This window comes from Pseudomonas sp. TH49 (assembly GCF_016650625.1).
GTDB classification, from domain to species: Bacteria; Pseudomonadota; Gammaproteobacteria; order Pseudomonadales; family Pseudomonadaceae; genus Aquipseudomonas; species Aquipseudomonas fluorescens_H.
This window is the reverse complement of record NZ_JAEKFL010000002.1, coordinates 1,659,913-1,890,598: the sequence shown is the minus strand read 5'-3', so window position 1 is coordinate 1,890,598 and position 230,686 is coordinate 1,659,913. Positions and strand designations below refer to the sequence as shown.

The window sequence follows — 230,686 nt, the reverse complement described above, 5'->3', positions numbered from 1 at the left end:
CTTAGTCTGAAAAATGCCACGGCGTCCATAGACGCCGTGGCCTACATCCGGCCTACTTTTCAAACGTTATTTTTCGAGGGTTGCCGCTTGGTTACCACCTTGCTCGGCGATCTTCGTCAGCTTCTCGTCGGCGCCTTTCTCCTCGGCGAGGGTCGCTTGTAGCAATGCAGCGGCGTCGTCGAGTTTCAGGTGTTTGGCCATTGCGATCAGCGTGCCGTAACTGGCGATCTCGTAGTGCTCGACTTTCTGCGCAGCACCGATCAGTGCCGCATCCAGCACCGCGCCTTTGTCGATCTCATCCAGCAACTCTTTGGACTCCTCGATCAGACCCTCCATGGCTACGCACTTCATGCGTTTTAGCTTCAGGCCCGTTAGCTCGACCAGCTGATCAATGCGCTCGATCTGGCCCTGGGTTTCTTCAAGATGTGAGGTGAACGCGTCGGCTAGCAGGGAATTGGTCGCGGCCCGGGCCAAACGCGGCAACGCTTTGGTGATCTGCTTCTCAGCGCTGTAAACATCGGAGAGTTCATGGATGAACAAGTCTTCAACGGTCTTTCTGGCCATGTCTAAGTCCTTCTGGTCGTCTGGTCTTTGGATGTTTACATGAGGCGGGGCGAGAGAGTTTCCCGGCCGCCATCCTGGCGTTCATAAAAACTGACTCAGTCGTTTGCCTGAGCGTTCATAGTTTTTTTCCATCCACGGATGAAGGGCACTCAGCTAACCCAACGCCGTATCGAGAAACATCATCACGCCGAAGCCGAGCATCAAACCCAGGGTCGCAGGCGTTTCGTGGCCGTTGCGGTGCGTTTCAGGAATAACCTCGTGCGAGACCACGAAGATCATCGCGCCGGCCGCCAGGCCCAAGGCGACGGGATAATCCAAGGCGAAACCGCTCGATACGCCCAGACCCACAATTGCGCCCAAAGGCTCCATCAACCCGGAACCTACGGCGATCAGCGCCGCCCGCCACGCCGATATGCCGGTGACCCGCAAAGCCAGCGCCACGGCCAGACCTTCCGGGATGTCCTGGATGGCGATGGCGGTGGTCAACGGCAGGCCCACTTTCATGTCGCCATTGGCAAAGCTGACGCCGATCGCCATGCCCTCGGGGAGGTTGTGCAGGGTGATGGCCAGGACGAACAGCCACACGCGATTGATGCGGTGGGAGTCAGGCCCACGCCTGCCGCTTTCCTGGTGCTCGTGAGGTACGAACCGATCCAGCCCGATCATCAGCGCAACACCCAAAGCCAGACCGACCACGACAACACAGGCGGCCAGCAATTGGTTACCACACAGTGCCTGAGCGGCTTCGATGCCTGGAAAGATCAACGAGAACGAGCTGGCTGCCAGCATCATGCCGGCGGCAAACCCCAGCATGATGTCCTGGGTGCGTGAGGCGATATCACGCAGGATGATCGCCCCCACCGCGCCCAGAGCGGTCGCCGCAAACCCGGACAGGCCGCCCAGCGCCGTCAGGCGCAGGTTTTCCTTTTCCGCCCCGACCAGCGCAGAGTAACCGCTGATCAACAACAGGATCGTGACCGACAGGAGGGACGCCCAGAACAGCACTGCAGGCCAGCCGCCACTGGACGCCATCCCCCACCAGGCGCGTAGCGGGGTTCTTGCAGACGATGGGGAAAGTGACATGTCGCCTCCTATCGTCCCGCAGGTTTCCCATTTGAGCTCGCCATGGAGGGGCGTAATGTTCGGGCGATCCGCATAGCGGTCCGATCATAGGACGCAGCGGTTGCGTGGAATCGCTCAGACAGAGACCGCGCCAAACCATCGCTGAAAATGCCGGTGTTAGAATTCATGTCGTGTACCTCTGGGTGTCTGAAAAAAACCGCACGCCACTACGGCGTGCGGTGCTGGTCATCAAGCTTTCGGTTCCCCCTGAACACCCGCACCCAAATCGGCGCCGGTGATGGGTTTACTGTCCGGGTCGGACATGGTTCGAGCCTTCATATCCAGCAGCAGTGCATCTTCCTCAGCGCTGAGCTGAACACTGGCGGTACCGTCACCGCCGTCCACCGCGGGCATAGGGTTTTCCACGAACTCCCATTCATCTCCCTGATTCCACGGACCTCGGGTACTGCCTTCTCCTTGCGACATGTTGAAGTACACGTTGGTGAACTCTGGCATGCCGGGCAACTTGCCTTGCGGGAAGTTCGGCTGGATGGCGTGCAACGCTTTCTCGAAGGACAGCTGGTGGGCAATTTCTCGGGTCATGAGAAAGCCCAAGGCTTCTTTCACACCAGGATCGTCCGTCACGTTCATCAGCCGTTCATAGACGATTTTTGCACGGGCTTCGGCGGCAATGTTGGAGCGGAAGTCGGCCGTCGGCTCACCGATCGTATCGACATAGGCGGCTGACCATGGCACACCAGCGGAGTTGGTCAGCGGTGCGCCGGCGCCGTACAGCAGGCTGGTGATGTGTGAATCGTTGCCGGCACCGTTGATGGCGCGGTACAACTCACCTTCTTCCTCAACGCCTTCTGCCATTCGGCCTTTGGCGCCTTTGTTCAACATGACGATGATGGAGCCGACGATTTCGAGGTGGCTCAGCTCCTCAGTCGCAATGTCCATCAGCAGGTCTTTGCGACCTGGGTCATCCTCAGCCAACGCTTGGGTGAAGTACCGCGATGCCGCCGCGAGTTCTCCCTGGGCGCCGCCAAACTGCTCCAATAACAGATTGGCCAAGCCTGGATTGGGCTCAGCAACACGCACGGTGTATTGAAGTCGCTTGTTATGTAGAAACATGACAAATTTCCTCAGGTCAGGCCAGGCTCGATGCTCATTCAAGAAAGGTCGAATGCGAGCCCACAGACATCTGAAGCAAATACCAAGCGAGTAATTGCAATTTGTTTGCACTCACGGCGACCGACGGTTTTGTTGGAAGGAGGCAAAGTGCCTCCAAGCAGCGAGCACATCGCGAGGGGATAAAAAGCCAGATGTAACAAAGAATTTCAGAGCGCGGTTACGGTCGAAAAGTTACTTACCTCTAGGATTCACGGTCATGAAATTCGCGAAATTTTGCCAAGCGCTCTCGAACTGGTCAGGCAGCTCGAAAACCTTTTTGACGGCAATCCTACTGATTGTCGCTTGGGCCTTAACAGGGCCGTACTTCCATTACAACGACACTTGGCAACTGATCATCAACACGTCCACCACGATCATCACCTTCCTGATGGTATTCCTCATCCAGAACACACAGAATCGGGATAACGACATCTTGCACCTGAAGCTCGATGAACTGATCCGGGCCACGAAGGATGCGCAAAACGCCTTCCTGTCATTGGATCACCTGGATAGCAAGGAATTACGCGAGCTGCGCAAACGTTACTGCACAATGGGTGAAGAGGAGGAGGTGAGTGTTGACTGCACGCAAACTGCATCCGTACAAGCGGCGGACAATCAGAGGCCCGCCGCACTGCCTCCGGCTGAAACCCCTATGTCGTAGCAGACGCGACGAGGGCTTAGCATCGACTAAGCCCTCGGCACGTCTGGCCATCAGCGGAAGGCGGCGGTGCCGATCAGATTCTTCTGCTTGTTCATAGCCAGATCGTAGCGCAGTTCGGCAATCAACTCGGAGATTGCTCGTGGACTCACCAATGTGTTCGTGGAAATGCCGGTGACGAGCAAATTCACCCGGCCGGATTCAGGGTCCGTCACCCTGACTTGAAGCGAGTTTCCAGGCGCAAGGGTGCATTGGCATTCCAACGGTCGGAAGCTTTCTTCAATAATCCGGCGCAGCTCCAGGATTGAAATCATTTATTCCTCCAGTTTCGTGTTCCCGAAGCAAGGTATGTAAGTGTTGAGTGTCAGACACAGGCTCCAGGATCCCTTCGAGCCACTGCGGTCATGACGATACATTTCTGGCGACAAAAGTTTGGCTTTCAAGGCTCAAACAAATGACTGTTTCACATTTTCTCGGCATTTAACTGCGCAGCAGGTAGGGCGTGAGGTCGGGCAGCGTCTGATCGTTCGCGGCGTGCCAGCGTCCCATGGGTAAGTTAGGTCAGCCCGATGAAGGACGATTGAAGGCCGACGCAAGGGCATTGGCAAACCGGATTGGCCCAAATGCCTGTTCGGAGGGCGCCCCACATTGATGCGTGTACGCCAATTTCCTCCGTCGAGGCCCGGAATGTGGGCGGGCCGATCGCAGGTTTTTCTTCGCCGTGTGGTTGCTGAAGGAACTCGCGTATCGCATCGGCCGTCTGCGCCGCACGGGTCACCACGAAAAAATGACCTTCGCCTTGCAAAACATGCAGTTCAGCACCGCGAACGGCACGGCGCAAAATGTGCGCGTTATAAAGGCGCACCAATGGATCGCGATCGCCGGCGAGAATCAGCGTGCGCTGGCGAAGACGGTACAACCGAAGCAGACTGGTCCAGCCCACCAATGCGGCCAATCGCAGGTAATAGGCTCGCGGGTTAACGGAGAGCATACCGTTCGCGACCCCGAAGGACATCAGCGCCTTTGCTGAACGGCGCGGGCCCTTTGACTCAAGCGGTTTGTGGCCTTTGCGTATGTTCAAAAAGTCCAGAACGTCGGCGGGCTTCACCAGCATTGCCGGGCCGGCGGAGGTCGCTGCGAGTATGAGGCGACGCACCATGCCGGGATAACGCAGGGCGAATTCTTGTGCCAAAGCACCGCCCCAACTCACGCCGAATACGTCCACCTGGTCGAAACCCAATTGCGTGAGCATCTGCGCAATCGTGTCGGCATGGCGGGGTAAACGCATCGGCCAACGCGGCGCCTGGGATTTCCCGATGCCGGGCACGTCCAACGTGATGGTCGTGTAATCAGACAGTTCATTTCTCAGCGGGTCGAAGGCGCGGATCAAACCACCCAATCCATTGAGCAGGAGCAGCGGTGAACCGTCACCGCGAATGGAAACGTTCACCTGCAAATCGTAAATGGATAATTTCTGCGTTGGCATGACGTCTCCCTAGCCACTGATCCCTGCAGGCCACTGTACGCAGGTCGATTGTGAAAAAGGAAACCGTAATCCAACTAAATCCCCATGCAGCTATCAATGATCCACAGCTTTCTTTCGCCAGTTCAAACCTCGTATGATTCCGAGCGCGCTCCCCAACCACCGCTCTAGCACAAGGAGTTGTAGTGCTTTCCAGGATCAAGCGTGAAAAAGTCCTTGCGCCAAGTGCTCGGGTAAACCTGTACGAATATGACTCAAATCTGCCCATGGGAAGTTGGGTGGTGTGGTGGTATGGCAGGCTGATCAAAAACTTCGCGGACAACACCGTTCCCTTGGTGATAGTTACTCTGCAACGCGTGGACGGTGATTTACTCACTGAAGAATTCGAGACGTGCCAGATCGCAATCAGCCGTCTACGGTTCTATCCGCAGGGCTTGATTCTGGAAGATCGACTGCCGGTTGCCAGAATCGCTTTGGAAACGCTCTGGTTCAAGGTCGGTTTCGGCTACAAGGACTGGAATTTCCGCACCGCTAAAGAGCTCCACCGCCGTTCAAGCAAGCATGAGCTTTCACTGCCGGTTGAATGCGCCAATGACTGGTCCTTGGAGTTCAAGCAATCAGAGGGTGCGCTCATGCTGAACTGTGTGGATTATTTGGTTCGAGGCTACTCAATTCGCTCTGAGATCCCGCGAATCCTGACCACATATGGTTGGCACGAGGCAAAAAGCCGTCTACTGAAACACGACACCCCTTCAAGCGAAAAAAACCTGCCGGATAGTCTGGTTGTTTATCCGCACCCGGACATGGTCAAAGAGGATGAAGTGTTTTTGGCTCTCCTTGCCAATGACGATCGCCGGACGCGAAGAGCAGCAGAGAGTATCTTTTCGGAGATCGACACCCCAGCTTCAAAGCGGGCAATCCGCACACTCTCCAAGTGCTTCCATGGTTCGACGGACCAACTGAATTGGAGTGCCGCGGGCTCTGGATCAATGGCGGCAAGGATTTTGTTTGCATGGAGCTGCGCGGCTATATCGAACCCACCGGCAAAGGATCGACAACCGAGGCTATCGTCCAAGCAAAAAGGCCAAACACGTCGAAGACCGAAGGGGTGTTCCTCCGATTAAACGCTTCTTAACCGACGCTGATCTGGATATAGGGATGACCGACACGTACCAACCTCGCAGCCCTTACGGGTCTGGATCACGCCGGCAACGGGGTGCCGATCGTCAATATTGTCGCGCCCAATGCTAGCGGGCTCTCGCGCAACCAGTTTCGTGACTACAACGTCGGCAGCGAAGGGGTCATCCTCAACAACGTGACGGGCGGCACGCAGGCGCCCCAGTTGGGCGGGATCATTCTCGGTAACCCGAATCTTGGTGGCATAGCGGCCAGCACCATCCTCAATGAAGTCAAGGCGGCAACCCCAACCAGTTGCGTGGTTATACCGAAGTAGCCGGGCAATCGGCCCGGGTCATCGTTGCCAACCCGTATGGTATCAGCTGCAATGGCTGCGGCTTTATCAACACGCCGCGTGTAACCTTGGGCACTGGTAAACCAGTGCTGGACAACGGTCGCCTGGAGCGATTTCAGGTTGATGGCGGAGTGGGGTCATCGAGGGCGCCAGGCTCAATGCCAGCAACATTGGCCACTTCGAGATCATCACCCGCAGCGCCAAATCAACGCCGAGATTCAGGCCAATAACCTGACCATCGTCACCGGTCGCAACGACGTCGATGCTCAAAGCCTGAATGCTATCCCGCGCGCGGCTGGAGGTTGAGGTTGGCGCCACTGACCACGCGGCCGATTGTCCGCTCTAGACTGACTCCATTCCCACGACTCACCTGTAAAGGAATCCATTCTCGTGCGCGATTTCGACTGCCAACCCGTTTTTTGTGGAAGCACGCTGAGGCTCAGGCTTCTGACCAAAAGAGATGTTGAAGGTATCTATTTGGCGGCTAGTCCAGTGAGTGGGGCGGAATGAACTTTTCCGCTCACAAGAGAAACACCGCTCCATCACCGAGACTGCAGCGTGAGGGCGGCTGGTGGGGAAGGTGAGAATCCTACTCACTCATCCCCATGCTCCGCGTTCCGGCTCTGGAAAGGGACGCGGAGCGTCCCGGGCCGCATTCCCACGCGGAGCGTGGGAATGATCGGTTGCGTGGTCAAGACACCGGAAAAAGAATCACGAACGCCGCTCCGCCCATGGGTGAATTCCCAAGCGTCAGTTTCGCGCTGTAGCTCTCGATAATATCCTTGACCACCGCCAGCCCTATCCCTTGGCCCGGATGCTGACGATCCAGGCGTTCGCCCCTTTGCAGAATCCGCGCGCGCTGATCCGGCGGCACGCCTGGCCCGTTGTCTTCAACGCACAACTCAACACCGCTCAGGGTTTCGCGCATGCTGATGCGCACTTCGCTTAGGCACAGGCGGTAGGCATTTTCCAGCAGGTTGCCCATCATTTCCAGCAAGGCACCCTGCTCGATCGGTACGTAACACTGGTCCGGCAGATCGAAAGAGACGCGCACACGTTTGTCGCGGTAGACCTTGTCCAAGGTGTCGCACAGGCTTTGCAGCACCGGTTGCAGACGTACCTGATGGCGCACCAGACCACTTTTTCGCAAGCCGGCGCGTTGCAGTTGGTAGCCGATCTGCTGGCTCATGCGTTCGATCTGGGTTTGCAGCACCCTGGCCTGCTCGCGGTCTTCCGGACGTTGGGCCATGTCTTCGCTGACGCCTTGCAGCACGGTCAGAGGGGTTTTCAGGCTGTGGGCCAGGTCGTCGAGGGAATGGCGGTAGCGGCTGCGTTGCTCGCGTTCGCTGTGCAGCAAGCGGTTGAGGGAACCGGTCAGGCGCAGCAGTTCCCGTGGGTGTTGTTCGCTGAGGCTTTCTCGAGTCCCGCCTTCAATTTCGTCCAGCTCCTGGCTGAGCCGACGTAACGCCCTCAAACCCCAGGTCAGGCCGATCCACAGCAACGCCAGCAGCACCAGCAGCGCGGCACCTAAACCGAGGTAGAGGATGTCGCGCAGACCTTTGAGGGTGGCTTCGTATTCGCGCACCGGTTGCAGGGCGACGATGCTGAACGCCGCGCTTTTGCCGCCGAGCAGTTTGACTTCGACGTCATAGACGAAGAATTCCTGGCCGTTGGTTGCGCTGATCCTTGCGAACTCGTTACCGCGTCCATCGTAACGCGGCTTGTAGTTAATGTGCTCTTCCTGGGAGCCCATCGAACGCCAGACCAGATGCCCTTCGCGGTCATAGATATAGCCAAGCAAACGGCCGTCAGTCAGGTTGAAGCGCTCATCGGGCAACTGCGCCGGCATCTGCAAGCGGTTGTTCTCCACCCGGGCGGCGGAGATCAGCGTGGTGACGTCCGACGCCAGGCGTTGCTCGATGGAATCTTGCAACGCCAGGCTGAATGCGCCCTGCATCGCTGGCAGCAACGCCAGCATGAACAGCACCGCCAGGGTCGTGGCGGCGAGCATCAACCGGACACGAAGAGAACGAATCAAGTGCAGCGCTCATTGAACAGGTAGCCGAGTCGACGCACGGTGTCGATCGGTTTGAAACCGCCCGGGCCTTCGAGTTTTCGGCGTAGACGGCCGACCAGCACTTCGATGACGTTCGGATCGCGCTCGCCGTCGTCCGGGTAGAGCTGTTCCATCAAGCGGTCCTTGGCCACCACTTGCTGGTGATGGCGCATCAGGTACTCGAGGATCCGATACTCGTAAGCAGTCAATGCCAGCGGTTGCTCATCGAGGGACGCCTGTTTGCGATTGAGGTCTAGCAGCAGCGGCCCGGCGGCGATGGTCGACTGGGTGAATCCGCTGGAACGGCGCAGCAAGGCATTCAGGCGCGCGTCGAGTTCTTCGAACTGGAACGGCTTGACCATGAAATCGTCGCCGCCCGCGGCCAGGCCTTCGACCTTGTCCTGCCAGTTGCCGCGCGCGGTGAGGATCAGGATCGGAAAGGTCTTGCCGCGCCTGCGCAACTGACGGATCAGGTCGATCCCGCTCATGCCGGGCAGGCCAAGGTCGATCACTGCCAGGTCGTGGTTGAACTGCTCGATCTGGTACAGCGCTTCTTCAGCGTTGGCCACGGATTCGACCACGTGGCCGCTATCCGTAAGGCGCGTTTTTAGGTGATGGCGCAACAGCGCTTCATCTTCGACGACCAGCAGTTTCATAACATTCTCCTAGGCAAATCGTTCTCTCCAACAGCACAGTTTTCAGTCAGCTCGCGGAGCTTGTGGGATTGAGCCTGCTCGCAATAGCGGTGTGTCAGTCGACATCAAGTGGAATGTGTTGTCCGCATCGCAAGCCGGCTCACGCCTACAGGGATTGCGCTGATCTGACATACTTTACTTATCAGAAAGCGTAGTTCGCCGACAGGTACGTCTGGGCGCTGCTGGTCAGGTCCAGCGAACCCTGTTTGCTGCCACCGCGCTCGCTCATCTCTGTGCTGGCGTTGCCGCGCAGGTAACGGTAACCCATCTCGACCGAGGTGTTTTTCGACACTTGCTGCAACACGCCCATCTGGCCGCCAATGGCGTAGCCGGTGTCGCTGTCGCGGCTGAAACCTGGGGACTCCTGGGTCATTTTGGTCAAGCCGGCCGTGGCACCGCCGAACAATTTGGTGCTGCCGCCCACCGGGTAGAATACATCGTAGCTGCCCAGCAGGTTTTCCTGACGCAGTTTGATGCCACTGTGCGAGCCCGACACGTTGTCGTAAGTGGCGTAGTAGCGGCCCTGGCTGTTTTGCTGGCCCAAACGCACACCCCAGGTGGTGTCCTTGCCGATCACGCCGTCGGCGTTTGGGCTGTTGAGGTTGTCGTTCAACGCGTTGGACTTTTGAACCTTGTCGCTGGTCTGTCCAAGAGTAAGGCTGGCGAAATTGTCGTTGGAAGCAAAAGCCGTAGTGCTTGCGCCCAGGACGGTAAAAGCCATAAGCAGCTTTTTGAAATTAGTCATTGGGGAGTTTCCTCATGTGTTAGGTGTTTTTTGGTTACGGAGCAAGGTTACCCCCCTCGTACTGAATTCTCCCTGAACGCACTCTGAACCGGAACTGAACCAATTCCACCCAGCTGTTCTGATGATTTTTAAGCAAGAGATCCGATCATGTGCGTTCTCCTCGCCTCGCATTGCTGGCCTTGAGCGGGCTCAGCCAAGCAGCGATCAAGACTCAGGAAATGCCCTATCAAAGTGTCGACGGTACCAAGCCAATCTGTACCGGCAGGACGCTTACGCGCGGCGCGAGGTTTGTCTGGATCTGTTTGGCGTGACCTTGGGCCGCGACGAACCCTAATCATAGAAAGAAACCCCGACACACCTGTTGGAGCTTGATCAGTGATGGGGGCATCCAGGAAGACGTGTTCGCGCCCTGGTCAAGCAACATGCGGTGCGCGAATGCAATGTGGCCAAAGGCGGCTGGGGTAGCCTGAAGGCTGTATATCTGCCTACGCACTGACTGCCAGTCACACAAACAGGAGGTTTGCTCATGGACCTGGAACCCTTGGACCCTGACGCCCTGAGCTGGCGATTGCCAGCCAAGCCGGCATGCTGCTGCCGTGCCCGTTCTGCGGCCAGCCCCGCTGTACATTCGGCGGTCAATCAACTTAGCGCGACTGCCGACCCATTACGCTCGCCGCGTACCGACACCGGCCGCCCAGGCGTTGGCCGGAGCCAGCGCGATGCTGGGGGGGGGCTGGGCCTGGAAACCGTGCGCGTGCTCTGGTCGGCCAACATCAAGGCGCTTTTTATGGCCTTCGATGCGGCATCCCAGCAGTAACTTAAGTACAGCCTTTTCGAAACATTTTTTAAGAAACTATATTCGACATCTATAGTTCAATAACGAATATTAATAGCTTAGTTAACGCAGATGCGCAGAAAGAGGGGCATCATGCTATTTCGCTCTAGCACCAAATTCCAACATCTGGCCAGCGGTCGGGAAAGTGCCCATCACAGACCTCAAGGGCAGCGGATTGTTACCTGCGCCGGCAGGGTTCTGTCGCCTTGGTATGCCGTCGTCATTGCCTTATCCGTCGGCAGCGTACATTCCGCACATGGTGAGGATGGTTCCTTCAGCGTGGCGGAAGCGCATGTCCCGGTGGAACACCAAAATTGGGCATTGCAGGTTACACCCTATATTTGGGCGGCCGGCCTGGACGGGCATGTTTCGCCGTTCCAGCAAGGCCCGACAATCGGCGTCGAGAAGTCGTTCTCCGATGTCATGGATGACCTAAATTTTGGCGGTTTCATAAACATTTGGGCACGGTATGACCGCTTCGTCTTCTCGGGCGACATCATGTATGTCGATACGACAGATATCCATGTTATCGGCCCGTTACCGGCACTCTCGATTCCTGGCGTCGGCGTAATACCGCCGGGCGGCAACATCGATGCGAAGGTCGACACGAAACAATTCACCGCAACTTTCATGGGCGGCTACCGGGTCATCGATTCGCCTCAGTTCACCCTCGATGCCCTTGCCGGCGCGCGCTTATGGCACATCTCTAACAATGTAAAGCTTACCGGGAGCCTCGGCGGACTGAGCGAGTCTGCCAGTTACGACGAAAGCTTCGGTTGGGTCGATCCGCTGGTTGGCCTGCGCGCATTCCTTCCCCTGACGGAAAAGCTCTCCCTTCAGGGGCAGGCCGACATCGGTGGCTTTGGCGTAGGCTCTGACTTCACATGGTCTGCGCTGGTTACAGTTAATTACGTCTTCAGAGATAGCCTTTCCGCCTCGCTGGGCTACAAGGTCCTCGACGTAGACTACCATCATAACGGTCACGTCTACGACACACGCCTCAGCGGCCCGGCTCTTGGTGTGACCTATGGATTCTGATCGGTAAAGGTTTTGCACAGCCCTCATTAAGGATTGGTATTCACTATGTCTCGATTCACACTCATTCTCGCCACGTTGACTGCCGCCGCGGCGCTGCTGACCGTCGAGGCCCAGGCCTGTACAAGGGCTGTCTATCATGGTCCCGATGGGAGGAACATTACGGGCCGCAACATGGACTTCAAAGATCCCATGGTCAGCAACTTCTGGGTCTTTCCTCGTGGGATGAAGCGTAATGGCGCCTCCGGTCCGCGTTCGATTGAATGGACATCGAAGTTCGGCAGCCTAGCCGTTTCTGGCTATGACATTTCGACGGTCGACGGCATGAACGAGGCTGGCCTCAACGCCAGCTTACTATGGCTCAACGCCACAGAGTTTCCGGAGGACGACGGGAAGACGCCTCGCATGTCACTCTCGATCTGGGCACAGTTCTACCTCGATCAATTCGCGACGGTTTCGGAGGCGGTCGAATATGCGCGCACGCACCCAATGGAGGTGGTGAGCGGTGAGGTGCCCGGTCGTCCCGGCAGTCTCGCACCGCTGCATTTGACGCTTTCCGATGCCTCCGGCGACAGTGCTGTTCTCGAGTGGATCGGCGGAAAGCTGAGCATCTATCATGACCGCAAGTATCAGGTGGTGACGAACGACCCGCCCTATGGCAGCCAACTCGCCAACCAGAAATATTGGAACGCGGTCGACCCTCTCAAATTCCTTCCCGGTAGTGGCCGCTCCGAAGACCGTTTCGTACGCGCTGGCTTTTACATCAACGCAGTTACCCAAAGCGACGACCCCCGGATTTCCGTTGCCGCTGTTTTCAGTGTGATTCGCAATGCCTCGGTACCCTATGGCGTCAGCCTTCCTGATGCACCGAACCTTTCCACGACTCGTTGGCGTGTGGTGGCTGATCAGAAGAGCATGCTTTTCTATGGCGAATCGGCAATTTCGCCCAACGTTTTCTGGGTGGATTTGAAGAAGCTCGACTTCTCTGAAGGTGCGCATATCCGCAAACTGGATCTCGGTGTGGACATGGACCGTGTCCTTACCGGTGAGGCATCGGGCCAATTCGTTACTGCAAAACCGTTCGACTTCATGCCCGCCGAATGAAACGCACCAAAAATCGTAGCCTTTGCGAGAGTGGCTAACAGGGCTTGTCGCACTTTTCTGAATATTCCAGCTCGGCGATTACTTCAGAGAGCTTCCCTCTGGGATCGATGTGCAATGTTTTATAAACCGCTCCCCATTTAGTCAATTTAGCGGGGTTTTGGTGACCGGTTTTGTAGGGGCAAGTCCAAGTTGCTGGTCGGATGTGTAGACCCAGATTCGATCCAATTCGGGCACGTATCATCATGCGCCTCGCTGACGACTACTTCGGCGAGCTGCTGCATCTGTTGATCTATCCTTGCGGCCAGTTGGCGGAATTTGTTCATGCTCATCAGTCGCCGGCCTCTTTCTGGTGTCGGAACGCCAAGATATACACCGCATCAGCGGTTGGTTCGTGGCGGTATCGGCGCTGGTTATCGAGCCCTTAGCGCCGAGTACCCTGAGGACAGGGCGAGGTGCGCTAGAATGCCACACAAGATCAAGCTTAATTACCGCTGCAAGGCTAATCTTTACCAATAAAAGCGCAATGACGGACTACTGTAACACTGCCAATTTACGCTTTAACGCGACGGGGAAATTGCTTAAATCTTCGATGCTTATACCGCCTCTTTTGAGGTAAAAACCGGGGAATGTAACAATCCCCCGAAATACCACCGACCAACAGCAATTTGCCCCAAGGGCCCCCATGTCGGAGTGGCGCTCTAATCATGATGGCAGAGCAGTTTTTCAGGTGTGTCAACATCAGGTCCATTTTGGTATAGGCAATGTGCAGCGCGATCCCGATCCATACAAACATGCCGACGATCACCACGACGCACAGCCAACCGAGAGCGAACTCGGCGGTAGTCATTTAACAACCTCGTAAATAACTTCACCGCCTAGTTCACCGATTTACACCACCAAGAGCACCACCGGTAAAAGATCCCACTCTGACTGCCACGATCCCACGATCCCACGATCCCACGATGCCACAAGCTAACGTGGCCATACCGCCAGTCGGAACGCCCAAACCGATACAAAGAGCTCCAACGGTAGAACCTGTCAGAATGCACCGGTAGCAGCACCACCACCAACCCCCCGAAAAGCTGCCCGTCTCAGTAAATTTGACGCGCTCGCAAGCCTCGGTATTACGTGCCGTGCACACATCTTGAACTTTCATATAAGAGGCACCACCCCTAAGGGCCGTCACAATCCAACCAACATACTTAACGACTTAGCCAATCTTCAATGTGAGTGGCGTACACTGGAATCTAATCAGCCGCACCGGCCTTTCTCCAATGGTCAACCAATTTCTTGGCAGAAGGTCGCCTAAATTCCCCTGAGTTTTTTAACGAGCGCAAACGTTTGCTTTCCCGACTCGATATTCAGCTTACTTCGCTGATTTCTTCGCCATTACTAAGGCGGCTACCGACCAGAGCCTGGCTGCCCTCGGTTGCCGCTCGGTAAATAGCGATAGGGGGATGGGATTTAGTGTAAGCCTGCTGTTGATTGACAGTCGCCAAGGCTTGTTCGTTGGAGCCGGCAAGCTGCTGCTCTGTGAAGGGCGAGTTGTCGAGGAGGCGGAGAAATTCAGCGGACACTTCGTTGGTATACAGCGGGGGTGATGGTGCATTCATTTTTTATGATCCGGGTCCATGGATGGTTGGGGCTACTGTCCTCTGGTCGCCTCGGCGGGCCGTCGTGGCTGGTGCATCTCGGTCGGTGAAAGTGGAGAATGTAACTGACAGGCAGCACCCTGGAGCGGTGGTTATCGAAAGTAAATGGGACTTTTCCCAAAGTCACTCATGCCCAAAGAATTTTGTTAATCCGTCGGGCTTTATCAACACGCGATTGGTCGCAATCGCCGGAATAATCGCGTTGGTAGGGCTTAAGTGAACTTTCTGGTCCGTTGCTCCCCAAACCCCGAATACGTCTGTGTACTCGGTAGATCCGATTGCAACCGTTGACTGCACCGGTGCGAAGATTGCAGTGCAACGATATGACTGAGAGCTTTGTAACGACGGGTGCGAGTAACTACGTGGCGCTGGGCCAACCCCGATCGGGAGGCGGCGCTGCGTAAGCTGGCCAATGCCTTCGACCATTACAACGATCAGCATTCGCGTGGCGCTTTGAACTATTGCTCCGCGACGGAACTGAGGCGTTTGGCGGCATCAATTGATGGGGACGTTGGTGTCTGGCTTTGTAGGGGAAAGTCCATTATGTGAGGTGGTGTTCCATAAATTTTGAAAGGGGGCGTTTTGAGCATGCGTCAGTAAATTCCGGTGGCGCGCGGTAAATGCGTTATTTGTATTAAAGTATGTCAAGAAAGCCGTGCGACAGAGCTATTCGTTTCAGATGGCTCCCTGTCGAATACCTGAACATCATTCATGAAGTTGTTGTTGTTTTTCATCCGGTGTGAATAATACGGCGCAGCGCGATCTGTTGCGCAGTAAAAGTAAGATCGCTAATACATTTTCTAGCGCGATCATGGCCGTAAATGCATGCCGCTTTCCGGCTTTGATTGTCTGGATATGCATCCTGTGTTGGTGTGTATTGAAGAATTTTTCTTGTGTCATGATAAGGCTGGTTGCAGCGCAGTTTCATGCTGCGATTAGGCATTTTTCCTTTCTATTGCTAGTTAATGAAATACAGGAGCGTCAAAGATGAGCGAAGAACCTAGTTGTAATAGTCGAAGCGTGAGTGCTGTTCCGTTGTTTGGCGGAATAATATTGTCAGTTGCAAACCCAACCTTATGTTCGCCTGAGGAGTGTTTGCGTGAAAAAATATATAAGGTCGATTATGCTAAAACATACATACTGCCGAGCCTTGCAGGCTATTCGCGCTAAAATCACTGTTCACGCTAAAAATGAGTCCTCATCAGCGACCTTCTTGCATCAGATTTCTCCCCATAAAAGTGGGGGTGTGTACAAAACCATTCTGTTTGTCGGTATGACCGTTGGCATCTCTCTTCTATTGAGTTTTATCTCAATTGTCCATGCCGCCGGTGGACCTTATGTAGTCGATGATGGCGCAATCAACGCCCCCGGCGAATGCAATATCGACTTCGCCTACAAGAGCCAGCGACACCACCAGTCAACCTATCAAGCCGAGCTAGCTCAGGACTGCACATTCAAGGAACTACCCTCCTTGCAGTTTGGTGCAGCGGTGCTCCACAGTCATGATGAAGGTAAAAGGCTGGATATAGTCAATCCCAAAATCAAAGTGCAGGTGTTCAGCGTTAATGAACTGGAGGTCGCGGTTGTCGCGGGTGCAAGTTTTGCGCTTGATCGCGGACATTCATTTGATGCCGCTGAACTGGCATTGCCGATGACGTATCAGCCTTTCGAGACATTCCGCCTGAACCTTAGCTCCGGCTGGGCTCATGAATACAACGACGGCAAACAACGCCACAGTTGGAATTGGGGCACAGGTGTTGAATATGCACCGGTCGAATATCTCACGCTGATTGCTGAGCGCTTTGGCCAAGAGGGGGGGGATCATGGTTGGCAAGCCGGACCTCGTCTACATCTGGGCAAGCAAGTCGATATTGATCTGGTGGCGGGGCGCCACCTGAATAATGGCAGGGACCAGTGGCTTGCCAGCAGTATCACTTGGCGTTTTTGAGTATCGCCTGTTCGTTATTCCGCTGGCGTACCTCCTTTTATCATTCGGGTACTCGCTCATTCATTGTGACAGCTGATGGCGTGCCGAGACCACAGGTTAAGTCGACGTCTCGCTACTCGACGCTTGGTCGTTAATTTTCACGCTCACACTCAGGTGGGAGCCAGCAATACCCCAAAGGAAACATCATGAATCGAGAAGAGCTGTCCTTTTATGTGCGTAAGCTTGTCCGCCTCTGCGATGGACAAACATTTTCAAAACTTATCGCTAGTACGCCTTACATTGATGTGATTGATGCGTTAGAACATTGTAAGGTCATTGAAATAGTAGCATTGCTGATGAAGTTGACATCGTTTGAGCGTGCGGCGTTGTTCGCTTATTTCCCAGTACAGCGCCAGGATGTGCTATTACAGGAGATGTCGCGTAAGGAGGCGGTTGACCTCTTCGAACATTTACCCGCCGATGATCGTGCGGATGTATTCAATCGTCTGAGCGACGATATTTGCCAGAAATTACTGCCAGCCCTGGCAAAGTCCGAGCGCGATGACATCCTAGAGCTGGCGGCGTTTTCCGAGGGCACTGCAGGTTCGGTGACGACCTCTGATTACACCACGCTGAGCTCGATAATGAGCGTTAAGCAGGCATTCGTAGCACTACGATCTTGCGCGTCAAACCGAGAAAGCATCGATGTGATGTTCGTGCTGGACAGCGAGCGACGCTTGCTGGGTTCGGTGACCTTGCGCGACCTAGTGTTAGCCACGCCGGAAACTCTGATCGGCGACTTGATGACGCTTGATCCAGTGTTTGCTCGCGCCGACTCTTCGGGGGATTTGGCAGCAGAGTTGATTCGCCGCTATGACCTGCTAGCGCTACCGGTGCTGAGCGAAGATGACCGGATGGTCGGGATCATCACTGTCGACGACGCCATGGACGTGGAAAAACAGGTGGACGCTACTCAGTTGGCGCGCTTCGGCGGCACGCCGGCTCTGGGTGGCACAGATCTGGATGTTCTTACATCTCCGTTTCGGAAAATGTTCGGGGTTCGAGTGTTCTGGCTTGCGATCCTGACGTTTTTCGGGATTTTCATTAGTAATTTTATCTCTGCCCAAGAGGAGATGCTGTCTCAGATCATCATTCTGGCCGCCTTTATCGCGCCGATCATCGACATGGGCGGCAACACAGGCAGCCAATCGGCGGCGCTGGTGATACGTTCCATGGCTTTAGGCGATGTTAGGCTGAAGTGGCGCCATATTTGGCTAATTATTAAGCGTGAACTACCGGTCGCATTCGCGTTGGGTGTGGCGATCGCACTTCTTGAGGTCGTTCTAGCGTATTTCAGCAAAGGCATTGGCATGGAAATTATGCTGGTGGTGGGCTTGAGTACTATGGTGTGCACCGCGGCGGGAGGTATGATCGGCGCACTGTTGCCGTTTTTGGCTCGCCGAATAGGAACCGATCCGGCCACACTAAGTTCTCCGATGATCACCTCGATCATGGATATGGTGGGTGTGATGATCTACTTTGGTTTCGCCTACCTGTTTCTGGCAGATCAAATGGTCCAGACGGTGTGATTGTAATCAGTTGTGGGTAATCCACTCATGAATAAGTCACCGCCTAGGATCGATGCCGAGGTGTATTGGCTGCACTGGAAAAGTCCATCGATACGCTACGACAGTTGTTGCTCAGTTCGGTGCCGAAACGGCAGGTGTATTACGTTACGGCATTGGGATTGTTGTCGGTGATCCGGCGAGCTGAGCTGCTCTGATCAGCGAACCAGAGTTTGTACGGCGTAGTGATGTGCTAACCGACGAACTGGGCGAACAAGGGTAGTCGGCCGCGTTACGAGTAACGCTTGTTATGTCAAATAGGCCCCCCACTTGTTGAGAGTGCGGGGGCCTTTTTCTGTCGTGGTATTAACCGCACCCATAGACTGGATAACCCGACCCCCGCCGTCTGGTTTTACGCAGTGCCGGCCATTCACTCGAACAGGAACCACCGATATGCACGCCGATGACCATTATGAATTAAACTGACTGCTAGGAACGGCACCGGCCTCGGCCACAGCGGCGTCGGCGAATATATCTACAAGGGGCGCCAGGAACCGGAAGACATCGCCCGCGGGAGACGTTGGTGGGGAGAACAGATGACCAACAGCGCCGAAGGCAACTCGGTATCGGCCGAGCTAAACGGCACAATCGACCTGATGGTGTTGGAGACCTGCCCGCAGGCCCAGTACAACGGACTCACCCTGGAGTACGGCTCCCTGTCGGGTATACAAGTGCTCAATACGTTGCGCGCCGACCACTGGCTGTACTGCAACCCACAGTCACCGGACGCTCATAACCCAACGGATCAAAAGCCAACTGCGCGATGCGTTTTATGTGGATACCGATGCCTGGAAGCGTGCAGTACTACGACAAGGCCGCAAGGCGCTGGACCTGACTGTTTTCAACCTCACCAGGCCCTTGTTTTGAATCAAGAGCAATATCGTGAAAATGGTCGTTAATTGCGTTCTGAATCCGTCCACCTTGATGGTGTGGCACCGATGCTTACCGGCCATAGACCCAGCAATGACAAGGAGGAAAGCGGAGCATGGTATTAGGACTCTTCCTACATCTTGTGCTGATGCTTCCTGGTAGCGTCACTTTGCCCCAGCTACAAGCTGGAATTTCCCAAGGATGAAAAGGAAGCTCAACGTGAGCGGATATGTACCCAACCCACCGAAGGGCTACCGAAATAGCGGCATTGAGCCTGTTGATATTCACGCTCAGCGCTGGGCGGAATATAAAGACTTCCCACCCAAGTCAGACACCCCGGCAGAGACCATAGGGTGCGTGTTTGCCAAAAGCTGCGATCTGTCTGACGGCGTAATCGACCACAAAAAGCCGGCTGGGTTTATTCCAGTTGAGAAAATAGCTAACTACGGAAATTTCTCCCGGCTGGGTGGCCGTGAGACAGACGCAGCGGGAGACGTTCCTCTAAAGAAAATTAGTGGTAGCACTTTACCTGCTGCACTTGGAACATTTCTGTTAGGTGGTGTTGGTGCTGCTACTGCTGGCGTATCCTGTGGTGGCCTATGTACTGCTGTAGCCGCTGTTGCTGGTGCGGGAGTTGGCACAGGTGCTGCTGGTGGTGCCGGCGTGGTTACTGCCGGCGTGGCGGCTGGAGCCTTGGCGGGAGTAGTTGCGCTACTGTGGCCATCAAGCATGGGCGATAGCAGTTTATACGCGGAAGAGCAGCTCCAATTGCTTAAGCAAGCTCGTACACTTGTTCGTTTGCATGTAGAACAACAAGCCGATGGAACCTTGAAAGGGTATGGGTACAACACCCAGAAGCGCACTGATTGGGAAATGATTCCTGTAGTCCAGTTCGATGCAAAAGGCTCCCAGCAAGTGGCTGACTTCGGTGACGGCGTAACCCTCATATGGACACCTGCTGTTGACCCGTCCAGCACCTCAGAAATTCTACCGTTAGAGGGTGCTCCACATGCCCCCCAGATCTGGATTTATTCGCCTACCGAACAGGCAGATAACATTATGTTAGCCCGATTTATCCCGACAGATACAAAGACTTCATACTCGAGTTCTCCGCTGATCGCCCCGTGAAACCCAGTTGCAACCGGCGATTAACGTGAAGCGGTTTACCGTATCATGTGTGATTTCTGTTGCTGAGCGTCGACTCAAACAGCAAGGTATGAAGCGGTACGTAGGCCGAATTGCGGTTTAGAGCAGCTATACACGTTGGTGGTCGGACTGCTTTGAGTTCTGCTGCGAGGACGGAGCGAAACTGAAGCGCTGGCGGCGGCATCAATTTAACAGGAGTTGGTGTCAGGTTTTTTAGGGGCGAGTCCAAGCCTCATCAGGTGCATTCTAATTTTTACGTTTGGTGAGTTGAATATTATGGCCGTTGGAAGATTGATGGCGCCGCCAGGGGGGACAGAGAATTGATCACGATTGGCTAGGAAATATATACCGTCAAAAGAACTATATCAGAATCTACTATGATGAAACAGTGTGGTACGGTAGGAGCAGTGCCTGTTTCGCAGGTCCTGTAAATATTTTTATTATGTGAGTCTCATGTTTTTTTTAAGCCGATGTGTGTTGGGGGGGGGATGTGTTGCCTGTTAACAGGATTGCAAAAGCGAGGTGAGTAGGTGGAGAAGGTCAGTGGAGATCGATGTCAGATAGTAATTTTGTTAGATTTTATTAGTGCTATTTTTTCGCTGAGCTGCTCAGTCAGTAGTCTTTTTATTCGTTTGACGGTGACAATGTTTTCGCCGTTCATCTCACATTGGCACAAAAAAAAGAGGGCGCCTAATGGCACCCTTCGTAATTATGGTTGATATCAATCTTCAATAACTTCGCGTTCGTTAGCGGGTTGCGTTGGACGGTGATTTTCGGGGAACAGTTTCTGGAATTTTTTAATTTGAGATTTTGACAGCTCGATGGCTTGCTCGAATAGACCCCACTGAACACCTTCCGTGCAGGGCGGTGTGGTGAGTGAACCTTTATAGAATAGATGATGGCTAGTGGCTGGAATCAATGTGTTGAGATTCGGTGCGGTGTTTGCGTCTAAGTCCGCCTTTTTTCCTTCTGTGTTTGGAAGTTTTTCCCATAGTGCTGCCAGTTCTTTGTTACTTTGTCCTTCTTTGATCATAACTCCTAGGACCAGCAGCGGCCGTCCTTGTCTTGGTTTACCATATGCATCTCCATCGGGTAAGGGAGATGATTGATCAAGTGTTCACTAGGTGTATGGAAATGGAACTGCACCAGGCGGTACTCGCTATTTTTGAATATTACCTTTCCTCCCTCGGTGACGTTGGCTTGGATCGTGTGGCCATTGTTGTTAACCTGAATTGAAGTCGATTCGTAATTGATCTCCAGGTCCGCACTGTTACCCGTATGTGGTCGAACTTGTTTCATTTCGACATTGATCGGAGACTGAAAAGTGCCCGCCGCGCACAACCCGTTGGAAACTCGCCCCAGTAGTCGGGGCCATGGTTGCCTTGATAAGACCAATGCTTTTCTACAGCGTTTGCGCTGGCTAGAGAAAGGCATGACGTTGTTAGCAGAAAAAATAGCGGGTTAATGTTTTCATGGTGGGCTCAATAGGAAATGGATGGATATAGGAACTTCGTCAGCTTATAATCCACATCAAGTCGGCCTGGAAGATTTAGGAGGACCGTGTCTTGAGTGGCGAGCAATATTAAGTGGGGTGGCGGACTCTTAAAAATAGGACAAGTATTAAAAAATAGGTTGACTGGCTCAGTAGCTGGAAAAACTGACCAAATCGGCCGTTCCGAGCTTAAAGACGGAGAAAGAGCCCGGTCATCTCAATCTGGTTGAGGACGAGGGCTTTAATCGCGCTCATCATTGGATATCCCATTCATAAGGGGTCGCAAGCGGCACGATGGAGAGTATCAACGCTTTGGGTTTTGGTTGGGGTTCCATAATCATGATATTCACGAAGTGCTTGGCGTCGAGCAAAATCACTTCAAGTTTCATTGCTGGCACCTACCGGCGGATTTCGTCAACCAGTTTTGGACAAGTCCTAAAGATTTTGGCTGGGCGCTGAGATAGTGTTTGACCGTTCGCCTAGCCAGACTTTCATAGCAGCCTGACCGGGGGATTTGCTTCTGGCTTGGGCGAACTCCTATTTATGCACTTTATTGTTCGCTGCACTGTAGCGGTCTAATGAAACCGGACACCCATTTAGGCGAGAATGCTCGCCAGATCGAGGTGTCAGATGACCAAACAACGCCGCTCCTTTACTCCTGAATTCAAACGCGAGGCTGCCGACCTCGTGCTCAAGCAAAACTACAGCTACATCGAAGCCAGCCGTTCACTCGGCGTCGGCGAGTCGGCCCTGCGCCGTTGGGTTGACCCGGTTCAGAAGGAGCGCCAAGGCGTCACTCCGCAGAGCAAAGCGCTGACACCGGAGCAGCAGAAAATCCAGGAGCTGGAAGCCCGGATCGCCCGTCTTGAACGGGAAAAATCGATATTAAAAAAGGCTACCGCGCTCTTGATGTCGGAAGATCACGAGCGTACGCGCTGATCAATCAGCTGAGCGTCCACGAGCCGGTTGATTGGCTTTGCCAAGTGTTTGAAGTAAACCGCTCAAGTTACTACGCCCACCGCCTCAAGCGTCGAACGCCCGACGTTGAACGGCTTCGATTGCGTAGTCGCGTCAGTGAGCTGTTCTCGCAAAGTCGCAGCTCTGCGGGCAGTCGCAGCATTCTGTCGCTGATGCGTGAAGACGGTAAGCAACTCGGTCGATTCAAAGTGCGTAGCTTGATGCGCGAGCTTGATTTAGTCAGCAAACAACCCGGCTCCCATGCTTACAAACGAGCAACAGTAGAAAGACTCGATATCCCGAACACATTGAACCGCGAGTTCGATGTGCCAGCGCCCAATCAAGTCTGGTGCGGCGATATCACCTACATTTGGGCGCAAGGAAAGTGGCATTACCTGGCTGTCGTATTGGATCTTTGCACGCGTCGGATCGTGGGCTGGGCGCTGTCGGAAAAGCCAGATGCTGAGCTGGTAATCAAAGCGTTGGATATGGCCTACGAGCAGCGTGGCAGGCCTTCGGATTTGCTATTCCACTCGGACCAGGGATCGCAATATGCAAGCCGACTCTTTCGCCAGCGGTTGTGGCGATACCGCATGCGTCAGAGCATGAGTCGACGAGGAAACTGATGGGATAACGCACCGATGGAGCGCGTATTTCGCAGCTTGAAAACAGAATGGATACCGACCGTGGGCTATCGAACTGCGCAGGAAGCACAGCGCGATATCAGCCACTTTTTGATGCATCGCTACAACTGGATTCGGCCTCACCAATTCAACGAGAGGTTGGCACCAGCGCGGGCCGAGGAAAAACTTAACGTCGTGTCCGGGATTAGTTGACCACTACATACTGTCGGTCATGGCGTTTATGCCGCTTGGGTGTCTCGCTGTTCTCAGCTAACTCTCGCAGAAGGTAGTTTGGCAAACCTCCTGACAGACTTGGCATATTGTATTGATTGGCCCGTCCAGAGCAGGGGCGGTTACCAGATGCAGAGCTGCATCTAGTTATATACATTCTAGGTAATCAAGAAGTCGTCATCAAGTCATCAGCAATCAGTAAGCAAGCGAACAGAAAGCAATCAACCTCTGGTCTAGTGATCATGGCTTTCTAGGAATAGCTCACCGGTTAAAAAATGCATGGACGGTATCTGAAATGGGAACAACCACCAGGTACGCAATCATGACCAGCAGCAATTCCTACGCCCCTCTCTCGCAATCCGATTTCGCCATCCAGATTGAGCGACTCGTTAAGGCCATAGAACAACACAATATTCCAGCATTCCGATTCAAGGCTGCACGGTCAGGTCCCGAGCAGGCGACGCCGACTAGGCTTTCCCGGCATTTCGGTGGCATCCAGCAAATGATCGACCTGTTTGATGATCGCTGCGAATATCGTTTCAGCGAGCATCTGCAAGCGTTCTGGGAAGCCTGTCAGGATATCGGTCTGGAGCGCAGTCCTGCTGGCCCTGTCTGCCTGAATGAAGAGGGAACGACCTATCTAGACCATCACCGCAGCATGAATCTACTGGTGGTGAGGGTTCGTCAGTTGACTCGTGAGCAATGGTATCGCCGTAAAAAGGATGATTGTCGTTATCAGGCCAAGAAGCAGGAGGGCAGGGTCACTGATTACACGGATGCGGTGCTTGATCGTTATGCACGTACCATTGTGGTCAGGGGTAATCTGTATTACTACCAAACGTCTCAAGCCAAGCAGCGTGTTGAGCACGTCTTCAACGATCTGGACAGGCTAATCGCAGAGCATGAGCGCAACCCAATTTTTGATCATGAGACTGGCTATATCTGTAGCGTCGAGCAGGGGCAAGATCGGGGCTACCTCATCCACGCTGCTTTATTCTTCAACGGTGCTGAGGTGTGTCGGGATATCTTCAAGGCACGGCAGATTGGCGAGCTATGGGAACGTATTACGTTGGGAATGGCCTATTTCGACAGCTGCAACCAGGGCAAGACCAGGTACGGGGACAGGCTGGGAGTCGGCGTCATTCTTCGCAATGACCGGGAAATCCGTTCGCATGTTCACTATGCGATGCATTACTTGGTCAAGGATAATCAGCAATTGCGCCTGAGACCCCTGAGAGCTCGGTGCCTGCGCGTGGGTCAGCCGAGATGACTTCGTCGACGTTGATGAGTAGTGCGTTTGGCGGCGGAGGGAGAATTACACTGATTTATGGCGGCTGCTTGAAGGGGGGCTGCCGCACGCTATATATGCACAGGCAGAGTGTGTGCAGCAGGTTGGCTATAGGTGTTCACTCGACAATGCCATGCGTCGAAACGGAACCCAAGCACTTGCATTGCTAATATATGGCGGCCTAGTAGAAGTGGCATCTTGGATTGCGAATGCTAAGGATGTCAGTGCGCAGTTTTCGGAAGGTGTCATTGCACTTGACTTGCTGCTTTCTGGAATACAAGCCAAGCCGCCCGCGGAGCAGGCTGAGGGAAGGTGAGTGCGTCGTTTTTACACACTCCGGGGCGCTTGCGGACACCTCCGGGCTCGGCGCGCGCTTATGCAGAACAGTGTTTGGGATAAGTGATGATAAGAACGAGCTCTTTCAGCCTCTGCGGATTGCCTAATAGGAAGAATTTGGATTAACTGGTATGTACCAATTCGGTCGGTGTCACGTGCCGCCCCCCGTGTCAGTCATAGCGGAAGTCATACCTTGCCCCCCATGGACCCCACTCAGAGCAACAAAGCTGCAGTCCCTCTTTACAAACAGCTTGCCGATACCTTACGCCAGCAGATCGAGTCGGGGGAGCTGAGCGATCAGGAACCCCTGGCGCCGGAGCGTGAACTCGCTCTGCATCACAAGGTAAGCCGGGACACGGTGCGCAAGGCGATTCATTTGCTCGATGAAGAGGGAATGATCTACAGCGACCACGGGCGAGGGACATTCATTACCTCAGCCCCGTTGCGAGACATGGCCAAGGCCATTGGCAGCTTTACCCTCGACACCCTGAAGCGTGGCGGTGTGCCTGGACAGAAAGTGCTGGTGTTCGAGAAGGTGGCTGCGGGTATGGCGATTGCCAGTGTCCTCAGTATCAAGCCCGATACGGTCCTGCATCACGTCAAGCGTGTTCGTTTGATCGACGGTGAGCCCGTTGGTATTCAGGATTCCTGGCTGTGTTTGCCTAAGGGCCTGGGTTTCGGCCGTGAGCAGCTTGAGCGCAAAGGCTCGCTGTATCGCTTGTTGGTCGAGGACCTGCAGATACAGCCGAGTGTCGCGCTGGAAAGCATCGGTTCGATACTGGCCTCGGAGCAGGACATCGAATTGCTGAACCTCGATAAGGGCGCGCCGCTGCTGCTGTGTGAGCGCGTTACCATGTCTGAACGGCGTGTGCCCATTGAGTATTGCGAAATGCGCTACGGGCCGTCCTATCGCTATAAAAACAAGGTGACGCAGTGGGGCGGTAACTAAGTCGTCAGCGACTCTACCTTATCATCGAGCTCTCTCAAGGTACGAGCTAATGCGCCAGCCGCGCGCGCATTGCAAGGCAGATCTACCGCCTCTTCATTCCTCTGAAACTTCATAAACGCGAGCATTGCCTGGGCAAAAAAAACGCAAGGACTGCTCGCACTGCGCTGTACTGCCCTGTCTTTTTATTCTATTGGTACGTACCTTTTTAAAAAAAAATAAGCGTAAATCAGCTTTTGTAGTCGCAATGTCACATTAAATCGCCATATTCCGCATATTGGCTTTTTGTAGGTGAAGGTACGTACCACTAAGTATGGGTGTTGCTTTTACCTGAGAAGGTGCCCGGTGTTCTGTCCGTGTTTCGACGAGCATTCGGTCCGTTTGATGTGAACATGGAGACAGGCATTTGCCCATGGCCAACCACACTGCAAGCCTCGTCCTGGATGACGAGGATTTTCTTCCCGCGCATGGCAAGGAGGCTGCTGATTCGCCATTTCGCCTGGCCGCACTGGACGCCCAGGCAAGCGGGCTGCTGCCAAGAACGATCATATTGATAGCGCTGCTTTCAATTGTCGTTCATGGCGTGTTGCTTTGGTGGGGCTATCAGTCCGATGAGCCCATCACACCGGCACAACCGCAAGAGATGTCCATCGAATTTGCCGCTGAGGCTTGGCCAGCGCCTGCGCCGCCTCCCGAGCCTGCCCCTGAGCCAGAGCCTATAGAGCAACCAGTGCAGTCACCTGTTCGAGAGGACGCCGAGGCTGTGGCACCCCTTCCCAAGCCTGCGCCGGTGAAAGCAAAGCCAGCAAGGCCTAAACCCGTGCCAACCCAGAAGCGTGTCGAACCCACGCAGTCCTCAGCGCCTGCCGCAACTCCAAGCGCAGCGCCAGCTCCAAACCCGACGCACGAACCGGCATCTTTGAAGGAAACTGCCGCTGTCTCCGGCGTTGCAGGACTTGGCAACCCGGCACCGCCTTATCCGCAGATGGCCTTGCGCCGTTTATGGGAGGGCAGGGTGGAGTTGCGTATCAACGTCACTGCGCAAGGCCGCGCGGCTTCGGTGAGTGTTACTCGCTCCAGTGGCCATGAGTTGCTGGACGACGCGGCCGTCGAAACCGTGCGCACCTGGAAGTTTTTACCGGCAAAACATGGGGACACGCCAGTTTCCGGCACAGCGACCCAGGTCATCGACTTCAAGTTGCCCAAGTGATCCTGAATCATTCATTCCAGTGGCCATGAGTTGCTGGACGACGCGGCCGTCGAAACCGTGCGCACCTGGAAGTTTTTACCGGCAAAACATGGGGACACGCCAGTTTCCGGCACAGCGACCCAGGTCATCGACTTCAAGTTGCCCAAGTGATCCTGAATCATTCATTCAAGAGGAAACCTACATGCTCGACTCATTGACTCCGCTGATCGTCCCCGCTGTTCTGTGGGCTCTGATCGCATTTTCCGTTGTCACCTGGGCGCTGTTGATGATCAAGATGGTGCAGTTTGGCAGACAGAAAAGTGAAAACCGACGTTTTTTACACGCGTTCTGGACTTCGCCTGATCTATCTTCTGCGGTGAAGCATGCCGGCCAGTTGCCAGGCGGCCTGGCGCGCATCGCCGCCTCGGGTGTCGACGCCATGATCCTTGAAGAGAACTCGCGCAGCGCTCTGGCGCAGTCCATCGACCGTTCCGAACGTGTCGAAAGGCATCTGAGACAGCAGATCCAGAAAGAGCGTCGGCACCTTGAGGCCGGGCTTGCGGTGCTTGCCAGTATTGGCAGCACGTCGCCCTTCATTGGTCTATTCGGGACCGTGTGGGGAATCATGAATGCCTTGCAGGTCATCGGCCAGACCGGTTCCGCAAGTCTTGAGACAGTTGCCGGGCCCATCGGCCATGCTTTGCTAGCAACCGGGGTGGGCATCGCGGTCGCCGTGCCAGCAGTGCTTGTCTACAACTTTTTCCTGCGGCGGCTGAAGCTGTCCATCGCTTACATGGATGACTTTGCCCATGACTTTTACAGCCTGGCCCAACGCAGTGTGTTCACCATCAGCCAGCAGCCGATCGTGAAGAACACCAAAATCTTCAAGGAGGCGAGCTGAAATGGCCTTCTCGACTCAGGACAGTGACGAAGTACTCAGTGAGATGAATGTGACGCCCCTGGTGGACGTGATGCTGGTGCTGTTGGTGGTGTTCATGGTCACTGCGCCGCTGATGACCAATTCCATCAAGGTTTCGTTGCCCAAAACCGATGCTGTGTCTCCTTTGAAGCAAAAGGACCCGGTGACGGTGAGTGTCGACCACGACGGCAAGCTGTTTCTCGACAACGATGAGATCGAGCCCGGACTACTGGAAGCGCGGCTGGCAACGATCAAGTCTGCTGATAGCGAGACCCGGGTACGTTTGCAGGCCGATACTGCGGTGAATTACGGCGCAGTGGCCAAGGCCATGGCCTCTATCGAGCGCGCGGGTATCACCAGAGTTGCCATGGTGACAGCGCGATGAGCCGCGACATGATCAAGCCCGGCCCTTTGTTTGCCGAGCGCTCGGATCGGTCATCGGACCTTCTCACGCTGGGCGATCCCTGCGTCGATATCTACTTTGCGACCCATCAGGTTCCGGTTTCTGGTGAAAAGCGCCTGGGGCAAATGCTCGGCTGCTTTGCGGGCGGCACCGAGTCGAATATGGCCTGTGCGGCCAGTCGCCTCGGGCTGACGGTAAGCGTCTGCGGTCGGGTGGGGGACGATATTTACGCCGCCATGCTGCTGGCCGAGTTTTCCCGTTTTGGTGTGAGCACTGCCCATGTGACACGTACGCCTGGTGCGACCAGTGCTTCGGCGCTGATCATGGTGCCGCCTGACGGTGAGAAGGCCCTTGTCTACAGTGCCATGACCGCGCCGCTACCCCCGGCCGTTGACATGCTCGGGCTGCTTGAACAGAGCCGGGCTTTCTACAGTGCACCTTATGACCTTGCGCGCTTTTTGCTGCAGGCCGAAGCGGCCAAAGGTTTTGGCACCGATGTGATCATCGATATCGAAGCGGCGATGGCCCCGGACACCACGACTTTCCATACGCTGCTCGGCGGCGCGGACGTGGTGTTCATCAACAGCGACAGCTTCCGTGAGCTGACCGCGAAACCGCTTTCCATTGAGGTGTTGCACGGCTTACTCGACTGCGGACCACGCCTGCTGATTGTGACACTGGGTGTCGATGGCGCGGTGGCCGTTAGCCGTACTGAAAGTTGTTGGCACACGGGCTTCCCGGAAACAGCCGTGGACAGCACCGGTGCAGGCGACTGTTTTGCTGGGGCATTTCTTGCCTGTGCGATGCAGGGCGGCACGTTGGCCGAGTCCCTGAATTTTGCCTGTGCGGCGGCGTCTTTCGCCGTGCAGGACTTTGGCGCGCGCAGCGGCTATCCCCTGCGCGCCGACGTCGTGAGCCGATTACGTTCGGCCGACCTTCAACAATTTCCAACAAGCGAATGCTGAGCGATACGGACTATTTATGAGCAATCCTGAATTTCTGGCTCCGGCCTTCATCACATTCACCGGCGTTGACAGCGACGCGCTGATTCCCGGCATGCGTGCGCTTGCGGAGCAGTACCCGATCGAATGGGGAGTGCTGATCGACCCGGCGCAACTCGACAATGCGCTCTTTCCGGATGCCGAGACCGTTAATCGCATACGGTGCGGCGGTTTGCGATTGTCGGCTCACGTCTGTGGCGTGCCAGCGGCACTGATCGCCAATGGCGGCGAACCGGACCTGAGCCTGGATGGATTCTCCCGGCTACAGATTAATCATGGTTTCAGCGGCAGTAACGGCCAGCAGATCGAGCACTGTATGCGTTTCGCTTCCCGCCAAGGCATGCGGGCGGCCCTGCAATGTCAGGCTGCGTTCCCTGAGGAGCCCGGTGTTGACTGGCTTTACGATGTGTCATTCGGCACGGGCATGCAGCCGGGGCAGTGGATTTCGCTCAAGGGGGATATTCCGTTCTGTGGCTATTCCGGCGGCCTCAATCCGCAGAATGTGCGCAGTGTGCTGAAACAACTCGATCTGGGGTGCGGCAGTGCGTACTGGATCGATATGGAGTCGGGCGTGCGCACCAATGGCCGGTTCGACCTGGCCAAATGTGAAGCCGTGTGTCGCGCGGTATACGGGCCTCTAGCGGTTGAACTACCCAAGGTGGCGATGTGAATCGCGAGCCTGCCAGTGGCATGCCGTGTGCGCCTCGTATTACGGCGTGGCGCGGTTATTTTCGCCTGGCGGAGCAGGGCACCTCTGCGCGACGCGAACTTCTGGCAGGCCTGACCACCTTCGCCACAATGGCTTACATCGTTGTGCTCAACCCGGCCATTTTGGCGCCTACCGGTATTGCCCAGGCGGATCTGCTGTGGGCGACGGTGATCGCGACTGTGGTTGGCACGCTGCTCATGGGCCTATGGGCCAACCTGCCCATCGGTCTGGCGCCGGGAATGGGCAGCAACGTCGTATTCGCCCAGATACTGGTGAGCAAAATGGGCGTGTCCTGGCAGATTGGCCTGGCCATGGTGTTGTGCAATGGCCTGCTGTTTTTTCTGCTTTCGATGAGCCGCTGGCGCCAACGCATCATCGAGGGTTTTCCCGAGCCCATAAAACGGGGTATCGGCTTGTCCATCGGCGGTTTTATCGCCTGGCTTGGCTTGAGTAACTGTGGGCTCATCCACAGTCTGCAAGGCGGCGGGATAACCATCGTACCTTTCGGTCAGCCGGGGCAGCTACTGGCGTTGGCAGGGCTGCTGCTGGCGCCTCTGCTGATGGCCTTGCGCGTGCCCTGTGCCCTGCTGATGGCAATCGTCGCGGTCACTGTGGCTGGCCTGTTCGTGCCCGGTAGCGACGGCACGCCTTTGACCGCGACGCCACTAGCCTTGTTCGCGCTGCCGCCGTTCAACCCGCAGATGCTCTTTGCCTTCGACCTGAAAGGCTTCTTTGCTCACTTTTCGCTGTTACTGCCGGTGACTTTGTATTTCCTCATTTCCGAATTTTTTTCCGGTACCGCCACCTTATTCGCTGTCACCCGACGAGCTCATCTGCAAGCACCGGGGCAGGACATTCCCAATGCCCGCGCTGCGTTTTCCAGCGATGCGCTGAGCAGCATGATCGGTGCCGCGGTGGGAACGACGACAGTGACCGCCTACGTGGAGTCAATCGCAGGCGTGGAAGCCGGAGGCCGTACGGGGCTGACAGCGCTAGTGGTGGCGGGGCTGTTTGCCGTATCGATTCAATTCTGGCCACTGATCCATTGCGTCCCGGCACAGGCCAGTGCCGTCGCCTTGGTGATGGTGGGCTTTTTGATGCTCAAGTCCATTGGCGACCTGGATTTTACTCAGGCAGAAACGGCGATTCCGCCTTTGTTGATGTTGTTGGTAACCCTGGTCACCACAGACTTGATGGTGGGCATGGCCATGGGCTGTTTTATCTACACCTTGATCGTGCTCGCGCGGCGGCAGTGGGCGCGATTGACGGTGATTCTGATCGGGCTGGACGGGGTGTTCGCCTTTTATCTGTGGGTGAAGGACGCGCTCTGACGTGCAGTAACCGTTTTTTGTAATCGGCTTTATTCATGACAGCGGCACATCCCGACTTTGCTGTTACGGGTTTCTGCGCCTCGTGAAAAGCCATAACCACTCATTGTTCGACATTCGTTGGGAGACAGGACATGGCTTATCAGGCAGGTAAATCGAAGCAGACGTTGTGTTGGGCTGGCGCTCTGTGTGCGGGATTGAGCGGTTTCGCGCTCACACCTCTGGCCCAGGCAGCCAGTGAGAAGGCCAGTGGCGAGGCGGTGGTCCTGCCGGATATTCAGGTATCGGCATCCTCGTCGGCCAGTAACGATGCCCCGGTGAAGTCGCTACGGCGAGTGACCGCCAATGGCGCATTGGGCAGCACGGCAGAGATCGACACCCCGTTCTCGTTGAAAACAGTCGATGCTCAAGATATTCGCGAGCACCAGGCGTCGAGTATCGACGAAGCGCTGGCTGGGGACAGCTCGGTGCGCCAGACCGCTGGCGCCGTTGCCGGTGTCGTTTCCTATGTATCGGTGCGTGGTCTGCTGCTTGACCAGGTCAACGGCTATAAGGTCGACGGACTGAGCTACATCAATCGCGCGGAACTGCCGCTCGAGATGGTCGATCAGGTGCAGGTACTAAAGGGACTATCGGGCTTCATGTATGGCTTTGGTTCACCGGGCGGCGTGGTCAACTACCAACTCAAGCGGCCAACCGACACCCCTGTGCTCGACTTCGGCGCGCGCTACAAGTCCGACGGCGTGTTCTCGGAAAGCGTTGATAACGGCGGCCGCTTCGGCCCCGAGCAGCGTTTTGGCTACCGCATCAATGCCATACACGAGGGCGGTGACACTTATGTCGATGGAGGTCATGTGCGCCGCGATTCCGGCTCCCTGGCGCTGGATGCCCGTTTGACGGACAGCCTCACCTGGGACTTCGATGCACTGCAATCGACGCGCCTGGCCAAGGGCGTTTACTACGGGATTTTTCCGGGCGCCGGTGTAGACATCCCTCACACCATCTCCGGTGATAGCAAGCTCGCTGAAGACGGCTCGTATTTCCGTACGAGGACGTCCCTGGCCACAACCGGCTTCAAGTGGGAACTGTCGCCGGAATGGACGGCCAATTTACATTACCGCTATGGCGAGCAATACACCGGCTGGCGCGAAGGTAGCCTAAACCTGCTCAATAACAACGGCAGCTACCGGATTGCTCAGTCGGCGCAGCTGGAAACCTTTACCTCGGGCCAGTTGCAGGGCTCGCTGGAGGGCAGTTTCCAGACCGGGCCGTTCTATCACAAGCTTGTGGTTGGGGCATCGTCCCTGGATATCCTGCAGCGGCGCGATGCCAATGCGGCCAGTGCGACCATCAACGGTGGCAACCTCTACGACCCGGTGGATCTGTCGGGTTACTCCACCAGTACCGCAGGGCACAACCGTCATCGATTCCTCGATATCGATGAGGACGCCGCCTTTGTCGCTGACACCATCGACCTGACCGAGCAGTGGTCGGCCGTCGCAGGCTGGCGCTACACCGATTTCCAGCAGAAAAACTACGACCGCAACACCGGCATACAACTGACCGGTGCTGCGGGTGACTATCAGGAGAAAAAGATCACACCAACCTACGCCCTGATGTATCGCCCCTGGAAAGACACCACAATTTATACCAGCTACGTGGAGTCCCTGGAGAAGGGCGGCGTGGCCAGTATCAGCAACGCCAACTACGGGGAAGTGTTCGCGCCCATCGAAAGCAAACAGTACGAACTTGGGGTCAAGACTCAGGGCCAAGGTTGGAACACCACGGCGGCGCTGTTTCAAATCGACCGGGGAGCGCAGTACACCGACAGCAGCAACGTCTTCCGACAGCAAGGCAATGTTCGCTACAAGGGCGCCGAGCTGGGCGGCGAGGTCAGTCTGGCCAACGAATGGACGCTCTCGGCCAATGCTCTGTGGCTTGATTCGAAATACCACGGCGTGCCGGGCCTGGAAGGCAACAACGCGGCGGGAGTATCCGATTTCCAGGCTGCGAGCCGGATTCGCTATGCCCCCGGTGCTTTGCAGGGTTGGGCGTTCAACCTCGGCGCCAACTACTACTCGGACTACGACTTCAATGCCGCTAATACCCTCAAGGTCGATGGCTATACCCTGTTTGATGTCGGCGCCCAGTATCAGACCAAGCTGTTCGGAAAGAAAACGACCCTCAATGCCGTGGTCAATAACCTGACCGATGCGCATTACTGGGTGACCTACAGCTCATCCTCGCCGAGCCTGCTGCAGGGTGCGCCGCGCAACGTGGTGCTGAGCGTAAACCTGGAGACCTTCTGATGCGCGCCCGCGGTGTGTTTACAGCGCTATTGCTGGGGGGCGCGCAACTGCTCGCGTCCCCAGCGAGGGCGGCGTCAGGTCCGGAAATCATTGATCTGGTCGACGTGCCGGCAGGTTTGCGCGTAGGCGGTACGGCAGTGGGCGGCCTCTCTGGCCTGGACTATGACGCAGGCCCGGATCGCTGGTATTTCATCACCGACGAGCACTCCAAGGATGGCGCAGGTCGTCTCTACAGCGGGTCGCTGATAAACCACGGCAAGCGCTATGAGCTGAAGCTGAATGCATCCTGGCCGTTAAGCGACTGTAAAGGCCAGCGCTATGTACCGCTGAGCCAGGACGGCCCGGTTTCCGATGGTGAGGCCGTGCGCGTGGACCCGCAAGGCGGGCTGTTGTGGTCCTCGGAAGGCTATTACGCACGCGGCATTGGCCCATCGATCAGTTTTTCCGACATGCACGGCGGCTGCACGGCCGAACTGTCGTTGCCGACGTCATTGCAGCGCGATCCGGCAGACCGGAGCGGCCCGCGCAGCAACAAGTCGTTTGAAGGGCTGACCTTTGATCCGGGAGGCAGTTCGTTCTGGGTATCGGTAGAGGATGCACTGCTGCAGGATGGTCCGCTGTCCAGCCTGCAGCAAGGCGGCCTGACCCGCCTGTCACGGCTGGATCGACAGGGCAATCTGCTGCTGCAGTTCGCTTACCGTCTCGACCCGATCCAGGCGCCGGGCGTGGGCGGTATTGCTGACAACGGCATCAGCGAAATCCTTCTCGATGGTCCCAATGACATGCTGGTGCTGGAGCGATCTGGGGCGAAGAACAAGGTGGGCGCGTTCGATTTTCGCTGTCGGCTGTACCGGGTCTCCTTGAAGGGCGGTTCAGACACCTCTGGCATTAGCCGCCTGTCTGAGGCGCAGGTCAAGCCGTTGAGGAAGACATTAGTCTTCGACTTCGGTCGACAGCTGTCACTGCGGCCCTATAACTTCGAAGGCATGGCCTGGGGGCCGCGCTCGCCGGATGGGCGGCGATTGCTGGTAATGGTATCCGACAACGGTTTCGAGACGGTCAATACCAAGGTGCTGTTGTTGGCCGTGCCCTGAGCCGGCGAGACAGCCAGTGTCTAGGAGCGATTCATGATGATTCAACGCAACAAGCTGCGTGTATTTCACACTGTGGCGTTGTTAATGATGTTACTGCTCGGCAGCGCGATGGCAGATGCTGCGAGCGCGATGCGCAGGATCATCGTTGATCAGGATGCCTTGGGGCCCGCCGGTTCCAACATCAAATCCCTGCTGATGCTGCTTTACGCGCCGGACGTCGAAGTGCTGGGTTTTACCGTGTCTAGTGGCGATGGTTGGCGCGATGAGAATGTCGCCAGCCTGTTGCGTCTGCTGGAGGTGGTGGGGCGCACTGACGTGCCGGTGTATCCGGGGGCAGTGTTTCCATTAGTGAATAGCGAAGTACGCACCCGCCGTTGGGAAGCCCTTTATGGGCCGCTGGTCTACAAGGGAGCCTGGAGCACGGGCGTGGCAGGCAAACACCCACAGACCCCGTTCGAGATCCCGACCTTTGCCCAAGGATTGCCCCACGCCCGGCCAGCGGGCCAGAGCGCTGCCCAGTTCATGGTGGACATGGTGCGCAAATATCCCGGCGAAGTGACTATCTGGTCCGGTGGCCCCCTAACCAACGTTGCCCTGGCTGCGCGACTCGATCCGCAGTTCGCCACTCAGGCCAAGGAGTTGGTGTTCATGGGCGGCAGTTTTCTGCCCCAGTCTGCGAACAACGCCTTCGCCGACGAATACCGGCAGACACCCCGTCAGGAGTTCAATATGCGTTTTGATCCAGAGGCGGCATCCCTGGTCCTGCACGAACCCTGGCGGCGAATTACTCAGATCCCGGTGGACCCGTCCACACGCACCTTGTGGACCAAGGATGACGACGAAGATATTGCCCGTACCGGATCCGAACTTGGCCGATACCTGAAAAAGTACGACCAGTCGCTCCCCATGTGGGATGAAATTGCCGCAGGGGTTTGGTTGAACCCTTCATTGATCCGGCAGCGAATGACGGTACTGGTCGATATCGATACCAGTTTTACTGCCGGCTACGGCAACACGCTGTCCTGGCTGCAAGGCGAGGGGCCGGGGTTGGGCGAACATGCTGTAGAGGTGATCACTGACGTCGATGTGCCGAGCCTGATGGAGCAGGTGAAGATATTGTTGAAAGCCGCCCGTTGATCTGGGATGCAATCTGTTAGCTTGCCCTGACTGACTACGCCAAACCAGCGACATGCCGCAACGCTGAGTGCCGTTGCGATGAAAATCAACGCCAGCGGCAATGCTGCCCCGACCACGAAACTTGCGGCTTAGGCGAGGGCGGCCTGTAGCGGTTTGGCGGTGAGTACTTCGCTGATGCCCAGTTCGTTCCAGGTGTGAGAGTCTAGGGCGTCATGGGCAATCAATGGTCGGCCGCTTTATGCGCCAGTTCGTGCGATACGCCGCGAGCATGGCAGCGTTTGGCTCAGGCGGCGCAAGCGACTGGGCGAATAGGCTAAAGAATTACGCCGGCTGGAACCTGGGTGAGCGAAGGCTTGTGAAGCTTGAGAGTCCAGCCTTTGACCGATTGCTGCTTCTCGCGAAGGTCCTAAACCGACCCAGGCTGTGTGAAAACTCCCGCAATTGTCTAATCTTCTGATCGTCGAGATCGTAGCGGGGGCGATCATGAAGCGATTTATTGAAGGTGAGGTCCGGACGCAAGTAACTCTGCTGCCGGAGTGCCTGGACGATTACGTAACCGAAGAAAATCCAGTCCGAGTGGTCGACGTTTTCGTCGATGAACTCGACTTGGGGGCACTTGGATTTGAAGGTGTTGATCCTGCTGCAACGGGGCGTCCGGCCTACCATCCCGCGGTCTTGCTGAAGATCTATATCTAGGGCTATCCAATCGGATTCAGTCCAGCCGTCGACTAGAGCGTGAGGCCGAGCGCAACGTCGAGTTGATGTGGCTGACAGGGCGTTTGGCCCCGGACTTCAAAACCATTGCCGACTTTCGCAAGGACAACGGCAAAGCCATTCGCAGCGTCTGCCGGCAATTCGTAGTGCTTTGCCGCAACCTCAATCTCTTCTCCCAATCAATCATCGCCATCGACGGCAGCAAATTCAAAGCCGTGAACAACCGCGACCGTAATTTCACTCAGGGCAAAGTGAAGGCACGCATGCAGCAGATCGAGCAGAGCATCGATCGATATCTGGCGGCAATGGATTCGGCGGATCGGGCAACGCCCGAAGTAGCCGAAGCCAAGGCTGAGCGCCTGAAAGAGAAAATCGAAACACTGAAAAAGCAAATGCAGAAACTCAAGGACATCGAGGCACAGCTTCACGACAGTCCAGACCAACAAATCTCTCTTACCGATCCAGATGCACGCTCAATGGCCACGAGTGGCCGAGGCACCGGAACGGTTGGCTACAACGTCCAAACAGCGGTCGACGACAAATACCATCTGATCATCGCCCACGAGGTGACTAACGTAGGCAATGATCGTGGGCAGTTGAGCAATATGGCGAACCAGGCGTGTGAAGAAATCGAGGCTGAGTCGCTTACGGTGGTGGCCGACCAAGGTTATTACAAAGGTCTGGAAATCCTTGCATGCGAGCAGGCTGGCATCACCACCTTCGTACCGAAACCCCTGACATCGGGCAGCAAAGCGGAAGGCCGTTTTGATAAGCAGGACTTCATCTACGTTGCAGCATCGGACGCGTATCGATGCCCTGCGGGACAGTTGCTGACCCGACGGCACTCTTCAGTGGAAGACGGCATGTTATTGCATTGTTACTACTTCTCGGGGTGCCAATCCTGCTCAATGCAGAAGCAGTGTACGACCGGTAAGGAGCGCCGGGTAAAGCGCTGGGAGCATGAAGCCGTCGTCGATGCGATGCAGGCTCGGCTGGAACATGATCCAACGATGATGAGGCGTCGCCGACAGACCGTTGAACATCCTTTTGGAACGCTCAAATACTGGATGGGAAGCACCCACTTCCTGACCAAAACCCTGCCGAGGGTAAGCACAGAGATGAGCCTTCATGTGCTGGCCTACAACCTCAAACGAATGATGAGCATCTTCGGCATCACAGGGCTGCTGGAAGCAATCAAGGCGTGAATCCGGTCGCTTGATCGTCCGTGTACAACTGTTTGGGCCGCTGGCGCGGCCCAAACAGCATTTACGAACGCCTATGTAGCTGACTAGGGCAATTCGCGCTTCCATCTGCTGGTTTCGCAGGCAACGCCCGTAGCCCTCAGCTTTCGATGTATTTAGTGCGTTTTCACACAGCCTGGCCAAAAGCGGCTTCCGATCAACAATGGGATTGACGTCTGGCAATACTTACGCCGAAGTGTTGATGGTGGCGCAGAAGGGCGCCAATCTGATCTTGCGGGAAGCCTGAATGCATTAGATATTTATCAAAAAGTTTGGCTCTAATGCGGGAAAGAATTACCCGCTAATAGTCCATAGGAAGTGAGTTCCCCACCGACGCTTGTAAAATCAGGGTTTGACCCAATTCAATGTGGCACTCTGCTTCGCTGAGTCTGCGCTATCACGCGCTAGCGCCTAGTTCCACAGGGGCCAAAACGATGAACACGACGAATTGGTATTCTGGCTGATCTCCATAATTATTCACGGCGTAAAATGCATTGCAGAGGGCGCGCCCATAGCCGCTAGCTGATACAGAACCTGCTGATGCGCGAAGTGGACATTTTGCTGACCCGGCAATTGCCAGATCATCCGGGGCTGAAGGCATAGGCATTGGCATCGGGGGCGGTGCCACTGGCGCCGAAAGGTTATTGGCCGGAGGAAGACGTCGGACAGCCGTTGCCGCTGATGGCGTTGGCCGGTGCTCCGCTGATCGGGTTGTCCAGCGACGACCCGCTGGCCGCCCGCCTCGACAGCATCTGGAAGCCGTCGAGCCAACGCCACGGGTGCGGATCTCCGTGCAGACTTACTCACTGGCGCAGGCGATGGCGGAATCCGGTGCCGGTGTGGCGGTGATCGACCCGTGTACGGCACTCGGTGCTTCGCCCACCACCACCGTTATTCGCCCACTGGCGCCGCCATTGCCGATCACGTTGTACGCGGTAACCCGCGCCACTGAACCGCCACCCCACGCTTTGAGTGAAATGTTGCTTATATTTCGCCGTCGGGCTTATGAGCAACTCGATCGCCCAATCCTTGCGTTGTCGATGAGCAGCGTTACTTTGGGGAGTTAGGTAGATGCATGATGAGCGCCAAATTAAATAATTATCTAAGTCGTTTGCCGACCTGGCAGTGTTTTGGTATTTGATGGGCGGATAATGTTTTGTGGGCTGCTAATTTAACCAAAATGAAAGGGTATAGCTATCCGTGTGGTTGACGTTGTTGTGAAGCGCGCTAGTATTTTAAGCTATAAAAATAGCTCTGTTTTGTCGATTAAAAATTGTGTAAGGGAAGGGTTTTAGGTGATTTCACGCTGCCGAGGGCGTTTTTACTATGATGAATTTATATGGGTTGGTAATTTTTTATACGAGTGATCCTAGAAATTGCCAAATGCCTTAAATTTTTTTTTGATGTGCTTGGTCTGTTAGAAGCTTTTTGAGTTTTTGATGCTATGCGTGTCGAAGAGTGCCTGTGTTCCGATAATGGATTGCTGGCGCGTATTAATAATGGCGCGTGATGTGGTAAAAGTTGTTCGCCATTTTTCTAAACTATCCACTTAAGCCAAAAAAGGATGTTTAGAATGAATGCGTATTTAGTTGATGCATTAAGAGAAATCATGCAGGCGCTTCAAAAGCGTCTTGAGGTTCATGAAGGGGATGTCGTGGCTCTATTTCGACGTGTGGAGACCGGCGAGTTGAGGATGCCTGAAGTACTTAGCTTTCAGGAGATAGAATATGCTCTGGCGTTGTTTGGCTGGGTTGCAAGTGTCGGGCCTCGGAAGATTTTGGTAAATATTCAGCCTTTATTGCTCAAGCCGAAAACTTTAAATGGAGATATAGCGTTAGGTGTGTTTTTTAATGATCCAGCCTTTGCGGGAAGTCCTCCGATACCTTGTGATTGCATCGATAAGCGAACCTTGATCAGGTTGACGGTTTTAATTGTGAGCTACATTTTTTATGACGAATTTCATTACCCGCAGCCAGAGGCAGGTGTTTATGATATTGCGGTTAACCCATTTCAAAAGTTGAAATGGCTGTATCGGTATTGGTTCAATCAGCTTGAAGTCGCAGAGAAGTATTCAGGCTTGGAGGCCGTGTTCTCGGCCCAGAATCTTCATCATTTATCCATTAAAGTACCTGAAGTAACTGGTTTAGCTAGTCTCTCCATCTCATGCGCAGGAGATCTGCTAGCTGTCGATGCTTTGACGCCAGAAAATACATCGCATCTGTTCGATGATATTGTGGATTTCTACAGTACAACTGATATTGTTAGTGCAAATTTGGAATCAACTGTTGATGATAGCAAAGAGGTGGGGCGTACTCAGTCGTCAGGGCAACCTGCTCAAATGAATACATCCAAAAAAATGTTTAATAAGTTCATCGCTGAAGCTAAAATCAACTTCTTTAGCACTGCGACAAATCATTCGATGGATTGGGGTGATGATAGTGTTGTTGCTACTCTCGATGTTCTAAAGAAATCTAAAGCTCTCTACGCAGGTACAGCCGCGAGCAAGGCAGAGCAGGATGATATTGTTATTTATGAAAAAAATGGCATACGTGTTGCCCTATTGTCTTTCACGATGGATCTGAACGGTTACAAGACTCCGATCGACAAGTCTTACCTCGTCAATGAGGTTCGATTTAACGATGTAGATCCCGCTCCCGATTACTCGCTAATAAAACGACAGGTCAAAGAGGCTAAAGATAAAGGTGTAAATTGGATCATCGCCTACTGTCACTGGGGATGGGAGTTCGAGATGTACCCACATGTCAATGTACGGCAGGCGGCACATGACATTATTGAATGTGGAGTTGACACGATTCTCGGCAATCATGCACATGTCAGTCAGCCCTCTGAACTAATTTCTCGTGCAGATAAACAAGATGCGTTGGTCGTATACAGCTTCGGCGATTTCGTGAGTTACCATCCGGAAAGTCGAAATTCAAAAATCTCCTATATTATAAAGTTTGATATTGTGGAGGTGAAGCTCGCGCTTCCCGATGTGCATGACTCCGAGACGAAGGGTATCTGTCTTAATACTTATGAGCTGCTTGGGCTCGATGCGTTGCCAATCTATATTGTCAATGAAAAGCTGGCTGATGGTCGCTTTAACTGTCGAGTTGTTAAGTTCTACGATGTTTTAGAGAACCCGGATGGCTACGGTCTCACTGAAATGGAAAAAACTCAGCTGCCGCATCTGCGTGACAAAGTTTGGAAGGATATTTTGTCACCGCTATCAAGTATTTCTAGGCAGACCCGCTAATCGTCAGTGCAGCATGTCAAGGTGGTTATCTCCTCATGGAGTCATGAGAGTTTCCTAGAACATACTGTGAATCAGAATAGAAACTAAATGGATATCGTGGTCAGTAAATCTGGATGTCAATACCGTCCTCGGTCCCAAAGGTTAAGGTCGGCTACAAAAAGGGCACTCTGAAGTAGGCACGTATTTTCAGCGGACTTTAGCTGGCACCAATTATCGAGCCTGGGCTTAGCGCTATCAGTCTTGGACATGGCTTTGTAAGAGATCGTTGAAAGTCTGAAACATCGCTCGACTGTAGGATTGGAACTGCTCTGCGTGCAGTCCGGTGCAGCGGAGAATTTGACCGTGTGCCTGCTCCCTCGCGTTTTGCTATAGGTATCACTTTTTTTCAGAGGCCGACACTGAACTCGCTGCTTACCATGCAAGCGCCCCCTCAATGGGGGTATCGCTTTCCACGAACTGCAAGTTCAAGGCGCAGAACACTATGAAAAAAATAATAACCGGCGTCGCGAGCTTTGGGCTTCGCTCACTGCCGATGGCAATTAACCTAGCACTCCTCACGACTAGCGTTGAGGCAGCGACTTTCAGCATCGGTGAAATCGAGGGGCGTTTCGATTCCACTCTGTCGATAGGAGCGAGTTGGGCGATGGATAGCCCGGATCGTTCGCTCATCGGCACCCGCAACGGCGGCACTGCTTCCACCCAGACGTCCGATGACGGCCGCCTGAATTTCAAAAAAGGTGATACTTTCTCGAAGATCTTCAAAGGAGTGCACGATCTGGAACTCAAGTACGGCGATACCGGCGTTTTCGTGCGCGGTAAGTACTGGTACGACTTCGAGCTCAAGGACGAAAACCTTCCGCTTTACAGCATCGATGACAGCCACCGAGACAATGCGGCCAAGTCCTCGGGTGTGCAGCTCCTGGACGCTTTCGTATACCACAATTACAGCATCCGCGACCGGTGCGCGCCGGCCGACAAGTAGTCAGTTGGGGTGAAAGCACCTTTATCCAGAACGGTATCAACAGCATCAACCCGGTGGATGTATCCGCGCTGCGCCGCCCCGGATCAGAGGTCAAGGAAGCTCTAATACCGGTCAACATGCTCTATTTCAACCAAGGCGTGACAGACAATCTGTCGATCGAGACGTTTTACCAGTTGCAGTGGGAAAAGAGCGTTTCTGATAACTGTGGAACCTTCTTCAGCAGCGATGTTGTGGCCAAGGGGTGCGACATCAACATGGCAATCAACGGCAGCGACTTCGACCGCAATATCGACGGTACCGGTGTGCTTGGTGGCTATGGTTATGTACCTCGACTGTCGGAAAAGGACCCGCGCAACAGCGGCCAGTTCGGCGTGGCACTGCATTGGATCGCGTCCGATCTCAACGACACCGATTTCGGCTTCTACGCCATGAACTATCACAGTCGCACACCGACCAGCACTTGGGCGGTGGGGCGTGGTGCATTCGCCGACCCGGTCGGTGGACTAGCAGGGCGGGGTGGTGCCAGTACGGCACGCTACTACCTTGAGTATCCGGAAGATATCCGACTGTACGGTCTGAGTTTCAGCACAACTATCGGCGCCACCGCAGTGGCAGGCGAGATCAGCTACCGGCCGAATATGCCACTGTCGCTGAATGCCAGTGATGTATCAGCAGCTGCGACCTTGGGCGCGGCCGCCACCAACCCGCGTGTCAATGCCGGACTGCCAATCTTCCAGACTGGTTTCGCCAGTTCCGCGTACGGATCGTTAATCAACGGCTATGTGCGCAAGCCTTTTACTCAGGCTCAGGTCACGCTTACCCGGACCATTGATCAACTGACATTCATCGGTGCAGATCGACTGGCCCTGATAAGCGAGTTTGGTTACAGCCACATCTCAAACCTTGGATCCGCCGATGGGTCTGACCTGCGCTTCGGACGCAGCAGTATTTTCGGAAACGGTGAGCTGTCGCAGGCCGGTAGTGCGCCTTTGCTCGGAGGCATATCCGGCAACAATCTTTGCCGTCTAGTTGCCAATTCTGCCAATCCTGACCAATGCACAAGCAAAGGTTTTTACACCGCTGACTCCTGGGGTTACCGGTTGCGCGCCGGGTTGGAGTACAGCGACTTGATTGGCGGGGTAGTACTGCGTCCGAACCTGTCCTTTTCCCACGACGTGAAGGGCTTTGGTCCGACCTTCAACGAAGGCGACAAGTCAGTGAGCGTTGGCCTGGATGCCGAGTACATGAGTCGCTATACCTTGGCCATCAGTTACACCGATTTCTTCGGTGGTGACTTTAACACTAATACTGATCGCGACTTTCTCGCCGTCAGTATGGGCGCGAGCTTCTGACATCCCTTTAATTTTGGAGTTAGACCATGATTTGCAAATCGTTGATCCACATCAGCTGTCTGGCCCTGACTCTATTGGGGGGACAGTTGATGGCTGCAGTATCCGAACAGGAAGCTGCGCGGTTGGGGAATGATCTTACCCCCATCGGCGCCGAAAAAGCCGGTAACGCCGACAGCAGCATTCCCGCCTGGAACGGCGGCCTGGCGCCTAGCGCGGGCACGGTAGATGCCGGTGGATTCATTTCCGATCCTTATGTCGATGAAAAACCGCTGTTTGTTATCAGCGCGCAGAACGTCGAACAATACAAAGCGCGGCTGACACCTGGTCAGTTGGCTATGTTCAAAAGATTCCCGGAAACCTATCGCATCCCAGTGTACCCAACCCACCGCAGCGTCACTCTACCGCCGAAGGTGTTTGCCGCCGTGAAGGAAAATGCTACCCGGACTACTCTCGCCGAAGATGGCAATGGGCTCAAGGATTTCAAGATTTCGATTCCTTTCCCGATTCCAAAGACTGGTCTGGAAGTAATCTGGAACCATATCACTCGGTACCGGGGCGACACGATCCTGCGTAACACTGCGCAGATGAACCCTCAGGAAAACGGCGCTTACACCATCAGTATGATGAAGGAGCAGTTCGCGTTCCCGTTCGGATTAAAGGATTATGATCCGCAGAAAATGGCGAACATCCTGTTCTATTTCCGGCAGGAAATCCTTTCGCCACCGCGTCGGGCCGGCACGGTGATGTTGGTGCTTGAAACGCTTGACCAAGTTGCCGAACCGCGTATGGCCTGGATATACAACGCCGGCCAGCGTCGGGTACGTCGTGCACCACAGGTGGGTTACGACAGCCCCGGCGCTGAAGGTATGCGCACCTACGATGATTTCGATATGTTCAACGGTGCGCCGGATCGTTATGACTGGAAGTTGGAGGGTAAGAAAGAGATCTACATTCCTTACAACAGTTATGCGTTGGATTCGCCGAAGCTCAAGTACGACGACATCATTCGTCCGGGGCATCTGAATCCTGACCACACCCGTTACGAATTGCATCGTGTTTGGCATGTGGTGGCAACCCTCAAGCCAGGTCAGCGGCATATCTATAGCAAGCGTGATTTATACATTGACGAGGACAGTTGGCAGATTGCCGAGGCTGATGCATATGATGGGCGCGGTAACCTGTGGCGGGTTTCCGAGGGGTATGCTCGATTCTTCTACGATCAGCAGTTCCCTTGGTTGACAGCGGAGACACACTACGATGTGTTGAATGGTCGCTACACCGTTTCTGGCTTGCGTAACGAGGAGAAGAAGGGCAGCTACGATTTTTCGCTGAACGCGTCGAGCAACGACTTCACCCCAAACGCCTTGCGGGCTACCGGAATACGTTGATGGCCCAAATCCAAAAGGTATGAACTTTAGCGGGGCGCGATGAACCTGGCGCTCAACACCCAGCTAGCCTTCCAGCAAATACTATTAGGAAACCTGTTGATGCGGGCGCGATCTAGTCTCACGGTTCTTTTTATGCTCTAGTTCGCATCCCCACTTTCAGGTGTTTCTTTATGAAGTTGCATCAATTGCGAGCCATGGTCGCCATCTGCGAAAGTGGCAGCATTCAGGAGGCCTCGCGGCTGTTGCATATTTCCCAGCCTGCCCTGTCCAAAAGCATCAAGGAAGTGGGAACTAGGTGTGCCGCTGCTGCTGCGATCGAATCGCGGGATCACCGCGACGTCCTACGGTGAGCACCTGGTCCGCCGGGCTCGGCTGGTGGTGGAGGAGGTTCGACGGGCACGGGACGAAATCGAGACACTCAAGGGCACAATGGACGGTCGTGTGACAATCGGCGTTTCTCCCGTTACACCCAGTCAACAGTTTGCCAGTTGTATCCTCAGCTATCGGAATCGCTACCCGAAGGTACAACTACAGATTTACGAACTGCGTCCGGCCAAATTGCTGGAAGGCTTGCGTGAAGGTCTTTTGGATTTCGCCCTGACATCGCATCCACCAGTGCGCAGCGTTGAAGGTTTTCAGTGGCATGAGCTATACGTCCAGCCCTCTACCTTGGCTGTGCGTAAAGGTCACCCCCTGTCTAAGGCCCGCTCACTGAACGAGCTACTCGATCAAGAGTGGCTTCTTCCCGACGCGTTGGAAAGTTCGCTGGCTGGACGAATGTTTGCGGAATATGGCGTGATGCCGCCAGCACGCATCATGGTCTGCGCATCAGTCGTGTTCTACGCGGAACTGGCAGCCACGACGAACGTCGTAAGCTCTTGGTCCCGTCGAGTGTTTGACTTACCCGTCGTGTCCGGCAATTTGGACATGCTGTCGATCGCTGAGCGCGTACCTGGCACCGATATATCGCTGGTTTGTCGGCCTACGGAATTGATGACCCGGGAAACTCAGTTGCTCGTAAATGACATCATCTATGCATTCAAAAGCCCACAGCACTTGCGCTCGCCGCTTGATAACCAACTTGGATAAGCATTCCTATAGATCATTATCCGGCGCTTAGCGACTGCGGCATCCTGCATGCTTGGTTCATGGAGTAATCCTGTATGCCGTTCTCTCGACGTAACCTCGTGTTGGCATTGTTGATGGCAGTCATGATCATCAGCGTGCTGGATAAGAGCATCTTTGCCTTCGCCGGCGCCCAGATCATTGATGAACTGAAACTCACACCAACGGAGTTTGGCTTCATCGGCAGTGCTTTTTTTTTCCTTTATTCGGTCTCCGGTGTTGCCGTAGGCTTTCTCGCCAACCGCTTTCCCAGTCGCTGGATCTTGGTAGGCATGTCATTGGTCTGGATGCTCTCGCAGTTGCTGGTTAGCGTCAGCAGCGGCTTCGCTGCACTGGTGGTCAGCCGGCTATTGCTCGGCGCCGGTACCGGCCCCGGGACTGCCGTGACGCAGCATGCCTGCTTTAAATGGTTCGGCCCTACGGAGCGGGTGATGCCAGCTTCGCTGATTCAGGTGTCAATCATGCTTGGCGCGGTCCTAGGTGCGATCAGCCTACCTTTCATTATTGCTCAAGTCGGTTGGCGTATTGCCTACCTTGTGCTGGCGCTAGTCGGACTGCTGTGGATGCTTCTGTGGCTGGCATTTGGTCGTGAGGGCAGGCATGTTTCAGAGGTTGCAAGCAGCTGGGGGCAAGCATTACCTGGTTATCGCCGGTTGCTGCTAAACCGGACATTTCTCGGCATTACCTTGCTCGGGTTCATGGGTTTCTTGCCAAATGCGCTGGTCTACAGCTGGGTGCCGGTGTACCTGCAGAAGGGCCTAAGGATGACACCGATGCAATCAGGGTACGTCGTCATGGGCGTCACCTTTACTGTGATTCTGTGCAATCTTGGCGTCTCGGCACTCTCTCAGCGAGCTCTAAAACGTGGTGCTAGTGTACAACGGGCGATGGTGATATTGCCGCTGGCTTGCTGCCTGATCGCCGGCTTGGCATTTCTGCTAATCACCCAAGCTCACGGCCACGTAATAGTCGCTTTAGCGCTGTATGCGATCGGAGCGGTGTTGATCAATGTATTGCCTACTTTCGCTAATACAATTGTTGCTTTCATCGCGCCCAGCGTTCGAAGAGGGTCGATGCTGTCGATCCATATCGGCGGAGTTACCAGCGCCGGCATGCTGGCGCCGTGGTTGGTGGGGCAATTAGTGGCAATGCGCGGGGGGATATCGCATATGGCTTTGAGTCTGCATTGGCACTCATCGGCGTCGGCATCATCATTTTCACCCTGATCGCGTCCTTGCTCGTTCGGCCGCAGCTCACTTGCGAGCAATTCCAGGCCGACGAGTTGCGCCTGCAACCGACGTTGCAGACAACCTGAACTTCAGCCGCAATCCGCGGCTATTCCCTATTAAGTTTTTTCTGGCTTCGGACCGGCGGGAAAGCGGCTGCCCGCGGCTGGCTCGATCCATATAAAATTTCAGGAGTCGTAATGACCGCCGCCGACTGTTTTTCGCAGACTTACGCACAAGCGCGACAAAAATTCACGACAGCCTGCGCTGAGCTTGGTATATCCATCGAATCCCACCTGCATCCGTTACGTGGTGCTGAAGGCGAGGAGTTGGCCATTGATGTAGCTCGTTCTGGCCCGCTCGATGCCAAACAAACGTTACTAATCAGCAGTGGCTGTCATGGTGTTGAAGGTTTCTGCGGGTCAGCGGTGCAGATAGCACTGCTGAAGGATAAAGTCTTTCAGCGCGAGGCCAGAGAAAACAACTGTGCAGTTGTGTATCTGCACGCGGTCAACCCGTATGGTTTTTCTTGGTTGCGCCGTTGGACCCATGAAAATGTCGACTTGAATCGCAATTTTCGTGATTTTAACCAAGACCCCGAACAAAATTCAGAATACGCGGCGCTACACCCTGTGATGATCCCCGATTCTTGGCCTGCTACTTGGGTTAATCGCTTACATCTGTTTGTGTACCGGGTTATGTACGGGCGTAAGCGCTTACAAAAAGCTATTTCTGGCGGGCAGTACAGCCATCCCGATGGCCTGTTTTATTCTGGTGTGGCGCCTACATGGAGCAACCTCACGGTGCGTGAAGTCATACGCAAACACGCTGCTCAATGTGAACAGCTCGTCTGGATCGATATACATACCGGTTTAGGACCAAAAGGTCATGGTGAGCGCATCTATTCCGGCCCGGCTGATTCACCGATGTTGGGGCGGGCGAGAGGTTGGTGGGGGGAGGGCGTACGTTCCTCTCAAGAAGGTCAGTCCGTGTCAGTGCCGCTAAGCGGGCTGATGGTATACAGCGCTCTTGAGTGCTCTGCGGCGCAGCTTACCGCTTTGACCCTCGAATTTGGCACTTTACCGGAAACACAGGTGCTTGAGGCTTTACGGGCCGAGCAATGGGTTTACAACAATCCTGGCGCTGACGAACAGCAGCGTCAGCGCATCAAGCAGCAATTACGAGATGCGTTCTATGTCGACGATCCGCAGTGGAAGGATGATGTGTTACGCCAGGCCAGTGAAGTCGCCCGTCAGGCGATCTCAGGCTTGAGCCATAGGCTCACCAAACCTGCTATTGAAAATTAACTAAGCGGAGCTTGTAGGTTTTCAGGTCAAGTGTCAGAGGGTACTGTCGATTTGCAGCACCGGGGCGTGCTCAGCGATGGTGCTCTATAGCGTGCCGATGACCCTTGGCAATTTGCCTTTGGCGGAAGGGCTGGATCAGTCGTTATTGACCACTTGCAATGGTTGGGTTTCGGCTTGGCAACCCCTGCACGTTTGGTCGATCGTATTGCCTTGTCCCCTACATGGGCATCTGGATAAGGCGAAAATAACTAACCTAAGCTCAGGACGTCTATTGATATTTGTCTCGAACACCAGAAAACCATATCAGATGGATGATCATTGCGAAGATCATCCATTCAATTTCAGATTAGTCCTTCGCCTGCGTTGCGCTATCAGGCACCGGACTGTTACTCCGCTGTCGGCAATGTTCTTCGATACATAGCATGACGATTTGTTGCATCTCATCAACAGGGCGCCCGGATTATCGTTCAGGTGAAGGCGTCGATTGAGATAATAATGAGATCAAAATATGAATAAAAATCTCAGACAACTGTTTTGCAGCTGCGATAAAAGCGTTGTCTCGGCAGTGACATTTGGTCTATTTCTATCACTAGGGGCCGGTGTGATTTTCAAGCTCAATGAAGCTCAAGAAAAGGCGGTGCAAGCTCACGACGTACAGGTGGCCAACAGTTACGCTAATGCCTTGGAAAAAGTTGTCGAACACGCCCTGTCGTCCACCCATGCGCTGGCTGTACTGGTTCGCCAAGGTAACGGTCAGGTCAAAGACTTCAGTTCTCTGGCGGCATACATTCTGCCCATGTACAAGGGTGCGTTCGCACTATCGCTGGCGCCGCAAGGCGTGATCCGGCAGATCGAGCCTGCGGTCTCCAACACCCTTCTGAAAGATCACGACTTGTTTGAGGGGCAAGACCGGGAAGTAGCTCTGGAACGCCTACGTGAGGGAGACTTGCGGTTTGAAGGCCCGATTAAATTGATTCAAGGACCCCAAGGGGCCATCGGCTTGTTGCCGGTGTTTCTAGAAAACATTGACGGCAAGCGCTATTTCTGGGGTTGCACCGTGGTCACCTTGAAGTTTCCTGACGCGTTAAGCGATGCCAACCTTAGTTCGTTGGAAGGTCAAGGATACGCGTACAGACTGTCAGGGATGAACGTCGAAACCCATCAGGAGGAAGTTATCCAGTCCTCTGCGGCGCCGCTGGGTGCGGTCGTGCAGAATGTAAATGTTAGGATCAGCGGTGCGCTGTGGCAACTGAGTATTTCCAGAACTGCCCACTGGGTAAATAAAAGCAGTACGTTCTTTGAATTTTTCCTTGTGCTGTCCGGATCAGCCTTGATGGCCTGGCTAGCATTTTCAGTCTCGACCTTGGCCCAGCAGCGCAAACAGCTCCACGACATCGCTATGTATGATCCCTTAACTGAACTTCCCAACCGACGCTTACTGGACATAAGACTCACACAGGCCATCCACAATGCCCTCAACCATGATGAGAAAATTGCGGTGTGTTATTTGGATCTTGATGGGTTCAAGAGTGTCAACGATAGCCTAGGCCACGCGGCGGGGGATGTGCTGCTAAAAGAAGCTTCTACACGCTTGCAGTCTTGCTTACGTGCGGATGACATACTGGCCCGAATCGGAGGTGATGAATTTGTCGTTGTGCTGATCAATGTCAGGACGCTTCAGGAAGCCAGTACCGTTCTTGAAAGAATCATCAGCGCAATCGGTCAGCCCTTTTACCTTTTCGGCCAACAAAAAAGTATTTCTGCCAGTGTAGGCGTTGCGGTCTTGAATTCGGGAGTAGAAAGAGCGGAACAACTGCTAAGGGCGGCCGACCAAACCATGTACCTAGCAAAAAAAACAGGTAAAAACAAGTTTTTGTACGCCGAAGAATACACCGCCTGTTCGGCAGCCCCAATGCAAAAACCAGCGTAGGTGTCAGGAAATACCTTACGTGCCCAGACAAACGGCTGGATACAAAAAAGTACTTCAACAACATGTGCCTGGATGACTACTTCACTGCTCGATGAACCCAATTAAGGCATTGATATTAAAAGAATAAATTCCATGACCTCGACGTTGCCATTTCGATGAATAGCTCCGTGCTCACTAGCTCTGCAGGTGTTTCACAAATCGAAATGTACAATTTTTAAGCAATGGAAAGGTCAAGGTCGATATGATGTCCGAACTCAGCCCTATTAGCGTGTCCAAGAGCTAAGAGATTCAGGTTAAATCCAGCAGCGAGTTAAGACGCTCTGGAGCACTTCTCTTCAGTCCAAGTGCGGCCGTTATTCCAATAGCAAAAAATATTATCGGCAATACACATATTAATGGAACTACGCCAACTAACATCAGCAGATTAGAAAATGCATACCCTTATGCAGCCCGCCATGTTAATCAATCCAAGAAATTGAGCAATCAATGTATTCCACACCTGCTTATCAATGCTACTTCTCCTCAAAAACACTAAAATCGCAAAGCTTGCTAGCGCAACTGTGATCCTGTAGCCCATTGTTCCAAGTGTAGCCCCCACACATAAATTTTGGTGATTAGGTCAACGCCGGACGCTGCGAAAATAATGATGATAAGCGTCAACACCAGGCTCAATGCTAACGCAGAAAAATATGGCGATCCGTGGTATGTATGAACATCCGAAAAGCGAGGGGGAATTATTTTGTATTTTCCCAATGTATACATATATCGGACCACAATATTGTGTAGCGGAAGCATGCAGGCGAATATGCTGGTAATGACCAATCGAGATGTTGGCGCAACTGGAATGCCTGAACAATGGCAAAAGCGCGTCGGTCACTTAGGTGATGGACGTGAAGTTGTCCATCGACTTCCTGCTCTAAATGGTTGGTTGGGCGACTAAGATCGAAGGCTCCAGCGTTGAAGTGTCGTTGCCGCTGATGCCAACGATCAATTCCATAGTTTTATCCGGCGCGAAGCGGTCGGCGTGGTCGGCGCCATCGTTGCCTGGAACTTCCCGCTATTGCTGGCCTGCTGAAACTCGGTCCACCCCTAGCCACCGGCTGCAGCGTGGTTCTCAAACCCGCCGACGAAACCCCTTTAAGCGCTCTGAAACTCGCCGAACTGGTGCTGGAAGCCGGCTACCTGGAAGGCGTGTTCAACGTGGTCACCGGCGTTTGCAGAAGGGCTCCGAGTTCAGCGAAGCGATGACGATATCGCCACTTACCGCATCGATGCTTCGATCAACGACCACCAAATCTCCTGAATAGATACCTACGCCCTGCATGCTGTCCCCATCGATTCTCACCAGGTACACGTGCGGCGCGCGGATATCGAACAGCTCATCGTGGGAAATGTGTTTTTCGATGTGATCAGCCGCAGGAGAGGGGAAGACCGCCGGCACCCTGGATGAATAGAGGGGCAGCTTCCTACCGCCAGACGCAAGAGGGCCGAGGATGGTGACGCTCATGGTGCAAGCCTTTTGAGACTGACTGTGCATGCATACAGTTAAAGATTTGGTTCGCTTGCGGTCAATTTCATAGGTACGACAATTCGACTGGTGACACCATGTGCGGGACGCTACTCGATCTACCAATCAATGGATCACCACCTCAAGGAGCTTGCGCCAAGGCAGCTGGTGATCAATGGCTATGACCTCACGCGAAGCCGCAGCTCTCGTGCTCGATCAAGGCTATAGCCATATCGAGGCCTGCCGGTCACTCGGAATGGTCGAGTCTGCGTTGCGTCGCTGGGTGAACCAACTCCAGCAGGAGCGCAGCGGTGTTACTCCGCAGACAAAAGCGCTGACGCCCGAGCAACAGAAGATCTAGGAGTTGGAAGCGCGGATCGCTCGTCTTGAGCGGGAGAAGTCCATTTTAAAAAATCTATGGTCACCCCCCTTTTTGCAACGCTGATTAACGGGCGAAGTGGTTGGCTTGCTTAAATCTATCCGGCGTCTATTAGGTGAGTCACCTGCGCCATGATGAGAGTCGCGCCTGACGATCCTGAAAAGGCTAACGGCTTCTTGCAGAGCCGATTTTTGAAGCAGGTTCTTTGCCAGACCGGTGGGCCGTTCACGTCATCCATTGTTCAGCTATTGCAAAACCTGAAGGTGGTTTGTGGCACTAGAACAACAGCTGAGTCAGATAACCCCACGCAACCCACAATGCATTGCTGATAATAAAAAATATGAATTCCGCCATACTGCGCTTCGGCCGTTGTGAGCCAATCCACCAGGCAGCGAGTACAGTCACGACCATCGCCCACTGTACCCAGTCAAGATCGAGCTGGCTCGTGACAGATCACCAGAAAACTGTATTTCATATTTTTTCGGGCTTGCGTCATAGAACTCCTCCGTACCAGTCCGCTGATCTGACTTTGTGAAAGCATAGTGACCTCACGTGTGCCCAAATCCTTCCGTATGAAGACAAATGTCTTTCGCCCACAGTACAGGACATCACCATGCGAGCAATAACCTACCATGGCGCCCATGACTTCAGAGTCGAAAGCGTGCCGGATCCGATACTAGAAGCCCCGGACGACATTATTCTGCGCGTCACCGCCATGGCCATCGGCGGTTCGGATTTGCACCTGTACCGCGGTAAAATGCCCACCGTCGAAAATGGCGATATTCGGTCACGAGTTCATGGGCTTCGTCGAAGATTAATGGTTCCGCCGTCAGGGCGGTTCAGCGTGGTGATCGAGTCGTGATTCCCTTTGTCATCGCCTGTGGTGATTGTTTCTTCTGGCAGCAGTAGTTTTACGCCGCGTGCGAGACCACCAATGCCGGCCCGGGCGCCGCGATGAACAAGAAGCTGATCGCGGCTCCCCGGCGGCGCTGTTCGGTTATAGCTGAATGTATGGCGGTATTCCGGGCGGCCAGGCTGAACTGGTGATGGTACCGAAAGCTAACACCGGGCCATTCAAGGTGCCAGGGACGCTGGCGGACGAGAAGGTGCTGTTTCTCTCCGATATCCTGCCAACCGCCTGGCAAGCTGTTCTCAATGCCAATATCGGACAAGGTTCAAGCTTGGCCATCTACGGCGCTGGCCCTGTGGGTCTGCTGAGCGCCGCCTGCGCCCGCATGCTCGGTGCCGAGCGCATCTTTATGGTCGACCATCATGTCTATCACTTGGATTACGCGCAGCGTACGTACGGGGTGATACCGGTCAACTTCGATGACGACGATCCGGCCGACTCCATCATCCGGCAGACGCCGGATAGCAGGGGGGGTGGACGGAGTGATTGACGCGGTGGGATTTGGTAACGCTGATCAAACAACCGAAACTGACGTCAGTTCAAACAGAATGTCTGGGTGGTACAGCTGCTTCACCTCTATTAGTGTCGACGTCGGCTTGCCCCCGGCCTTTGCCATGCGAGTGGTAAGAATTTCCATGGCACCGAAGAACTGCTGAATGTCTACCGTGTAATAAGTGACACTCACCACGTTAGCCAGGGTAGCCCCGCCTTCCGCTAGAACTAGCTCCAGATTGTCTAATGTTTTTTCCAACTGAGAGCCCATATCCCCTTTGTGAAGGATATTGCCGTCAGCATCAACAGAACTCTGTCCAGATACGTAAATTGTTTGGGAGGACGAGTTCGCTACTCGACCCCATACAAAGCCATGGGGCTCATTCCAGGCCCAGCCTTTTGGCGTTAGTACGGACGGGGGCGTATTGGCAGTTTTGTGCGGCAAACGCTCTTGTGCCGCCAGCGTTTTTCTAGACATCATCACAACGACTGGTAGTGCGACGACTGCTATTAGTGCTTTGATTAAGCGCCTTCTTACGGTGATATTTGGCATTTCAATTTTTACCTTTCTTCGGGATGCAACAATCCGTCAACCCACTGCCAGATGCAGGGGCGTTAGGGGGGCTTGGGGAAGCTACAATCTTGGCAACGGTCTAGTGTGTGTCAGCACCGTTGAGTGGAATCGCTGGCGGTGTCAGCACGAAAATCGCCCGAAACGGGGCCTTTCCGCGGTTAATAAAACCGTGGGTTTCCGACGTGATGAAAGACAGGCTGTCGCCTTCCTTCAAGTCGAATAGATCTTGGTTGACTCGGACTGTGCCTTGGCCGGCCGTGACCACCAGCAGGATAGAAGTGTCACCGTAGGTTAGGTCGTCTATCTGGTCTCCCGGGGCCAGGTCCAGCTCGTAGGCTTCAACATGTTGAAATGGCCGAGGGGTGATCAAATATTTCTTCGACGCTTCTCCCCATTCGATGTAAGAGCGTTCCTCCTTGCGTACTACCCTTGAACGCGGAGCGGCCTCACCATCGCTGACCAGATCCCCTAAGGACAATCCAAGTGCCGTGGCAATACGCACCATCGTGGCAAAACCTGGAGCGGCTTTGCCGTTCTCGATCTGGCTGATCATGCTCGCGCTGATAGTTGACTCATCGGCCAAGCGGCGGACGGTCAATTTTCGCATTTTGCGGAATTGGCGGATTTTCAGGCCTAGGGTGATCATGTCTTCTTGGGGAGTCATTGCATGGCTCATTAATATCTGATTTAAATCTATTAAACATTTTGTTAAGTTGTCATGTCAAGCCCCCGCTCCTGGCCACACCAAGCCTTGCTCGCGCCAGATCATTAGCCTCGCTAATAGTGTGGCGAAGATTTGCAAATACTTTTATGTACCCCTGGACGCCGGCGAGAGACTCGAACCTCAATAATACGAAATCTTGAGGTGCATGATGTCTTCTGACAGCCGAGTCGAACGAGACAGCCTTGGCGAACTGACGCTGGCTCCCGGGGCGTTGTATGGCATTAATACATTGCGCGGAATCAGCAATTTCCCCATCTCCGGAAGAACGTTAGGAAGTAGTACTCCGCTGGTGCGCAGCCTGGCATTGGTGAAGCAAGCTGCGGCGATGGCAAACCTTGATGTAGGGGCTTTGGATGAAGCCACTGCGCAAGCGATAGCGACGGCCTGCACAAAAATGGCATCAGGCCATTTCAATGAGTACCTGCTCTGTGACCTTTTTGAGGGGAGCGGCGGCACCTCGATTAACATGAATGTCAACGAGGTCCTGGCTAACGCCGCTCTGCAATTATTAGGTTCGCCACTGGGTGATTACTCACGTGTACATCCCAATGATCACGTCAATCTCAGCCAGTCGACAAATGACGTGTTACCCACCGCTGTCAAGTTAGCTGCGTTCGAAGCGACTCAAGGATTGATCGATAGCCTAATTGCACTTGCCGATGCCATAGCACAGAAGGGCCAGGCATTCAGTTCGGTCCTTCGCCTGGGACGCACCTGCTTACAGGATGCTCAGCCGATGACGTTAGGTCAGGCATTCAGTGGTTATGAGTCAGTGCTGCGTCGCCATGTGGCGCAATTGCAGCAGCGACGGATCGAGTTACTGAAAGTGCCGCTGGGTGGTACTGCTATCGGGACGGGGTTTGGCGTGCGCCCAGGTTATCGAAAAGCTGTATTTGAGCACTTGGTTCAGTTGTCTGGTGAGCCCATTCAGCCCTCGCGCAACGCTTTCGACGGTATGCAGAATATGGACACCTGCGCGCGTTTATCTGCCGAAATCAGAGGCACTGCTAACTCATTATGGAAACTTGGCAATGATCTGATCATTCTTTCGTCCGGGCCCGCAGGTGGATTAGGCGAATTGAAGTTGCCCGCCGTACAGGCCGGTTCATCAATTATGCCGGGGAAAGTCAATCCGGTAATCCCAATGGCGATCTGTCAGGTCGCGCTCGCCGTGTTTGGCAATGATGCCGCCATTAGCCTTGGCGCTCAGCAAGGCCTTTTGGACCTGAACCATTACGAGATGGTGATCGTGGATCGATTACTCGACAGTGTCGAGATGCTGACTGGTGCAGTGGATACTCTGACTAATAATTGTATTGCCGGTCTTAAGGCCAATGTTGAGCGCTCATTGGATAATTTAATGAACTCCAGTGCGCTGGCGACTGCGTTAGTACCTGCGCTGGGGTACGCAAAAGTTTCAAAGTTAGTAAAGGATAGCGCCCAACAAGGCATAAGTTTCGTTGATCTCGCCGTTGCGCAAGGGCATCTAAACGAAGCTCAAGTACATATAGCGCTGAACCTTTCTGCTACCGATCCTGAAAGCCTGGCCACTCTCAAGGGTTAACGCCAGCCGACGACTTGATGAATATCAGCTCGAATTATTATTAAAATAAAAAATAGGTGGTTTGTCATGACCAGCATTGTTTCAGGTGCGCCCCAGAGTATCGCCTTCGAAGAGGCGCCATTAAGACCCTTTCATATCAGGACTGTTTTAAGTGGTACCGGCGGACAATTCAGTGATGGATACGTGCTCGGGATTATTGGTATTGCCATCAGCTTGGCAGCCGGCCCGCTGCAATTGACGACTCTTTGGTTAGGATTACTGGGCGCAGCTTCGTTGGCCGGCTTGTTCCTTGGTAGCCTGATTGCTGGCCCTATCGCCGATCGATTTGGACGGCGCCCAATCTTTGCCTTCGACATGCTGGTATTTACCGGGATTTCAGTGCTTCAGTTCTTCGTTGCCGAAGCCTGGCAACTATTGGTTCTGCGCATCCTGCTCGGAGTCACGCTGGGGGCCGATTATGTTGTGAGTAAATCACTGGTCACCGAGTTTGCGCCTCGACGGTTGCGAGGACGACTCCTGAGCATCCTTGCAGTGGCTTGGGCCGCCGGCTATGTCTGTGCTTACGGCGTCGGATACATGCTGCATGACCTTGATGCAGATGCATGGCGTTGGATTTTGTTTAGTAGTGCGGTGCCGTCAGTCCTTATTTTCTTCATGCGCATGGGCATTCCAGAGTCACCACTTTGGTTAGTTAATAATGGACGTCGTGTCGAAGCTCAGCAGATCATTGCTAAAAAACTGGGTTCGGACATCGCTGCACCTCAGTTTATCAAGGTAGAAAAGGGCAAAGGATCAACTTATCGCCAGCTGTTCTCTGGGCGGTGGCGCCGCCACACTATAGTAGGAGGGCTATTTTATACTTGTCAGGTCATTCCCTTCTTTGCCATGAGTACCTTCACGCCTCGAATTCTGGAAGCGCTGAATGTCAAAGGAAGTTATACAGCGGGCGCTATTTATAATTTGTTTCTGATGCTAGGTGCGCTGATGGGGCTGTTCATTATCGACAAAGTCAGCCGCCGCTCCTTTCTGATTGTCAGCTTTTATCTAATGGCGTGCACGTTAGGAGCATTGGCTCTATGGCGTGACATGCCCGTGACCATGGTTATTGTGATATTCGCCGCCTTTGCATTCATTCTGGCCGCAGCGGTTAATTTGGAGTTCGTGTATCCGCCGGAACTGTTCCCCACCGAGTTACGGGCATCGGGTGTGGGCCTAGCCGTTGCGGCCAGCCGCTTTGGATCGGCAGTGACAACATTTTTACTGCCTGTAATGGTGGAGCGTTTCGGGATACATATGGCGCTGGGCGCCTGTGTTTGCGTTACTCTGATTGGCGCATTTGTTTGCCAATGCTGGGCGCCGGAGACAAGCCATTTGAATCTATCGAGCGTTTCAAAATAACCTTGAGAAGAGATCTGTCTTTAGCCGTATAAAAGCATTAGCGTGCCCCAGATCCTATAATCCATCAGTCGAGCCGGCGCTGAACGAGATTTTTTGTGACCCATACCAAGCCTTTAGATATGCAGATGCTGCAAATTTTTGTAGTCACTGCCCAGGAACGCAATATGTCCAGCGCTGCGAAGCGCCTTGGACTAACGCAATCTGCAGTGTCGCAAAGCATTCGGCAGTTGGAGGATCAATTTGGTGTCATGTTATTTAATCGAGAGCACCGCCCCTTGGCTTTGACACCGGCCGGGTTGGCTTTACGCAACCGGGGATTGGTGCTACTTGAAGATATGAATCGTTTGAAGTCGACGGTAGTCGACGCTAGCCATGGCATTAAACCGGACGTACGGGTGGGGCTGGTCGATTCTTTCGCGGCCACGTGTGGTACGCAATTCATAAAGGCATTACTGGCGCGTTCAACCACTCTTTCGGTACGTACCGGTTTATCCCCTTTTCAGGGAGAGGCGCTGATCGCTAGAGATTTGGACATTGTAATTTCTAGCGATCCTCTGAGCGATGTTGATGGTATCGTAAGGCGCAGGCTGTTATTCGAACATTTTCTGATTATCACGCCTCAGAATTATCCTGGAGAGGTGCGCACGGCGAAGGATCTGCGCAACCTTTCAGAAGCGTTGCCGATCGTACGGTTTAATCGGCAATCCCACGTAGGAGGGCAGGCAGAACGGTTCCTTCGTCGAATGGATTTGCATATCCCGCACCGTTTGGAAGTGGATACGGCCGATACGTTGAGTGCCATGGTGGCAGGTGACATCGGTTGGGCGGTTACCACACCGATGTGTCTTCTCCAAGCCAGCGCCTACGCGCGTGAGGTCAAACTGCATTTCCTCACGTCTACACAAAGCGGAAGGTCGCTCTATCAACTCGCAAGGAAGGATGAATATGGTCAGCTCTTCGATGAGACTTACGCGATCGCTCACTCAATCATTTCTACCTCGATGGTTCAAAAGCTGAAAGCAATACATCCTGACTTACCCCACTGGGTCGACATTGAGGCTCCAAGTTCAGAAAAGTAGCGCCGATGCTGTTTGTCAGTCAGCAAGCCACACTTGAGCCTCGGAACGCATAGCCTGTTCAAGCTAACTGCCGCGGGTGGCGAATTCCCGATTGAGCGGAAAGCCGCTTTTTTCCAAGAGGTAGGCGAGCGGCGCGTATTCGCGCGGGTAGCGCGCCACGGCGTCTTGATCAATCTCAACCAAGCCTTGGGGGAAGGTGAATCCGCCCATGTCGTAGATGCTTTGACGCTTGACCAGCTTCCACAGGCCTTCGCGTATCTCTAAAAGGTCATAGGAACCGGTTGTGCACGCTGCAACCAATATTCAGTCAGATGTTTTCGCCAACAATCACCGCGTTGCTTTCTACGATAGCTTTGCTGCCGTTGATGGAAACAACCGGTGTGCCTATCAGGTGTTTGGTACGCAAGTCGGATTTGCACATGCGTTTTGAACCTTCGACAAACTCGGCAAACGGCCCTTCAAACCACGTGACTTCTATCGTCCCATCAGCATGGGCAAGGTTGACCAGTTGATCCCATTGGCCTAAATCACGATGGATCCAGCCAGTCATCAAGTCGGTAATTTGCAGACGATCTTCGAGGTAAGTATGCATGCTATGTCCTACCAGTGATTGGGGTGTAACGTCAGCATCTTCCCCTGGACAGACAACTTCAAATAGATTGATATGAACGATTGATCACTAATGCTGATGGTCTGCGACAATCATGGACTTACGTCATTTGCGTTATTTTCTCGCTGTCGCAGAGGAAGGGCATTTTGGCCGGGCAGCTCAACGGCTGCACATTGTTCAGTCCGCTCTCAGCATGCAGATTCGGTCTTTGGAGGAGGAACTCGGTGGTGCGCTGTTTTTGCGCACCAGTCGTCGCGTCGAACTCACTGAAACCGGCGCTTTGTTCCGTGCCGAGGCGCAACGCACCATCGACCAGGCCGCGCATGCCCAGCGCGTGGTTTAGCGTGCATTGCGTGGTGAGATGGGCAGCGTGCGAATCGGCTTCGCTGGCAACGCCGTGTTCAGTGGCCGGGTGATGGATGATATCGGCGCTTTTCGTGCTGCTTACCCAGAGGCTGAAGTCATCCTCCGCGAGCTTCCGCCGCAACAACAAGTCGAAGCTATTCAAAACGGACAGTTAGACTTGGCGTATGCGCCGAGTCACGGCAGCCAGCCCGTCGACAGTGGCTTGTTATTTGAGCGCATCGGAACTTGGCCCTTAGTGGCTGCACTGCCTGAAGATCACCCGTTGTCAAGCCAGCCAACGCTGCGAGCGTCCATGCTGGGCGCTGAGTCGTTGATTGTTTACGCCGCTAACGACGCGGATGAGTATGTTCTGGCCGAGCTGCGCAAGGCACTAGGGCGCGAGCCAAAGACTCAACGCACTACCAGCACATTAAGCGTATTAGCGCTGGTCGCCTCTGGAATGGGTGTTGCGATGGTTCCGGCGACAATGATGCAAGTGAGTATTCCGGAGCTGGCTTACCGAAAACTCGATGACGTTGAACTACAAACCGACTTGCTGCTCATCAGTCGTGTCAACGAAATCGGCGGTGCGGTTCGCGCATTTCTGAGGGTTGCACATCAAGCCTCATTGGCATCACTAACTTTGTGAGTTGCCTGGCTCTGAAGACGCCATCAAACGACCTAATAACAATACAAACTGTTGTTCTCGATGATTTCCGTGAGTACTAGCAGGACTGAAGGTCGACGGCGACAGCAGATGGATCGCGCCCATCTGCCGTCGAGTCAGGTCATTCCAAGTCGGGCTGACGAGTCGAGTGATTTAACGTCTAAAACATACTTGGCGTCATTGCGGCAGCAGTAACGCTGTGTAGCCGTCGATCCACTCGACCTCAAGCCGCGTTCAATTTGCCGTATTCGCCAGAGAAGAACAGTAGCGGTCGCGCCTGTTCTGCTTCGACAAGCTCGACTACCTCAGCGATATACAGTTTGTGGTCACCGGCTGCATGGATCTGGACTACCCGAGCAACAATGTGAGCAAGGCTGCCCTCGATGATTGGCACGCCCTGAACCGTGTTCATCGCCACATCCAATCCCTCCACGACACGTCCAGCGAAGTAGCCGCTAAGGTGCTCCTGTTGTTCGGTCAAAAAGTTCACGCCGTAACAGTCGCCTTGCTTGATGTGGTTGCAAAAGCGTGACTCGTTCTTGATCGACACCAGGATCAGTTGCGGCTCCAGCGACACCGACAGGAACGCATTGGCCGTCATACCCGCCGGTTGGTTTTCCCGTTCGTAGGTCACCACGGTTACACCCGTGGCAAAGCGGCCCATCACGCGGCGAAACTTGGCAGCGTCATTGTGTGCATTATTCATTGTCACTCTCCATTCATTTGCCGAGCGGCCAGTGCGGGTGGCCGCTGCCTGAATCGTGCATTTACACCAGAGGTGTATTGGCCTCTTTGCCACAGAGGATTCGCCCAAACAGTTCCAGGTTGGTGGAGGTGCACACCACACCGTGCAGATTGGCCACTCTGGCGTCACGCCACAGGCGGTTGAACGGGTTGGAAGTCCCCGCCAGCGAACCGCCGCTGGCGGTGGCCAGCAGGTCGACGCCTTCCCAGATCAACTGGCTAGCATAACCGGTGTCGCGGCGGATGCGCGCGCGGGTTTGTCGGTCCATCGCCGAGCCGCGAGCGGCACAGGTGTCGATTTCGTCCACGCAGCGCTCCACCACCAGCCGTGCAGCATCGAACTTGGCCGAGGCTTCACCGACCTGCAGGTGGGTCACTGCAGCTTCGTCCTGTTGGCTGTACCAGGTGTACTGAATGCCGCGGCCGGGTAGTTTGGCGAGAAAAGTTTCCAGTGCTGCCTTGGCGATGCCCAGGGCCGGAAACACCAGGATGATTGCCAGCAGCGGGATGAACGTACCACGATAAAGCGCTTCACCTTGCAGGTGTGAGGACGCGTAATCGCCAGCGATGGCTTTGGATACCGAAGCGATGCGCTCATCGGGTACAAACAGATTTTTTACCGACACCGATGTACTGCCGCTACCGCGCAGTGCCATGGTGTCCCAATCGTGCAACAGGGTGATGTCCTGGATCGGGATGAGCGCCAGCCCTTGATCCACGGTTTCACCCGCTTCGTTGACGATCGGAATCCCCAGCAGGTCCCACTGAGCGTGATACACGCCGCTGTTGAAACCCCACAGGCCTTCCTCGATGAGGATACCGCCGGCCACGCGCTTGACCTGGGCCTTGCGCGGCGACAGCACGCCACTGCTGCGCAACTTGCCGCCACTGGCGAAGATCGGGTCACTGACGGTTTTGGGATACAAGGTGGCGAGCATCCAGTTGCAGATATTAATCAGGGCGCAGGCCCAGCCCGCCGAACCATCGCCACGACCGATTTCGCTGACCACTTCCATGTAGGTTCTGATGCTGGTTTGCAGGCCGCCATGCTGGCGTGGAATCATCAGGTCGAAGGCGCCGATGGCGTCGAGGTCGGCCACAGTGATTTCGGGCAGACGGGCCAGTTCATCGACTTCACCGGTACGCGAGCGCAAGGTCTCGACCAAACCGCTGGCGCGGGCAATAAGATCGCTGCTATCGATGTGGGCGTCGACAACTGCATTGTGGAGGACGGAATTCATGGCTTTTCCTGTTATTGGGATTATTTGGATGAGCATGTGACACAATAGTATCGAATTCGTCACGGTGACGAATTCGATACTAATTAAAATATATTTTTATCGTCAAGATATATATTCATCTAGGCAAGTGGGCGATTTGATGCAAAAAGGCATAACGCAAATGGAAAATCCGGCCACCGTGAGAGAGGACATGGACGCACCGCAGGATCACCGAGCCGTGACCGCTCGGCGCAAACGTGACGCGATGCGTGCCCGAATACTCTCGGCGACCATGGACTTGCTGGGCGACCCTGCAAAGGTTTCGGTCAGCATCGAAGATGTTGCCCGGGTGGCGCAGATTTCCCGAGGAGCGTTCTACAAACACTTTGCTTCACTTGAGGAGGCATTGGCTGCCATAGGCCAGGAAGCCACCGACGGCATGACCCTGCACATCCTGCCCGTGTACGACGTGCTGACTCATCCGTTGGAGCGCATTAGCACGGCGATGCGGCTTTTTCTGCTTCGTGCGCATACCGACCGTCGCTGGGCGGCGTTTTTCCTGCGGGCCGAGTTAGTGCAGCATGAGTCGATCCTGCTGAAGTACGTATTCGCCGACCTGAAGGCGGGGAGAGTCGCGGGCTTGCTTGAACTGCCCTCGATGCAGGCAGGCGTCGATGCGCTGATCGGCGCGACGCTGGAAGGGGTTCGTAGCATGACCCAGCGCAAGGTGGACGACCCGGAGGTCTACATCGACGCGGTCATTTTGATGGTGCTGCGCGGTTTCGGTGTGGCGAACGCCCAGGCGCAGGAGGCCGTGGCGTTTTCCAAGGCCTACCTGCAGGCGGGAGTGGCATCGGCTGCGGGTGACCCGGCGAGCCTCCCCACTGATACGCCTTGATTTGAACGGCAACCTCAATCGTGCCAGCAGCGATACCAACCGTTGTTCTCGGTGATTTGTAGCCGGGTCTGATACAGCTCCGACAAGTTTTTACTCGTCAGAATGTCGGGTTTTGGGCCGTCAGCAATGATTTGTCCTCGGTTGATCAGCACCACGCGGTCAATCTCGGGGATGATCTCGTCAACGTGGTGAGTGGTGATGATCAATGACCGGTCCTCACCGCAAAAGCTGCGCAACAGCGTCAGCATGGCCAGGCTGGCGCCTATGTCCAGGCCATTGGCGGGCTCATCGAAAATCAACGCCTCTGGATGATGAACAAGTGCTCGGGCCAGCAGGAGACGCCGCTTCTGGCCGGTGGAAAGGCGCTGAAATATGCAGGCCTTATCCTGCGCAATTCCGAGTCTGGTCATCATTGCCCGCCTGGTCGACTTGGATATTCGTCGGTTTCAGGTGTTCATGACTGCCTATGGCACCGAAAAACCCGGAAACGACAACCTCTAATGCCGTGGTATAGGGTGTGTAGTTCTCTTGCAGGTCGTGCGAAACAAAACCGATCCTGTCCCGCAACTGCCAAAGATGAATCGTTTCGCTGTCAAAAAGCTTCAGGTAGCTGCCTTCCTGCGCAACGGGATACAGCTCCCGGTTTATCAGTTTAAGCAGGGTGCTTTTACCCGCGCCGTTGGGGCCCAGGATTGCCACGCGCTCGCGCGGCTCAATCTTCAACGACAACCGGTTGAGCACCCGTGTCTGTTGCTGGTACGCGGTGACTTGGTGGAATTCGATCATGTATAAAACCTCGCGCAAAGAATGCTGAACGCCCGAGCTAGAGGCGAAACCTGTTGATGTGTCCGCGCAGGCCCGTGGCCAGGAGCGACAGTTCTTCGCTGGTCGAATGAATCTGTACCGCGCCCGCCGAAGTTTGCGCCGACAGATCACGAATGCTGATCAAGCTCCGGTCAATTTCCCGAGAGACTTGGGCTTGCTGCTCGGACGCGGTGGCGATGACGATGTTCATTTGACTGATTGACTCGACTGCAATGGTTACCTGTTGCAACGCCGAATCCGCCTCTTGAGCAATGCCTAAGGTTGAGTGGACACGATCCGTGCTCAGTTGCATGGACGACAATGTGTGCGCCGCCACGCTGCTTAGCTCACTGACCATCTGTTCAATTTCACCCGTAGATTGTTGCGTGCGAAAAGCTAATGCCCGCACTTCCTCGGCGACGACGGCAAAACCACGACCGGCTTCGCCAGCCCGGGCGGCTTCAATCGCCGCGTTTAGCGCCAGAAGGTTGGTTTGCTCAGCGATCGACCGTATCACCTCTAGCACCCGGTTAATGCCGGACACGCTGCTTGCAAGTGCTTCTACGCGATATGCGGTGATGGTAATGTGCTCTGCTAATAGTGAGAGCGACTCAAGTGTTTCGACGGCTCGGGCTTTCCCGGTTTGTGCCGCCACATCCGTGGTTCGTGAAGCGTGTGCCGTTGCCGATGCATTTCTCGCGACTTCATCGACCGCAGCGGTCATTTCATTCACGGCCGTGGCGGCTTGCTCGATTTCCCTGTTCTGCTCCTGAAGCCCGCTCGTAGCGATCGCTATCACTGAATGAAACTGCTGCGAGGACGAAGCCAACAGGGAGGAGGAGTTCGTTATACGAAGAACGGTGTCGTGAAGATTGCCCTGCATGGCCCTCAATGCTCGAAGCAATAAGGCTGGCTCATCGTTCCCCGTATCGTCGATTGAAGAGGTCAAATCACCTTGCGCAATGTTCTCCGCTACCTTCAGAGCGTCGAGCAGAGGCTGGTTAATACTTCTGGTGTAAAACGTCGCCAACAGTACCGTCAGCAGGGCGGCCAGTGCCATTGCCGCAATGACCCCGGTCACGACTCGATCACCTGTCTGCTGTTCGTTTTCAGCGGCCTGGTGATAATGCTTCAGATAAAAATCCAGCAGTTGACCCGAGCTTGCACCCAGCTCCATGGCGAATTTATCGATAGGCCCGTTGAGTATTTCTGTCGCTGCCCGCTGTTGACCCGCTGCTGCCAGGCGGATCACTTCAAGCTGTTCATGCCGGAACGCTTTCGACGCGACCAAGTAGCGTTCGAAGATTTCCTGCTCCGACTTTTCGTGCAGGTGCGCGGCAAAATCGTCTTGCTGCTGTCGAACGCTTTCGAGTACTTGCTTCAACGCAGTCTGATTGGCGGCCAAGGCAACGGGATCCTGTAGAACAACCATCCTGAAGGTCATTATTCCGGCTCGATCCTCCGTTGTGTTCAACGCTGCAAGCCGGATGATTGCGGGGACCCAGACCTCTCTGATGGCTTCGGACTGCACGCTCATTTGCTTGACCATACTCAATGAGAACAGGCCAAGCAGCAGGACGACCAAGCCAATCAAGCCAAAGCCGAAAATTGAGCGCGGTGCCAATTTCATTTTTCTGAAAAACAACGGATTTGTCCTCAAAGAAGGGGATCGCAGCGTGCGCATTGATGGACGCTTTGTTTTTTGCCGCTGTCATAGCGAGCATCAGATGAAACGGCGCCGGCTTGTGGCGGGCGCCTTGCTTCGATGAAACGCTCAAGGGATAAATCAGCGCCGGGCGATCGTGGCGCCTGGCGCTGGCACGCTCATCGTGTGCGTGGCGCGGGAGAGCTGTTGTTGCGAACAAACAATCCCATTCCGACCTCCTGTCGCTCCCCGGGTGGAGAGTGAATTTTGTTAAACGCTGTCGATGCCTTCGACCCCAGGCTCGGCCACTCTGGCGGGTGCGGTTTCACGTAAACAGGTCGCGACCAGCAACCCGACCACCACCGCGCCGAGTGCCAGATACATCGTGTTTTCGATCCCGTGATTCTGTGCGATATAACCCGCGATTGCCGGCGCGACACCGCCGCCAAAAATCTCACCAATGCCCACCACCAACCCGGTAGCGGTAGACGTCAGCGCGGCCGGCACCGATTCACTGGTGAGTGGCCCGACCGTCATGCAGATCATGCTGAAGTTGAAGAAAATCGTCAGAAACAGTAGCGCGAACAACTTGACCGGCTCGGCACCAGTGCCCATCAGCAACCAAAGAAAGGCGCCGGTGGCGACGAACGAAATGAGCACCACCGGTTTACGGCCGATGCGGTCTGACACGGCAGGCATGATCAACTGCCCAAGAAAACCACCGAGGCCGATCGCCGACATCACGAAGCCCATCTGCTGCACTTGCAGGTGCAAGTAATCCATCAGGTAGTTGGGCATCATTACGCTGATGACGAACAGGCAAGTGAGCATGCAAAACATGCCGACGATGTTCAGCCACACATTGCGAAAGCGCAGGGCATCCAGCCAGCCCGGATGATCGGCGGCTGTGCGGCTTTCGACGGAGTGCGGCGTCACGGCGCGGGTTTCCCGCAGGTAGCGGTACATCGCCAGGGCCAGCAGGAAGCCGGGCAACGACACAATCAAAAACACCCAGCGCCAGGACGGCACTACCTGCAGTAACTGGGTGGCGAGAATTGGCGCGAGGCCCAGACCCAGGATCGGAAAAAACGCCTGCTGGATGCCGATGTTCATGCCGCGCCGGGCAGGGTGTGATGACTCTGCCGTGGCCGCCAGTGCCGTGGGCGTGAAGGCGCCTTCGGAGATGCCCATGATTGCGCGAATCAGCATCAGCCCGCCGATTCCGCTTGCCAGGCCGGAAAGCCCTGCGAGTAACGAGAACACCAGAACGGCCGGGATCAGGACTTTGCGCCGGCCGATTCGATCGGACAGCCGGCCCATGAAAATCGAGGAAAAGCCCCAGGCCAGCCCCAGGACCGCGGTCACATTGCCGAGGTCCTGATAATCCAGGCCGAGGTCTTTCATCATCACTGGGAACAGCGGGAGGATGATGAACCGATCCAGGCCCACCAGGCCGAAACCCAGTGCCAGCAAGGCCACCGCTTTAAACTCGTAGCGAACATCCCACGCATGCTTATTGTTGTTCATGGTTGTTACTCGGATGAAGTTAATGGAGGCAGCCGCATCAGCAACCCGGCTGCCAGAGGCTTAGAAATAAACCAATGCTTCAACCAGCCCGGTCAACTGCGTGCGGTCGCGACCGGCGCCAAACGGGTAATCGTCGGCATTGCCATCGAACACGTCGTAACGCACTTCAGGACGCAGCGAGATGTACTTGTTCAGGTCGTAACGCAAGCCGGCGGTGACGGCATTGAAGTTTCCGCGGGCTGTGGAGACGGGCAGCAGGATGAAACCGTCAGGGTCGGCAAAATGCTCGGCGCGTACGGAGTACGAAAGGTCAGGTCGTTGTTGGTAAGTGAGCACGGCGTTAGCGCCCCACCAATGAGCACCATCGAAACCGGGACCGTTGATGATGTCGATAGTGCTGGCTTTGCCGTCCCCTGCCTGATGGCCGTAGACCACTTCGGCACCCATCGACCAGTTCGAGTCGAAGCGGTGCCAGCCGTTGAGCGAATGCTGCTGTTTGAATTGACCGTCTGGCGAGACCAAACGCGACGTCGGCGCCTGCACATCGCTGAAACTGTCGTTCTGTTCATCACCGAGTATGAATTCGTAGTCGATCCATGTCTGCATATCGGCAGTGCGCCAACGCACGGCACCCACCAGCGACTTGCCGTCGTTGTTGTCGCGCAGGTTGTCCCAGCCCTGCACAACGCCCAGTTCCACACCGAGAATCCCTGCGTCGCCGTTGTACAGGCGCGTGCCGAGCTGGACGCCGCCGACCGTTCCCGGCTCGCTGACGAAGGCGTAGGTCTTGCTGGCAAACGGGTTGCGCGCGGCACGGATGTTCGGCGGGATTTCATAGCCGAGCGCCGGGCCGAAGACGCCGGCCATGGCCGTGATGCCGGGGCCGTAAGGCAAGTAAGCCGTCGCGGCGATATTGGGAACGGCGAGGAATTTCTGTTTGTCCCGCTTAGCCTTCGCGGGGTCGTCGTCGCCCGGCGAGTTGACATCCCAATGCATATCCCAACCGTAGGTACGGGCGAATTGCGCATTGCGGCCGTAGTTTATTTCGAAGGTGAAACCGAAGGACGCCTCGGTGGGTGTCGGGCCGGGCAGGGGGGTGATACGCGGGATCATGTCACCCTTGAGTGCCTTGTCGACGAACAGGTGCAGGCTGCCCCATTCCAGGCCTTCATCGGAGAACCCGACCAGCGGCAAATTGCTCAAGCCCTCCTGACGCTCTGCCTGGGTCGAGCGGTTGTTGCGCGTGTAGGCGACGTCAAACAGACCGGAAACTGTGATTCCATAGTCCTTTTCCAGCGTGTCACCGAACATGCTGCGAAACAGTGAGCCTTCGCCCGTTTCAGGGCTTTCGGCGGCGTGTGTGTTGAGCGTTGCGAAGGCGGCCAGAACCGCACCAAGCGTTTTCACCTTGATGTTGTGCATTGTCTGTCTCTTGTTTTTGTTGTCAGTGTTTTAAACGGGGGGGGGGGGCGTCCATGCCCCTGGGTGTTCGATGTCAGGCACGGCAGGCTTTTGCGTCATTGACGACGGGACTGGCACTGGCGTTCTGTTGCAACTGTTGGCGCAGGGAACTGAGCAATTTCGGCAGTGCCGACAGTTCTGCCACTCCGCCATAGCAGTAGTAGTCCGGGCGCACGACGAGTGCCTTGAGCCCGGCTTCAGCCATGAACCGCAAGTACTTGCCGGACACATCTCGGTAAATACCCTTGGCATTGTCGGCAAGGGCGGCCAGTCTCACGACCTTGAGCCCGTACTCGCTGATGAACGCCAGCAGTTGCGGATCGAGCTGGGCCAGAGGGTCTTCGTCGCCTCTGACAAGCAAGTGGAAACCGCGCTCGATGACATCGTCGTAGCGGCCGACCTGGCCACCGATTTCAATCGAACCGTGTACCCCGAGAATGCCGCGCAATTGGCCGTCCTCCTGCAATAGCCCATCGGTCAAACCCGGGAACGGAGGCAGCGGTGCAACGTTGCCGCTCAAATACGCCGCATCACGCTCGGCGGCTTTCACCGGGTCCGATACGCACACCACTTTGCCCATGGCCATCGAGGCTTCGATCACCGCGCGGATCTGCGGCTTGCGCTCCAGGGTGTAGCTGTCCAGCAGGGTGTTGTCGGCCAGGCCCCGCAGCAGCAGGTCCAGGCGCCAGGACAGATTCCATGCATCGCGAATGCCCGAGCACATGCCCTGGCCCATGAACGGCGGCATCACGTGGGCCGCGTCGCCGGCCAGCATCATCCGGCCGCTGTGCCAGTTCGAGGCAATGCGCGAACGGAACTGGTAGACCGCGTGGCGCACCAGATCGGCGGTGTCTGGCGTGACCCAGCGCGACAGCAGCGACCAGACCTTGTCGGTGTCTTGCAGGTCTTCGATGGTTTCGTGCGGTAGGCGCATGAATTCCCAGCGGCGGTACCCAGGGCCACCGGGCACCATGGTGGTTGGGCGCTCGGGGTTGCACCATTGGCCGATGTCCGGCACGTCCAGTTGCACGCCAGGTTTTGGCTGCAGGTCGACCACCAGCCAGTCTTCCTGGAAGCCCAAATCTTGCCATTCAATGCCTAGGGACTGGCGCACGAAGCTGTTGGCACCATCGGCACCGATCAGGTAGCGAGCGCGCACGCTTTGCTGTTCTTCGCAAAGGGAAAATTTGCTGTCCTCGCGAATCACCCGGTTGAGCACCATGTCGCAGCCGTTCGCGTCCTGCTTGAGCGCAGTGGCTTCCCATCCTTGATGAATCTGCACGTTGCCGATGCTCTTGGCCTTGCGGTCCAATGCGGCTTCCAGCGAGGGCTGGTTGAACAGGTAGCCGAACGGCCCGTCGCTGATGGATTCAGCCGACCAGTCGATCTCCACCAACACTTTCCAGTCGGCGTTGAACCACTGATAGCGCGCCGACGGCTGGGAGATTTTTGCCAACTCTTCGCCGAGCCCCATGGACAGGAAAATACGGCGGATTTCATGGTCGTAGAACACCGCGCGCGGCAGTGGATAAAGCGCCGGCCAGCGTTCGAATACGGCGACCGAATAACCCATCTGACCCAACAGAATGGCCAGGGTCTGGCCGACAGGACCGTAACCGGCGATGGCGACATCGACTGTGGTTTGCTGATTCATGACTGTGCCTCGTGTACTGCGCAATGATTTCCGGACATGGCCGGGCCCGTCGCGCGCGTCAGTGGACTCGCGCGATGCAGGAAGTCAGTTTGATAAGAGGGGAAGGGGCTCAGGACGGTGTCGGAGTGTCCGCTTCAGTATTGAAAATGAAGTTGTCCGGCACGTTCGGTCCCCATAGGTACAGGGAGTTTTCCGGTGGAAAATCGCCGGCGGGCCATTCGACGCCCGGGTCGATGTAGTCGATGTCGGCCGAGTATTCGCAGAACGAACCCCACGGATCCTGCACGTAATGGAAGTAGTTGGAACCCAGGCAATGCCGACCGGTGCCCCAGCCTTTTGTGTGCCCGGCAGCGGCCATCTGCGAAGCGCCCGCGCCGACTTCATTGATGTTATCGACTTCCCAGGCCGCGTGGTGCCAGCCTTTTGCGCTGCTCTTGGCGAAGGCCACCAGATGATGATCGCAGCCGTGCGGCGCGTGGCTGAAGGCGATGATGTCCAACGATTTGTCGGAAAGCTTCAGGCCCAGCGCTTGTTCGTAAAAGTGCAGGGCGCCAAGGACGTCCGGAGTGAACAGCAGGACATGGGACAGGCGACGCGGACGGACGAGGGCCTGTCCATCGCGCGTGGTTGCACCACGATTATTGGCCGGGGTGCTGCGGTTAAGGTGGGCAGTCTTCTGGTCGGGCATGGTTTTTTCACCAACCTTGACTTGCAACAGGTTGCCATCGGGGTCGCGGAACCAGATGCCGCCGCAAGGATGATCTTCAAAATGCCCGCCGGCGGTTTCGATCTGCTGGCGTAGCGCCGGGAAATCCTGCTCGTAGCAATTGAAGCTCAGGTAGGCCATGGATTTGGCGACGGCGGGCAGGATTTTCGCCCACACATGCCCATCTGCAGCCCGCAGCAAGAGCTGGTCCGGTTGACGTTCGACATCGAGACCGAAGCTTTCAAAGAATTGGTAGGCTTCGTCCAGCGATGGGACGTTCAGTGCGTAGTGATCGATTGAATGCACACCATGGGACGCGCTCATGATTGCCTCCATTTTCAATTATTGTAGTTATTGTACGCAGGGCTGTCGGGTGGCCCTGCGCAAGAGTTGAATCAGTGTAATCAGGCTTCGTCGACCACCGGGTTGACCAGCTTGCCGATACCCTCGATGGACACTTCCACCACGTCTCCGGCCTTCAGGTACACCTTCGGATTCATGCCGAAACCGACGCCAGCCGGGGTGCCGCTGACGATCACGTCGCCGGCTTCCAGGGTCACCGCTTCGCTCAGGGTAGAAATAATGGTGGCTACGTCGAACAGCATGTCGTCGGTGTTGGCCGATTGCACGACCTTGCCATTGACCCGGGTTTCCAGCAGCAAACCCTTGCCGCCTGCCGGCAGTTCATCGGCTGTCACCAGCACCGGACCGAATGCACCGGTGTCGTCGAAGTTCTTGCCGACGGTCCACTGTGGCGAAATGAACTGGTACTCGCGCACCGAGCCTTCGTTGAACAATGCGTAGCCCGCCACATGGCTCAGCGCATCTTCCTTGCTGATGTGCCGACCGCCGCTTTTCAACACCACGGCCATTTCACCCTCGTAGTCGAGGCTGTCGGATACCCGGGGACGAATCAGCGGTTGGTTGTGGGCGGTCAGGCTGGAGTTCCAGCGCGGAAACAGCGTTGGGTAATCAGGCTGGGCGTACGGCGATTCTTTGGTGTGGTCGGCGTAGTTCAGACCCACGCAAACGATCTTGGTCGGACGCGCCATCAACGGCAGGTAGGCGTCTTCGGCAATCTCGACCAGCGCACCGCTGGCTTCGGCGCCGAGGGTGGTCAGGTCCACGCCACGAGCCAACAGGGACTCAAGCGACTCGGTACCCAGAACGCGAACACCTTCGGCAGTAACGACACCCAGGACAGGTTGGCCTTGATTGAGGAAACGAACGTAGCGCATGACGGTTTCTCTTGTTGGAGTGGAAAGGGCCGGGGTGATGGGCAGCCGACCGCGTAGTCACTAAGCTAGAACCAATAAAATATATCGTCAACAAAAAATATATTTTTTTATGAATGTGAGAAATTTTTCTGACTGTGTATGATTCATCGGGACGAAAGGCGTAAAGGTGTCGACTTTGAATTCCCCACAGATCAGCTGGCAATCCGCAGACGTCGCGGAAAAACGCACCATGGCCTCGCAGCTTGAGGCCAGGATTCGCCAAGACATCATCAACGGGCAGCTGGCACCCGGCATGCGCTTACGGCTCAAGGAACTGGCCGATGCCTACGACGTCGGTGTCATTCCCCTGCGCGAAGCCTTGTCGCGACTTGCCAGCAGTGGATTCGTCTCGGCGGCGGACCAAAAGGGCTTTAGTGTCGGGCGAATTTCCGCAGCAGAAATCTCTGACATCACTGCTGCCCGCCTGCACATCGAATGCAAGGCCCTGGCCGATTCCATTCGTCTTGGGGACGTGGAGTGGGAGAGTCGGGTGCTGGCCGCGCATCACCGGCTTGATCGCCTCACCATCGTCGAAGGCCCGGAACGGGTGCTGAAGCCGGAATGGGAAAACGCCCACGAACTGTTCCATCAAGCGCTGATTTCAAGCTGCAACTCGCCAACACTTTTGCGCTTATGTGCGTCTTTGCGCGATCAGACGGCGCGCTACCGCTTCCTGTCGATGCATTACAAGGAGAGCAGTCAACGGGACGTTCCCCATGAACATCGACAACTGATGGATGCGGCACTGTCGAAGGATATCGACAAGGCGTGTGAGCTGTTGTCGAGTCATTATCAGACCACCACCGATTCGGTGCTCAAGCACGCGTTGCTGCTGTAGTGATCGGACTCAATGATTGATTGGGCTTTGTCCTAGCTCGTGAGTGCTTATTGATGCCGAGCATTATTGTTAAAGCCGTCTACTGGCCCTGATCAACTCGTAAGCCCTACGTACCAGTGGATTGATCGTGTTCGGGCGAATCCATAAGTTATAAGTTACGTCCGGCAATCGCGGTAATCCGTCGTTCTCGCCTAACACTCGCATGTCGGGTCCTAGCATTTCCATGCTCCGCGGCGTCACCCCCAGACCTGCGCGAGTGGCGGCCTTTATACCGATCAAATTCGACGCCAGATAGGCTTGGCGCCAGGGAATTTTTGCGCGCTCTAGGGCATCCAATGCATAGCGTCGATAGATACTCGGTTCATCCACGAGAATAAGCGGAAGTGGTTCACTGGGGGTATGTATGTACTGCGCCGAACAGATCCACCAAACCGGCGAAGTCCGCAGCGCAAAACCTTCAAGGCTTGAATCTTCACGCGTGGAAATCACCATGTCGACCTTACCCCGGTGCAGATCCTCCATAAGGAACGGGCTACGCCCAACATCAATTTCCAGACGCAAACGCGGCGCCGAACGGGCTATGTGACTGAGGATCGGCGGGAGAATGGTGTCCGCGATGTCATGGGGGGAGCCGATCCGCAACACTCCGCTCAGGCTGCTTTCTCGCAAGGAGCTGATTGCATCGTCGTTTAGCGAGAGCATTTGCCTGGCATGCCGTAGCAGTTGCAGGCCTGGTTCGGTCAGATGTTTTTGGCGACCTCGCTTCTCGAACAGACTCACGCCAACTTGTTGTTCCAGTCTTTGCATATGCTGAGTAACAGAAGCTTGCGTTCGCGAAAGCTGTGCGCCGGCTTCTGCAAAACTGTGGTGGTCGACCACGGCAATGAAGGTGCGAAGCAATTCAAGATCGAGGGTCGACATGGCCGATTCCGGAAAAGGATTTTCATATCAGCAGTGTAAACATAAATATAAAGTATCGTTATGTTTTTGCATTGCCCGATCTAGAATGCCCCAATAAACACGCGTTGATGTCTGAGTTAATGGAAAATCACAGCGTTAAAGTTATAACGATATTAGATCTTTGCATTTCCGTCGGACCAACCCTGCACCTAGGATACGCCCTCGTCAGATCGGAAGATCCGATCATTTAAGGGGGAAGTAAATGTCGCTCAAGCAGGTATCTGTCAAACGGGTATTGCCTTTAATGCTAGGCACTCTGATTGCCTTGGCCGGTGCTGGTGCTAAGGCTGACGCCACACTGGACAAGATTGAGCAAAGGCACCTGCTTGTGGTTGGGGTACTGCTGTCGGGAGGACCGTTTGGTGGAATTGATCCTTCCACTCAAAAGCCGTGGGGGCTGAACGTGGATCTGGCTGAGGAGCTGGGTCGGCAATTGGGGGCAGATGTGCAACTAGTCCCGGTGTTACCCGCAAACCGCGTGCAGTTTTTGCAGCAGGGCAAGGTCGATCTGCTCATTGCCAACATGGAGTGGACGGCTGAACGTGGCGAGATACTCGGATTTGTTCCAACGCCGTTTTATCGGGTCGGAGGTACCGCCGCAGTACTCAGGGACAGCAAGATCACCCGCTGGGAAGACCTGAAAGATCAACAAGTCTGCACTTCCCAAGGCAGCAGTTACGTGAAGCCGCTTACCGATCTAGGCGCCAAATTGAAGGCCTTCAAGAGTTCTTCCGAATCGTTGCTGGCGCTGCGCGGTAATAACTGTGTCGCAGCAGTGCATGACGCCACACTGGTCAATCCTCTGATCAATGATAGTGCCGAATGGAAGGACTACCGGACCATCACTCCGGAGCTTAACCCCGCGCCCTCGGTGATTTGGACCCGTCGCGGGGAAAGTGACACCCAGGCGAAGCTTGACCCGATCGTCAAGCAATTGCACCGCAGCGGCTGGCTGATTGAAGCCCAGACCCGCAACCACATCACTCCTGCGTCACCGGCACTTGTCGAGCTTCAGAAGCAATTTCAAGCCGATGGCGCTTGAGTTGATGAACTCTTACTGCAATAGAGCGTGCCATGCATTACTGGCTTGAGAGTTTTGTCCATTGGACCGCCGGGTTAGGCCTGAACTACAGCTTTTTGCTGGACGCCTATCAACTCGGCACCTTGGAACAGGGCGCGCTGACGACGGTATTGCTGTGCCTGTTCACCATCGTCGGCAGTTTGCTCGCCGGGGTCGGATTGGCGGCGATGCTGACGTCCGGCAAGCCATGGCTGGCGAAACTGGCGCGGGTCTTCGTTGAAGTCACCCGCAACACGCCGACGCTGGTGCAGCTTTATTGCGCGTTCCTCGTTCTCAACATGCTGCTGACGCAGGCCGTCGGCGCGGCGAACCCGCTGACGCCGTTTGCCTGGGTAGTGATCGTGATTTCGCTGCACAAAGGCGCGTTCCATGCCGAGGCCTTGCGCGCCGGCATCGAAGCCGTGCCGGCAGTGACGCTGGAGGCGGCCAGTTCGCTGGCGTTCAGCGCTCGTCAGTTGCTGTGGAATGTGCAACTGCCGTTGGCCCTGCGCTTCGCGCTGCCGTCGCTGATCAACAACCTGATTGACCTGGTGAAGATGACCGCCGTGGCCTCGGCGATTGCCGTCGGCGACATCACCTACGCGTCGATCATGATCTGGACCCAGAGCGATAACGTGCTGGAGCTGATGATCCTGATCCTGAGCTTTTTCGGTCTGCTGAGTTTTATCGTCAATTGTGTGGGGCGCTACCTCGAAGCGCGCCTGAGGATGCCCGGCTATGGCCATTGAATCGTCCGTGACTGCGCCGGTGGCCTGGCCGCGGCGGCATGTCGGCAAGCTGCTGTTGCTGCTCGGTGTCGGGTTCTGGCTGCTGTGGTTCGCCCCGCAAAGCCCGGTGCTGAAGGCGCTGCTGCAATGGTCGCCGGCCCTGGCGGTGGGCTTTGGCCAGAACATTCTGATCAGTCTGGTCGCCATCGCGCTGGGTTCGGTGCTGGGGTTGTTGGTGGGGGCGCTGGCGTTGTCGCCGCTGCGTCTGCTGCGCTTGCCGGCACGGATCTGGGTGCAGATTTTCCGTAACGCGCCGTGGCTGGTGCTGATTTATTTCACCACCTACGTGTTTCCGTTCGAGATCAAGATCGGCAGCGCCTTTATCTCGTTTCCGGACTGGGTCAAGGTGACGATCGGCCTGGCGTTGCCGGCGAGTGCCAACGTCGCGGAAATCTTCCGTGGCGCCATCGCTTCTATCCCGAGCACGCAGTGGGAAGCGGCGCGATCGCTGGCGTTCACCCGCGGGCAGATTTTCCGTTCGATCATCCTGCCACAGTGCTTAAAGCGCATGTTGCCGCCGTGGATGAACCTCTACGCGGTGATCACCATGGGCACGGCGCTGGCCTCTCTGGTAGGCGTGCATGACGTGATCGACACCGCGCAGATCGCCAGCAACACCGTGAACATGACCGGCTTCACCTTGGTGATTTACCTGAGCCTGCTGGTGCTGTTCTTCGCCTATTGCTACCCGATTTCCCGTCTCACCCAACGCCTGGAGCGACGTTATGCCTTCTACTGAAACCGTCGCCGAGCCTCTGGTCAGCCTGCGCGATCTGCACCTGTCGTTCGCCAGCAATCCGGTGCTCAAAGGCATCGACCTTGACGTGCATCGCGGCCAGGCGGTGTCGATCATCGGCCCGTCCGGTTCCGGCAAATCGACCATTTTGCGTTGCATCACCGGGCTGCTGCAGCCGCAGCGCGGAACCGTCCGCGTCGGCGCCACCGAGGTCCATAACCTCGCGCAGGAAGTCCAGCGCATCGAGTTGCGCAAGCGTGTGGGGTTTGTGTTCCAGCAGTACAACCTGTTCCCGCATTTGTCGGTGCTGGAGAACCTGGTGATTGCGCCGCGCAAGGTGTTGGGCCGCAGCCTCGCCGATGCCGAAAAAGACGCACGGGCCTTGCTGGCGAAAGTGCGTATGGAGCACAAGGCCGATGCCAATCCGGGACAGTTGTCCGGTGGTCAGCAACAGCGCGTGGCGATTGCCCGGGCGCTGGCGATGCGCCCGGAACTGATCCTGTTCGATGAAGTGACCTCGGCCCTTGACCCGGAAACCGTCGGCGAAGTGCTGACGGTGATTCGCGAGCTGACCGAGGAGGGCATGACCTGCGTGCTGGTCACCCACGAGATGCGCTTCGCCGAAGAAATCAGCGACATCGTCTACTTCACCGAAAACGGCGTGATCGTCGAACACGGCAGCGCCGAACAGATTTTTCAACGCCCGACCAGTGAGCGCACCCAGGAATTCCTGCGCCATGCCTTGGGTGATCCGGGGCGCCGTCCCGCCGTTGCCGACGACCCATATCTGCTGACCAACCTGGGGCGCTACAGCCTGTCCGTATAACACCGAGGAGCCTGTTCATGAGTACCGAAAACCGTGCCGCCGTCATCGAGGATTTCCTGAAGAAAATCCGCGTCATCAATCAACGCGGCGTCGACCGCGCCGCCCTGGCGGACATCGTTGCCTTGCTCGAAACCCTGGCCGAGCGCCGTGACCTGTTCAATTTCGACGCGTTCCCGGCACCGGTGCCGGGGCAGGGCAGCACCGCGTTTCGCTACCGTCTGAATGACGACGGTGACACGCCGACGCTGTACTTGAACTCGTTGCTGCCGGGCAAAAGCACGATCGCGCACAACCACGAAACCTGGGCGATCATCAGTGCCGTCGAAGGCCAGGAAATCAACTACGTGTATGGCCGAGACGACGAGGGTCGCGAGCCCGGTTTCACCACGTTGCATCTGCAAAAAGAAGTGATCGTGCAACCCGGCACCTCCATCTCGTTTCTCGGCGAAGACCTGCACGGCATTCGCGTCGAAGGCGAGCAGGCGACCCTGCATTTCCATCTCTACGGCCTGCCGCTGGAATCCCTCAACGGCCGTTACGGTGTTGAGGCCGATGGGCGCATTCTCAATTACAACGCCTCGCAAATGGCGCCGTCGATCAAGGCTTACGCATGATCGATCTTTACTACTGGCCGACCGGCAACGGCTTGAAGATCGGCATCTTGCTCGAAGAACTCGAGGTGGATTACCGGGTGGTGCCGATCAACATCCGCGAAGGCGAACAGACGCAGGCGACGTTCAAGCGGATCAGCGCCAATGGGCGGATCCCGGCGATTGTCGACCATACGCCTGAGGGGCTGAACGAACCGCTGAACCTGTTCGAGTCCGGGGCCATCCTCAACTATTTGGCCGATAAGGCCGGGCGTTTTCTGCCCCCGGCCGGCAGCGTCGAGCGGCAGAAAGTCCAGGAGTGGCTGTTCTGGCAAGTGGGGCATATCACGCCGTACCTGAGCCAGTTGCAGGTATTCAAGGAGAAGGCGCCGCAACCGATCCCGTTCGCCCTCGACCTGCTGAATGCCGAAGCGACGCGGTTGTATCGGGTGCTGGAAACGCGTCTGTCCGAGGTGCCATTCGTGGCGGGCGAGTACTCCATCGCCGACATGGCGATCTTCCCGTGGATTCAGCCGCTGCGTCAGGGCCAGGACCTGGCGGACTTCCCGCACATTCACGCCTGGCGCGAACGCCTCAAGGCGCGTCCGGCGATTCAGCGGGCCTATGCGAAGGGCCGCGAAGTGGCGGCCAATGAGCGATCTCTCGCGCTTCAATAATTTCTTTTTTGCAAACGGGACTTCCATGAGCCAGACCGTAACCCCAGGGCAATTGCAGCAGTGGCTGTTCGACGGACAGGAAATCGCCCTGTTTGATGTGCGCGAGCACGGCCAGTATGGCGAGGCCCATCTGTTTTTCGGGGTGAATTTGCCCTACAGCCGACTGGAACTGGAGGTGCGGCGTCTGGCGCCGAACCCTCAGGTGCGGCTGGTGATCTATGACCAGAATGGTGGCGATGTCGCTGCACGCTCCGCTCAGCGCCTTCAGGCGTTGGATTACGACCACGTGCACGTTCTCGAGGGCGGTGCCGAGGGCTGGCAGGCTGCCGGTTATCAGCTATTCGCCGGTGTGCATGTGCCGTCCAAGGCCTTTGGCGAGTTGGTGGAAGAGGCCAGTCACACGCCGCACGTCACTGCGCAGCAGCTGGCCGACTGGCAATCCCGTGGCGAGCCGCTGGTGGTGCTGGACGGTCGGCCGTTCGATGAGTATCGCAAGATGACCATTCCCGGTTCGGTGTGCTGCCCGAACGGGGAACTGGGTTATCGCATCCATGATCTGGTGCCGGACGAAAACACGCCGATCGTGGTCAATTGCGCCGGGCGAACCCGCAGCATCATCGGCGCGCAAACACTGATCAACCTGGGTTTGAAGAACCCGATCTACGCCTTGGAGAACGGCACTCAGGGCTGGTATCTCGAAGATTTTCAGCTGGAACATGGCAGCAGCCGGCGTTATGCCGATGCCGTGTCGGTCGAACCTTTGGCCGTACAGCGTGTGGCCGCTACCCGACTGGCAGAGCGCGCAGGGGTGAAAACCGTTGCGGCCGGGCAAGTCGCGCAATGGGCCGATGAGGCCGGGCGCAGTCTGTTTCTGTGTGACGTGCGCACCGCCGAGGAGTTTGCCGCCGGCAGTCTTTCCGGTGCACAACACACGCCGGGCGGGCAGTTGATTCAATCCACCGATCTGTACGTCGGTGTGCGTCGGGCGCGGTTGGTGTTGATCGACAGCGACGGCGTGCGCGCACCGATTGTCGCCAGTTGGCTGCGGCAGTTGGGGCATGACGCCTATGTACTTGAAGGTGGCGTGAACAGCGGTCTGGCGTTGCCCGCAATCGAGGTTGACGCTGAAGAGTCGTTGCCATTGATCTCGCCGTTGGCGCTGGCCGATGCGTTGAAGGATAACGCCGTCGCGTTAGTCGATCTGCGCCCGAGCATGACCTTCCGCAAGGGCCATATTGCCGGCTCACGTTGGTCGATCCGTTCGTTGCTGGCGACGCACGTCGCCGATGAGCGCCGCCCTTTGGTGTTGCTGGCCGATGATCCATTGCTGGCCGCATACGCTGCGCAGGAATTGCCCGAACCCCAGCGTGCACACCTGCGACTGTTGGACGGCGGACTCGCGGCCTGGCATGCGGCGGGTTATACCGTGGAGGAAAGCCCGGGCACACCTGCCAATGATCAATGCATCGATTTCCTGTTCTTCACCCATGATCGCCACGCCGGCAACAAGGATGCGGCGCGGCAGTACCTGGCGTGGGAAATCGGTTTGCTGGCGCAGATGAGCGACGATGAGATTGCCAGTCTGAAACCCCTGCAATCTCAGCCTTCTCAGGACCCGCGAGTGCGTACTCGTCTGGTCCATTCCGGCCGCACCGAGCCAGGCACTGGCAGTCGCTCGGTCAACGTGCCGGTCACGCGTTTAAGCACCGTGCTGTTCGACAACCTCGCACAAATGCGTGAGGCACGCGCTCGTCGTGATAGCGAACGAGTGTTGAACTATGGCGCCCGCGGCAACCCGACGGCCTTCGCCCTCGAAGACTTGGTCACCGAGCTGGAAGGGGGGTATCGCACGCGCTTGTTCGGCACGGGCCTGGCAGCAGTCGCGCAGACCTTTCTGGCGTACCTGCGCCCCGGCGATCATGTGCTGATCACCGACGCGGTGTACGCACCGGTTCGGCGTCTGGCCCGAGAGTTTCTCGAACCCTTCGGCATCCACGTCAGCTATTTCGCCCCGGACGGCAGCGACTTGGAGGCGAAACTGCAAGCCAACACCAAAATGGTCTACACCGAAGTGCCGGGCTCCTTGCTGTACGAACTCTGCGACTTGCCGGCCATTGCGGCGCTGTGCAAATCGCGTGGCATCCTGCTAGCTGTCGACAACACCTGGGGCTCGGGTTACCTGTTCCGACCGCTCACCCTGGGTGCGGACATCTCGATCATGGCGCTGACCAAGTACCTGTGCGGCCACAGCGATGTGGTCATGGGCAGCGTCTGCACCCGCGAAGAGATCTGGCAACCACTGGCCTCCATAAGCGACACCTTTGGCATCACCGTCAGCCCAGACGACGCCTATCTGGTACTGCGCGGCGCAAGAACGCTGGCGCCGAGACTGGAGGTGCATGAGCGCCAGGCGCTGGAGGTCGCTCATTGGCTGCAAACGCAACCGCAGGTGAAGCGGGTTTTCCATCCGGCCTTGCCCGCTCACCCTGGCCACGCTCTGTGGCAACGGGACTTCAACGGCAGCAATGGCTTGTTGTCCTTTGAACTGGACGAGGCGGACGACGCTTATGTCGAGCGCTTTATCGATGGGCTGCAGCTGTTCGGGTTGGGCGCCTCATGGGGCGGCTACGAAAGCCTGATCACCGTGGCAGACACCAGCGACCGCCACAGTGCGGCGGATCGCTCATTGAATTCGGTGCTGCGCTTACACATCGGGCTCGAGGATGTCGACGCATTGATCGAAGATTTGGAGCGGGGATTTGCAGCATCGTCTCCTTCAGCGTATTGCATCGAGAGATAAGGAGTATCGAGTTTTTGAGGTGGCGGCTATATTAGCAAATACCTGTCTCGAAATTATGGTCGCAATTTGCAAATGCCCCAAGCAGATGATGAGTGAAGCGACCAAATGGTATTAATAAGTCCGCTGCCTTAAGAATATTTCATTCAAGCACGCTACGATAGACAGATTAAAATATCTCAGTTGTCTGCCTGAATCGCCCAAAGTGGATTGTTAGCCATAAGTTCGGCTGCCCAGTCTGCAAAAATCCGCACTCTTGTCGAAAGGTGACGTGTATACGGGTATACTAAGCTAATCTGTAAGCTCTCCAATTGCCAATCTGGCAATATTTCTACAAGCTCTCCGGTTAACAGGTAAGACGCAGCTTCGGCGCGCGTAGCAAAGCTAATCCCGAGCCCGGCTAGGCTCGCTGCCAATAGTGCACTTCCGTTGTTCAAATAGATCCAGCCGGGTTTCTCAACCTTATGAACCTCTGTTCCTCTTCGAAGTGTCAAGATGTATTGCTTCCCTGAAGTGGGAAATTTAAAAGCCATATATCGATGGGAGTAAAGGTCCGTAGGTTGCACAATAGGTGGGGCGCTAGAAAGGTATTTGGGAGATGCAACGAGACAAAAACGCATATGGCCAATAGGGCGACAAATTAAATCTTGGTCTTGAATGTCTCCGCCTCGCAGTGCGCAGTCCACACCTTCTTGTACGAGATCAACCACTCTCTCAGTGCTGCCAATATCTAAATTTATATCAGGATAAAGTGTCGTGAAGGCCGGCAGCGCGGGGATGACCAACTGCGTGCAGACCGGTGATGGCATTTCTATTTTGACTCGTCCGCGAACGATATTACGACTCTGGATAAGAGAGGCTTCCAACTCATCCACGTCAGCGACAATCGCAAGCGCACGATCATAGTAAGCAGCTCCATCAGTTGTGGAAGAGACTTTTCTGGTCGTCCGGTGCAGAAGCTTTATACCAAGCTGCGCTTCCAAGCTCTGTACGTGCCCAGATACCGTAGTTTTAGGGATCCCTAGCGAATCCGCGGCAGCACTAAAGCTCCCCACCTCGACGATTCGGCAGAATGCGCGCATAGCTTGCAACCGATCAAATGCCATGATTATACCGATTACCGTATAGTTAAAACGAATTTTGCTACTTTATCCTAAAAAATTGATCAGTTAAAGTTGTTCCATTCCTGAGGCATCGATAAGCATTCGCATAATCGGGTGATCCGCAAAATGGCTGCGATACGAGATATTTGATGTTCTACACAGTGTTGTAGGTCAGGCAATGATAATGCTCGAGTATTTGGCATTGGCGTTAAAATATTAAATTGACCACTCTCGCCATTGGTTCGGCATGATTTATTCGTTTTTGCACCGAATTTTATAAAAATCAAAGATTAGTCTTGAACTGAATGCTATGGAGGCGCTGTAGATCTCAGCGTTTTCTTTAGCCTCTGCTTATCTGGATTATTTACTCACTACCTTAAGAGAAAATGAAAATGAAAAAGCTACTTGGATTGTTTTTGTTGGCGGTATCTGGTGTCACTCTTGCGTTGCCTGCTGCAGAGCAGCCAACGCCGCAGGCAAAGGCCAATGAAAGCTCATATAGTCAAAGCTTAGCCGCTGATGGTTCGGATCGCACACCGCAAGGGCGGATGGCTTAATTTTATAAATTTAACGCGGCTTTAGTAAAAAGAAATTTGCTAAAATTAATAAGAACAATGTATTGGTAAATTTTTTTGTAGTTGCAATGGTCGTTTTTTGTTTTTGGTTTTGCAGCGCGTCATTAGGTGGCTTCATTCGACTTGTTTCTCCTTATCTAATTCGATATCCGAGTGCGCGCTCTTCGTAATACAAAGGACAATGATTCAATGAGAGCGCCAACCCATACTCGGACGACGTTTCACGAATTAGCTATAGCCTTCCAGCCTTTACGTAATACTAGAAACACCTTCGGGGTTTTGTTGGTTGCTCTGGTTCTTTCGGGCTGTAACGAACATAAAGATTCTGCGGCAACTACTGCCGCAACCGAAGTGGATTTTGCCACTGTGACCCTGAGTCCTGTCCGGCAATGGGATGAGTTCAATGGAAGAATCAGCGCAGTCGACTCGGTGGAGGTGCGTCCGCGTGTGACAGGCTATGTCCAAAAAATAGTGTTCAAGGAAGGTGATGAGGTTCGTAAGGGCGATTCATTATTCCAAATTGATCCCCGCAAGTACCAAGCGGCACTGAGCAGTGCTCTTGCTCGACTGGAACGGGCAAAAGCGTCAGTTGTGATGAACGAGGCTCAAGATCAGCGGGCCAAAGTGCTGGTTCAAAACAATGCCATCTCGAAGGAAGAAGCCGATACCCGACGGGCTAACTTCAATCAGAGCCAAGCGGATGTTCAAGATGCCATCGCTGCTGTGGCTTTGGCCAAGCTGGATCTCGAGTTTACTGAGGTCAGATCCCCAATCAACGGTCGAGTCAGTCGTGCAGCGTTAACGCCGGGTAACCTGGCTGTTGCGGATCAGACACTGCTGACTTCGGTCGTATCGCAGAATCCGGTGTATGTGTATTTCGACCCGGATGAACACAGCTATTTGCGTTATGGCGAACAAGCACGCAGTGCAAAAGGTAACGCCGCTCAGCTTGGCGTGCGCGTTGGGCTGGCCAACGAACAGGGTTTTCCTCATACAGGCAACGTCGACTTTCAGGACAATCAGGTCGACCCGGCCACTGGCACCATTCGCCTGCGTGCGACCCTTTCCAATAAAAACCGGATGTTCACACCAGGTCTTTTTGCCCGCGTGCAACTGGCTAGTAGCGTCGAAACCTCGACGATATTAATCGATGACAAGGCAGTTCTGACCGACCAGGATCGCAAATATGTTTACGTCGTCGGAGCCGGCGACACGGCTGAGCGCAAAGACATTCAGTTGGGGCGTATGCACGATGGATTGCGCATCGTCGAATCAGGATTGTCACCTGGTGACAAAGTCGTAGTCGGCGGCATTCAGCGCATATTTTACCCAGGCATGGCTCTTAAGCCCTCTGAAGTCGCCATGACCACCACGCAGAATTAAGGGGCCGAGCATGGACTTTTCCAAGTTTTACATCGATCGGCCGATTTTTGCGATTGTACTGGCGATCATTACATTTGCCGTTGGCCTTATTGCCATTCCATTGATGCCCATCAGCGAATACCCAGAAGTCGTGCCGGCGAGTGTCGTGGTGAGAGCTACCTATCCCGGTGCCAATCCCAAGGAGATTGCCGAGTCCGTCGCAACGCCGCTTGAGGAAGCGATCAATGGCGTAGAAGGCATTATGTACTTGAAGTCGGTTGCCGGTTCAGACGGGAGCCTGCAAGTAGTGGTCACCTTCCTGCCCAATGTCGATCCTGACACTGCGGCCGTACGGGTTCAAAACCGCGTCAGCCAGGCGCTTTCGCGATTACCCGAGCAGGTACGTCAGTACGGCGTCACCACTCAGAAGCAATCGCCCACGCCACTGATGTATGTCAGCCTTTATTCGCCTACCAACACTTACGACTCGTTGTACTTGCGCAACTACATGACGCTGCATGTGAAGGACGAGTTATCCCGTATTCGCGGGATCGGGGACGTCGGTTTGTACGGTGCAGGCGACTATGCGATGCGCCTTTGGCTCGACCCCGACAAGCTGGCGTCGCGCAGCCTCACCGCCAGTGATGCGCTGAACGCCGTGCGTGAGCAGAACGTCCAGGTGTCGTCCGGCCAACTCGGCGCAGAACCTTCACCGGAAGCCAATGATTCGCTGATTTCGATCAACGTTCGCGGACGTTTGCGCAGTGAAAAAGAGTTTGCTGACATCGTGCTGAAAAAAGGCACAGACGGCCAACTCGTCCGATTGGGCGACGTCGCCCGCATTGAGCTTGGTGCTGGCGACTACACGATGCGTGCCTTGCAGGATCAACATAACGCGACGACTGCCGGTATCTTCCTGTCTCCAGGCGCTAACGCGTTGGGCGTGGCCGATCAGGTCTACAAGAAATTTGATCAGCTGGCGGCGGATTTTCCCAAAGATGTTGCCTACAAAGCGATATGGGACCCGACTGTATTCGTGCGTGAATCCATCAGTTCCGTGCAGCACACGCTCTTTGAAGCGGTGTTGCTGGTGGTGTTGGTGGTCATCCTGTTTTTGCAAAACTGGCGGGCTTCCATTATTCCGTTGATCGCGGTTCCAGTATCGGTGGTCGGCACTTTCGCCTTTCTCTATTTACTAGGTTACTCGATCAACACCTTGACGTTGTTTGGCCTGGTGCTGGCCATCGGCATCGTGGTCGACGATGCGATCGTGGTGGTGGAAAACGTCGAGCGCAACATCGAAGAAGGCTTGAATCCGCGAGACGCCGCGCACAAGGCGATGCGTGAAGTATCGGGGCCGATCATCGCCATCTCCCTGGTGCTGTGCGCGGTGTTCGTGCCAATGGCGTTTCTCAGCGGTGTCACGGGTGAGTTCTATAAACAGTTCGCCGTGACTATCGCTATTTCAACGGTGATTTCCGCGGTCAATTCGTTGACTTTATCGCCGGCCCTGGCCGCCAAATTGCTGCGTGGCCACGACGCACCCAAGGACGGTTTGTCGCGGCTGATTGACTCCGCACTGGGTTGGTTGTTCCGACCTTTCAACAGGTTTTTTCTGCGTAGCTCCGAGCGTTACACCGGCGCCGTCTCGCGGACGTTGGGACGGCGCGGCGCAGTATTTTTTGTCTACGCATTGCTGCTTGGCGGTACTGCGATGTTGTTCCAGCAGGTGCCGGGCGGCTTCATTCCTACTCAAGACAAACTCTACCTGTTCGGCGGCGCAAAATTGCCGGAAGGGGCTTCCCTATCTCGTACGGACGCCGTGACCCGGCAGATGATCGATATTGCCAAAGGGGTCGAAGGTGTTGATATGGTGCCCGCATATGCCGGATTGAATGCGCTGCAAAACGTCAACACTCCGAATCTCACGGCGTTGTACATCATCCTCAAACCGTTCGATGAGCGGACCCGCAGTGCTGCATCAATTAACGACGAACTCAACGCCAAGTTCGCGGCAATCAAGGATGGCGCGGCCTATGCACTGTTGCCGCCTCCGATCCAAGGGTTGGGCAACGGATCCGGGTATTCGCTGTACCTTAAAGATCGAGCCGGATTGGGGTATGGCGCGCTGCAAAATGCTCTGAACTCGTTCCTAGCGGAAGTCGCTCAGACCCCAGGCATGACTTACCCAGTCAGTTCCTATCAAGCAAACATTCCGCAATTGGAAGTCAATGTCGATCGTTCCAAGGCCAAGGGCCAAGGTGTATCGCTGACCGATCTTTTCGACACGCTGCAAACCTATTTGGGCTCCGTGTATGTCAATGATTTCAACCAATTCGGCCGCGTCTATCGTGTTATGGCCCAAGCGGATACTACGCATCGCCAGACTGCTGAAGATATAGGCAACCTGCGCACCCGTAATGACCGCGGCGAAATGGTGCCTATCGGTTCGATGGTGACCGTTGAGCCGACTTTTGGTCCGGATCCTGTGATTCGCTACAACGGGGTGGCAGCAGCGGACGTGATTGGGGATGCCGACCCTAAAGTTTTCTCATCGGCGCAGGTCATTACCAAGCTCACCGAGATTGCCGAGCGAGTGCTCCCGCGCGGTATCGAGTTGGAATGGACCGACTTGAGCTACCAGCAGGTAAGTCAAAGCAATGCGGCACTGATTGTGTTTCCATTGGCGGTGATGTTGGTCTTTCTGGTGCTGGCATCACTCTATGAAAGCTGGACACTACCGTTGGCAGTCATCCTGATCGTACCCGTGTGCATGTGCTCGGCATTGGTAGGCGTGTGGCTTACCGGCGGCGACAACAATGTATTCGTTCAGGTTGGACTAGTGGTACTGATGGGCCTGGCCTGCAAGAACGCCATCTTGATCGTGGAGTTTGCCCGAGAACTGGAAATGCAAGGCAGGACCATCGTCGAGGCAGCGCTGCAAGCCTGCCATTTGCGACTTCGCCCGATCATCATGACCTCCGTTGCATTCATTGCTGGTTCAGTACCTCTGTTGATAGGCCATGGTGCAGGCAGTGAAGTCCGCTTGGCCACCGGCGTTACTGTGTTTGCCGGCATGCTGGGCGTTACGTTGTTCGGTTTGTTCTTGACACCAGTGTTCTATGTGGCGCTGCGTAAATTGGCGACGCGGGATGAAGCACGGCAAGCGGTTACGGTCCTGAAAGCGGAGTCGCAACGATGAGCCTGAAAGAGTTCCTGCCTAGCTTGCTTTTGTTGGCGTTGAGCGCCTGTTCCGTCGGCCCGGACTATAAAACCCCTGCCACGGAGGCTGCCAACATCACGGCCGCCTCCGAAGGCGCCAGCGGTCAAACGAACTTCAACCGCTCGCGTTTCGAAGGCATCTGGTGGCAGCAGTTTGAAGACCCGACCCTTAACCAGTTGGTGATCCAATCTTTGGACGGCAACCGTGATTTGCGCGTCGCTTTCGCCCGCTGGAAAGCGGCCCGGGCGATCCGCGATGACGTCAGCAATGATGCCATGCCGACCATCACCGGCCGCGCCAGCAGTGACCTGGCCAAGGGTCAAATCCCCGGCCAGACCAGCAAGCGGGTCAATAGCGAACACTACGATCTGGGCCTGGACATGGCATGGGAGATCGACCTGTTCGGCCGCATCCAGCGCAACCTGGAATCGGCCAACGCCGAGCAGCAAGCGGCTGAAGCGGATCTGTACCAACTGCAAGTCACCATGATTGCCGAACTGGTGGACGCTTACGGTCAACTGCGCGGTGCACAACTGCGGGAAAAGATCGCCCTGGCCAACCTGAAGAATCAGCAGGAGTCGAGCAAGATCACCGTCAGCCTGCGTGATGCCGGCGTCGGCGATCATCTCGATGTGGTCCGCGCCGATGCTCGCCTGGCGTCTGTCGAAGCCAGTGTGCCGCAACTGCAAGCTGAACAGGTTCGGCAGAAAAACCGTATCGCCACCCTGCTGGGCGAACGTCCGGACAAACTGACCGTGGACCTGAGCCCTAAAGATTTGCCAGCCATCGCCAAGGCTTTGCCGATTGGTGATCCAGGTGAGCTGCTGCAACGTCGTCCGGACATCCTCAGCGCCGAACGCAAACTGGCGTCGGCCACCACCCGCATCGGCGTGGCCAAGGCTGATTTGTTCCCTCGCGTCAGCCTTAGCGGATTCCTCGGTTTTACCGCCGGACGTGGATCGCAGATCGGTTCCTCGGCAGCCAATGCCTGGGCGCTCGGCCCTAGCATCACCTGGGCAGCGTTTGACCTGGGCAGCGTTCGGGCCCGTTTGCGCGGTGCAGATGCCGATGCCGAAGGCGCCCTGGCGACCTACGAGCAACAGGTACTGCTGGCACTGGAAGAATCGGAAAACGCTTTCAGTGATTACAGCAAACGGCAGCGACGGTTGATATCGCTGATTCGTCAGAGTGAATCGAGCCGTGTCTCTGCCGATCTGGCAGAAATTCGCTATCGCGAAGGCACCGTAGATTTTCTCGTCCTGCTCGACGCCCAGCGCGAGCGGCTGGCAGCCGAAGATACCCAGGCTATGGCCGAGGTGGACCTGTATCGGGGCATCGTCGCGATCTACAAAGCCCTTGGCGGCGGCTGGGCGCCGGAGGCGTTGGCCAGCAAGTAATCCTTCAAGTCTCCTTTGGTTGGGTGTACCAACCTTTTTTGCCCCGTGTCTCATTCGGTCACGGGGTTTTTTTTGCCTATTATTTGCTGTTTGCTGTTCGTAGACCCATTCGAAAACTCAGGAGGTAGCTTGTGGAGGCGTACCCCCGGGACTGTACGAGTATTGGCGAGTTTTTCATGCGTAGAAACACTGTCATCGGAGCTGTCTGAAAAAACCCAAAGCGACCAATGAAGTGTTCGAGGGCGGCAGGTTCCATACTGACGATTTGGCTCTCCGTCACCCGAACGGCTATGTCGAAATCTAGGATCTTCTCCAGGAAATCATCATTTCTGGCGGCGAGAACATCTCAACTATCGAGGTCGAAAATGTTTTATACCGTCACTCAGTTGTACTGGAGGCCGCAGTAGTGGCACGCACGGATAAAAAGTTGAGCGAAACTCCCTGCACCTTCATCAGGTTCAAGAAAAATTTTTAGGGTACTGAAGAAGCCGACATTATTCCGTTCTGCCGTAAGCGTTTGGCGGGCTTCATAGCGCCAAAAACAGTGGCTTTCACCGAATTACCGAAAACCTCGACCGGCAAGATCCAAAAATATCTATCACGCGACTGGGCTTCGGATTTTTAAAAGCACGGTGACTTTCAAGTTCGTCAGAGCAGTGGGATATGGCTTGCCGAATCAGGGACAAGAGCGCTTGCACTGACCATTAGCGTCTCGCATTCCGTTCAACGAAACATTGGTGTCCTCGGTATGGGCACCGATGTTCCACGTCCTAATAGATAATCGAGATCGCCCCGACTCCGATCGCCGCGATTAGCATTGCCACCACAGTCCCCAGTGTCCATTTCAAGGAGACTCGTTGGTTATCGCCGTAGTCGATGCCCAGCAATCCACATAATAAATAGGTCGATGCGACCAGAGGGCTGAGCAAGTGAACGGGTTGGCCAATGAGCGATGCAATCGCCATTTCCTTCGGGCCTATGCCGTAGTGAGCTGCTGATTCCGCGAGGATGGGTAACACGCCAAAATAAAATGCATCGTTTGTCAGTACATACGTAAACGGCATGCTCAATAAGGCAGTAATCGACGACATGTAATGCCCGGCCTGTTGCGGCAGGATTACGATGAGGTTATCCGAGATCGCCTTGATCATCCCGGTGCCACTCATGATGCCGACGAAAATCCCGGCGGCAAAGATGAGCAGGGTAACGGCCATGACATTATCAGCATGCCGAGCGATGACTTCTTTCTGCTGTTTCAGGCTCGGGTAGTTGACCAAGCAAGCAAGCCCGAAAGCCAGCATGAACAGGATCGGCAAGGGCATCAGGCTGAGCATCATGCCGGTGATCAGCGTCAGCGTCAGTACAACGTTAAACAGAAAACGCGGATCTTTAAGGCGGATATGTGCGTATCCCTGGAGCACGGCGTCCTCACTGACTGTCACCACACCGAGCCGGCGATATTCCATGTGTCCCAACCACCAGGCGGCAAGCACCACCCATACGGCCCCGGCGACCATGATCGGCACCATCGCTATAAACAGTTCGGTGATGTCGACATGCATGGCACTCGCGGCCCGAGAAAACGGCCCCGCCCACGGCAGGATATTCATCACGCCAATGGCCATCAGTAGAACGGTCGCCATCACTTGCAGGCGAATGCCGGTCAGGCGGTAAAGTGGCAGGAAGGCCGCGGTGGCGATTATGTAAGTTGTTGCGCCGTCACCATCAAGTCCAATGCACAGCCCCAGAACGGCAGTGCCCACGACGATCTTGCGCGGGTCGCCCTTCACGAGACGCAGCAACACTTTAATCATTGGATTGAAGAGCCCCGCGTCAGTCATCAGGCAGAAATAGAGGATTGCGAATGTCAGCATGATGCCGGTGGGCGCAAGCATTTTCACGCCGTCGTACATCATCGTGCCGAGTTGGGTCGCAAATCCGCCCAAGCATCCGAATACAACAGGGACAAGCAGTAGAGCTACCAAGGGTGAAAGGCGCTTGCTCATGATCAGGTACATGAAGCAAACGATCATGGCGTAGCTTAAGAAGATCAACATGGGTATCCCTTTTATTAGTCTTGTAGGGCTGGCGCGGTGAAAACGCGCTTTTCTGCGGCCGAATTGATCCCGTGTACGCGGTACACAGGCTTCAGCGCTTGATGCGGTTAGCGGTGGGAAAACATCGGTAGCCCGGCGTGTTCGAGGTCGGCGACCAAGACCGTGTTGGTGGACGAGTCGGTGATGAACAGTTGCCTGTTGCCCTCACCACCGAACGCCAGGTTGGTAAGGGTGCGCCCATCGGTGCAAGACCGAATGCGGTAGAGCGGCACGGCGTGGGGATCAAATACCCAGACACAGGCATTTCCCGCATCACACACATACAGATTTCCGGCCCAGTCCAGTGCCATTCCATCGGCGCCACTGACGCCCCCAGCCATGGCGGTAAAGATACCTACTTTGCTGGTACCCCCGTCACGCTGGATCGGCAGACGCCAGATCGCATTACCGCGAGTCATTGCGACTAATAGCGCATTCTGCTGGAGATCCATGACCAGCCCGTTCGGGCTCGGTCCGTTGTCGATCAGTCGGGTCAGAATGTCTTTGTCCATATCGTAAGAAAACACCCGGCCGGTGGGATCCTGTTGGCCGGTCTGTCCTTGATCGGTGAAGTAGAGCTTGCCGCTCATGTCAAAAAACAGATCGTTGACGCCCTTGAATCCTTCGCTGCGGCTGTGCGTCAAAAACGGCGCGACTGAGCCGGTTTCGGGGTCGAGGACAAGAATTCCGTTTTTGTAGTCAGCGATGAAAACCCGGCCGTCGCGATGGATCTTCAAGCCGTTGGGCCAGCCGTCGTATTCGCTGACAAGCGTCCAGTTTCCCTGTGGGTCAATTCTGAAAATTCGGCCGTAAGGAATGTCGGTTACGTAAAGGTTTCCCTGCACGTCGAAGGACGGTCCCTCCAGAAAACTTTTGACCTTCTGCCCAGGTTTGTTAGCGCGAACCCAATCGGAATCGCCGTCTTTCCAAAAGGTTTGCGGCAATGTCGTAAACACTCGGGTCGGTAAGTCGCGTGGCGGGGCATACAGGCTCACAGGATCAACTCCTACGCAGGGCGGTGGAGAAAGCACTCACCGAATTGAGGTGCGCTTATCTTTTCGCAGCATTTTTGTTCTATTGGACAGAACATAATATCTTCTGACAGAACAAATGTCGTTGCTATTTCCTTTCTTGTCAACCCGTCATCCGCTGCAAGGATGTACCTAAGGCGGTCGTATGGCTTTTTTATCGTTTGAAAATTTCAGGGCTGCCAATACCGGATAGGTGGCGTTGGCGTTGACAGTAGGAAATGTTGCGCTCATGATTTATTTCAGAACGGTGTTCTGTTAAGCGGAACGATTAAGATCAATTCCGGAGATCCGGCGATGAACGATAAAAAAAACGTAGACATTCTGATCAGTGAGGTCGGCCCGCGTGATGGTTTGCAGAGCGTAGGCGCGACGATGTCGACGGAGCTGAAGCTAAAGTGGCTGACTGCTTTAGCAGATGCCGGACTCAGAGAAATCGAAGTCGGATCGTTTGTCTCACCAAAATTGCTGCCCCAAATGGCCGATGCAGCACAATTGGTTGCTCACTTGCGCAAAAGATCGGACGTATTTGTGACTGCCCTGGTCCCGAACCTCAAAGGTGCGGAGGCAGCGTTCAAAGCGGGCGTGCATAAAATCACGATGCCCATTTCGGTCAGCGAACCACATTCGTTGGCCAACATTCGCAAGACACATGAACAGGTTTACGAAGAAGTGCGTTCTATCGTGCGGCTTCGCAACGAACAATTTCCGCAGGTGGAAATCGAGTCCGGCTTGTCGACAGTATTTGGCTGCACTATTCAAGGCGAAGTCCCTGAAGATGATGTGATCCACATGGCTTTACGCATGGTCGAGTTGGGCGTTGACGAGGTCGGGCTAGCCGACACCGTGGGATACGCGAATCCTGCTCAGGTTCGCCGTCTATTTACCCGGTTGCGCGGCTCGATAGGTGGCAAGGCGGGCAGCGCTCATTTCCATAACACACGCGGTCAGGGGCTAGCCAATGTGGTTGCCGCGCTGGACGTTGGCGTCACGACGATCGACGCGTCCCAAGGTGGGCTCGGTGGCTGTCCTTACGCACCAGGCGCCTCGGGCAACATCGTGACTGAAGATTTGGTCTATCTGCTCGAATCCATGGGGCTGCATACCGGCGTCGACATCGACAAACTGGTCGCCGCCCGTGAGTGGCTCAAACAAGGGCTGCCTGGCGAACCGCTTTACGGATTCATCCCTGACGCTGGCGTGGGTAAAAACTTTCACTACGCCGGAGGCGCTCGATGAGCTTGCAAAATCAGAACATCCAGTCACTACCACTGGCTGGAATCCGGGTTGTTGAGTTCGTGCACATGGTGATGGGCCCGACCTGCGGTTTGGTGCTTGCCGACTTGGGCGCGGAAGTCATCAAAGTCGAGCCGACGCCCGAAGGCGATAACACGCGGCGCTTGACGGGTTCCGGCGCGGGTTACTGGGTAACGTACAACCGAAACAAGAAAAGCTTTGCTGTCGATATCAAAACGAAGGAAGGCATGGCCGCGGTTCGCAAGCTGATTGAAAGCGCGGATGTGGTCACCGAGAACTTTCGACCCGGCGCAATGGAAAAGCTTGGTCTGAGTTATGAAGACTTAAAAGCGATCAAGCCCGACATCATCTACAGCTCGATGAAGGGTTTTTTGCCTGGCCCCTACGAACACCGTACGGCATTGGATGAAGTTGTGCAGATGATGACCGGGCTCGCGTACATGACCGGGCCGGAGGGTCGCCCGCTGCGAGCCGGCGCATCGGTTAACGACGTGATGGGCGGCATGTTCAGTGCCATCTCGATCCTTGCAGCACTTTGGCAACGCAACGCGACCGGCGAAGGGCAGTTTGTCCAAACCGGCCTCTTTGAAAATTCGGCCTTCCTGGTCGGACAACACATGATGCAAATGGCGACCACGGGCAAGCCGGCAGCGCCGATGCCGAGCCGTCTTTCGGCGTGGGCAATCTACGATGTCTTCAGCACCCTTGATGATGAGCAGGTCTTCATGGGGGTGGTGAGCGACAGCCAATGGGTCAGCTTCTGTCACGCTTTCGGTTTTGAAGAGCTTGGGCGTGACCCTGATCTAGCCAGAAACACTCAGCGTGTTCAGGCTCGCGCGAAAATTTTGCCTCTGGTTAAAGAGCGACTTGCGAGTCTCGGCAAGCAGCAGGTCATGGACCTGTGTGAGCGCGCAGGGCTGCCGTTTTCTCCAATCCAGCGTCCGCAGGACCTATTTGAGGATGTGCACCTGAATGCATCCGGAGGTTTGGCCCACTTAGTCCTGGAAAGTGGAGAAGAAGTGAAGGTCCCAATGCTTCCATTCGAGATGAACGGACGGCGTCTGGACGCTCGCTTGAATGTGCCTCAGTTGGGCAGCCATTCCGAGGCATTGCTTGAAGAGATGGGCTACGCATCAGGCGACATAGAAGCCTTGCGTGGACGAGGGATAGTCCGCTAGCCGTTCTCAAGTTTGCCTTCAACACATCCGCTGGCGGTAATTCCCGCCGTCAGCCATATAAAAATAAAGTCGAGGACCCCGTCATGGCTATTGTCACGACATCTCCGCAGGCCCCTAAAAGCGCCACGGCACGCCCCCTTGATGCCGAACAGACTCGCGTGCTTCAAAAAGCAGCATGGCGTCTGATCCCATTGCTTGCGCTGGCTTATTTTTTCAACTATCTGGACCGCACTAGCGTCGGCTATGCGGCGCTGCAGATGACCGAAGAATTGGGGCTCACAGCCACCCAGTTTGGCCTCGGCGCCGGGATCATGTTTTTTGGATACTGCTTGTGCGAGGTGCCCAGCAACCTGGCTATGTTTCGATTTGGCGCTAGGTTATGGATGGCTAGGATCATGATCACTTGGGGTCTGGCGGCGGCTGCAACGGCTTTGGTCGTAGGGCCTTACAGCTTCTATATGGTGCGACTAATTCTGGGTATCGCTGAAGCAGGTTTTTTTCCAGGCGTTATATTTTTCCTGACCTTATGGTTTCCGGCGCAATACCGCACAAGGGTACTTGCATGGTTTACGGTGGCGACCCCTATTTCGTTTCTGGTAGGCGGGCCACTGTCCATTTGGCTTTTGCAGATGCATGGTTTTCTCGGTCTGGCGGGCTGGCAGTGGATGTTCATTATTGAAGGGATCCCTGCCTGTATTTTGGGATTGATCACATTAAAAGTGCTGACCAACCATCCAGCGCAAGCTAAATGGCTGTCACCCAGCGAGCGCGAATTGATTGTCGGTATGCTGGCTGAAGAGCAAAGCAAGAGCCAACACAGTCTTGGTTTCAAAGCCGCGCTCAAGGATCCACGGGTTCTTACGGCATCGGCATCTGGTTGCCACAGATGCTCAAGGCGCACGGTGTAGAAGTCAGCATGATTGGTTGGGTCGCGGCGATTCCCTACTTCTTTGCCACTGTCGGCCTGTTGATGTGGGCCAAACACGTTGACCGCACCGGCAAGGGCATTTTCAACCTGACGCTTGCGATGTTCCTTGCCGGAGTGGCGCTGCTGTTTGCCCTGCAGATCAATGCATTGGCGCCCGCACTGGCCGGTATCACCCTGGCGTTGGTCGGCACGATTGCCGGCAAGACCATTTTTTATACGCTGCCGGGCAAATTCCTGCGCGGCCAAGCCGCGGCGGGCGGGATAGCCTTGATTAACTCAATTGGCGCCTTTGGCGGTTTCGTGGGGCCTTATTTGATGGGGTTTCTCAAGGACTACACTGGCTCGTTCACTGCAGGTCTGATGGTAATGGGGTGCATCATGTTCGTGGCCGCCGGGATGGTGCTTTCCTTGCGGCTGTTTCTTCGCGAGGAGTGACACGCTGGCCCCAATGAGACTCAGAAGGTATCTTAGCCGCACTTATTATGTTCTGCGGACGATCTCGACGACCCTCGTGTCCTCGAGGATTTGCGGGGCTTATACCTGACGTTGAGTTGATATGAACACCGACACTGACGCAAACTTTTCTAATCAGTCCAACGGCGTGGAAGGGAGCGGTGTCGCCGCTGTCGATCGAGCTTTTTCGATTCTTGCCGCTTTCCAAGTCGAGCAGGAAAGCCTGACGCTGGCGGAACTCGCGAGGCGCACCGGCCTTTATAAAAGCACGATCCTGCGATTGATTGCTTCGTTGGAAAAGGCCGGATTTGTGCGGCGGCTCAGCGATGGCAGTTATTCGGTTGGGCCCGAACCTCTTCGTTTATCGCAGCTCTATCAAGCCTCTTTCCGTTTGCGTGATGTCATCCATCCGTTGCTGGAGTCCATTACTGAGGAGAGCGGTGAAACGTCCTCTTTCTACGTGCTCGAAAATGGCAGTCGCGTCGTATTGTTTCGGGTTGAACCCAAGCGGGCAGTGCGTGTATCCGTCCTTGAAGGTGCGCGTTTTCCTTTGCATGCCGGTGCGTCAGGGAAGGTTCTTCGGGCGTTTTCTCGACAGGGTGATCCCTTGTTAACCGAGGTTCGTGAGCGCTTTTGGGCTAGTTCTTTTGGTGAGAGGGACCCCGAAACGACTGCGGTATCGGTGCCGGTATTTGCAATGGGTTTTGAGTTGAAGGGCGCGCTCACTTTGTCAGGCCCGTCTGACCGCTTGTTACAGGAACATATCGCCAACGCTGCGTCGATCCTGTTACGTAACGCCGCCATTGCAACAAGCGCTCTGGGTGGAAGTAATTCAGAGTTGCTAGACGCGCTGAAAAAGCTGAACCCATAAATCAAAACCGCTGGGCTTCTACGGGGCAACGAGTGCCGATTCCCAATCTGGATTGCCCTGAAACCTTGCAGCTAGAAAATCCAACAGTGTCCTGAGGCTGGTCGGCATGTTTTTACGAGAGGCATAGACGGCATAAAGCCGTGCACTCGGGGCATGGTATTCGCTCAACACCTCCACCAGCTTTCCTGAGTGAAGCGCCGGCATGGCAAGGTAGCGCGGTAACATCGCTATACCGCCTCCAGCCAGCGTTGCTTGCATCAATGTCGAGGTTTCATTGCTTCGGATGTTGCCACTTACGGGCACCGACACGGCTACGCCTTGATGCTCAAGGTGCCAGATGTTTTTCCCGAAATAAAAATGACTCAAACAATTGTGCGTGCTTAGTTCGTTGAGACTTTGTGGCTTGCCGTGTGCTGCAAGATAGGCGGGCGCAGCACAAATTATCGATCTGCACCGCGCTAGCTCCCTGGCAATAAGGTGGGGATCGAGTTCATTGGATATGCGTAGGGCAAGGTCAATGCGCTCATCGATCAGGTTCACCGTGCGGTCTGCTGAAACAATATCGATTTCTACCTGCGGATAAAGTCGCAGGTATTCGACGATGGCGGGTGCCAGGTGCATTTGTCCAAACGATGTACTGACAGTCACACGTAGCAACCCTGACGGCGTAGCGGGGCGGTCTGCCAGCGATGATTGGATGTCGCTGGTCAACTCTAGGATCTGATGGCATCTTGGAAGCAGATCCATTCCCGCGGGTGTAACGCTGAGTTTGCGTGTTGTGCGATGCATTAGACGTGCACCAGCCCATGTTTCCAGCTCCGCCAGATAGCGCGATACCACTTGCCGCGAGAGGCCGAGTTTATCGGCGGCGGCTGACATGCTGCCACGCTCGACAACCGTCACGAAAACCTGCATAGCGCCAAGCTTATCCATTTATTCGACCGATATCAGTGACAAACTATCGTAAATTCTAGCATTTTTCGGACGGTAATCGGTCGTTACTATGGGATTCGCTGCATACAAGGTCGTCAAGAACGCAAATTTCTCCCGATAGATTCGAGTACTTATTTATGAGCAAAATCGCCATCATCGGTGCTAGCGGTAACGTGGGAACCCAACTTGTTGCTGAAGCACTGAGTAGAAATCATACGGTCACTGCAATTGCGCGCGACCCATCAAAGCTGGGCGTGCGCCCAGATCTAAACCTCAAGCCTGTTGACCTGAACGACTCAACTGCATTACTTAAAGCCATTGCCGGCCATGATGTGGTTATTAGCTCAGTGCGTTTTTCCGGGCTCGTACCTGGAACCCTCATCAACGTATTGAAGCAATCCGATGTTGATCGATTCATCGTCGTGGGAGGTGCGGCCAGTTTGAATTTGGCTGACGGTACTCGTTTGCTTGATTCCCCTCATTTCCCGGCGGAGTACAAACCGGAAGCCAGCGCGGCGGTTGAGTTTCTTGCCGCTCTGCGTCAGGAGCATGGGCTTGTCTGGACTTTTGTTTCTCCTTCAATGGAGTTTCTATCCGGTGAACGCACTGGCAAATTTCGTACAGGTCTCGACGACTTACTGACAGACGGCAAAGGCCGCAGCTGGATCAGCTACCAGGATTTTGCTGTTGCTCTGCTTGATGAGATCGAAAAGCCTGCTCATTTGAAGCAACGCTTTACTGTGGGCTACTGATCGAGGCGGCCGCTCAAAAATGGTCGAATTTATTTCCACGGCGCGCGGTATGTTGCCATATGTTTACCAATGCGCGTCGTGGCGATAAATACCTCGGAGATAGCGGCACTGATGACAGAAGTCTAGCCTCTCTTCGTACGAGGTTTTCGACCAGAATGTCTACATATCAGACATGCTGACCACCATTCACATGGATTTCAGCGCCGTTTACATAGGAAGCACCACTGGTGCAGAGAAAGTAGATCAGCGATGCTACTTCCTCCGGTTTTCCTAGACGGTTCATAGGCACCAATCGCTCCACAATATCTGCAGTGCCTGGCGACAGAATCGCTGTGTCAATTTCTCCTGGTGCAATGGCGTTTACTCGCACCCCATGCGGACCAAAATCGTACGCCATTTCCCGTGTCAAAGCGGAAAGTGCGGCCTTCGAGGTCGCGTAGGCTACGCCGGCGAAAGGATGGACTTTGGAGCCAGCTATAGAAGTGACGTTGATGATGCTTCCCCGGGCTGCTTTCAGCTCATCGAACAGCCCTTGTGCTAACAATGCGGTTGAAAACAGGTTGACATTGAAGACCTTCAACCATGTTGCATAGTCGGTCTCTAGTACCCCGAGTCGGCCGCCCTCCGGTCCTTTGGGGGATATGCCTGCGTTATCCACCAGTGCGTCCAGGCGACCGCCCAATTTTTCCTTGATTGTCGCAATGCTCGTGCTGACGCTGTTGATATCTTCAAGATCCAAGTGGATATGGTTGAGCAATCCTTCGGCCCAAGGGCATTCAGCCACCCAATTTTGTCGAGACGCGGTGAATACCTCCCAGCCTGCGGCATTGAAATGCTTGACCGTAGCATGGCCAATTCCGCGGCTGGCGCCGGTCAACAATAGCTTTCTTTTTTCGCTCATGAATTCACCTTTATAGAGAGTGCCTTATATAGATTCGAATGTTGCTTTTAGCGGTTGATGGAGTGGCGTACAAGCGTAAAGATGAAAAGGACTTCGACGCTCTCGACTGCGAAGATTAGTGAAGAAGTACTTCGGAGTAAGCCGCGAGCGGTGGCTTAGTCATTACGAGAAGGACAATCATCGTAGCAAAAAAGAGGCTAAGACTTGCACCAAACTGCACAAACTTTGGTAACGGTCGATAGTCGGCGCTAATTAGCCTTTGGAGCATTTCTGTCTGGATGCCTTGCAGTACAGAAAGTACAACAACGAATATTAGTTTCAAAATTAGCCAAGGCGCAGGGAGCCAGCCACCCATAGCGGCCATACCTATTCCCAGTAGCCACGTCAGTAACATGGCGGACGAAGTCACGCCATGGTTCCAGTGTTTGAGGGCGACCATGAAGCGGCGTTCGCGAGGCATATAGGGCGCAACAGAATTGCGAAGGCCAGCCAGCACGAGAGACAGCATCAACAATCCGCTCACCCAGGTGACTACCGCCATCACATGAACCGTTTTGAGCAGCAAATAAATCATTGAGTTAGCCCCAACTTCAGAGCTACCTGTTTTTTCTTGAATAGGCCGATGTTAAAAAATCCGCCGCCGGGAATGATTGCCGAAAAGAGCAGCCGCAGTATTTCGCCACGCGTAAAAATAGGGTTTGCAAATGACGTACTGAGTAGCCAGAGGTACGTAACCAACGTTATCCCATGTATCGGTCCTATCCACGACACAGCTGCTGGAAAGCCCGCTAGGTGTTTCAGCGGCACTGCGATAAATAACAATGAAGCTAATGTGCAGGTCTCTATAATTGACGCACACGACAAGCGGTGAAGGGCCTTATCAGTGGGGTCAGGCTCGACTGGGGTTGGTCTTGATGGATTCACTAGCACTCCAATAGTTTAAGGGCTGCACGCGGATCGGGCGGAAATTCTAGGATCAATGCCTGGAAGAGAACACTGGCTCGATTGACAATGTTCGAAGGAATTGAGCCATCCGCTTTCATGTCCCACCAAGAGAGGACAGAATCCAGTTCCTTGCGACGGAGTCAGTTTATGCATCGTATCGTTATCGTGGTTCAGCACGATGTGGTCTCATTTGACCTTTCCATTCCTTATGAGGTTTTCAGCCGGGTGACGTTGACGTCAGGTAAGCCCGCCTATCGAGTTCGTGTCTGTGCAGAACACTCAAAAATCGAGATGGCGGGTTTCGGGCTGACATTTAGGTGGGGGCTAGAGCAACTCGCAGAAGCTGACACGATTATTATTCCAGGGACGGAAGATCTCTCTGGATCGGTGTCTGATGCTTTGAGAACCGCTGTGCAACGGGCTGTGGCCAAAGGCACCAGAATCGCGTCAATTTGCAGTGGCAGCTTCACCTTGGCTGCTAGCGGAGTGCTCGACGGTTTACGCGCGACGACACACTGGCGGGCTGCCGCTGATATGGCCAGATTATTTCCGAAGGTGAAAGTTGATCCCAATGTTTTGTTCGTTGATAACGGTCAGATTTTGACGTCAGCCGGAGCCTCGGCGGGACTGGATCTTTGTCTGCATATGGTGCGCTGCGACTTTGGAGCTACCGTAGCCGCTGACGCGGCGCGGCTGGCGGTAATGTCGCTTGAGCGAGAGGGTGGCCAGGCGCAGTTCATCGTGCACTCTGCACCTGAATCTAATTCAGCGCTGGGGCCGTTGCTCATTTGGCTGGATGAAAACCTTGACCAACCTTTGTCGCTGAAAACCATTGCAGCTCACGCCGCGATTAGTAGCAGAACACTCAGTCGACGGTTCCTCGAGCAGATTGGGGCCACTCCACTGCAATGGCTGTCTCGAGCGAGAGTACGACGCGCGCAGCTGTTATTGGAAACCACTCGTTTTTCAGTCGAGCAAATTGCCGGTAGGGTAGGCTTCGGCTCTTCAACGACATTGCGCGAGCACTTTCAACAACAACTGGGCATTAGCCCGCAACGTTATCGCCGCGGGTTTAGCAGGTCGGACGACTGATTCAGGGTTCTAATGCCTAATGATTTGAATGAATGCCAAGGCGTTAGTGATCGTGAGGAGGTCGGTCCCTCCTACGTAATCTCCCGCCCCTACAGAGCTTTTTTGGGCCAGACTTGCACTTTCAGCTTCGTCCCGTTACTAAAAATTGGAGGGTAGAGTGTTGGCGCTGATTGAAAACTGACCCACCCTGCCGATTGCAAATTGACCCAAGGGGGGATTGCTGATTTTTATCCCAGCAATTGTGGATAAGCTTAGCAGTCGTGTTCCGTTTGAAGAGGCATCAGGCCCCACCGCATGTAGGCATGCGGCAGGGTGTTTACGATGCAGATCAAAACGGCTCATCGTCCTCGATACCATCTTCGTCCTTGCGCTTTCGTTCACGATTTGATCTTTGTCTGGGCGGCTAAGGTGCTGTGTTGCAGGTGGTAAGACTCTTTGCCCGTTGCGACGATATGGCAGTGGTGTGTCAGCCGATCCAGCAACGCTGTGGTCATCTTGGCGTCGCCAAACACGCTAGACCATTCCGAGAAGCTGAGGTTGGTGGTGATGACCACGCTGGTGTGCTCGTACAGTTTTGAAAGCAGGTGAAATAACAGCGCGCCACCACTCTGACTGAAGGGCAAATACCCAAGCTCATCAAGTATCACTAGGTCTGTACGAAGGAGTCCCTGGGCGATTCGGCCGGCCTTACCATCGTACTTTTCACGCTCCAGCAGGTTGACGAGATCGACCGTGGAGAAGAATCGTACTAGTTTGTTATGAGTGGTGATTCCGGATACGGCCAAGCCACTGGCCAGGTGTGTTTTTCCGGTTCCAGGCCCACCGATGAACACGACATTTTGCGCAGTCTCCGTAAACTCAAGGCTGGATAATTCCTTGACCAGACGGGCATCAGCGCTGGAGGCGCTGAAGTCGAAGCCGGCTAAATCACGGTGCATGGGGAGCTTTGCTATGTTCATCTGATGATTCACAGAGCGCACGGCGCGATCTGCCTGCTCCTGTTGGAGCAGATGCTCAAGCAGCCATTTCGAGGATGCCGTCGAAGCTTCTCCCTGGGCCGCCAGTTCTTCCCAAGCCTGCGCCATGCCATGCAGACGCAGTTCTTTAAATTCTGCCATCAAGTCACGCATTGCGGCTCTCCTCATCTGTTCTACGGAGTTGGTCATATCGGGCCGTGTTGGCAACGGGAGCCACCTTGAGTTGCAGGCTGGTTTCTACGGAAGGCAGTGGTGCAGTGGAGGTCAGTCGAGCTAGAACATTCAGGGTGTGATCGGCGCTCAAGCTTCCCGACTCAAGCACCAGTTCTACCGCTACCAGCACCGGGTCGAGACCGGCGATGGGCACGGCAGCCAGCACCTGCGTCATGATTCGATCACCGTTGCTGTGACGTCTCAGGCCCCGTTTGAGAAGCCGCAACGGATTGGGCAGATCGGCAAACGGTGCGCCATTGCGCAGTGCACCCGGCTTGCGCTCGATGAGTGGGATGTAATGCTGCCAGTCAAAACTGACCTGATCTCGATCAAACAGACGCTCGTGGCTGGCGATCATCATGTCATCGGCGATGACCACGATCCGGGATGGGTAAAGACGGCTACTGACCCACTGGCCGACTCGCTCACAAGGCTCCGAGTAGCGATTTCGTGCCGAGCTCATCAGGCAGGTGCTGGAGACCCTTACGGTGCGCTCAACGTAGCCATCAAAGGCGGTCGGCATCGGCATCATTTCGACCCGTTCCAGCTCCAAAACTTACGCCACCGTCAGCCCGTTGTACTACGGATGCAGCAGCTCGCTCCAGAGCGAACGACAGCGTTGGCCGCCAGGCATTCAGTTCCTCGAAGGTGTGGAACATGCAGTTTTGAGCGTCAAGGCAAATGCGCCGTCGACTGTCTTGAACGTTCTTCTCGACAATGCCCTTTTCCCAGCCAGAGGCTACGTTGCAGAAATCCGGATTGAACAGGTAGTGCGCACACATCACGGAGAACCGGGCATTGACCGTGCGGCCCTTGCCTTTATTGACCTTGTCGACAGCCGTTTTCATGTTGTCGTAGATGCCGCGACGCGGCACGCCACCTAACGCTGCGAACGAGCGTGTATGGGCATCGAAGAGCATCTCGTGGCCTTGGCTAGGGTACGCAACCAACCAGAATGTGCGATTTTCCAACTCCAGACTATGCGTTGTCAATTTTGACTGAAACGTCATTTAGGTTTAATTCAATAAATTCAATCAGTTGAAAGAAAGATTTGTGTTCAGCTGATATCGAGAAAGCTTGAAAGGTCTAAACACAAAAAGATTTATCCCGTTATGTACGGTTGTACGAGGCGATGGTTTCTGACTGGAAAATGCTACGTCGGCTAATAAATCCGCTGATAAATCGCCGCTAGAGATTGTTCTGTGAGTCATTCCCTCTATCAGGTTCTTGCACAATACGTCGCTGCGGACTATGCACTGTTGAGAGAAAACGTAGCATCGATTGCGGCTTGTCCTCGAACACGTTATGGAGCAGTGCCTAGCTTGCGTAGCGGCTTTGCCACTTGGATCATGCGCAATCAATGGAGTCCTCAAGCCTTGATTGAATATCTCGTCTAGCGTGATGTGGACAGCGCTCTACGTTATGTGGGCGTCGATGAGTCTTTGTTGCTTGGCGGTGCGACACAGCGACCAAGTCAAATGACAACGGAAGCGACGATTTCGTACCGGGATACAGGGAGGATCATTACACCTGTAAAGCGCCACCATTGATGGAACACGTCGACGAATCATCAGCTTTGTGAACTTGATTTCTCAAACGTCATAAGCTTTGGCCGGGGCGATGGGGACTCACGACGGTGGATGCGGAGGGCGCAGCATGACTTCCCCGGCTGAGCGGTACCGCCAGGCGGCACGCCGGGACAGCACACAGCGGCGTTATCGCCAAGCGCTGGAGCATTTCGCCGACAAATGGGGCGGTTTGTTGCCCGCGTCGAGCGAGAGTGTCGTGCGCTACCTGGCGGATCATGCCGAACGGTTGTCCAGCGCGACCCTGCGCACGCACCTCGCGGCGTTGGCGCAGTGGCACACACAACATGGGTTTGCGGACCCCACCAAACAACCGCAGGTGCGCGATGTGCTGCGCGGTATTCGCGCGGAACACCCAAGACCTATCAAACAAGCCGAAGTCCTGCCACTGCAGGCGCTCGAAGCTTCAATCGCTGGCCTTGAGACACAGGCGAACTCAAGCGACAGCGGTGAGCGTCTGCGGGCGTATCGCGAACAGGCGCTGATTCTCTTGGGGTTCTGGCACGCACTGCGCAGTGACGACCTGTACCGCTTGCGGATTGAGCACATTCAGTTGCGGCCAGGGCAAAGCCTGGAAGTGTTTCTGGCGAGTGGCAAGACTGACCATCACCACCAGGGCAAGACGGTCAGCGTGCCCGCCCTGAAGCGCTTGTGCCCCGTAGAGGCTTATGAGCGTTGGCTGGAGGCCAGTGGTTTGCAGCAAGGCCCGGTGTTCCGCGCGATCGATCGCTGGGGCCATATCGGGCCCAGCGGGCTTAATCCAAACAGCCTATCGCGCCTGTTGCGCTTGGCGTTTGTCCGCAACGGTTTGGTAGGCGAAGGGTACATTGGGCACTCCTTGCGCCGTGGCTTTGCGACGTGGGCCAGCAGTAACGCCTGGGGGACGAAAGCCTTGATGGAGTATGTGGGCTGGCGCGATGTACAGTCCGCGATGCGTTACATTGATGCGAGTGCTCCGTTTGGTGACTGGTTACGCTGATCCCGGGCGAATCATTCAGGTTTGCTTTGTTCTAGGCATATAAGCCCGTGGATCAACATGTAGCGCTTCTAGATGTTGATGGATTTTTTGAATGTTCCGGACGTTAGCGCCTTTGATCTCTTTTAGCTCATCTCGAAAGATCGGCACTGACACCGGCATGCTTTCGCTTGTACACATCCGAATGATGAGTGGGATGGCGCCTTCTTACTTCTCAGGTGAAGGTGGCACGTGAGGTTGAGAATCAGGGCATACGCTAGATTCTCTTCAATTTCCCCATCAATCCCCATGGTTGCGTTCAATCGATATCAATGCGCGGTATGCCGTCGGCTGTATCCAACCGCATATGAGCGAAGTGCGGGGCCAGGGTTGGTTGTCCTCATCCTCCTGCAGCTCCGGGAATTCGAAATCCGCTTCAAGCCACAGAGTACGTTCCTCAGGTATCAAATCCTCATCAACAGACATATGGAAGTCAGATCGCTGAATGCGATGGAGGCTTGGATCAAAGGCAAACAACCTGCAGAGCGCTTGCAGGACTGCTTTCTTTCCGGAGCCATTTGGGCCTATAAGGTGACATCCTCGAATGTGATTACCGTAGGCCCATTGCTGAAGGATTGAAAATTACATAACCGAATGCTCTGCAGCTTCATTGCTCACCGCCCATCGTTCAGGATGTGTACGTCCCTTGTCTGTTGACTCGGTTCGCGTTGTCGACAGCCGAACGGCTCGGATATCGGGGCTGTAGAATCGGCGGTTTGATATAGAGGACGGTAGTAGGCCAACATTGCATAACGAATATTTGAGGCAATCATTAATACACATGTTTCGGCTGGTTCAGGGATCAAAGCATCATGGAGTCAGCATGCCCAGTGTTGGTAGCTGGAGATCCACTGTGCGCGGGCGGGCTGTCGTGAACCGAACTCCCGTGTCCCGCCGTATTTCGGCCCTACAGGCGTCCATTGTTCATGTCTTCGGCTATGGCAGCCTGCGCGCTCCGCTTACGTCGGTTACAAAGCGCTTTCCGGTGTCCTGTAATTAAGCTGGAAGGGCGCTCTCTGATCCTCTGCTTACTCACTCTAGTAGAGGGGGCAGATAGGCGTTGGATATTGAGAGCGCTTCGCACCCACTGGTATCAAGTAATTATCTGATGTCACCGTGCCGTAATCATTGATCTTCCTCCGGACGTCCTCAACGTAGTGAGCATCACTCTCGCTGATCCTTTGAGCGTTGAGCTGGTGCAAGGCTCATAAAAATCTTCCATCGCTTGTCGCCTTGTACTCTCGTAGTAGGTGACCTCGCTCACCACTGTGGGATTCAGTTAATTCCTCAGGGCGTGCGTAAATATACCTATCAGTGTATGCATGTGTCTTTTTTGGTGTAATGTAACAGCATATCTAGAAGAGGTTTCCAATGTCTAAACTCGCAGAATTTCGTCAGCTCGAAAAACACTTGGCTGACCAACTCCAAGCTCTCGAAGCCTTAAAAGGTGATGCCGGGCTTAAGAAGGAAATTGAATTCGAAACGAAGCTACGCGATTTGCTCGCGAAGTATGGCTACAGCCTGAAAGATGTAATCAATCTGCTTGACCCTCAATCTAGCCGTCGTGCACTTGCGGTGGCGCCAAAATCCGGTACGCGCAAAGCTCGCCAGGTCAAGGTTTATAAGAACCCGCATACCGGTGAGATTATCGAAACGAAAGGAGGTAATCACAGAGGCTTGAAAGAGTGGAAAGCTGAGCACGGTTCAGACACCGTTGAGTCTTGGCTGAACAAGTGATCTGTGGTTTGAGTACAAAAAAGGCCTTTTTGAGGGCCTTTTTTGTGGTTATGATTTTACTCTGAGCGGGATGAAATCTGCTCACCGATCAGTCGAGCCAATAACCGCATTGGTTCTATGAATCGCCCCGGATTCTCTAGACACCTTGCAAGCTTATTGCGTAACGCTTATCAAACTCTATCGGTGACAGCTGATTGTTGAAACCATGGCGACGTTTTGCGTCGTAGAACATCTCGATGTAATGGAACACGTCACTACAAGCATCTTCCGCTTGATTCGTTCCCGTTTCAGAAGCTGGAAAAAGCTCTCGACCAAAGCGTTCAGCCTGTTCAAGCTTATCTCTGATCATGTCGCGCTGATCGGAGTGCATGGCGATGACTCCGATGATGGGCTCATGATCACCCTCCTGTGCATGAACCTGCTCTAAGAATTCAGTCGAGGTTAGCATTGCTCGAACCACTTCCACGATGACTAAGGCTCCCTGCTCTTTCTCAAGCGCACCTTCGTGAGGGCGAGTTGGACGGTGTAAGGCCTCGCGGCCCTGATCCTGGGTGTCAATACACACGACCTGAGAGGCAAGGAAGGAGGGTAGCTTCTCGTACTCAGTTCCAAGAGGCGCGCGTCCTACCTCAAATGCCTCTGCGTAGAAGCAGTGCGATACAAGTTGGGTGATGTGCTCCGCCATATGGTACTGGCGTAACGTTCCTCCCACCAATTGGCCGTAACTCGATGAAAATGCTCGCTAAAAATTGTTCATCCGTCGGAAAACCTTGCACGGCATTCCCAGTAGGGCTGACGCTTGATCTTCAACGACGGGGGGGTAAGACGGCGGCAGTTGTAGGTGATTGCCCACCAGTAGCACGCGCTTTCCAGCTTGCATCCCGACAACGAGCTCCATTGGCGACGCCCGCGCAGCCTCGTCTACAATAACCCATTCGTATGGACCCTCGGTGATGCCCAACGCCTGCTTGCCAACGCCCATGCAGGTGCCTGCCACAATACTGGAGCTGCGTGCTAGGAAAGCAGTGAAGTTGAAGCTTGGGTTTGCGTAGCACCTGGGAAAACTCCATCAATAGGCGAGCGATCTGCTCCAGACGAGCGCATTTAGCTGGGCTCGGCGAACCGGACTGATGAGCCAACGATTCGAGTTTTTGGCTCACTAAACCACGTAGGTTGCCTGCATCATTTCCTGTCGATGCATGGATGCCGAATTGGCGTTCGCGACATCGACGAACACCCGCTTGAGCCGCCCTGGATGCTCCTTAGCCGTGATGTCCTTATCATCGGACTCGTCTATCGTGCGTATGAGGCGGTCAATGCTTTGGCGCATAGGGTCCAATTTGATGTGAAGCTTCGTTGCGCTGTGCACGTAGCCCTTTGGGAAGCCCCATAGCTGCACCCGCCGCACGTACATGATCTAGAATTTCCGCATCAAAACTCTCGCGGTAGCGCCGACGTAGCGAATCCTCTTGGACGTTACGGAGTTGGACCGATACCATTGATTTAAGACCTACGCGCGCCATGGAAACATTCATGCTTGACGCACGCAGCGAACCAGCTACCTTGTCCATGGCGTTCGTTGCATCTTTTGTTCACCTGTTGCTGTCGCGAGGGTTGGCTCATAACATCTTGCTGGTCAGCCAATCATGAGGCCGTAATGTTGTCTTCCCTGTTCCCGGCAGCCCCTGCAGCAGCGAAAAACCGGTCCATAGAACAGAGCGGTCCGCATGGCCTCTTCTTGGGAGGCGTTCAGGTCATATTTGCTAAGATCGCCTACGTCAATCGCGGTGTGGCGCTTTGGCATTTGTTCGGTGTCCGGATCGAAGTAGTCAACAAACGAAGTTATGAGGCCTCCGCCCGCGAGCACCCGCTTCATCGCTGCGACTCGTCGTTCAGAAGCCACCTTTTCAAAGGTACCGCGGACATGCGGGACATCTCCCTTCTTTGGTGAGAAGCGCATGTTTCTAACATGCACGCGCATCACGCCGCGTCCGAGGTCGGACGAGACCCAGCCGACAGTAAACCATCGGTCGCTGCTGTCTATAGGAACCACGCCGCACTCCATCAGTTCGATGCCTTCGCCCTCCGAAAAATCGCGCCCGTCTCGCAGTCGAAGGGGATGACCCACTCCTCACTATCCGGCGAGAACTGCTTAGCCCCGTGCCGCACCGCAATCTTCGTGACATTCATCTCATCGGTGTCAGACAGCGCGGTCCAGAGCGCTGTTGCTGATATTCTTTGCGAGGACGCGCAGCCAGACGGTCGGGCGTAGGGGGCATTACCGAGCGCCATGACCGCTTCATTGCCTTCCAGATCATCCGCGACATTCGCGCGGTGAAGTTCGTACAGCAAACCGGCAAGCGCGTCGACGTCGGCTTCCTCCGCAAAGGTGATGTGAGTCTCTCCTTTCCGCGAGAAGACCTTGCTGCGGTTTGCGCTGACGGAGTCGATGTGATCGACATCTTTAACTGAGGACCCAAGCACGACATCCTCTTTCGGGATGTGCTTGACGTATCGCTCTAGGCGTACCCCGACGATGTTGAGTCGAACGTGACCAATGTGGGCATGCCGTGTCGCGCGCACCGAGTACTCGCCATTGTTAGAGACCAGGTCTAAAGACGAAGAACCACTACGATCCCGGCGCTTTAGGGTTGCTTTGGACGGCGAGATTGAAAGCTGTTTTGGGTAAAGCTCGGCCAGGAGGTCTAGCCGCGGTAGTATATCCACAAGCTTAATGGCCCGATTCACGTCGCTTCGCGTGCCCTCAAATTCCTCAGGCAACATTGTCAGTACAAGCGTGCACACTTCAAACGCGTCACGGTGAAGCGGGGATGCGCTCGCTAGAGCTGAAGGAATAGTACCAACTGTTACTCCTTCGTCTCCATCGGAGCTTAGATCTGGTGTGTCTACCAAGAAGTTAGTTCAAGGGCAGTCGACGTATCCAGCCTGCCCGTCAGACGCCACCGATCGTGAATTATCTCTATTATAGACCTTTCTATCTCATTCTCAGACTCGTCCTACATACGGGCTGCAGCTACCGGTTTATATATACACCCCTTGCCTGATCTGCCGTTTTTTTGTATGAGCTGAGTCGCAAGGCTGATCGAGGTCCTTTCTTATGTAATGAGTGAGTTTTTCTATGCGCGATTTTTTTGGAGTATTGATGGTCATCATCTGTTTGGTCGTCGTCGTCTGCTACCTTATTGAGGTTCGCAACAGTCGGTAGCCCAAAGATTTTTTTTGCCAAAATTCCATACATTATACGAAAAATACATAAATTGTCAGTAAGGATGGCAATCGTCACGTATCGAATCGAGAAGCCAGCATCGGCGTCGACATAGTCGATATTCCGACCATGTAATCAATATCTATTTCTGAATGCACGGGCTATATAGAGAGCTCGCAGTTTTGGGAGCGACCAACACGGCGTGTTGCGAATTGCACACGGTGAATAGTCAATCGCTACCACATCGGAGTAGGTTCAACCACAAATCAGCCATTGGTAATAATCGGTGTTGTGTTGTTCTCCCAGGCAGAGAGAGTAAAATAAACTTCGACAGGAAAAATCAGACAGGTACTGCATACTTTGTCTCGGGTTTATGGAGATAATTGCATAGACATAGATCAGTAAATAGAAGGGAATACCCATTGCTAGTCCTCACAAGAACACCCAACGAACACCTTTGTATCGGAGAAGAAATCAAAATCAAAGTGATCAAAGTTGAAGGCAGTACCGTGTCTTTGGGAGTCATGGCACCTAAAGAGATTTTTATCGTTCGTTCAGAGCAAGATGAGAGAGCCTTAAATAACACCTCTATAACTTTCAGGACGCCTTGAAATGATTCAGCCCTAGCAACAGTTCCTGCGCAGAGCAACAGTGTGGTGGGGCTTAGAACGAAAAGACCGCGCGGTGGCGTCCCTGAAATTAGCGTGAATGGTGAAGGATGCCGCCAGGCCGAGGCTCAGCACGGATAACTTCCTTGATCTGCTCGGAGAAACTGAAACCAAGCAGGTAAATCTGTTCTTTCAGGTTTTGGCCCAGCTTAGTCTCACCGCTCTTCTCTGCGATATCTCATAAGATGTCGAATGCATTGCGACCGTTGATGGTTAAGCGACCAGCCAACACAATGAACTGCGAGGGCAGCAGGCCCTGGTGGTCAAGTTCTGAGAGGGTCTCAACTGGACGTGCTGCTAAACAAAGACGCTCAGTTCGTCACAAAGGTGGTGTTGCTCTGCACGCCCTACATGTTGAAGAGCACGTGGCGCCTTACGTTGACCCGCGATGATCTGGACCCGAGCCCGGACCGGGAAGCAATCGACTGACGCTGCTCGCCCATCCGACGTCTGAGGTGCCACGTGCTGCCTCGAAATCCCGCAAGCGTGGTATCGCTCTGTAGCTGTTTACCGTTGCCATGATGATTGTTTTGTATGCGGTTTTTGGGAGTGGAGCCAAATGGCAGTACGGACAAACACCTGCTTAAAGTTATCCAGCAAGAGCAAGTGACGAAAGCCTGTCGCGATCCGATGCTGGGGGCAGCGAACTTAAGCCTGGCTCGGCCAAAGCGCTGGTCACGCTCTGCTCCACATCAAGGCTCAGCCGGGTTGGCTGAAGGTGATTGTCGGGCACTCCGACACCACGGGGATGTCGATCAATACCTGTAACTTTCCTATGAGCTAGCCTTAGCTGCGCGCAAGTGGATGCAGTGCGTGGGCGACATTCCTGACAACGGCTCTGTCGTCCAAGAACCTGCAGGCAGTCAGCCAATTGCTGACAATGACACCGTGTTTGGGAGACCGATCAATCGTCGAGTGGATATTTAGCAGGTGCCGGGTGAGGTGTTAGTAGATCGTTTGATGTAAGGGCGGGGGGATTCGATGAATGAGTAAAAATCAACCGCACTGTGGGTATAGGAATATTATTGATAACCTGAGAACCAGCCAACTACCCGCCTGTGGGCGATCCTAGGGAAGAACAGCAATGTGTGACAAAGGCTCTCGCTACAACTTAGAAGTCGAAGAGTATAAAGTTTGCCAAGAAGTAGATTGGCTGATAGGGGAATATACTCCTGAACAATCTTCTGCGTCGTATTCTGTGTCCGGGGGCGTAGTGGGTGAGAACGTCGCCGCGGCGGTAATGACGCACATCGTGAAAGGCAACAAAGAATTTAAAGATAAGCTCCCTCGAGTTTGCCAAAATAGAGAAAAATAAGTGCTAGGTAATCCCCGATAAGAGGGGAGATATAACAGCGGTAACGCATTATCGCTCCCGGTTTCATAGACACCTTCTTGCATTAAATTGAGCGCTATTAGGAGGTGCTATGAGCAACCCGCGTTATCCTGAAGAATTCAAAACCCAAGCGGTCAATCAAGTGACCGAAACAAGCTACCTGTAGCTGATGTGTAGCGCCGCGTCCAGCTACCTGATTTGTATAGATTCAGTTTCTCAGTAGGCTGAAAAGGTCTTTGAGGACCCTGAGGCTAGTGCCAATCAGTCCGGCGCATAATCCGTGCCCTAGAGTTAGGTCGGGTGGTTTGATGCTGGCGTGAGTCATGCCGCGATCTTGGTCGTTCCCTTCCCGAAAACAGCTTCGTAACCTGTAAAGGCTGCTACGGATCTCTATAGGTGATTTACTCATCATCACCTCAGGCCTTAATCGGTAAATAACAGATCATTGGAGGCAAATTAAAGCAGCTGCTGTTATCTCGGCGTAATCGCTAATATCTAATATACTCATGCTATCGCCCCCAAACTGCGCCGTTTTGTTAAAGGCGATATTCAGCGCGTCATCATTAGAAAAACCTCGTACCGTAAATCCGGTGACTACATCGCAGGAGTTAACTGAAGACGCAGTTACTAGGGAAATTTTACTGCCTGATTCGGTTAGCTGTGTAACGCAGCCCAATATCGAGGTGGCAGTGATGAGTAGTAAGGAGAGCGAATATAAATTGCGCATAACTAGAAGGGGCCTTTAGATGGAGTATTATTTTCCAACAAGCAATTAAGAGACGTCTATGAGCACTTTCTGAGTATTGGTCTGGCAGTCGTGTCGAAAGGTTGTTTGCGCTTGGCGTCTTAGTAGTCAAGCAAGGATAAAGTTGCGCTAGGATTTTGGTTGCGATGGTCGTATCCCCTCTCGGGGTTGCAACACATCAGATGAGTTACCTACCAAACATGTGTTTTGCGGTTATGCAGTTATGTATCGACTCTTGGGGGCGTCTTACAAATACGGAGAGCCTCTTTACAATGTAATGCAAGGGCGCCGTACCCCGAGACTATGTACGTGATTGTTTTGAGCGGGCCAAGTTTGATGAGATGTGAAACTCACCACTCTTGGGCCCCACCAGTTTCGCCCTGGACCCAACCCATCCATCGAAATGCGTGGATTGCGGCATGAAGAGCAGCATCTAATAGAGGCCCAAAAAATCAGTCCTCGTCCACCTCCCGCTCGTTAATAGGTTGCGCGGGACGATGGTTTTGCGAGAACAACTCGCGGAATTTTTTGATTTGAGATTTTGACATCTCGATGGGTTGCTCAAATAAAACCCATTGAACACCTTCCGTGCACGGCGGGGTTGTCAGGGAACCTTTGTAATATAGATGGTGGCTTTCCAAGGGAATGAGCTTATTAAGATCCGGCGCAGCCTCTGCGCTGAGTGTTATTTCTTCGCTATCCTTTCTCGGAAGGTTGCTCCACAGCGATGCGAGCTCTATATTTTTATTTCCTTCCTTGATCATGAGCCCTACTACCAGCAGTTGGCCGTTTTGATCTTGATGAACCAGATGCATTTCCATTGGAAAGGACAAATGATTGATCTGGTGTTCGCTTGGTGTATGAAAGTGGAATTGCATCAACTGGTATTCGGTTCCTTGAAAGTTTATTTTCTCACCTTCGCCAACGTTGGCCTGAATTGTATGACCATTGTTCTGTAACTTGAGTGCGGTCTTCCCATAATGGAGTGCAAGGTTTGAGCTGATAATTTTATGCAGCAGTACTTGATTTATCTCGATATTAATAGGCGACTGCTGGGTGCCACTAGCGCAAAGCGAGTTCCCGAGCGCCCCCCAGTGGTCGGGGCCATGCTCGCCGTTATACGTCCAGTGACCTTCGGAGGCATTAACGCTGAAAATAGGAATATACAACGACGATAACATCAATAAGCAGCGAGTAAAGGACTTCATGGGTACTCCAGATATCATAATAATCTTAGGCTATTGAGCGGGTTTACTTTGATTGGCTTGTTAAGCTCGCCTAATGTGGAAGGTGTATTATATTGGAGAGGGTCGTCGAAAAAAGCAGGACTCGTACTAAAAGCATAAGTTGTTATTCTGATAAGTACTAATCAGTAGAGGGATGAATGGCGTGGTATATTTAGAGCGTGAAATGAAAAGATTAGAAATTTTTTAAATCTCGGATGCCGATTCTTTTGCTTTTCGGTAGTGTTGTTGCCGCTAGCTCAATATCCTAGCATTGTACGAGAGAGTGTCGGAGGTTGTATGTTTAAGTAAGTTATTTCTAGTGGTCAGTATTGCGAATGAAAGGGATGAAGTGAGTGTATAAAAATAAAATAGTTTTGTTTTCGGTGTTTGATTAGTCTGAGGGGCACTAATATTTGATTTGATGAGCTTGAGAGATTGGAGGTTGGTGGTAGATGTTTTTAGTATAGAGATCGCTTGTTTCTTGTTTTTTTTGGAACAAGTACTATTTTTTTATTGTGTTTTTTTGCGTAATATGGGGAGTTTGATGGCTGTTTAGTTTGTGGGGTAGGGGTTATGCGTAGGTGTCAGGATTTAATTTTGATTATTTGTAGGCATCCTGGAAGTCTTATTGAATATTCTCGGATTTTTAATCAGATTGGTTGCTTTGGATTGATATTGTGTTCCAGTGAGGCTGAAGCGCTTTTGCGCGTTAGCTCCGGAGCGAAATTTTCTTATCTTGTGTATGATGATTTTTCTTTTGATGCGGACAGTTGCATAGCCCTTGAGGAGTTATGCAGGGCTGGCCGAAATATTATATTGCTATCAGAGGCTACAGAAAGTCAGCATTCGGCGATGCTTCATTGGGTGCGGGCTCGTCAGGTGGATATTCGCGTATTGCCGAGACCTATCTCTACCAATCACCTGAGAGTGATCTTTAACTCTTACGGCTGAGTGCGATGCTGCCTAGATGGGGAAGCAAAGCCTTAAATTATTTCTCGATAAGAACTCAAAAGGTTAGCACAATAATATGCTTTTGTTGTTGGGGGCGATTTTGCTGTGATGATTTGCATCATTAACTACGCTTCCTTTGGTTCTAACAATTTTGGTAATGAAATCCTTCATTTCAAGTGGTCGAGTTAAGCCGAAACCCTGGCCATATTTGCAACCCATATGTTGTAATAAACGAGACTGATCGTTGGTTTCTACACCTTCGGCCACTACTTTCAGCCCTAGCTTTCTACCTAGTTCTAATGAGGTGAGTACAATGGCGTGGGAGCTGGCACAGCTTAGCATTTGGGTTATAAACGTCTTATCGATTTTAAGTTCTGAGAATGGTAAAGATATAAGTCGCTCTAAAGTTGAGTGGCCTGTCCCAAAATCATCCATGCTAACGCAAAATCCGTCAGCTCGCAGTTGTGATAGGTTTTCAGTAAGTGCTTTAAGATTCGTGGTCGGTTTGTCTTCCGTAACTTCGACTTTGAGAAGATGAGCTGGTAGCTCGGCTTGTTTTAAAAAATTTTCTATGGTTTTTATTGTTTTGATGTCTGCCATTAGTGATGCTGAAGCGTTGATGGCGACAGGGCACTCAATGTTCAGCAGTCTTAATGTACATAGTAAATCCAGGACACATTTGAGGACGAATTCGAACAGTACCGATTCCAAGCCCATGCCATCTAGGTGTGGAAGGAACTCTGTCGGTGGTATGTTGCCTATTTGTGGATGTTGCCAGCGTATCAATGCCTCGGCAGCTAGGACGTTTCCTGTTCTCAGATCGTGCTGAGGTTGGATGACAACGCGTAAACCATCGCCAGAAGATAGGGTTGATGGGAGATTTTTTATTATGAGGTCTGATTTTATGTTTCTTCGATTGTTTTCAGATATTGAGGTCTTAAGTTCTGGGGTTCTCATGGTTGGTCTCGTTTGAAGTGGATTTCTGTGATGTGCACTCACATTCCCATCGCTCGACAAAAAGCTTGCGCCGTTTATGAGATGCAAGGAGAAACTCGTTCATGCAGGAGATAAACTTGTTTTGCTCTCGATCATTTAGCTTCGTGAAATTCAATAGAATTCCTGGTACGGATCGGTTATTAAATTTTTGCATGTTTTTTCTCGGTATATTTGGGCTTTTTTTGTTGGTTGGTCTAACCCTGGTGCGAGTTATTGTTCATGATTTACGGTGAGGAAGTATTGTGATTGATCAGTTTTTTATATTTCACCGTGGTCCGCATCCTATTCTCCATTGTTTCTTAAAGAAGATTTGATATCAGGATCATGCTGTTTGCCATGAAATGATTTGATCGGTTTCAAAAGCAAAGCGAAATAGGTCCGCGTCGCGGATAAGACCGAGCTTCCGCATAGCGCTGGCCTTCTGCGAGCTGACAGTTTGCTTGGTTCGCTTCAACTGCTTTGCAATATCATTTACTGAGAGTCCTGATACATAAAGGCGGATAACTTCGGTCTCTCGTCGTGTAAGAGTGGGGTTTGCCGATCGGGAACCATTGCTCCTATTCACTTCCTGGCTGGATGACCTAAATTGAGGTGATATGTAAGTTGCGCCCGCATAAACTGCATGTACTGCCGAAATCAGGTGCCCTATATCGTCTGCCTTGTTCAATACCGACCCGACGCCAAGTTTAATTATTTCTGTAACTATTGCTGTGTTGTCAATGCTGGTGAATACGATAATTTTAATGTCCGGGTAGCGCCGACGCAGAAAGGAAAGCATGGCCATACCATCGCCTGCGGTGCCTCCTGGCATGACATAGTCTGTGATCAAAATGTCGCAACTAAAATTCAATAATAGTTCAATAATTTCCGTTGAGTTTTTTGCTGTTCCAACAATATTTAACGTTCGAATAGTTGAAAGTTCATGGGCAACTCCGGTTATAAGTGCTGGGTGGTCGTCGGCAATAATAATGTCAATTTTCATAAAGTGCTCCGAATAATCATCAGCGAGTCGTTCGCAGCTATTTGAATGTAAGTATATTTCTACTCGCTGAAAAAATAATTAGTCTTTGTCAGTAATTGCTAGGCTCGAGGTGTTACTGGTACTAAAATTAGATTACCTCTCCCTCGAGTATTAGTGGTTTCTGATCATTTGACCGATATTTTGCCCTGCAGCCAGCTCGTCAGTTGGCCTGCGCTCCCGTAGGCTTCTAGTACTGATTTGTAGCTATCGAATCGGTTGGAGACTTCATTTACCCGATTGTTGTTGTGGTCGCTTTCGGCGATCAATACATCCAACAGCGTTCGCCGGCCGAGGTGATACCACTGCTCAAAAAAGGCTTTACGTACACTATCTGTTTCGCTGGTGAGGTCGCGATATAGGTCTGCCCTGGTCAATAAGGTTTTAGAGTCTTGTTCTGCAGCGCGTGTTGCGAATTCAAAATCCAATTCCTGTTGTGCTTTTTTCTCGCGACCAGCCTCTGCGCGCAAGGAGGCTGCTTCACGAGCCGCCCGGGCGGAACCGCCACGAAACAAAGGCCAATTAACCGTCATCATGGTTTGCCAACCCTGTTCGCGACCGAGCTCGTCTCGAGCAGTGGACTTGGAAACAACCCAGTTCACCTGCGGCTTTTCTCCCGCGCGAAGCGATTCGGCATGACGCTCGGAGGCATTTGCTTCGGCTTCAGCCTGGAGTAGAGCAGGGTGAGCGCGTGCAGCCGTAAGGAGCTTATCCAGATCTCCTCCCGAAAGTGCCCAATTGCTGTTCTGAGGCATTTTGACTGGCGTATCACCGATAAGCTTGCGCAGCTTGATTGCAATGTCTCGTTCCTTGGCTTGTGAAGCGTCCAGGCTTGCTTGCGCTTCCATCAGCCGAGCTTTGGCCTGAGTCAGCTCGCTAGCACGTCCACTATCTACTTGGACGATCTGCTGGAGCATCCCGACCAGAGTGCTCATGCGCTCCACATATTGCTGACTAATGGCGCTGATCCCACGCGCCTTTTCCTGCTCTACAACGCTGATCGACACGTCTTGTGCGAGGGTCTCGAGATTAGCGTAGTACTTCTGATCAGCTGCATTGCTCAGTTCCTTTCGACTATCGATTGTGTTACGTGTGCGTCCCCAATCAAATACGTTAGTTGTCATGTTCAAGTTGACCGACTGGGAGTTCACATTGTCGGAATTACCGCCTCCAAAAGAGGTAGGGCGATTGTTAGCACCCAAGTCGATTTGCGGCCAGCGCTCACCTTTGGCTTCGCGAACGTCAGCATTAGCTGCTGCTATTTCTGCCTGGGACTGGCGGAGCATAGGGCTACGGATAACTGCCTGTTGCAATGCGGTTGAGAGAATGTTGCGAATCTCACTCTCTGAGACCTGATCTTTGCTAGCTGTGCGGTTCCCCGCCGGGTTGTCCTTCATCCACTCGGAAAACTGTACGGAGTTGCGGCCTTGATCATGACTGTTGCCAGTGATCGTATTGCCTGCGAGCGTGTTGGCAATAGGATTAGTGGCGCGCGGCGAAGCCACGTCCGGGAGCCTTTGGGTACGTTCTACACTGCTTGCCGGCTGCGAAGTGGCAGTCTTAATCTGGTTGAATTGTGCGTATACAGTTTGCGGAAAAGCGCACAGAGCGCTGATAAGAGCCAAGACAATCAAGTGTGCAGACATTTTGCTGTACTTATTCGAGGCTCGTTGGTTTTTAATCGATTGCATGATTACTTATCTCTCGCGAAAGGCTTCTTTTGCCTTGAAAATTGGTTTCAGCAGGTAATCCAGAATGGTTTTTTCACCAGTGCGAATTTCCACGGTCGCGGTCATGCCTGGTATAATCGGCAACCGTTTTCCACCAGCTTCAAGCCAACTTGTATCTGTGAGTATTTGAACTCGGTAATAAATGGCATCTGGTCGTCCCGCTGCGAGCTTTTTTTCGTCCTGCAATGTGTCTGGGCTGATATGCACTACAGTGCCTTTGAGGCCACCGTAAATGCCGTAGTCATATGCGGAAATCTTCACGGTTGCGGGCAGACCGGGATGCAGAAAGGCAACGTCTTGAGGTTTAATTTGCCCCTCCACAATCAGTTGATCTTCTAGCGGCACGATCTCCATAATGTCTTCGCCTGGCTGGACTACACCGCCAATAGTGCTCATACGGACGTTCTTCACTGTGCCGTAAACCGGCGCATTAATAGTGGTGCGCTCCAATATATCTTTACGTCCAACGAGATTTTCTGCTACTTGAGCCACTTCTAGCTCTACCTTGATCAGTTCCGAGTTTGCTTCTCCTTGATAGCGATTACGACGTTCAACCATTTGTACTTTCAAGTCATTTGCTTGGCGTAGCATGCGCAGAATTTCTACTTCTGAAAGTAGCCCTCGCGCTGCCAGTGGTTGGGCCAGAGCGATTTCTTTCATGATCAACGTATGGCTGTTCTGTAACGCAGTCACGCTGTCCTCCAGCGCCTGTTTGCGAGCGCGATAGGCTTTAGTTTCCTGTGCGATCATTTGAGGCTCGCCTTGCACGTCTTCTGGAAACTCGAGTGGCATCTGGTACGCTTCGGCTCGTAAACGCACCATCGTTGCTTTCATACCCATGTATTTGGCATAAAGTTCTTGATAAGTGGATTGAGCGCGGGTCGGATTAATTTTGATCAAAGGTTGTCCCTTCTCAACGATGTCGCCTTCACGCACCAGCAACTTATCGATGATTCCGCCCTCCAAACTTTCAATAATCTGCTCGCGGCTTTTGGAAATAATCTTGCCTTCGCCTTGAGTAATCTCCTCAACGCGGGCGAAATGAGCCCAAGTGGCTCCCGCCAGCAGGATTGCGCCTATCACGTACATGACCAAGCGTGATCCTGGTGCGGATTGAGTCAGCAGCGATTCACGCAAATCACTCATGAATGCTTCGTCGCCTGCTTTTAGCGGCGTAGCTTGGGGCGCGCGCTGAAAGCGGCGCTTTAGTGCGTTAAACATTTCAGTTTCCTCAACAGGGCAGGCGCTTAGCCTGCTCTGCCTGGTTGGGTTTGGGATAAGGTCTCGGTAGTGCTGGTGTGTGGTGCTGGAGCTGATTTGCTCCTCGCTTCACGATCGCCTGATACCGATAGAGCTGCGATGATTTCGTTCTTTGGCCCGTCAGCTACAATGCGTCCCTCATCGACCACCAATATCCGGTCTACAAGGTTGAGTAGGGTCGTGCGATGAGTAACCAAAATAACGGTTTGCCCTTCTGTGGCGCGTGTCAGATGCGCCATAAAGACTGCTTCGGTCTGTGTGTCCATGGCGCTGGTGGGTTCGTCCAACAACAAAGTTTGTGGTCGGGCAATCAAGCTGCGAGCTAGAGAGACCAGTTGACGCTGACCTCCCGACAGACCCTCTCCCATTTCGCCGATTGGTAGGTTGATTCCCATTGGATGCTTCTGGGCAATACGATCCAGACCCGTTAATTGGAGGACTCGCAGCAACTCGTCTGCAGAGGCGTCGGGACGACCGATCATTACGTTTTCGCGCAAGGTGCCGTAAAACAGACGTGCTTCTTGGCCGACATAGCCCACTGCCTTACGCCAATCAGCAGGATCGATCTGCGCGACATCCAGACCTCCAATCAGTATCTGCCCACCCGTTGGCTGATAGAGACGAGCGATCAGACGAAGCAGCGTCGATTTACCACTGCCGATCTTGCCCAAGATTGCCACTCGCTCACCTGGCTGAATTGATACATTGATATTTTCCAGAGCTGGTGGGTTAGGCTTGTCTGGAGGTGACGGGTAGGCGAAATTGACACCCGTGAGTTCCAGCTTTCCATTCAGTGGTGGTTGCGGGAGGTAACTCTTATCGGATTCACGATCCACCGGCATGGCCATCAAACGGTTCAACCCGGCCAATGCGGCTTTGGCTTGTTGGTATCGCACTGCCAGCCCTGCTACCTGAGTCAATGGTGCGGTGGCTCGACCTGCGAGCATGACGGTGCCGATCAGGGCGCCCTGGGATAGATCACCTTGGCCGATTAAATAGACCCCGATAACTACGAGGATGACGGTCTGGATCTGTTGCAGAAAGGTCACAAGATTCAACGCCGAACTGCTGAGCTGACGCGACTTCATTGAGGTGCTAGCAGCTGCCGCGCTAAAGGCTTCCCAGCGACGCGTCATGTAACCCTCACCACCAACAGCCTTGAGCGTTTCCATGCCCTCCACCGACTCCAGCAGAACGCCTTGCTTCAGAGAGGATTCACGTAGGTTTTCGCGCATAGTTCGTGCCAGTGGCCATTGGATGGCGACGCTGATCAAAATGATGCACGGCACCATCAATAGCGACACCCAACCCAGTGGGCCGCCGATAAGAAAGATGACACCCACGAACAGCAGCACGAAAGGTAGATCAGACAACGCTGCAAGCGTCGCTGAAGTGAAAAAGTCGCGTACGGATTCGAATTCACGTACTTGGTTCGCGAAAGCGCCTGCGGAGGCAGGTTTGTGTTCCATGCGCACAGCCAGTGCTTGACGGAACAATTGAGAGCCAACTACTAGGTCGGCCTTCTTTGCCGCTACATCCAACAAGTGTGCTCTTAGGTAACGGGTCATGGCCTCGAAACCCATAGCGACGACCACGCCGATAGCCAGCGACCAAAGCGTCACATAGGCCTGATTGGGGACTACCCTGTCGTAGACGTTCATCGTGAAGAAGATGCTGGCTAAGGCCAAGAGGTTCACGATCACGGTCGCTAAAGCGGCGCTACGATAATAACGGCGATAGCGCCACAGTGTGCTGAATAGCCAGTGTCCGGCAGAGCGAGGAGTTTCGTCGCCTGCTCGAGTATCGATCCGCGCATGAGGCTTTACTAGGATTGCGTGTTCCGAGTACCAAGTTGATAGCTCCTGTTGGTCGATTTCCACGCGGGTGTCAGTACCCATCTCAGGCAGCATTACCTGAAAGAGAATTTTCCCTTTCTCGTCCCGACGTGAACCGAACAAGATCGCCGCACCCTGGTCTTTGCGTAGCAGAATGATTGGCATCAAGTGCGAAGAGAATTCGTGGGCGCGACGACGAACAATCCCGGCTGTGAGGCCAACATTACCCATTGCAGTCTGTGCCTGGGACGGCGTCAGCAATATTCCTTTAGGAAGGCCTGCGCACAAACTCTCAGCACTACGGGGCGCACCTTGACGTTCACACATCCACAGAGTGCATTCGAGCAGCGTGTCGATGACCCGATTGGATGGAGGAAGCGTCAAAAACGCTTCTTGTTGATTTTGTTGATGGTTTGCCGATGACATTACTGCGTTCCTCAGGAGTTTTGGTTGTGGCGGGCTCTTACCGTCGATAGAGATTTCGTTGTCCTGAAGAGAACCTTCAGGTCACGGTCTTTGTGGCGGCAGGTTTCAGAGAAAAGAGTGAGCGGTGCAGAACATCCCTTCATCCCTACCAACGGGGTAGAACTTTAATGTTCGGCTGCATCAGGCGTCTGTCAGGCCGGTTCGAATAAGGTCGGCAGCGATTAGGACGAGTACTAGAGTTTTGTTCTGACCGCGTTTGTATGGCCCGGGACGGGCTTGCGGGGAGATTGAGCAAAGCGGGAGTGACTCCATTCACTTCCCGGTTACGAGGGGTATGTCAACTTGATAAAAGTGTATCCAAATGGCCCTTGGTGTTTTTCGACAATGGAGACAGCTAGATCAAAGATCAGAGTTTTAGGTGCTCAGGGCACTTTGTTCGGTTGCTGAGTGGCACACGGCTGAATAGGGGCGCGCGAAACAAATCGCTTTTGCTCGTGAGCACTTTCTAAACTCAACTTTGCTTCGTCGGGGTCGACCTCAACCGGAATTCCGCTAGCGTCGTCGGGAACCTTCAAAAAGTAGGTTTTTCCGGCCTCAAGCCGCATGCGATGACTGTCCTCGGCTTTTCCACGATACAGCGGCGCGTCGTGTTGATAGGCACCAAGGAAATGTTCGCCCGGAGGTATACAGAACAAGGTATAGCTACCAGGCATAAGCGTAGTATGGAAGTGACCATCGACGTATACGTTCGTGGCCAACTCTTTTTTCATTTCGTTACCAGTACGGTAGTAGATGACTTTCGCCTGGATTGGTGCTGCCGCAGGAGTGGATTGATAGCGTTCGCCAGATACGTTTGGTGTGGTTTGCTGTTCCTCAATCTGCCCTAATGCACACGAAGTAAAAAAGATGGACAGGACAGCCGACCGAATGCCGGTACGTTTTATGAAGTTCATGGTTGAAAATCTCCTCAGGTAAATCCTGAAATTTGATATCGCCCCTGTCATTTGATGTCGGGGATGGTTGAAGTCATTCTGAAAGGGGCGTCCACAACGGACGCCCCTGCAGAGTTAAACGATTTGTACCGTAACGCCCTGTTGTACGAGGATTTCGGCTTCCAGGCCTGTGTGGTGGTAGACGTCGTAGGTGACACCTGCAGCGATCACCTCGCCGAGGTTTTCCCAGTCGCCGACGTCCATGCCGTTGGGCAACAGATCACTCAGTTGCACCACATCGCCGGCATTACCCTTGACCGCCAGTTGTACGCTGTCGTCGTTGATGAAGGCGCCGAGGTGGCCGATGTCCAGCACATCACCCAGAGAGACTTTCAGGGTGTTGTCACCAGAACCGGTGAGGTCGATGACTTCGACCGAGCTTAGACGACCCTGCCATGTCGACAGATCCAGCACTTGATTTGCGCCGACCAGTTTGAGGGTGTCTACCCCTGCGTTGCCTTCGATCACCTTGATCTGATCCAGCACGCTGACATCGTTGATCGTGAAGATATTGTCGCGGGCCTGTCCGTAGACTTCGGACACATCCCCGATCAATATCGAGTTCACGCCAGGCACGGTGTCGGTGTTAACGAAACCGGATAGGTTGCCGGCCTGATCCACCAGTGCCGCGCTGGCACTGCTGACCGAGCCCACATCCATGTTGACGAAGCCGGTGGCGATATCGTCCTGCGTCAGAGTGTGTTCGAAACGCTGCGCACCCCCGTCGGCAATGATCGCGATACGGTCGCCTGCGACCACGTCGGCCGGATTGAAGTCGACCTGCAGCTGGTTGCCGTTCAAGAGGATTGAGGACGGCGTGCGTGGCGCGATGGTGTCCAGGGTGACGTCTTGTGTCATGACGTAACCAGCGTTGCCGGCCTGATCCACGACACGGGTCTGGATACTCCAGTTTGCCGTATGTGCGTTCATGTCTTGAGCGGCCCAGTTGGTGCCGTCAACGAGTGCGTTGAACCAGCTTTGGCCGCCGTCGGTGGATATCTGTAAGCTCTGACCGGTCGACAACTTGGCACTCAACTCGCCCTGCATCAGTCGACCGAAACTACCGTTGTCGGTGATGTAGTCGTGAGCTTCTTGACCGGAGTCCTTGCCCATGTACGAGAGGCGAGCGATTTGGGTCGGGCCGTTGCCGGTGTAGACGATCAGGTCGAACGGCTCCGAAGTCGGGCTGCTGTTACCCGCAGCGTTGACCGCGATAGCGGTAAAGCTGTATTCGCCGTCAGCCAGCGCGGTGTCCGGAGTGAAAGTCCACTTGCCCTGATCATCGGCTTGAACACGACCGATCTCGACACCACGGTCGTAAATGACCACTGTGGCGCTCGACTCGCTGCTGCCCGAAATTTCTGGGCGTGTATCGTCGGTCACGTCGCCCGAACTCAGTGCGCCGGTCAGTTCACCGATGTCGTCGGTCACGACCTCAATGACTGGTTGTTCTGGCATTACTGTGGCAATGATGACTTGCCATGATTCAGCCTCTTTGGACGTATTCCCGGCCGTATCAGTAGCGCTCACGGTGAAACTGTGCTCGCCTTCGGCCAGCGGTGCCTCAGGGGTGAAGGACCAGTTGCCATTGGCATCGGCACGGGTTTCACCGAGCTTCTGACCATTGTCATAGATGACCACGGTCGAGCCAGCTTCGGCCTGCCCGGCGAGGGTCGGTTGTTGGTCGTCGGTGATATCACCCGGCTCCAGTTCACCTGTTTTTTCACCTACATCGTCGTAGACGCTGCTGATAGTCGGTGCGTCAGGCGCTTGGGTGTCAACGATCACTTCCCAGGTGTCGGAAGGCTCGGACTGGTTGCCGGCCGGATCCTGAATGATCACGCTGATTTCGTGCTCGCCATCGCCCAGTTCGGTCTCAGGAGTGAACGTCCAGTTGCCGTCGCCATCGACGACGGTTTCACCGATCTTCTCGCCCTTGTCGAGGATGATGATGGTGTCGCCGGGCTCACCGGTGCCATTGATGGTCGGGGTGGTGTCGTCGGTGACGCCGCCTTTCTCGATCGGGCCTTGGATAGCACCCTGGTCATCGATGATGTCGCTGATGCCTGGACCCTGGCCGTCAATACCTGGCTGTGCGGGAGCAGAGGTGTCGATCACGACATCCCAGGCCAGCGACAGGTCAGAAGTATTGCCTGCAGTGTCGATGGCGCTCACGGTGAAGCTGTGCTCGCCTTCGGCCAGCGGTGCTTCAGGGGTGAAGGACCAGTTGCCATTGGCATCGGCACGGGTTTCACCGAGCTTCTGACCATTGTCATAGATGACCACGGTCGAGCCAGCTTCGGCCTGGCCGTTGAGGGTTGGAGTGGTGTCGTCGGTGACGTCGCCGGAGACGAGTTCGCCGGTTTTGACGCCCGCGTCGTCGTAGACGCTGCCGATGGTCGGTGCGCCAGGTGCTTGGGTGTCAACGATCACTTCCCAGGTGTCGGAAGGCTCGGACTGGTTGCCGGCCGGATCCTGAATGATCACGCTGATTTCGTGCTCGCCATCGCCCAGTTCGGTCTCAGGAGTGAACGTCCAGTTGCCGTCGCCATCGACGACGGTTTCACCGATCTTCTCGCCCTTGTCGAGGATGATGATGGTGTCGCCGGGCTCACCGGTGCCATTGATGGTCGGGGTGGTGTCGTCGGTGACGCCGCCTTTCTCGATCGGGCCTTGGATAGCACCCTGGTCATCGATGATGTCGCTGATGCCTGGACCCTGGCCGTCAATACCTGGCTGTGCGGGAGCAGAGGTGTCGATCACGACATCCCAGGCCAGCGACAGGTCAGAAGTATTGCCTGCAGTGTCGATGGCGCTCACGGTGAAGCTGTGCTCGCCTTCGGCCAGCGGTGCTTCAGGGGTGAAGGACCAGTTGCCGTTGGCATCGGCACGGGTTTCACCGAGCTTCTGACCATTGTCATAGATGACCACGGTCGAGCCAGCTTCGGCTTGGCCGTTGAGGGTTGGAGTGGTGTCGTCGGTGACGTCGCCGGAGACGAGTTCGCCGGTTTTGACGCCCGCGTCGTCGTAGACGCTGCCGATGGTCGGTGCGCCAGGTGCTTGGGTGTCAACGATCACTTCCCAGGTGTCGGAAGGCTCGGACTGGTTGCCGGCCGGATCCTGAATGATCACGCTGATTTCGTGCTCGCCATCGCCCAGTTCGGTCTCAGGAGTGAACGTCCAGTTGCCGTCGCCATCGACGACGGTTTCACCGATCTTCTCGCCCTTGTCGAGGATGATGATGGTGTCGCCGGGCTCACCGGTGCCATTGATGGTCGGGGTGGTGTCGTCGGTGACGCCGCCTTTCTCGATCGGGCCTTGGATAGCACCCTGGTCATCGATGATGTCGCTGATGCCTGGACCCTGGCCGTCAATACCTGGCTGTGCGGGAGCAGAGGTGTCGATCACGACATCCCAGGCCAGCGACAGGTCAGAAGTATTGCCTGCAGTGTCGATGGCGCTCACGGTGAAGCTGTGCTCGCCTTCGGCCAGCGGTGCTTCAGGGGTGAAGGACCAGTTGCCGTTGGCATCGGCACGGGTTTCACCGAGCTTCTGACCATTGTCATAGATGACCACGGTCGAGCCAGCTTCGGCTTGGCCGTTGAGGGTTGGAGTGGTGTCGTCGGTGACGTCACCGGAGACGAGTTCGCCGGTTTTGACGCCCGCGTCGTCGTAGACGCTGCCGATGGTCGGTGCGCCAGGTGCTTGGGTGTCAACGATCACTTCCCAGGTGTCGGAAGGCTCGGACTGGTTGCCGGCCGGATCCTGAATGATCACGCTGATTTCGTGCTCGCCATCGCCCAGTTCGGTCTCAGGAGTGAACGTCCAGTTGCCGTCGCCATCGACGACGGTTTCACCGATCTTCTCGCCCTTGTCGAGGATGATGATGGTGTCGCCGGGCTCACCGGTGCCATTGATGGTCGGGGTGGTGTCGTCGGTGACGCCGCCTTTCTCGATCGGGCCTTGGATAGCACCCTGGTCATCGATGATGTCGCTGATGCCTGGACCCTGGCCGTCAATACCTGGCTGTGCGGGAGCAGAGGTGTCGATCACGACATCCCAGGCCAGCGACAGGTCAGAAGTATTGCCTGCAGTGTCGATGGCGCTCACGGTGAAGCTGTGCTCGCCTTCGGCCAGCGGTGCTTCAGGGGTGAAGGACCAGTTGCCATTGGCATCGGCACGGGTTTCACCGAGCTTCTGACCATTGTCATAGATGACCACGGTCGAGCCAGCTTCGGCTTGGCCGTTGAGGGTTGGAGTGGTGTCGTCGGTGACGTCGCCGGAGACGAGTTCGCCGGTTTTGACGCCCGCGTCGTCGTAGACGCTGCCGATGGTCGGTGCGTCAGGCGCTTGGGTGTCAACGATCACGATCCACGGAGCACTGACATCGCTACTGTTACCTGCAGCATTGATGGCAACAAAGGTCAGGTCGTGATCTCCATCATTCAATGGAATTGAAGGAGTGAAGCTCCAGTTGCCGCTCTCATCGGTCATTACTCGTCCGATCTCCTCACCATTGTCATAAATAACGACGGTGACGTTGGCTTCAGCATTACCCATAATGCTTGGGGTGGCATCGTCCGTGAGGTCTCCGGAGTTAAGCTCATGGACTAGTGAGCCATGGTCGTCGTATACAGACTCAACACTTGGCACCTCAGGTGTACCTAGCACGATATTCAGCTTCCAAGGCGCTGAATCTTGAGATTGATTCCCTGTCTGGTCAGTGGCAGTAACAGTGAAGATATGAGCACCTACCTCTACAGGCGAGTCAGGAGTAAAGGTCCAATTGCCGGAAGCATCGGCTTGGACGTCACCTATCTTTTGGCCGTTATCATAGATTGTTACCCGACTACCGGCCTCTGCATGCCCATTGAAAGTTGGAGTAGTGTCATCGGTTCCTCCACCATTTAGTAGAGGGCCAGTAATGGCGCCAAAATTGTCTAGAATTTCGGTAATTTCTGGCTGGTTTGGTGCCAATGTATCAATAGTGAAGTTGTATTTTGCCGAGGCAAGTCCGGTATTTCCGGAAAAGTCTATTGCTGCAGCATTAAAAGAATACTGGCCATCAGGAATTAAAAAGATTGGAGTAAAACTCCAATTGCCTAGCTGGTCGGCATAGGTTGTACCAATTAGAGTTTTTCCGTTATAGATGGCGACCATACAGTTTTCTTCGGCTTTACCCGAAAGCGTAGGAGTATTGTCATTGGTGTAGCCATTATTAGCGATGATCGTCGTAGCGGTGGAGTGGTCGTCAGTTGCATTGGTGATTACGGCACGTGCTGGGGCAACCGTATCGATAATCAAAACAACGTTACTGGAAGTTGCACCTGTCGATAGATCGCGGACGAAGAATAGCTGCCCGCCCTCATCAAAAGGAACATCAGGCTGGAAGGACCATTTCCCCTGCACGTCCACTTGGACCGATCCGATTTTTTCGCCGTTTTGCAGTATCTCAAGGGTCGAGCCTGGTTGACCAACACCCTCAAGCTTAGGCGACTTGTCGTCGGTAACACTACCGCTGATAATTGAGCCCTGCTTGCTACCGATTTGATCGTAGATTCCAGTAATTGCAGGCAGGATGTCGAAAGGAGTAGCGCTCGGTTCTGACGCTGCAATCAGTTGCGCAGGTTCAAATTGAGGTACGATACTTTCTTGTTCAAAACGGGAATCGCTAGTTGGATTTAGCGATTCGCCAAGTGTCTCCAAATTCTGAAAAGTTACGGCTTGTTGGATTACCTTTAGAACGTCGGCCTCGGTTTGATCTTGCTGCACTCCAAGTTTTACTGTGTCCAAAGATACAGCGCCTTGTGCAGAAGCGCTGTCAGACGAAAGATGTATTCGATATTCGCCGCTTTCAGTTAGGCTGTAGACGCCTGCTTTAAATTGGTAGAAATCTTTCACCATAATAGTTGAGGGTGTCTGTTCTGAGCTCAAGCGCAGATACAGATCATTGTCGACACGCTCAGCTGTGATGGACTCGGCAATATTAATGTCATCTTGCACGGTGAAGATGTAACGCGCACTTTCAATTGCTTGAATTGGCAGGTAGGCACTTACCTGTTCATTCAATGAGACAAAGTAAAGTGTATTTTGATCATCTAAATAAGAAAAATTCATCAGGGTATTTTCCATAGTTAAAAGTAGCAGGTACGTAAACCAGCTTTTTTTGCATCAGTCGCTCATACTTGGACGCGCTTGATTTGCCTAGATAAGGGCACCCGATGAGGGCGCCCTTAGTCAGAGTTAAATGATCTGCACCGTAACGCCCTGTTGTACGAGGATTTCGGCTTCCAGGCCTGTGTGGTGGTAGACGTCGTAGGTGACACCTGCAGCGATCACCTCGCCGAGGTTTTCCCAGTCGCCGACGTCCATGCCGTTGGGCAACAGATCACTCAGTTGCACCACATCGCCGGCATTACCCTTGACCGCCAGTTGTACGCTGTCGTCGTTGATGAAGGCGCCGAGGTGGCCGATGTCCAGCACATCACCCAGAGAGACTTTCAGGGTGTTGTCACCAGAACCGGTGAGGTCGATGACTTCGACCGAGCTTAGACGACCCTGCCATGTCGACAGATCCAGCACTTGATTTGCGCCGACCAGTTTGAGGGTGTCTACCCCTGCGTTGCCTTCGATCACCTTGATCTGATCCAGCACGCTGACATCGTTGATCGTGAAGATATTGTCGCGGGCCTGTCCGTAGACTTCGGACACATCCCCGATCAATATCGAGTTCACGCCAGGCACGGTGTCGGTGTTAACGAAACCGGATAGGTTGCCGGCCTGATCCACCAGTGCCGCGCTGGCGCTGCTGACCGAGCCCACATCCATGTTGACGAAGCCGGTGGCGATATCGTCCTGCGTCAGAGTGTGTTCGAAACGCTGCGCACCCCCGTCGGCAATGATCGCGATACGGTCGCCTGCGACCACGTCGGCCGGATTGAAGTCGACCTGTAGCTGGTTGCCGTTCAAGAGGATTGAGGACGGCGTGCGTGGCGCGATGGTGTCCAGGGTGACGTCTTGTGTCATGACGTAACCAGCGTTGCCGGCCTGATCCACGACACGGGTCTGGATACTCCAGTTTGCCGTATGTGCGTTCATGTCTTGAGCGGCCCAGTTGGTGCCGTCAACGAGTGCGTTGAACCAGCTTTGGCCGCCGTCGGTGGATATCTGTAAGCTCTGACCGGTCGACAACTTGGCACTCAACTCGCCCTGCATCAGTCGACCGAAACTACCGTTGTCGGTGATGTAGTCGTGAGCTTCTTGACCGGAGTCCTTGCCCATGTACGAGAGGCGAGCGATTTGGGTCGGGCCGTTGCCGGTGTAGACGATCAGGTCGAACGGCTCCGAAGTCGGGCTGCTGTTACCCGCAGCGTTGACCGCGATAGCGGTAAAGCTGTATTCGCCGTCAGCCAGCGCGGTGTCCGGAGTGAAAGTCCACTTGCCCTGATCATCGGCTTGAACACGACCGATCTCGACACCACGGTCGTAAATGACCACTGTGGCGCTCGACTCGCTGCTGCCCGAAATTTCTGGGCGTGTATCGTCGGTCACGTCGCCCGAACTCAGTGCGCCGGTCAGTTCACCAATGTCGTCGGTAATGGTTTCAATGATTGGCTGATGAATCCGACCGTCGTTGATCATCACTTCCCAAGGCTGGGATAGGCCAGAAGTATTGCCTGCAGTGTCGATGGCGCTCACGGTGAAGCTGTGCTCGCCTTCGGCCAGTGGTGCCTCAGGGGTGAAGGACCAGTTGCCAATGGCATCGGCACGGGTTTCACCGAGCTTCTGACCGTTGTCGTAGATGACCACGGTCGAGCCAGCTTCGGCCTGCCCGGCGAGGGTCGGTTGTTGGTCGTCGGTGATATCACCCGGCTCCAGTTCACCTGTTTTTTCACCTACATCGTCGTAGACGCTGCTGATAGTCGGTGCGTCAGGTGCTTGGGTGTCAACGATCACTTCCCAGGTGTCGGAAGGCTCGGACTGGTTGCCGGCCGGATCCTGAATGATCACGCTGATTTCGTGCTCGCCATCGCCCAGTTCGGTCTCAGGAGTGAACGTCCAGTTGCCGTCGCCATCGACGACGGTTTCACCGATCTTCTCGCCCTTGTCGAGGATGATGATGGTGTCGCCGGGCTCACCGGTGCCATTGATGGTCGGGGTGGTGTCGTCGGTGACGCCGCCTTTCTCGATCGGGCCTTGGATAGCACCCTGGTCATCGATGATGTCGCTGATGCCTGGACCCTGGCCGTCAATACCTGGCTGTGCGGGAGCAGAGGTGTCGATCACGACATCCCAGGCCAGCGACAGGTCAGAAGTATTGCCTGCAGTGTCGATGGCGCTCACGGTGAAGCTGTGCTCGCCTTCGGCCAGCGGTGCTTCAGGGGTGAAGGACCAGTTGCCGTTGGCATCGGCACGGGTTTCACCGAGCTTCTGACCATTGTCATAGATGACCACGGTCGAGCCAGCTTCGGCTTGGCCGTTGAGGGTTGGAGTGGTGTCGTCGGTGACGTCACCGGAGACGAGTTCGCCGGTTTTGACGCCCGCGTCGTCGTAGACGCTGCCGATGGTCGGTGCGCCAGGTGCTTGGGTGTCAACGATCACTTCCCAGGTGTCGGAAGGCTCGGACTGGTTGCCGGCCGGATCCTGAATGATCACGCTGATTTCGTGCTCGCCATCGCCCAGTTCGGTCTCAGGAGTGAACGTCCAGTTGCCGTCGCCATCGACGACGGTTTCACCGATCTTCTCGCCCTTGTCGAGGATGATGATGGTGTCGCCGGGCTCACCGGTGCCATTGATGGTCGGGGTGGTGTCGTCGGTGACGCCGCCTTTCTCGATCGGGCCTTGGATAGCACCCTGGTCATCGATGATGTCGCTGATGCCTGGACCCTGGCCGTCAATACCTGGCTGTGCGGGAGCAGAGGTGTCGATCACGACATCCCAGGCCAGCGACAGGTCAGAAGTATTGCCTGCAGTGTCGATGGCGCTCACGGTGAAGCTGTGCTCGCCTTCGGCCAGCGGTGCTTCAGGGGTGAAGGACCAGTTGCCATTGGCATCGGCACGGGTTTCACCGAGCTTCTGACCATTGTCATAGATGACCACGGTCGAGCCAGCTTCGGCTTGGCCGTTGAGGGTTGGAGTGGTGTCGTCGGTGACGTCACCGGAGACGAGTTCGCCGGTTTTGACACCCGCGTCGTCGTAGACGCTGCCGATGGTCGGTGCGCCAGGTGCTTGGGTGTCAACGATCACTTCCCAGGTGTCGGAAGGCTCGGACTGGTTGCCGGCCGGATCCTGAATGATCACGCTGATTTCGTGCTCGCCATCGCCCAGTTCGGTCTCAGGAGTGAACGTCCAGTTGCCGTCGCCATCGACGACGGTTTCACCGATCTTCTCGCCCTTGTCGAGGATGATGATGGTGTCGCCGGGCTCACCGGTGCCATTGATGGTCGGGGTGGTGTCGTCGGTGACGCCGCCTTTCTCGATCGGGCCTTGGATAGCACCCTGGTCATCGATGATGTCGCTGATGCCTGGACCCTGGCCGTCAATACCTGGCTGTGCGGGAGCAGAGGTGTCGATCACGACATCCCAGGCCAGCGACAGGTCAGAAGTATTGCCTGCAGTGTCGATGGCGCTCACGGTGAAGCTGTGCTCGCCTTCGGCCAGCGGTGCTTCAGGGGTGAAGGACCAGTTGCCGTTGGCATCGGCACGGGTTTCACCGAGCTTCTGACCATTGTCATAGATGACCACGGTCGAGCCAGCTTCGGCTTGGCCGTTGAGGGTTGGAGTGGTGTCGTCGGTGACGTCGCCGGAGACGAGTTCGCCGGTTTTGACGCCCGCGTCGTCGTAGACGCTGCCGATGGTCGGTGCGCCAGGTGCTTGGGTGTCAACGATCACTTCCCAGGTGTCGGAAGGCTCGGACTGGTTGCCGGCCGGATCCTGAATGATCACGCTGATTTCGTGCTCGCCATCGCCCAGTTCGGTCTCAGGAGTGAACGTCCAGTTGCCGTCGCCATCGACGACGGTTTCACCGATCTTCTCGCCCTTGTCGAGGATGATGATGGTGTCGCCGGGCTCACCGGTGCCATTGATGGTCGGGGTGGTGTCGTCGGTGACGCCGCCTTTCTCGATCGGGCCTTGGATAGCACCCTGGTCATCGATGATGTCGCTGATGCCTGGACCCTGGCCGTCAATACCTGGCTGTGCGGGAGCAGAGGTGTCGATCACGACATCCCAGGCCAGCGACAGGTCAGAAGTATTGCCTGCAGTGTCGATGGCGCTCACGGTGAAGCTGTGCTCGCCTTCGGCCAGCGGTGCTTCAGGGGTGAAGGACCAGTTGCCGTTGGCATCGGCACGGGTTTCACCGAGCTTCTGACCATTGTCATAGATGACCACGGTCGAGCCAGCTTCGGCTTGGCCGTTGAGGGTTGGAGTGGTGTCGTCGGTGACGTCACCGGAGACGAGTTCGCCGGTTTTGACGCCCGCGTCGTCGTAGACGCTGCCGATGGTCGGTGCGCCAGGTGCTTGGGTGTCAACGATCACTTCCCAGGTGTCGGAAGGCTCGGACTGGTTGCCGGCCGGATCCTGAATGATCACGCTGATTTCGTGCTCGCCATCGCCCAGTTCGGTCTCAGGAGTGAACGTCCAGTTGCCGTCGCCATCGACGACGGTTTCACCGATCTTCTCGCCCTTGTCGAGGATGATGATGGTGTCGCCGGGCTCACCGGTGCCATTGATGGTCGGGGTGGTGTCGTCGGTGACGCCGCCTTTCTCGATCGGGCCTTGGATAGCACCCTGGTCATCGATGATGTCGCTGATGGGGTTATTATTGTCTGGAGCGGCGGTGTTGATTACGACATCCCAGGCCTGCGACAGGTCAGAAGTATTGCCTGCAGTGTCGATGGCGCTCACGGTGAAGCTGTGCTCGCCTTCGGCCAGCGGTGCCTCAGGGGTGAAGGACCAGTTGCCGTTGGCATCGGCACGGGTTTCACCGAGCTTCTGACCATTGTCATAGATGACCACGGTCGAGCCAGCTTCGGCTTGGCCGTTGAGGGTTGGAGTGGTGTCGTCGGTGACGTCGCCGGAGACGAGTTCGCCGGTTTTGACGCCCGCGTCGTCGTAGACGCTGCCGATGGTCGGTGCGCCAGGTGCTTGGGTGTCAACGATCACTTCCCAGGTGTCGGAAGGCTCGGACTGGTTGCCGGCCGGATCCTGAATGATCACGCTGATTTCGTGCTCGCCATCGCCCAGTTCGGTCTCAGGAGTGAACGTCCAGTTGCCGTCGCCATCGACGACGGTTTCACCGATCTTCTCGCCCTTGTCGAGGATGATGATGGTGTCGCCGGGCTCACCGGTGCCATTGATGGTCGGGGTGGTGTCGTCGGTGACGCCGCCTTTCTCGATCGGGCCTTGGATAGCACCCTGGTCATCGATGATGTCGCTGATGCCTGGACCCTGGCCGTCAATACCTGGCTGTGCGGGAGCAGAGGTGTCGATCACGACATCCCAGGCCAGCGACAGGTCAGAAGTATTGCCTGCAGTGTCGATGGCGCTCACGGTGAAGCTGTGCTCGCCTTCGGCCAGCGGTGCTTCAGGGGTGAAGGACCAGTTGCCGTTGGCATCGGCACGGGTTTCACCGAGCTTCTGACCATTGTCATAGATGACCACGGTCGAGCCAGCTTCGGCTTGGCCGTTGAGGGTTGGAGTGGTGTCGTCGGTGACGTCACCGGAGACGAGTTCGCCGGTTTTGACGCCCGCGTCGTCGTAGACGCTGCCGATGGTCGGTGCGCCAGGTGCTTGGGTGTCAACGATCACTTCCCAGGTGTCGGAAGGCTCGGACTGGTTGCCGGCCGGATCCTGAATGATCACGCTGATTTCGTGCTCGCCATCGCCCAGTTCGGTCTCAGGAGTGAACGTCCAGTTGCCGTCGCCATCGACGACGGTTTCACCGATCTTCTCGCCCTTGTCGAGGATGATGATGGTGTCGCCGGGCTCACCGGTGCCATTGATGGTCGGGGTGGTGTCGTCGGTGACGCCGCCTTTCTCGATCGGGCCTTGGATAGCACCCTGGTCATCGATGATGTCGCTGATGCCTGGACCCTGGCCGTCAATACCTGGCTGTGCGGGAGCAGAGGTGTCGATCACGACATCCCAGGCCAGCGACAGGTCAGAAGTATTGCCTGCAGTGTCGATGGCGCTCACGGTGAAGCTGTGCTCGCCTTCGGCCAGCGGTGCTTCAGGGGTGAAGGACCAGTTGCCATTGGCATCGGCACGGGTTTCACCGAGCTTCTGACCATTGTCATAGATGACCACGGTCGAGCCAGCTTCGGCTTGGCCGTTGAGGGTTGGAGTGGTGTCGTCGGTGACGTCACCGGAGACGAGTTCGCCGGTTTTGACACCCGCGTCGTCGTAGACGCTGCCGATGGTCGGTGCGCCAGGTGCTTGGGTGTCAACGATCACTTCCCAGGTGTCGGAAGGCTCGGACTGGTTGCCGGCCGGATCCTGAATGATCACGCTGATTTCGTGCTCGCCATCGCCCAGTTCGGTCTCAGGAGTGAACGTCCAGTTGCCGTCGCCATCGACGACGGTTTCACCGATCTTCTCGCCCTTGTCGAGGATGATGATGGTGTCGCCGGGCTCACCGGTGCCATTGATGGTCGGGGTGGTGTCGTCGGTGACGCCGCCTTTCTCGATCGGGCCTTGGATAGCACCCTGGTCATCGATGATGTCGCTGATGCCTGGACCCTGGCCGTCAATACCTGGCTGTGCGGGAGCAGAGGTGTCGATCACGACATCCCAGGCCAGCGACAGGTCAGAAGTATTGCCTGCAGTGTCGATGGCGCTCACGGTGAAGCTGTGCTCGCCTTCGGCCAGCGGTGCTTCAGGGGTGAAGGACCAGTTGCCGTTGGCATCGGCACGGGTTTCACCGAGCTTCTGACCATTGTCATAGATGACCACGGTCGAGCCAGCTTCGGCTTGGCCGTTGAGGGTCGGAGTGGTGTCGTCGGTGACGTCGCCGGAGATGAGTTCGCCAGTTTTGACGCCCGCGTCGTCGTAGACGCTGCCGATGGTCGGTGCGCCAGGTGCTTGGGTGTCAACGGTCACTTCCCACGGATCAGAAGGTACGGACTCGTTACCGTCTTTATCTTTGATAATTACACTGATTTCATGATCGCCATCCCCCAACTCGGTCTCAGGGGTGAACGTCCAGTTGCCGTCGCCGTCGACGACGGTTTCACCGATCTTCTCGCCCTTGTCGAGGATGATGATGGTGTCGCCGGGCTCGCCGGTGCCATTGAGAGTCGGAGTTGTATCATCAGTGACTCCGCCCTTTTCAATCACGCCTTGGATTGGGCCCTGCGAATCAATCATACCGTCAATATGTGGAATCTGGCTGTTAACGCCTGGAGTCGGTGCTTCAACGGCAGGTGGGGCTTGTACAGCAGGTGTATCGGAATTTTTGCTACCGCCCCCCTGGCCGCCGACGGCGCCCGCACCCGCCCCCGCACCTAGGGCACCAGCAATCCATGGCAGAAGGCCAAACGCGGCAGCCTTTTCGACATTGACGACTTGTTCGCCGCCAAGAACCAGCGGTGAAGACTCTCCATCCTGTAAGAAAGCGATAGCCGCACGATCATCGTCAGCATCGGAGGACACGTAGAAGTAATAGGCACCGCTTTCGGCCATGCCCAAAAGCTCAGAGTTGTACTGAAAGAAATCTTCAATGATGACAGTAGGCGGGTCAAGCGGTTCGCCTTCTAGGCTGACATGCAAGTCTTTGCCTACTCGGCGGACGGTGATGTTCTCTGGCGCAAATCCAGTGACCTTATCCGCCAAGATGTATTTACCATCCGGGGTGGCCTTGATCTTCAGTTGTGAGTCCTTCGAACCTCGGCGCAGAGGGATTTCTTGTCGTAACTCCTTGCCTTCCATCTGCAAGATTTGAATTGACTGCGGTGCCATATGATTTCTTCCGAATTTACTCTGAGTTTCCAAGGCAAGCCGCATTTGTCGCCCAGCCTCTTTAACTCCATGAAGGATAGGCTGTGCTGCTGGCCGCTGGATGAGTTCAAAGTGTTAATGGTTGGTTTAATGATTTAGGAGGATGCGAGCATCAAGGTGTGGTCTGTTCTCTATGCTCAGCTACACCCTTTTCCTTGGCGACTATTAAACCGGGGAAGAAATGATGAATCTTTCTGACTGGGTATGAATTCTAGGTGAGGCGGGGGGTCGGGTACTAAAGCAGGGGGCGGGCAGGTGCCGCGCGGAAAATCCGCGGAAAACCGCGGAGCTCGACGGGAATAATCGGGGGTATGGAAGCGATTATAAAAGTAGAGGAGTGAGGTGTACTGAATTTACAGGGGCTTTGAGGTGTTCGATGGCTGAGGTGGCGACGGGCCGTCAGTCATGCTGGATTCAAAGGCGAAGCGAAAGAGATCTGCATCTCGGCTGATACCTAGCTTGCGCATAGCGCTTGCCTTTTGCGAACTGATGGTTTGTTTGCTCCGGTGCAGCTGCTCAGCAATTTCGTTTATAGAAAGACCCGAGACATAAAGGCGTACCACTTCGAACTCTCGCTTGGTCAATGAGTGGTTCGAAGCGGGGCTTTGGCTGATTCCGATTTTACCTGTATCGCGGTTTTCAGAGGGGAAATAGTTTGAGCCCGCATAGACCGCGTGGATGGCGGAGATGAGCTGGTTGGTGTGTTGGGTTTTAGCCAGCATTGAATTGACGCCAAGTTTGGCTAGCTCTTGGGTGAGAGCTTGATTTTCCATAGTACTGAATACAACAATTTTCAAATTTGGATATGCTCTTTTGATATAAGAGATCAGGCCAATGCCATCTCCATATTTGCCGCCCGGCATCACGTAATCGGTGACTAACACATCACATTCGTTAGCGTGCAATAGCTCTATCAGTGCGCCGGAATCCTGAGCTGCCCCAATAATATCTAGCGTCGGGATCGCCTTCAATTCATGTATCAGTCCTGAAAGCAGTGCGGGATGGTCATCCGCTAACAATATTCGAATTTTCATGGGGGTCGCACCTGTCCTTTTTTGATAGGTTTTGGATACCAATCTAACATCAAGCATGCAATTTGGAACGCGGTGATGAAAAAAGGTTTGTGAGCTCCATTTTGTTTCGTACTGGTACGCAATTGATGGTTTCGTCGCGGTGACTGGCCCTAAATTGGTGGCTGTTCAATTTAAATTTTGGGACGCGACCTCATAATCCTTTCCTTTTATGAGGTCGCGCCGTCTTTACGGCTCGTTCGCGCAGCTGTGTCAAATCTCCAACTTGAAGCACTTAATCGTTTTCGTCGCTACCAGCGCTTACTTGTTTTCGGAAGTGGCGCGCTGACGACCGCTATGATGCTGCTGACGTTTCTAATGGAAACGCGGGCAACAGCACTCAGGCATCTTGAGTCCTTGCGTCAAACTTTTATTGCCGAGCACGCAATGCAACTGAAGGAAATTGATGCCCGTGAGAATGCCTTTCGAATCGTTTTGGTCGGTGCCGAAATTATCTGGCGTGAAGGACTGCCTTTTGATCTCTCGAATGTACATGATTTTCGTCGGCAGGGCCGCCAGCTGTTGTTGGAGTCCTCCTCCGAGCTACGTCCACAATGGGTGTTCGGTTCTGGGCAACTTGAAGGCGATGAAGCATTAGGTCGTTTCTTCAGTTTGGCAAAACAGGTAGGTAGAGCTACTACAGTAGACAGGATGGTAAAAGGAGAGGTGCTCTCTAGTTACTTCTACAGCTTGCATCATAATATTGCGGGCATAATCCCTGCGCCGGGCCATGTCGAGCGCGAACGTATTGCAACTGACCGTGACCATTATTTACGTATGCTGACAAGTGATGTAGATCGGCGCATATTCTTGTCTTCCGAGCGCAAGTTGCTCGACAACAAGCAGCCTTTGTACTGGCTCCCTCCCTACACCAATCCTTATACAGGTCAGCGTGTATTGCGTATTGCCGGGCCTATGCTTGAACAGGGTATCCCCTTTGCAGCGCTAGTCATGGAATATGCTCCGCCCAGCTTGTCAGTAGCGTCGAGACCTGGGGGGGAGGTAGGAGGCATCTACTCGATCGTGTCTCATCAGGGACAGGTCATCAGTTCGTCGTCGCCGAGCCATAACTCCTATCTCGACATCGACGCGAGCGTGGAAAAACTTGCGCGTCAGGTCAACTTTCAGCGCGTGGAGATCATTCATCAAGGCATGCTGACTATGGTGGACACATTGGGTGATACGGGTTGGCTTCTAGTCTTTCGCTACACGTGGCGTGACTTGGCTTCTGTTATGGGGAGGCAGGTCGGGTTCGAGGCGCTGATGACGTTAGGGACGCTATGTCTAGTTTGGTTCTCGCTCATCTATTTCAAGTTGCATATCTTTCGCCCGTTGATCCGGCGCTCTGAGCGCGTTTTTGAGAGCGAACAACTCAGCCGTGCACTGATCGAGATGGCACCGGTCGGCTTAGGGTTATTGGTTGCTGACACGGGCGAACCATTGTTGCAAAGCCCTTCGATGATCCAGATGCAGGAACGGTTATGCGCAGGAGAGTATGGTCTACCGGCTGAACTGATCCGATGCTACCGCCATCGTCTGCAAATTAGAGCGCAGGGCAAACCGCAACCGGTATATGACGAGTTGACCTTTGAGACTGTCGGCGGCCTACCGGTGAGCCTGTCGATAAGCATGGTTCCTGCTCGCTATCGGGGGCGTGATGCGCTGATGGTGGCCTTTACTGATATTACCGACAAAAAACGTGTAGAGCAGCGCTTGCTGGAAGCCAAGGATGCTGCTGACGCTGCCAGCGCCGCAAAGTCTTCTTTTGTGGCAGCCATGAGTCACGAGATCCGTACCCCACTTAACGCCATCCTCGGTAATCTGGAGTTGCTTGCCCACTCGGCGCTGGAAGAGCAGCGCGATCGCTTGGACACGATCCGACGTTCTTCGGACAGCCTCTTGGCAATAGTCAGCGACGTGTTGGACTTTTCCAAAATTGAGGCCGGTGAGTTGCACCTAGAGCATATCGAGTTCGATGCACTGGAAGTCGCTTCGCGCACTCTGGCGATCTTCGCGCCAGTGGCCCGAAGCAAAGGGCTAGCCTTGGTTGGTGAGTTGGGACTGACGGCTACCCAGCCTTTGCTGGGGGATCCGACGCGTCTGGGGCAGATACTCAACAACCTGCTGTCCAATGCTCTCAAATTCACGGAGCAGGGGCAGGTGACGCTACGCATTGGCGTAGATGCTCTTCACTCCCAGCTCGGCATAGAGGTGGAAGACACCGGCATTGGCATGTCGCAAGCGCAGATGGAACAAGTCTTTCGCGCGTTCAGTCAGGCTGACGAGACGATCAACCGCCGTTACGGAGGGACCGGTCTGGGTCTGACGTTGTGTACGAGCCTGACCCAGGCCATGGGGGGGGATCTTTCAGTTCGCAGCGAGCCGGGGCAGGGCAGTGTGTTCCTGCTATCGTTACCATTGGCAAAAGATGTCAGCCCGCCAGATTGTCCGGCTTTCAGCGGTGAGCAGGTTCTGGTGCTGGCTCCAACGTCGCACTGGCAGGATTATCTGGAGCGAGTATTGCGAGGTTGGGGGGCGCGTGTTGACACTTACCAGCATCCCGCTCAATTGACCGAAGAGACCTTGGCTTCTGCCGATGCGCTGGTGGTATGGGGTGACCGAATGACCTGGCATGCGGACGATGAGTACCGTCTGGTGGAAGAGTCTTCCTGGGTGATCGACTGCCGACCGGAAGGGCCCAGCGAACCGGTTGCCAACGGGCATGTGGTGAGCGCTTCGGTGTATGGGCTGAAAGGGTTGGCATGTGCCTTGCGACATGCTTTACAAGGTCAACTACTGCCGGTGCGTGAGCATCAGCAATTGGCTTTGCCAGGCCGATTGCGAGTACTGGTGGCGGAAGACAATCCAGTGAACCGACGTCTGTTCGAAGAGCAACTGATGTTGCTCGGTTGCCAGGCGCGGGTGGTTGATGATGGAGAGCAGGCGCTGATCTCTCTGCAGAGTGAGACGTTTGATGTGCTGCTGACGGATTTGTCCATGCCTGGGTTGGACGGCTACGAACTGGCTCGTCAGGCGCGTGCTCATTGGCCACAGATGCCTATACTGGCAGCCACTGCCAACGTGACCGTGCAAGAACATGAAGCCTGCAAGGCTGTAGGCATGGCGGGCGTGTTGACCAAGCCCTTGTCGTTGTTTGCATTGGGGAGCGCGTTGCGTGAGGTATGTGGCTTGTCCGTAACAGACGTAGCCCCTCCAAGTCCATCGGATGGACCGGAGGAGGAAATGTTGGGCGCGCAACAGTTGCCGTCCGAAATGTGGCAGGTTTTCGAACGTTTCTGCGAGTCTTCAATGGATGCCATTCGCCAAGCTCTGAATGCAGGCGATAATCCAAAAATTTTGCATGAAATACACGCGCTGAAGGGCGCGTTGGGAGTGTACAGAGTTGTTGATGTGAGCCGGAGGCTTGCAAAAATTGAGGCAGATATCAAGGCTGGTAAATCCATCGGAATCCAGTTGCTTGATCCGATTTTGAAGGAGCTTGAGTGGCAGATATTGACTCGCAGACAAGTTTCAACGTTGATCAATGGAATACAAAAGCGTGAAATATGAATATTTTGCGTCACGTAGCAATTGGGCACTCTTGTTCCATCAAACTCATGAGAGTTAACGAATGATGGTTAGATCTGCTAAGGACGGAATATTGGTGCGACTGCGTCGCAATCAGTATGTGTTGGTTAATGGCGGTGGGCTGTTGATTACTGTGCTGGTGTTACTAGCATGTGTGTTTGAAATTTCAGCGAGCGTACGCGGATACCTGTCTCAGGTTCAGGATGAAGTTTCCATTGACGTACGTCGGTTAAGTGACGTGGGGGCACGTACAACTGCCACATTGCGCAACAATGTGCAGAATATTGAACTGACTTTGAAGGCTCGGGGTCCAGTTGACGATGTGTTGTTCGAGCGCTTCGAAACAGGCGGGGCAGCCTTGCAAGTCCAGCCCTCGCCGGAGGCCCAGCATGTGTTAGTGGTGAGCAACGACACATCCATTAACTCGAAGGAAATTGGGCCCTATCTCCATTTGGCAAAGTACATGTCACCTGCGGCTTCGGTAATCGCTGCGCGCAACGCTGGCGAGCTTAGCGTTTATCTTTTCAGCCCAGACAGACGTGTCATGCTCATGACAGTAGCGCCTTGGCCTGGAGATGCCTGGCAACAGCAGTTGACGCGAGAGCGAACTCTGCTGATGGCACGATTGACTACAGGTATGGACGATCTGCGATCTGCAACTGAGGGGGGCGGGCGGGCGGCGATCCCGGTGTTGCATTGGTTGCCACCTTATGAAAGTCCTTTGACGGGTAACTCTGCCTTCCGTATTGCTACGAAGGTGCAAGACTCTGATGGGAAAGAGTTTGGAACATTAGTCTTCGAACTTCCGATCAGGTTGCTGGCTGCTGAGGCTCCAAAATCCAGCTTTGCCGGTGACTGCATGATTTTGAACAGTCACGGGGGCATGATAATGCCCTGCCGTGATACTCCTTCTGAACGTTTGCTCAGTTTGACGGGGGCGATGGTCCAGGAGGGGCTCGGTCATCAATTTAGATCGGATTATCGAGATGGAAACATAGTCTATGGCTGGGCCCTGGGTCAGAGTGGTTGGGTGCTGGTCTATACTCAGTCTTGGCGCAACATTCTTACTGGGATCCAGCCCCAGTTAGTTACCTCCATCGTGTCGGGCTGCATCATTATCCTAATGACTTGGCTAATGTTGCTTATGGTCAAAAAGCGAGTTATCGCACCCGCCGTCGAACAGTCTCAATTGGTATTCGAGAGCGAGCAACTAAACCGTACACTGATCGAGACAGCACCGGTCGGCTTGGGGTTATTGGTTGCTGACACGGGTGAACCATTGTTGCAAAGCCCTTCGATGATCCAGATGCAGGAACGGTTATGCGCAGGAGAGTATGGTCTACCGGCTGAACTGATCCGATGCTACCGCCATCGTCTGCAAATTAGAGCGCAGGGCAAACCGCAACCGGTATATGACGAGTTGACCTTTGAGACTGTCGGCGGCCTACCGGTGAGCCTGTCGATAAGCATGGTTCCTGCTCGCTATCGGGGGCGTGATGCGCTGATGGTGGCCTTTACTGATATTACCGACAAAAAGAATTTGGAGCAGCGCCTGCTGGAAGCCAAGGATGCTGCTGACGCTGCCAGCGCCGCAAAGTCTTCTTTTGTGGCAGCCATGAGTCACGAGATCCGTACCCCACTTAACGCCATCCTCGGTAATCTGGAGTTGCTTGCCCACTCGGCGCTGGAAGAGCAGCGCGATCGCTTGGACACGATCCGACGTTCTTCGGACAGCCTCTTGGCAATAGTCAGCGACGTGTTGGACTTTTCCAAAATTGAGGCCGGTGAGTTGCACCTAGAGCATATCGAGTTCGATGCACTGGAAGTCGCTTCGCGCACTCTGGCGATCTTCGCGCCAGTGGCCCGAAGCAAAGGGCTAGCCTTGGTTGGTGAGTTGGGACTGACGGCTACCCAGCCTTTGCTGGGGGATCCGACGCGTCTGGGGCAGATACTCAACAACCTGCTGTCCAATGCTCTCAAATTCACGGAGCAGGGGCAGGTGACGCTACGCATTGGCGTAGATGCTCTTCACTCCCAGCTCGGCATAGAGGTGGAAGACACCGGCATTGGCATGTCGCAAGCGCAGATGGAACAAGTCTTTCGCGCGTTCAGTCAGGCTGACGAGACGATCAACCGCCGTTACGGAGGGACCGGTCTGGGTCTGACGTTGTGTACGAGCCTGACCCAGGCCATGGGGGGGGATCTTTCAGTTCGCAGCGAGCCGGGGCAGGGCAGTGTGTTCCTGCTATCGTTACCATTGGCAAAAGATGTCAGCCCGCCAGATTGTCCGGCTTTCAGCGGTGAGCAGGTTCTGGTGCTGGCTCCAACGTCGCACTGGCAGGATTATCTGGAGCGAGTATTGCGAGGTTGGGGGGCGCGTGCTGACACTTACCAGCATCCCGCTCAATTGACCGAAGAGACCTTGGCTTCTGCCGATGCGCTGGTGGTATGGGGTGACCGAATGACCTGGCATGCGGACGATGAGTACCGTCTGGTGGAAGAGTCTTCCTGGGTGATCGACTGCCGACCGGAAGGGCCCAGCGAACCGGTTGCCAACGGGCATGTGGTGAGCGCTTCGGTGTATGGGCTGAAAGGGTTGGCATGTGCCTTGCGACATGCTTTACAAGGTCAACTACTGCCGGTGCGTGAGCATCAGCAATTGGCTTTGCCAGGCCGATTGCGAGTACTGGTGGCGGAAGACAATCCAGTGAACCGACGTCTGTTCGAAGAGCAACTGATGTTGCTCGGTTGCCAGGCGCGGGTGGTTGATGATGGAGAGCAGGCGCTGATCTCTCTGCAGAGTGAGACGTTTGATGTGCTGCTGACGGATTTGTCCATGCCTGGGTTGGACGGCTACGAACTGGCTCGTCAGGCGCGTGCTCATTGGCCACAGATGCCTATACTGGCAGCCACTGCCAACGTGACCGTGCAAGAACATGAAGCCTGCAAGGCTGTAGGCATGGCGGGCGTGTTGACCAAGCCCTTGTCGTTGTTTGCATTGGGGCGCGCTTTGTTTGATGCATGCGGTCTGATGGACAGTGTTGATCAATCGCCACCGATATCTGCTCCGTCAAAGTCCGAAGTGCAGGAGGATTGGCTTGGAGGAAAGGTTCTACCGGCTGACGTGCAATCCATATTTGAGCAGGCTTGCTTCAACTCGTTAGCTGTCATATTACGGGCGCAGGATACAGATGATACGTCGCAAACTATGCTGGAGCTGCACTCGCTTAAAGGTGCGTTTGGCGTTTTTGGTATGCAGGTGCTTTCAGATCATGTAGGCCAAGTCGAAAAGATTGTTCAGTCAGTGGGAGTAAAGGAGGCTGCTGAATCAGTAACCCTATTTCGACAAGCCGTAGAAGCCACTGTCTTTAAGTCTTCGGGCGGCGCAGAAGCTCTTGTTGCACGGATAGTCAAGCTCGCCTCGTCTGGTTCTAATAGAGAAACTGAACAGGAGATTGAACTGTTGGGGAGGGAACTGTCTATCGTACTTTTCGAGTTGAGGGCTCGGTAGTAGAAAGAAGGCGGGTGGGGCCTCGACAGCTTCTATAGCTGGATAAGCGAATGCCACCGCACGCTTTCTGTGGAGTGACATTCACAGTGTTGACAGTTACAGCATAGTCACATGGATGCTTTCCTCAACCAGCAATTCGGTGGCGCCAGAGACGTACGCGTGATAAACCACGCCGTTGACTTCGGCCTGTCCGGCATCCATCCAGCTTTCAGACGCGACGTCCTTAAGCTGGATCGAATTTGAAGCGTCGCCGTTGATCACGAACTGATTCTTGCCATCGGCGAGCATTAGGTTCGTTTGTCCCAAGCCATCCAGCGCGTTCGCGCTAAGGCTAAGGCTGTTGGAGCCACCTTGGCCGAGGTCGATTTTTTCGATCCCGGTAATGCGGTCCACCAGTGTGTTGGGATCCAGTGTCATGTTCTTGCCATCAAGTAGCAGGGTGTCGATACCCTCGCCGCCGCTGATCAATGTGAACGAAGTGTCAGAGATGCCAACCACATCATTACCGCTACCACCATGAACCGACGATAGCGACTCGTCAGTAAGCAGCAAACCAGCTGTCGAATTATCATCGAACAACATCCACAAACTGCCAGTAGTTTCATGCTCGGCCGCGAGCATCAAGCCTTGATGAGAAACGCCCGCATCAACGGATACGCCTAGCCCCAAGGTGGTATCCAGATCAATAATACGACCCTTGATGGCGGAACCGCTGCCATCGCCCAATCCGGTATCAGTCCATGAAACAAACATCTTGCCATCTGCAAGGAATGACACATCGGGGGTAACTTGATCCCCCGACATCAACTGATGGATGCGCATTTCCTGGCCCACACGGTTGCCCGCGTCATCGAAAAATTGCGCATAAATACCAAAAGTATTTGTTCCCGGGGCTGTGTCTGCTTGCGAAGGGTAAACAACGACAAACCCGCCTCCAGGGCGACTGATTGCTACTGGGCGCTTTTGATCACCAGGCGTAAAAGTATTGATCAAGAACTCGTCAGTCAGCGCATTTCCGTTGGGAGAGAATATACGGCCCCAATTACCCTTGCCGGATTGGTCTGGACCATTTTTGTTGTCTGAGTCCCAAGTCACAATAAAGTTGCCATTGGATAACTCTGCAACGGTTGGTGATCCTTGGGCGCCACCTGTTGTTTGATTGGCTAGGAACTCGTCTCCCAATGATTGGTTTTTCGGGTCGAAGACCCGGAAATAGACGTCGTTGCTGGCAGAATCTTTTCCGTAGGTGATGACGACCTGGCCATTCTCAAGCGTTGTTACCACGGCTTTAGAGGGTGTATCAGTGTAGCTGGAGTAGCCCATTTTTCCGATGATGGTGTCGTTGCCGATGATATCTCCATTTGCGTCATATTGGCGTGCCATGACTTCCCAAGGTTGACCGTTCTTCAGTTGTGCTTGCCACACGATTAGGAAGCCACCGTCTTCAAGCGCAGTCATGGTTGCATTGTGACTGCGCAAATAACCTGACAAGTCAACAGTGGTGTCTGCACCGATTTTACTTGAGCCGCTTATTGAGCCGGTCTCGTCGTAGGTATAGCCAAAGTGCTGATAATGCACCACGTCGCGGCCATTTTCGTAATTATGCCATCCTATGATGAATGTGCCATCTGCAAGGGCAACAACACTCGGAATAACAGTTGAATTTGTGAGTTTCGAACTAACATGAAACTCGTCTCCGACAGGCATGCCGCTAGAGTCAAATAGTTGAGCCATGGGCTCGGTATTTGAGCCTTGCTTCGAAGCCCATACCACGATGAACCCACCGTCGGGTAATGCAGCAGTCACTGCTTCTTGCTGATTACCCGCTGTGGTGGTGTTGACGATGAACTCGGAGTAGAAGCCAGCATCGATATCGATCGTTAGGCCTTCAATGCCGAAACCCTTGCCATCGATATTATCGCTTTGCCAAGTAACAAAAATATTGCCGTTCTCCATCAGCACGGCGTCAAGTATGTGTGTTATATCGACGTTGTCCCCACCGGCCCCTTGGTTCCCCTGAGTAATCGAGTTAACCAAAAATTCGTGCCCGAGTTTTTGGCCACTGGCATCAAAGCGTTGAGCATAAACCGCCGAACCGCTGCCATCGCCGCCATCCGAACCCCAGAAAAGCATGTAGCCGCCGTCACCCAGCGCCACACCGACAGGCTTGTATTGCTTGCCAACCTGATATTCGTTGACGATGAAGTCACCGCCACTGATTAGTTCGGTTTTCCCCGATGAAGGATCAAAAGTGTAGTGGGCCGCACGAATGTCAGAGCCGACAGTCTTACTGTCGTTACTGTCCCAGAAAACTACGAAACTTCCATTCTTGAGTGTGATGACATGCGGATAGTTCTGGATAGAGTCCAAAGTGGTATTCAGGGTCAGAATCGGTCCTGCGGCAGATCCATCGGTCTTACGCAGTTGACCAAACACATCGTTATTGTTTCCAGCTCCGTTCCAGACGGTGATGTACCAGCCAGCATGAGTAGGGTCTTCAAATAGGGCCATTTCCGGTCCCCCTATACCCCTGATGGCACCACCGCTTTTGACAATGATCTCGCCGCTTACAGGCTGGTTGTTGGCACCGTAGGCGCGTTGCATGATCGACTGGCCGCCCTGGTCGCTGTACCAGGAAATGATGTATCCACCATCAGGCAGTCCCAGGGTACTCGCTGCACGCTGTCCGCCGACAATCGTCTGGTTGACCAGAAACTCATCGGTCTGGGCGCTGCCATCAGCGTTGTATTTACGGGCGAAAACGCCATCGCCATTATTGTCCAGAGCACTGGCCTGATAGGACTCCCAGACTACTAGATAACCCCCATCGGCCAGGGCCGTGACTTGTGGGCTGTCCTGGTTATTGAGGTTACGCTGGTTGACGAACTGCTCCTGGCCGATTTTTTGCGTGCCGGTCGGATCCATCAGTTGCATCATGACGTCATAGCCGCTGTCGGTATTCTGCTGCCAAACCACTACGAGTTTGCCATCGGTAAGTCTGGTTACCTGTGGATTGCTCTGTTCACCCTGTGTGGTAGTGTTGATCTGCGTTGAGCTATTGCCTAGGTTGAGATCAAAGCCGCCAACCGCATCGTTGCTGATGGTGACGGTATAGGCGGGACTTTGCGGGGTGGCGTTGCCGGCAGCATCAATTTCTACGGCCGTAAAGGTGTTCTGGCCAAAGCTCAGCGCTTCGTGCACGTTTACAGACCACTTGCCCTCGCTGTCTACCAACGAGCGGCCCACTTCGCGAGTGCCGTTGGCTGCAGTGACATAAAGAATGACGGTATCGCCGGCGGTACCAGTACCGTTGACGCTCGGGGTGTGATCATCAGTACGACCGCCGGAGAGTACATTGCCAGTAACACTGCCTTCGTCATCATAGACGCCGGTAATACGCAACTGAGAAGCGTCCGGCCCCGTGACGTCGACCACCAACTCAAAGGCTGGGGACAACTCACTCGGCGATTGAGTACCGCTGATGGCTTGTACAGTGATGGAGTGTGGACCTTCCGGTAATTCCTGTGTCGGCGTGAAGTTCCAGTCACCTTGGGCATCGGTGATAGTTTCCCCGATTAAAGTGCCGTTGTCGTAGATCCGGATCATATCACCGGGAGTTGCCTTGCCTTGCAGGGTCGGCAGGGTATCGTCGGTGTGACCGCCGCTGTTGAGTACACCGACAACGCTGCCTACATCGTCAATTACTGTGCCGATAGTCGGTGTCTGTGTACGATCGGCCCCTAAGAGCAGTTCGAAGGTGTCGCTTTGAGTGCTGAGGTTACCGGCCAGGTCACGGGCGACGGCAGTAAAGTCGTGCGTGCCGTCATTGAGGTCTGATGCGGGGGTGAGCGCCCAATCGCCGTTGGCGTCAGTGACACTGGTGCCGATCAGTTGACCGTTATCATAGATAAATACGGTCACGCCGGCCTCGGCCTTGCCGGACAGTGTAGGAGTACGGTCGTCAGTCAATGCGCCGGAGTTGAGGAGACCTTGCAGAGCACCGACATTGTCTTCGGCATGTAGGATGGTCGGTACGGCAGGAGGAATGGTGTCGACGGTGATCTTGTAAGCAGCCGACGCGAGGCCGGTGTTGCCAGAGAAGTCGATCGCCTTGGCCGAGATCGAATATTCGCCGTCGGGCATGATGAAGAAAGAGGAGAATTGCCAAGCACCCGAGGCATCGGCAAAGCTGGTGCCCAGTAGCGTTTTGCCAACGTAAATAGCGACCATGCTGAAGGCTTCGGCGTGGCCACTGATGACAGGAGTGTTATCTGCGGTGTAGCCATTTTTCGCAATGAGCATACCGCTATCACGGTCATCGACGATGCTGTCGATCACGACACGTGAGGGGGCGATGGAGTCGACAACCAATACAAAGGAGTTGGAAGAATCACCTCCGCCTTTCACGTGCGCGGACAATACGTGGCCACCTTCATCCAGCGATTGTTCTGGCATGAACGACCAATTTCCTTGGCTATCGACCTTAACTTCACCGATGACTTCGCTGCCGTCAAAGATTTCCAGAATGGCCCCTGCGGGGCCGGTACCCTGCAAGGTTGCAAACTTGTCATCAGTCACGCTGCCTGAGTTGAGTGAGCCTTGGCGGTCACCCAACTGGTCAAGCGCATTGGTGATCAGGGGCGGGTTTGCGAGCACAGGTGTGATTGACATCAACGAAAGCTCGGGAAGCTCTGCGGCCTGATGTACTTCCGGGCTTAGATCGGTGTTGATCACCTGAAGGCCCATAGCCTCTGCTTGGTTGGCCGAAGCGACTGCGGCGGGGAACATCAATCGATGAAGCAGTCCTAGGGCCGTACCTTCGGGCTGTTGCTCAGCAGTGGGCAAGGTCTGGGGAGTGAAGTTCAGTGGACCTTGCGGTGAGGCGTCTTGCGCCGATAGGTTGCGTACCAATTGACCGTCTTCGTGAAGGACGTGTACCTGACCGTTGTTAGAGAAAAAACGCTCTAGGGTGAGGGCTGGGTAGGATTGCTCCTGAGAGCGGAACGACAGCAGCAAGTCTTCTCCAGAGCGTTCGGCGACCAGTGCTTCTTCGACAGGCTCGTTCCCCAACTGTTGCAGCACGTACAGGTTGTTCGACGCGATCATGAGCGTTTGGCTCGCCATGTCCTGGGCTGAGCTCAGGGCGTAGGTTTGCATTAGAGAGTCCTCGGTAATAACCGAAAACTGAATGGAGCTATCAACGAGATTTTTCATGTGGAGTATAAAACGCCGTTAGTTATACAGCTAATGCTCTACTTGCTGCCAAGTAAAAGCGGAAATTTTAAAGGTGGTTTGAAGGTGGTTTACGTGCGGAATTAAAATGCAGGCCTCGAAAAAATTACGATTGGAAGCTTTTGACGAGACAGGTTTGTCCGCGCTAGGACTATATAGAGGGAGGGGGGGGGAATAAATCTGATTGGTTTTAAAAAAAGGTAATTTGGTGCGTATATGTCTGATTTTTTTGGAGGTGTGTGGAGCGCAGGGTGTAATGTGATGAGTGGTTTTTACAACTTAGAAGCATTTATAAGTTTTTGTGGCCAATCGATTGGCTAGTTTAAGCTGTGATTCAGAGGTTTAGTCTGTCCTCTTAGTATGGCCTTGTCGAAACATAAGTTTGCGCATCGCAGAGACAAATACAAAGCGGGGAGCCTCCAAGGCTCCCCGTTTTTGTTATGGCTATATCATTAGCGATGAAGTGAAATTCATTGCGTTTCCCTATGAAGTGATATTCAAGTTTTGATAGGTTACAGCATAGTCACATGGATGCTTTCCTCAACCAGCAATTCGGTGGCGCCAGAGACGTACGCGTGATAAACCACGCCGTTGACTTCGGCCTGTCCGGCATCCATCCAGCTTTCAGACGCGACGTCCTTAAGCTGGATCGAATTTGAAGCGTCGCCGTTGATCACGAACTGATTCTTGCCATCGACGAGCATTAGGTTCGTTTGTCCCAAGCCATCCAGCGCGTTCGCGCTAAGGCTAAGGCTGTTGGAGCCACCTTGGCCGAGGTCGATTTTTTCGATCCCGGTAATGCGGTCCACCAGTGTGTTGAGATCCAGTGTCATGTTCTTGCCATCAAGTAGCAGGGTGTCGATACCCTCGCCGCCGCTGATCAATGTGAACGAAGTGTCAGAGATGCCAACCACATCATTACCGCTACCACCATGAACCGACGATAGCGACTCGTCAGTAAGCAGCAAACCAGCTGTCGAATTATCATCGAACAACATCCACAAACTGCCAGTAGTTTCATGCTCGGCCGCGAGCATCAAGCCTTGATGAGAAACGCCCGCATCAACGGATACGCCTAGCCCCAAGGTGGTATCCAGATCAATAATACGACCCTTGATGGCGGAACCGCTGCCATCGCCCAATCCGGTATCAGTCCATGAAACAAACATCTTGCCATCTGCAAGGAATGACACATCGGGGGTAACTTGATCCCCCGACATCAACTGATGGATGCGCATTTCCTGGCCCACACGGTTGCCCGCGTCATCGAAAAATTGCGCATAAATACCAAAAGTATTTGTTCCCGGGGCTGTGTCTGCTTGCGAAGGGTAAACAACGACAAACCCGCCTCCAGGGCGACTGATTGCTACTGGGCGCTTTTGATCACCAGGCGTAAAAGTATTGATCAAGAACTCGTCAGTCAGCGCATTTCCGTTGGGAGAGAATATACGGCCCCAATTACCCTTGCCGGATTGGTCTGGACCATTTTTGTTGTCTGAGTCCCAAGTCACAATAAAGTTGCCATTGGATAACTCTGCAACGGTTGGTGATCCTTGGGCGCCACCTGTTGTTTGATTGGCTAGGAACTCGTCTCCCAATGATTGGTTTTTCGGGTCGAAGACCCGGAAATAGACGTCGTTGCTGGCAGAATCTTTTCCGTAGGTGATGACGACCTGGCCATTCTCAAGCGTTGTTACCACGGCTTTAGAGGGTGTATCAGTGTAGCTGGAGTAGCCCATTTTTCCGATGATGGTGTCGTTGCCGATGATATCTCCATTTGCGTCATATTGGCGTGCCATGACTTCCCAAGGTTGACCGTTCTTCAGTTGTGCTTGCCACACGATTAGGAAGCCACCGTCTTCAAGCGCAGTCATGGTTGCATTGCGACTGCGCAAATAACCTGACAAGTCAACAGTGGTGTCTGCACCGATTTTACTTGAGCCGCTTATTGAACCGGTCTCGTCGTAGGTATAGCCAAAGTGCTGATAATGCACCACGTCGCGGCCATTTTCGTAATTATGCCATCCTATGATGAATGTGCCATCTGCAAGGGCAACAACACTCGGAATAACAGTTGAATTTGTGAGTTTCGAACTAACATGAAACTCGTCTCCGACAGGCATGCCGCTAGAGTCAAATAGTTGAGCCATGGGCTCGGTATTTGAGCCTTGCTTCGAAGCCCATACCACGATGAACCCACCGTCGGGTAATGCGGCAGTCACCGCTTCTTGCTGATTACCCGCTGTGGTGGTGTTGACGATGAACTCGGAGTAGAAGCCAGCATCGATATCGATCGTTAGGCCTTCAATGCCGAAACCGTTGCCATCGATATTATCGCTTTGCCAAGTAACAAAAATATTGCCGTTCTCCATCAGCACGGCGTCAAGTATGTGTGTTATATCGACGTTGTCCCCACCGGCCCCTTGGTTCCCCTGAGTAATCGAGTTAACCAAAAATTCGTGTCCGAGTTTTTGGCCGCTGGCATCAAAGCGTTGAGCATAAACCGCCGAACCGCTGCCATCGCCGCCGTCCGAACCCCAGAAAAGCATGTAGCCGCCATCACCCAGCGCCACACCGACAGGCTTGTATTGCTTGCCAACCTGATATTCGTTGACGATGAAGTCACCGCCACTGATTAGTTCGGTTTTCCCCGATGAAGGATCAAAAGTGTAGTGGGCCGCACGAATGTCAGAGCCGACAGTCTTACTGTCGTTACTGTCCCAGAAAACTACGAAACTTCCATTCTTGAGTGTGATGACCTGCGGATAGTTCTGGATAGAGTCCAAAGTGGTATTCAGGGTCAGAATCGGTCCTGCGGCAGATCCATCGGTCTTACGCAGTTGACCAAACACATCGTTATTGTTTCCAGCTCCGTTCCAGACGGTGATGTACCAGCCAGCATGAGTAGGGTCTTCAAATAGGGCCATTTCCGGTCCCCCTATACCCCTGATGGCACCACCGCTTTTGACAATGATCTCGCCGCTTACAGGCTGGTTGTTGGCACCGTAGGCGCGTTGCATGATCGACTGGCCGCCCTGGTCGCTGTACCAGGAAATGATGTATCCACCATCAGGCAGTCCCAGGGTACTCGCTGCACGCTGTCCGCCGACAATCGTCTGGTTGACCAGAAACTCATCGGTCTGGGCGCTGCCATCAGCGTTGTATTTACGGGCGAAAACGCCATCGCCATTATTGTCCAGAGCACTGGCCTGATAGGACTCCCAGACTACTAGATAACCCCCATCGGCCAGGGCCGTGACTTGTGGGCTGTCCTGGTTATTGAGGTTACGCTGGTTGACGAACTGCTCCTGGCCGATTTTTTGCGTGCCGGTCGGATCCATCAGTTGCATCATGACGTCATAGCCGCTGTCGGTATTCTGCTGCCAAACCACTACGAGTTTGCCATCGGTAAGTCTGGTTACCTGTGGATTGCTCTGTTCACCCTGTGTGGTAGTGTTGATCTGCGTTGAGCTATTGCCTAGGTTGAGATCAAAGCCGCCAACCGCATCGTTGCTGATGGTGACGGTATAGGCGGGACTTTGCGGGGTGGCGTTGCCGGCAGCATCAATTTCTACGGCCGTAAAGGTGTTCTGGCCAAAGCTCAGCGCTTCGTGCACGTTTACAGACCACTTGCCCTCGCTGTCTACCAACGAGCGGCCCACTTCGCGAGTGCCGTTGGCTGCAGTGACATAAAGAATGACGGTATCGCCGGCGGTACCAGTACCGTTGACGCTCGGGGTGTGATCATCAGTACGACCGCCGGAGAGTACATTGCCAGTAACACTGCCTTCGTCATCATAGACGCCGGTAATACGCAACTGAGAAGCGTCCGGCCCCGTGACGTCGACCACCAACTCAAAGGCTGGGGACAACTCACTCGGCGATTGAGTACCGCTGATGGCTTGTACAGTGATGGAGTGTGGACCTTCCGGTAATTCCTGTGTCGGCGTGAAGTTCCAGTCACCTTGGGCATCGGTGATAGTTTCCCCGATTAAAGTGCCGTTGTCGTAGATCCGGATCATATCACCGGGAGTTGCCTTGCCTTGCAGGGTCGGCAGGGTATCGTCGGTGTGACCGCCGCTGTTGAGTACACCGACAACGCTGCCTACATCGTCAATTACTGTGCCGATAGTCGGTGTCTGTGTACGATCGGCCCCTAAGAGCAGTTCGAAGGTGTCGCTTTGAGTGCTGAGGTTACCGGCCAGGTCACGGGCGACGGCAGTAAAGTCGTGCGTGCCGTCATTGAGGTCTGATGCGGGGGTGAGCGCCCAATCGCCGTTGGCGTCAGTGACACTGGTGCCGATCAGTTGACCGTTATCATAGATAAATACGGTCACGCCGGCCTCGGCCTTGCCGGACAGTGTAGGAGTACGGTCGTCAGTCAATGCGCCGGAGTTGAGGAGACCTTGCAGAGCACCGACATTGTCTTCGGCATGTAGGATGGTCGGTACGGCAGGAGGAATGGTGTCGACGGTGATCTTGTAAGCAGCCGACGCGAGGCCGGTGTTGCCAGAGAAGTCGATCGCCTTGGCCGAGATCGAATATTCGCCGTCGGGCATGATGAAGAAAGAGGAGAATTGCCAAGCACCCGAGGCATCGGCAAAGCTGGTGCCCAGTAGCGTTTTGCCAACGTAAATAGCGACCATGCTGAAGGCTTCGGCGTGGCCACTGATGACAGGAGTGTTATCTGCGGTGTAGCCATTTTTCGCAATGAGCATACCGCTATCACGGTCATCGACGATGCTGTCGATCACGACACGTGAGGGGGCGATGGAGTCGACAACCAATACAAAGGAGTTGGAAGAATCACCTCCGCCTTTCACGTGCGCGGACAATACGTGGCCACCTTCATCCAGCGATTGTTCTGGCATGAACGACCAATTTCCTTGGCTATCGACCTTAACTTCACCGATGACTTCGCTGCCGTCAAAGATTTCCAGAATGGCCCCTGCGGGGCCGGTACCCTGCAAGGTTGCAAACTTGTCATCAGTCACGCTGCCTGAGTTGAGTGAGCCTTGGCGGTCACCCAACTGGTCAAGCGCATTGGTGATCAGGGGCGGGTTTGCGAGCACAGGTGTGATTGACATCAACGAAAGCTCGGGAAGCTCTGCGGCCTGATGTACTTCCGGGCTTAGATCGGTGTTGATCACCTGAAGGCCCATAGCCTCTGCTTGGTTGGCCGAAGCGACTGCGGCGGGGAACATCAATCGATGAAGCAGTCCTAGGGCCGTACCTTCGGGCTGTTGCTCAGCAGTGGGCAAGGTCTGGGGAGTGAAGTTCAGTGGACCTTGCGGTGAGGCGTCTTGCGCCGATAGGTTGCGTACCAATTGACCGTCTTCGTGAAGGACGTGTACCTGACCGTTGTTAGAGAAAAAACGCTCTAGGGTGAGGGCTGGGTAGGATTGCTCCTGAGAGCGGAACGACAGCAGCAAGTCTTCTCCAGAGCGTTCGGCGACCAGTGCTTCTTCGACAGGCTCGTTCCCCAACTGTTGCAGCACGTACAGGTTGTTCGACGCGATCATGAGCGTTTGGCTCGCCATGTCCTGGGCTGAGCTCAGGGCATAGGTTTGCATTAGAGAGTCCTCGGTAATGACCGAAAACTGAATGGAGCTATCAACGAGATTTTTCATGTGGAATATAGAACTTCATGTAATTACAGGGTTGATGCTTTTCCTGTTGCTAGGGAAAGCACAATTTTAAAGCTCCATAGAGTTGGTCGCGTGGCAAAAATAACGCGTATGGAAAATCCTTTAGTCCATCCCAGCCACACGATCACATGAGCTTCATCGGTTTGCTTCTGAAATGTAATTTTCAGATGTGGTGTTAAGGAAAGCTGCGATTCTGCGCGATGAGAAGGCTAAAGGGGGGGGCATAAACTGAGTATCTGACCAGTCCTAAAACGCGTGGTGAACATGGCTTACAACTGACTGATCAGTTCGTGCGTGCAAAAAATACTAGGGGATAGCTGTGAGTATAAATTTCTAATTCACCAAAGGATGGTGAGTTAAATCACAAAGCTAAGATTAGCTGAGAATTAGAGTGTGGAATGCTAGATGTGATAATTTTTAGCGTCATCAAAGTTCTCTGTGGAACTGATATTGAATACCCATTTGATCATCGTGCTCCGATGATTGCTGGTGAGCTGGTGTAATTAGGGCTTCTTTCGTTTGTTTGTAGTTGGTCGAGCTGTTTGGGTCTTAATTGTAGTGGTTTGGCCGATTTTTATGCCGTGGTTTATGTTTTTTTATGAGGGTATATGTTGTTGATTTTTAATGGGATTACCGTTTTTGCGTGTGGCAGGGTATTTTGTGGCGGGGGTAATAAAACTCCAGATTTATATGCGTCGCGGTTATTTTTTTGAAATTATCAGGTCGCTCATTAGGCAGCTTATCTTAAGCTGTTCTACGCTGTGAGGAAGCGGCATCAAGGTGGACGGAATTAGTGGTAGCGTCCAGGTAGTGCCAGTATTCCTGACGATCACGACGGGCTTTCCCCGTTTAGAGAGAGTAATAGCATGCGTAGCGTAATCGTCTATGCACTAAGTCTTCTGCTATCGGGCTGTAATGGCCTGCCGCATCCTCTGACCAATGCAGAGAACTACCGGGGATACTTCAACGTCCACTCGAGCTACCCGATGCCCTATCAGGCTCAGGGAAGTGCGGTGCAGTGGAATCAGGAGATAGCAGTGACCGTGGCCCATATTCCGTATATTGCTGATGTGGTGTACCGGTGTAGCACCGGCTGCGATTTGGTTTTTTTCAAGCACCCAGCAGTAGGGGCGTTACCTGCTTGGCGGAATGTAGCAGGGGGTGAGCCGGTGACGGCTGTGGGTTCTAGTCTGCTTTCGATTGATGTTGAGGGGGAGGGGGTCGCAAAAAACACTCGAGTACGACTTAGCGACGTTTCTGATCCTACGCCTTATGCGGTACAAGACGGGCCAGTAATTAAGGGGATGTCGGGCGGCCCGGTTTACGGCAACGACGGTGCGGTAGTCGGCATCACCGTCGGAATGTTGAGTGGTGATGTAGCTCGGGTTGGAGAGCTGAGCTCCAGCAAACGTCTCAGTATATTTCTACCTTATGACATAATTCATAAAGAATGGACCCTCTATAAGGCGCGCCAAAAGATGATGGAAGTTGGTGTGATCGGGAGAGGATACATTTTAATTAAAGATTTCTATCCCGGACGATCGGGCTCTCGAGGTAGGTAAACCATTTTCAAACGCAGAAAAATTTATCGCCACCACATAGCAATACTATCCGAAAGCCTATTGAGTGGGGTCGAGCAGTGCCTGTTCGGCTGAATCCCCCGAATTCTCTAGATACCTTGCAAGTTCATTGCGAAACGCTTTCAAACTCTACCGGTGACAGTTGATTATTGATACCATCCCGGCGTTGTACGTTGTAGAACACCTCGATGTAATCGAACACATCACTACGAGCATCTTCCCGCGTGGTGTAGATTTTCCGCTTGATTCGTTCTCGCTTTAGAAGCTGGAAAAAGCGCTCGGCCACGGCGTTTTCATGGCAGCTGCCTCGACGACTCATGCTGGTAACCAAATTGTTCGCCTTCAAAAAGTTGCGCCAATAGGAGCTCCTGTATCGGCTACCTTGGTCGGAGTGAACCATCACCTCTTGCTTTCGTTTTACGCCTCTAAACCGCCATCAATAATGCATCAATGGCCAAATCACTGGTCATTTGCGACTTCATTGACCAGCCAACAACCTGACGAAAAAAGATCTAGCATCACTGCCAAATACAACCGGCCTTCATACGTACGAATGTAGGTGTTTCGGTGACCCAGACCTTGTTGGGTTCCACGACATCGAACTGGCGCTTCAGCAAATTGGGTGAGGCGACCGCAGGCTTACCACCGTACTTTCCAGGGCGGCGTCGATACCCTGTCTGAGAGCGCAAACGGTTAAGACACATCAGCCTCTCCACGCGATGCCTATCACACTCCTCACCGACCTCGTGCAGATCGTCATGGATCTAGCGATATCCATAAACGCCGTCGCTCTCCAGCCATGAATGCTTGGTCAAATCCAGTAGTCGATGGTCGTCTCTGGCGCGTAGAGATGGCGGATCAGACAGCGGGGTGTAATAACCGCTGGGATGGACTTACAGCGTCAGGCAAAGTCGTCGAATCGAATAGTCGCCCGCGTGCTGCTTGATAAAGGCGTACTTCTGCCGCACTCCTTGGCAAAGTACACGGCGGCCTTTTTTTAGATGTCTCGCTTTTCAGTGACCCGCTTGAGTTCGGCTCGCAGACGATGCAGTTCAGCGGGCTGATCATCATCTTGCTGCCGTTCTTCTTGAGGTTTGCTCTAGCGCTTTATCCAGGCATAGAGGCTATGCCTGGACACGCCGAGACGTGCCGCTACATCAGCGACAGGCAGCTTCTTTTCGCAGTGCGACCTCAATCGGCGAGGGTGCGACGAGGGGATCGGTCGTGACCGGGAGGTTTGCATCAGATTTGCAGATTGGTACTAAATCCAAGCAACGGGATTTTCTCTAACTTACTACTAAATTCATTTCCCGAGTGGTAAGAAGGTGTATCTCTTAGTATTGGTATTATCCATTGTTGGACTGGGCTCAATGGCGCTTGATAGCCGAGCAGACGACTTAGCCTGGCTGTCGTTCATGACCGCGCTTTTAATAACGATGCGCTGTTTCATTCGGAGTCAGCTCGCGTCGAAGCTAAGCCCAGCCTGCAATACTTACCCTACAAAGACAAAACTGCGGTTGTCTCCGATGCGAAGGCAACTTACGCGCAAGCCAATAATATAGAAACCCGAAAGCGTATAATTCAACGTGCACACGAACTGATCGGTACGCCCTACAGCTGGGGTGGAACGTCCGGAACCAAAGGCTTTGATTGCAGCGGGTTGCTGGTTTATCTATTTCGCAGTGAGGGGGGAATGGAAATACCGCGTACTACGGTGTCAATGATTAATGAAGGCTACTTATCTGTTTCCCGGCGCTATCTGCAACCCGGAGACGTAGTGTTTTTTGATAACAAGGGTAGGGGGCAAGTAGATCATGTGGGTTTATATATAGGTGATAATCAATTTGTTCATGCTCCTCGTACAGGTACGTCAATTCGTATTGACTCGTTGGGAAATCAGTATTGGAGCCAACGCTACTTCGGGGGGGGCGTCGTTTTGATGAAAACTCATCTACATGAAGCGGATGATTGCTCGACGGAACACTGCCTTTTCTATGTATCTGTCTTCTGGGATAGGTTTCCATTGCTAGTTTGCCGAAGGCTTTAATATTTAGATTAGCATCGTTGCACCGCGCACATAGATGCGTGCGGGGGATTTGTCGGAAATTATATTTTCATTACTTATCGTGACACGGCCATTTGTAAGTGCATCTGCCCCGGCTTTGCTGTTCCGTTAACGCATCACGAGCAATTCGATAAAGCATCCAGTCATCGACATCTATAGTTGCGCTGTCTGCAATCAAAGTTTCCATAATATAAGATTTGAACAGGCCACGTTTCCATGGCCCAGAATATATAACCAAACCCAATATTTTTGAATTTTTAATTGCTTGGTTGTGTAAAAAAATATATATAGGTTGTAATAATACCAGGCAAGTTTACCAGCTACGTGCTATTAAGGTGATGCCGAAGGTTCATGAAATTCAAAAATAATTTTATTGTGATAGAGTCGTGAGTGTTCGATGGGTTTTGAGCGTCTCATTCAAAAATTCCAAGTTGACCGGTTTTACCCGAATAATGCCGCGACCTGGGGCGTCAATATCTCCGATCATCATGAAAGACATAGAAATCATTAGTGGCAATATTAGCAGGAGTGCAGCACTCCGGCGTACGCCGCGGGCGTTGTACCCGAGCATCACGTTGCAACATGCCGCCACAAGACTAAGTAGTAGCCAAGCAGCAAGCGGTATTTGATTGCGCCAATTGGCTTGGGTCTTTCTTTGTGTGCTCAGTACATCATTGATGCCGGTGACCGTCAGCGCAGTTATTGGTGTTTGTTTTGAGTTGGCTGCCAAACTAATAGAGGACCAAAGTTTATTTTGAATATCTATAGTTTCTAAGTGAATATTTTTCTGCTTTAGGGGGGCGTGGGTGCCATAAAATTGTAGGCGCTTATCTAGGTAGTCTATGAGCAATGACTGTATTTTAGGGCCGTCTTCTGCGGGTAACAGGTCCATGCGGATATAGGCAGCATTGATTGCTGCAGCCTCCATTTCCTCGCCTGCCTGACGGCTATTGAAACCGTTAATGGACATGGAAAGAGTGAAGCCAATAAGTAAGGCCAGAAGCGAAAGACTAGCTCCCAATATCATGCGAAAATCCTCAAGGCCTTCCGCTGGACTTTTCGTTCCCCGGTTCATCCATATTCCCAGTTGTGTCGCTAGCCATAGACAGGATAGAGATGCAAGAAATATTCCTATTGAATTTAATGTCATATAAGTTCTATGTTATGTAGGGTTTTCTATCCATGATGTAAACTCCGCCTACCTGACAAGGCAGCGTTCCAAATAATGGTTACGCTGGTTCTATTGCGGGTAGAGGATTCTATCCTTGAGTATAGAAAGAATATAATTTTCATACGGTTTGCGCTTCACAACATAATTTAGTGTTGCGGTTGGCAAGGTTTCTATACTTTCACGCCTAGATCTTATTTTACAGTTATCGGCATGGGTATCTGATTTGTTCTAAATTTATTCGTGCGATTTTGTTTTTAAGTCCTGAATCTTGTGCGGAAAAATTTAAGCTTATTGGTTTTTGCTAAATCCTGCTTGGCTATTTAAGCTTTTTTTGACTGGCAATTTGTGGTCGGGCTGATTCGGCGAGCAGCATCGGTGAGCTGCCTATATCTCATAAAACATAAAGCTGATTGGCAATCAATTGGAGTAATCGAAAGTGTCGTGTGCGGTGATGAGCGGTAGTAGCTAAAATCTGAGCAGCGTTTATTTGAGTTGGGTGGTACTTGGCTTGTTGTTAGTGAGTTTTAAAATTTGATGTTGTAATTTTAACGTGAGTGTTGAAATGGCTTTTCCGAGTTATCCGCTTTTAGAGTTCGTGCGTGGAGTTTGATGTTGTACGCTTTAGGATAATTGAGTGTCTAAAAAGGGCGATCGTCTAGTTTGCGATGATCCTAATTTTGGCGCCTGGGATTGGCGCTTGTGTTTGTCATCTAGGAGTTGGTGCTCCTGTTTCTATTCAACTGGATTCTATATTGCGTCTGAAAATTTTCCGTGTTTGTCATATTTAATTTTTAGGCAGTGAAACCGGCTTTCGTCTCACAGCATCAATTACTTTGCGCTCAACTCGCTTCAAAACTTTTCCATTAGCCTCAGTAGCTCAGCACTCACAGTGGATGACTGTTGAGTTGTTATTAGGTATTCTTGGGGGATTATTTCGTCATCGCCAAATTTACGGTACTTGTCAGGCTTAAAATTCATTTGAATTAATGCGCCTGGTCGTATAGTTGTGAAGATGACGAATGGTTTATTTTTTGTTTCTTTTGTGTGGCTCTTCAAACTGCTTGTAGGATTCTGTACGAACTATTGGTATTTGGCTTGGTGCGTTGATACATAAAGAGACCGATTGTTCATTGGCATTAACTTGCAGTATTCTGATTTGGATTTCGTCGCAGATGCGCTGGCGCTGGTCGGGCTTTCTTGTGAGAATTAACAAAGTATTCCTTCTTTTAGCTGATTATGATGTTCTGGTGATTTTTGAATAGATTTTGTGGGATGGATATAGGATAAGTATTAATCTTTCCGGGTGGTCGGGGTATTTGACAGAATCTCGAAGCGCCGAGATTTGCTTTTAGCCGCGCTATGGATAACAAGACTTACAGTGGTGTAGGGTGATCTGGATTTGTGCTGCTGCGCCGCTCCGATACTGGCACCACATGAACCAATGTAGTCCAGGTAGCGACGCGCATGTCTACAGGGCCGATGCCTAACTAAATTGAAAAAAATGTGGCTTCAAGCGGCGGCCTGGCGGAGGTGGGATGCCTTTGGGTTTGGTTGCGGGAGTCAGTGCATCGTGAGCTTGCCTTCCACTTCTGCATGTCCGCATGTGATTTCCGAGCCGCAACTGGTCTGGTAGGTTGTCCGATCAAATCCTGCACTTTTGGCTTTAGGTCGATCTGAAGTAAATTCTCTGGCTTATTCTTTCGACGCATAAAGTCGAGCGTCTAGACAAAACTCTGCAGGGTGGTCATATCGCGCTTTGGATATGAGAACAGACGTCGACTTCGGCGGTAAAGCGACAGTTCTCGCGAATGCTACGATCTGGTTTTTGTCGGTTCCGGTTGAGAGCAGTTCCTGCAACTGCCAGAAAGATCAAAAGGTAGGCTTGACCATGTACAGCGCGATTGCCGTAAGGAGAGGGGTGAGTTTCGTTGAATACATGGGATATCGTTGCTACGCTGGGAGGGCGACGGTAGATTAGAATTCGATGGATTACTAATTGTTTTGTTATGCGTTTTGGGACAAGTTCTAAAGATTTTGGCTGGGTGTTAAGATAGTATTTGATCGTTCGCCAAGCCAGATTTTCATAGCAGCCTTGACCGGGGGATTTGCTTCTGGCTTGGGCGAACTCCTTTTTACGCACTTCGTTGCCCGCTGTAGACTGGCAGGCATATAGGAGATTGACGTGCGAGATTCTTGAGATCTGAGAGGGATAAAAGAGAAGTCAAAGTTATGCCGCCTTTTGCCGGTAAAACGCACTCGCTCTACCGGAGTATTCCACGGAGCGCCAGCTTTCCTGCTCAGCTTCCTCTTCCTTGGTGATCGTGTGATTGATACGCCTTCCAGGCGAAAATCGCTGATCTTAGAGTTCTCCTAACTCGCTGGCCCTGGGCGACGACCCGTATTGTGCTGAGTGCTTCCTGAATCAATGTGTAAAAGTGATATTGAGCTTGGAAAAAAGTTTCGGTCCCCGACCTCGGGTTTGCAACTATGTGGGGTTTGGGATGAGTTGGTACAAACAGCCAAAACTAAAGTGGCGACAGTTATCTGGTAAGTGGGGGAAGTGATTAGGCGACGGGGCTGTGAATATGCGGTTGTCGTAAGAAAGTAGGGCATTTCTAAAATTTAATCCTTTTCAAAGAAAATAACCTAGCAATTTCTTTAAGGCACGTTTGCTTTTGGTCGCTCCGAGGAAATTCGTTGTCATTTGGTTTGATAACGTTCCCCGGAAAAACTCGACGAATTAGGGTTGCCGTGGTTGCCCCGAAAGACCTGAAAAATATTGACGAATATCTGATAAGTCCTATATCGAGAAAATGTACGACCTGATTAAAATATGGATTTAAAATAAGTAGGATATAATTTCGTGCATACTTTGCCTGTTTTGGTATCGTTATTTTTTTGCACGTGCTCACGTTTTCTGCTGCTGAGGCTAGTAATCAGTACTTTGATATCCCAGTTTGGCCAGGCGATGAAGAGTCATGTCCGACCCCAAGAAATATACGAAATAACGGAAACGTGTTTAGCGCTCCAGCTAAGTCGGAGAGTGTTGGTTGGATTGGCATGTTGCCGGGTGATGGGATCGAAAATGTTGTTTCTTTTGAAAAAGCGGTTTTTGTTTTGACTCAAGAATACTCTGACATCCGGGGACTTCTTAGTGCGTGTATTTACGCGATGTCTAAGGGGAGATATCTGAGAATGAGGCTGGGATCTGGAACTAAACATGAAGAGATTATGTGGATAGTTAGGTCCTATTTGTGGAGGAGATCGCAGGATTTTTCATATAAAATTATTTTGGAGTGCACGGAAAAGAATGAGCGTGCATGTGGTTTTTTCTTAAAGTGAAAAAATTTATATATAGAGTAAGGGTGTGTTCAATAGCAAATTAATGAATGGCTAACTATGTTGGTCTAAAGAGTTTATTTTTTATCTATGCGAATTTTTTGTTAACGTATCAAGGTGGGGCGCTCGAATCGTTGAACTCGGCTGTCACACTTTGTGGCTTTAACGTATTGCCGCAAAGCGTAAAATATTTGCACAATGAACTGTGGTGTTTGGCGAGGTTTTTGACAATTTAGTCGCTATCTTAAACGTTGATGCTATCGCAGTTACCCTTCAGTAAGTTACGTTTTTTACTGGTGTCGAATGCCGGCCAGCCTTCGTAGTGCCAAAATTAAGCTAACGAGAGAGTCAATTTTGGTGAGCCCTTTGAGCAGCATCAGCTGTCAAAATTTCTAATAGTATCTGCCCGCTGCCCTATTTCTCCTTAACCGGGTCCGATATTAGCCCACTGCGTAAATTTCTTACTCACATTGATCTCGAGATGCCGATCCTGACTAACCTGATAATCTCAACTTGAAAGACCTTGGACGGTTTTTTTTGCGAAAGATATCGACTTTGGAGAGATGGCTATTGTGGCACCGGGCTGGTTATATCGCGTTGGAAGACGTTTTTATATTGCATCGGTTAGAAGCACTCATTGGCAGGGCGCTGCAATCAACCAAAATCCGTCATTGTTTGTACTCTTTGTCGAATACGGTAGATGCTTAATTTGCGGAGAGTATGAGTCTCCTTCACCGCCAAATTTATACCTGAAGCGCTCGTTTAACAGGGCTTTGTTGTGCCTGGCTTTTTTTGTTCCCCCATTCGGATTTGGAAAGTAGGCCTCGCCGCCAGGTGACTCTCGATGGGGCGCTTTCTCGTATTAGCAATCAACGCTGGCGTCTGTGTGCAGCTCGTTGAGCTAATCTATAATGATTTCCGCCCAATGAGCATGCGGTAAGTATTCACTGTCGAGTGAATCTAGATGGCCTTGAGGTTCTTTCCGCGTACCTCTTGCCCGTCGAGTAGCATCGTCATAGGCCCACCAGTTCACGGACAAAGCTCAAGCCCTGCTCAGAGCCCACCAGCAGCGCGCCGGGACACAACACTCACTCATATTCGGGGGGCACCCGCCAGCAGCGCCTGGCGCAGCTCAGTAGCGTTGCTAGGACCAATCAACCGCGCACGCATGCTGCTGTCAGCATGGCGGCGGCCAGCAGGGCTTTCAGGTCGGCCAACTGCTGGTCACGGCCGCCTTGCTGCTGGGCAGGTCAGAGAGTGCCGCCATGGGGGAGCTGTCGGCGGCGTAGCTCTCCAGGACGGCAATCTGGCCGGCCATGGATTGATGGGCGGCTTTGACCATGGTGCAACGCTCCAGCGGTGGAGACTGCCAGCGCGGCAAGGTGCCTGCGGCGGGGATCTCCCACTTTTCCGTCTCCAGTTTCGACAGGTGCCGCGCTCGCCGCTCTGTTCGCACCAGGCCAGGCATCGGCAGCAAAGCGTTGAGGCGCGCCAGGCTGTCGGCCAACTGATCGAAACAGGTGGCCAGTAACAGCAGGCACAGCGCGTGCTAGGGGGGGCGTCGCGCCTGCCAATGTCGCTGACATCCACCAGCTTGTCGGCCAGGTGCTGAAAACAAGTTAGGTGCAGACAAAAAGCGCTGATAGCCGCGGCCCTGGCTAACCCCTCTTTGAAGCGGCGTCATCACCAGGCAGGCCGGGGCCTCGCCCATTTGATCGGCGAGCGCGGCACGCCCTGCAGCGATCGCACCCTGGGCCGCATCACCCACCGGCTCCGGGTTGATCGTCGTCTTGCCATTGAGATCGGCCAGGCGTTTGGCTGTGCTGGCCATCTCGCCGTCGGAGAAGGTCTGCGTATTTTCACTGCATCCCAGGTCATGCCGGCGGCGCCCATTTGATGGCCTTCATCACCTTGAGTTTTTTGTCCTTGAGAGCGGTGGCCAAGTCCTGCTTGAAGTTGTCGGCGTGCTGCAATGCTGCCTGCTTGAAGCGCACCGTCTTGGCCCACCAGGTGCAGTTGCGCTGCCGTATGCGGACGAAAGCCTTTCACCAGGTTGGCGCTGGCATCCAAACCGCTCAATACCATGCCTGTCAGGTTGATCTGATCGTCCATCCGAACGCGTGAGCGCTCGGGCAGACGACAACCTGCGAGGCTGGCTGATCCGCTGGGCACTTTCGACAGAGCGCTTTGGGGCGGCGGCAGTCCTCAGTGGACCGCTGTTTCAGCCAATGCGTCAATTCAAATATGTTTGCGAACCCGGGAGGTAATTCAATGAGCTTGATCATCTACCAACTTACTCTCAGGCCTAGGTTACCGCTAACGCCTTCCATCGTATTTGTATCGAGGTTGGTATTGTAGTCCGCGGCAAGGTACACGCTGACGGTGGACGACAACTTGGCGACAACGCCCACACCGAGGTCGGCAGTGGATGACTTGTGATCGGTTTTAATCCGGTCCACGTCGTCGTAGGTTACCGTGTCACTGCCACCGAAGGTGCGCCAGGCGTTGGCCCGCACATACGGTTCGATCGGGGTGTTCTGCACCAGGTAACGACCCTTCAGGCGTGCGCCGAGGCGGCCGGTCCAGTAGTCCTGGGAATCGAATGAAACCTTGGAAATGCCGTCGTTCTGGTGGTCTATGTCAATCTGCTGGTTGATCACCTGCACCTGGGGTTCCACCACCCAGTGTTCGGAGACGGTAATCGGGTAGCCAGCTTCTGCCGAGAGGGCCAGGGCGTGGCCCTTGTTGTCGATCTTCACATCACGGTCGGACTTGCTGTCACCGTCAAAGCGTGTGCCCATGGCCACCAGGTCCACGTACCAGCCTTTTGGATCGGTGAGGGTCCAGTAGGCGCCGAAGTTATCGCCGTCCAGCTTGACCCGCCCGGAGCGGTTGTCCTGGAAGCCCATTGAAAAGCCCTTGATATCACCTTGCAGGCGGCTTTGGCCGATGAATAGGCCCAAGCGCTGGATCTGCCCGCCGCTGGTCTCGGAGGCGTAGAGGTCGTGGCCGACCTGGTAGCCCTTGATGGAGCCGTCGAAACTCGGCGACACCGTGCCCGACCAGCTCTTGTTGAAGTCACTGCCATAGGCACGGCCCCAGCTCGCTGGAACCGGTCCGGTTTCGCTGAGCAGGCTTTGTTCGCCCTGGCGGTCATGGAAGGTGCCCAGGGCTTGCAGGGTCATCAACTGGGCGGCCGGGACGACCACCGAGTACACCGGCACCTCCAGGCGATACAACGGAATCGGCTCGGCCCCGGCGATGGCGGCAGGCAACACCGGATTGCTCGCTGCCGACTCCGGCGAGGTGGCAGCCGCCACCTGGCTGGGCGGTGGAGCAGGGGGCTCGACCGGCGCGACGGGTCGCGCGGTCGGTGGCTCCACGGGCGGTTCATCCGGCGCTACCACGGGCGGCACCGGCGGAATCGGCGGCACCGGCACTATAACCGGCGGCGTTGGTGGCGTTGGCGGCACCACCGGTGGCAGCACGGCGACCACCGACGAACGCAAGTACCAGTTATTTTCCGTGCCGGCGGTGACCCCTCCTTTGAACAGTAGATACTCATAAGCTCCGGCGGATACCGAGCCTTTCAGGGCAAACGCATCGTTGAAGCTCGTCGCACCGTTGAGGGCTTGCACCACTTCGATCCCGCTGTTTTGCGTGAGACCGCCCAGGCCGCCGAGATTGCTCACGGTCATTTGTGTATGCCCGCTGATGGCCCCGTCAGACACAACCAGTTTGTCGGTGGCCGAATTCTCGTCGCCCAGTACGGTTTGCAACCAAAGTTGCCCATTGTTGCCGACATAGTTGCCGTACACCGTCAACGTATCGGTGGCGCTGTTGCTGCGGCTGGTCATGTCAATGGTGCCGGCATTATTGAGGGTGGCCAGTGCGCCTGCGGTGTAGGGGCGGATGCTGCCTTGAGTCACGCCCAGGGTGCTGCTGCCGTCGATATTGAAGGTGCCGGTATTGCTGGCACTGTCGCCGAGGAAAAAATCGCCGGCCAGTCCGAAGCGCGAGTTGTTGTTGAGGTTGACCGTTTCCCACCCGATATAGCGCGCGGCGGTACTGGACGTGGTGTTGTCGAAGGTCAGTTGGTCGTTGCCCAGGCCGCCGTCAATCGAAGGCGTCGCGCTGAGCAGATTTTCGTTGAGGCCGCTGAGCAGCGCGGTGTCGTCGCCATCGCCCATCAGCACTGCGGACTTGATCTGGCCGCCATTGAGCCAGTTGAGTGTGTCATTGCCGACACTGGCGCGGATCTCGCCGTTGATGACGCCGCCACTGACGGTAATGCTGTCGTTGCCGCCGCTGGTGCTGATATTGCCGCCGATGCTGCCGCCGGAGACGATGATGGTATCTGTGCCGAAACCGGTCACCAGGTTGCCGATGATCGACCCGCCGGACATGTCATAGATGTTGTTGTCGAGCTTCATGTCGACCCGGCCGATGGTGCCGCCGGTCTGTTGCGCCACATCGCCGTCTTCAAACGCACCAACGATGGTGCCGCCGCTCATGAAGAAGGTGTCGCGGCCATCGCCCTGGGCCAGGGACTGGATCTGCCCGCCGCTCATCACGAAATCATCAATGCCGTTGCCTTGGGAAACCGCGCCGGTCACGGTGCCGGCGCTGATCTGGAAGCGATCGGCACCGTCGCCTTGGGTGATACTCCCGACAATGCGCCCGGAGTTCATGTCGACGAAGTCGGCGCCGGCGCCGAAGGTGATATTGCCGTTGATGGTGCCGGTGCCGCCCGCGGGCAGGGTCAGGGTGTTATTGCCCGTAAGGTCCGTGAGGCCAGTGGTGCTGGTGCCGCTGTCGCAAACGTAAGTGTCGACGCCGGGTCCTGGAGTGAGTACACAAGCCGCTTGGGCCTGTTGCAGGGCCAGACTCATCAGTGAAAGGGCGCACACGGTAAGCAGGCGAGGATTTGGAAGGAACTGTTCTGAGCGCATAAGGCTGTCCTGCTATTGTTTTAATAACTTCACTGGGTCTAGTTCAGAACTCTCCGGTTCGCAACTAACTAATTAGTGCCATTTTGGAGAGGGACTCTACCCGCTACGAGAAGATCTACTTAGTTATCATTACCAACCCAGCGTCTTAGAGTTGTCGATATTACTTGGCGATCCTAAAACCGCCACCGTGCTGCTGGAGCTGTTTACACACCACTCCGATTTCGTTGGAACGGGCAACGAGCTGTTTAGCATGGAGGCCTAATCTCAGACCAAAAATCACGTGAAGGAAAGTGAAAAGTCGGAGAAGCGGTGATGGACGGTGGACCATTTTGATTTGCCAGCGAAGTGCCCCAGCGCATGTTCGTGTGCATTGTTCTTAGTGCCTCTGATGGCGGAACACTGTTGCCGGCTTTATCTACAATTACTAATGCACAAATCAGCAAATCGCCTTGGATCAGTTTTCAATCAGCGCCAACACTTTCGCTCAAGTCAGCGACCGCCTGCCTGGCGACTTCTAGAGCCTGGCGTAACACATCATCCTTCCACTGTGGTTCGTCGACGTAGAACGCATCGCGTAATTGCTGTTTGATACGCTGACGTTGTTCTGCGCCGATACTTGGGTTGTTGTGTAGCCACTGTTCTGCCCGTAAAGCTTAAAGTACCTCCGTTCCGGGCAAGGTGCCGAACTCAAGAGTTAAAGCGGTGAGCTGGGTCGGAGAGGACTCGTCGAGCGCGCCATATACCATCAGCCCGCTCAGAGGCACTGACACGGATTGACCTTCCTGTGAGGAGCGCACGGTTTCACCCCACCAGCGTCGTGCACGTTTCAGCATCGGAGAATTTCCTGGTCCGGAGTAGATACGTTCACCATGCCCTTTTGGCCCCAGGCCCGTGTGGATATCTATCCAGGCAAGCTGTTCGCATTTTCCTACGTGCCTGCGCACTACTTTTCGCACCGTGCAGTTGCTCCAGGTTGGCGCTACGCCAGTGTAGAACAGGCCATCGGAATGTCCGTGCTGCCCGACGGAGATCGCCTTCTGCAATCGCTTGCGCCCATACCTCAACAGGTGTGAAAGCAAGTGCAGACGATTAGCCCAAGAGGCGGGCCAACATTTGGGGATCATCACCGCGTGCAGCGCCGCGTAGTCCAAATTGTGCACACGGGGCTGGCTGAAGTCCCGGAAGTTGCGATTCAGATCGACATTCTCCTGGGTCCAGCGGCGCAGCCAGGAAAGCCGTAAGGGTTAGCTGCATGTAAGTACACCACTGCACAGCAGGCTTCTCGGGCCTCACGTTGGAAGGAATCATCTTGCAGCAGCGCTATCTGCACCGCAGATCCACAGAAACCTTCAACGCCATGACAACCACTACTGAAAAGCAAAACATGTTTGGCGTTGAGCGGGCCACTACGAGCTTCAGAATGGATGACGTAAGCGTTAAATCATGCTTCGTTCGCCTCTCAACTCGTTGTTTTTGACAACGTAATGAGATTGGAAAACGCGCCCTGGCGCACAGCTTCATGTGGGAGACCTGGATGCGTCGAAACAGGCCTCCGATAAGCAGCCCTTCTCGCTCCAGTCAAATTGAAAAGCTTCATCGAGCGCAAACGTCAGCGGTACAAAAGCGCGTAAAGACTTGTCTTGCTCACCTCGCCACGAGCGTACAAACGCCGTGAGCTGGCTATAGCCGCCGTCATAACCCTCAGCCTTGATCTGCTCGAAAAGTGCTTTGGCGCTTCTGAGGTTGTGCTTTGCCCGAAACGAATCGGCTTTCAGCGCCTGTTCCAGCGTGTCGTGGAATGGGCTGAGTTTGTTGAAGGTCGCGCACAGCTGGTACGCCGGCTGAGTGGCTTCGGGCGCTCTGACCCATTTTCGGATGGTGTTTCTCGACAGCCCGGTACGCTTGGCTATTTGGTGCAGCGAGAGCTTGGCGCGGAAGTACATCCGCCGGATTTTTCCCAACATTTCCATGCTGATCACCCTGTGTTCTCCTGCTTGGAAGATGAGCAGAAGCAGTTGAACACCTGAGTCAGTTTTCAGTCGGCAGAACAGCCTTTACTGGGTCAGTTTTCGGTCAGCGGCAACACCTTGCGATTCTTGATGTGCTGTTCGGTCATTCCCACGGTCGTATGCCCAAGCTGATCCTTGGCTTGCAAGATATCAGCGCTCGACTATGCCTTGTCTGTACCTGCCTTGGCGCGCAAGTCGGTCGGAATGCTGACACGATACGTTCGCTCAACGCGTTATGGCGATTGTCTAAGCATTCACCAAGGAATCCTGATTCCGAATGTAAATTCTGGCCAGTAACGCTTGCTCATCCACTGCGTCAATTTGATCTATTGCCATAAAGCGAGTGCCATACTCCTTGTGAATGCCTGAGCGAATGAACAGGGCAAAAATGTCCGGATCGATATGCGATCTCGAGCACATGTTGACCATGATGTTGAGGGCCTCAGAAAGTGTCTTGCCTTTTTTGTAAGGGCGATCAACGGCTGTAAGCGCCTCAAAAATATCTGCGACAGCCATCTTGCGAGCCGGCAGGCTCATTTGTTCTCGAGTGAGACGTTTGGGGTAGCCGGTTCCGTCCATTTTTTCATGATGGCCTCCCGCATATTCGGCTACTGTCTGTAAGTGTTTGGGGAACGGCAGGCGGTTGAGCATCAGTACGGTCTGCACCATGTGATGGTTGATGATGTAGCGTTCCTCAGTCGTGAGCGTGCCGCTGGCTATACCAAGATTGTGCAGCTCACCACGGTTGAATTTGTACTGTGGAACATCGAGCTTGAATCCCCATGGGTTATCGTGAGCAATCAGCTCTTGCTCAGGGTGCTCAATAAGATGTTCTTGTCGATCAGCCAACAGTAGCTCCTCCACCGGCAGCGCCGAGGCAGGGCGTCGTTTCAGACGTTGCGCTTCTTCCCAGGAAACGCCGAGACGATCATCCAGCGTTCGTACCCAGCGACGACCTGCGATCTGCTCAAGACGTTCTATATCGGCTGCCCCCATAGCCTCATTGCCCAAATTGGTATTGGCAATAAAGGCAAACTCCTCATCAAGCAACGCCAGCTCTTTGTCACGTATTTCAGTGAGTTCAGATTCGTTCGAGCCTGTTGCCCGGTTTTGCCAGTACCTGATCCATACATCGCGTTTGATGACCTCAAATCGCATGCGTACTTCGTGGATGCGGTTGTACAACGTCTCTAGTTTGGTCGCCTTGTCGACCACATACTCCGGAGTCGTGATTTTTCCACAATCGTGTAGCCACGAGGCAATGTACAAGGCTTCCCAGTCATCATCATTTGGCTGGTAGTTGCAGAACTCAGGGGCGTCGCTTTGCGCTGCTGCACGTGCAAGCATCAGGGTGAGTTCCGGAACACGTTGGCAATGGCCTCCCGTGTAGGGGCTTTTTGCATCGATGGCGCCGGCGATCAGTTGAATGAATGCGTCCAGCAATTGCTTCTGTCTGGCCAGCAGACGCTGACTTTCGATGCATAAAGCTGCACTGCCAGAGATGGCATCGACAAAAGCAACTCTTTCTTCGCTGAGGATGCTTTCTCTATTGTTGTCAGTGTCGCGCTGGAACAAAACTAGAACGCCTACGGTTTCTCTTTGACGATTACGCAAGCCCGCAGCAATCACCTCTATGCGCGAACTGCCCATTGCGTCAAACACCCCATGAAAGCTTTGGGACTGTGCGTAATCGATGGTCTTTGCTGAACTTGCCCCTCCACAGGCTGGACTGCGCAGCCAATCAGGCAAGGTTTCGTCGTGCATGGCGAGCCCCTTTGAGATTCAACGCTTGCGATGCATGAATCTGCCCATCAAGCACCACCCCCTGAGGCTCCAGACAACCTGTGTCCACATCAACCAGATAGATAAGTCCACCCTGCGCATTACTGATCGAAACGGTGGCATCCATAACACGCTTGAGCAAAGCATCGAAGTTGGTTTCTGCCGAAAGGCTTGCCGCGATATCCAGAAAGCTGCCGAGGGCCTCTTTCATCTGGGTCATTGAGACTGCCAATTGATTTAATTCCAGAATATGAGAGCGACCACTGGACGGAAAATTGAAATCGAATCGACGGATCGCGTCAGCCTCGTTTACCAACTTCCTTAGGGACCTGGCGATATGACGCGACGCCAGCCAGGCTGCTGGCAGACATAGAAGTAGCGTAATCAGCGCGATTAGAGCGCCTTGCCGGCGAATGTAATAAGCATCAGCGAGCATCTCCTCCTCCGGGACGAGAAGTGCAAGGCGGAGGCCTTTTGCACCGCCAGCTGAGACATGGCGCTCAACCATTGCCCAGCGTTTATCCGCCAGTGTCACGATCCCATGGATTTTCTCGCCCAAATGACCATCCAGCAACTCGCCAAGCACCGGATTGATGTCGCTCGCCTTGAGCAACGCGCCGTTCTCGTTTCCACTAATCAACCGATTGGCATCAGGGTAAGCTACGGCGTTTCCTTCACTGTCCACCAGTATCAAGTCGCTTCCCGGGGTGATTCTGTGTTTCGCCAATGTGGATGAGAGGCTGGCCATAGTCAGATCGGCACCTAGGACCACACCTTCGCCAGTACGACGGGCCATCGTTGTGCCCACATCTCCCGTAGAAAAAAATACGTAAGGTGCTGTAGTAATCTGACCCCTGTTCGTGATGGCGCGTTTAAACCAGTCATGGACACGTGGATCGTAGTTCTCGTCAGCATGTTGCAGGCGACTAATTTCATTCAGTTGTTCGTCATAGAACAAATAATCTGTCCGGATATCCTGATTTGAATGCTGAATCGACCAGACTTGGTAGCTGGCGCTAGGTGGAGCAGACAGGCGTTGCCTCATCGCTTTGCTGACCAGCGGACGGACCATGAAGAAGTCCCCGTTGGCGTATCCCAAGTAAATCGAATTGAGTGCGGGATTGTCGTGCAGGGCCTGAACAAAAGTAGGGAGCAAGGTAAGGCGCGCCTTTAGATTCAGGCCTTGCGCAGCGGGGTTCAGGGCAAGCAGACTTAGCAGATGGCGAATGGGCTGATACGTTTCGCTGATATCCTGCTGAACATCTTGCTGAATACGATCGAATAGAGTCTCACTGGTGGCTGCGATCATTTTGCTTGTTTGTTGGTAATTGAGCAGCCCAAGGGCCGCGCAGACCAGCAGAAGAAAGCAAGTAAACAGAACGCTAATGTGAATGTGCAGTGGAAAGCAGCGAGTGCGTGAACCGATGGTAATGGACATCGTGGGCCGACTCCTAGAGAGGACTAAGGGAACATCCGGCGACACTGCTAATTTTGGAGGGCCCTCGATGAGACCGACCTCGTTACGTCATGGGCTTACTGGGAGCAGGGTAGAAGTCACAGCCGCTTGCTTCGTCCCAGCATTTCATAACGATCATTAGTAATATCTACTTTCGAATTCTTTAGTCAAATAAATATTTTTTTAGAGTAAAATATTTTTGCAAGACACGGAAGGAGTTTGCACTGGGGTGTTTCGTGTTGGGAAAGGGCGGATGCAAAGCCGCGGGGGCTCATTTCTGGATGGGCTGTGCGTTCTACCTGGTTATCTGATCGCTACAGGACTGTTGCGGCATCTTCTTGATGGCAAACCACGCAGTTTCGGCCATTGTTTTTCGCTGCATATAACGCGGTGTCACCTTGGCTGATCATGCGCTCGCACTCTTTCAAGGAGTGTTGATGGCCATCCGGCCGAGCACTGACGACCCCAATGCTGATCGTCCATTGCAACTTGGCGCCATCGACGCTGGTAATGTGATGTTGCTGTACTTCAGTGCGGATTCGTTCAGCCAGAAGAAAAGCTTGATCCAGGCTTGTTTCAGGCAAGAGTATTGCAAACTCCTCTCCACCCAATCGCGCGACCCAATCAGCATCGCGGGTGAGGGTTGTGCAGATTTCGGCAAGTGCGCAAATCACCCGATCACCTGTTGGATGACCGTAGGTGTCATTGATTTTCTTGAAGTGATCAATGTCCAGCATGAGCAATGCGCATTGATGGGTTAAGCGCTCACTCCGCGACAATTCACGTCGCATCACAACATTGAAGTGCCGGCGGTTTGCAACACCGGTTAATGCATCCGTATTTGAGGCTTCTTCCAGTGCGCGCTCCAGTATGAAGCGCTGATGATAGTTCCAGGCGAATGCGCAGGTCAGAATGGCCAGGCCCGCTACCTCTGGCCCAATCACGGCAGCGTAGAGCGCATAGGGCAGCTGAGGAACCCCATGAAACAATGCAGATATAGGCGGGATAGCCGCCATTAAAAGTGTACACGAGAGACTCAGTCTGACTGAGAGGCCGAGGCAGGCGAGGGTAGCTCCCATGGGAAAGTAAGCGAAAAGGGCAACGCCTCCAGGCAATTCTCCATTCAAACGCCGGATGATCAATAGATTCAGCATCAGATCGAGAAAAATGCAGCCGAAAACGATCAAGGATGCTTGCTTGTAGCTTCTGACTCGTCGGATTGCCATGGCTCCAGCGATGAAAACGAGGCTGGCAAATCGAAGTCCGAATGTTTTCTCGGCCAGCACCGGGTCACTGGCGTAATCCATCAGCCAGGCACAAATGCCAAACACGGAATACAAGAAGAGAATTGTCGCGGTATAGGACCGATGGTCCTCGAACTTCTTCTGCAGAAATACCGGTTCAGAAATAGAAAGAAATTTGCGTTTCTGTTGATGGGACTGAGACAAACCGGAGTGGTCGCTGGTGTTTTCATTTGAATGTCGAGGCATGAAATAGTCTCTGATTGCTATTCAAGCGTCGTCCCTGAGCGACTTCACCCATGAGGTTGCATGGGGAGCATTGTTTGTTCTGATCGATTGTATGACGAGCCCAAGCATAACCCAAGTATAGAGGGTTGTTCGATTCTGAATCCCTTTTCAAAACGCATCAAGGTGATGGCCGCGCTTCATGGATGCTCCGTTTTTCCACGGGGTCCGTATCTGTAGTACGGCGTGTCGAGAAATAATGCCTTACCAATCTAAAATGTTATATTGCGCAAAAATTTTATATTATTTATCGAATTCGTAAAAAATTGTTCGTTCAAAAGAAAGAGGATTTGCGATGAGCGGTCTCAGGGAAAGGCAAAAGGAGCAGCGCAAGGAAGCGATTCTGGTCTCCGCGATGAAATTGTTTGAGACAGGCGGATATGCCGCCACCACGGTCGAGCAAATTGCGTCTGATGCCGGGGTGTCTGCACCTACGGTGTTCAATTATTTCGGAAGCAAGCAAGAAATTCTTTTGTCTCTTGTGGAACGGGCAGAGCGCTCGGGGGCAAGCGAGGCGCTGTTCGATATTGAACAGTACGACAATGCCGTGGACGCGCTATGCGCTTTTCATTTGATCATGACCGAGCGTGAATTGCAGACGCTGCCAATTCCGATCTGGCGGGAATTGTTGAGCCAGAGCTTCGATGCTGCTGCGTCGAAGGAAATCATGGCGATAAATGGAGAGACGGCTAAGGAAATTGCAACGTTTCTCAGGCTGTTGCAGAGCCGCGGATTGATCAACAGCTCTGTAGATGTCGATTTCTTCGGCAGTTTCATGAGCGATTTCACAGCGATGATTTTTGCGCGATTGGTACAGACGGACTATCCGGATTATCAGGCGCTTGAGCTTTACTCGCGAAAAACGGTTGAAATGTTGTTCAACGGCCTACACCCCTAGTTCGCACTCCACATTCGAGTTTTGCGCTCGGATTTCTCTCTGGTACCAGTTCAAGTGCCCGTATCGCGTGGCCCGCTCGTACTGTCTTCCGAGATACTCGGGGGCCGTGGCCTGTGGGGCTGCGTCCGAAACACCCTTTTTCAATTGACTGATGGCGTGCGCGCTGAGATTTCCGGAGGGCGCGCAGTCCGGTTTCACATAATTTTCCAGGTATGCGTTCGAGTGATGCTCATCACAATAATTATATTTGACTATAAAATTATTGTGAGATAAAAATTGAGCAAGGACACCGTTTTCTCACAGGGGCGAGTTTGAGGCTCCTTGAGCCACGATTCGTACGGAAGGACAGGGTCTGCAGGAGCGTCCGTCTCTTGCCCTGTGCTCTGGGTCGGAGAGAGGGCGTTAGAGGGTCAAATATTGCTTGATGCTGATTAAGGCTGCAGGGTGTTGTCTACGCCCTTTGCTCTCAAATGAAGAATAACATTTCAATCTGCCTCGTTATCGCGGAATGGAACTTCACGGCTGCCAAAAATAATTAAAAAAGGTGTAGTTTATGAAGGGCGTAGTATGCGGTTTTACAGTTTTGTGCATGCTTTCACCTGCGTCATATGCAGTTGAACTCAATAAGGAGTTTGATTTGGATATGAAGTTCAGTTTGCTGAGCCAGTACAGGACTCGAGGGATATCTGAAAATCAGAATAATCCTGCGGTACAGTTTGACGGAATGCTTTCGAGCAAAAGTACCGGTTTGTATGTTGGTGTGTTCACGGCGAGTATTGATTATGGTCATGGTTCTCCTTCGCGTCAGGAGCTTGACTATTACGCTGGCTGGTCGATTCCGTTGGCAAAGAACGTAACGCTAGACCTAGGGCAGGTGCAATATACCTATGTCAAGGAAAGCAATAAGAATACCTCTGAAACATATGCCAGTCTGGCTGCGTATGGTTTTATTTTTACCGCTCAATATTCAGATGATTTTCCTGCACTGGGGAAAGAACAGAGCACGCTCTATACTTGGGCGAGTTATGAAACGGAGATCCCTTGCGGCTTCAAGTTGATGGGACGTTACGGAGTCATGGATTATAAGGATCCATTTTTTATCAGCACTGATGGATCGACTCGCGATGGTTATCATGAGTGGGAAGTCAAACTGTCCAGAAAATTTGTCGGGCTGGACTGGGCCGTCAGCTATGTCGATACAGATTTGTCCAAAAATGAATGCCTCTTCGCAGTGGGCTACAAGGATGTCTGTACTGCTGCAGCTGTTTTCAGTGTGAGCAAAAAAATCTAGTTGAATGAATGTGCTCAGTCTTTATTTAGGCTCCCGCAAACAAGGGCATTTTAAACTAGGAATTAACATGAATTCTAATGATGATGAACCCTCGAAACCTGATCCTCAGCGGCGCCTGATATTAAAGGCCATGGGAGGGGCGACGTTGCTCGCAGGACTTACGTTGAACGTAAGTAACGCTGCCGAGGCATCAAATACGAGCGATACTGGCATATTAGATGTTGTGATCATTGGTGCCGGGCTATCCGGTCTGACTTCTGCTCGTGATCTAAAAAACGCGGGGTGCGAATCATTTGTTGTGCTTGAGGCACGTGACCGAGTTGGCGGGCGTACTTACAATCATGACCTGGGCAATGGTCTAGTATCCGAAGCGGGCGGTCAATGGATCGGTCCGGGACAAACAGCGGTTTTTGATCTTGCTCGCGAACTGAATGTTGAAACGTTTCCGAGTTATTATGAAGGGAAGGCAGTTTTTTTTGCTGGAGATGCAAAAGTAGAGCAGGATACTAGCGACGGTCTCGGATTTGATCCTGAGTTGGTCAGAAAAATTAATGATTTGTCACGTACAGTCCCAAGTAAAGATCCATGGAATGCTAAGAACGCCGCTGAACTTGATAAACTTTCCGTCGGTGATTGGCTGTCGAAACAGAATGTTCGTCTTATTGATAAGGTTGGTTTCAATACGACAATGACTCTTTCATTTGGCGGACCTCCCGCGAGCGTAGGCCTTTTACAGTATCTTTCGGTTATCAATACTTCTGACTGCAGCCTTGAAAATTTGGAGGGAATGAAAGGTGGGGCGCAAGAAACACGTCTGGTTGGAGGCTCCCAGATTCTTAGCGTTCGGATGGCCGAAGCTCTTGGTAATAAAGTTCAATTATCGTGCCCAGTTCGCCGAATTGTCGGTTGGGATCGTGATGTTGTCGAAGTTCACACAGATCAAGCGGTGTTTCGCGCACGTAAAGTTGTAGCCGCATTGAGCCCAGCATTATGTAACCAGATAGCTTTCGATCCTCCGTTGCCCAGTGGCCGCGCGCAGTTGCAAAATCTTTGGCCTGCACATGGCCCGATGCGCAAGACAGCTCATGTTTATGAAAAGCCTTTCTGGAGAGCAAAGGGTTTGAACGGACAAATAGTTCAAACTGATGGTCCAGTCATTCTGGCCTATGACAACTCACCTCCTGATGGCAGTCTTGGCGTTATCAACGCGTTTGTCAGAACAGGGAACCTGTCATCCGAAGCAGTAACGGCGCAAAGCACCCTCTCTGCGATTTATGCCAAGGCGCTTGGAGAGCAAGCGCTGAATCCTATCCAGTTCCACGATCAGGATTGGGGCAAGATCGATCCCTGGACACTGACGTGCATGAATCCGATTCCACCTGGTTTCTGGACAAAATGGGGTGAGTTTTTGAAACCGGCAATCGGCAACTTGATCTGGTCGGGTTCGGAGAACGCGGATATTTGGGCCGGGGCAATGGATGGCGCTGTACGTTCGGGGCACCGGGCTGCCCTGGAAGTGCTGCAAGCACTTGTTCAGGTTCGGAGGACGGTGTGATGAGACGATCGATTCTTATCGCTACTTTCGTGATCACCATCGCCAGCACAATCCTTCTGGTTCACGGATGCACGTACGACGGGCCTCATCTGATTGCCGGTTATAACTTCATGAATAGCCTTTCTGACGCGGAAGTTGCCAATCAGGCCAATGGCGGCCCGTGGCCGCAAATTCACGACACCTGCACACTTTGTCATGGCTCAAAGGGACTATCCCTTAACACTCAATATCCACAACTGGCAGGCCAGTCGGCTTCTTACATTGAAGCGCAATTGCATGCCTTCGCCGAGGGTAAGCGTGAAAGTCCTCTGATGCATCCACTGGCCGCGATGCTCAGCGACGCTCAGATCACCTCGCTGGGTATCTATTTTTCTCGGCAGAGCCCAGGACTTACGGAGATGGAGGCAAACAAAGGCCACCTCGCTCAAAGTGGCCGTGACCTGGTGGCGGCGAAAGGTTGTTACGGCTGTCATGGTGCCCATTTGGAAGGAGGGCCGCTGGCCCCTCGCATCGGCGGCCTGGGTGATCGTTACCTGAATAATCAGATAACGGCATTCAAGCAAGGCCGGCGCATTGACCCAACCCATGCAATGAACTCCGTCGCCAGCGGATTGACGGATCAGGAAATAATCGCAGTGGTTTATTTCGTTGCATCGCAAAACCCCGTGATAGCTGACAGCCAAAGCAAGTGAAGCTGTTCGCTGCTACGCAATCCAGCACCTCTTTATCCGGGGAACGTGATAAAGAAAAGATAATCGCAACTCTCTCACTTGCATATTGAGTGGTTCCATTCAGCGCTAAAAATAGCGTGATCTATGGAGTTAGGGTTGAAAATGATTAATTTCAAAAAGCGTCTGAAAACTTTGAAGGAACGCCGCCAAGGTCCGCAGGAGAAGGCATATATTAAATTTGTGGAATCGTCTGGAGTTTGTGATGCCGAACAGGCTGGATTTGATGGCCGCATTCGAGAGGATTATGAGCTGTTAGGAGAACCCGCAGGGATAAAATATTTGCTCGGAGCAATGAAGCCGATAGATCCCGTGTACACCCAAAAATCAATTGAGCAGGGAGAATTTGTAGGAGGGATGATAGTTCAAACACTTGAAGAGCTGGGGCAGCGGGTGGGTTTTTTATTGCACGGGCCTTTGGCTTGCGATGTGCATATAAAAAAACTTGCCTGCTCTGATGTTGTTTTGATAGGCAAACTATCTTCGCAACAACAGCGTTATGAAAAAGAACCTTATGACCTCATGGCGTTCTCCACGGCTTTTCGTTTGATTCTGGAGAAGGTGCTGAGAGGAATGTTCTTTAGTCAATCTCTAACATTTAATGAGGAGGGTGGGGCTCATTTTAGAGATGGGAAGGCAGCAAGGAGCACATTGATTGTTCCCGCCGTTTGTTACGAGGAGTACTCCTACTCCAGTAAATTCGGAGCGTCCGTAAGTTTGTATGATAAAAACGTCAGTCATTTGGTTTTTTGCAATCCCCAAAAGCTCTTGAAGCTTATTGAGGCGCGAGATGCGCTGTACTTTGGAAATCTACGGCGAGTAATTCGCTTGCTTTTCAACGTTGTTGCGGATATGCCTATATATAAAAAAACTAGACTTGCTTGTTTGTTCCGGTGCGAGTTGATTTCAATTGCTTACAGTATGAGCGTCGAACTTGATACTTTTCCGGGGAATAGTCCAGGCTTGCTCGAAAGAGTTCGTGCGCATCTTCAGTTTATTTGTGATAGCGATAAATTTAGAGAAAGTGTCGTATGTCTCGATGGTGGAAGGAAAATATTCAGCGCTCATGAAAAAATCGTAGCGTTGGAAATGTTGAGGGCTGAATTCAGGGACTTGTCATCGGCAATCTATCAGGAGATTGCCCCTGGCTCAGTCTTGTATAAACCGGATGTAATGTTCAATACTTTCATTATGTGACACGTAATCGATTCGCTGATGCAAATGGCGATTGGTATTGACTGTAATAACAATATTCTCAAGTGACTTGGTGGAGCGGCTCTATGCGCAATATTTTTCATACGATACAAGGGCGAACTACTTGGCTGGCCGGTTTATGTTTGATAGGTGTTGCGTGCGGGCTAATTGCGCTTTCGTTGTACCAGGCGCGCCAAGATAGCCAGGTCGCCATGGACTATACCCTAAAATTATTTACCGCAACCGCTAAAGATAGTTTGCAGGCACAAGGCCGTTTGCAGGCCATGCACCTACAAAGTCAGTTGCAAGAAAAGAGACTTCTTGGTGAAGGTTTGTCTCGGTTTTTACTGGCATTACGCGACCAAAACCAAGTAGGCAACATAAACACCGAGGCAATGCGGCGGAAGATTGTCGAAGAGTTGGGAAATACGCTGTCTACGCATACGGACTTGCTTGGTGTCTTCGTCGTTTTTCAGAAAAATGATCTGGATGGAGCGGATGCGCATTTTAAAGATAATGTTGAGGCGGGTAGCAATGAAGAAGGCCGCTTTGCGCAATATCTTGTACGCAATAACGATGCGCAAAAACATGTGACGGTGACAGAGAAGATGATGACGGACCTGACCGCCGGTCCGAGCGGTCAGCCCTATAACGCATTCTTCACATGCTCGCAAAATAGCCAGAAACCTTGCATTCTTGAGCCCTATGTTGATGATGCCTCCGGTCAAAGCAGGCTAGTCACGAGCATTACTTATCCTTTGATGGAAAAGGGCAGGGTGATCGCCATCATAGGTTTTGACATCGACCTGGTTACATTGCAGCAAAGCAGCGTTGAGGGGAGCCGTCAGTTATTAGATGGCAAGGGACGCATTCGTTTTTTGAGTTCTACCGGGCTACTGACCGGCGACAGCAATGGCGCAACGGATCTCGGAACGCCATTTTCTGAAGCGGCGCTGCATCAGGTATTGGCAGATATGAAGAAAGGCCAATCCGGGATCTATGAAAGTGATGGTGACGTATACGCGTTAACAAGTCTTGCTCCATTTCCTGGCGCGCAGCCATGGGGTGTACTCCTTAACGTCTCCGGTGAAGACCTTCTGGCTCCCGCGCAGTCGTTGGAGCACACGATGAGCGAGCAACGCACTCACAGCGCGTGGCTGGAAATAGGTGTGGGCGGACTTATTTCATGTTTGGGCATGCTGGTTGTGTCAATGACTGCTCGCGGTATCAGTAAACCCATCAATAGCCTGGCCGCCATGCTGGAGGATATTGCCGACGGCGAGGGTGATCTGACTCGTCGGTTGAACCATCCGCGCAGTGATGAATTGGGGCGTCTTGCTCAAGCATTCAATCATTTTCTCGGCAAGTTGCAGCCCAGCATCGCGGAGGTACAAGCCACCAGTAACCAGGCACGCCTCAACGCCGACCAGTCAGCGGTTATTGCCCGACAAACCAGCGATCGTATTCAACAGCAGTTTCATGAAATCGATATGGTCGCAACCGCGATTCAGGAAATGTCGGCCACGGCTTACACTTCAGCTCAAAGTGCAGCGAGTGCCGCCGATGCAGCAGGTGATGCGGGACGCGCTAGCCACGACGGTTTCACCATTATCGAGGCTACCAGTACGGGCATCAACTCTCTGGCCCAGAACATGAATCACGCCATGGAGGAATTACAGCTTTTGGCTCGTAGCAATGAACAAATCGGCACCATCCTCGAGGTCATTCAAAGTATTGCCTCACAAACCAATCTACTAGCGCTCAACGCGGCTATTGAAGCCGCCCGTGCTGGCGAGTCTGGTCGGGGGTTTGCCGTAGTTGCTGATGAAGTTCGTGGTTTAGCGCAGCGCACACAGTCCTCGGTGGAAGAAATACGTGGCGTGATCGAAAGCTTGCAGGCGCGCAATCTGTCAGTGACTGATGCAATCAGTAAAAGTCACCATCAGGCACAGAACAGTGTGGAGCAGGCGCGACAGGCAATCAGCGCGTTGTCACGGATCACGGCAGCAGTGGACCAGATCAATGAGATGAACCTGCAGATCGCGAGCGCAGCAGAAGAGCAAAGTTCTGTTTCGGACGAAGTGGGTCGCAACATCAGCGCTATCCGTGATGTGACTCAGGCAGTTTCCGATCAGGCGGAAGAGACAGCACGCCTTAGCCAGCAGTTGAACAAGGGCGCTGAGCTACAACATAACTTGTTGAAAGGCTTCAAGGTCTAGGTTTGCGTTTCAAGTGCTGACGCATGGGTTAAGTCTTTATAAAAAACAAAATATGTTCGAGGGCGTGCAATGTTTTCAGAAGCGTTTGCAAAAGGATTTCGCTATGAACTGGCCAACCGTGAATTTGCATTGCGTGTTGTAACGCGTTTGGCAGATCGAGTAACCGGAGAGGAGGAACGGTCTTTTTGGAGTACTTACTCGGAGCTTGAGCGGTTCAATTCCATTCATTATCGAGCCGCCGCTCAGTTGTGGGGATTTGATATTCAGCCAGGATACCTGACCAAACTCAAGGCCTGGGTAGTTGGAACGCTATTGATTATATTGCAAGGACCGATGTTGAAACTTGTCTACGATGAGACAGTGAAGTATGTGGATTCCCTGAGAAATTTGCGAAGCATGGGGCCTCCCGATGCGTCACTTTTCTTGAATTACGTAGTGGAACAAGAGGAGCTGCAGGTCAGGATGATGCAGATGGCATTTACCGAACGGTTCTCAGAGGTGAGCGACATCGTTGATGCTTTTTTTCTCAAGTACAACGGCATGTTGCCGCGTATCAGCGGGCTTCAGGAATTTGAAATCTGAAGATTACGATGCAACGGTGGATATTCTGACCGGCAAAAAAACGGTATTCAGTTATCTGCTCAAGCCAATCCGGAGGGCGAAGGCGGAAGCATTGCGCGAACGTGGAATCCGTTCCAATCCAGGGACTGAGGCCCTACGTCTCACGATATTTTAAAGCCGGCTCGACGAGCCATCTAATCCAGTCGCAATGTATAGGCAATTTCCCGCAAGGATGCAGCAACCCAAGCCTGTCAAGGCAGATAGACGTGTCTACCCATACGGTATCTAACCGGTCGTACAAAAATTACAGAGGTCGACATGTTTTTTTCTCGTGCTAATCATGCTTTTTTGCAATGCCAAACGGAACTCAACGCGAGCCAAGCAACCATGGCGGCGTTCAGCCGATCCATGGCGATGATCGAGTTTGAACCAGACGGCACCATCCTCGCAGCTAACGCCAACTTCCTTGCAACCAGGGGTTATGAGGTGGATGAAATCCGTGGCAAACATCACCGAATCTTTTGCGAGCTGGGCTACGCAAAAAGTGCTCAATACGCCGACTTCTGGAATCGACTGGGACGCGGTGAATTCCTCCGAGACCGTTTTTTGCGTTTGAACAATCGTGGCGAGGAGATTTGGCTGGAGGCGAGCTATAACCCCGTACATGATGTGAACGGCAAGGTTTGCAAAGTCGTCAAAATCGCTACTGATGTCACCGCGCAAGTGAACCGTGAGCAGGACGCGGCAGGTCTGGTCGCCGCAATCAAACGTTCTATGGCAGAGATCGAGTTCAGCATGCAAGGTGAGGTGCTTTACGCCAACGACGCATTCAGCGCCGTCATGGGCTACCGGGTGGATGAAATCATCGGCAAACATCACCGATTGTTCTGTAACACCAAAGAAAGTGCCTCCACCGACTACTTCGAATTCTGGGCTCGTCTGAATCGCGGCGAATACATCTCCGGGCAATTCAAACGTATTAACAGGTTTGGCCAAGTGGTCTGGCTGGAGGCCAGCTACAACCCGATCTTCGATGCCAAGGGTAGGTTGTACAAAGTGGTCAAGTTTGCCACTGACATCACCGCACAGGTGCAGCGTCACGAAGCTGAGACAGAGACCGCCAAGCGTACTTATGAAACCTCTCGCCAGACCGATAGCAGCACTCAAAAAGGGACTGACGTTGTCCAGCAGACCGTTGAAGTGATGCACGCCATTGCGGGTGAACTGGCTGCTGCTGCGACGTCGATCAGCGCTGTAAGCGAGCAGTCGCAAAAGATCGGGGCCATCGTTCAGACCATTCGTGAAATTGCTGAGCAGACTAATCTTCTGGCGCTTAATGCAGCTATCAAGCGGCGCGGGCAGGAGACCAAGGGCGCGGTTTCGCAGTAGTGGCAGACGAGGTTCGCAATTTAGCCTTGCGTACAAGTCAGGCGACTTTGGAGATCAAGGATGTGGTACGACAAAACCAAGAGTTGACGCAAGGTGCGGTGGAAAGCATGTATGCAAGCCAACAACAGGTTGCGGCTGGCGTAACTCTGGTTGGCCAGGCCGGGACCGTTTTGCTGGAGATTCGAGAGGGCACTCGTCAAGTTGTGGAGATTATCAGCCAGTTCAGCGGAGTAGACCGATGAGCTAGTCACGATGGGAGTTTAGCGAGGCCAAGTCGACGACAGAAAGGATACGGAAATTAAAAAGGGCAGTCAAAATTGCGCGGATCTGAAACGGCAAAGCCCTAGGAGATCAGGGCTTTGTGATCCACAAGCTAAATACTTTCAATTGGCTACGATATTTAATTTCCGTTGTTGCGTAAGATTCAGCAGTTTTTCGAGTGGCAGCCACAGCCGATTCTTTTAAAAAAGTCGGATGTCAGATCGGAACTCAGGCAAGGCGTCGCTTAAATGCGGGGAGAGGGCGAGGCCGGTTTCGGTCAACGACAGGCCTTGAGGCGTGCGAATGAACAGGGCCACGCCGAGGTGGTCTTCGATCTGCTCGATCTGACGGCTGACCGCGCCTTGGGTGACGTTCAGACCCAGCGCCGCCTGGCTGAAACTGCGATGCCGGGCGACTTCTTCGAAGACTCGCAGCATTTTGAGCGAGGGTAGTTGACGCATGGAAGGGTGGCTCCATACCTGACGCCGATGTGGGGCAGGTTTATTGTTTTTCTTTGGGTGGTGGCTTATCTGACTATGTGTGGATGGACTGATGCAAGTGGTGTTTGGGCGATTTGCGAGCAAGCCGGCTCCCACAGGTCATGCGCTAAACCTGTGGGAGCGGGCTTGCTCGCGAAGGCGGCCTCAAGAACGCCAAAAATCCCGAATCAGAAGTAATACCCAATGTTCATATACAACTGATTCTCCCAATGATCAGTCCCGCCAGCCCCCAGACTCTGGGTGTAGCTGCTACCGCCGATATACGGATCATTCTTGCCATACAACCACTCGGTCGCGATCCATAGTTTGCTGAAGGAAAACGACGTACCGAGGATCATCCGCTGCGAGGTCTTGAACTCATCGGCGGATTTGTCGAGGGCGCTGTAGTTGGCGTACAGCTTCACACCGCTGACCAGGTCGAACAGGTATTTGCCGCTGACGTCGTAGCTCAGGTCCGCCACGTACAGATTGCCGCGACTGGCGACGTTGTAGGTGCCGTCGTAACCGCCCAAGGTCACCACTTCATCGGTACCTGCGTTGCGTGGCGACATCTGTTGCCGCGCCGCTTGCAACTGCACGCCCCACGGGCCGTTCTTGCCGAGGTAATGCACGGCCACGGCGTTGCGGCGGCCGTCGTTGTCGGTGTCCTTGTTCTCCAGGGTCGAGGTCAGGCCGGAGATCCCGACTTCGGATTTCCACAGCCCCAGATCCATGGCCTTGGCCACGCGCAGCACCAAGGTGTTGCGTTCCTGGTTGTCGCTGCCATCGCCCACGTAACTGTCGGCCCCCGACACCACGCTTGAGTAGGTCACGCCCTTGCTGGTGCCTTTGCCTTGCCACGCCGGGCGCAGGTAGTAGCCGGCCTGGACGTTCCAGTCGCCGCTTTGCTGGATGTACTTAGCGCCGACCTGTTGCACATCTTCCAGGCCGATGACGTTGCCCAGGGTTTCGTAGAAGGTGCTGCCGAAGTACGGCTGTAGACCGAATGGCACTGTGTTCAAGCCGACCTGCACCTGCTGATCGGGGTTGAACTTGTAGCCGGCCCACGCGTACTTGGCGAACTGGATGTCGCCATAGTTCTTGGTGTACTGGTAAGGGTACGACCGCCCATAAAATCGGTACTGAGCCTCACCAATCCAGGTCTCGGAGTTGTACTTGGCGCTGAGGAACACAGTGTCCAGGCCGAACTTCTGAATGTCGCGGTCAGGGTCATAATCCCAGCGTGCGCGAACGGCGCCGCCGAGGTCGAGGTTGTCGGTGACCTGTACCGCCATGGCCGGGGCCGCGAATGCGCCGAGCAGCGGAATCAGGGAGATGGAACGGATCGCAGGTGGGGTGGTTGTGCGCACAGTAATACTCCTGACTTTTAGTTATCGTTGGCAACAGCAACCCATGCCGCAGCGAACGCTGCGACCTGGGGAAAGGGTTGAAAGGGTTAGCTGGCTTGAGGTCGAATCAGCCTCAGCGTGGATTCGACGACAGGCACTGTCGGTATCGCTGAAGCGCCGGGTGCCGCCGCGAGCAAGGTCTGGGTGTAGGTGTTTTGCGGCCGCAACAGCACCTGTTCCGCCGTGCCGTATTCCACCACTTCGCCCTGGCGCATCACCGCGATGTAATCGCTGATCTGCGCCGCAACGCGCAGGTCATGGGTGATGAACAAAATGCTCAGGTTGAGACGCTGTTGCAGCTCGGCGAGCAGCTCCAGCACCTGTTTTTGCACCGAGACATCCAGCGCCGAGACGCTCTCATCGGCGATCAACACTTCCGGGCGCATCGCCAGGGCGCGGGCGATGCCGATGCGCTGGCGCTGGCCGCCGGAGAACTGCCGGGGCTTGCGCTTGAGGGCGTCACGCTTGAGCCCGACCTGTTCGAGCAAATCACCGGCCTCGGTCCACGCATCCTTGGCCGACAAACCCCGCAGTTGCGCAGCGCGAGCAATGATGTCGCCGACGCGATGGCGCGGATTAAGCGAGCCGTATGGGTCCTGGAAAATCATCTGGACCCGCCGCCGATTGGCCGCCAGAGCCGAACCGCGCAAGGCCAGGTAATCCGTATCACCGACCCATACGTGGCCGCTGTCGCTTTCCACCAGCCGGATGGCGGCCTTCACTAGCGTGCTTTTGCCGGAGCCGGACTCGCCAACGATCGCCAGTGTCTTGCCCCGTGGCAGTTGCAGCGAGACATCCTTGAGCGCCGGTACAAGGCGACCACCGACATTGTAGGTTTTGGTCAGGTGCTCGATGCGCAACGCCAATTCGCCGTCGGCGCAGGGTGTGTGCAGCTCGGGGTGCAGCGCCGGCACGGCGGCTATCAACTTGCGGGTGTACGGGTGGTTCGGCGCGTTGAGCACTTGATCCCGCTCACCGATTTCCACCAGCACACCACCCTCCATCACTGCGATGCGGTCGGCGATTTCCGCCACCACGCCGAAGTCGTGGGTGATGAACAAAATGCCGTGCTGACCACGACAGCGCAGGTCACGCACTAGTTTCAGCACCTGGGCTTGAGTGGTGACGTCCAGGGCAGTGGTCGGTTCGTCGGCAATCAGCAAATCCGGGTTCATCGCCAGCGCCATGGCAATCACCACCCGCTGGCATTGGCCGCCGGATAGTTGATGGGGAAAGCTGTTGGCGATTCGTGGCGGGTCGGGCAAATGAGTGGAGTCGAGCAGGGCGAGCATGCGCTCGCGACGCTCGGCGGCGGGCATCTGCGGCGCATGAATGTCGAAGATCTCTTCAACCTGCTGACCAATGCGAATCGCCGGGTTCAGCGCCGCCATCGGCTCCTGGAAAATCATCGCAATGCGGTTGCCGCGCAGCTGGCGAAGGGCGTTTTCCGGGAGGCGGCAAATGTCGTCGCCGAGAAAATCGATCACGCCTTCGCTGTGGCGCAGGCCTTTGGCGTAGTCGCCCATGATCGCTGCAGAGAGCACCGATTTGCCGGAGCCGGATTCGCCGATCACACAGAGAATTTCACCCTTATGCACGTCGAGGCTGATGCCCTTGACGGCGTGACTACGGTCCGCGCCGGCAGGCAGTTCGATGGAGAGGTTTTCCATCTTCAATACTTTTTGCTGACTCATGCTCAACTCCTTGCGCCTTTCTGGGCGTGTTCGTCCAGACCGTCCGCCAACAGGCTCAAGCCCAGCATCAGGGTGGAGATGGCAATGCACGGGAAGATCACCAAGTGCGGGAAGGCGATGGCCATGCTGCGGCCTTCGTTGATCATGCCTCCCCAGTCCGGGGTTGGCGGTGGCAAGCCGAGGCCGAGGAAAGCGAGGGCGCCGATCATGATTGCGGTGTAGCCGATGCGCAGGCAGAAATCGACGATCAACGGCCCGCCGCAGTTCGGCAGGATTTCCACCAGCATGATCCGCAGCGCGCCTTCGCCCTGGGTGATGGCGCTGAGCACATAATCCCGGGAGCGGATGTCGATGGTCAGCGCGCGCATGATCCGGAAGATCGCCGGTGCGCTGGTAAAGGTCACCGCAATCAGGATGTTCAGCGCGGAAGCGCCGAGGGCAATGATGATCACGATGTACAACACCAGCACCGGGAACGACAGCACGGTGTCGGCGACATAGGACAACAGTCCATCGACCCGACCATTGAAATAACCGGCGCACAGGCCCATGGCGATGCCTACAGCAAACGCGGTCAGCGTTGCCAGGACCGACCAGAACAACACTGTGCGCGTGCCCCAGATCAGCCGCGACAGAATGTCCCGGCCGATCATATCGGTGCCCAGCAAGAAGCTCATGCCATTGCCATCCTGGCTCATCGGCGTCAGCAGCGGCGCGAAGCTTTCCAGTGGATCGTGGGGCGCCAGCCACGGCGCGAACAGCGCCATCAGCACCCAACCGCCGACCAGCAGCAAGCCGAGCAACGCCAAGGGATGTTTGAACGAGTTGAGGAAGTTCATTGGCTGCCTCCGCCAAGACTGCGCAGGGTGATGCGCGGGTTGAGCCAGGTGTAGGCCAGGTCGGAAAAAATTTTGGTCGCGCCAACCACGATGCCGCTGATCATCGCGCAGGCTTCGATCAAGTAAACGTCATGGTTCAGCGACGCGGTGTAGAGCAGCGAACCGAAGCCTTTGTAGGCGAAGAACACCTCGACCACGATCACGTTCGATAGCAGCCACGGGATGTACAGCATGATCACGGTGATCGGCGCGATGAGTACGTTGCGCAGCGCGTGACGCAGCACGATCCGTGAGGTCGACGCGCCTTTGAGGCGCGCGGTGCGGATGTACGGCGCCTGCATTACTTCGACCATCGAGGCACGGGTGATCCGTGCCAGGTAACCGATGCCGAACAGGCACAGCACCATCAGCGGCAGGGCCAACTCGGCGGCGTTGAAACCGTCGCTCATGCTGCTTACGCCCGGCAGCCAGTTGAGCCAGAACACGAAGATCGCCGAGACGAACACGGCACTGGCGAAGTCCGGAATCGAGGTGGTGACGATCGACAGGAACGACACCAGGCGGTCGATCGCCGAACCCTGGCGAATGCCGGCCAGAATGCCCAGGGTCAGGGCCACCGGCACCATCACCAACAGGGCCAGCCCGGCAAGGATTAATGTTTGCCCGAGGTTGGGCAGCAGCAGGTCGATCACCGGTTCACGAAAGTGCACCGAGGTGCCCCAGTCGCCGCTGACGAAATCCTTCAGCCACACCAGGTAGCGCCACAGGAACGGCTGGTTGTATCCATGCTCCACCAGCCACGCGGCGCGCTGGTCGGCGGCGGAGTAGGGGCCGAGGACGTTGATGGCTACGTCCTCGATGTTCAGTTCAAGGGCGACAAATACGATCAGCGACACCGACAACAACGTCGCGGCCAGCGCCAGTAATTTGCGTAACAGAAACTCGGCCATGCTTGCAGGCTCCGGCTGATCAAGGGATGCCGGCCCGCCACACCGTTCAGTGGGCGGGCGCGTGAGGGGCTGAGCGTTAGACGCTCAGCCAGACCTCATCCATTGGGTAGAAGTGCGATGGGTGGACCTTGAAGCCCTGGACCTTTTTGCTGGTGGCGGTGAAGTTGTCACCCCAGAACGGCTGCAACATGACGCAGGCGTCTTGCAGGATTCGCTCGACTTCTTCCATGGCCACGGCCCGCTGTTTCGGGTCGACAATCGCCATGGCCTTGTCCAGCGCGGCGTCGAAGGCCGGGTCGCTGTAATGGCTTTCGTTCCACGCCGCACCGCTGCGATAGGCCAGCTCCAGGGACATCACGCCCAGCGGGCGGTGGGCCCAGTACGTCAGGCTGAACGCTGCCTTGTTCCAGATCGGCCAGTATTGGGTGGCTGGAATGACTTTCAGGTTGATGCGGATGCCGGCTTCCAGGCAGTTTTGTTGCAGGATCTGCGCGCAGTCCTGTTCGTAGCGGCCCTGGGTGTTACCGACGATCAGGTCGACGTCGATGCCGTTCGGAAAACCTGCCTCGGCGAGAAGCTTCTTCGCCGCCGCCACGTCCCGGGTCCGTTTGGGCAGTGCAAAGTATTCCGGGTGCGACGGTGCGACGTGGTGGTCTTCGCCGAGCGTGCCCATGCCGCGATAGGCGATTTTCAGCATCTGTGCGTTGTCGGCGCAGAGCACCACCGCTTTACGAATGCGCAAATCGTCGAACGGTTTCTTGTCGCAAGCCATGCGCATGACGATGGTCTGCGCCGATTTGCAGGTCAGCAATTGCGCGCCCGGCAGGCGTTTGGCCAGATCGAGTTCCGCCACTGTCACCCGGTACAACACGTCCACTTGCCCGGCTTGCAGGGCCGCCAGATGGGAGGAAATGTCGGTGCCCATATCGACGTAGCGCAACTCGTCGAGGTTGGCCGGTTTGCCCCAGTAATCGGCGCGCTTGGCAAAGGTCGCCTGCTTATTGACGGCAAACGACACGAGCTTGAACGGACCGGTGCAGATGGGGTTTTTCGCCCAGTCATCCCCGGCCTTGAAGTTGCGGTGGACGATGGCGCAGGTGAAGGCGTTGAGCATTTCCGGGATCGCCAGCATCGGCCGCTTTAGCACAAGGCGGAATTGGAAGTCGCTGACTTTTTCGAAGGCCGTGATGTCCTGGAACGCGGTGCGGTTGACCGACTTCGAATCGGCGGCAGTCCAGCGCTCGATGTTGTGCTGTACGTCCTCGACATTGAAGGTGTCGCCGTTGCTCCATTTCACGTCCTGGCGCAGGTTGAAGGTCCAGGTCTTGAGGTCGTCCGACGGGCTCCAGCTTTCGGCCAGGTACGGGTGAGTGATGTTGTCGGAGTCCACCCAGGTCAAAAACTCTAGGGAGTTGCGCAGCAGGTTCGAGGCTTCGATCCAGGTGATCAGCATCGGGTCCTGGATTTCCTGGATGGCGCAGGCAAAGCGCAATGTACCGCCCTGGCGCGGCGGGATGGCTTCGGCAGCGTGGGCGGAATTGCCCAGCAGGGCGGAACCGAGGAAAGTGCTGGCGCTGGCGACAGTGATACCGAGGAGGGCAGCGGTACGCAAAAATTGTCGGCGGTTGATTTCGCCACTTTGGATCTGGACACATAGATCGTTTACGGCCGGATGTGCTGAGGTGCCATCCAGTCTCGGAGATAATAAGCGATCAGCGAACGCTTGGCGTGTTTGGTCGCTGAGAGGGTCGATCAGAATGTTTTGAGTTGCGTTCACTGGTGAAGCTTCGAAACCTTCACCAATGTACAGGTCGAGTTCTTTCATGCGTCATTACTCTTCAGGGAAATTTTGGGCAATCAGAAGTGCACACGGACCGTAATGGTGGTGTGGCCTATGCTATCGATCGAAGAGCGCTGGACGCGAAGGAGGGGATTGATCATGGGCGCAAATGCTCGATTTTATTGTTGGTGAGCTGTATTTGCGATTTTTAACACTGGCGGTTAGCGGGGCTGTAGTTATTAAAAGTCATAGGGCTATGATTTAAAGTCATAGCTATAAAATTAAAAGCGAACGCTTAGTCACTTCTTACTCGGTGTGTTGCGCCTATTAAAGGTCTTGGCATCCGGACTGAGTTGAACAAACCATTCATTGAGCGAGGTAACATTCGAAAAATACAGATTACATACAATCCCCTGTAGAAGCTGACACAGGGGTTTTGCGGTGACTAGACAACAGCGGTGGAGGGTTCGAGTTGGTGTTGCGCGAGCGAGATCTCTTCCTGCAACCACTGGCTGAACACCTGCAATCGCGGCATCTGCGTCTGTTCCGGCCCGGTCACTAGCCAGTACGATTGGTGCCCTTCTACATGCACGTTGAGCACTGGGTCAACTGCCCACCGGTCAGCTCAGAGGCAACCATGCCCCACTCGGCTATGGGGATGCACAAACCATCGGTGGCCGACGAATCGCCAAGTCCAGCGGGTCGAACTGATAACCGCCCAGGATATCGACGCCGCTGATTTTCGCCGAGTGCAGCCAGCGTTTCCAGTTCCGTTAGCGCTGGTTTTCCCGGGCCAGTACGCGCTGCAAGGTCAGGCGATGGAGGTCAATGCCCTCCTTACTCCCCTCGCGCGCGTATCGTCGGCGCGCACCGCGATGCGCCGTTCCTGGATCAGCAGCGAGCTGTCCCGGCCATCCCAATCGCCATCGCCGAAACGAATAGCGCAGTCCAGCGTGCTGGTTTCCGCGAGGCTGTCCTGCAGGCGAGTGGTGATGTTCAACTCCAGTTCCGGATGTTTCTCTGTAGATGCGTCGATTTTCCCTAACTTGACCTCGGGCAATACTCACGCCTCGGTGCTGATGGTGGCAGAGAAGGGCGCCGATCTAATTTTGCGGGACGCCTGAATTTGTTGCATATTTTATTAAAAAATTTAGCTTTATTGCGGGAAAGGTTTACCCCTAATCTATAGGGGGTGAATATCCCACTGACGCTTGTAAAATCACGATTTCACCGAAGCCATTGGGGCACTCGGCTTCGGTGGGTCTGCGCTATCACGTGCGGGCGCCCAACTCGGCAGGAGCCAAAACGATAAACACGACGAATTGGCATTCTCGCTGATCTCCATAATATTATTCACGGCTTAAAATGCATAGCAGAGGTCACAGTTAATGGCTTTGATTTGCTAGCGATTAGTACACATAGTCTGCCATCTGATTAAGTAGGAGAAAGTCATGAATGATCTGAATTAAATCGTCAGAAACTACCGCATCCTCGCCGATTAAATTTCGACGATTAAAAATACGTCTCTGGCTGAAGACCCGGTTTTTTGGAGCAACTCCTAACGCTACATGAGGCATTGCTCAAACAGGGTGCCCATTTAAAGGAGTTACTAATGGTCGCTAAAAGTCAAGATGTAGCTGGTCTAGCTCGGCCAGTATTGCGTCTAGTGGAACGCTAGATAACCATAGTGACTATGGTTTGTACTGGCCGTGATAATCTATTTTAAGCGCTTATTCGTTATGCTTACGCCTGATCTTGGTATACAGAAATTATTGACCTACTTCTGCTCAATCAACAACCAAGCGTCGACATAGAGTGTTTTCTGACCAACGACATCTACCCCAAAGCGCCGAGATGGTTCCGAAGGTGGGCAAATCGATTAATCGAGACTTCACATCGGTTGATGCCAAAGCGTCAGTCAGCTCAATGCCGTAAGTACGTCAGTGCCTGTTTCTCTTAGCTGCCCAGCGGTTACTTCATCAAAGAAAGCTGGCTTCGGTTCAGTAATAATCCAATCCGCGAAATGCATTATGACATTAACCACAGCTGGCGTTAGGAAGTGCGTTCGTCGCCTAGACATAGGAATGGAAGAATGCATCGGCGCCTCGACACTCAAGGTAACGGCGATACCGTCCCCGGCGAGCCAGTTGTGCAATCGTAAATATAATGCAATCGCGGCGTATCTACAGACGTTCTAGTTATGGAGTCTAGTCGTTATTATTATTATCCTGACGACCGGGTAACGCGAAGATGTGATCTTAACCCGCGCCCCAATAGCTTGGGCGGGTTTGGCACTCTGTAGCCACAAGGACCACTCGTTGTCCAGCGACAGCAGTGGTTGCTGGCGCAGTTCAACTGGATTCGACCGCGCCAGTTCAATGACGGATTGGCACCGGCGCAGTCGAAAAAACTAACGTCTTGCCCGGGATTTGTTGAGAACAACAAAGCAGCCTGTGCGCGGCATGCCGGGGAAAGATAAGCACCTGCGAGGAATTGAAAGGGGTGGGGAAGACCTGTAGGGAGCAGCGATAGTGTTCATGTGATGTGTCGTTCATTCGCGAAAAATATTATGCGTTATTTTGAAATAAGGGTGTTGCGCGGTTGACGCGATCTTCCCACGCAGCATTCATGAAAATTACATAATTTTTGTGCACAGTTCGGGGCCCGTTTTAACAATGAGTTCCTTCGATGAAAAGTTTGATGAAGTCTGCTGCGCTCGCTATTACGGTTTCTCTTTGTGCCACCTCAGTGTCTTTCGCTGTAGAAAACGTTCGCCTGACCGGTTCCGGCGCCAGCTTTCCAGCGCCGATCTACCTCACCTGGTTCAAGGATTTCAGCAAAAAATCCGAGGGCGTTATCGTGGACTACCAGTCCAAAGGCAGCGGCGCGGGTGTGCAGGACTTTCTGAACAAAACCGTTGATTTCGCGGCCAGTGACTCGGCAATGAAAGACGACGACATTGCCAAGGTTGCCGAAGGCGCGCAGTTGTTGCCGATGACTGCGGGTGAAATCGTGCTGGCTTATAACCTGCCGGGCAGCCCTAAAGGGCTCAAACTGCCACGCGACGTTTACTCCAACATCTTCCTGGGCAAGATCACCGTGTGGAACGATCCGAAAATCGTCGCGGCCAACCCGGAACTGAAACTGCCCGCTACGCCGATCACCGTTGTTGTGCGTGCGGACTCCAGCGGTACTACCGCGGTATTCACCAAACACCTGGCGGCAATAAACCCTGCGTTCAAACAGGACTTGGGTGAAGGCAACACCGTCAACTGGCCAGCCAGCGACAAATTCATCAAATCGCCGAAGAACGATGGTGTGACCGCCACCGTACGCCAGACCCCGGGAGCCATCGGCTACATCGAATACGGCTTCGCCAAACTGGCCAAGGTCGACTTTGCCCAATTGCAGAACAAGGCCGGTCAGTACGTCGTGCCAAATGCTGAAAGCGGCGCAGAGGCGTTGGCTGCGGTGAAGATGCCAGAAAGCCTGGTGGCCTGGCTGCCTGATCCGGACGGTGCCAAGTCCTACCCGATCACTTCCTACACCTGGATGATCTTTCGCAAGAAAAACGAGAGCCCGGCCAAGGCCAAAGCCATGCGTGAAATGGTCGAATACAGCCTGACCGAAGGTCAGAAAATTGCCGATTCGATGGGCTACATCCCCCTGCCGAAAGCGGTCGTCGATCAGGTACGCAAAGCTTCTGCCAACATCCAGTAACGCTCGCGGGGACTCTTTCGGCGTGTGCGTCAGCCACGCCGGGCGAGTGACCCCCAGCTCCGGAATTAGCTCATGAACAAACCTTTTGTCGTACCGGTTAATCCGGACTCTGCCTGCAAGCCGCCTTCTGCGAAGGATTTTCTGGTTGATCGCACCTTCCGTGCACTTGCGCGCGTGAGCGTGACTCTAGTTCTGGCACTGGTTTTTGCCCTGGTATTCGAAGTCGGGCGCAAGGCAATCCCAGGTATGGAAAAGCACGGGCTGGACGTCATTTTCGGATCCGTCTGGGACGTTAACCAAGGCAAGTACGGGATTCTGCCGGCCGTTTGGGGCACGCTCTACAGCGCCCTGATCGCGCTGCTGATCGCAGGCTTTTTCGGCGTCAGCATGGCAATTTTCCTGACCCAGGATTTCCTGCCGGCCAAGCTTGCCGCGGTTTTTCGCACCATCGTCGAATTGCTCGCCGCGATCCCCAGCGTCGTTTACGGCCTGTGGGGGATCTACGTAGTGATCCCGGCCATCCGCCCCGTCGCGGACTGGTTCCACAGCGAACTGGGCTGGATACCTTTTTTCGGCACTAGCTTAAGCGGACCGGGGCTGTTACCCGCAGCGCTGGTACTTGCCATCATGATTCTGCCGACCATTGCCGCCGTTTCGCAGGATGCCCTCACGGGCGTACCGATGAAAACCAAGCAGGCTGCGTACGGCATGGGTACCACGCATTGGGAAGCGATTCTCAAGGTGATGGTGCCCTCCGCCGCCACCGGCATTTTTGGCTCGCTGGTACTGGGCCTCGGTCGCGCATTGGGTGAAACGATGGCCCTGGCGATGCTGGTCGGCAACGCGAACAACATTTCCCTTTCTCTGTTTGCACCGGCCAATACGCTGGCGGCCTTGTTGGCGCTGAACTTCCCCGAAGCGGGGCCGAACGAGATCGAGGTCTTGATGTATGCCGCACTGGTACTGATGTTGATCACCCTGATCGTGAACGTCATCGGTTCCATGATCATGGTCTATGCCCAGCGGGGGACCAAATAATGACTGACCTCAGTTCTGCTGCAGTCGCTTTGCCGAGCCTGCAGCGCAAGTTCGAAGGCCGCGCTTTGCGCAGCCTGGTGTTGACCACGCTGGTCTGGAGCGGTGCTCTGCTGGCCAGCGTGCCGCTGATTTCCGTGCTCTACATGCTGATCACTCGCGGTGGTGCTCGCCTCAGCCTGGAGGTGTTGACCGAGCTGCCGCCGACGGGTTTCGAGACGGGCGGCGGCTTCGGCAACGCGATGGTCGGCACCTTTGTCATGGTCGATATCGCAGCCGCCATCGCGGTGCCGGTCGGCATCATGGCCGCGATCTTTCTGGCCGAGCTGGGGCCGGATAGCAAGCTGGCCAACGCTGCGCGCTTCGCCGCCAAGATGCTCACGGGTCTGCCTTCGATTCTGGCCGGTGTGTTTGCCTACGCACTTGTGGTAATGACGACCGGTACCTACTCCGCACCAGCGGGCGGCGTAGCACTGGCCGTGCTGATGTTGCCGATCGTCATGCTGACGGCTGAAGAGTCGATGCGAATGGTGCCCAAGATCATGAAGGACGCCGCGTACGGTATGGGCTGCACCCGCTCGCAGGTGATCTGGAAAATCGTATTGCCAACCGGCCTGCCGGCGATCCTGACTGGCGTCATGCTGGCCGTGGCGCGCGCAGCGGGCGAAACCGCGCCGCTGTTGTTTACTGCGCTGTTCAGTAACTACTGGATCTACCACGAAGGCAGTCTGGCGGTCATGAATCCGACGGCATCGCTTGCCGTACTGATTTACAACTTCTCCGGCATGCCCTTCGATAACCAGCTCGAGCTCGCATGGGCGGCCTCGCTGGTGCTCGTGATGATCGTGCTGGTCGTGAATATTGTCAGCCGTATTTTCGGCAAGCCCAAGTATTGAGAATGGGAGCTCCTGAATTTTGAAACTATCAATTGCGCAAAAAGACGCTCCGCTCGCCACCCAGGCACCTGTCGTCATGGACTGCAAGCTGGACAAGATTTTCTACGGTAACTTCATGGCGGTCCGTGACAGCCATGTGCCGATCGAAAAAAACAAGATCACCGGATTCATCGGTCCGTCCGGCTGCGGCAAAAGCACCGTGTTGCGCAGCCTCAATCGGATGAACGATCTGGTAAAGGGTTTCCGGTTCGAGGGACATGTGCATTTCCTCGGGCAGGACGTCTATGGCAAGGGCGTTGACCCCGTGGTCGTGCGCCGCTATATCGGCATGGTGTTCCAGCAGCCGAACCCGTTTTCGATGAGTATTTTCGACAACGTCGCGTTTGGCCTGCGCCTCAATCGCTACCAGGGCGATCTGGGTGACCGCGTGAAGCACGCCCTGCAAGGCGCCGCGCTGTGGGATGAAGTCAAGGACAAGCTCAAGGTCAGCGGCCTGTCCCTGTCCGGCGGTCAGCAACAACGCCTGTGCATCGCCCGCGCCATCGCCACCGAACCGGAAGTCCTGTTGCTGGATGAGCCGTGCTCGGCACTCGACCCGATTGCCACGCGCCGTGTCGAGGAATTGATGGTTGAGTTGAAGAAGGATTACACCATCGCTCTGGTCACCCACAATATGCAGCAGGCCATCCGTGTCGCTGACACGACGGCCTTCTTCTCGGTGGATATTTCCCAGGGCACGCGCACCGGCTATCTGGTCGAGATGGGCCCGACTACCCAGATTTTCGACAGTCCGCGTGAACAAATGACAAGCGATTACATCAGCGGTAAATTCAGCTAGCCCACAACCTCCGGTCAAGACCGAACGGCCAAATGACATTACGTGCATTGGCCGTTTTGCCGTCTCACTCCTTTCTCGTCAGGATTAACAATGTCTGCAAAGCGTCGTCTTGATTTGCGAGCGATTGAAGGTGCTCTGCGTAAGGTGCAGGGCCGCTTCGCCGAGCTCAGCAGGCACTTTACCGAGCCACGTGATCCCTTCACTGACGAAGTACTGCAGAACATGCTTGATGGCTACGCCTTGTTGGATGACTATGTCGCCAGTGGTGTCGACCTGTTCGATCTTCAGCAGGTCAATCTGATGCTGGAGATCAATGCTGCGGTGCTTTGCGGTCGAGATCCGGCACGTCGACTTGAATTCGCTCATCACCTTGCAGCCACCGAAGCCCACTTCTTCAACAACGTAGAGGGTGGAATCAAGGACTTGTATAACTGGTATTGCGCGTATCGCAGTGAATCAGTCTGGAAGCGTGCGGCCGGTGTTTATGTTCGAATTCTGAGCAAGCCGCAGTTATTCATTGAAGGCAATAATCGCAGTGGATCGCTCATCGTCAGCTATTTGCTCATGCGCGCGGGGCTGCCTCCGTTCGTGCTGACGCTGGAAAATGCTGAGGGTTACTTCAACCCGTCGTCGGTCATCCGCAACTCTGCCAAACACGGTGTAAAGGCGTTGTACGAATTACCTAAAATCAAGAAAAAATACGCAGCCTTTCTGGAAAAGCAGGCCCCCGATCCCATGGAGTTTTTCCTGAGCGACACACCCTTGCCTGTCTATCAGGGGCGCCCGTGATGAGAAGGTATGCAGCGTTGGAAAAATTCCGGACTCGCGCAAGTCAGGTATGGCAAGCGACCAAGTGTCTTGTACCGATGCACGGGTTCGGGCGTCAGCAGATACGTATTTCATTTGATATAGATGACACGCTGGCCTGTCAGCTCCACCACTGCGAAGTCGAGCAAAGCAGGCTCCCGGCCTGTGTTCATCGCTGGCTGGGCGAGCCGCTGCGGATTGGGACACGCTCCCTGACCCGGGAGTTACGTCGCCAGGGGTGCAGCATCTGGGTCTACACGTCATCCGGTCGGACGCCGTCCTACATCAGGCGCTGGCTGTTGCTGTACGGGATCCGCGTCGACGGTGTGGTCAACAGTGTTGGGCATACTCACGCGCTGACGGCGCGCGGGCTCTCAAACTCACCCTCAAAATTTCCGCCCGCATTCGGTATCGACTTGCATGTCGACGATTCCGAGGGCGTGCAAATTGAGGGTTATGATCACGGTTTTCGTGTGATTGTCGTGCATCCTGAAGATGAGCGCTGGGCGCAGAGGGTCCTGGATGCAGTAGCTGAAGTCCAAGGACAGTTAGCTTGGCAGCAACCGCTCAAACATGTGTATATGAAAGCAAATCCAAGCGAGGGCATTCAGCTTTAGAGAAAAAACTTCATGGCATCAGTAGCGCCTCGTGGATTTCAATAGAGGGAATGGTCTCTTCCCTGCGTCTGCTGGCAAGCCAGACTCTCATTTTCCTCACATCAAAAATTTGCCCTTGCTCCATCAGTGTTGACACTAGCGCATCTGATACTCGATAGCGGCCACAGGCGGGACAATCTCTCTCCTCCCACGGACCCTGGCACCGAATTTGCTTGGCGACACCTGCACAAATAAGACAGCTCATGGGATCACCATTGTTTTTTATAGTCTGTACCTGATCCGTCGTTTTTTCTAGCAGCTTCCATCTGATAAATCATGGTGCGTTTAAATTACCAAGCAACCGCAACAGGCTGTCTAAACCCAAAATTTATCGTGATGTCTAAGGAAGCCTTCAGGAGTATCAAATACTTTGTACGGATCGCCGGGGGCGGCAGATTCGCCGAGGTCGCTCGATGCTAAAGCGATACCAACTGTGGGACCAAGACTTTCGCCAATCCGAAGGTGCGCCTCGGAGTGCGGCTGCTCAGTGCAGCACCATGGAAACTCCTCTAGCAGTAACCATATATCACGACGTAAAACATTGCACACATGGTACCTATGCGGGCCTTTAACGTTCCCGCGGGACGGCTGGCTGATTCCATTTTTAATGGAAAGAATTCCAATCGTAGTGAAAATTCACGCTACGCCCAGTATCTCAGACACCGAACTCCGGACGTTGCGCGGCTTCGGCTGCGCAGTCGGTTCAATGAACTATTCACGCAAAGTCGCAGTGCTGCGGGCAGTCGCAGTATCTTGTCGATGATGCGTGAATACGGTGAGCAACTGGGGCGGTTCATGGTTCGCAGACTGATGCGCGAGCTTGACCTCGTCAGTAAACAGCCCGGATCTCAAACCTACAAACGAGCGACGGTTGAACGGTTGTATATCCCGAACATCTTGAATCGGGATTTCGATGTTCCGGCACCCAACCATGTGTGTGCGGCGACATCACCTACATCTGGGCCTAGGGGAAATAGCATTACCTGGCTGTCGTGCTGGATCTTTGTATATGCCCGGTGGTGGGCTGGGCGTTGTCGGAAAAGCCGGACGCCGAACTGGTGATCAAGGCGTTGGATATGGCCTACGAGCAGCGTGGAAGATCTTCGGATCTGCTGTTCCACTAGGGTCAAGGGTCGCTGTATACACTTAGGCGCATCGGCGAGGACGCTATTTGACAACCTAACTGCACTCGATCAGGAAGGGCGTTTATTGGGAATGAGTGCAGCTTTACGTTGTTGAGTGAGATCGTTAAGCGATTGCAGATATTTTTGTTCCAGTGCGATATAGGCGCAATGCCATTTTTGTGCGCGGGCTTCGGCGCTAGCTTCTCGCTCGGATGCTTGGATTAACTCTACTTTTAATTGGCTGATTTGAGCGACCATGTCCGCATGTGAAGAAACCAGTTCGCTATCGATCAACTGTCGACAAAGAATACTGATGGACTCTCTTTGAAATGATTTCGAGTAAAGCTCTAATTCTCGGATACGTTCAAGAAGATTGTCGCGCTTCAACTTTCCCGTTTGTTTCAGATGCGATGTCTTGGCGTTATTTTCTAGCGCTTTGGCTTCCAGTATTTCATTGGCGGTCGCGATCCACGCGTAAAGCTCCGGCGTCTTGGTTTTATGGATATACTTTTCATTGAACCCAGCACGTTTTGCAATTTGTGTGCGGACTAACTTTCGCTGCCGTAAAGGAATGTCTGAAAAAGCAGAGCCAAGTGCCTGTATGATCTCTTCAAACCGGGCTTTGGCGACCTCGTAAATTGTTTTTTCTCCGGGTGAAACGGATGCAAGCCAAAGTGGCACATAGTTGAGGTCTTTTTTTTCAACCAGCTCAAAGCTCTTCATGTTTGTAGCCTTCTGCCCCTATCATTTTCAACATCGCCTCTGCACGTTTGAGCTCCTCATGGCATGCGTTGAGGAGAGGAGTGATGCCGAGCCTTTTGTATGTTTTCTGTTGTTCGAGGATGCTTTGTCCAATGCGAATAATGTCTTGGCGTTGAGAACCTATGCTGAGCAGGTGTGGGCACCCACTACATACAGTCATGCTGGCCTCCTCCAGTCGAGGGGCTCCGGTTAGCTTGTCGCCGCAATTCGCTTTTGTCACGGTCTGGAAGCGAAGCGCGCAAAAGCCATATTCCATTGCTTTGATTTCACCTGTGAATTCAGTGTTGATCCACTTGCTCAATTCTCCTTGCAACTCGTCTTCAGGCAAGAACTTGATATCTTGCACCTTTTTCTTGATCGCAATGCCGATGGGACCAAACAAATCCTCGCTACCACTCAGCCAGTTCAATCCTAGCTCCTCTAAATAATTTCTGCCCATTTGCGCCTGTGTGTATGTTTCGCCGATATGAATTTTTCCGAACGTGTACAGACTCGTCATAAAAGACTTGTAGTGATGGCGAAAATGGCGGCGAATAAGCTCCGGAACATTTCCGTCGAAACGGCGTAAAGCAAATTCTGCGAATGCATGTCGAAAACGATGGGGGGTGATATTGATATTGTTGAGCTCGGTCTCAAGTCCTGGATGGATTTTTAAAAACCGCTTGGCTATGTAATTTTTCAGAATGTATCGAGCATTCTGTTCGTTCACCAGGTTTGTCATGTTGGGTTGAGGTAAATCCTCGTTGCTGCGGCTAACAAACATACCCCTCGGGGCGCTGAATAAAGGCAATTTGAGATCCCGTTTATTTTCTAGACTCAGCCGCTCAAGGATGCTGACGACGTCGGCCGCCAGACCGTGCACTGAGCGAATAGTCGGAATCCCATGATTTGTTTTACACATCAGGGAGCGAAAGTAGTACGCACCATCTGTACGTTCTATCAAATCACTGACGAGCAGATGTTCCAATTCGCTGCGACGAGCCCCAGTGACGCAAGCAAAAATGATGTAACCGGCTTCGTATACGCAGTGAAGGTGCCTGGAGAGTCCTCGGGCACCCTTAAATGGCCAGCGTTGTAACGGCAGCTCGTCTGTCGAAGACACCTGGCATTCTGCAACGCAGTATTCTGGAAGTACGCAGACTATGGATTTGGATTTTTTCCTAAAGCGTTTTGACTCCTCGCTCAAAAAGTACCGCTGAATTCGGTCGAGTGAACTGGCGCGAGGAACATTTTTTTGTATGGTTTTGTCTACAGTAAACGGCTCGCTTTTTGCAGCCAGATTTTTTTGATATTCAAAAAAAGCCAGCAAGTATTTGGTCTCGTCAGAGTGCATGACGGCAATCGCATCACTTAACAAAAGAATCAGCAAAGACATGGGCATTCCACCCAAATTCGATCCTGCCACCCAGGTGATATAGTCCTTGTCCGTCGAGGCGATCGCTTCTTCGGCTAATACCAGGCACCTGTCCAGCGATGGCATTACGCTAAACCCATCGCTGACTCGTCGAGATAGAAATAAATCGCGCAGCTTAAAGCATGTATTGACTGTCATTTGGTAGGTTGAAAAGGCAATGAGTTGTCCATCGTCATAGTAACCTTTCAACATGCTCAAAAGCATTTTCTCGATTGATTCGATGGGCAGTTCGCGAATGTGAGTAAAGTGTTCTTGTGTCAGGATGGCGTGCAAGACCTTGATGGTCCTTTTCACACGAAACATTGACCATTCTGAGCAGATCAGCGATCTATCCTTATCTTCCTTGCAGTAGCTCAAGACAAGCTCTTTGGCGATAGCGGCTAGGTGTGCACTCACGTTTAGTTCGGCGAAATCGAAGGTGTACGATTCGCCGTTCAGCCCACGTAGCGCCCATGCCGCGGACAGAAATAAAGGCTCGTCAGTCCGGGAGGTAGTGCTCGTACCTTCAGGAGTCTTTGGCTCATGGGGAGGGTGTAGAGAATGTTTAGGCATTTTTTCTAAACCGTCAGGTCGGCAAAATCAAACTGAAAGTGCCCGTATTGCTCTATGGCTTGTCGACGAATTTTGGGGTCGAAATTATTGAGAATACTTTTGTAAAAAATCAGCAATGCGATTGATCTTTTTACGCGCAGCGGGTTGCTGGAGATCAAGGTTTCTATCTGTGATTCAAGGTGCTTTATCTTCGAGTCAAGGAGGGCCGCGATCAATGGGATTTTAATGATGAAGGTGTGCCCGTCTTTTGAGAATAACCCGACTTTATCAATGGAATAGTTTTGTAGTTCGGCTTGTTCGAATATAAGAGTCGCTGATTTTATGTTGCCAGGTGAGTTGACCGTCTTGATATGAAGTAATTGATCTACTTCTCCTAAAGAAAGCAGGTGAGTGGATTCGGTCATATGCCCTGCCAGTGTGTTGGCCATCAGGTACATTTCGGCTCCCACCAGCTCGCCAAATCGATCATCTGCCTGCAGTTTTATCCGGCATTGAGAAAAGTCTGCATACGCAGCTTCTGTGCTGGTGTTGTGGCGCATTCTACGGGCATGAATATCACGGTGAATATTCTTGAGTCCACGAAGGTTCACCGACATGTTCGGTGAGCGAGTCATGTTGTTGAGTGTTGCTCTGGCGTTTTCGGCGTCATTCCCCAAGACACAGCTCTGTGCGATGTTTTGCGGCGATAGGTAGATTGAGCTGGGCCGGTTGACTTGGCTTGTTTTTGTTTGACTTGGATTGTCACCGCTTTCGGTTTCTTCTGAGGCCTTGGCCGGTCTCTGCTCTATTTTTTGCCTCGTGCGAGAGCGTGAGAAATCGGCATTAAGCGTATAAGCATTCAGTAAGCAATCCAGGAAATGATCGGCTTGACCTGCCGTCTGCGCATTACCGCAGAACCTGAAGTAGGCGGCTTGTGTTTCAGAGCCTCGCACCACCATGGGTAGAAACATGAGGGCAGAATGTTTGTTGTGGTGAATCGCAAAGTGATGATATTTAATATTGGGAATAAACAGTGCATTGTCCTGCACGCCGCCCGATTGTAAAAGCCCTTGCGTGTAGGCAAAGCACAAGTCTTTTTTATACCGTGAGATGGCGTCGAATGCCGGTTGTGTTTTTGAGTAGACGCATGATACGGTGGTGTTGTTTCGACCCTTGAATGTGGAAATGTGAAGCTTCCCACTCCCTTCGATAAATTCAACATCCGATAGTCGAATACGTTCGAGATTGCTTTGTTGGACTCTCTCTGAAGCCAGCAGCCACGCCATGGCGATCTGTTCTTCGAGGGATGGGATAAGCAAGCCGAGTGGTGTAAAGATTTTCTTCGGGTCGAAGAACTCGCGTTTCGTATTAACCTTGATCGTACGCCGGTATGCCAGTCCCTCGGTGTTGATAAAGGAGTTTAATAAATTTACGGTGTGTTCTCTGTTCCACTCCATGTACTCGATCGCTGGATTTGGAAACTCCAGGCTGAGGTTGTTGGTGAACCGTTTGAATTTTTCATCGCCGTGACCTCCCAAAATTTTTAGTATTCCGTTAAAGAATACGGTTTCGAGGTAAAGCGGGGAGGGGATTGATCTCGCAGATCTCAGCATCATGGCATAGACCTTGCGCCCGATGCGCTTTTTGTCTTTTCGGTTGTTGTTTGTGCTCACCGGCTCACTCAAAATCCACTTTGAGTTATTGTCCTTGGCCAGTGACAGCAGCCACTGGTAATCAGCAGGGCAGTTTTCCTTGAATTGCTCTCTGATGAGTGAACACTCTGTTAAGAACCAGGCACAAAATAGCTTGAGCGACATCAGTATTTCGATTTCGCTGCAGTTGACGCCGAATTTATCTGCCACCCCCTTACGGCTTTCCTGTTTTTCGGGTTGTGCGATGTAAGGCCAGCTTTCTAAGATGGCGTGAGTCCGCTGCCAATCTTCAATGGTTAAATTCACAACGTCGCTGCATTTTGCGGACAGGGTGCTCTTCAACAAAACTTTTAAATTGGTCAAATGGTTGAAAATGGTGAATTCAGAAAAATTCATTTCAATAAGATAACATATAAATTTCTGACCGGTGTCGAGCGGCAGTCTAGGGTCTTCATCGTTTTGCAGTTGATTGCTTGGCTCGCTGAAACAGTCAAGAAAATGTGACAGGGTATGGAAGTACGTCTGAAACCGCTGAGTCGAAATCGTTCTGTAGAAATAATACGAATTGACTAGTTCGCGCATGGCTTCAATCGTAGGGTCAGATTTTAATGGCAGTGGAATCTCGATGCGGCGGCTTTCCCGGTTATCTTTAATCAGTAAAAAAGCATTTGTTTCTGTGGTTAATGGGTAAATATTTTGGTGAGAGAGTTGACTGAGGTGCGTCATGGCTTTTTTCCCCCTCAAACGACAGTGAAGCATTCTCTAGGGCTGTGAGCTTCGGTGCGTTCTTGTAACGCATCGAGAAAGTGAACATAGGCGTAGGTGGTTTCAATGTCTGTATGCCCCATCAGTTCCTGCAGAATCGTTAGGGGAAGGTCGTTTTCAATTAGGTACCTGGCCATGTTGGTGGCATAGCTATGGCGTAGCGAATGAAAACAGCGAGCGGTTGAACGCATCCATGCGTTAAGACTGTCGGGCACTTGACCGCAGATCAATGCTTTCCGCGCGTGATCAAAAAGGTAGGTGGTGTGGTGCATTCCCAGCGGATCCCCAGACCGTTTGCAGATCAGCAGCCGGCTATGGCCATGTTTATGGTGTGCGCCGTCAATAAAGCCTTCAATGTCCTCTCTGAGGCGCTGAGGGATGTAGACCTGTCTGACCTTTCCGGCTCCGCGCCCTTTTCCGATAATGTTCAGATTGAACCCAAGTTGGTTTTTCTGATTGGCGTCATTGATCGCTTTTCTAAATCGGGTGACCGCAATGTTTTTGGGATCGACTATTTCAGAACGGCGCCAGCCACTGAGGTAGCCTAGTTTTAAGCAAATCATGTCGCGCTGTTTTTCGAATTCGCTTTTGGTCGGAACCCAAGCGAGCAACTCATTGAACTCGTTCTCGGGGATGTACTGAGTGAACAGCTTGAAGCGATCAATGGAGTTGTCGCGAGCTAAATCAATTTTAATTCTATTCTGGATCGATTCGACCGATCCCCAAGAGAGCGTTCGCTTCTTTGGCGACCAACCATAGGCGTTTGCCCAGTTATAGAAGTCAATAATGACGGTGCGTGTCAGCTCAAGTGATTTCCCGCTAAGATTTTTCTCGCCTACTAGGATGTGCTCGAAATAAGCATGCAGAATTTCGTCACCGACACCGTCCCAATTGCCGATGTCAGGATCCTCTTCAATGGTCATGAGAAAATTGGCCAAACTGTAAGCGTAGGTGCGTAAGGTATTAGGGCGTGCACCATTGAGCGTTTTTCTGAGCAGAAATGCTGTGGCGGCCAGGTGGGGGCGATGATTTATGGTGTCAAAAACACCAAACACGGTTCTATTCGAGCCAGCATAAGGAATGTCGCTTTTTACTACTTTTAGCTGCGCCATACCATTGCCTCGGTGTGGTATTGCCGTTAGCAGAGTAATGATAGGAAACATTCAGAAAATGTAAATTTTTTGGCTGATTTTTTTGAGCGAGCCCGAAAAATCAATGGTTTGATGAAATCGCGTGTGGCTCACGGTCGTTGGGAGCTTTAAGGGAGTAGGGATGATGGCCCTTTACTATTTGAGTCGCCCTGATTCCATGCCCCATGCCCCATGCCCCATGCCCCATCCCCATGCCCCATCCCCCATCCCCCATGCCTTTAGAGGCAGCGCCGCTATTAGCAGTCAGCGCTATCCAAAAAAAATCAAAGTCAACACGGTCAATTAAGTGATCGGAAGTAGTTGTAGTGGTCAACTAATCCCGGACACGACGTTAAGTTTTTCCTCGGCCCGCGCTGGTGCCAACCTCTCGTTGAATTGGTGAGGCCGAATCCAGTTGTAGCGATGCATCAAAAAGTGGCTGATATCGCGCTGTGCTTCCTGCGCAGTTCGATAGCCCACGGTCGGTATCCATTCTGTTTTCAAGCTGCGAAATACGCGCTCCATCGGTGCGTTATCCCATCAGTTTCCTCGTCGACTCATGCTCTGACGCATGCGGTATCGCCACAACCGCTGGCGAAAGAGTCGGCTTGCATATTGCGATCCCTGGTCCGAGTGGAATAGCAAATCCGAAGGCCTGCCACGCTGCTCGTAGGCCATATCCAACGCTTTGATTACCAGCTCAGCATCTGGCTTTTCCGACAGCGCCCAGCCCACGATCCGACGCGTGCAAAGATCCAATACGACAGCCAGGTAATGCCACTTTCCTTGCGCCCAAATGTAGGTGATATCGCCGCACCAGACTTGATTGGGCGCTGGCACATCGAACTCGCGGTTCAATGTGTTCGGGATATCGAGTCTTTCTACTGTTGCTCGTTTGTAAGCATGGGAGCCGGGTTGTTTGCTGACTAAATCAAGCTCGCGCATCAAGCTACGCACTTTGAATCGACCGAGTTGCTTACCGTCTTCACGCATCAGCGACAGAATGCTGCGACTGCCCGCAGAGCTGCGACTTTGCGAGAACAGCTCACTGACGCGACTACGCAATCGAAGCCGTTCAACGTCGGGCGTTCGACGCTTGAGGCGGTGGGCGTAGTAACTTGAGCGGTTTACTTCAAACACTTGGCAAAGCCAATCAACCGGCTCGTGGACGCTCAGCTGATTGATCAGCGCGTACGCTCGTGATCTTCCGACATCAAGAGCGCGGTAGCCTTTTTTAATATCGATTTTTCCCGTTCAAGACGGGCGATCCGGGCTTCCAGCTCCTGGATTTTCTGCTGCTCCGGTGTCAGCGCTTTGCTCTGCGGAGTGACGCCTTGGCGTTCCTTCTGAACCGGGTCAACCCAACGGCGCAGGGCCGACTCGCCGACGCCGAGTGAACGGCTGGCTTCGATGTAGCTGTAGTTTTGCTTGAGCACGAGGTCGGCAGCCTCGCGTTTGAATTCAGGAGTAAAGGAGCGGCGTTGTTTGGTCATCTGACACCTCGATCTGGCGAGCATTCTCGCCTAAATGGGTGTCCGGTTTCATTAGACCGCTACAAGTTTCCTACCTCACAGGTAGCTGCGCGCCTGGGTGTGTCCTTACATAATCATTTGGCAGTGTTATGTCGTTACTTGGCGCAGTATTGCCGTCAGCAGAGAGGTGACGATAGGCATTGCCGAGGAGAGAAATTCTTTTCAACCGAGTTTCACTTTAAAAGGCGTAAAAAACATTAAAAAATAGGTGTTTGTATAAATCGGCCAGACCGTGATCAACCTCAGCTCCGGCGGGCGCGGGCGTTTGTCCGGTGTGGTAGCGGGTGTGTTGATTCTGTTGTTTATCCTGATTCTGTCGCCGCTGATCGAGCGCATTCCGCTGGCGGCGCTGGTGGGGGTGATGTTCGTGGTCTCGCAGCAAACCTTCGCCTGGGCGTCGTTGCGGGTATTGAACAAAGTGCCGCTTAACGATGTGCTGGTGATCATCGCCGTGACCACCATCACCGTGTTCACCGATCTGGCCACTGCCGTGCTCTGCGGGATCATCATCGCCGCGCTGAACTTCGCGTGGCAGCAGGCCCGCGAGTTGTACGCCGATGAGCATCTGGAAGCCGACGGCAGCAAACTCTACCGCCTGCACGGCACGCTGTTTTTCGCCTCGACCACGCCGTTCCTCAACCAGTTCGACCCGGCCAATGACCCGGCCCGGGTGACTCTGGATTGCCGGCATTTGAGCTTCGTCGATTATTCGGCGATTGCCGCGTTGAAGACCTTGCGTGAGCGTTACGCCAAGGCCGGGAAGGAATTGCAGGTGTTTCATCTGTCCGAGCGCTGCAAGAAGCTGTTGAAACGCGCCGGCGTCGAACACCACTGATCAAGTGTGGGAGCGGGCTTGCTCGCGAAGGCGGAATGTCAGTTAGAGATGAGGTTGACTGATCCTCCGCTTTCGCGAGCAAGCCCGCTCCCACAGATTAGATTCCAAACATAGCTACCCGGCGAACTTCTTCGCTCCGGCTACGCAGAGGATGACGCCTGCCGTCACCGCCAGCATCCCCACACTCACCTGTTCATGCAGCAACGTCGCCGCCAGTGCCAGACCGAAAAACGGCTGCAGCAATTGCAGTTGGCCGACAGCCGCGATCCCGCCCTGGGCCAGTCCGCGGTACCAGAACACAAAACCGATCAGCATGCTGAACAGCGCCACATAGGCCAGGCACATCCAGGCCGACAGGCTGATGTGGCTGAACGAGGCGGGCGCCAGGTACAGGCTGAGCAACGCCATCACCGGCAGTGACAACACCAGCGCCCAGCAAATCACCTGCCAGCCGCCGAGGACTCGCGACAGTTTCGCGCCTTCGGCGTAACCCAGGCCACAGGCCAGAATCGCGGCGAGCATCAGCAGGTCGCCGGTGGGCGAGGCGGTCAGCCCCTGTGACAGAGCAAAGCCGACGACCAACGCGCTGCCCAGAATCGAAAAAAACCAGAACACCGGTCGCGGGCGCTCGCCGCCGCGCAGCACGGCAAAAATCGCCGTCGCCAGTGGCAGCAATCCTACAAACACAATCGAATGCGCCGACGTCACGTGTTGCAGCGCCAATGCTGTCAGCAGTGGAAAACCCAGCACCACACCCAACGCCACAACCAACAACGACCACCACTGATCGCGTGCCGGACGCCGTTCGCGAAACAGCCACAGCAGAACCACCGCCAGCACCCCGGCAATGGCCGCGCGCGCCACGGTGAGAAACACCGGATCGAATTCCAGCACCGCCAGACGCGTGGCCGGGAGTGATCCGCTGAAGATCACCACGCCGATAAAACCATTGATCCAGCCGCTGGTTTTTTCCAGGGCCGGGTTAACCGGGTTCGAAGTCCGTTCCATAGAAGGTCGCGCTCAAAGGGTGGGGTTGCTTTCGAGCCATCCTGGAGCCGAGAATCAGCACAATCAAATAATTGTCATGGATACATCCGACATGTCGCGCTCGCGCTACAAAACCCTCGTTGACGCCTATGCCGCTGACATTCGCGCGGGGCGTCTGGCGCCCGGAACGCGACTGCCCACCCACCGGGAACTGGCGGCCAACGAAGGCCTGGCACTGGTTACTGCGTCGCGGGTGTACGCCGAGCTTGAGGCGATGGGGCTGGTCAGCGGCGAAACCGGGCGCGGGACGTTTGTACGCGAAACCTCGTTGTCGCCGGGGCAGGGCATCGACCAGAAAGACGTGGCGGTCGGCATGATCGACCTCAATTTCAACTATCCATCGTTGCCCGGTCAGGCCGATCTGTTGCGTACGGCGTTACGCCAACTGGCCCTGTCCGGTGATCTGGAAGCCTTGCTGCGTTACCAACCCCACGCCGGGCGCCCGCATGAGCGCGCCTCGATTGCGCGGCATTTGCAGGATCGCGGGGTGCAGGTCGATGCCGGGCAAGTGCTGATCGTCAACGGTGCCCAGCAAGGGTTGGCGGTGACGCTGATGGCGTTGCTCAAACCCGGCGATGTGATTGCAGCGGACGCACTGACCTATTCCGGCTTCAAGGTGCTGGCCGAAGCGCTGCATCTGGAAGTGGTGGCGATCCCGCCCGGTGATCACGGGCCGGACTTGGCGGTACTGGAAAAGCTATGTCGCAGCCGCTCGGTGCGGGCCGTGTACAGCATGCCGACGCTGCACAATCCATTGGGTTGGGTGACGCCGATCGAGCAGCGCGAGCAATTGGTCGCGCTCGCCCGAAGGCATGATCTGACGCTCATCGAGGACGCGGCCTACGCTTTTCTGGTGAAAAACCCACCGCGTACCCTGGTCGACCTGGCACCGGAGCGCACGGTGTACGTCTCGGGACTTTCGAAGAACATTGCCACTGGGCTGCGTGTCGGTTTCATTGCTGCGCCGCTGCAGACGGTGCCGGCGCTGGAACGGATCATTCGCGCCACCACCTGGAACACCCCCGGTGTGATGACTGCGATGGCTTGCGGCTGGCTCGACGACCGCACCGTCACCCTGCTCGAACAACAAAAACGCGACGACGCCAAGGCCCGGCAAACCCTGGCCGCCGAGTTGCTGCAAGGGCTGACCTGCATCGGCCATCCATCCTCATATTTCCTGTGGCTGCCACTGCCGGAAGACGTACGCGCCGATCAGATTGTGGTGGAGTTGATGCACCAGCAGATTTCGGTGACCACCGCCGAGCCGTTCGCTGTATCGGCGCATGTGCCGCATGCGATTCGGCTGGCGTTGGGTTCGGTGCCGATGGATGTCCTGCGTCAGGCATTGATCACCGTCAGAAAGGTCATCGGCGCTTACCTGTAAAAAGCACCTGCTGTGAAAAAACCTGTGGCGAGGGAGCTTGCTCGCGCTGGGTGCGAAGCGCCCCCTACGATGAGCCTGCTGCATAGGCCTGCGCGAGCAAGCTCCCTCGCCACAAAGTGTTAGCCTTGCCTCAACTGCATCACACCGTTCTGGATCGCCCGATGAAAAACACCGTTGCACTGCTTCTTGCCCTCACCGCAACCGCCATTCTGTTCAGCTCAACTGCCCGCGCCGCAGGCGATCCGGCAGCCGGCGAAAAGATCTTCCCGCGCCTGTGTGGCGGATGCCACCAGGTCGGGCCGGATGCGCGCCCAGGGTTCGGCCCGCAACTCAACGGCATCATCGGTCGACCCGCCGGGACGTCGGCCAATTACGTGTATTCCGACGCGATGAAAAATTCCGGCAAGACTTGGGATCGTGAAACGCTGACTGCGTATCTGAAAGATCCAAAGGGCGTGGTGCCAGGCACGCGCATGATTTTCTGGGGGCTGAGTGATGAGGAGAAGATCGATAATTTGCTCGCGTATCTGCAGCAATTCTCCAACTAAATGTTTTGCTCGGCCTGCGCGGCGAACCACTGCATGACCACCGTGCACGCCGCATGCGAAGCCGCTGCCGGTTGCAGGCACAGCGCGTAAATCCCGCCCGTTTTCAGCGGTGGTCCGAACGGCACCACCAACACCCCGCGCTCGATGGACTCTGCCGCGAGCGTCATGTCCGTCACCGCAACGCCCAGGCCTCGCGCCGCCGCATCCAGTGCCAGCTCATCGAGGTTGAACGGAATGTGCCGGTAACTTTCCAGTGGCTTGCCGCCATTGGCCGCCAGCCATTCGATCCACGCCTGGCGATCGGCAGAGCGATGCAGCAACGCAAAGCGCTGCAACTCCGCGACTGATCGAGGCGCCTGCGGCAGGCTCGGCGCACACACGGGCACCAGCGTTTCCTCAAACAGCGTCAGGCAGTCTGCGTCACTGGTTGGCTGCGGCAGATAAAGAATGTAGGCGTCGCTGTCACTGGCCGGTTCCACAACCTCGGTGGCAACGGTTTCTATCGCCAGCGAGACCTCGGGGTGGCTGAGGTAGAAGTCGTTGAGTTTGGGCAGCAGCCAGCGCACCGCCAGTGACACATGCATACGAATGCGGAACGGGCGTTGCTGCGGGACGAGGCGTTCTTCAAGGGTTTTCAATTGTTCGAGAATGCTGACGGCGCTGGCCAGTACCTGTTCGCCTTCCGGGGTCAGGCGCAGGCTGCGGCTGGTTCTGATGAACAGCGCAACGTTGAAATGGTTTTCCAGTTGCTGGATCTGCCGGCTCACCGCGCTTTGGGTCAGGCACAGCTGTTGCGCGGCCTGGGTGAAGCTGGCGCAACGGGCGACTTCAACCAGCGTCTGCATGGCCTGCAGGGACGGTACGTGGCGGATTTTATCCATGCGTTTTCAGAATGGCTCGATGATTTTATAACGTTGGTTGGGCCAGCCAAGACCTTATAGATTTTAGCTCTGGCGGCGAACTTTACGTTTTCTCCATGCGATTCACGCATGAGCGAAGGTCAAAGGCAAGCCGTGCAACGACAGTCGAATGAGGTCAGCAATGGAAAACGTATGTGGCTGGATCGCCCAGGCCGGCAGCTCGCCGCAGCGCGGTCGCCTGAGCGGTGCGCAACAAGCCGATTGGCTGGTGATCGGCGGGGGCATTACCGGCCTCAGCGCCGCGCACAACCTGGCACAAATGCACCCACAGGCGCGCATCGTGGTGGTTGACCGCCAGCGTGCGGCGCAAGGTGCTTCGGCACGCAACTCGGGGTTTGTCGTGGCCCACGAGCATCCGGCCGACAGTGAATTGATCGGCGCGCCAGGCTTTGCCGGGTTCGAAATCGACACGGCGATTTCCCGTGCCGCCAGCGACGCGGTGCGCCAGACCATCGCGCAACATGCCATCGACTGCGACTTTCGCGACAACGGTTATTTCTTCGCCGTCAGCGACGCCGCCAAACTCAGCCATGTCGACGCCAAACTGGCGACCTTGCGCGCCCTCGGTGCCCGCGCAGAATTTCTCCAGGGCGATGCGCTGGCGCAGAAACTCGGCACCCGGCATTACGCGGCGGGGATCTGGTGCGGCAACGGCAATGCGCTGTTGCAACCGGCCAAATACGTGAAGGGCCTGTTCAATGCGCTGCCGGGAAATGTCAGCGTTTACGAACACACCGACATCATCAGTCTGGTGCGCATGAGCCACGGCCGGCTGCGAGCCTGCGCGGTGAGTGGCAGCGTTGAGGCCAAACGGGTGCTGGTGTGCCTGAACGCATTCATTCCCCGGGTCGGCATCCATGACAGTGCGACCTTCCCGATGGAACTCAGCGCCAGTCTCACCCGGCCGCTCAGCGATGAGGAATTTCAGGCCATCGGCGCCGTCGAGCCTTGGGGCGTGCTGTCGACCCGGCCGCTGGGCGCCACGGTGCGCCTGACCCCGGACCGCCGGGTGATGATCCGCAACACCGCCGAATACCGCACGCGCGATTTATCTGAAAGCGAATTGGTGCTGCGCCGCGAGCATCATGTGCGTGGTCTGCAACGACGTTTTCCGTTCCTCGGCGCGCGAGACATCCAGTACACCTGGACCGGCCACCTGAGTGCGACCCGCAGCGGTCAGGCGTTTTTTCAGAAGGTGGAAGAGGGCGTGTTTGCCGTCGCCGGTTGCAACGGTTCCGGGGTGGCGCGCGGCACGCTGTGGGGACGCTTGCTGGCGGAACTGGCGTGCGGTGTCGACTCACCGTTGCTGCAATCGGTGATGCAACGGGCCGAACCCGGTTGGTTGCCACCGCGACCTTTTTTCGACATCGGTGCCATGCTTCGCATGCGCGTGGAGGCAGTCAGGGCCAGAACAGAAATCTGAAGTTTCGCCTACCGCACAACAACAAAAGCCACTCAACACAGGTGACAGACCATGCGCATCAACCCACTTTCCCTGGCAGTCCTGCTCGCGGCCAGCACGGCCGCTTGTGCCGACGAAACCGTCAACATTTCCAACTGGAACAGCTACATCGCCCCGGACACTCTGGCCAATTTCACCCAGGCCACGGGGATCAAGACCACCTACGATATTCACGACAGCAACGAAGTGCTGGAATCGAAGTTGATGACCGGCAACACCGGTTATGACGTGGTCAGCCCGTCTAACCACTTTCTGTCGCGACTGATCAAGGCCGGCGCGATTCAGAAACTCGACCGGTCGCAGCTGCCGAACTGGAAGAACCTCGACCCGGTACTGCTGCAAAAACTTGAAGTCAACGATCCCGGCAATCAGTACGGCTATCCCTACATGTGGGGCACGGCCGGCATCGGTTACAACGTCGAGAAGATCAAGGCGATTTTCGGCAACACCGATGTCACGCAGTCATGGGACTTTTTCTTCAAGGAAGAAAACATCAAGAAGCTGAGCCAGTGCGGCGTGGCGTTCATCGACAACCCGACCCAGGTGCTGCCGATCACGCTCAATTACCTGCACTTGCCAGCGCACAGTCACGAACCGGCGGATTACAAACAAGCCGAGCAGGCGCTGCTGAAGATTCGTCCGTACATTCAGTACTTCCACGCCTCGAAGTACATCAGCGACCTGGCCAACGGCAACGTCTGCGCGGTGATCGGCTTCAATGGTGACATCGTCCAGGCCGCGGCCAGCGCGAAAGACGCCAGGAATGGCATCAACATCGCCTACTCGATCCCGAAAGAAGGCACGACGCTGTGGTTCGACATGGTAGTCATGCCCAAAAACGCGCCGCATGAAAAGAACGGTTACGCCTACATGAACTACCTGCTTGACCCCAAAGTGGTGGCCAACATCAGCAACAGCATTCATTACGCCAATCCCAATGCGGCGGCTGATCAGTACCTCAACGCGGACGTGAAGCAGGATCCGGCCATCTACCCGCCCAAAGACGTGATGCAGCGGTTGTTCACCGTGGAAGAGCTGCCGGCGGCGATTGCGCGGTTGTCGACGCGGTTGTGGACGAAATTGAAAACCAACACCTGATGGCAACCACCCTGTGCAGGGGCGATGGCGCCAGCGCCTGCACGGAGTATGTGTCAGACACACTTCATGAAACTTGTCGGGGTTGATACTAAAAAGCCACTGCCTCCGGTAGAGTGTGCGCCGCCCGAGAGATGGATCCCGGGCTAACACCCATGGAGTTTGCAGTGAAATATCTGAGCAAAGTAGTCGCCGCCGCACTGTTCGGTGTGGTTCTGGCAGGTTGCACCGGCACCCCGATGAACACCAAGCAATATGACAGCAGTCAATACACCGTGATTGGCCACAGTGAAGCTACCGCCACCGGTCTGATGCTGTTCGGCGTAATCCCGATCCAACAGAACAACCGCTTCGTGCGCGCGCAGACTGCGGCCATCAAAGCCAAGGGCGGCGATGCGATGATCAATACCCAAGTTCAGGAAAACTGGTTCTGGGCATGGGTTCTGAGCGGCTACACCACCAAGATTTCCGGTGATGTGATCAAGCTGAAAACCGCGCAGTAAACCGCGGTTGAACGCAAAAGCCCGGCTGATCAGGCCGGGCTTTTTTATGGGCTGGGGGCGTCGATTCAGGCGACGCGGCGCTCGTTCAAACGATCCGCACCACCTTCGGCCACACGGCGTTCCAGCAGACGATCCGAGCCACCTTCGGCCACGCGGCGTTCCAGCAGACGATCCGAGCCACCTTCGGCCACGCGGCGTTCCAGCAGACGATCCGAGCCACCTTCGGCCACGCGGCGTTCCAGCAGACGATCCGAGCCACCTTCGGCCACGCGGCGTTCCAGCAGACGATCCGAGCCACCTTCGGCCACGCGGCGTTCCAGCAGACGATCCGAGCCACCTTCAGCCACACGGCGTTCCAGCAGACGATCCGAGCCACCTTCGGCCACGCGGCGTTCCAGCAAACGATCAGAACCACCTTCAGCCAAACGGCTTTCAATCAACTTGTCCGAGCCGCCTTCAGCGACCAGGGTGTGAGCGGGCGTTGCTGCAAAAGCGTTAACTGCGAGAACCGAGAAAGCGATGCCGAGGATGGTTTGGCGTTTCATGATCGTGTGCTCCGGGGTGTATTGGGTGGGTATGGAGCGGATGTTACGCCGCGGAGTTTTTATGAGAACTTCATTGACGTGATGGTGACTATCGACGCCAGCGATGTGTGCCAGCCCCCCTGTTCTAGAGATGTTCCGCGCGAATGCACAGCTCTCCGGTGGCGCGGGTCAGGGCCAGGTCGTGCAGTGCGTCGTGGGTCAGACCCTGGCGAGCCTGGGCCAGCAAGGCCGGGCAATTCGGGGCGCGGCGAAACGGCGCGAAGTCGGCGTACTGGCGCAGCAGGCGGGTCTGCAACTCGTCCAGGCGCGGACGAATTTGCCTGGCCAGATCCGGACGCGGAGTGTCCGGCGCCACACCGGCCGTTTGCCATTGTGCGAGCAATCCGTACTGCACCAATTTGTTGGCCTCCATTTGCGCCGCAATCAACTGCGCAACGTCTTCGGGGTCGAGCTGGTGTTCGGTCGCCAAGGTGCGGGCATTGGCGATGACCTGAGCTTCGCGCGGGCTGTCCTGAATCGGCTTGCCGCTGTCCCATTTGGTCAGCGCTACCAGATCGCCGATGTTCAGGCGCTCGTTCAATGTTGCCAGCAAGGGGCGCAACGCTTCGGCGGGAGCGGGGGCTTCGGCGGCACCAGCGATGTGGCTGAAAACAACCAGCACGGAACAGGTCAGAGCATTTCGCAGAAGAGGCATGGCAAGGCGCGATCCAATGATAAGAGTGCCGCCATTTAAGCCTTGCGCCGAGGTGATGTCGACTGACTTTAACCCGCGCATCTAGCGTAATATCCATCGCATCTCCCACCCCGAGACGGATCCTCAATGCAAACCCCTGCCACCACCAAACCCCTCTGGCAAACCTACCTGCTGTTCCTCGCGCCGATGGTGCTGTCGAACTTCCTGCAATCGATGTCGGGCACGATCAACAGCATCTACATCGGGCAGATGCTCGGCACTCAGGCGTTGGCGGCGGTGTCGGGGATGTTTCCGATCATCTTTTTCTTCATCGCGCTGGTGATCGGTCTGGGCGCGGGGGCCGGGGTGTTGATCGGTCAGGCGTGGGGCGCACGTGAGGCGCACATGGTCAAGGCGATCGCCGGGGCAACGCTGTTGCTGGGGGTATTGATCGGCTTGCTCGCGGCGGTGCTGGGCAGTGTGTTTGCACGGCAGGCGTTGCAGGGGTTGGGGACGCCTGCGGATGTGCTGGATGATGCGGTGGCGTATGCGCACGTGATGATGTGGATTCTGCCGTCGATGCTGGTGTTTGTGCTGTTCACGCAGTTGCTGCGCGGGGTCAGTGACACCGTGTCACCACTGTTGGCGCTGATCGTGTCGACCTCGGTCGGGCTGGCGCTGACCCCGGCGTTGATTCGTGGCTGGTTCGGTTTGCCCCAATTGGGGATCCAGAGCGCCGCCTTCGCTGGTCTGGCGGGTAACCTGTCGGCGATGGCGTGGCTGGCCTGGCGGCTGATTCGCAAGAACCATCCGCTGGCCCCAGACCGCGAGTTCTTCGCGGCACTGCGGCTGGACGGGGCGATTCTGGGCAAGGTACTGCGCATCGGTCTGCCGACCGGGGTGCAGATGATTGTGCTGTCGCTGTCGGAGCTGGTGATCCTGGCGCTAGTGAATCAGCACGGTTCCCAGGCGACGGCGGCGTATGGCGCGGTCACGCAGATCGTCAACTACGTGCAGTTTCCGGCGCTGTCGATTGCGATCACCGCGTCGATCCTCGGCGCGCAGGCCATCGGTGCCGGGCAACTGCAGCGCATGGGGCCGATCCTGCGCACCGGGCTGCTGATCAACGTGTGTCTGACCGGTGGCTTGATCGTGCTCGGTTACCTGTTGTCGCACTGGCTGCTGGGGTTGTTCCTGACCGAGGATTCGACCCGGGTGATGGCCGAACATTTGCTGCACATCATGCTCTGGAGCCTGCTGGTGTTTGGTTTTCAGGCGATCATCGGCGGGATCATGCGCGCCAGTGGCACGGTGCTGGTGCCGGTGGCCATTGCGATTATCTGTGTGGTTGGCGTGCAGTTACCGGCGGCTTACTGGCTGGATGGGCAGTACGGTTTGCAGGGGGTGTGGATGGCGTTTCCGGTGGCGTATCTGGGCATGCTGGTGTTGCAGACGCTGTATTACAAACTGGTTTGGCAGCATCAGAAGATCGAGCGGCTGGTCTGAGCCCGAACCACACCGGCAGACAAATGACATGGCGCATCCGCGGGTTGTTTGCTTAAGTCAGTCGAGGCCTCGAAGGTTTGGCCTGTCCGGAGAATCCCATGCGTGCCCGATTCACCGCTGTGGCCCTGTTTGCCTGCCTGTGTGCCACGAGCGCAGCGCAGGCCGCTGAGTACAACCGTGTCAACACCACCGCCAGCCAGATCAGTTTCACCTACAACCAGATGGGCTCGCTGATGTACGGCACCTTCGGCAAGTTCGACGCGACACTGCAGTTCGACAGCGACAACCTCGCCGACGCCCACACCACATTGCACATCGACCTCAACAGCATCGACGCCGGCAGCACCGACGCCAACACCGAACTGGTGAAGCCGGCGTGGTTCGATACGCAGCGCTTTCCCGTGGCTGTGTTCGAGTCCAGCCGTTTTACCCGGGTCACGGGCAATCATTATCTGATCGCCGGCCAGCTCACCCTCAAGGGCATCACCCGCGAGGTGCAGGTGCCGGTCGAGTTTAAACCGGACAGTTCGATCGGCATTTTCGACGGTGAACTGGTGCTCAAGCGTGACCAGTTCGGACTCGGGGCGGGGGAGTGGGCGGACACTGTGGTGTCCAACGACATCGCGATCAAGTTCAAGGTGGTGGCGCCACAGCAGTGACGCCACCGCTGGCGATCAATACGCGCGCCAGTGTCCCGGCGCCCAGCGCCACTCACGCCCATCCCAGCGATAGTGACCGGCGACCCAGTGATAACCGGGTGCTGGCATGACCGGCACGACTTCCACCGGCGGTGGCGGTCGATGCGGCCGGACCGGCTCGACGATGCAGCCGGACAAGGAGATCGCGACCAGAGAGGCAACGAGCAGGGTTTTCAGGTTTCGCGACATGGCGGTCTTCCCGGTAGATGAGTTGTTGTTGCCGAGCGGGTTCAACGGGCCCAGTGGCCTTCGACCCAGTACCAGTTAGGCCCGCGCGCCTGCCAATGGCCTGGTCGCCAGTGCGCGCCGTACCTCACCGGTTGCCAATGACCGGGCATCCAGACGTAGCCGCGTCCTTCCCAGCGCCAATGGCCCTGATCCCAGACATAACCGGGGCGCGGGCCGGGCATCACTTCCATGCGCATCGGCGGCGGTGCCTGCTGAATGTAAACCGGGGGTTGTGCAAACACCGGGGTGCTGGCCAGCGCTGCCAGGGTCAGCGGCACCAGCAACAAGGCTTGCCGCCATTTGAACAGAGAACGCAAAACGTTCATGTGAACTCCTCAAGGCCTGCGTTAAAAAAGTGAACGCAGCTGAAGAATTGGACGCTAAATCGGCGAAAGATCCGAGCCTTGGCAGATGAAATTTTCTTCAGGTCAACCGTCAGCTTGCTTCGGTATTTCCTGCGACGGTGGCAGGCGTCGGGACACGGTATGATGTCGCGGTTTTCCGCCGGAGTTCAGTTGTCATGCCACGCATCACCCACTACAAATCCCCATGCCCCGAAAGCGTCAACAGCCAGATTCTGCAACTGGTGGTCGACAATCTGACCGACATCAGCGCGGTCGGTCTCGGCCCGAGCAATCTGCTGTACAACGTCTATCAGTACGCGGTCGGCTATGAGGTGCATCTGTATCTGGAAGCGTTGAATGGCGACAAGGGCACTGAGGTGGAGTTGCTGGTGGCGACGGCCGAGGATGATCCGGAGCGGGTCACCGGTTTCCTTTTGTACCTGCCGGTGCAGGGCGATTGGGAAGCGTGCAGCGTCGCCTACATGGCGGTGCGCGAAGGCTATCGGCGCCAGGGCGTGGCGCGGGCGATGATCGGCGAGATGGTGACGCGTTATCCGCATGCCGAACTGACCTGCAGCGTCGGCAAGGTGCCGTACTTCGAGGCGCTGGGTTTCGAAGTGATCGGCGCTCGGGAAACCCAGGTGCTGATGAGTACCCGGCATTACCGCAGCAATGGCCTGCGCGGTTTCATCGACACCACGCCCATCTATCGCTCGCTGGAAGTGCAGCAGATCCACACCTACCTGCTACAGAAAAACGGCAAGCGCGCCATGCTCGACGCCGAGAAGCAGCGTGACCGGCATCTGGATCAGACCACCCGCCACGTCGAAGAATTTGTCCGCCAGCGCCTGACGCTGCACTGATTCAGACGCAAAAAACAGACAAAAAAGAGCCTCGAAGCTCTTTGATGGGGAGAAGTAGAGCCCACGAGGCTCAAGTTGCGCATGAACAAGGAGACGGGCTTGATTGGGGGTTCAGAACACCCGTTCCCTACGCAGGCGCTCAGGAGTGAAGCACCTGCGTACCCTCATCATGGGAACGTGCCGGCTTTGACTCAAGTACCGCTAGTCGCACGGGCGGCGGCCCGTTCCACCATCGCAATGATGGTGGCGAACAATTCGTCCTTCGCTTGCTCGGCACTGATTTCAGCGCTCGCGGCAGCATTCGACAGGGCTTCGGCGGCACCGAGCATGGCGCGCAAACCGGCCTGAGTGATTTCGCCGCCAGCGGCAAGCGGTTGTAGCACGCTACGACATTTTTCGAGGAAGATCGCCTCGTAATCGCGTTTGATTTTCTCCAGCTCCGGCGTGCTGCCCAGCGCGGCAATCACCCCCGGGATCTCATTGCCCTGCAATAACACGCAATCGACGTACGCCGTGGCGATCACTGTCGCGCCAGGAGCATCTGCAGACGGCACGGCACATCGGCGCCCAGATGTTCACCTGAGCCGCACCTCCTGTAGGAGCTGCCGAAGGCTGCGATCTTTTGATCTTGTTTTTAGAAAATCAAAAGATCGCAGCGTGCCGCAGCTCCTTCAGGTGTTGTCAGCGTGATCCGGGCCAGCCGGCTCTGGCGAGGGCAGCGAGCAGCGTTTCCTTATCGAGCCCCGGCACCGCATGTCCGTTGCCCTCGGTGCTCTCGCTGGCGAGCAGAGCATTGATGATCGCTTCTTCGACCGCCTCGGTAGCCGCGAGGAACAGTTCGCTGATGTGGTCGTTGTTGACCATGCGCAAGCCGTCGCAGGTTGGCGCGCCTTTGCCCTCGTAAGCGGCGGGTGGCACCTGCTCGTTGCCGGTGGCAAAGGCAATGAAAATGTCGCCGCTGTGGTCTTCGTTACCGCCGCCGCTGCGCGCCAGACCGAGGCTGGCGCGTTGCGCGAGACGCGTGCATTGATGCGGCAGCAGCGGTGCGTCGGTGGCCAGGCAGACCACGATCGAACCCATGCCAGGATGCGGCAGCGAAGCACGCAGGAACGGCGAATCCACCTGCTCCATGTAGCGGCCCACCGGATAACCGTCGACCCGCAACTCGCTGCGAATGCCGTGGTTGGCCTGCACGATCGCGCCCACCGTCCAGCCGCCCTGAGCGCTGCTCAACCGGCGTGAGGCGCTGCCGATGCCGCCCTTGAATTCATGGCAGATCATGCCGCTGCCGCCGCCGACGGCGCCTTCTTCGACGGCGCCGTCATGCGCTGAATCCAGCGCCTCGGCAACATGCTCGGGCTTCACGTGAAAACCATTGATGTCATTGAGCAGACCATCGAAGGTCTCCAGCACCACCGGCATGTTCCAGTAAAGGCGTCCGTCGTCCGGCTGTTGCTGGCGATCCAGCGCAATCAACGCATCGCGCACCACGCCGAGGCTGTGGGTGTTAGTGAAGGCGATGGGACTGGTCAGCAGCCCGGCCTCGCGAATCCACTCAAGACCGGTGGCATCACCATTGCCATTGAGCACATGTACCCCGGCGAAGCACGGCTGCTGGTTGGTCGAACCGCGGCGCGGCTCGATCACTGTGACGCCGGTGCAGATGTCCCGCCCGGCCGCGCTGCGGCCACGCACGTTGCTGTGGCCGACGCGTACGCCGGGGACGTCGGTGATGGCGTTGAGTGGGCCGGGTTGCAGTTGGCCGATACGGATGTTGAGGTCACGGGCACGGGGTTTCATGGATTGTCTCTCTATAAAAAGGCAGAAATGAATGAGCGGGGCTGAACACAAAACCCTGTGGGAGCGTGGCTTGCCCGCGAAGGCGTCCGTCCAGCCAATGCATGTGTCGCCTGACACACCGTCATCGCGGGCAAGCCACGCTCCCACAGGTTTTGTGTGGTTTGCAGATGGGTTTACTGGCCGTTCTTGACCTTGCTCCACACCCGCGTGCGCACGCGCTCGGTGGCTTTGGGCAGCGGTTCCAGGGTGTACAAGGTGGCCATCGCCGCCGCCGACGGATACACCGCCGGGTTATCCCGCGTGGCTTCGGCCACCAGTGGCGTCGCGGCGCGGTTGCCGTTGGGGTACGACAGGTGATCACTGACCGGCGCGATCACTTCCGGGCGCAGCAGGTAGTCGATGAACGCCAGACCCTGAGCGCGGTTCGGCGCGTCCTTGAGCAGCACCAGCGTGTCGAACCACACCGGCGCGCCTTCCTTGGGCAGGCTGTAGGCGATCTTCACGCCGTTGTGCGCTTGCTCGGCGTTGGTCTTGGCTTCGAGCATCGCCCCGGACCAGCCCACCGCCACACAAATGTTGCCGTTGGACAGGTCACTGATGAATTTCGACGAGTTGAAGTAGGCGATATGCGGGCGCAATTTGAGCAGCAGCGCTTCGGCTTTCTGGTAGTCCTCGGGGTTGGTACTGTTGGGCGGCAGCCCGAGGTAGTGCAGGGCCACCGGGAGCATTTCCGATGGCGAGTCGAGCATCGCCACCCCGCACTGGCCGAGCTTGGCGAGGTTCTCTTCCTTGAACACCAGATCCCACGAATCCAGCGGCGCCTTGTCGCCGAGTGCGGCGCGCACTTTGTCGACGTTGTAGCCGATACCGTTGGTGCCCCATAGATACGGCACGGCGTATTGATTGCCGGGGTCGTTGTTGGCCAGTTTGCTCAGCAGATCGCTGTCCAGATTCTTCCAGCCCGGCAGTTGATCGCGCGGCAGCGGAGCGAGGGCGCCGGCCTTGATCAGCGTCGGCAGGCTGAAGTTGCTCGCCACCACCACGTCATAACCGCTGCGGCTGGTCAGCAGTTTGCCTTCGAGTACTTCGGCGCTGTCGAAGGTGTCGTAAACCGGCTGAATACCGCTGTCGCGTTTGAAGTCAGCCAGGGTCGTGGGGCCGATGTAGTCGTACCAGTTGTAGACGTGCACGCTCGGCGCGTCGGCAGCATTGGCGGCGCAGATGCCGCCGATACAGGCGAGCAGGCCTAGGTTTATGCCCAAGTTGATATAGCCACGACGACAACGCATGATGCGGCACTCCTGGCCTGCGGCAGGCCGGTGATGATCGGGAGTGCTCAGGCTATCGGGCCGGGCACGCCTGACCCATTCCCATCATGGGTTACTCATAAGGGGTAGTGCGTGGACGCGTTGTTGCAGGAGTTGCCGGTGCATCAAAGTCTGGCGCGGGTGTTTGCCGCCGTCGGGCAAGACGCTTTCTGGCGGGCGCTGGTCGACACGCTGCGGTTGCTGGTGCCGCTGGACAACGCGCTGGTGGCGCTGATGAAGGCGGGTCAGGCACCGCGATTGCTGATTGACTTCGACAGCAAGGGCCGCGCCGACGAGCAGGAAGAACTGGCCAGTTACAGCGCCGGGATGTACCTGCTCGATCCGTTTTACCAAACCGCCTCGACCGGCATCGCCGACGGCTTGCACAGCCTGGCCTCGGTGGCGCCGGACCAGTTTCTGCACAGCGAGTATTACCAGAGCTACTTTCGCTCGGTGGTCGGTGAGGACGAGTTGCAGTTCATGATCAACATCGAGGGCGGCGTGCTTGGCCTGTCACTCGGACGCTCGACGGCTTTCGATCTGGCGGAGCAGGGCCGTCTGCTGTGTGTGCGTGACTGGGTGCTGGCGGCGATGCGCCGACACGTGCAGCTGTTGCCGCCGCAAGGGACGGGCGCCGAGCCGGTGGCGGGAGATCTGGCAACGCTGCTCGATCGCTTCGATGCGCGCCTGACCGCCCGTGAAGTCGACACTGCGCGGCTGATTCTGCAGGGCTTCTCCAGCAAGGCCATCGCCCAGCAGATGGGCATATCGCCGGAGACGGTGAAGGTGCATCGGCGCAATCTTTATCACAAGCTCAATGTGAACGGGCATGGCGAGTTGTTTGCGCTGGTGCTCCGTCCACATACCTCCTGAATCACCACAAATCCCCCCTGTAGGAGCGAGCCTGCTCGCGATAGCGGTGTGTCAGTTGATGAAAATGTTGACTGATCCACCGCTATCGCGAGCAGGCTCACTCCTACAGGGGATTTGCGCTGTGTCAGTCGAGGCGTTTGAAGACCAGGGCTTTGAGCCCGCTCTGCGGATCAATATCCGGAAACTCCGGCGGATTCTCCAGCCGCTGCTCAAAGCGCAGACTCGGCGCTTCCTGGGTCACGCCATCGATCAAAAAGTCCGAACCAAACGACGGATCATTCATGCACGCCAGCACCGTGCCGTCCGTCGTGAGCAATTCCGGCAAACGGCGCAGCACGCGCTGGTAGTCCTTGGTCAGCAGAAAACTGCCTTTCTGGAACGACGGCGGATCGATGATCACCAGGTCGTACGGGCCGCTGTTGATCACTTTGCCCCACGACTTGAACAGGTCGTGGCCGAGGAAACTCACCTTGCTCAGGTCATGCCCGTTCAACCGGTGATTGTCGCGACCACGGCTCAGCGCGGCGCGGGACATGTCGAGGTTGACCACATGGCTGGCGCCGCCTTCGATGGCCGCCACGGAAAACCCACAGGTGTAGGCGAACAGGTTCAGTACGCGCTTGCCAGCCGCCTGCTCACGCACCCAGTTGCGCCCGTAGCGCATGTCGAGAAACAGCCCGGCGTTCTGCTTGCGACCCAGATCGACGCGGTACTGCAAGCCGCCCTCGACGATGCTCATCTCGTCGATTTCATCCCCCAGCAACCATTCGGCGGTGCTTTGCGGCAAATACCGATGTTGCACCAGCAGGGTGTGGGCGCCGGACTGTTGCCATTCGGTCGAGGTGCTGAGGTCGAGCAGCAATTGCTTGAGCGCTTCGAGCTGTTCCGGCGCGGGCTCCTTGAACAGCGAGACCAGCACCACGCCTTGCAGCCAGTCCACCGTCACCTGCTCCAGCCCCGGCCAGCAGCGCCCGCGCCCATGGAACAGGCGACGGGTTTCGCTCGGTGCGGCCGCCAGTGCAGGCAGCAGATGGGCGCGGAGGGTGGCGAGGGCTTCAGGGTTCATCAGTCACGGTCGGCAAGCAAAAGGGCCGGCATTTTAACCACAAAAACCGCCTGGCGGACGCCCGTCGCCAACGGCGGATAACGCCTGTTAAGAAAAGACCTGTATCAAAAATGAATTTATGCAGGGCGCGCCGCTCATACCAGATAAGCAGCGGAAACAAGCCGCTAAATCGTTAATGCAATTCAGGGAGTGCCAGTTCATGAGTCCAACACCGACGGCGAGCGCGCACCTTCCTGACGGGTTGATTCTGGTGGTTGAGGATGACCCGTTGATTCTGGAGTTTCTCTGCGAAATTCTTCAGGAGGAAGGTTTCAAGGTCGAGCCGCAAACCAGCGCGGATGCAGCCAAGCTGTATCTGGAAAAGCACGCGCCCGAAGTGGCGCTGCTGCTCACCGATATCACCATGCCCGGTGAAATCAACGGGGCGGGGCTGGCCAATCTGGTCGGCGAGCGCTGGCCGGACAAACCGGTAATGGTCATGTCCGGTTATGAAACCCCCGAGACTTCCGGGGTCAAGCATCCGGTGGCGTTCATCAAAAAGCCCTGGGCCATCGGCCAGTTGCTCGACTGCGTCGACAGCGCGTTCAAGTCCAAGGCGCCGCGTCTGCATTGAAGCGGCGGGTCGAATCGCCGGGCAAAAATGCTACATTGCCCGGCCAATCCGCCCAGTCTTGTCAAAGGATGCGATCTTTTGTCTGCTCACGATAACGTCTTCGATCGCGCGTTCGGCGCGTTCCTGTTCGACATGGACGGCACCGTCCTCAATTCCATCGCTGCTGCCGAGCGAGTCTGGGCAGCGTGGGCTGAGCGCCACGGGGTTGATGTCGAGACTTTCCTGCCGACCATTCACGGTGCCCGCGCCATCGATACCGTCCGCCGGCTGAACCTGCCGGGTGTCGACGCCGAGGCGCAAGCCGCGTTCATCGCCCAGGCAGAAATCGATGATGTCGACGGCATTGTGCCGATTCCCGGAGCAGTGGCGTTTCTCGATGCCTTGCCAAGGGAGCGCTGGGCGATGGTGACTTCGGCACCCCGGGATCTGGCGTTGCGGCGAATGGCGGCGGCGGGGATTCCCGAGCCTGCGGTGATGATCACGGCTGAGGATGTGACGGCCGGCAAGCCGGATCCGGCCGGTTATCGTCTGGCAGCGAAACGCCTCGGGCTTGAGCCCGCTGATTGCCTGGTTTTCGAAGACGCCACCGTCGGTATTCAGGCCGCTGAAGCTGCCGGGGCGGCATTGATGATCGTCACCACGACGCACCAGCATCCGCTCGAAACCCGCCACGCGACCCTCGACAGTTATGAGCCGCTGAGCATCGCTGTCGACAGCGACGGTCAATTACACCTGCAAATAACCTGACACAACACAGTCCACCCTGTGGGAGCGGGCTTGCTCGCGAAAGCGCTCGGTCAGTTGCAAGTGATGTCGACTGATCCTGCGCCTTTGCGAGCAAGCCCGCTCCCACACTGGATCGATGTCGCAGCCAGCCTGTTGGCGATAGCGTCAGTAAACCCCCGGCAACAACCGCCAGCTACGCGCGCAGTAAGCCTCATACTCAGCGCCAAACTGCCCGCGCAGCAGCGCCTCTTCCGAGTGGATGCGGGCGATCAGCGGGATCAACGTCAGCGCCGCCAGAATCAACCCGACGCTGGAGCGAAACGCCAGCGCCCAACCCACGGCGTTGACCACCAGACCCAGATAGCTTGGATTGCGCAGGCGCGTGTAAATGCCGTCAGTGACCAACCGATGCCCCGGCTGAATCGCCACCAACCCGCTGAACCGCCGCCCCAGCACAAACACCGGCCACAGCCGCAGCGCACCACCGACGATAAACAGTAACGCGCCGAGCCAGCGCACGCCTTCAGCGCCGAAGGTCCAGAAGTCGA

At 54.6% G+C, this 230,686-nt stretch carries 153 protein-coding genes and 34 pseudogenes (1 of these 187 cut by a window edge); 99 read left to right on the top strand and 88 right to left on the bottom strand.

Going from position 1 to position 230,686, the window contains the following annotated elements; all coding sequences use genetic code 11:
- Positions 1 to 66: 66 nt before the first annotated feature.
- From JFU48_RS25705 to JFU48_RS25695, 3 genes are all read right to left on the bottom strand, one after another.
- Positions 67 to 564, bottom strand: coding sequence for a YciE/YciF ferroxidase family protein (locus JFU48_RS25705; RefSeq protein WP_201138107.1), 498 nt, complete (start codon positions 562 to 564; stop codon positions 67 to 69).
- Positions 565 to 717: 153 nt separating this feature from the next.
- The gene (locus tag JFU48_RS25700; RefSeq protein WP_201138106.1) at positions 718 to 1,647 is read right to left on the bottom strand and encodes a ZIP family metal transporter; all 930 of its coding nucleotides are present in this window, start codon (positions 1,645 to 1,647) and stop codon (positions 718 to 720) included.
- A 228-nt stretch (positions 1,648 to 1,875) separates the two neighbouring features.
- The gene (locus JFU48_RS25695) at positions 1,876 to 2,760 is read right to left on the bottom strand and encodes a manganese catalase family protein (protein WP_201138105.1); all 885 of its coding nucleotides are present in this window, start codon (positions 2,758 to 2,760) and stop codon (positions 1,876 to 1,878) included.
- Positions 2,761 to 3,016: 256 nt separating this feature from the next.
- On the opposite strand from JFU48_RS25695, the gene JFU48_RS25690 reads away from it, so the two are divergent.
- Entirely contained in the window at positions 3,017 to 3,460 is a 444-nt protein-coding gene (locus tag JFU48_RS25690; protein ID WP_201138104.1) for a low affinity iron permease family protein, read from the top strand.
- A 50-nt stretch (positions 3,461 to 3,510) separates the two neighbouring features.
- On the opposite strand, the gene JFU48_RS25685 is transcribed toward JFU48_RS25690, so the two are convergent.
- Both JFU48_RS25685 and JFU48_RS25680 read right to left on the bottom strand, forming a co-directional pair.
- The gene (locus JFU48_RS25685) at positions 3,511 to 3,771 is read right to left on the bottom strand and encodes a DUF1652 domain-containing protein (RefSeq protein ID WP_201138103.1); all 261 of its coding nucleotides are present in this window, start codon (positions 3,769 to 3,771) and stop codon (positions 3,511 to 3,513) included.
- A 242-nt stretch (positions 3,772 to 4,013) separates the two neighbouring features.
- Positions 4,014 to 4,943 (bottom strand): alpha/beta fold hydrolase, encoded by a 930-nt coding sequence (locus tag JFU48_RS25680; RefSeq protein WP_201138102.1) that lies wholly within the window; start codon positions 4,941 to 4,943, stop codon positions 4,014 to 4,016.
- A 182-nt stretch (positions 4,944 to 5,125) separates the two neighbouring features.
- On the opposite strand from JFU48_RS25680, the gene JFU48_RS25675 reads away from it, so the two are divergent.
- Together JFU48_RS25675 and JFU48_RS30375 are read left to right on the top strand one after the other, a co-directional pair.
- A complete protein-coding gene (locus JFU48_RS25675) occupies positions 5,126 to 6,064 on the top strand; it encodes a hypothetical protein (protein ID WP_201138101.1) in 939 nt (312 codons plus the stop codon).
- Positions 6,065 to 6,129: 65 nt separating this feature from the next.
- A pseudogene (locus JFU48_RS30375) lies at positions 6,130 to 6,714 on the top strand (filamentous hemagglutinin N-terminal domain-containing protein); the annotation flags it as partial.
- A 388-nt stretch (positions 6,715 to 7,102) separates the two neighbouring features.
- On the opposite strand, the gene JFU48_RS25665 reads toward JFU48_RS30375, so the two are convergent.
- The 3 genes from JFU48_RS25665 to JFU48_RS25655 all read right to left on the bottom strand — a co-directional run bounded on the left by JFU48_RS25665 (position 7,103) and on the right by JFU48_RS25655 (position 9,907).
- A complete protein-coding gene (locus tag JFU48_RS25665) occupies positions 7,103 to 8,449 on the bottom strand; it encodes an ATP-binding protein (RefSeq protein WP_201138100.1) in 1,347 nt (448 codons plus the stop codon).
- Positions 8,446 to 9,123, bottom strand: a complete 678-nt coding sequence (locus JFU48_RS25660; RefSeq protein ID WP_201138099.1) for a response regulator transcription factor — start codon at positions 9,121 to 9,123, stop codon at positions 8,446 to 8,448. Before JFU48_RS25660 ends, JFU48_RS25665 begins: the two co-directional genes overlap by 4 nt.
- Positions 9,124 to 9,304: 181 nt before the next feature.
- Positions 9,305 to 9,907 carry a hypothetical protein gene (locus JFU48_RS25655; RefSeq protein ID WP_201138098.1) on the bottom strand — a complete coding sequence of 201 codons (603 nt, stop codon included), beginning with the start codon at positions 9,905 to 9,907 and terminating at the stop codon, positions 9,305 to 9,307.
- A 526-nt stretch (positions 9,908 to 10,433) separates the two neighbouring features.
- On the opposite strand from JFU48_RS25655, the gene JFU48_RS25650 reads away from it, so the two are divergent.
- The 3 genes from JFU48_RS25650 (at position 10,434) to JFU48_RS25640 (ending at position 12,881) form a co-directional block, all read left to right on the top strand.
- The gene (locus JFU48_RS25650; RefSeq protein ID WP_201138097.1) at positions 10,434 to 10,724 is read left to right on the top strand and encodes a hypothetical protein; all 291 of its coding nucleotides are present in this window, start codon (positions 10,434 to 10,436) and stop codon (positions 10,722 to 10,724) included.
- A gap of 111 nt (positions 10,725 to 10,835) precedes the next feature.
- On the top strand, positions 10,836 to 11,780 hold the full coding sequence (locus JFU48_RS25645; RefSeq protein ID WP_201138096.1) for a hypothetical protein: 945 nt from the start codon (positions 10,836 to 10,838) through the stop codon (positions 11,778 to 11,780).
- Positions 11,781 to 11,825: 45 nt separating this feature from the next.
- A complete protein-coding gene (locus tag JFU48_RS25640) occupies positions 11,826 to 12,881 on the top strand; it encodes a linear amide C-N hydrolase (RefSeq protein WP_201138095.1) in 1,056 nt (351 codons plus the stop codon).
- A gap of 468 nt (positions 12,882 to 13,349) precedes the next feature.
- Here the strand turns inward: JFU48_RS25640 and JFU48_RS30125 are convergent.
- Both JFU48_RS30125 and JFU48_RS25635 read right to left on the bottom strand, forming a co-directional pair.
- Positions 13,350 to 13,728: pseudogene (locus JFU48_RS30125) on the bottom strand (hypothetical protein); the annotation flags it as partial.
- A 514-nt stretch (positions 13,729 to 14,242) separates the two neighbouring features.
- A complete protein-coding gene (locus tag JFU48_RS25635) occupies positions 14,243 to 14,494 on the bottom strand; it encodes a hypothetical protein (RefSeq protein ID WP_201138094.1) in 252 nt (83 codons plus the stop codon).
- Positions 14,495 to 15,632: 1,138 nt separating this feature from the next.
- On the opposite strand from JFU48_RS25635, the gene JFU48_RS25630 reads away from it, so the two are divergent.
- The 4 genes and pseudogenes from JFU48_RS25630 to JFU48_RS25615 all read left to right on the top strand — a co-directional run.
- A complete protein-coding gene (locus JFU48_RS25630; protein ID WP_342216059.1) occupies positions 15,633 to 16,481 on the top strand; it encodes a hypothetical protein in 849 nt (282 codons plus the stop codon).
- Positions 16,482 to 16,666: 185 nt separating this feature from the next.
- A complete protein-coding gene (gene mgtE, locus JFU48_RS25625; protein WP_201138093.1) occupies positions 16,667 to 18,049 on the top strand; it encodes a magnesium transporter in 1,383 nt (460 codons plus the stop codon).
- A gap of 452 nt (positions 18,050 to 18,501) precedes the next feature.
- Positions 18,502 to 18,984 (top strand): DUF2817 domain-containing protein, encoded by a 483-nt coding sequence (locus JFU48_RS25620; protein WP_342216078.1) that lies wholly within the window; start codon positions 18,502 to 18,504, stop codon positions 18,982 to 18,984.
- A 172-nt stretch (positions 18,985 to 19,156) separates the two neighbouring features.
- A pseudogene (locus JFU48_RS25615) lies at positions 19,157 to 20,088 on the top strand (S-type pyocin domain-containing protein); the annotation flags it as partial.
- A 734-nt stretch (positions 20,089 to 20,822) separates the two neighbouring features.
- On the opposite strand, the gene JFU48_RS30225 reads toward JFU48_RS25615, so the two are convergent.
- From JFU48_RS30225 to JFU48_RS30220, 3 genes are all read right to left on the bottom strand, one after another.
- Positions 20,823 to 21,149, bottom strand: a complete 327-nt coding sequence (locus JFU48_RS30225; protein ID WP_274610524.1) for a carbonic anhydrase family protein — start codon at positions 21,147 to 21,149, stop codon at positions 20,823 to 20,825.
- Positions 21,140 to 21,400, bottom strand: coding sequence for a carbonic anhydrase family protein (locus tag JFU48_RS30690; RefSeq protein WP_446739782.1), 261 nt, complete (start codon positions 21,398 to 21,400; stop codon positions 21,140 to 21,142). Before JFU48_RS30690 ends, JFU48_RS30225 begins: the two co-directional genes overlap by 10 nt.
- A gap of 447 nt (positions 21,401 to 21,847) precedes the next feature.
- Entirely contained in the window at positions 21,848 to 21,982 is a 135-nt protein-coding gene (locus JFU48_RS30220; RefSeq protein ID WP_274610512.1) for a hypothetical protein, read from the bottom strand.
- Positions 21,983 to 22,223: 241 nt separating this feature from the next.
- Here JFU48_RS30220 and JFU48_RS25600 point away from each other — a divergent pair.
- The 24 genes and pseudogenes from JFU48_RS25600 to JFU48_RS25490 all read left to right on the top strand — a co-directional run.
- Positions 22,224 to 23,386: pseudogene (locus JFU48_RS25600) on the top strand (IS3 family transposase).
- A 340-nt stretch (positions 23,387 to 23,726) separates the two neighbouring features.
- The gene (locus tag JFU48_RS25595) at positions 23,727 to 24,674 is read left to right on the top strand and encodes an inovirus-type Gp2 protein (RefSeq protein WP_201138090.1); all 948 of its coding nucleotides are present in this window, start codon (positions 23,727 to 23,729) and stop codon (positions 24,672 to 24,674) included.
- Between the two features lie 151 nt (positions 24,675 to 24,825).
- Positions 24,826 to 25,008 carry a hypothetical protein gene (locus JFU48_RS30685; protein WP_446739781.1) on the top strand — a complete coding sequence of 61 codons (183 nt, stop codon included), beginning with the start codon at positions 24,826 to 24,828 and terminating at the stop codon, positions 25,006 to 25,008.
- A 168-nt stretch (positions 25,009 to 25,176) separates the two neighbouring features.
- Positions 25,177 to 25,977: a UTRA domain-containing protein gene (locus JFU48_RS25590; protein WP_201138089.1), complete on the top strand. Its 801-nt coding sequence runs from the start codon at positions 25,177 to 25,179 to the stop codon at positions 25,975 to 25,977.
- Positions 25,978 to 26,386: 409 nt separating this feature from the next.
- Positions 26,387 to 27,184: an energy transducer TonB gene (locus JFU48_RS25585; protein ID WP_207199236.1), complete on the top strand. Its 798-nt coding sequence runs from the start codon at positions 26,387 to 26,389 to the stop codon at positions 27,182 to 27,184.
- A 6-nt stretch (positions 27,185 to 27,190) separates the two neighbouring features.
- Positions 27,191 to 27,334, top strand: a complete 144-nt coding sequence (locus JFU48_RS25580) for a TonB family protein (RefSeq protein ID WP_201138535.1) — start codon at positions 27,191 to 27,193, stop codon at positions 27,332 to 27,334.
- A gap of 31 nt (positions 27,335 to 27,365) precedes the next feature.
- Positions 27,366 to 28,064, top strand: coding sequence for a MotA/TolQ/ExbB proton channel family protein (locus JFU48_RS25575; RefSeq protein WP_201138088.1), 699 nt, complete (start codon positions 27,366 to 27,368; stop codon positions 28,062 to 28,064).
- 1 nt (position 28,065) lies between these two features.
- Positions 28,066 to 28,467, top strand: coding sequence for an ExbD/TolR family protein (locus tag JFU48_RS25570; RefSeq protein WP_201138087.1), 402 nt, complete (start codon positions 28,066 to 28,068; stop codon positions 28,465 to 28,467).
- Entirely contained in the window at positions 28,464 to 29,450 is a 987-nt protein-coding gene (locus tag JFU48_RS25565; RefSeq protein WP_201138086.1) for a carbohydrate kinase family protein, read from the top strand. Before JFU48_RS25570 ends, JFU48_RS25565 begins: the two co-directional genes overlap by 4 nt.
- A gap of 16 nt (positions 29,451 to 29,466) precedes the next feature.
- Positions 29,467 to 30,156, top strand: a complete 690-nt coding sequence (locus JFU48_RS25560) for a hypothetical protein (RefSeq protein ID WP_201138085.1) — start codon at positions 29,467 to 29,469, stop codon at positions 30,154 to 30,156.
- Entirely contained in the window at positions 30,153 to 31,526 is a 1,374-nt protein-coding gene (locus tag JFU48_RS25555; protein WP_201138084.1) for a solute carrier family 23 protein, read from the top strand. The genes JFU48_RS25560 and JFU48_RS25555 overlap by 4 nt, the downstream gene beginning before the upstream one ends.
- A 131-nt stretch (positions 31,527 to 31,657) precedes the next feature.
- Positions 31,658 to 33,832: a TonB-dependent siderophore receptor gene (locus JFU48_RS25550; protein ID WP_201138083.1), complete on the top strand. Its 2,175-nt coding sequence runs from the start codon at positions 31,658 to 31,660 to the stop codon at positions 33,830 to 33,832.
- Positions 33,832 to 34,926, top strand: a complete 1,095-nt coding sequence (locus tag JFU48_RS25545; protein ID WP_201138082.1) for an esterase-like activity of phytase family protein — start codon at positions 33,832 to 33,834, stop codon at positions 34,924 to 34,926. The genes JFU48_RS25550 and JFU48_RS25545 overlap by 1 nt, the downstream gene beginning before the upstream one ends.
- 33 nt (positions 34,927 to 34,959) lie before the next feature.
- The gene (locus tag JFU48_RS25540) at positions 34,960 to 36,063 is read left to right on the top strand and encodes a nucleoside hydrolase (protein WP_201138081.1); all 1,104 of its coding nucleotides are present in this window, start codon (positions 34,960 to 34,962) and stop codon (positions 36,061 to 36,063) included.
- 483 nt (positions 36,064 to 36,546) lie between these two features.
- Positions 36,547 to 37,982 (top strand): annotated as a pseudogene (locus tag JFU48_RS25535) (IS1182 family transposase).
- Between the two features lie 558 nt (positions 37,983 to 38,540).
- Positions 38,541 to 39,085: pseudogene (locus tag JFU48_RS25530) on the top strand (LysR substrate-binding domain-containing protein); the annotation flags it as partial.
- Between the two features lie 506 nt (positions 39,086 to 39,591).
- Positions 39,592 to 41,274, top strand: coding sequence for a CapA family protein (locus JFU48_RS25525; RefSeq protein WP_201138080.1), 1,683 nt, complete (start codon positions 39,592 to 39,594; stop codon positions 41,272 to 41,274).
- Positions 41,275 to 41,806: 532 nt separating this feature from the next.
- Positions 41,807 to 43,608, top strand: a pseudogene (locus tag JFU48_RS25520) (DUF1302 domain-containing protein).
- Positions 43,609 to 43,634: 26 nt separating this feature from the next.
- Positions 43,635 to 44,996 (top strand): DUF1329 domain-containing protein, encoded by a 1,362-nt coding sequence (locus JFU48_RS25515; RefSeq protein WP_201138079.1) that lies wholly within the window; start codon positions 43,635 to 43,637, stop codon positions 44,994 to 44,996.
- A 170-nt stretch (positions 44,997 to 45,166) separates the two neighbouring features.
- Positions 45,167 to 46,085: pseudogene (locus JFU48_RS25510) on the top strand (LysR substrate-binding domain-containing protein).
- Between the two features lie 74 nt (positions 46,086 to 46,159).
- Positions 46,160 to 47,436, top strand: a pseudogene (locus JFU48_RS25505) (MFS transporter).
- 111 nt (positions 47,437 to 47,547) lie between these two features.
- Positions 47,548 to 48,654, top strand: coding sequence for a M14 family metallopeptidase (locus JFU48_RS25500; RefSeq protein WP_201138078.1), 1,107 nt, complete (start codon positions 47,548 to 47,550; stop codon positions 48,652 to 48,654).
- Between the two features lie 508 nt (positions 48,655 to 49,162).
- Complete coding sequence (locus JFU48_RS25495; protein ID WP_201138077.1) at positions 49,163 to 50,584, top strand: sensor domain-containing diguanylate cyclase; 1,422 nt, start codon at positions 49,163 to 49,165, stop codon at positions 50,582 to 50,584.
- Positions 50,585 to 51,408: 824 nt separating this feature from the next.
- Positions 51,409 to 51,796 (top strand): annotated as a pseudogene (locus JFU48_RS25490) (aldehyde dehydrogenase family protein); the annotation flags it as partial.
- On the opposite strand, the pseudogene JFU48_RS25485 reads toward JFU48_RS25490, so the two are convergent.
- Positions 51,795 to 52,091, bottom strand: a pseudogene (locus tag JFU48_RS25485) (LexA family protein); the annotation flags it as partial. The pseudogenes JFU48_RS25490 and JFU48_RS25485 sit on opposite strands and share 2 nt — an antisense overlap.
- A 175-nt stretch (positions 52,092 to 52,266) precedes the next feature.
- On the opposite strand from JFU48_RS25485, the pseudogene JFU48_RS25480 reads away from it, so the two are divergent.
- Positions 52,267 to 52,449, top strand: a pseudogene (locus JFU48_RS25480) (transposase); the annotation flags it as partial.
- Between the two features lie 634 nt (positions 52,450 to 53,083).
- A pseudogene (locus JFU48_RS25475) lies at positions 53,084 to 53,937 on the top strand (alcohol dehydrogenase catalytic domain-containing protein); the annotation flags it as partial.
- Here the strand turns inward: JFU48_RS25475 and JFU48_RS25470 are convergent.
- Both JFU48_RS25470 and JFU48_RS25465 read right to left on the bottom strand, forming a co-directional pair.
- A complete protein-coding gene (locus JFU48_RS25470) occupies positions 53,895 to 54,350 on the bottom strand; it encodes a RidA family protein (protein ID WP_242486752.1) in 456 nt (151 codons plus the stop codon). The pseudogene JFU48_RS25475 and the gene JFU48_RS25470 overlap by 43 nt on opposite strands.
- A gap of 175 nt (positions 54,351 to 54,525) precedes the next feature.
- On the bottom strand, positions 54,526 to 55,110 hold the full coding sequence (locus tag JFU48_RS25465; RefSeq protein ID WP_201138075.1) for a helix-turn-helix domain-containing protein: 585 nt from the start codon (positions 55,108 to 55,110) through the stop codon (positions 54,526 to 54,528).
- Between the two features lie 208 nt (positions 55,111 to 55,318).
- On the opposite strand from JFU48_RS25465, the gene JFU48_RS25460 reads away from it, so the two are divergent.
- The 3 genes from JFU48_RS25460 (at position 55,319) to JFU48_RS25450 (ending at position 59,211) form a co-directional block, all read left to right on the top strand.
- Positions 55,319 to 56,734, top strand: a complete 1,416-nt coding sequence (locus JFU48_RS25460; RefSeq protein WP_201138074.1) for an aspartate ammonia-lyase — start codon at positions 55,319 to 55,321, stop codon at positions 56,732 to 56,734.
- Positions 56,735 to 56,800: 66 nt separating this feature from the next.
- Positions 56,801 to 58,132 (top strand): MFS transporter, encoded by a 1,332-nt coding sequence (locus JFU48_RS25455; protein WP_201138073.1) that lies wholly within the window; start codon positions 56,801 to 56,803, stop codon positions 58,130 to 58,132.
- Positions 58,133 to 58,227: 95 nt separating this feature from the next.
- Complete coding sequence (locus JFU48_RS25450) at positions 58,228 to 59,211, top strand: LysR family transcriptional regulator (RefSeq protein ID WP_201138072.1); 984 nt, start codon at positions 58,228 to 58,230, stop codon at positions 59,209 to 59,211.
- A gap of 63 nt (positions 59,212 to 59,274) precedes the next feature.
- Here the strand turns inward: JFU48_RS25450 and JFU48_RS30110 are convergent, their stop codons facing one another.
- Together JFU48_RS30110 and JFU48_RS30105 are read right to left on the bottom strand one after the other, a co-directional pair.
- Entirely contained in the window at positions 59,275 to 59,421 is a 147-nt protein-coding gene (locus JFU48_RS30110; RefSeq protein WP_242486717.1) for a hypothetical protein, read from the bottom strand.
- 97 nt (positions 59,422 to 59,518) lie between these two features.
- Positions 59,519 to 59,803 carry a nuclear transport factor 2 family protein gene (locus tag JFU48_RS30105; protein WP_242486716.1) on the bottom strand — a complete coding sequence of 95 codons (285 nt, stop codon included), beginning with the start codon at positions 59,801 to 59,803 and terminating at the stop codon, positions 59,519 to 59,521.
- A 112-nt stretch (positions 59,804 to 59,915) separates the two neighbouring features.
- Here JFU48_RS30105 and JFU48_RS30215 point away from each other — a divergent pair, with 112 nt between their 5' ends.
- Positions 59,916 to 60,164, top strand: coding sequence for a LysR family transcriptional regulator (locus JFU48_RS30215; RefSeq protein ID WP_274610511.1), 249 nt, complete (start codon positions 59,916 to 59,918; stop codon positions 60,162 to 60,164).
- An 18-nt stretch (positions 60,165 to 60,182) separates the two neighbouring features.
- Positions 60,183 to 60,815, top strand: a complete 633-nt coding sequence (locus JFU48_RS25440) for a LysR family substrate-binding domain-containing protein (RefSeq protein ID WP_274610510.1) — start codon at positions 60,183 to 60,185, stop codon at positions 60,813 to 60,815.
- Between the two features lie 241 nt (positions 60,816 to 61,056).
- On the opposite strand, the gene JFU48_RS25435 is transcribed toward JFU48_RS25440, so the two are convergent.
- Both JFU48_RS25435 and JFU48_RS25430 read right to left on the bottom strand, forming a co-directional pair.
- The gene (locus JFU48_RS25435) at positions 61,057 to 61,539 is read right to left on the bottom strand and encodes a flavin reductase family protein (protein ID WP_207199234.1); all 483 of its coding nucleotides are present in this window, start codon (positions 61,537 to 61,539) and stop codon (positions 61,057 to 61,059) included.
- Positions 61,540 to 61,600: 61 nt separating this feature from the next.
- Complete coding sequence (locus JFU48_RS25430) at positions 61,601 to 62,818, bottom strand: acyl-CoA dehydrogenase family protein (RefSeq protein WP_201138070.1); 1,218 nt, start codon at positions 62,816 to 62,818, stop codon at positions 61,601 to 61,603.
- 160 nt (positions 62,819 to 62,978) lie between these two features.
- On the opposite strand from JFU48_RS25430, the gene JFU48_RS25425 reads away from it, so the two are divergent.
- Positions 62,979 to 63,695 carry a TetR/AcrR family transcriptional regulator gene (locus JFU48_RS25425; protein WP_201138069.1) on the top strand — a complete coding sequence of 239 codons (717 nt, stop codon included), beginning with the start codon at positions 62,979 to 62,981 and terminating at the stop codon, positions 63,693 to 63,695.
- A gap of 14 nt (positions 63,696 to 63,709) precedes the next feature.
- Here the strand turns inward: JFU48_RS25425 and JFU48_RS25420 are convergent.
- From JFU48_RS25420 to JFU48_RS25390, 7 genes and pseudogenes are all read right to left on the bottom strand, one after another.
- Positions 63,710 to 64,481: pseudogene (locus JFU48_RS25420) on the bottom strand (ABC transporter ATP-binding protein).
- Between the two features lie 37 nt (positions 64,482 to 64,518).
- Positions 64,519 to 66,183, bottom strand: coding sequence for a methyl-accepting chemotaxis protein (locus JFU48_RS25415; protein ID WP_242486715.1), 1,665 nt, complete (start codon positions 66,181 to 66,183; stop codon positions 64,519 to 64,521).
- A 231-nt stretch (positions 66,184 to 66,414) separates the two neighbouring features.
- Entirely contained in the window at positions 66,415 to 67,671 is a 1,257-nt protein-coding gene (locus JFU48_RS25410; RefSeq protein WP_201138068.1) for an MFS transporter, read from the bottom strand.
- Positions 67,672 to 67,731: 60 nt separating this feature from the next.
- On the bottom strand, positions 67,732 to 69,093 hold the full coding sequence (locus JFU48_RS25405; RefSeq protein ID WP_201138067.1) for an outer membrane beta-barrel protein: 1,362 nt from the start codon (positions 69,091 to 69,093) through the stop codon (positions 67,732 to 67,734).
- A 73-nt stretch (positions 69,094 to 69,166) separates the two neighbouring features.
- Positions 69,167 to 70,786: a bifunctional 3-(3-hydroxy-phenyl)propionate/3-hydroxycinnamic acid hydroxylase MhpA gene (gene mhpA, locus JFU48_RS25400; RefSeq protein ID WP_201138066.1), complete on the bottom strand. Its 1,620-nt coding sequence runs from the start codon at positions 70,784 to 70,786 to the stop codon at positions 69,167 to 69,169.
- Positions 70,787 to 70,895: 109 nt separating this feature from the next.
- Positions 70,896 to 71,816 carry a VOC family protein gene (locus tag JFU48_RS25395; RefSeq protein WP_201138065.1) on the bottom strand — a complete coding sequence of 307 codons (921 nt, stop codon included), beginning with the start codon at positions 71,814 to 71,816 and terminating at the stop codon, positions 70,896 to 70,898.
- A gap of 80 nt (positions 71,817 to 71,896) precedes the next feature.
- On the bottom strand, positions 71,897 to 72,730 hold the full coding sequence (locus tag JFU48_RS25390; protein WP_201138064.1) for a fumarylacetoacetate hydrolase family protein: 834 nt from the start codon (positions 72,728 to 72,730) through the stop codon (positions 71,897 to 71,899).
- Between the two features lie 175 nt (positions 72,731 to 72,905).
- On the opposite strand from JFU48_RS25390, the gene JFU48_RS25385 reads away from it, so the two are divergent.
- A complete protein-coding gene (locus JFU48_RS25385; RefSeq protein WP_242486714.1) occupies positions 72,906 to 73,607 on the top strand; it encodes a GntR family transcriptional regulator in 702 nt (233 codons plus the stop codon).
- A gap of 69 nt (positions 73,608 to 73,676) precedes the next feature.
- On the opposite strand, the gene JFU48_RS25380 is transcribed toward JFU48_RS25385, so the two are convergent.
- Positions 73,677 to 74,528, bottom strand: coding sequence for a LysR substrate-binding domain-containing protein (locus tag JFU48_RS25380; RefSeq protein WP_201138063.1), 852 nt, complete (start codon positions 74,526 to 74,528; stop codon positions 73,677 to 73,679).
- Positions 74,529 to 74,769: 241 nt separating this feature from the next.
- Here JFU48_RS25380 and JFU48_RS25375 point away from each other — a divergent pair, with 241 nt between their 5' ends.
- The 7 genes from JFU48_RS25375 to metC are packed head-to-tail and all read left to right on the top strand — an operon-like array spanning position 74,770 to position 82,044.
- A complete protein-coding gene (locus tag JFU48_RS25375; protein ID WP_201138062.1) occupies positions 74,770 to 75,609 on the top strand; it encodes a transporter substrate-binding domain-containing protein in 840 nt (279 codons plus the stop codon).
- Between the two features lie 32 nt (positions 75,610 to 75,641).
- Positions 75,642 to 76,376 carry an amino acid ABC transporter permease gene (locus JFU48_RS25370; RefSeq protein ID WP_201138061.1) on the top strand — a complete coding sequence of 245 codons (735 nt, stop codon included), beginning with the start codon at positions 75,642 to 75,644 and terminating at the stop codon, positions 76,374 to 76,376.
- Entirely contained in the window at positions 76,366 to 77,154 is a 789-nt protein-coding gene (locus JFU48_RS25365) for an amino acid ABC transporter permease (RefSeq protein WP_201138060.1), read from the top strand. Before JFU48_RS25370 ends, JFU48_RS25365 begins: the two co-directional genes overlap by 11 nt.
- The gene (locus tag JFU48_RS25360; protein WP_201138059.1) at positions 77,141 to 77,977 is read left to right on the top strand and encodes an amino acid ABC transporter ATP-binding protein; all 837 of its coding nucleotides are present in this window, start codon (positions 77,141 to 77,143) and stop codon (positions 77,975 to 77,977) included. Before JFU48_RS25365 ends, JFU48_RS25360 begins: the two co-directional genes overlap by 14 nt.
- Positions 77,978 to 77,994: 17 nt before the next feature.
- Entirely contained in the window at positions 77,995 to 78,591 is a 597-nt protein-coding gene (locus tag JFU48_RS25355; protein WP_201138058.1) for a cysteine dioxygenase family protein, read from the top strand.
- Positions 78,588 to 79,244 carry a glutathione binding-like protein gene (locus tag JFU48_RS25350; RefSeq protein ID WP_201138057.1) on the top strand — a complete coding sequence of 219 codons (657 nt, stop codon included), beginning with the start codon at positions 78,588 to 78,590 and terminating at the stop codon, positions 79,242 to 79,244. Before JFU48_RS25355 ends, JFU48_RS25350 begins: the two co-directional genes overlap by 4 nt.
- Before the next feature lie 25 nt (positions 79,245 to 79,269).
- Complete coding sequence (gene metC / locus JFU48_RS25345; RefSeq protein ID WP_201138056.1) at positions 79,270 to 82,044, top strand: cystathionine beta-lyase; 2,775 nt, start codon at positions 79,270 to 79,272, stop codon at positions 82,042 to 82,044.
- Between the two features lie 176 nt (positions 82,045 to 82,220).
- Here the strand turns inward: metC and JFU48_RS25340 are convergent, their stop codons facing one another.
- A complete protein-coding gene (locus tag JFU48_RS25340; protein ID WP_242486750.1) occupies positions 82,221 to 83,123 on the bottom strand; it encodes a LysR family transcriptional regulator in 903 nt (300 codons plus the stop codon).
- A gap of 413 nt (positions 83,124 to 83,536) precedes the next feature.
- Between JFU48_RS25340 and JFU48_RS25335 the strand changes: the two genes are divergently transcribed.
- The 5 genes and pseudogenes from JFU48_RS25335 to JFU48_RS25315 form a co-directional block, all read left to right on the top strand.
- A complete protein-coding gene (locus tag JFU48_RS25335; protein WP_201138054.1) occupies positions 83,537 to 83,701 on the top strand; it encodes a hypothetical protein in 165 nt (54 codons plus the stop codon).
- Positions 83,702 to 83,908: 207 nt separating this feature from the next.
- On the top strand, positions 83,909 to 85,102 hold the full coding sequence (locus tag JFU48_RS25330) for an efflux RND transporter periplasmic adaptor subunit (protein WP_201138053.1): 1,194 nt from the start codon (positions 83,909 to 83,911) through the stop codon (positions 85,100 to 85,102).
- 10 nt (positions 85,103 to 85,112) lie between these two features.
- A complete protein-coding gene (locus tag JFU48_RS25325) occupies positions 85,113 to 88,283 on the top strand; it encodes an efflux RND transporter permease subunit (protein ID WP_201138052.1) in 3,171 nt (1,056 codons plus the stop codon).
- Positions 88,280 to 89,701: an efflux transporter outer membrane subunit gene (locus JFU48_RS25320; protein WP_201138051.1), complete on the top strand. Its 1,422-nt coding sequence runs from the start codon at positions 88,280 to 88,282 to the stop codon at positions 89,699 to 89,701. The genes JFU48_RS25325 and JFU48_RS25320 overlap by 4 nt, the downstream gene beginning before the upstream one ends.
- A gap of 131 nt (positions 89,702 to 89,832) precedes the next feature.
- Positions 89,833 to 90,326, top strand: a pseudogene (locus JFU48_RS25315) (AMP-binding enzyme); the annotation flags it as partial.
- Between the two features lie 145 nt (positions 90,327 to 90,471).
- On the opposite strand, the gene JFU48_RS25310 reads toward JFU48_RS25315, so the two are convergent.
- Positions 90,472 to 91,758 (bottom strand): CitMHS family transporter, encoded by a 1,287-nt coding sequence (locus tag JFU48_RS25310; protein ID WP_201138050.1) that lies wholly within the window; start codon positions 91,756 to 91,758, stop codon positions 90,472 to 90,474.
- Between the two features lie 107 nt (positions 91,759 to 91,865).
- On the bottom strand, positions 91,866 to 92,792 hold the full coding sequence (locus tag JFU48_RS25305; RefSeq protein WP_201138049.1) for an SMP-30/gluconolactonase/LRE family protein: 927 nt from the start codon (positions 92,790 to 92,792) through the stop codon (positions 91,866 to 91,868).
- Between the two features lie 330 nt (positions 92,793 to 93,122).
- Between JFU48_RS25305 and JFU48_RS25300 the strand changes: the two genes are divergently transcribed.
- The 5 genes from JFU48_RS25300 to JFU48_RS25285 all read left to right on the top strand — a co-directional run bounded on the left by JFU48_RS25300 (position 93,123) and on the right by JFU48_RS25285 (position 97,512).
- A complete protein-coding gene (locus JFU48_RS25300) occupies positions 93,123 to 94,064 on the top strand; it encodes a hydroxymethylglutaryl-CoA lyase (protein WP_201138048.1) in 942 nt (313 codons plus the stop codon).
- Positions 94,061 to 95,260 (top strand): CaiB/BaiF CoA transferase family protein, encoded by a 1,200-nt coding sequence (locus JFU48_RS25295; RefSeq protein WP_201138047.1) that lies wholly within the window; start codon positions 94,061 to 94,063, stop codon positions 95,258 to 95,260. The genes JFU48_RS25300 and JFU48_RS25295 overlap by 4 nt, the downstream gene beginning before the upstream one ends.
- Before the next feature lie 83 nt (positions 95,261 to 95,343).
- Entirely contained in the window at positions 95,344 to 96,168 is an 825-nt protein-coding gene (locus tag JFU48_RS30100; protein WP_242486713.1) for an MFS transporter, read from the top strand.
- On the top strand, positions 96,147 to 96,623 hold the full coding sequence (locus JFU48_RS30095; protein WP_242486712.1) for a hypothetical protein: 477 nt from the start codon (positions 96,147 to 96,149) through the stop codon (positions 96,621 to 96,623). Before JFU48_RS30100 ends, JFU48_RS30095 begins: the two co-directional genes overlap by 22 nt.
- A 121-nt stretch (positions 96,624 to 96,744) precedes the next feature.
- Positions 96,745 to 97,512, top strand: a complete 768-nt coding sequence (locus JFU48_RS25285) for an IclR family transcriptional regulator (RefSeq protein WP_201138046.1) — start codon at positions 96,745 to 96,747, stop codon at positions 97,510 to 97,512.
- 18 nt (positions 97,513 to 97,530) lie between these two features.
- Here JFU48_RS25285 and JFU48_RS25280 read toward each other — a convergent pair whose 3' ends face one another.
- Entirely contained in the window at positions 97,531 to 98,445 is a 915-nt protein-coding gene (locus tag JFU48_RS25280; protein WP_201138045.1) for a LysR family transcriptional regulator, read from the bottom strand.
- A gap of 137 nt (positions 98,446 to 98,582) precedes the next feature.
- Here JFU48_RS25280 and JFU48_RS25275 point away from each other — a divergent pair, with 137 nt between their 5' ends.
- Positions 98,583 to 99,197, top strand: a complete 615-nt coding sequence (locus tag JFU48_RS25275; RefSeq protein WP_201138044.1) for an NAD(P)-dependent oxidoreductase — start codon at positions 98,583 to 98,585, stop codon at positions 99,195 to 99,197.
- Positions 99,198 to 99,363: 166 nt separating this feature from the next.
- Here the strand turns inward: JFU48_RS25275 and JFU48_RS25270 are convergent, their stop codons facing one another.
- The 3 genes from JFU48_RS25270 to JFU48_RS30680 all read right to left on the bottom strand — a co-directional run bounded on the left by JFU48_RS25270 (position 99,364) and on the right by JFU48_RS30680 (position 101,022).
- Entirely contained in the window at positions 99,364 to 100,098 is a 735-nt protein-coding gene (locus JFU48_RS25270; protein WP_201138043.1) for an SDR family NAD(P)-dependent oxidoreductase, read from the bottom strand.
- A gap of 115 nt (positions 100,099 to 100,213) precedes the next feature.
- Positions 100,214 to 100,672 (bottom strand): CopD family protein, encoded by a 459-nt coding sequence (locus JFU48_RS25265; protein WP_201138042.1) that lies wholly within the window; start codon positions 100,670 to 100,672, stop codon positions 100,214 to 100,216.
- Positions 100,669 to 101,022: a DUF3817 domain-containing protein gene (locus JFU48_RS30680; RefSeq protein WP_201138041.1), complete on the bottom strand. Its 354-nt coding sequence runs from the start codon at positions 101,020 to 101,022 to the stop codon at positions 100,669 to 100,671. Before JFU48_RS30680 ends, JFU48_RS25265 begins: the two co-directional genes overlap by 4 nt.
- Positions 101,023 to 101,190: 168 nt before the next feature.
- Between JFU48_RS30680 and JFU48_RS25255 the strand changes: the two genes are divergently transcribed.
- Positions 101,191 to 102,135 carry a GlxA family transcriptional regulator gene (locus JFU48_RS25255; protein ID WP_201138040.1) on the top strand — a complete coding sequence of 315 codons (945 nt, stop codon included), beginning with the start codon at positions 101,191 to 101,193 and terminating at the stop codon, positions 102,133 to 102,135.
- Between the two features lie 328 nt (positions 102,136 to 102,463).
- Here the strand turns inward: JFU48_RS25255 and istB are convergent.
- Together istB and istA are read right to left on the bottom strand one after the other, a co-directional pair.
- Positions 102,464 to 103,265 (bottom strand): annotated as a pseudogene (istB, locus tag JFU48_RS25250) (IS21-like element helper ATPase IstB).
- Positions 103,258 to 104,290 (bottom strand): annotated as a pseudogene (gene istA / locus JFU48_RS25245) (IS21 family transposase); the annotation flags it as partial. The pseudogenes istB and istA, both read right to left, overlap by 8 nt.
- A 691-nt stretch (positions 104,291 to 104,981) precedes the next feature.
- On the opposite strand from istA, the gene JFU48_RS25240 reads away from it, so the two are divergent.
- Positions 104,982 to 105,890, top strand: a complete 909-nt coding sequence (locus JFU48_RS25240; RefSeq protein ID WP_201138039.1) for a tyrosine-type recombinase/integrase — start codon at positions 104,982 to 104,984, stop codon at positions 105,888 to 105,890.
- A gap of 1,407 nt (positions 105,891 to 107,297) precedes the next feature.
- Positions 107,298 to 107,663, top strand: a complete 366-nt coding sequence (locus JFU48_RS25230; RefSeq protein WP_201138038.1) for a histone-like nucleoid-structuring protein, MvaT/MvaU family — start codon at positions 107,298 to 107,300, stop codon at positions 107,661 to 107,663.
- A gap of 136 nt (positions 107,664 to 107,799) precedes the next feature.
- Here the strand turns inward: JFU48_RS25230 and JFU48_RS25225 are convergent.
- The 6 genes and pseudogenes from JFU48_RS25225 to JFU48_RS25200 all read right to left on the bottom strand — a co-directional run.
- Positions 107,800 to 107,984 (bottom strand): annotated as a pseudogene (locus JFU48_RS25225) (IS3 family transposase); the annotation flags it as partial.
- Between the two features lie 55 nt (positions 107,985 to 108,039).
- Positions 108,040 to 108,348 (bottom strand): annotated as a pseudogene (locus JFU48_RS25220) (hypothetical protein); the annotation flags it as partial.
- Positions 108,349 to 108,405: 57 nt separating this feature from the next.
- Positions 108,406 to 108,672: pseudogene (locus JFU48_RS30675) on the bottom strand (AAA domain-containing protein); the annotation flags it as partial.
- Between the two features lie 304 nt (positions 108,673 to 108,976).
- Complete coding sequence (locus JFU48_RS25210) at positions 108,977 to 109,234, bottom strand: hypothetical protein (RefSeq protein WP_201138036.1); 258 nt, start codon at positions 109,232 to 109,234, stop codon at positions 108,977 to 108,979.
- 65 nt (positions 109,235 to 109,299) lie between these two features.
- Positions 109,300 to 109,716: a hypothetical protein gene (locus tag JFU48_RS25205; protein ID WP_201138035.1), complete on the bottom strand. Its 417-nt coding sequence runs from the start codon at positions 109,714 to 109,716 to the stop codon at positions 109,300 to 109,302.
- 11 nt (positions 109,717 to 109,727) lie between these two features.
- On the bottom strand, positions 109,728 to 110,447 hold the full coding sequence (locus tag JFU48_RS25200) for a hypothetical protein (RefSeq protein WP_201138034.1): 720 nt from the start codon (positions 110,445 to 110,447) through the stop codon (positions 109,728 to 109,730).
- An 825-nt stretch (positions 110,448 to 111,272) separates the two neighbouring features.
- On the opposite strand from JFU48_RS25200, the gene JFU48_RS25195 reads away from it, so the two are divergent.
- The gene (locus JFU48_RS25195; protein WP_342216054.1) at positions 111,273 to 111,500 is read left to right on the top strand and encodes a carbon storage regulator; all 228 of its coding nucleotides are present in this window, start codon (positions 111,273 to 111,275) and stop codon (positions 111,498 to 111,500) included.
- A 2,587-nt stretch (positions 111,501 to 114,087) separates the two neighbouring features.
- Here JFU48_RS25195 and JFU48_RS25190 read toward each other — a convergent pair.
- From JFU48_RS25190 to JFU48_RS25145, 10 genes are all read right to left on the bottom strand, one after another.
- Positions 114,088 to 114,843 carry a carbonic anhydrase gene (locus JFU48_RS25190; RefSeq protein WP_201138032.1) on the bottom strand — a complete coding sequence of 252 codons (756 nt, stop codon included), beginning with the start codon at positions 114,841 to 114,843 and terminating at the stop codon, positions 114,088 to 114,090.
- A gap of 1,032 nt (positions 114,844 to 115,875) precedes the next feature.
- Positions 115,876 to 116,769, bottom strand: coding sequence for an EAL domain-containing protein (locus tag JFU48_RS25185; protein WP_201138031.1), 894 nt, complete (start codon positions 116,767 to 116,769; stop codon positions 115,876 to 115,878).
- A gap of 361 nt (positions 116,770 to 117,130) precedes the next feature.
- Positions 117,131 to 117,790: a response regulator transcription factor gene (locus JFU48_RS25180; RefSeq protein WP_201138030.1), complete on the bottom strand. Its 660-nt coding sequence runs from the start codon at positions 117,788 to 117,790 to the stop codon at positions 117,131 to 117,133.
- 164 nt (positions 117,791 to 117,954) lie between these two features.
- On the bottom strand, positions 117,955 to 119,517 hold the full coding sequence (locus tag JFU48_RS25175) for a TolC family protein (RefSeq protein ID WP_201138029.1): 1,563 nt from the start codon (positions 119,515 to 119,517) through the stop codon (positions 117,955 to 117,957).
- Between the two features lie 6 nt (positions 119,518 to 119,523).
- Positions 119,524 to 120,777, bottom strand: coding sequence for an HlyD family type I secretion periplasmic adaptor subunit (locus JFU48_RS25170; RefSeq protein WP_201138028.1), 1,254 nt, complete (start codon positions 120,775 to 120,777; stop codon positions 119,524 to 119,526).
- Positions 120,778 to 120,803: 26 nt separating this feature from the next.
- Positions 120,804 to 123,077: a type I secretion system permease/ATPase gene (locus JFU48_RS25165; protein ID WP_201138027.1), complete on the bottom strand. Its 2,274-nt coding sequence runs from the start codon at positions 123,075 to 123,077 to the stop codon at positions 120,804 to 120,806.
- 422 nt (positions 123,078 to 123,499) lie between these two features.
- Entirely contained in the window at positions 123,500 to 124,030 is a 531-nt protein-coding gene (locus JFU48_RS25160) for a hypothetical protein (RefSeq protein ID WP_201138026.1), read from the bottom strand.
- Positions 124,031 to 124,144: 114 nt separating this feature from the next.
- On the bottom strand, positions 124,145 to 129,973 hold the full coding sequence (locus JFU48_RS25155) for an Ig-like domain-containing protein (RefSeq protein ID WP_446739789.1): 5,829 nt from the start codon (positions 129,971 to 129,973) through the stop codon (positions 124,145 to 124,147).
- Between the two features lie 339 nt (positions 129,974 to 130,312).
- On the bottom strand, positions 130,313 to 137,434 hold the full coding sequence (locus JFU48_RS25150; RefSeq protein WP_201138024.1) for an Ig-like domain-containing protein: 7,122 nt from the start codon (positions 137,432 to 137,434) through the stop codon (positions 130,313 to 130,315).
- Between the two features lie 983 nt (positions 137,435 to 138,417).
- Positions 138,418 to 139,098, bottom strand: coding sequence for a response regulator transcription factor (locus JFU48_RS25145; protein ID WP_201138023.1), 681 nt, complete (start codon positions 139,096 to 139,098; stop codon positions 138,418 to 138,420).
- A gap of 246 nt (positions 139,099 to 139,344) precedes the next feature.
- On the opposite strand from JFU48_RS25145, the gene JFU48_RS30365 reads away from it, so the two are divergent.
- Together JFU48_RS30365 and JFU48_RS25135 are read left to right on the top strand one after the other, a co-directional pair.
- A complete protein-coding gene (locus tag JFU48_RS30365; protein WP_201138022.1) occupies positions 139,345 to 142,704 on the top strand; it encodes an ATP-binding protein in 3,360 nt (1,119 codons plus the stop codon).
- A 94-nt stretch (positions 142,705 to 142,798) separates the two neighbouring features.
- Complete coding sequence (locus tag JFU48_RS25135) at positions 142,799 to 146,233, top strand: ATP-binding protein (protein ID WP_201138021.1); 3,435 nt, start codon at positions 142,799 to 142,801, stop codon at positions 146,231 to 146,233.
- A 96-nt stretch (positions 146,234 to 146,329) separates the two neighbouring features.
- Here the strand turns inward: JFU48_RS25135 and JFU48_RS25130 are convergent, their stop codons facing one another.
- Together JFU48_RS25130 and JFU48_RS25125 are read right to left on the bottom strand one after the other, a co-directional pair.
- Positions 146,330 to 151,390, bottom strand: coding sequence for an Ig-like domain-containing protein (locus JFU48_RS25130; protein ID WP_201138020.1), 5,061 nt, complete (start codon positions 151,388 to 151,390; stop codon positions 146,330 to 146,332).
- 587 nt (positions 151,391 to 151,977) lie between these two features.
- Positions 151,978 to 157,038, bottom strand: coding sequence for an Ig-like domain-containing protein (locus JFU48_RS25125; RefSeq protein WP_201138019.1), 5,061 nt, complete (start codon positions 157,036 to 157,038; stop codon positions 151,978 to 151,980).
- Between the two features lie 941 nt (positions 157,039 to 157,979).
- Between JFU48_RS25125 and JFU48_RS25120 the strand changes: the two genes are divergently transcribed.
- Complete coding sequence (locus JFU48_RS25120; RefSeq protein WP_201138018.1) at positions 157,980 to 158,675, top strand: serine protease; 696 nt, start codon at positions 157,980 to 157,982, stop codon at positions 158,673 to 158,675.
- Between the two features lie 124 nt (positions 158,676 to 158,799).
- On the opposite strand, the pseudogene JFU48_RS25115 reads toward JFU48_RS25120, so the two are convergent.
- Positions 158,800 to 159,936, bottom strand: a pseudogene (locus JFU48_RS25115) (IS3 family transposase).
- A gap of 159 nt (positions 159,937 to 160,095) precedes the next feature.
- On the opposite strand from JFU48_RS25115, the gene JFU48_RS30080 reads away from it, so the two are divergent.
- The gene (locus JFU48_RS30080) at positions 160,096 to 160,740 is read left to right on the top strand and encodes an NlpC/P60 family protein (RefSeq protein ID WP_201138531.1); all 645 of its coding nucleotides are present in this window, start codon (positions 160,096 to 160,098) and stop codon (positions 160,738 to 160,740) included.
- A gap of 388 nt (positions 160,741 to 161,128) precedes the next feature.
- Here the strand turns inward: JFU48_RS30080 and JFU48_RS25105 are convergent, their stop codons facing one another.
- Both JFU48_RS25105 and JFU48_RS30670 read right to left on the bottom strand, forming a co-directional pair.
- Positions 161,129 to 161,833: a bestrophin-like domain gene (locus JFU48_RS25105; RefSeq protein WP_201138017.1), complete on the bottom strand. Its 705-nt coding sequence runs from the start codon at positions 161,831 to 161,833 to the stop codon at positions 161,129 to 161,131.
- 1,120 nt (positions 161,834 to 162,953) lie between these two features.
- Entirely contained in the window at positions 162,954 to 163,142 is a 189-nt protein-coding gene (locus tag JFU48_RS30670) for a carbon storage regulator (protein ID WP_201138016.1), read from the bottom strand.
- A 1,691-nt stretch (positions 163,143 to 164,833) separates the two neighbouring features.
- On the opposite strand from JFU48_RS30670, the gene JFU48_RS30665 reads away from it, so the two are divergent.
- Positions 164,834 to 165,271: a DUF3757 domain-containing protein gene (locus JFU48_RS30665; protein WP_446739788.1), complete on the top strand. Its 438-nt coding sequence runs from the start codon at positions 164,834 to 164,836 to the stop codon at positions 165,269 to 165,271.
- Positions 165,272 to 166,472: 1,201 nt separating this feature from the next.
- Here JFU48_RS30665 and JFU48_RS30075 read toward each other — a convergent pair.
- From JFU48_RS30075 to JFU48_RS25065, 7 genes and pseudogenes are all read right to left on the bottom strand, one after another.
- A complete protein-coding gene (locus tag JFU48_RS30075; RefSeq protein ID WP_242486708.1) occupies positions 166,473 to 166,775 on the bottom strand; it encodes a hypothetical protein in 303 nt (100 codons plus the stop codon).
- A 778-nt stretch (positions 166,776 to 167,553) separates the two neighbouring features.
- The gene (locus tag JFU48_RS25085; RefSeq protein ID WP_446739787.1) at positions 167,554 to 170,160 is read right to left on the bottom strand and encodes an autotransporter family protein; all 2,607 of its coding nucleotides are present in this window, start codon (positions 170,158 to 170,160) and stop codon (positions 167,554 to 167,556) included.
- A 521-nt stretch (positions 170,161 to 170,681) separates the two neighbouring features.
- Positions 170,682 to 171,646: pseudogene (locus JFU48_RS25080) on the bottom strand (M14 family metallopeptidase).
- Positions 171,647 to 171,714: 68 nt separating this feature from the next.
- A pseudogene (locus JFU48_RS25075) lies at positions 171,715 to 172,190 on the bottom strand (IS21 family transposase); the annotation flags it as partial.
- Between the two features lie 92 nt (positions 172,191 to 172,282).
- A pseudogene (locus tag JFU48_RS30660) lies at positions 172,283 to 172,426 on the bottom strand (integrase); the annotation flags it as partial.
- A 49-nt stretch (positions 172,427 to 172,475) separates the two neighbouring features.
- Positions 172,476 to 175,449 (bottom strand): annotated as a pseudogene (locus tag JFU48_RS25070) (HD domain-containing phosphohydrolase).
- Positions 175,450 to 175,781: 332 nt separating this feature from the next.
- Positions 175,782 to 176,957 carry a GGDEF domain-containing protein gene (locus tag JFU48_RS25065; RefSeq protein WP_201138013.1) on the bottom strand — a complete coding sequence of 392 codons (1,176 nt, stop codon included), beginning with the start codon at positions 176,955 to 176,957 and terminating at the stop codon, positions 175,782 to 175,784.
- Between the two features lie 331 nt (positions 176,958 to 177,288).
- Here JFU48_RS25065 and JFU48_RS25060 point away from each other — a divergent pair, with 331 nt between their 5' ends.
- From JFU48_RS25060 to JFU48_RS30205, 10 genes and pseudogenes are all read left to right on the top strand, one after another.
- Positions 177,289 to 177,891 (top strand): TetR/AcrR family transcriptional regulator, encoded by a 603-nt coding sequence (locus tag JFU48_RS25060; RefSeq protein WP_201138012.1) that lies wholly within the window; start codon positions 177,289 to 177,291, stop codon positions 177,889 to 177,891.
- Positions 177,892 to 178,444: 553 nt separating this feature from the next.
- Positions 178,445 to 179,182 (top strand): TorF family putative porin, encoded by a 738-nt coding sequence (locus JFU48_RS25055; protein WP_201138011.1) that lies wholly within the window; start codon positions 178,445 to 178,447, stop codon positions 179,180 to 179,182.
- Positions 179,183 to 179,249: 67 nt separating this feature from the next.
- Positions 179,250 to 180,737, top strand: coding sequence for a flavin monoamine oxidase family protein (locus JFU48_RS25050; protein ID WP_201138010.1), 1,488 nt, complete (start codon positions 179,250 to 179,252; stop codon positions 180,735 to 180,737).
- Entirely contained in the window at positions 180,737 to 181,429 is a 693-nt protein-coding gene (locus tag JFU48_RS25045; protein WP_201138009.1) for a c-type cytochrome, read from the top strand. The genes JFU48_RS25050 and JFU48_RS25045 overlap by 1 nt, the downstream gene beginning before the upstream one ends.
- A gap of 141 nt (positions 181,430 to 181,570) precedes the next feature.
- Positions 181,571 to 182,662, top strand: coding sequence for a hypothetical protein (locus JFU48_RS25040; RefSeq protein ID WP_201138008.1), 1,092 nt, complete (start codon positions 181,571 to 181,573; stop codon positions 182,660 to 182,662).
- An 83-nt stretch (positions 182,663 to 182,745) separates the two neighbouring features.
- A pseudogene (locus tag JFU48_RS30655) lies at positions 182,746 to 184,020 on the top strand (HAMP domain-containing protein); the annotation flags it as partial.
- Between the two features lie 303 nt (positions 184,021 to 184,323).
- Positions 184,324 to 184,878 carry a methyl-accepting chemotaxis protein gene (locus JFU48_RS30650; RefSeq protein WP_446739786.1) on the top strand — a complete coding sequence of 185 codons (555 nt, stop codon included), beginning with the start codon at positions 184,324 to 184,326 and terminating at the stop codon, positions 184,876 to 184,878.
- 69 nt (positions 184,879 to 184,947) lie between these two features.
- Positions 184,948 to 185,460, top strand: coding sequence for a hypothetical protein (locus JFU48_RS25030; protein WP_201138006.1), 513 nt, complete (start codon positions 184,948 to 184,950; stop codon positions 185,458 to 185,460).
- 297 nt (positions 185,461 to 185,757) lie between these two features.
- Positions 185,758 to 186,483: pseudogene (locus JFU48_RS30210) on the top strand (PAS domain-containing protein); the annotation flags it as partial.
- Positions 186,484 to 186,711: 228 nt separating this feature from the next.
- Positions 186,712 to 187,070, top strand: a pseudogene (locus tag JFU48_RS30205) (methyl-accepting chemotaxis protein); the annotation flags it as partial.
- Positions 187,071 to 187,325: 255 nt separating this feature from the next.
- Here JFU48_RS30205 and JFU48_RS25020 read toward each other — a convergent pair.
- From JFU48_RS25020 to JFU48_RS24990, 7 genes and pseudogenes are all read right to left on the bottom strand, one after another.
- Positions 187,326 to 187,550: pseudogene (locus tag JFU48_RS25020) on the bottom strand (LysR family transcriptional regulator); the annotation flags it as partial.
- Between the two features lie 206 nt (positions 187,551 to 187,756).
- Positions 187,757 to 188,938, bottom strand: a complete 1,182-nt coding sequence (locus JFU48_RS25015) for a hypothetical protein (RefSeq protein ID WP_201138005.1) — start codon at positions 188,936 to 188,938, stop codon at positions 187,757 to 187,759.
- An 86-nt stretch (positions 188,939 to 189,024) separates the two neighbouring features.
- On the bottom strand, positions 189,025 to 190,671 hold the full coding sequence (locus JFU48_RS25010) for a dipeptide ABC transporter ATP-binding protein (protein WP_201138004.1): 1,647 nt from the start codon (positions 190,669 to 190,671) through the stop codon (positions 189,025 to 189,027).
- 2 nt (positions 190,672 to 190,673) lie between these two features.
- Positions 190,674 to 191,510, bottom strand: a complete 837-nt coding sequence (locus JFU48_RS25005; RefSeq protein WP_201138003.1) for an ABC transporter permease — start codon at positions 191,508 to 191,510, stop codon at positions 190,674 to 190,676.
- Positions 191,507 to 192,460: an ABC transporter permease gene (locus tag JFU48_RS25000; protein ID WP_201138002.1), complete on the bottom strand. Its 954-nt coding sequence runs from the start codon at positions 192,458 to 192,460 to the stop codon at positions 191,507 to 191,509. The genes JFU48_RS25005 and JFU48_RS25000 overlap by 4 nt, the downstream gene beginning before the upstream one ends.
- A 76-nt stretch (positions 192,461 to 192,536) precedes the next feature.
- Positions 192,537 to 194,153, bottom strand: a complete 1,617-nt coding sequence (locus JFU48_RS24995) for an ABC transporter substrate-binding protein (protein ID WP_201138530.1) — start codon at positions 194,151 to 194,153, stop codon at positions 192,537 to 192,539.
- A gap of 532 nt (positions 194,154 to 194,685) precedes the next feature.
- Positions 194,686 to 195,264 (bottom strand): annotated as a pseudogene (locus JFU48_RS24990) (LysR substrate-binding domain-containing protein); the annotation flags it as partial.
- A 1,664-nt stretch (positions 195,265 to 196,928) separates the two neighbouring features.
- On the opposite strand from JFU48_RS24990, the gene pstS reads away from it, so the two are divergent.
- The 7 genes and pseudogenes from pstS to JFU48_RS24955 form a co-directional block, all read left to right on the top strand.
- The gene (gene pstS / locus JFU48_RS24985) at positions 196,929 to 197,960 is read left to right on the top strand and encodes a phosphate ABC transporter substrate-binding protein PstS (protein WP_201138001.1); all 1,032 of its coding nucleotides are present in this window, start codon (positions 196,929 to 196,931) and stop codon (positions 197,958 to 197,960) included.
- A gap of 72 nt (positions 197,961 to 198,032) precedes the next feature.
- Positions 198,033 to 198,998 (top strand): phosphate ABC transporter permease subunit PstC, encoded by a 966-nt coding sequence (gene pstC / locus JFU48_RS24980; protein WP_201138000.1) that lies wholly within the window; start codon positions 198,033 to 198,035, stop codon positions 198,996 to 198,998.
- Positions 198,998 to 199,891: a phosphate ABC transporter permease PstA gene (gene pstA, locus JFU48_RS24975; protein WP_201137999.1), complete on the top strand. Its 894-nt coding sequence runs from the start codon at positions 198,998 to 199,000 to the stop codon at positions 199,889 to 199,891. Before pstC ends, pstA begins: the two co-directional genes overlap by 1 nt.
- Positions 199,892 to 199,967: 76 nt before the next feature.
- The gene (gene pstB / locus JFU48_RS24970) at positions 199,968 to 200,729 is read left to right on the top strand and encodes a phosphate ABC transporter ATP-binding protein PstB (protein WP_242486706.1); all 762 of its coding nucleotides are present in this window, start codon (positions 199,968 to 199,970) and stop codon (positions 200,727 to 200,729) included.
- Between the two features lie 90 nt (positions 200,730 to 200,819).
- The gene (locus JFU48_RS24965; RefSeq protein ID WP_201137997.1) at positions 200,820 to 201,518 is read left to right on the top strand and encodes a hypothetical protein; all 699 of its coding nucleotides are present in this window, start codon (positions 200,820 to 200,822) and stop codon (positions 201,516 to 201,518) included.
- A gap of 77 nt (positions 201,519 to 201,595) precedes the next feature.
- Positions 201,596 to 202,153: a hypothetical protein gene (locus JFU48_RS24960; RefSeq protein ID WP_201137996.1), complete on the top strand. Its 558-nt coding sequence runs from the start codon at positions 201,596 to 201,598 to the stop codon at positions 202,151 to 202,153.
- Between the two features lie 681 nt (positions 202,154 to 202,834).
- Positions 202,835 to 203,313, top strand: a pseudogene (locus JFU48_RS24955) (DDE-type integrase/transposase/recombinase); the annotation flags it as partial.
- Positions 203,314 to 203,385: 72 nt separating this feature from the next.
- Here the strand turns inward: JFU48_RS24955 and JFU48_RS24950 are convergent.
- The 5 genes and pseudogenes from JFU48_RS24950 to JFU48_RS24930 form a co-directional block, all read right to left on the bottom strand.
- Positions 203,386 to 204,039, bottom strand: a complete 654-nt coding sequence (locus JFU48_RS24950; protein ID WP_201137995.1) for a hypothetical protein — start codon at positions 204,037 to 204,039, stop codon at positions 203,386 to 203,388.
- On the bottom strand, positions 204,026 to 206,044 hold the full coding sequence (locus tag JFU48_RS24945) for a site-specific integrase (protein WP_201137994.1): 2,019 nt from the start codon (positions 206,042 to 206,044) through the stop codon (positions 204,026 to 204,028). Before JFU48_RS24945 ends, JFU48_RS24950 begins: the two co-directional genes overlap by 14 nt.
- Before the next feature lie 5 nt (positions 206,045 to 206,049).
- Entirely contained in the window at positions 206,050 to 208,401 is a 2,352-nt protein-coding gene (locus JFU48_RS24940) for a hypothetical protein (protein WP_201137993.1), read from the bottom strand.
- Positions 208,402 to 208,415: 14 nt separating this feature from the next.
- Entirely contained in the window at positions 208,416 to 209,552 is a 1,137-nt protein-coding gene (locus tag JFU48_RS24935; RefSeq protein ID WP_201137992.1) for a tyrosine-type recombinase/integrase, read from the bottom strand.
- 348 nt (positions 209,553 to 209,900) lie between these two features.
- A pseudogene (locus JFU48_RS24930) lies at positions 209,901 to 211,063 on the bottom strand (IS3 family transposase).
- Positions 211,064 to 211,322: 259 nt separating this feature from the next.
- On the opposite strand from JFU48_RS24930, the pseudogene JFU48_RS24925 reads away from it, so the two are divergent.
- Positions 211,323 to 211,937 (top strand): annotated as a pseudogene (locus JFU48_RS24925) (SulP family inorganic anion transporter); the annotation flags it as partial.
- A 114-nt stretch (positions 211,938 to 212,051) separates the two neighbouring features.
- Here JFU48_RS24925 and JFU48_RS24920 read toward each other — a convergent pair.
- The gene (locus tag JFU48_RS24920; protein WP_201137991.1) at positions 212,052 to 212,945 is read right to left on the bottom strand and encodes a DMT family transporter; all 894 of its coding nucleotides are present in this window, start codon (positions 212,943 to 212,945) and stop codon (positions 212,052 to 212,054) included.
- A 91-nt stretch (positions 212,946 to 213,036) separates the two neighbouring features.
- Here JFU48_RS24920 and JFU48_RS24915 point away from each other — a divergent pair, with 91 nt between their 5' ends.
- The gene (locus tag JFU48_RS24915; protein WP_201137990.1) at positions 213,037 to 214,368 is read left to right on the top strand and encodes an aminotransferase-like domain-containing protein; all 1,332 of its coding nucleotides are present in this window, start codon (positions 213,037 to 213,039) and stop codon (positions 214,366 to 214,368) included.
- A gap of 161 nt (positions 214,369 to 214,529) precedes the next feature.
- Positions 214,530 to 214,916 (top strand): c-type cytochrome, encoded by a 387-nt coding sequence (locus JFU48_RS24910; protein ID WP_103521205.1) that lies wholly within the window; start codon positions 214,530 to 214,532, stop codon positions 214,914 to 214,916.
- Here the strand turns inward: JFU48_RS24910 and JFU48_RS24905 are convergent.
- A complete protein-coding gene (locus JFU48_RS24905; protein WP_201137989.1) occupies positions 214,913 to 215,797 on the bottom strand; it encodes a LysR substrate-binding domain-containing protein in 885 nt (294 codons plus the stop codon). The genes JFU48_RS24910 and JFU48_RS24905 overlap by 4 nt on opposite strands.
- Positions 215,798 to 215,957: 160 nt before the next feature.
- On the opposite strand from JFU48_RS24905, the gene JFU48_RS24900 reads away from it, so the two are divergent.
- The 3 genes from JFU48_RS24900 (at position 215,958) to JFU48_RS24890 (ending at position 218,896) form a co-directional block, all read left to right on the top strand.
- Positions 215,958 to 217,259: an NAD(P)/FAD-dependent oxidoreductase gene (locus JFU48_RS24900; protein ID WP_201137988.1), complete on the top strand. Its 1,302-nt coding sequence runs from the start codon at positions 215,958 to 215,960 to the stop codon at positions 217,257 to 217,259.
- A 51-nt stretch (positions 217,260 to 217,310) separates the two neighbouring features.
- Positions 217,311 to 218,396, top strand: a complete 1,086-nt coding sequence (locus JFU48_RS24895) for a polyamine ABC transporter substrate-binding protein (protein WP_201137987.1) — start codon at positions 217,311 to 217,313, stop codon at positions 218,394 to 218,396.
- Between the two features lie 164 nt (positions 218,397 to 218,560).
- Entirely contained in the window at positions 218,561 to 218,896 is a 336-nt protein-coding gene (locus JFU48_RS24890) for a hypothetical protein (RefSeq protein WP_103486103.1), read from the top strand.
- Between the two features lie 65 nt (positions 218,897 to 218,961).
- On the opposite strand, the gene JFU48_RS24885 is transcribed toward JFU48_RS24890, so the two are convergent.
- Positions 218,962 to 219,441: a phage infection protein gene (locus tag JFU48_RS24885; RefSeq protein WP_201137986.1), complete on the bottom strand. Its 480-nt coding sequence runs from the start codon at positions 219,439 to 219,441 to the stop codon at positions 218,962 to 218,964.
- A 124-nt stretch (positions 219,442 to 219,565) separates the two neighbouring features.
- Entirely contained in the window at positions 219,566 to 220,135 is a 570-nt protein-coding gene (locus JFU48_RS24880; RefSeq protein WP_201137985.1) for a chorismate mutase, read from the bottom strand.
- Between the two features lie 126 nt (positions 220,136 to 220,261).
- Between JFU48_RS24880 and JFU48_RS24875 the strand changes: the two genes are divergently transcribed.
- Positions 220,262 to 221,620 (top strand): MATE family efflux transporter, encoded by a 1,359-nt coding sequence (locus tag JFU48_RS24875; protein WP_103484944.1) that lies wholly within the window; start codon positions 220,262 to 220,264, stop codon positions 221,618 to 221,620.
- 98 nt (positions 221,621 to 221,718) lie between these two features.
- Entirely contained in the window at positions 221,719 to 222,279 is a 561-nt protein-coding gene (locus tag JFU48_RS24870; protein WP_201137984.1) for a YceI family protein, read from the top strand.
- 15 nt (positions 222,280 to 222,294) lie between these two features.
- Here JFU48_RS24870 and JFU48_RS24865 read toward each other — a convergent pair whose 3' ends face one another.
- Together JFU48_RS24865 and JFU48_RS24860 are read right to left on the bottom strand one after the other, a co-directional pair.
- On the bottom strand, positions 222,295 to 222,507 hold the full coding sequence (locus JFU48_RS24865) for a YXWGXW repeat-containing protein (protein WP_003223909.1): 213 nt from the start codon (positions 222,505 to 222,507) through the stop codon (positions 222,295 to 222,297).
- Positions 222,508 to 222,548: 41 nt separating this feature from the next.
- A complete protein-coding gene (locus tag JFU48_RS24860; RefSeq protein WP_097088058.1) occupies positions 222,549 to 222,872 on the bottom strand; it encodes a YXWGXW repeat-containing protein in 324 nt (107 codons plus the stop codon).
- A 194-nt stretch (positions 222,873 to 223,066) separates the two neighbouring features.
- Here JFU48_RS24860 and JFU48_RS24855 point away from each other — a divergent pair, with 194 nt between their 5' ends.
- Positions 223,067 to 223,753 (top strand): GNAT family N-acetyltransferase, encoded by a 687-nt coding sequence (locus JFU48_RS24855; protein WP_201137983.1) that lies wholly within the window; start codon positions 223,067 to 223,069, stop codon positions 223,751 to 223,753.
- A 191-nt stretch (positions 223,754 to 223,944) separates the two neighbouring features.
- On the opposite strand, the pseudogene JFU48_RS24850 reads toward JFU48_RS24855, so the two are convergent.
- From JFU48_RS24850 to JFU48_RS24840, 3 genes and pseudogenes are all read right to left on the bottom strand, one after another.
- Positions 223,945 to 224,283: pseudogene (locus JFU48_RS24850) on the bottom strand (TetR/AcrR family transcriptional regulator); the annotation flags it as partial.
- A gap of 151 nt (positions 224,284 to 224,434) precedes the next feature.
- Positions 224,435 to 225,553: a DmpA family aminopeptidase gene (locus JFU48_RS24845; RefSeq protein WP_103484939.1), complete on the bottom strand. Its 1,119-nt coding sequence runs from the start codon at positions 225,551 to 225,553 to the stop codon at positions 224,435 to 224,437.
- A gap of 173 nt (positions 225,554 to 225,726) precedes the next feature.
- Positions 225,727 to 226,842 carry a polyamine ABC transporter substrate-binding protein gene (locus tag JFU48_RS24840; protein WP_003223916.1) on the bottom strand — a complete coding sequence of 372 codons (1,116 nt, stop codon included), beginning with the start codon at positions 226,840 to 226,842 and terminating at the stop codon, positions 225,727 to 225,729.
- A gap of 111 nt (positions 226,843 to 226,953) precedes the next feature.
- Between JFU48_RS24840 and JFU48_RS24835 the strand changes: the two genes are divergently transcribed.
- Entirely contained in the window at positions 226,954 to 227,733 is a 780-nt protein-coding gene (locus tag JFU48_RS24835) for a LuxR C-terminal-related transcriptional regulator (protein ID WP_201137982.1), read from the top strand.
- Between the two features lie 124 nt (positions 227,734 to 227,857).
- Here the strand turns inward: JFU48_RS24835 and JFU48_RS24830 are convergent, their stop codons facing one another.
- The gene (locus tag JFU48_RS24830; RefSeq protein WP_201137981.1) at positions 227,858 to 228,799 is read right to left on the bottom strand and encodes a class I SAM-dependent methyltransferase; all 942 of its coding nucleotides are present in this window, start codon (positions 228,797 to 228,799) and stop codon (positions 227,858 to 227,860) included.
- 199 nt (positions 228,800 to 228,998) lie between these two features.
- Between JFU48_RS24830 and JFU48_RS24825 the strand changes: the two genes are divergently transcribed.
- Positions 228,999 to 229,412: a response regulator gene (locus tag JFU48_RS24825; protein ID WP_003223923.1), complete on the top strand. Its 414-nt coding sequence runs from the start codon at positions 228,999 to 229,001 to the stop codon at positions 229,410 to 229,412.
- A 78-nt stretch (positions 229,413 to 229,490) separates the two neighbouring features.
- Positions 229,491 to 230,159 (top strand): HAD-IA family hydrolase, encoded by a 669-nt coding sequence (locus JFU48_RS24820; protein WP_201137980.1) that lies wholly within the window; start codon positions 229,491 to 229,493, stop codon positions 230,157 to 230,159.
- A 144-nt stretch (positions 230,160 to 230,303) separates the two neighbouring features.
- On the opposite strand, the gene JFU48_RS24815 is transcribed toward JFU48_RS24820, so the two are convergent.
- Positions 230,304 to 230,686, bottom strand: partial view of a methyltransferase family protein gene (locus JFU48_RS24815; protein ID WP_201137979.1) — the 3' portion only. Its footprint extends 277 nt past the window's final position; only the last 383 of its 660 coding nucleotides appear in the window; its start codon lies off the right edge, out of view; the stop codon is at positions 230,304 to 230,306.

Coding starts and splice junctions, on each gene's coding strand:
- JFU48_RS25455 (WP_201138073.1), top strand. CDS start 56,801: ATGACCAGCATTGTTTCAGGTGCGCCCCAGAGTATCGCCTTCGAAGAG.
- JFU48_RS25350 (WP_201138057.1), top strand. CDS start 78,588: ATGATCGATCTTTACTACTGGCCGACCGGCAACGGCTTGAAGATCGGC.
- JFU48_RS25435 (WP_207199234.1), bottom strand. CDS start 61,539: ATGAATAATGCACACAATGACGCTGCCAAGTTTCGCCGCGTGATGGGC.
- JFU48_RS25635 (WP_201138094.1), bottom strand. CDS start 14,494: ATGAATGCACCATCACCCCCGCTGTATACCAACGAAGTGTCCGCTGAA.
- JFU48_RS25130 (WP_201138020.1), bottom strand. CDS start 151,390: ATGCAAACCTACGCCCTGAGCTCAGCCCAGGACATGGCGAGCCAAACG.
- JFU48_RS25645 (WP_201138096.1), top strand. CDS start 10,836: ATGCTATTTCGCTCTAGCACCAAATTCCAACATCTGGCCAGCGGTCGG.
- JFU48_RS24935 (WP_201137992.1), bottom strand. CDS start 209,552: ATGGCGCAGCTAAAAGTAGTAAAAAGCGACATTCCTTATGCTGGCTCG.
- JFU48_RS25575 (WP_201138088.1), top strand. CDS start 27,366: ATGCTCGACTCATTGACTCCGCTGATCGTCCCCGCTGTTCTGTGGGCT.
- JFU48_RS24915 (WP_201137990.1), top strand. CDS start 213,037: ATGTCGCGCTCGCGCTACAAAACCCTCGTTGACGCCTATGCCGCTGAC.
- JFU48_RS24895 (WP_201137987.1), top strand. CDS start 217,311: ATGCGCATCAACCCACTTTCCCTGGCAGTCCTGCTCGCGGCCAGCACG.
- JFU48_RS25405 (WP_201138067.1), bottom strand. CDS start 69,093: ATGCACAACATCAAGGTGAAAACGCTTGGTGCGGTTCTGGCCGCCTTC.
- JFU48_RS25425 (WP_201138069.1), top strand. CDS start 62,979: ATGGAAAATCCGGCCACCGTGAGAGAGGACATGGACGCACCGCAGGAT.
- JFU48_RS25040 (WP_201138008.1), top strand. CDS start 181,571: ATGATTAATTTCAAAAAGCGTCTGAAAACTTTGAAGGAACGCCGCCAA.
- JFU48_RS25270 (WP_201138043.1), bottom strand. CDS start 100,098: ATGAGCGAAAAAAGAAAGCTATTGTTGACCGGCGCCAGCCGCGGAATT.
- JFU48_RS30220 (WP_274610512.1), bottom strand. CDS start 21,982: ATGAAACTTGAAGTGATTTTGCTCGACGCCAAGCACTTCGTGAATATC.
- JFU48_RS24830 (WP_201137981.1), bottom strand. CDS start 228,799: ATGAACCCTGAAGCCCTCGCCACCCTCCGCGCCCATCTGCTGCCTGCA.
- JFU48_RS25395 (WP_201138065.1), bottom strand. CDS start 71,816: ATGAGCGCGTCCCATGGTGTGCATTCAATCGATCACTACGCACTGAAC.
- JFU48_RS24920 (WP_201137991.1), bottom strand. CDS start 212,945: ATGGAACGGACTTCGAACCCGGTTAACCCGGCCCTGGAAAAAACCAGC.
- JFU48_RS24940 (WP_201137993.1), bottom strand. CDS start 208,401: ATGACGCACCTCAGTCAACTCTCTCACCAAAATATTTACCCATTAACC.
- JFU48_RS25240 (WP_201138039.1), top strand. CDS start 104,982: ATGACTTCCCCGGCTGAGCGGTACCGCCAGGCGGCACGCCGGGACAGC.
- pstS (WP_201138001.1), top strand. CDS start 196,929: ATGAAAAGTTTGATGAAGTCTGCTGCGCTCGCTATTACGGTTTCTCTT.
- JFU48_RS25375 (WP_201138062.1), top strand. CDS start 74,770: ATGTCGCTCAAGCAGGTATCTGTCAAACGGGTATTGCCTTTAATGCTA.
- JFU48_RS25295 (WP_201138047.1), top strand. CDS start 94,061: ATGAGCTTGCAAAATCAGAACATCCAGTCACTACCACTGGCTGGAATC.
- JFU48_RS24845 (WP_103484939.1), bottom strand. CDS start 225,553: ATGAAACCCCGTGCCCGTGACCTCAACATCCGTATCGGCCAACTGCAA.
- JFU48_RS25065 (WP_201138013.1), bottom strand. CDS start 176,957: ATGCCTCGACATTCAAATGAAAACACCAGCGACCACTCCGGTTTGTCT.
- pstB (WP_242486706.1), top strand. CDS start 199,968: ATGGACTGCAAGCTGGACAAGATTTTCTACGGTAACTTCATGGCGGTC.
- JFU48_RS25180 (WP_201138030.1), bottom strand. CDS start 117,790: ATGAAAATTGACATTATTATTGCCGACGACCACCCAGCACTTATAACC.
- JFU48_RS25545 (WP_201138082.1), top strand. CDS start 33,832: ATGCGCGCCCGCGGTGTGTTTACAGCGCTATTGCTGGGGGGCGCGCAA.
- JFU48_RS25275 (WP_201138044.1), top strand. CDS start 98,583: ATGAGCAAAATCGCCATCATCGGTGCTAGCGGTAACGTGGGAACCCAA.
- JFU48_RS25585 (WP_207199236.1), top strand. CDS start 26,387: ATGGCCAACCACACTGCAAGCCTCGTCCTGGATGACGAGGATTTTCTT.
- JFU48_RS25185 (WP_201138031.1), bottom strand. CDS start 116,769: ATGAGAACCCCAGAACTTAAGACCTCAATATCTGAAAACAATCGAAGA.
- JFU48_RS25030 (WP_201138006.1), top strand. CDS start 184,948: ATGTTTTCAGAAGCGTTTGCAAAAGGATTTCGCTATGAACTGGCCAAC.
- JFU48_RS25415 (WP_242486715.1), bottom strand. CDS start 66,183: ATGCGCACGCTGCGATCCCCTTCTTTGAGGACAAATCCGTTGTTTTTC.
- JFU48_RS25695 (WP_201138105.1), bottom strand. CDS start 2,760: ATGTTTCTACATAACAAGCGACTTCAATACACCGTGCGTGTTGCTGAG.
- mgtE (WP_201138093.1), top strand. CDS start 16,667: ATGAATCGAGAAGAGCTGTCCTTTTATGTGCGTAAGCTTGTCCGCCTC.
- JFU48_RS25335 (WP_201138054.1), top strand. CDS start 83,537: ATGAAAAAGCTACTTGGATTGTTTTTGTTGGCGGTATCTGGTGTCACT.
- JFU48_RS30690 (WP_446739782.1), bottom strand. CDS start 21,400: ATGAAACAAGTTCGACCACATACGGGTAACAGTGCGGACCTGGAGATC.
- JFU48_RS24960 (WP_201137996.1), top strand. CDS start 201,596: ATGCACGGGTTCGGGCGTCAGCAGATACGTATTTCATTTGATATAGAT.
- JFU48_RS30650 (WP_446739786.1), top strand. CDS start 184,324: ATGGAGGAATTACAGCTTTTGGCTCGTAGCAATGAACAAATCGGCACC.
- JFU48_RS25515 (WP_201138079.1), top strand. CDS start 43,635: ATGATTTGCAAATCGTTGATCCACATCAGCTGTCTGGCCCTGACTCTA.
- JFU48_RS25355 (WP_201138058.1), top strand. CDS start 77,995: ATGAGTACCGAAAACCGTGCCGCCGTCATCGAGGATTTCCTGAAGAAA.
- JFU48_RS25300 (WP_201138048.1), top strand. CDS start 93,123: ATGAACGATAAAAAAAACGTAGACATTCTGATCAGTGAGGTCGGCCCG.
- JFU48_RS25145 (WP_201138023.1), bottom strand. CDS start 139,098: ATGAAAATTCGAATATTGTTAGCGGATGACCATCCCGCACTGCTTTCA.
- JFU48_RS25700 (WP_201138106.1), bottom strand. CDS start 1,647: ATGTCACTTTCCCCATCGTCTGCAAGAACCCCGCTACGCGCCTGGTGG.
- JFU48_RS24965 (WP_201137997.1), top strand. CDS start 200,820: ATGTCTGCAAAGCGTCGTCTTGATTTGCGAGCGATTGAAGGTGCTCTG.
- JFU48_RS30095 (WP_242486712.1), top strand. CDS start 96,147: ATGCTCAAGGCGCACGGTGTAGAAGTCAGCATGATTGGTTGGGTCGCG.
- JFU48_RS25320 (WP_201138051.1), top strand. CDS start 88,280: ATGAGCCTGAAAGAGTTCCTGCCTAGCTTGCTTTTGTTGGCGTTGAGC.
- JFU48_RS25060 (WP_201138012.1), top strand. CDS start 177,289: ATGAGCGGTCTCAGGGAAAGGCAAAAGGAGCAGCGCAAGGAAGCGATT.
- JFU48_RS25210 (WP_201138036.1), bottom strand. CDS start 109,234: ATGGACAAGGTAGCTGGTTCGCTGCGTGCGTCAAGCATGAATGTTTCC.
- mhpA (WP_201138066.1), bottom strand. CDS start 70,786: ATGAATCAGCAAACCACAGTCGATGTCGCCATCGCCGGTTACGGTCCT.
- JFU48_RS25640 (WP_201138095.1), top strand. CDS start 11,826: ATGTCTCGATTCACACTCATTCTCGCCACGTTGACTGCCGCCGCGGCG.
- JFU48_RS25150 (WP_201138024.1), bottom strand. CDS start 137,434: ATGATTGATTCGCAGGGCCCAATCCAAGGCGTGATTGAAAAGGGCGGA.
- JFU48_RS25685 (WP_201138103.1), bottom strand. CDS start 3,771: ATGATTTCAATCCTGGAGCTGCGCCGGATTATTGAAGAAAGCTTCCGA.
- JFU48_RS25190 (WP_201138032.1), bottom strand. CDS start 114,843: ATGAAGTCCTTTACTCGCTGCTTATTGATGTTATCGTCGTTGTATATT.
- JFU48_RS25540 (WP_201138081.1), top strand. CDS start 34,960: ATGATGATTCAACGCAACAAGCTGCGTGTATTTCACACTGTGGCGTTG.
- JFU48_RS25410 (WP_201138068.1), bottom strand. CDS start 67,671: ATGAACAACAATAAGCATGCGTGGGATGTTCGCTACGAGTTTAAAGCG.
- JFU48_RS24885 (WP_201137986.1), bottom strand. CDS start 219,441: ATGAAACGCCAAACCATCCTCGGCATCGCTTTCTCGGTTCTCGCAGTT.
- JFU48_RS25550 (WP_201138083.1), top strand. CDS start 31,658: ATGGCTTATCAGGCAGGTAAATCGAAGCAGACGTTGTGTTGGGCTGGC.
- JFU48_RS25200 (WP_201138034.1), bottom strand. CDS start 110,447: ATGTTGCCTGAGGAATTTGAGGGCACGCGAAGCGACGTGAATCGGGCC.
- JFU48_RS24910 (WP_103521205.1), top strand. CDS start 214,530: ATGAAAAACACCGTTGCACTGCTTCTTGCCCTCACCGCAACCGCCATT.
- JFU48_RS24945 (WP_201137994.1), bottom strand. CDS start 206,044: ATGCCTAAACATTCTCTACACCCTCCCCATGAGCCAAAGACTCCTGAA.
- JFU48_RS24840 (WP_003223916.1), bottom strand. CDS start 226,842: ATGCGTTGTCGTCGTGGCTATATCAACTTGGGCATAAACCTAGGCCTG.
- JFU48_RS25280 (WP_201138045.1), bottom strand. CDS start 98,445: ATGGATAAGCTTGGCGCTATGCAGGTTTTCGTGACGGTTGTCGAGCGT.
- JFU48_RS25690 (WP_201138104.1), top strand. CDS start 3,017: ATGAAATTCGCGAAATTTTGCCAAGCGCTCTCGAACTGGTCAGGCAGC.
- JFU48_RS30685 (WP_446739781.1), top strand. CDS start 24,826: ATGCGTCGAAACGGAACCCAAGCACTTGCATTGCTAATATATGGCGGC.
- JFU48_RS24825 (WP_003223923.1), top strand. CDS start 228,999: ATGAGTCCAACACCGACGGCGAGCGCGCACCTTCCTGACGGGTTGATT.
- JFU48_RS25440 (WP_274610510.1), top strand. CDS start 60,183: ATGGGCAGCGTGCGAATCGGCTTCGCTGGCAACGCCGTGTTCAGTGGC.
- JFU48_RS25500 (WP_201138078.1), top strand. CDS start 47,548: ATGACCGCCGCCGACTGTTTTTCGCAGACTTACGCACAAGCGCGACAA.
- JFU48_RS25120 (WP_201138018.1), top strand. CDS start 157,980: ATGCGTAGCGTAATCGTCTATGCACTAAGTCTTCTGCTATCGGGCTGT.
- JFU48_RS25000 (WP_201138002.1), bottom strand. CDS start 192,460: ATGGCCGAGTTTCTGTTACGCAAATTACTGGCGCTGGCCGCGACGTTG.
- JFU48_RS24875 (WP_103484944.1), top strand. CDS start 220,262: ATGCAAACCCCTGCCACCACCAAACCCCTCTGGCAAACCTACCTGCTG.
- JFU48_RS25680 (WP_201138102.1), bottom strand. CDS start 4,943: ATGCCAACGCAGAAATTATCCATTTACGATTTGCAGGTGAACGTTTCC.
- JFU48_RS25045 (WP_201138009.1), top strand. CDS start 180,737: ATGAGACGATCGATTCTTATCGCTACTTTCGTGATCACCATCGCCAGC.
- JFU48_RS24855 (WP_201137983.1), top strand. CDS start 223,067: ATGCCACGCATCACCCACTACAAATCCCCATGCCCCGAAAGCGTCAAC.
- pstC (WP_201138000.1), top strand. CDS start 198,033: ATGAACAAACCTTTTGTCGTACCGGTTAATCCGGACTCTGCCTGCAAG.
- JFU48_RS25705 (WP_201138107.1), bottom strand. CDS start 564: ATGGCCAGAAAGACCGTTGAAGACTTGTTCATCCATGAACTCTCCGAT.
- JFU48_RS25655 (WP_201138098.1), bottom strand. CDS start 9,907: ATGACTAATTTCAAAAAGCTGCTTATGGCTTTTACCGTCCTGGGCGCA.
- JFU48_RS25010 (WP_201138004.1), bottom strand. CDS start 190,671: ATGAGTCAGCAAAAAGTATTGAAGATGGAAAACCTCTCCATCGAACTG.
- JFU48_RS25125 (WP_201138019.1), bottom strand. CDS start 157,038: ATGCAAACCTATGCCCTGAGCTCAGCCCAGGACATGGCGAGCCAAACG.
- JFU48_RS25390 (WP_201138064.1), bottom strand. CDS start 72,730: ATGCGCTACGTTCGTTTCCTCAATCAAGGCCAACCTGTCCTGGGTGTC.
- JFU48_RS25470 (WP_242486752.1), bottom strand. CDS start 54,350: ATGTCTAGAAAAACGCTGGCGGCACAAGAGCGTTTGCCGCACAAAACT.
- JFU48_RS30100 (WP_242486713.1), top strand. CDS start 95,344: ATGGCTATTGTCACGACATCTCCGCAGGCCCCTAAAAGCGCCACGGCA.
- JFU48_RS30105 (WP_242486716.1), bottom strand. CDS start 59,803: ATGCATACTTACCTCGAAGATCGTCTGCAAATTACCGACTTGATGACT.
- pstA (WP_201137999.1), top strand. CDS start 198,998: ATGACTGACCTCAGTTCTGCTGCAGTCGCTTTGCCGAGCCTGCAGCGC.
- JFU48_RS25050 (WP_201138010.1), top strand. CDS start 179,250: ATGAATTCTAATGATGATGAACCCTCGAAACCTGATCCTCAGCGGCGC.
- JFU48_RS25165 (WP_201138027.1), bottom strand. CDS start 123,077: ATGTCATCGGCAAACCATCAACAAAATCAACAAGAAGCGTTTTTGACG.
- JFU48_RS25255 (WP_201138040.1), top strand. CDS start 101,191: ATGCATCGTATCGTTATCGTGGTTCAGCACGATGTGGTCTCATTTGAC.
- JFU48_RS24950 (WP_201137995.1), bottom strand. CDS start 204,039: ATGAAGAGCTTTGAGCTGGTTGAAAAAAAAGACCTCAACTATGTGCCA.
- JFU48_RS25465 (WP_201138075.1), bottom strand. CDS start 55,110: ATGACTCCCCAAGAAGACATGATCACCCTAGGCCTGAAAATCCGCCAA.
- JFU48_RS25340 (WP_242486750.1), bottom strand. CDS start 83,123: ATGCGCGCATTCTGCCGAATCGTCGAGGTGGGGAGCTTTAGTGCTGCC.
- JFU48_RS24865 (WP_003223909.1), bottom strand. CDS start 222,507: ATGTCGCGAAACCTGAAAACCCTGCTCGTTGCCTCTCTGGTCGCGATC.
- JFU48_RS25105 (WP_201138017.1), bottom strand. CDS start 161,833: ATGAACCGGGGAACGAAAAGTCCAGCGGAAGGCCTTGAGGATTTTCGC.
- JFU48_RS25160 (WP_201138026.1), bottom strand. CDS start 124,030: ATGAACTTCATAAAACGTACCGGCATTCGGTCGGCTGTCCTGTCCATC.
- JFU48_RS25570 (WP_201138087.1), top strand. CDS start 28,066: ATGGCCTTCTCGACTCAGGACAGTGACGAAGTACTCAGTGAGATGAAT.
- JFU48_RS25170 (WP_201138028.1), bottom strand. CDS start 120,777: ATGTTTAACGCACTAAAGCGCCGCTTTCAGCGCGCGCCCCAAGCTACG.
- metC (WP_201138056.1), top strand. CDS start 79,270: ATGAGCCAGACCGTAACCCCAGGGCAATTGCAGCAGTGGCTGTTCGAC.
- JFU48_RS25265 (WP_201138042.1), bottom strand. CDS start 100,672: ATGATTTATTTGCTGCTCAAAACGGTTCATGTGATGGCGGTAGTCACC.
- JFU48_RS25005 (WP_201138003.1), bottom strand. CDS start 191,510: ATGAACTTCCTCAACTCGTTCAAACATCCCTTGGCGTTGCTCGGCTTG.
- JFU48_RS25085 (WP_446739787.1), bottom strand. CDS start 170,160: ATGAGTCTGGCCCTGCAACAGGCCCAAGCGGCTTGTGTACTCACTCCA.
- JFU48_RS25330 (WP_201138053.1), top strand. CDS start 83,909: ATGAGAGCGCCAACCCATACTCGGACGACGTTTCACGAATTAGCTATA.
- JFU48_RS25310 (WP_201138050.1), bottom strand. CDS start 91,758: ATGTTGATCTTCTTAAGCTACGCCATGATCGTTTGCTTCATGTACCTG.
- JFU48_RS25365 (WP_201138060.1), top strand. CDS start 76,366: ATGGCCATTGAATCGTCCGTGACTGCGCCGGTGGCCTGGCCGCGGCGG.
- JFU48_RS24905 (WP_201137989.1), bottom strand. CDS start 215,797: ATGGATAAAATCCGCCACGTACCGTCCCTGCAGGCCATGCAGACGCTG.
- JFU48_RS25230 (WP_201138038.1), top strand. CDS start 107,298: ATGTCTAAACTCGCAGAATTTCGTCAGCTCGAAAAACACTTGGCTGAC.
- JFU48_RS25560 (WP_201138085.1), top strand. CDS start 29,467: ATGAGCAATCCTGAATTTCTGGCTCCGGCCTTCATCACATTCACCGGC.
- JFU48_RS25325 (WP_201138052.1), top strand. CDS start 85,113: ATGGACTTTTCCAAGTTTTACATCGATCGGCCGATTTTTGCGATTGTA.
- JFU48_RS25495 (WP_201138077.1), top strand. CDS start 49,163: ATGAATAAAAATCTCAGACAACTGTTTTGCAGCTGCGATAAAAGCGTT.
- JFU48_RS25525 (WP_201138080.1), top strand. CDS start 39,592: ATGAATGCGTATTTAGTTGATGCATTAAGAGAAATCATGCAGGCGCTT.
- JFU48_RS24860 (WP_097088058.1), bottom strand. CDS start 222,872: ATGAACGTTTTGCGTTCTCTGTTCAAATGGCGGCAAGCCTTGTTGCTG.
- JFU48_RS24900 (WP_201137988.1), top strand. CDS start 215,958: ATGGAAAACGTATGTGGCTGGATCGCCCAGGCCGGCAGCTCGCCGCAG.
- JFU48_RS25565 (WP_201138086.1), top strand. CDS start 28,464: ATGAGCCGCGACATGATCAAGCCCGGCCCTTTGTTTGCCGAGCGCTCG.
- JFU48_RS25155 (WP_446739789.1), bottom strand. CDS start 129,973: ATGGTGAAAGATTTCTACCAATTTAAAGCAGGCGTCTACAGCCTAACT.
- JFU48_RS25175 (WP_201138029.1), bottom strand. CDS start 119,517: ATGCAATCGATTAAAAACCAACGAGCCTCGAATAAGTACAGCAAAATG.
- JFU48_RS25660 (WP_201138099.1), bottom strand. CDS start 9,123: ATGAAACTGCTGGTCGTCGAAGATGAAGCGCTGTTGCGCCATCACCTA.
- JFU48_RS25055 (WP_201138011.1), top strand. CDS start 178,445: ATGAAGGGCGTAGTATGCGGTTTTACAGTTTTGTGCATGCTTTCACCT.
- JFU48_RS25360 (WP_201138059.1), top strand. CDS start 77,141: ATGCCTTCTACTGAAACCGTCGCCGAGCCTCTGGTCAGCCTGCGCGAT.
- JFU48_RS25380 (WP_201138063.1), bottom strand. CDS start 74,528: ATGTCGACCCTCGATCTTGAATTGCTTCGCACCTTCATTGCCGTGGTC.
- JFU48_RS24880 (WP_201137985.1), bottom strand. CDS start 220,135: ATGCCTCTTCTGCGAAATGCTCTGACCTGTTCCGTGCTGGTTGTTTTC.
- JFU48_RS25285 (WP_201138046.1), top strand. CDS start 96,745: ATGAACACCGACACTGACGCAAACTTTTCTAATCAGTCCAACGGCGTG.
- JFU48_RS25650 (WP_201138097.1), top strand. CDS start 10,434: ATGGACCTGGAACCCTTGGACCCTGACGCCCTGAGCTGGCGATTGCCA.
- JFU48_RS24870 (WP_201137984.1), top strand. CDS start 221,719: ATGCGTGCCCGATTCACCGCTGTGGCCCTGTTTGCCTGCCTGTGTGCC.
- JFU48_RS25430 (WP_201138070.1), bottom strand. CDS start 62,818: ATGAATTCCGTCCTCCACAATGCAGTTGTCGACGCCCACATCGATAGC.
- JFU48_RS25370 (WP_201138061.1), top strand. CDS start 75,642: ATGCATTACTGGCTTGAGAGTTTTGTCCATTGGACCGCCGGGTTAGGC.
- JFU48_RS30110 (WP_242486717.1), bottom strand. CDS start 59,421: ATGGGCGGATTCACCTTCCCCCAAGGCTTGGTTGAGATTGATCAAGAC.
- JFU48_RS30215 (WP_274610511.1), top strand. CDS start 59,916: ATGGACTTACGTCATTTGCGTTATTTTCTCGCTGTCGCAGAGGAAGGG.
- JFU48_RS25595 (WP_201138090.1), top strand. CDS start 23,727: ATGACCAGCAGCAATTCCTACGCCCCTCTCTCGCAATCCGATTTCGCC.
- JFU48_RS25460 (WP_201138074.1), top strand. CDS start 55,319: ATGTCTTCTGACAGCCGAGTCGAACGAGACAGCCTTGGCGAACTGACG.